The sequence below is a fragment of the Paenibacillus sp. JJ-100 genome, assembly GCF_948329825.1.
GTDB lineage: Bacteria > Bacillota > Bacilli > Paenibacillales > Paenibacillaceae > Paenibacillus.
Map to the genome: position 1 here is coordinate 1,092,821 of NZ_CAOJCM010000001.1, position 230,686 is coordinate 1,323,506.

188 protein-coding genes and 2 pseudogenes (2 of these 190 cut by a window edge) are annotated in these 230,686 nt (G+C 44.6%); 147 read left to right on the plus strand and 43 right to left on the minus strand.

Features of this window, described 5'->3' with window-relative positions; all coding sequences use genetic code 11:
• Together PQG66_RS05205 and PQG66_RS05210 are read left to right on the plus strand one after the other, a co-directional pair.
• On the plus strand, positions 1–1,333 hold the 3' portion of the coding sequence (locus PQG66_RS05205) for a DHA2 family efflux MFS transporter permease subunit (protein ID WP_272036503.1). The gene continues 80 nt to the left of window position 1, outside the view; 1,333 of the gene's 1,413 nt are visible here — the last part of the coding sequence; the start codon falls outside the window, past its left edge; its stop codon occupies positions 1,331–1,333.
• Positions 1,334–1,562: 229 nt separating this feature from the next.
• Entirely contained in the window at positions 1,563–2,537 is a 975-nt protein-coding gene (locus tag PQG66_RS05210) for an MBL fold metallo-hydrolase (protein WP_272035818.1), read from the plus strand.
• 52 nt (positions 2,538–2,589) lie between these two features.
• Here the strand turns inward: PQG66_RS05210 and PQG66_RS05215 are convergent, their stop codons facing one another.
• Complete coding sequence (locus PQG66_RS05215; protein WP_334220761.1) at positions 2,590–3,108, minus strand: LysE family transporter; 519 nt, start codon at positions 3,106–3,108, stop codon at positions 2,590–2,592.
• On the opposite strand from PQG66_RS05215, the gene PQG66_RS05220 reads away from it, so the two are divergent.
• Positions 3,072–3,272: a cupin domain-containing protein gene (locus PQG66_RS05220; protein WP_272035820.1), complete on the plus strand. Its 201-nt coding sequence runs from the start codon at positions 3,072–3,074 to the stop codon at positions 3,270–3,272. The two genes, PQG66_RS05215 and PQG66_RS05220, sit on opposite strands and share 37 nt — an antisense overlap.
• Positions 3,273–3,424: 152 nt before the next feature.
• Here PQG66_RS05220 and PQG66_RS05225 read toward each other — a convergent pair whose 3' ends face one another.
• Positions 3,425–5,836, minus strand: a complete 2,412-nt coding sequence (locus tag PQG66_RS05225) for a family 43 glycosylhydrolase (protein ID WP_272035822.1) — start codon at positions 5,834–5,836, stop codon at positions 3,425–3,427.
• Between the two features lie 382 nt (positions 5,837–6,218).
• On the opposite strand from PQG66_RS05225, the gene PQG66_RS05230 reads away from it, so the two are divergent.
• On the plus strand, positions 6,219–9,959 hold the full coding sequence (locus tag PQG66_RS05230) for an alpha-L-arabinofuranosidase C-terminal domain-containing protein (RefSeq protein ID WP_272035824.1): 3,741 nt from the start codon (positions 6,219–6,221) through the stop codon (positions 9,957–9,959).
• 130 nt (positions 9,960–10,089) lie between these two features.
• Here PQG66_RS05230 and PQG66_RS05235 read toward each other — a convergent pair whose 3' ends face one another.
• A complete protein-coding gene (locus tag PQG66_RS05235; RefSeq protein ID WP_272035826.1) occupies positions 10,090–11,310 on the minus strand; it encodes a TrkH family potassium uptake protein in 1,221 nt (406 codons plus the stop codon).
• 198 nt (positions 11,311–11,508) lie between these two features.
• Here PQG66_RS05235 and PQG66_RS05240 point away from each other — a divergent pair, with 198 nt between their 5' ends.
• From PQG66_RS05240 to PQG66_RS05260, 5 genes are all read left to right on the plus strand, one after another.
• Positions 11,509–12,414: an ABC transporter permease gene (locus PQG66_RS05240; RefSeq protein WP_272035828.1), complete on the plus strand. Its 906-nt coding sequence runs from the start codon at positions 11,509–11,511 to the stop codon at positions 12,412–12,414.
• Between the two features lie 15 nt (positions 12,415–12,429).
• A complete protein-coding gene (locus PQG66_RS05245) occupies positions 12,430–13,320 on the plus strand; it encodes a carbohydrate ABC transporter permease (RefSeq protein WP_272035830.1) in 891 nt (296 codons plus the stop codon).
• Between the two features lie 94 nt (positions 13,321–13,414).
• Positions 13,415–15,163, plus strand: coding sequence for a sensor histidine kinase (locus PQG66_RS05250; protein WP_272035832.1), 1,749 nt, complete (start codon positions 13,415–13,417; stop codon positions 15,161–15,163).
• Between the two features lie 4 nt (positions 15,164–15,167).
• Positions 15,168–16,841 (plus strand): response regulator transcription factor, encoded by a 1,674-nt coding sequence (locus tag PQG66_RS05255; protein ID WP_272035834.1) that lies wholly within the window; start codon positions 15,168–15,170, stop codon positions 16,839–16,841.
• Between the two features lie 118 nt (positions 16,842–16,959).
• Complete coding sequence (locus PQG66_RS05260) at positions 16,960–18,603, plus strand: extracellular solute-binding protein (RefSeq protein ID WP_272035837.1); 1,644 nt, start codon at positions 16,960–16,962, stop codon at positions 18,601–18,603.
• A gap of 93 nt (positions 18,604–18,696) precedes the next feature.
• Here PQG66_RS05260 and PQG66_RS05265 read toward each other — a convergent pair whose 3' ends face one another.
• Positions 18,697–18,825: a DUF4023 family protein gene (locus PQG66_RS05265; RefSeq protein WP_272035839.1), complete on the minus strand. Its 129-nt coding sequence runs from the start codon at positions 18,823–18,825 to the stop codon at positions 18,697–18,699.
• A 209-nt stretch (positions 18,826–19,034) separates the two neighbouring features.
• Here PQG66_RS05265 and PQG66_RS05270 point away from each other — a divergent pair, with 209 nt between their 5' ends.
• Both PQG66_RS05270 and PQG66_RS05275 read left to right on the plus strand, forming a co-directional pair.
• Positions 19,035–19,787 carry a TrmB family transcriptional regulator gene (locus PQG66_RS05270; protein WP_272035841.1) on the plus strand — a complete coding sequence of 251 codons (753 nt, stop codon included), beginning with the start codon at positions 19,035–19,037 and terminating at the stop codon, positions 19,785–19,787.
• A 133-nt stretch (positions 19,788–19,920) separates the two neighbouring features.
• A complete protein-coding gene (locus PQG66_RS05275) occupies positions 19,921–21,084 on the plus strand; it encodes an MFS transporter (RefSeq protein ID WP_272035843.1) in 1,164 nt (387 codons plus the stop codon).
• Between the two features lie 334 nt (positions 21,085–21,418).
• Here PQG66_RS05275 and PQG66_RS05280 read toward each other — a convergent pair whose 3' ends face one another.
• Positions 21,419–22,852 (minus strand): glycoside hydrolase family 1 protein, encoded by a 1,434-nt coding sequence (locus tag PQG66_RS05280; protein ID WP_272035845.1) that lies wholly within the window; start codon positions 22,850–22,852, stop codon positions 21,419–21,421.
• A 167-nt stretch (positions 22,853–23,019) separates the two neighbouring features.
• Between PQG66_RS05280 and PQG66_RS05285 the strand changes: the two genes are divergently transcribed.
• Together PQG66_RS05285 and PQG66_RS05290 are read left to right on the plus strand one after the other, a co-directional pair.
• A complete protein-coding gene (locus tag PQG66_RS05285) occupies positions 23,020–23,988 on the plus strand; it encodes a LacI family DNA-binding transcriptional regulator (RefSeq protein WP_272035847.1) in 969 nt (322 codons plus the stop codon).
• Between the two features lie 253 nt (positions 23,989–24,241).
• Positions 24,242–24,535: a DUF3817 domain-containing protein gene (locus tag PQG66_RS05290; RefSeq protein ID WP_272035849.1), complete on the plus strand. Its 294-nt coding sequence runs from the start codon at positions 24,242–24,244 to the stop codon at positions 24,533–24,535.
• Positions 24,536–24,762: 227 nt separating this feature from the next.
• Here PQG66_RS05290 and PQG66_RS05295 read toward each other — a convergent pair whose 3' ends face one another.
• Together PQG66_RS05295 and PQG66_RS05300 are read right to left on the minus strand one after the other, a co-directional pair.
• On the minus strand, positions 24,763–24,897 hold the full coding sequence (locus PQG66_RS05295; RefSeq protein WP_272035851.1) for a hypothetical protein: 135 nt from the start codon (positions 24,895–24,897) through the stop codon (positions 24,763–24,765).
• Between the two features lie 85 nt (positions 24,898–24,982).
• Complete coding sequence (locus PQG66_RS05300; RefSeq protein WP_272035853.1) at positions 24,983–25,828, minus strand: AraC family transcriptional regulator; 846 nt, start codon at positions 25,826–25,828, stop codon at positions 24,983–24,985.
• Positions 25,829–25,946: 118 nt separating this feature from the next.
• Between PQG66_RS05300 and PQG66_RS05305 the strand changes: the two genes are divergently transcribed.
• The 15 genes from PQG66_RS05305 to PQG66_RS05375 all read left to right on the plus strand — a co-directional run bounded on the left by PQG66_RS05305 (position 25,947) and on the right by PQG66_RS05375 (position 47,649).
• Positions 25,947–27,404: an alpha-L-fucosidase gene (locus tag PQG66_RS05305; protein ID WP_272035855.1), complete on the plus strand. Its 1,458-nt coding sequence runs from the start codon at positions 25,947–25,949 to the stop codon at positions 27,402–27,404.
• 785 nt (positions 27,405–28,189) lie between these two features.
• The gene (locus PQG66_RS05310; RefSeq protein ID WP_272035857.1) at positions 28,190–33,460 is read left to right on the plus strand and encodes a S8 family peptidase; all 5,271 of its coding nucleotides are present in this window, start codon (positions 28,190–28,192) and stop codon (positions 33,458–33,460) included.
• Positions 33,461–33,796: 336 nt separating this feature from the next.
• Positions 33,797–34,810 (plus strand): Gfo/Idh/MocA family protein, encoded by a 1,014-nt coding sequence (locus tag PQG66_RS05315; protein ID WP_272035859.1) that lies wholly within the window; start codon positions 33,797–33,799, stop codon positions 34,808–34,810.
• Between the two features lie 40 nt (positions 34,811–34,850).
• On the plus strand, positions 34,851–35,774 hold the full coding sequence (locus PQG66_RS05320; protein ID WP_272035861.1) for an AraC family transcriptional regulator: 924 nt from the start codon (positions 34,851–34,853) through the stop codon (positions 35,772–35,774).
• A gap of 11 nt (positions 35,775–35,785) precedes the next feature.
• Positions 35,786–36,871: a Gfo/Idh/MocA family protein gene (locus PQG66_RS05325; protein ID WP_272035863.1), complete on the plus strand. Its 1,086-nt coding sequence runs from the start codon at positions 35,786–35,788 to the stop codon at positions 36,869–36,871.
• Between the two features lie 161 nt (positions 36,872–37,032).
• On the plus strand, positions 37,033–37,746 hold the full coding sequence (locus PQG66_RS05330) for a glycosyltransferase (protein ID WP_272035865.1): 714 nt from the start codon (positions 37,033–37,035) through the stop codon (positions 37,744–37,746).
• Between the two features lie 220 nt (positions 37,747–37,966).
• Entirely contained in the window at positions 37,967–38,695 is a 729-nt protein-coding gene (locus tag PQG66_RS05335; protein WP_272035866.1) for a FadR/GntR family transcriptional regulator, read from the plus strand.
• A 20-nt stretch (positions 38,696–38,715) separates the two neighbouring features.
• Positions 38,716–39,921, plus strand: coding sequence for a M20 metallopeptidase family protein (locus PQG66_RS05340; protein ID WP_272035868.1), 1,206 nt, complete (start codon positions 38,716–38,718; stop codon positions 39,919–39,921).
• 2 nt (positions 39,922–39,923) lie between these two features.
• On the plus strand, positions 39,924–41,489 hold the full coding sequence (locus tag PQG66_RS05345) for an ABC transporter substrate-binding protein (protein WP_272035870.1): 1,566 nt from the start codon (positions 39,924–39,926) through the stop codon (positions 41,487–41,489).
• 105 nt (positions 41,490–41,594) lie between these two features.
• Entirely contained in the window at positions 41,595–42,512 is a 918-nt protein-coding gene (locus PQG66_RS05350; protein WP_272035872.1) for an ABC transporter permease, read from the plus strand.
• A 15-nt stretch (positions 42,513–42,527) separates the two neighbouring features.
• Positions 42,528–43,457 carry an ABC transporter permease gene (locus tag PQG66_RS05355; RefSeq protein ID WP_272035874.1) on the plus strand — a complete coding sequence of 310 codons (930 nt, stop codon included), beginning with the start codon at positions 42,528–42,530 and terminating at the stop codon, positions 43,455–43,457.
• Positions 43,458–43,480: 23 nt separating this feature from the next.
• Positions 43,481–45,511: a S9 family peptidase gene (locus PQG66_RS05360; RefSeq protein WP_272035876.1), complete on the plus strand. Its 2,031-nt coding sequence runs from the start codon at positions 43,481–43,483 to the stop codon at positions 45,509–45,511.
• Positions 45,512–45,748: 237 nt separating this feature from the next.
• Positions 45,749–46,357, plus strand: coding sequence for a GNAT family N-acetyltransferase (locus PQG66_RS05365; RefSeq protein ID WP_272035878.1), 609 nt, complete (start codon positions 45,749–45,751; stop codon positions 46,355–46,357).
• A gap of 88 nt (positions 46,358–46,445) precedes the next feature.
• Positions 46,446–47,051, plus strand: coding sequence for a pentapeptide repeat-containing protein (locus tag PQG66_RS05370; protein WP_272035880.1), 606 nt, complete (start codon positions 46,446–46,448; stop codon positions 47,049–47,051).
• 31 nt (positions 47,052–47,082) lie between these two features.
• A complete protein-coding gene (locus tag PQG66_RS05375) occupies positions 47,083–47,649 on the plus strand; it encodes a TetR/AcrR family transcriptional regulator (RefSeq protein WP_272035882.1) in 567 nt (188 codons plus the stop codon).
• Positions 47,650–47,759: 110 nt separating this feature from the next.
• On the opposite strand, the gene dapA is transcribed toward PQG66_RS05375, so the two are convergent.
• Positions 47,760–48,629 carry a 4-hydroxy-tetrahydrodipicolinate synthase gene (gene dapA / locus PQG66_RS05380; protein ID WP_272035884.1) on the minus strand — a complete coding sequence of 290 codons (870 nt, stop codon included), beginning with the start codon at positions 48,627–48,629 and terminating at the stop codon, positions 47,760–47,762.
• Positions 48,630–48,753: 124 nt separating this feature from the next.
• On the opposite strand from dapA, the gene PQG66_RS05385 reads away from it, so the two are divergent.
• The 16 genes from PQG66_RS05385 to PQG66_RS05460 all read left to right on the plus strand — a co-directional run bounded on the left by PQG66_RS05385 (position 48,754) and on the right by PQG66_RS05460 (position 65,038).
• Complete coding sequence (locus PQG66_RS05385) at positions 48,754–49,662, plus strand: LysR family transcriptional regulator (protein ID WP_272035890.1); 909 nt, start codon at positions 48,754–48,756, stop codon at positions 49,660–49,662.
• A 74-nt stretch (positions 49,663–49,736) separates the two neighbouring features.
• Entirely contained in the window at positions 49,737–50,870 is a 1,134-nt protein-coding gene (locus tag PQG66_RS05390) for an NAD(P)/FAD-dependent oxidoreductase (RefSeq protein ID WP_272035894.1), read from the plus strand.
• A gap of 35 nt (positions 50,871–50,905) precedes the next feature.
• On the plus strand, positions 50,906–51,196 hold the full coding sequence (locus PQG66_RS05395) for a hypothetical protein (RefSeq protein WP_272035896.1): 291 nt from the start codon (positions 50,906–50,908) through the stop codon (positions 51,194–51,196).
• A gap of 105 nt (positions 51,197–51,301) precedes the next feature.
• Positions 51,302–53,020 (plus strand): ABC transporter ATP-binding protein, encoded by a 1,719-nt coding sequence (locus PQG66_RS05400; RefSeq protein WP_272035898.1) that lies wholly within the window; start codon positions 51,302–51,304, stop codon positions 53,018–53,020.
• A 175-nt stretch (positions 53,021–53,195) separates the two neighbouring features.
• On the plus strand, positions 53,196–53,657 hold the full coding sequence (locus tag PQG66_RS05405; protein ID WP_272035901.1) for a MarR family winged helix-turn-helix transcriptional regulator: 462 nt from the start codon (positions 53,196–53,198) through the stop codon (positions 53,655–53,657).
• A complete protein-coding gene (locus PQG66_RS05410; protein ID WP_272035903.1) occupies positions 53,654–54,748 on the plus strand; it encodes a threonine aldolase family protein in 1,095 nt (364 codons plus the stop codon). Before PQG66_RS05405 ends, PQG66_RS05410 begins: the two co-directional genes overlap by 4 nt.
• Before the next feature lie 303 nt (positions 54,749–55,051).
• Complete coding sequence (locus PQG66_RS05415) at positions 55,052–55,810, plus strand: class I SAM-dependent methyltransferase (RefSeq protein ID WP_272035905.1); 759 nt, start codon at positions 55,052–55,054, stop codon at positions 55,808–55,810.
• 21 nt (positions 55,811–55,831) lie between these two features.
• Entirely contained in the window at positions 55,832–56,461 is a 630-nt protein-coding gene (locus tag PQG66_RS05420; protein ID WP_272035907.1) for a pentapeptide repeat-containing protein, read from the plus strand.
• Between the two features lie 106 nt (positions 56,462–56,567).
• Positions 56,568–58,058 carry a DEAD/DEAH box helicase gene (locus tag PQG66_RS05425; RefSeq protein ID WP_272035909.1) on the plus strand — a complete coding sequence of 497 codons (1,491 nt, stop codon included), beginning with the start codon at positions 56,568–56,570 and terminating at the stop codon, positions 58,056–58,058.
• A 139-nt stretch (positions 58,059–58,197) separates the two neighbouring features.
• Positions 58,198–58,548 carry an MmcQ/YjbR family DNA-binding protein gene (locus PQG66_RS05430; protein ID WP_272035911.1) on the plus strand — a complete coding sequence of 117 codons (351 nt, stop codon included), beginning with the start codon at positions 58,198–58,200 and terminating at the stop codon, positions 58,546–58,548.
• A gap of 77 nt (positions 58,549–58,625) precedes the next feature.
• On the plus strand, positions 58,626–59,525 hold the full coding sequence (locus PQG66_RS05435) for an alpha/beta hydrolase (RefSeq protein WP_272035912.1): 900 nt from the start codon (positions 58,626–58,628) through the stop codon (positions 59,523–59,525).
• Between the two features lie 299 nt (positions 59,526–59,824).
• Complete coding sequence (locus PQG66_RS05440; protein ID WP_272035914.1) at positions 59,825–60,979, plus strand: type III polyketide synthase; 1,155 nt, start codon at positions 59,825–59,827, stop codon at positions 60,977–60,979.
• Positions 60,966–61,694 carry an SAM-dependent methyltransferase gene (locus tag PQG66_RS05445; protein ID WP_272035916.1) on the plus strand — a complete coding sequence of 243 codons (729 nt, stop codon included), beginning with the start codon at positions 60,966–60,968 and terminating at the stop codon, positions 61,692–61,694. Before PQG66_RS05440 ends, PQG66_RS05445 begins: the two co-directional genes overlap by 14 nt.
• A complete protein-coding gene (locus tag PQG66_RS05450) occupies positions 61,691–62,830 on the plus strand; it encodes an NAD(P)/FAD-dependent oxidoreductase (RefSeq protein ID WP_272035918.1) in 1,140 nt (379 codons plus the stop codon). Before PQG66_RS05445 ends, PQG66_RS05450 begins: the two co-directional genes overlap by 4 nt.
• 143 nt (positions 62,831–62,973) lie before the next feature.
• Positions 62,974–63,693 carry a DUF421 domain-containing protein gene (locus tag PQG66_RS05455; RefSeq protein WP_334220755.1) on the plus strand — a complete coding sequence of 240 codons (720 nt, stop codon included), beginning with the start codon at positions 62,974–62,976 and terminating at the stop codon, positions 63,691–63,693.
• A 154-nt stretch (positions 63,694–63,847) separates the two neighbouring features.
• Positions 63,848–65,038: an aminotransferase-like domain-containing protein gene (locus PQG66_RS05460; RefSeq protein ID WP_272035922.1), complete on the plus strand. Its 1,191-nt coding sequence runs from the start codon at positions 63,848–63,850 to the stop codon at positions 65,036–65,038.
• Positions 65,039–65,126: 88 nt separating this feature from the next.
• Here the strand turns inward: PQG66_RS05460 and PQG66_RS05465 are convergent, their stop codons facing one another.
• Positions 65,127–65,552 carry a MaoC family dehydratase gene (locus tag PQG66_RS05465; RefSeq protein WP_272035924.1) on the minus strand — a complete coding sequence of 142 codons (426 nt, stop codon included), beginning with the start codon at positions 65,550–65,552 and terminating at the stop codon, positions 65,127–65,129.
• 203 nt (positions 65,553–65,755) lie between these two features.
• Here PQG66_RS05465 and PQG66_RS05470 point away from each other — a divergent pair, with 203 nt between their 5' ends.
• From PQG66_RS05470 to PQG66_RS05485, 4 genes are all read left to right on the plus strand, one after another.
• Positions 65,756–66,631: an AraC family transcriptional regulator gene (locus PQG66_RS05470; RefSeq protein ID WP_272035926.1), complete on the plus strand. Its 876-nt coding sequence runs from the start codon at positions 65,756–65,758 to the stop codon at positions 66,629–66,631.
• Between the two features lie 85 nt (positions 66,632–66,716).
• Complete coding sequence (locus PQG66_RS05475) at positions 66,717–67,994, plus strand: ABC transporter substrate-binding protein (RefSeq protein ID WP_272035928.1); 1,278 nt, start codon at positions 66,717–66,719, stop codon at positions 67,992–67,994.
• A 119-nt stretch (positions 67,995–68,113) separates the two neighbouring features.
• Entirely contained in the window at positions 68,114–69,004 is an 891-nt protein-coding gene (locus tag PQG66_RS05480) for a carbohydrate ABC transporter permease (RefSeq protein ID WP_272035931.1), read from the plus strand.
• A gap of 15 nt (positions 69,005–69,019) precedes the next feature.
• Positions 69,020–69,901: a carbohydrate ABC transporter permease gene (locus PQG66_RS05485; protein WP_272035934.1), complete on the plus strand. Its 882-nt coding sequence runs from the start codon at positions 69,020–69,022 to the stop codon at positions 69,899–69,901.
• A 124-nt stretch (positions 69,902–70,025) separates the two neighbouring features.
• On the opposite strand, the gene PQG66_RS05490 is transcribed toward PQG66_RS05485, so the two are convergent.
• The gene (locus tag PQG66_RS05490) at positions 70,026–71,306 is read right to left on the minus strand and encodes a stalk domain-containing protein (protein WP_272035936.1); all 1,281 of its coding nucleotides are present in this window, start codon (positions 71,304–71,306) and stop codon (positions 70,026–70,028) included.
• A 267-nt stretch (positions 71,307–71,573) separates the two neighbouring features.
• Here PQG66_RS05490 and PQG66_RS05495 point away from each other — a divergent pair, with 267 nt between their 5' ends.
• Both PQG66_RS05495 and PQG66_RS05500 read left to right on the plus strand, forming a co-directional pair.
• Complete coding sequence (locus PQG66_RS05495) at positions 71,574–71,942, plus strand: hypothetical protein (RefSeq protein WP_272035939.1); 369 nt, start codon at positions 71,574–71,576, stop codon at positions 71,940–71,942.
• Between the two features lie 19 nt (positions 71,943–71,961).
• Positions 71,962–73,194 carry an exo-alpha-sialidase gene (locus PQG66_RS05500; RefSeq protein WP_272035941.1) on the plus strand — a complete coding sequence of 411 codons (1,233 nt, stop codon included), beginning with the start codon at positions 71,962–71,964 and terminating at the stop codon, positions 73,192–73,194.
• Between the two features lie 86 nt (positions 73,195–73,280).
• On the opposite strand, the gene PQG66_RS05505 is transcribed toward PQG66_RS05500, so the two are convergent.
• Positions 73,281–73,706, minus strand: coding sequence for a hypothetical protein (locus PQG66_RS05505; RefSeq protein ID WP_272035943.1), 426 nt, complete (start codon positions 73,704–73,706; stop codon positions 73,281–73,283).
• 238 nt (positions 73,707–73,944) lie between these two features.
• On the opposite strand from PQG66_RS05505, the gene PQG66_RS05510 reads away from it, so the two are divergent.
• The 5 genes from PQG66_RS05510 (at position 73,945) to murB (ending at position 79,980) form a co-directional block, all read left to right on the plus strand.
• Positions 73,945–74,253 carry a hypothetical protein gene (locus tag PQG66_RS05510; RefSeq protein WP_272035944.1) on the plus strand — a complete coding sequence of 103 codons (309 nt, stop codon included), beginning with the start codon at positions 73,945–73,947 and terminating at the stop codon, positions 74,251–74,253.
• 242 nt (positions 74,254–74,495) lie between these two features.
• Positions 74,496–75,236, plus strand: a complete 741-nt coding sequence (locus tag PQG66_RS05515; RefSeq protein ID WP_272035946.1) for a LytR/AlgR family response regulator transcription factor — start codon at positions 74,496–74,498, stop codon at positions 75,234–75,236.
• Between the two features lie 34 nt (positions 75,237–75,270).
• Positions 75,271–76,527: an ATP-binding protein gene (locus PQG66_RS05520; protein WP_272035948.1), complete on the plus strand. Its 1,257-nt coding sequence runs from the start codon at positions 75,271–75,273 to the stop codon at positions 76,525–76,527.
• Between the two features lie 110 nt (positions 76,528–76,637).
• The gene (locus tag PQG66_RS05525; RefSeq protein ID WP_272035950.1) at positions 76,638–78,689 is read left to right on the plus strand and encodes a serine hydrolase domain-containing protein; all 2,052 of its coding nucleotides are present in this window, start codon (positions 76,638–76,640) and stop codon (positions 78,687–78,689) included.
• Between the two features lie 397 nt (positions 78,690–79,086).
• The gene (murB, locus tag PQG66_RS05530) at positions 79,087–79,980 is read left to right on the plus strand and encodes a UDP-N-acetylmuramate dehydrogenase (RefSeq protein WP_272035952.1); all 894 of its coding nucleotides are present in this window, start codon (positions 79,087–79,089) and stop codon (positions 79,978–79,980) included.
• Between the two features lie 228 nt (positions 79,981–80,208).
• On the opposite strand, the gene PQG66_RS05535 is transcribed toward murB, so the two are convergent.
• Complete coding sequence (locus tag PQG66_RS05535) at positions 80,209–80,979, minus strand: DUF817 domain-containing protein (RefSeq protein WP_272035954.1); 771 nt, start codon at positions 80,977–80,979, stop codon at positions 80,209–80,211.
• A 210-nt stretch (positions 80,980–81,189) separates the two neighbouring features.
• On the opposite strand from PQG66_RS05535, the gene PQG66_RS05540 reads away from it, so the two are divergent.
• The 7 genes from PQG66_RS05540 (at position 81,190) to PQG66_RS05570 (ending at position 86,605) form a co-directional block, all read left to right on the plus strand.
• Positions 81,190–81,534 (plus strand): YojF family protein, encoded by a 345-nt coding sequence (locus PQG66_RS05540; RefSeq protein WP_272035956.1) that lies wholly within the window; start codon positions 81,190–81,192, stop codon positions 81,532–81,534.
• Positions 81,535–81,556: 22 nt separating this feature from the next.
• Positions 81,557–82,234: a bacillithiol biosynthesis deacetylase BshB2 gene (bshB2, locus tag PQG66_RS05545; RefSeq protein WP_272035957.1), complete on the plus strand. Its 678-nt coding sequence runs from the start codon at positions 81,557–81,559 to the stop codon at positions 82,232–82,234.
• A gap of 306 nt (positions 82,235–82,540) precedes the next feature.
• Positions 82,541–83,872: a right-handed parallel beta-helix repeat-containing protein gene (locus PQG66_RS05550; protein ID WP_272035959.1), complete on the plus strand. Its 1,332-nt coding sequence runs from the start codon at positions 82,541–82,543 to the stop codon at positions 83,870–83,872.
• Positions 83,869–84,465: a nitrous oxide reductase accessory protein NosL gene (locus PQG66_RS05555; RefSeq protein WP_272035960.1), complete on the plus strand. Its 597-nt coding sequence runs from the start codon at positions 83,869–83,871 to the stop codon at positions 84,463–84,465. Before PQG66_RS05550 ends, PQG66_RS05555 begins: the two co-directional genes overlap by 4 nt.
• A gap of 24 nt (positions 84,466–84,489) precedes the next feature.
• Complete coding sequence (locus PQG66_RS05560) at positions 84,490–85,311, plus strand: ABC transporter permease (RefSeq protein WP_272035961.1); 822 nt, start codon at positions 84,490–84,492, stop codon at positions 85,309–85,311.
• Positions 85,304–86,017, plus strand: a complete 714-nt coding sequence (gene ccmA / locus PQG66_RS05565) for a heme ABC exporter ATP-binding protein CcmA (RefSeq protein ID WP_272035962.1) — start codon at positions 85,304–85,306, stop codon at positions 86,015–86,017. The genes PQG66_RS05560 and ccmA overlap by 8 nt, the downstream gene beginning before the upstream one ends.
• 36 nt (positions 86,018–86,053) lie before the next feature.
• Positions 86,054–86,605 (plus strand): redoxin domain-containing protein, encoded by a 552-nt coding sequence (locus PQG66_RS05570; protein ID WP_272035963.1) that lies wholly within the window; start codon positions 86,054–86,056, stop codon positions 86,603–86,605.
• Positions 86,606–86,698: 93 nt separating this feature from the next.
• Here the strand turns inward: PQG66_RS05570 and metE are convergent, their stop codons facing one another.
• On the minus strand, positions 86,699–88,996 hold the full coding sequence (metE, locus tag PQG66_RS05575) for a 5-methyltetrahydropteroyltriglutamate--homocysteine S-methyltransferase (RefSeq protein ID WP_272035965.1): 2,298 nt from the start codon (positions 88,994–88,996) through the stop codon (positions 86,699–86,701).
• 219 nt (positions 88,997–89,215) lie between these two features.
• Here metE and PQG66_RS05580 point away from each other — a divergent pair, with 219 nt between their 5' ends.
• Complete coding sequence (locus PQG66_RS05580) at positions 89,216–89,884, plus strand: hypothetical protein (RefSeq protein ID WP_272035967.1); 669 nt, start codon at positions 89,216–89,218, stop codon at positions 89,882–89,884.
• A 91-nt stretch (positions 89,885–89,975) separates the two neighbouring features.
• Here PQG66_RS05580 and PQG66_RS05585 read toward each other — a convergent pair whose 3' ends face one another.
• Positions 89,976–90,788 (minus strand): undecaprenyl-diphosphate phosphatase, encoded by an 813-nt coding sequence (locus PQG66_RS05585; RefSeq protein ID WP_272035969.1) that lies wholly within the window; start codon positions 90,786–90,788, stop codon positions 89,976–89,978.
• Positions 90,789–91,084: 296 nt separating this feature from the next.
• On the opposite strand from PQG66_RS05585, the gene PQG66_RS05590 reads away from it, so the two are divergent.
• Positions 91,085–92,071 carry an iron-hydroxamate ABC transporter substrate-binding protein gene (locus PQG66_RS05590; RefSeq protein WP_272035971.1) on the plus strand — a complete coding sequence of 329 codons (987 nt, stop codon included), beginning with the start codon at positions 91,085–91,087 and terminating at the stop codon, positions 92,069–92,071.
• A 166-nt stretch (positions 92,072–92,237) separates the two neighbouring features.
• On the opposite strand, the gene PQG66_RS05595 is transcribed toward PQG66_RS05590, so the two are convergent.
• Positions 92,238–93,140, minus strand: coding sequence for an AraC family transcriptional regulator (locus tag PQG66_RS05595; RefSeq protein WP_272035973.1), 903 nt, complete (start codon positions 93,138–93,140; stop codon positions 92,238–92,240).
• Between the two features lie 22 nt (positions 93,141–93,162).
• Positions 93,163–93,585, minus strand: coding sequence for a MerR family transcriptional regulator (locus PQG66_RS05600; protein ID WP_272035975.1), 423 nt, complete (start codon positions 93,583–93,585; stop codon positions 93,163–93,165).
• Between the two features lie 211 nt (positions 93,586–93,796).
• On the opposite strand from PQG66_RS05600, the gene PQG66_RS05605 reads away from it, so the two are divergent.
• A complete protein-coding gene (locus PQG66_RS05605) occupies positions 93,797–94,837 on the plus strand; it encodes an NAD(P)-dependent alcohol dehydrogenase (protein ID WP_272035977.1) in 1,041 nt (346 codons plus the stop codon).
• Between the two features lie 152 nt (positions 94,838–94,989).
• Here PQG66_RS05605 and PQG66_RS05610 read toward each other — a convergent pair whose 3' ends face one another.
• Positions 94,990–95,970 (minus strand): aldo/keto reductase, encoded by a 981-nt coding sequence (locus PQG66_RS05610; RefSeq protein WP_272035979.1) that lies wholly within the window; start codon positions 95,968–95,970, stop codon positions 94,990–94,992.
• A gap of 1,038 nt (positions 95,971–97,008) precedes the next feature.
• Here PQG66_RS05610 and PQG66_RS05615 point away from each other — a divergent pair.
• From PQG66_RS05615 to PQG66_RS05635, 5 genes are all read left to right on the plus strand, one after another.
• On the plus strand, positions 97,009–98,253 hold the full coding sequence (locus PQG66_RS05615) for a saccharopine dehydrogenase family protein (protein WP_272035981.1): 1,245 nt from the start codon (positions 97,009–97,011) through the stop codon (positions 98,251–98,253).
• A 1-nt stretch (position 98,254) separates the two neighbouring features.
• Entirely contained in the window at positions 98,255–99,382 is a 1,128-nt protein-coding gene (gene nspC, locus PQG66_RS05620; protein ID WP_272035983.1) for a carboxynorspermidine decarboxylase, read from the plus strand.
• A 324-nt stretch (positions 99,383–99,706) separates the two neighbouring features.
• The gene (locus PQG66_RS05625) at positions 99,707–100,579 is read left to right on the plus strand and encodes a YitT family protein (RefSeq protein WP_272035985.1); all 873 of its coding nucleotides are present in this window, start codon (positions 99,707–99,709) and stop codon (positions 100,577–100,579) included.
• Between the two features lie 143 nt (positions 100,580–100,722).
• A complete protein-coding gene (locus PQG66_RS05630) occupies positions 100,723–100,911 on the plus strand; it encodes a hypothetical protein (protein ID WP_272035988.1) in 189 nt (62 codons plus the stop codon).
• A gap of 188 nt (positions 100,912–101,099) precedes the next feature.
• On the plus strand, positions 101,100–102,233 hold the full coding sequence (locus PQG66_RS05635; RefSeq protein WP_272035990.1) for a serine hydrolase domain-containing protein: 1,134 nt from the start codon (positions 101,100–101,102) through the stop codon (positions 102,231–102,233).
• Positions 102,234–102,313: 80 nt separating this feature from the next.
• On the opposite strand, the gene PQG66_RS05640 is transcribed toward PQG66_RS05635, so the two are convergent.
• Positions 102,314–103,339, minus strand: coding sequence for a DMT family transporter (locus PQG66_RS05640; RefSeq protein ID WP_272035992.1), 1,026 nt, complete (start codon positions 103,337–103,339; stop codon positions 102,314–102,316).
• Positions 103,340–103,597: 258 nt separating this feature from the next.
• On the opposite strand from PQG66_RS05640, the gene PQG66_RS05645 reads away from it, so the two are divergent.
• From PQG66_RS05645 to glyA, 9 genes are all read left to right on the plus strand, one after another.
• The gene (locus PQG66_RS05645) at positions 103,598–104,587 is read left to right on the plus strand and encodes a LacI family DNA-binding transcriptional regulator (protein ID WP_272035993.1); all 990 of its coding nucleotides are present in this window, start codon (positions 103,598–103,600) and stop codon (positions 104,585–104,587) included.
• Positions 104,580–105,458, plus strand: coding sequence for a ribokinase (gene rbsK / locus PQG66_RS05650; RefSeq protein ID WP_272035995.1), 879 nt, complete (start codon positions 104,580–104,582; stop codon positions 105,456–105,458). Before PQG66_RS05645 ends, rbsK begins: the two co-directional genes overlap by 8 nt.
• 70 nt (positions 105,459–105,528) lie before the next feature.
• Positions 105,529–105,930, plus strand: coding sequence for a D-ribose pyranase (rbsD, locus tag PQG66_RS05655; RefSeq protein ID WP_272035997.1), 402 nt, complete (start codon positions 105,529–105,531; stop codon positions 105,928–105,930).
• A 15-nt stretch (positions 105,931–105,945) separates the two neighbouring features.
• On the plus strand, positions 105,946–107,427 hold the full coding sequence (locus PQG66_RS05660; protein WP_272035999.1) for a sugar ABC transporter ATP-binding protein: 1,482 nt from the start codon (positions 105,946–105,948) through the stop codon (positions 107,425–107,427).
• Between the two features lie 10 nt (positions 107,428–107,437).
• Positions 107,438–108,400 (plus strand): ABC transporter permease subunit, encoded by a 963-nt coding sequence (locus PQG66_RS05665; protein WP_442955037.1) that lies wholly within the window; start codon positions 107,438–107,440, stop codon positions 108,398–108,400.
• Positions 108,401–108,415: 15 nt separating this feature from the next.
• Positions 108,416–109,348, plus strand: a complete 933-nt coding sequence (rbsB, locus tag PQG66_RS05670; protein WP_272036003.1) for a ribose ABC transporter substrate-binding protein RbsB — start codon at positions 108,416–108,418, stop codon at positions 109,346–109,348.
• A gap of 231 nt (positions 109,349–109,579) precedes the next feature.
• Positions 109,580–110,323, plus strand: a complete 744-nt coding sequence (locus tag PQG66_RS05675) for a YggS family pyridoxal phosphate-dependent enzyme (RefSeq protein ID WP_272036004.1) — start codon at positions 109,580–109,582, stop codon at positions 110,321–110,323.
• A 20-nt stretch (positions 110,324–110,343) separates the two neighbouring features.
• On the plus strand, positions 110,344–111,549 hold the full coding sequence (locus PQG66_RS05680) for a benzoate/H(+) symporter BenE family transporter (RefSeq protein ID WP_272036006.1): 1,206 nt from the start codon (positions 110,344–110,346) through the stop codon (positions 111,547–111,549).
• A gap of 26 nt (positions 111,550–111,575) precedes the next feature.
• A complete protein-coding gene (gene glyA, locus PQG66_RS05685; protein WP_272036008.1) occupies positions 111,576–112,835 on the plus strand; it encodes a serine hydroxymethyltransferase in 1,260 nt (419 codons plus the stop codon).
• A gap of 64 nt (positions 112,836–112,899) precedes the next feature.
• On the opposite strand, the gene pdxR is transcribed toward glyA, so the two are convergent.
• Positions 112,900–114,330, minus strand: coding sequence for a MocR-like pyridoxine biosynthesis transcription factor PdxR (gene pdxR / locus PQG66_RS05690; protein ID WP_272036507.1), 1,431 nt, complete (start codon positions 114,328–114,330; stop codon positions 112,900–112,902).
• 245 nt (positions 114,331–114,575) lie between these two features.
• Here pdxR and PQG66_RS05695 point away from each other — a divergent pair, with 245 nt between their 5' ends.
• The 4 genes from PQG66_RS05695 (at position 114,576) to PQG66_RS05710 (ending at position 119,688) form a co-directional block, all read left to right on the plus strand.
• Positions 114,576–116,657: a serine hydrolase domain-containing protein gene (locus tag PQG66_RS05695; protein ID WP_272036010.1), complete on the plus strand. Its 2,082-nt coding sequence runs from the start codon at positions 114,576–114,578 to the stop codon at positions 116,655–116,657.
• Positions 116,658–117,000: 343 nt separating this feature from the next.
• On the plus strand, positions 117,001–118,449 hold the full coding sequence (locus tag PQG66_RS05700; protein WP_442955007.1) for an amino acid ABC transporter substrate-binding protein/permease: 1,449 nt from the start codon (positions 117,001–117,003) through the stop codon (positions 118,447–118,449).
• Positions 118,442–119,170, plus strand: coding sequence for an amino acid ABC transporter ATP-binding protein (locus PQG66_RS05705; protein ID WP_272036012.1), 729 nt, complete (start codon positions 118,442–118,444; stop codon positions 119,168–119,170). Before PQG66_RS05700 ends, PQG66_RS05705 begins: the two co-directional genes overlap by 8 nt.
• Before the next feature lie 155 nt (positions 119,171–119,325).
• Positions 119,326–119,688, plus strand: a complete 363-nt coding sequence (locus tag PQG66_RS05710) for a hypothetical protein (protein WP_272036014.1) — start codon at positions 119,326–119,328, stop codon at positions 119,686–119,688.
• Positions 119,689–119,818: 130 nt separating this feature from the next.
• Here the strand turns inward: PQG66_RS05710 and PQG66_RS05715 are convergent, their stop codons facing one another.
• Positions 119,819–121,108: a glycoside hydrolase family 27 protein gene (locus tag PQG66_RS05715; RefSeq protein WP_272036016.1), complete on the minus strand. Its 1,290-nt coding sequence runs from the start codon at positions 121,106–121,108 to the stop codon at positions 119,819–119,821.
• A gap of 357 nt (positions 121,109–121,465) precedes the next feature.
• Here PQG66_RS05715 and PQG66_RS05720 point away from each other — a divergent pair, with 357 nt between their 5' ends.
• The 6 genes from PQG66_RS05720 (at position 121,466) to PQG66_RS05745 (ending at position 131,177) form a co-directional block, all read left to right on the plus strand.
• Positions 121,466–123,808 carry a glycoside hydrolase family 95 protein gene (locus tag PQG66_RS05720; protein WP_272036018.1) on the plus strand — a complete coding sequence of 781 codons (2,343 nt, stop codon included), beginning with the start codon at positions 121,466–121,468 and terminating at the stop codon, positions 123,806–123,808.
• 241 nt (positions 123,809–124,049) lie between these two features.
• Entirely contained in the window at positions 124,050–125,618 is a 1,569-nt protein-coding gene (locus PQG66_RS05725) for a response regulator (protein ID WP_272036020.1), read from the plus strand.
• Positions 125,615–127,351, plus strand: a complete 1,737-nt coding sequence (locus PQG66_RS05730; protein ID WP_272036022.1) for a sensor histidine kinase — start codon at positions 125,615–125,617, stop codon at positions 127,349–127,351. The genes PQG66_RS05725 and PQG66_RS05730 overlap by 4 nt, the downstream gene beginning before the upstream one ends.
• 121 nt (positions 127,352–127,472) lie before the next feature.
• Positions 127,473–129,152, plus strand: coding sequence for an ABC transporter substrate-binding protein (locus PQG66_RS05735; protein WP_272036024.1), 1,680 nt, complete (start codon positions 127,473–127,475; stop codon positions 129,150–129,152).
• A gap of 117 nt (positions 129,153–129,269) precedes the next feature.
• Positions 129,270–130,241 carry an ABC transporter permease gene (locus PQG66_RS05740; protein WP_442955009.1) on the plus strand — a complete coding sequence of 324 codons (972 nt, stop codon included), beginning with the start codon at positions 129,270–129,272 and terminating at the stop codon, positions 130,239–130,241.
• A gap of 15 nt (positions 130,242–130,256) precedes the next feature.
• A complete protein-coding gene (locus PQG66_RS05745; protein WP_272036026.1) occupies positions 130,257–131,177 on the plus strand; it encodes a carbohydrate ABC transporter permease in 921 nt (306 codons plus the stop codon).
• 59 nt (positions 131,178–131,236) lie between these two features.
• Here PQG66_RS05745 and PQG66_RS05750 read toward each other — a convergent pair whose 3' ends face one another.
• From PQG66_RS05750 to PQG66_RS05760, 3 genes are read right to left on the minus strand one after another with little or no spacing between them, the layout of a single operon-like run.
• Positions 131,237–131,512, minus strand: coding sequence for a barstar family protein (locus PQG66_RS05750; RefSeq protein ID WP_272036028.1), 276 nt, complete (start codon positions 131,510–131,512; stop codon positions 131,237–131,239).
• Positions 131,513–131,523: 11 nt separating this feature from the next.
• The gene (locus tag PQG66_RS05755) at positions 131,524–131,967 is read right to left on the minus strand and encodes a ribonuclease domain-containing protein (protein WP_272036030.1); all 444 of its coding nucleotides are present in this window, start codon (positions 131,965–131,967) and stop codon (positions 131,524–131,526) included.
• Positions 131,968–132,027: 60 nt separating this feature from the next.
• Complete coding sequence (locus PQG66_RS05760) at positions 132,028–132,924, minus strand: AraC family transcriptional regulator (RefSeq protein ID WP_272036032.1); 897 nt, start codon at positions 132,922–132,924, stop codon at positions 132,028–132,030.
• A 217-nt stretch (positions 132,925–133,141) separates the two neighbouring features.
• Between PQG66_RS05760 and PQG66_RS05765 the strand changes: the two genes are divergently transcribed.
• The 5 genes from PQG66_RS05765 to PQG66_RS05785 all read left to right on the plus strand — a co-directional run bounded on the left by PQG66_RS05765 (position 133,142) and on the right by PQG66_RS05785 (position 141,527).
• Positions 133,142–134,644 (plus strand): glycoside hydrolase family 43 protein, encoded by a 1,503-nt coding sequence (locus PQG66_RS05765; protein WP_272036033.1) that lies wholly within the window; start codon positions 133,142–133,144, stop codon positions 134,642–134,644.
• Between the two features lie 96 nt (positions 134,645–134,740).
• Positions 134,741–136,273 (plus strand): glycoside hydrolase family 43 protein, encoded by a 1,533-nt coding sequence (locus PQG66_RS05770; RefSeq protein WP_272036036.1) that lies wholly within the window; start codon positions 134,741–134,743, stop codon positions 136,271–136,273.
• Between the two features lie 143 nt (positions 136,274–136,416).
• Positions 136,417–138,111, plus strand: coding sequence for an extracellular solute-binding protein (locus PQG66_RS05775; protein WP_272036038.1), 1,695 nt, complete (start codon positions 136,417–136,419; stop codon positions 138,109–138,111).
• Between the two features lie 36 nt (positions 138,112–138,147).
• Positions 138,148–139,911 (plus strand): sensor histidine kinase, encoded by a 1,764-nt coding sequence (locus tag PQG66_RS05780; protein ID WP_334220756.1) that lies wholly within the window; start codon positions 138,148–138,150, stop codon positions 139,909–139,911.
• Positions 139,896–141,527, plus strand: a complete 1,632-nt coding sequence (locus PQG66_RS05785; protein WP_272036041.1) for a response regulator transcription factor — start codon at positions 139,896–139,898, stop codon at positions 141,525–141,527. Before PQG66_RS05780 ends, PQG66_RS05785 begins: the two co-directional genes overlap by 16 nt.
• 79 nt (positions 141,528–141,606) lie before the next feature.
• Here PQG66_RS05785 and PQG66_RS05790 read toward each other — a convergent pair whose 3' ends face one another.
• Positions 141,607–142,377, minus strand: a complete 771-nt coding sequence (locus PQG66_RS05790) for a helix-turn-helix domain-containing protein (protein WP_272036043.1) — start codon at positions 142,375–142,377, stop codon at positions 141,607–141,609.
• A 274-nt stretch (positions 142,378–142,651) separates the two neighbouring features.
• On the opposite strand from PQG66_RS05790, the gene PQG66_RS05795 reads away from it, so the two are divergent.
• From PQG66_RS05795 to PQG66_RS05860, 14 genes are all read left to right on the plus strand, one after another.
• Positions 142,652–144,007: an extracellular solute-binding protein gene (locus PQG66_RS05795; protein WP_272036045.1), complete on the plus strand. Its 1,356-nt coding sequence runs from the start codon at positions 142,652–142,654 to the stop codon at positions 144,005–144,007.
• 106 nt (positions 144,008–144,113) lie between these two features.
• Positions 144,114–147,008 carry an extracellular solute-binding protein gene (locus tag PQG66_RS05800; protein WP_272036047.1) on the plus strand — a complete coding sequence of 965 codons (2,895 nt, stop codon included), beginning with the start codon at positions 144,114–144,116 and terminating at the stop codon, positions 147,006–147,008.
• A gap of 58 nt (positions 147,009–147,066) precedes the next feature.
• Positions 147,067–147,984, plus strand: a complete 918-nt coding sequence (locus PQG66_RS05805; protein ID WP_442955038.1) for a carbohydrate ABC transporter permease — start codon at positions 147,067–147,069, stop codon at positions 147,982–147,984.
• Positions 147,981–148,862 carry a carbohydrate ABC transporter permease gene (locus tag PQG66_RS05810; RefSeq protein ID WP_442955012.1) on the plus strand — a complete coding sequence of 294 codons (882 nt, stop codon included), beginning with the start codon at positions 147,981–147,983 and terminating at the stop codon, positions 148,860–148,862. The genes PQG66_RS05805 and PQG66_RS05810 overlap by 4 nt, the downstream gene beginning before the upstream one ends.
• Positions 148,863–148,928: 66 nt before the next feature.
• On the plus strand, positions 148,929–150,353 hold the full coding sequence (locus tag PQG66_RS05815; protein ID WP_272036512.1) for a hypothetical protein: 1,425 nt from the start codon (positions 148,929–148,931) through the stop codon (positions 150,351–150,353).
• Positions 150,337–150,972: a YIP1 family protein gene (locus PQG66_RS05820; protein WP_272036052.1), complete on the plus strand. Its 636-nt coding sequence runs from the start codon at positions 150,337–150,339 to the stop codon at positions 150,970–150,972. Before PQG66_RS05815 ends, PQG66_RS05820 begins: the two co-directional genes overlap by 17 nt.
• A gap of 16 nt (positions 150,973–150,988) precedes the next feature.
• Complete coding sequence (locus tag PQG66_RS05825) at positions 150,989–153,559, plus strand: DUF5696 domain-containing protein (RefSeq protein ID WP_272036054.1); 2,571 nt, start codon at positions 150,989–150,991, stop codon at positions 153,557–153,559.
• Positions 153,560–153,612: 53 nt separating this feature from the next.
• Complete coding sequence (locus tag PQG66_RS05830) at positions 153,613–154,458, plus strand: carbohydrate ABC transporter permease (protein ID WP_272036056.1); 846 nt, start codon at positions 153,613–153,615, stop codon at positions 154,456–154,458.
• Positions 154,459–154,476: 18 nt separating this feature from the next.
• Positions 154,477–155,424 carry a carbohydrate ABC transporter permease gene (locus PQG66_RS05835; RefSeq protein WP_272036058.1) on the plus strand — a complete coding sequence of 316 codons (948 nt, stop codon included), beginning with the start codon at positions 154,477–154,479 and terminating at the stop codon, positions 155,422–155,424.
• A 280-nt stretch (positions 155,425–155,704) separates the two neighbouring features.
• Positions 155,705–157,420, plus strand: a complete 1,716-nt coding sequence (locus tag PQG66_RS05840; protein ID WP_272036060.1) for an RICIN domain-containing protein — start codon at positions 155,705–155,707, stop codon at positions 157,418–157,420.
• Between the two features lie 247 nt (positions 157,421–157,667).
• On the plus strand, positions 157,668–159,992 hold the full coding sequence (locus PQG66_RS05845; RefSeq protein ID WP_272036062.1) for a helix-turn-helix domain-containing protein: 2,325 nt from the start codon (positions 157,668–157,670) through the stop codon (positions 159,990–159,992).
• Positions 159,993–160,267: 275 nt separating this feature from the next.
• Entirely contained in the window at positions 160,268–161,122 is an 855-nt protein-coding gene (locus PQG66_RS05850) for an ABC transporter permease (protein WP_442955039.1), read from the plus strand.
• A 27-nt stretch (positions 161,123–161,149) separates the two neighbouring features.
• Positions 161,150–162,076: a carbohydrate ABC transporter permease gene (locus PQG66_RS05855; RefSeq protein ID WP_272036066.1), complete on the plus strand. Its 927-nt coding sequence runs from the start codon at positions 161,150–161,152 to the stop codon at positions 162,074–162,076.
• A 15-nt stretch (positions 162,077–162,091) separates the two neighbouring features.
• On the plus strand, positions 162,092–163,750 hold the full coding sequence (locus tag PQG66_RS05860) for an ABC transporter substrate-binding protein (RefSeq protein WP_442955013.1): 1,659 nt from the start codon (positions 162,092–162,094) through the stop codon (positions 163,748–163,750).
• Positions 163,751–163,811: 61 nt separating this feature from the next.
• Here PQG66_RS05860 and PQG66_RS05865 read toward each other — a convergent pair whose 3' ends face one another.
• The gene (locus PQG66_RS05865) at positions 163,812–164,954 is read right to left on the minus strand and encodes a glycosyl hydrolase family 8 (protein WP_272036070.1); all 1,143 of its coding nucleotides are present in this window, start codon (positions 164,952–164,954) and stop codon (positions 163,812–163,814) included.
• A 290-nt stretch (positions 164,955–165,244) separates the two neighbouring features.
• Between PQG66_RS05865 and PQG66_RS05870 the strand changes: the two genes are divergently transcribed.
• The 7 genes from PQG66_RS05870 (at position 165,245) to PQG66_RS05900 (ending at position 172,520) form a co-directional block, all read left to right on the plus strand.
• Complete coding sequence (locus PQG66_RS05870) at positions 165,245–166,528, plus strand: SGNH/GDSL hydrolase family protein (RefSeq protein WP_272036076.1); 1,284 nt, start codon at positions 165,245–165,247, stop codon at positions 166,526–166,528.
• A 54-nt stretch (positions 166,529–166,582) separates the two neighbouring features.
• Positions 166,583–167,350, plus strand: a complete 768-nt coding sequence (locus PQG66_RS05875; protein ID WP_272036078.1) for an alpha/beta hydrolase — start codon at positions 166,583–166,585, stop codon at positions 167,348–167,350.
• Positions 167,351–167,388: 38 nt separating this feature from the next.
• On the plus strand, positions 167,389–168,021 hold the full coding sequence (locus PQG66_RS05880; protein WP_272036080.1) for a glycoside hydrolase family 11 protein: 633 nt from the start codon (positions 167,389–167,391) through the stop codon (positions 168,019–168,021).
• 93 nt (positions 168,022–168,114) lie between these two features.
• Positions 168,115–168,957, plus strand: coding sequence for a formylglycine-generating enzyme family protein (locus tag PQG66_RS05885; RefSeq protein WP_272036082.1), 843 nt, complete (start codon positions 168,115–168,117; stop codon positions 168,955–168,957).
• A gap of 246 nt (positions 168,958–169,203) precedes the next feature.
• A complete protein-coding gene (bglS, locus tag PQG66_RS05890) occupies positions 169,204–169,917 on the plus strand; it encodes a beta-glucanase (protein WP_272036084.1) in 714 nt (237 codons plus the stop codon).
• Between the two features lie 179 nt (positions 169,918–170,096).
• On the plus strand, positions 170,097–170,657 hold the full coding sequence (locus tag PQG66_RS05895) for a hypothetical protein (protein ID WP_272036087.1): 561 nt from the start codon (positions 170,097–170,099) through the stop codon (positions 170,655–170,657).
• A 225-nt stretch (positions 170,658–170,882) separates the two neighbouring features.
• Complete coding sequence (locus PQG66_RS05900; protein ID WP_272036513.1) at positions 170,883–172,520, plus strand: extracellular solute-binding protein; 1,638 nt, start codon at positions 170,883–170,885, stop codon at positions 172,518–172,520.
• A gap of 162 nt (positions 172,521–172,682) precedes the next feature.
• On the opposite strand, the gene PQG66_RS05905 is transcribed toward PQG66_RS05900, so the two are convergent.
• Positions 172,683–174,323, minus strand: a complete 1,641-nt coding sequence (locus PQG66_RS05905) for a response regulator (protein ID WP_272036089.1) — start codon at positions 174,321–174,323, stop codon at positions 172,683–172,685.
• Positions 174,324–174,332: 9 nt separating this feature from the next.
• Entirely contained in the window at positions 174,333–176,042 is a 1,710-nt protein-coding gene (locus PQG66_RS05910; RefSeq protein WP_272036092.1) for a sensor histidine kinase, read from the minus strand.
• Between the two features lie 211 nt (positions 176,043–176,253).
• On the opposite strand from PQG66_RS05910, the gene PQG66_RS05915 reads away from it, so the two are divergent.
• From PQG66_RS05915 to PQG66_RS05930, 4 genes are read left to right on the plus strand one after another with little or no spacing between them, the layout of a single operon-like run.
• Complete coding sequence (locus tag PQG66_RS05915; protein ID WP_442955040.1) at positions 176,254–177,138, plus strand: ABC transporter permease; 885 nt, start codon at positions 176,254–176,256, stop codon at positions 177,136–177,138.
• A 15-nt stretch (positions 177,139–177,153) separates the two neighbouring features.
• On the plus strand, positions 177,154–178,032 hold the full coding sequence (locus tag PQG66_RS05920; protein ID WP_272036101.1) for a carbohydrate ABC transporter permease: 879 nt from the start codon (positions 177,154–177,156) through the stop codon (positions 178,030–178,032).
• A gap of 42 nt (positions 178,033–178,074) precedes the next feature.
• A complete protein-coding gene (locus PQG66_RS05925; RefSeq protein ID WP_272036103.1) occupies positions 178,075–182,550 on the plus strand; it encodes a carbohydrate binding domain-containing protein in 4,476 nt (1,491 codons plus the stop codon).
• A gap of 55 nt (positions 182,551–182,605) precedes the next feature.
• A complete protein-coding gene (locus PQG66_RS05930) occupies positions 182,606–183,040 on the plus strand; it encodes a DUF3237 family protein (protein WP_272036105.1) in 435 nt (144 codons plus the stop codon).
• 131 nt (positions 183,041–183,171) lie between these two features.
• Here the strand turns inward: PQG66_RS05930 and PQG66_RS05935 are convergent, their stop codons facing one another.
• Positions 183,172–183,939, minus strand: coding sequence for a sulfite exporter TauE/SafE family protein (locus PQG66_RS05935; RefSeq protein ID WP_272036107.1), 768 nt, complete (start codon positions 183,937–183,939; stop codon positions 183,172–183,174).
• 208 nt (positions 183,940–184,147) lie between these two features.
• Here PQG66_RS05935 and nagZ point away from each other — a divergent pair, with 208 nt between their 5' ends.
• Entirely contained in the window at positions 184,148–186,421 is a 2,274-nt protein-coding gene (gene nagZ, locus PQG66_RS05940; protein WP_272036109.1) for a beta-N-acetylhexosaminidase, read from the plus strand.
• Between the two features lie 201 nt (positions 186,422–186,622).
• On the opposite strand, the gene PQG66_RS05945 is transcribed toward nagZ, so the two are convergent.
• The gene (locus PQG66_RS05945; protein WP_272036111.1) at positions 186,623–187,186 is read right to left on the minus strand and encodes a GerMN domain-containing protein; all 564 of its coding nucleotides are present in this window, start codon (positions 187,184–187,186) and stop codon (positions 186,623–186,625) included.
• A 52-nt stretch (positions 187,187–187,238) separates the two neighbouring features.
• Positions 187,239–188,648 (minus strand): N-acetylmuramoyl-L-alanine amidase family protein, encoded by a 1,410-nt coding sequence (locus tag PQG66_RS05950; protein ID WP_272036113.1) that lies wholly within the window; start codon positions 188,646–188,648, stop codon positions 187,239–187,241.
• 361 nt (positions 188,649–189,009) lie between these two features.
• On the opposite strand from PQG66_RS05950, the gene PQG66_RS05955 reads away from it, so the two are divergent.
• The gene (locus tag PQG66_RS05955; protein WP_272036115.1) at positions 189,010–190,074 is read left to right on the plus strand and encodes a polysaccharide deacetylase family protein; all 1,065 of its coding nucleotides are present in this window, start codon (positions 189,010–189,012) and stop codon (positions 190,072–190,074) included.
• A 176-nt stretch (positions 190,075–190,250) separates the two neighbouring features.
• Here the strand turns inward: PQG66_RS05955 and PQG66_RS05960 are convergent, their stop codons facing one another.
• Entirely contained in the window at positions 190,251–190,586 is a 336-nt protein-coding gene (locus PQG66_RS05960; RefSeq protein WP_272036117.1) for a winged helix-turn-helix transcriptional regulator, read from the minus strand.
• A gap of 134 nt (positions 190,587–190,720) precedes the next feature.
• Here PQG66_RS05960 and PQG66_RS05965 point away from each other — a divergent pair, with 134 nt between their 5' ends.
• From PQG66_RS05965 to PQG66_RS06045, 17 genes and pseudogenes are all read left to right on the plus strand, one after another.
• Positions 190,721–191,635: a DsbA family oxidoreductase gene (locus PQG66_RS05965; RefSeq protein WP_272036119.1), complete on the plus strand. Its 915-nt coding sequence runs from the start codon at positions 190,721–190,723 to the stop codon at positions 191,633–191,635.
• A gap of 448 nt (positions 191,636–192,083) precedes the next feature.
• The gene (locus PQG66_RS05970) at positions 192,084–193,100 is read left to right on the plus strand and encodes a S66 family peptidase (RefSeq protein ID WP_272036121.1); all 1,017 of its coding nucleotides are present in this window, start codon (positions 192,084–192,086) and stop codon (positions 193,098–193,100) included.
• Between the two features lie 479 nt (positions 193,101–193,579).
• On the plus strand, positions 193,580–194,953 hold the full coding sequence (locus PQG66_RS05975) for a cytochrome ubiquinol oxidase subunit I (RefSeq protein WP_272036123.1): 1,374 nt from the start codon (positions 193,580–193,582) through the stop codon (positions 194,951–194,953).
• Positions 194,950–195,963, plus strand: coding sequence for a cytochrome d ubiquinol oxidase subunit II (locus PQG66_RS05980; protein ID WP_272036125.1), 1,014 nt, complete (start codon positions 194,950–194,952; stop codon positions 195,961–195,963). Before PQG66_RS05975 ends, PQG66_RS05980 begins: the two co-directional genes overlap by 4 nt.
• Positions 195,964–196,060: 97 nt before the next feature.
• A complete protein-coding gene (cydD, locus tag PQG66_RS05985; RefSeq protein WP_272036515.1) occupies positions 196,061–197,827 on the plus strand; it encodes a thiol reductant ABC exporter subunit CydD in 1,767 nt (588 codons plus the stop codon).
• Positions 197,824–199,578 (plus strand): thiol reductant ABC exporter subunit CydC, encoded by a 1,755-nt coding sequence (gene cydC / locus PQG66_RS05990; RefSeq protein ID WP_272036132.1) that lies wholly within the window; start codon positions 197,824–197,826, stop codon positions 199,576–199,578. Before cydD ends, cydC begins: the two co-directional genes overlap by 4 nt.
• Before the next feature lie 413 nt (positions 199,579–199,991).
• Positions 199,992–200,783, plus strand: coding sequence for a MerR family transcriptional regulator (locus tag PQG66_RS05995; RefSeq protein ID WP_272036133.1), 792 nt, complete (start codon positions 199,992–199,994; stop codon positions 200,781–200,783).
• Positions 200,770–201,252, plus strand: a complete 483-nt coding sequence (locus PQG66_RS06000; protein WP_272036134.1) for a hypothetical protein — start codon at positions 200,770–200,772, stop codon at positions 201,250–201,252. The genes PQG66_RS05995 and PQG66_RS06000 overlap by 14 nt, the downstream gene beginning before the upstream one ends.
• 62 nt (positions 201,253–201,314) lie before the next feature.
• Positions 201,315–202,052: a GAP family protein gene (locus tag PQG66_RS06005; RefSeq protein WP_272036135.1), complete on the plus strand. Its 738-nt coding sequence runs from the start codon at positions 201,315–201,317 to the stop codon at positions 202,050–202,052.
• A gap of 150 nt (positions 202,053–202,202) precedes the next feature.
• The gene (locus tag PQG66_RS06010; protein ID WP_272036136.1) at positions 202,203–202,790 is read left to right on the plus strand and encodes a hypothetical protein; all 588 of its coding nucleotides are present in this window, start codon (positions 202,203–202,205) and stop codon (positions 202,788–202,790) included.
• A 339-nt stretch (positions 202,791–203,129) separates the two neighbouring features.
• Complete coding sequence (locus PQG66_RS06015) at positions 203,130–203,804, plus strand: response regulator transcription factor (protein WP_272036137.1); 675 nt, start codon at positions 203,130–203,132, stop codon at positions 203,802–203,804.
• Positions 203,801–205,171 (plus strand): sensor histidine kinase, encoded by a 1,371-nt coding sequence (locus tag PQG66_RS06020; protein ID WP_272036138.1) that lies wholly within the window; start codon positions 203,801–203,803, stop codon positions 205,169–205,171. The genes PQG66_RS06015 and PQG66_RS06020 overlap by 4 nt, the downstream gene beginning before the upstream one ends.
• A 224-nt stretch (positions 205,172–205,395) precedes the next feature.
• Positions 205,396–206,376, plus strand: coding sequence for an alpha/beta hydrolase (locus tag PQG66_RS06025; RefSeq protein ID WP_272036139.1), 981 nt, complete (start codon positions 205,396–205,398; stop codon positions 206,374–206,376).
• A 126-nt stretch (positions 206,377–206,502) separates the two neighbouring features.
• On the plus strand, positions 206,503–207,486 hold the full coding sequence (locus PQG66_RS06030; RefSeq protein ID WP_442955016.1) for an alpha/beta hydrolase: 984 nt from the start codon (positions 206,503–206,505) through the stop codon (positions 207,484–207,486).
• A 135-nt stretch (positions 207,487–207,621) separates the two neighbouring features.
• Positions 207,622–209,076: an alpha/beta hydrolase family protein gene (locus tag PQG66_RS06035; protein WP_272036140.1), complete on the plus strand. Its 1,455-nt coding sequence runs from the start codon at positions 207,622–207,624 to the stop codon at positions 209,074–209,076.
• A gap of 182 nt (positions 209,077–209,258) precedes the next feature.
• Complete coding sequence (locus PQG66_RS06040; RefSeq protein WP_272036141.1) at positions 209,259–209,531, plus strand: hypothetical protein; 273 nt, start codon at positions 209,259–209,261, stop codon at positions 209,529–209,531.
• A gap of 117 nt (positions 209,532–209,648) precedes the next feature.
• Positions 209,649–210,063, plus strand: a pseudogene (locus PQG66_RS06045) (ABC transporter transmembrane domain-containing protein); the annotation flags it as partial.
• A 75-nt stretch (positions 210,064–210,138) separates the two neighbouring features.
• On the opposite strand, the gene PQG66_RS06050 reads toward PQG66_RS06045, so the two are convergent.
• The 3 genes and pseudogenes from PQG66_RS06050 to arfA form a co-directional block, all read right to left on the minus strand.
• Entirely contained in the window at positions 210,139–210,381 is a 243-nt protein-coding gene (locus PQG66_RS06050; protein ID WP_272036142.1) for a hypothetical protein, read from the minus strand.
• Positions 210,382–210,387: 6 nt separating this feature from the next.
• Positions 210,388–210,762, minus strand: a pseudogene (locus PQG66_RS06055) (helix-turn-helix domain-containing protein); the annotation flags it as partial.
• Between the two features lie 715 nt (positions 210,763–211,477).
• Complete coding sequence (gene arfA / locus PQG66_RS06060; RefSeq protein ID WP_272036144.1) at positions 211,478–212,986, minus strand: arabinosylfuranosidase ArfA; 1,509 nt, start codon at positions 212,984–212,986, stop codon at positions 211,478–211,480.
• A 260-nt stretch (positions 212,987–213,246) separates the two neighbouring features.
• Between arfA and PQG66_RS06065 the strand changes: the two genes are divergently transcribed.
• Positions 213,247–214,188: an ArsR/SmtB family transcription factor gene (locus tag PQG66_RS06065; RefSeq protein WP_272036519.1), complete on the plus strand. Its 942-nt coding sequence runs from the start codon at positions 213,247–213,249 to the stop codon at positions 214,186–214,188.
• Between the two features lie 11 nt (positions 214,189–214,199).
• On the opposite strand, the gene PQG66_RS06070 is transcribed toward PQG66_RS06065, so the two are convergent.
• Positions 214,200–215,105: an AraC family transcriptional regulator gene (locus PQG66_RS06070; RefSeq protein WP_272036145.1), complete on the minus strand. Its 906-nt coding sequence runs from the start codon at positions 215,103–215,105 to the stop codon at positions 214,200–214,202.
• Positions 215,106–215,414: 309 nt separating this feature from the next.
• Here PQG66_RS06070 and PQG66_RS06075 point away from each other — a divergent pair, with 309 nt between their 5' ends.
• Together PQG66_RS06075 and PQG66_RS06080 are read left to right on the plus strand one after the other, a co-directional pair.
• Entirely contained in the window at positions 215,415–217,073 is a 1,659-nt protein-coding gene (locus tag PQG66_RS06075) for a family 43 glycosylhydrolase (protein WP_272036146.1), read from the plus strand.
• A gap of 21 nt (positions 217,074–217,094) precedes the next feature.
• A complete protein-coding gene (locus tag PQG66_RS06080) occupies positions 217,095–218,339 on the plus strand; it encodes an MFS transporter (RefSeq protein WP_272036147.1) in 1,245 nt (414 codons plus the stop codon).
• Positions 218,340–218,419: 80 nt separating this feature from the next.
• Here PQG66_RS06080 and arr read toward each other — a convergent pair whose 3' ends face one another.
• The 3 genes from arr to PQG66_RS06095 all read right to left on the minus strand — a co-directional run bounded on the left by arr (position 218,420) and on the right by PQG66_RS06095 (position 221,005).
• On the minus strand, positions 218,420–218,848 hold the full coding sequence (gene arr / locus PQG66_RS06085; protein WP_272036148.1) for an NAD(+)--rifampin ADP-ribosyltransferase: 429 nt from the start codon (positions 218,846–218,848) through the stop codon (positions 218,420–218,422).
• Between the two features lie 302 nt (positions 218,849–219,150).
• Positions 219,151–219,810 (minus strand): TetR/AcrR family transcriptional regulator, encoded by a 660-nt coding sequence (locus PQG66_RS06090; RefSeq protein ID WP_272036149.1) that lies wholly within the window; start codon positions 219,808–219,810, stop codon positions 219,151–219,153.
• Complete coding sequence (locus PQG66_RS06095) at positions 219,803–221,005, minus strand: MFS transporter (protein ID WP_272036151.1); 1,203 nt, start codon at positions 221,003–221,005, stop codon at positions 219,803–219,805. Before PQG66_RS06095 ends, PQG66_RS06090 begins: the two co-directional genes overlap by 8 nt.
• Before the next feature lie 139 nt (positions 221,006–221,144).
• Between PQG66_RS06095 and PQG66_RS06100 the strand changes: the two genes are divergently transcribed.
• A complete protein-coding gene (locus PQG66_RS06100) occupies positions 221,145–221,885 on the plus strand; it encodes a class I SAM-dependent methyltransferase (RefSeq protein WP_272036152.1) in 741 nt (246 codons plus the stop codon).
• Between the two features lie 237 nt (positions 221,886–222,122).
• Here the strand turns inward: PQG66_RS06100 and PQG66_RS06105 are convergent, their stop codons facing one another.
• Entirely contained in the window at positions 222,123–222,740 is a 618-nt protein-coding gene (locus PQG66_RS06105) for a TetR/AcrR family transcriptional regulator (RefSeq protein ID WP_272036153.1), read from the minus strand.
• A 285-nt stretch (positions 222,741–223,025) separates the two neighbouring features.
• Positions 223,026–223,283 carry a GlsB/YeaQ/YmgE family stress response membrane protein gene (locus PQG66_RS06110; protein WP_272036154.1) on the minus strand — a complete coding sequence of 86 codons (258 nt, stop codon included), beginning with the start codon at positions 223,281–223,283 and terminating at the stop codon, positions 223,026–223,028.
• Positions 223,284–223,456: 173 nt separating this feature from the next.
• Here PQG66_RS06110 and PQG66_RS06115 point away from each other — a divergent pair, with 173 nt between their 5' ends.
• The 4 genes from PQG66_RS06115 (at position 223,457) to PQG66_RS06130 (ending at position 227,614) form a co-directional block, all read left to right on the plus strand.
• The gene (locus PQG66_RS06115; protein WP_272036155.1) at positions 223,457–224,164 is read left to right on the plus strand and encodes a response regulator transcription factor; all 708 of its coding nucleotides are present in this window, start codon (positions 223,457–223,459) and stop codon (positions 224,162–224,164) included.
• A gap of 14 nt (positions 224,165–224,178) precedes the next feature.
• Positions 224,179–225,591, plus strand: coding sequence for a sensor histidine kinase (locus PQG66_RS06120; RefSeq protein ID WP_272036156.1), 1,413 nt, complete (start codon positions 224,179–224,181; stop codon positions 225,589–225,591).
• A 113-nt stretch (positions 225,592–225,704) separates the two neighbouring features.
• On the plus strand, positions 225,705–226,427 hold the full coding sequence (locus tag PQG66_RS06125) for a hypothetical protein (RefSeq protein WP_272036157.1): 723 nt from the start codon (positions 225,705–225,707) through the stop codon (positions 226,425–226,427).
• Between the two features lie 281 nt (positions 226,428–226,708).
• Positions 226,709–227,614 (plus strand): cation diffusion facilitator family transporter, encoded by a 906-nt coding sequence (locus PQG66_RS06130; RefSeq protein ID WP_272036158.1) that lies wholly within the window; start codon positions 226,709–226,711, stop codon positions 227,612–227,614.
• A gap of 126 nt (positions 227,615–227,740) precedes the next feature.
• Here PQG66_RS06130 and PQG66_RS06135 read toward each other — a convergent pair whose 3' ends face one another.
• The 3 genes from PQG66_RS06135 to PQG66_RS06145 form a co-directional block, all read right to left on the minus strand.
• Positions 227,741–228,211: a ferritin-like domain-containing protein gene (locus tag PQG66_RS06135; RefSeq protein ID WP_272036160.1), complete on the minus strand. Its 471-nt coding sequence runs from the start codon at positions 228,209–228,211 to the stop codon at positions 227,741–227,743.
• Positions 228,212–228,314: 103 nt separating this feature from the next.
• Entirely contained in the window at positions 228,315–228,785 is a 471-nt protein-coding gene (locus PQG66_RS06140) for a hypothetical protein (RefSeq protein WP_272036162.1), read from the minus strand.
• Between the two features lie 63 nt (positions 228,786–228,848).
• Positions 228,849–229,037 (minus strand): hypothetical protein, encoded by a 189-nt coding sequence (locus PQG66_RS06145; protein WP_272036164.1) that lies wholly within the window; start codon positions 229,035–229,037, stop codon positions 228,849–228,851.
• Positions 229,038–229,330: 293 nt separating this feature from the next.
• Here PQG66_RS06145 and PQG66_RS06150 point away from each other — a divergent pair, with 293 nt between their 5' ends.
• Positions 229,331–230,686 carry the 5' portion of a beta-glucoside-specific PTS transporter subunit IIABC gene (locus PQG66_RS06150; RefSeq protein ID WP_272036166.1) on the plus strand. 561 nt of this gene lie beyond the right edge of the window, so the window shows 1,356 of its 1,917 coding nt (coding positions 1–1,356); it begins with the start codon at positions 229,331–229,333; its stop codon lies beyond the right edge, outside the window.

The following is a 230,686-nucleotide window of genomic DNA, read 5'->3' on the forward strand; positions in this document are numbered from 1 at the left end:
GGTGGGACCAACGACCATTCAATGGTTAACGACAGGATATCTGCTCGTACTAGGTATTTTGGTACCTGTTTCAGGCTTGCTGCTGCAATGGTTTACAACTAGACAGTTGTTTACAACATCATTAGTATTCTCGATCGCAGGAACGCTGGTTGCAGCGCTTGCACCTAACTTTGAGATGTTGCTAGTAGCCCGGGTACTGCAGGCAATAGGTACCGCGTTGCTGTTACCGCTCATGTTTAATACGATTTTGGTCATTTTCCCGATCGAAAAACGTGGAGCTGCCATGGGATTGATTGGTCTGGTTATTATGTTCGCACCTGCAAGTGGTCCGAGTATTTCCGGTCTGATTTTGGCCAAATTGACTTGGCACTGGATTTTCTGGATCTCCTTGCCGTTTTTCCTGATTTCCCTGGTGTGCGGACTATTATTCCTGCCGAACATTTCCAAGTTGACCAAGCCCAAAATTGATGTACTTTCGATTGTGTTGTCCACACTTGGATTTGGAGGTATCGTATACGGCTTCAGTAGTGCTGGAGGACACGGTGAAACCGGTGGGGGCTGGACCAGTCCGATCGTTATTGCCACACTGGTTATTGGTCTCGTCTCACTGCTCTTGTTCAGTATCCGTCAATTAAGAATGAAGGAACCGATGATGGACCTGAGAGCATTCAGATACCCGATGTTCACGATTGGTCTATTGTTAGTTTTCATCTGCATGATGATGATTCTGTCATCTATGTTAATTCTGCCGATGTATCTACAGCAGGGGATGGCGGTTACCGCACTTACTGCCGGATTGGTATTATTGCCAGGTAGTTTGCTGAATGGATTTTTGTCTCCTGTCATGGGACGATTGTTTGACAAGTTCGGCCCGAAATGGCTTGTAATTATCGGTATGTCCACCGTTGCGGTTGTCCTGTACTTGTACACGGGTATCGAAGCAACAACACCACTCATTCAGATTATTATGCTGCACGTCTTCATGATGATTGGAATCTCCATGGTGATGATGCCTGCGCAGACTAACGGGTTGAATCAGTTGCCGCGTGAATATTATCCACATGGTACAGCCATTATGAACACACTTCAGCAAGTATCCGGTGCTATTGGTACAGCTGTCGCAGTTAGTATTTTGAGTGCTGGGCAGACTCGGTTCCTGAGCCGTGTAGAGGATCCGCAAAGCCCTGAAAATATGCTTGCTGGCTTCACATCAGGGATACAGAGTGCATTTGTCTTTGCCCTAATTTTGGCTCTTGTTGGTTTCGTCATTGCACTATTTGTAAAACGAGTGAAGGTTGGCTCGGCTGATAAACAACAGAGCCCGATGCATTAAAATCAAGGATTAAAAAGAGCGATGTCTCCTACGTTGTAAGGGGATATCGCTCTTTGTTTAGTTTATGGGGCAATGCAAGCCTTTCCAATTACTACGGTTGAATCACCGAAATGATAACAAAATTGAATATCCGTAAGCGATGAATTACTATGAGAATATAAACTATTATTTATCCGCAAGTTTGAACGGTGAACCTCGAAGAATAGATCGGAGAATAGAAGGGTGAACGATGACGAAATACGAAAATCAAATTCCAACAACCGCCGGAATGAGTATAAAGTCTCTGACAAGTATATTGAGGGATTCCATGCGCAGACAAGTGGAGCGAAGACCGTTAAGTAACATCCCGATGGAATATGTTCAACCAGCTTCCACAATGGATGTGTCTCATTCAAAGGTGACATGGTTCGGGCATTCGGCTTTTCTGCTTGAGATGGAGGGTCATAGACTACTTTTTGACCCGATGTTGGGTGATCGGCCGTCACCTGTATCTTGGGCGGGTACCAAGCGTTTCAGCAAAGAACTGCCGATTCAGCCCGATGATTTCCCTACGCTGGATGCCATCGTGATCTCTCATGATCATTATGATCATCTGGATGCCTCTTCGATTCGCAAATTAAAAAGCAAAACGAATCGTTTTATTGTTCCACTTGGGGTACGTAAACGGCTAGTAAAATGGGGTGTTCCTGCCGACCAGATCACGGAGCATCAATGGGGGGATGAATTTTCCTTCAAAGGTTTAACATTCGCTTGTACGCCTGCTCGTCACTTTTCAGGAAGAGGTTTGTTTGATCGAAATTCGACTTTATGGTGCTCATGGGTCATTGGTGGAGAACATACGAAAGTATTTTTTAGCGGCGACAGTGGTTACGGTCCCCATTTCAAAGAAATTGGAAGAAAGTACGGGCCATTTGATCTGACGTTGATGGAGTGCGGTCAATATGATGAACGCTGGTCGAACATTCATATGATGCCTGAGGAGACGGTTCAAGCCCATCTGGATGTGGGAGGTAATCTATTATTCCCGATTCATTGGGGTGCATTTACGCTCGCCTATCATGCATGGAATGATCCAGCAGAGCGAGTAACCCGTGCCGCACGAACTTTGAATGTATCTGTTGTTATTCCAGTTATAGGGGAGACCGTCATGCTGAATGATGAATCTTATGCGAACCAGACATGGTGGAGAAGGAATCAGGAATAATACATCTAACCAAGCAAGCGTTCTACTCAGACGATGGGAGGACGCTTTTGCTTTATTTAATAAAAGAAATGGCGGTACAGATCAACAACACGCCCATACTAATATAAAAAGGACGTTCGTATTTGATCAGGAATCGCTGAAATAAACGTCCGCCCAATGCCCAGGTCAGATTCGCACTTATGCCGATCAGGGTGAGTAGCAACGAATATAGGATGAGTTCTTGCTGCGACTGCGTATGGGGTAGAATGAACACCGACAGAGCTGTAAGTCCGTACAAAATAACTTTGGGATTGATGAATTGCAGGGTGAATCCGAATAGAAATGAATAGTGATTGACCTTGTTTTCTTGCGAATCTGCAGGTTTACTCCCCATGATTTTGATAGCAAGATAGAGCATGTACACACATCCGATCAGGTTCAAGACCGGGGTGATCCTGGGGATATATTGATGAAGAATCAAGTTGAAATAACTGGACAGAACCATAATAAGCAGACAGCCGGCTGCAACTCCCCCAATAAGATGAAGAGTCTTCTTTGAGTGCTGAACCGCACATCGAAGGGACCGAAGAATTTATTACTGTTTATGAAGGGCAAGTCACGATTCGGGTTGGGACGGAAGAATATACGGTGAGTTCAGGGGAGTCTATCCGTTTTCGAGCGGATAAGTCTCATGCCTATGTTAACGCTGGAGCTACGGCAAACAAGCTAAGTATGGTCATTCATTATATGAAGTGAAATGCATTAGAATATAACATCAATAAAGCAGCCTGATAAAGAACTGCACCTCGATTGTTCGTCGTATCCAACAATGGAGGTGCAGTTCAATAAATGGCTGCTTTATTAGGCTTGTTCGCTATGAACTCCAGCGACTATGATATGACTCTGGATTAAAGTTTATCTTTGGCCTGACGCTCAATTTCCTTTGCCGTTAGTGCTTTGTCATACACATTTACGTTATCCAAGCTACCTTTAAGGAAAGGATCAGTCGCATATCGGCTCTTGCCCACATAAGCTTCCGTTGCTTGCAGATCCTTCGGATTAAATGTGATCTCGTTGCTGCTTGCTACGGATTGCCCATTCACATACAAAGTGCCTGTATCTCCCTGGAGTGTAACAGCCACATGAACCCATTGATTGGAAGGTAGCGGTTCTGCTGCAATCAAGCTCTGATCTCGTCCCTCATTATGAATGGTGAACTGTAATGCTCCATTATGCTGGGAGGGTGTAAGGAACATGTGCCTGGTCAAGCCATTCCCAAAGTCGAAAATACGTTGCCAGGACCCACCGCCATCCCAATTAACCCAGGCGCTAAACGTAAAATCCGTTGTATCCGTAACGAGTCCAGGCAACTGAATGTAACTGTCTGTCCCATTAAAGGTGGCAGCTTGATTCTTACCACCTGCATCAGAACTGATCACGTTAAATGCCTGACCATGGTATCCGTTTTTACTGTAATCCTGAGCGACTTTTGCAAGTTTCTTGTGCTCAAAAGTGTACTCTCCAAGCAATGGACTTACCGCTTGCTGTGGAATAATAACATTAAACGTTTTGGAATTTACCGCATCTCCCTTACGAATCGTCGCAGTTAATTTTACTTTGGCATCGCCTTTACCAGCGCGTGGTCGCTGCACTTCGCCTGTAGCGGATAGAGCCGAAGTATTGGAACTTTTCCACGTAATGTCTGCATCACTTGCCTTTGTAGGCAGAGACAGATTGAAGAACACATGATCCGTATGACCAATGTTCAAATCCTTCTTAATGGCCTCAACAATGTCCTGATCACTCCGCACAACACCTTGACTTCCCCAGATGGCTATCCCAGAGGAGGAGAGCGCGCTAAAGGTCAGAACCGTACCTTGAGATTCCGAATTCCATTCAGGAGTAAAGACACCTTTGTACACAACTTGATCTGATGTGATCTGAACTGTGTTGTCTGCCCCAAGACTCCATGTTCCTGTCACGGCACCACGAATCTGCCCATCTGCTGTGAACTGAACTGTCCGGGAAGGCTTGATCTCCGCCGTGATGTCTTTACCATGATTCACCCATTGGTACTGACCAGCGATATCCTGAGTTGTCAGTTGGGCAGTATTCTCTCCTAAGGCAGCATAGCGATAAGGAGAAACGACAGGCCAATCATCCTCATTCATATGCATTTCATGTACGCGAACTTCGTGTTCCTCACCGCGCTCTGGAAAGCGGGAATGGAATATAAGGAATTGTTTTCCGGTTTCAGCATCAATATAAGCAGAGTTATGTCCGGGGGATACATAGCCGATTCCCACACCTGTGCCCGGATCACCGATCTGTCTCTGGAACAGGAAATTCCCCATTAATTTGACACCATAAGGCTCGATAGAACGATCGTCAAACAATGGTTTATCCTTATCCGCTTTAACATTAATCATGTCGTTTCCTTCGGCATCGAGGAAAGGACCGTCCGGCGTTTTGGAGCGAGCTACACGAATGTTATATCCCCCGTCCGCACCCAGTCCGCCGAAAGACAGATACAGATAATAATAGTCGGTTTCGGGGCTGTACAGCATATAAGGTGCTTCAATACGACTATGGTTGCCTCCCATAAGTTTCTTTCCATAACCTTGATTCGGCAGCGGTTTGCCAGTCGTCTCATCCATCTCCAGAATGAAAATCCCCCCGGAATAGGAACCATACACCATCCACAGCTTTCCGTCTTTGTCATAAAAGACATCAGGATCTACGACATTGGGGTGAATCGTTGCATCGTAAATGGTACCATCTTCACTGATCTGATCCCACATGCCGGATTTCAGCAGAATGCCCTGATCTTTATAGGGACCTTCGATATTGTCAGCGACAGCAATTCCGAGTGCTGATCGGGGAGAGTCTCCTTTGCATGCATTGTAGTACATATAAAATTTGCCGTCTGCCAGTTGTATGACATCTGCTGCCCATAGCGTATCCGTCTGTGCCCACTGCAGAGCTTCGGAGAATTCCTTGGTCACATTGGGAATAACGGGGTTGTCATCCCTAACACCCGAAGCGACTAAATCCCAGTTCAGAAAGTCTTTGGACTTAGCGACTTGGAGATGTGAACCAAAAATATAAAATGTATCATCCACCTTAATAACGGAAGGGTCATGAACGGAAACATTTTTAAATGCTGGTACAGGATCTGCAATGGATGTAGATATTGACGAGTTGCCAACCGCTGTTCCTGATCCATTGGCTAACACGGAGACAGGCGCCAAAGTAGTTGCAGTAAGTAATGCGGTACTTAGTAAAGAAATGTGAAGTGCACTAATCCAATAACGTTTCATAGGTTTCCCCTTTCCTAATACCTGGAATGAAAATCAACCGATACATAACACAAACAATATAAGGATCGGCAAACCTCCTTCTAGCTTCCAATTTTTATCAAGCGCTTTCATTTGTTATAATATAAAACAGTTTATATATTTGTAAACCATAAATATGATACCAATATGATTTGATGGAAGCTGAATAGAGGGAAAAAAGGGATGAGAAAGCTTCAGGTATTTCAATAAAACCGCAATTATTCTCAAATTTAGGATTGAAGTCAGGAACTGTGATGCGATATTATAACGATTAGGTCAGTTGTTTATATAGTTATCAATCATTTTACAATTATACGAACTAAATTGATGAACAAAGATTACAAAAGACATAGGAGGTCAGATCATGACTACATATCAAAACCAATTAATCGCACAGTACACGTTCGAAGATGCCCTAGAGATTGGGAAGGATAGCTCCGGGAACGGACACGATGGCCTAGCCAAAGGGGAGATACCTCCTGCGGTATCCGAGGTGAAAGGCAGATCGGCTGTGACTTTCAACGGGGGAGCGAATGGAACTTCTTACCTGCAATTGCCTCCGGATCTACTTCGGAATGTAAGCGATAACACAGGAATTACTATTGCGACTTGGGTGTTTCTGGGCAGAGGGGTCAATGTGTGGGAACGAATTTTTGACTTTGGCAAAGGAGAAAAGGGACCCTATTTGTTTCTGACACGTTACCTCCGGGGCACGTTATATGCCGGAGATGATCTTGTTGTAGACCCGGGCCGAGGATTTCCAAGCGGAGAATGGATGCACATCGCACTCTCTGTAACAGGCAGTCAAGGTGGCACGCTAAGTAGTGCTGGTCCGATCGTATATGTGAATGGGGAGAAGGTAGCGGACGGTTCCATTAGTCAGACCTCCAGTGGCAATTATGCCAAACTGCGCAGATGGTTTGATTCGTTCACGAATTTTGACAATTATAGCCGAAATTATATTGGACGCTCCCAGTATGCTGCTGATGTAGATTTTACAGGTTCTTTATCTGACTTTCGGATCTATCGGGCAGCGCTTACCATGGATGACGTCATTGAAGTCATGTGTGAATCATTGACAGATGAAGCGATTGTGAAGCTTGCTGCGGACAAATATCTTTCCTTCCCGCACCGCATTATCACCAAAGATGTATCACTGCCGGCAGACTTGTTGGGTGGTAAAGTGACGGTTAATTGGAGTTCCAGTGAGCCGGAAGTCTTATCCGAGAACGGAGAGGTTCGGGCAATCACTACGGCACAAGCGGTTACACTCCGTGCACTTTTGACAAAAGGTGAAAGTAAGCTGAACCAAAGCTTTGACGTGTCTGTTGTGCCAGCACATGTACCTCCTTATACCGTCACAATCCATGGGGATCAGAAGGTAGCTGACATCAGTGAAGTCATGTATGGCCTTTTCTACGAGGATATTAACAATGCAGCAGATGGTGGAATCTATGCGGAGCTTGTTCAGAATCGGTCATTCGAATCATTTGCATTCGATACGTACTCCCATGACTCGGGGGAATGTGGTTGCTCTACAGGCCGGAACCGTGATCCTCTATACGCCTGGTCAGGAGATACCGGGAACATGCTGGTGCAGCATACGGAAGGATTGAATGCTCACTTTAACGTGGAAGATCCTGAGGTCAATGCTTATTATGTAACGGTTCAAGATGGGGCGACGATTCGTAATCGAGGATTCTCGGATTCCAATCAGCATTGTGCCATGTCGATCAAACAAGGAGAACGGTATGACTTTACCCTATGGGCAAAAGCAGAATCGGCTGGTACGATCACTGTTCAATTACAGGATGGGAGTGAGGCTTCCATCAGTGAGTCGGTAACGCTGCATGTTGAAGGCGGTAACACATGGAAGAAGTACGGCTTGACCCTCAGCGGAACGGAGACTGTGCTAGGCCAACTGGCACTCACTTTTGCAGGTGACATCTCCATTGATATGGTGTCCTTAATTCCCCAGAATGTATGGGGAGCTGATCCGACAGAAGAGGGAATATCCCCTTCAGCACACGCCAATTACGCCGGTAATCCGAACTATCGATTGCGCAAGGATCTCATTCAGGCACTTGCCGATCTGCATCCGAAGTTCTTGCGTTTTCCAGGGGGATGTATATCGGAGGGCTCCTTTATCTGGGACAATGTGTATGACTGGAAGGATTCTGTGGGTGCGGTTGAGCTGCGCAAAGAGAATTATAATGTGTGGGGTTATATGATGACGATGGGGCTTGGTTATATGGAGTACTTCCAGTTGGCAGAAGATCTGAATGCAGCCCCGGTACCAGTTATGGCTTGCGGTGTATTATGTCAGGCACGCTCGGATTATGCTCATCCTGCGGGTGGCGCTTTAAGGGATTATTATATCCGGAACTTTACAGACCTGATTGATTTTGCGCTCAGTACAGACATTGAACACAACGAATGGGCGGCGGTACGAAGCCAGATGGGACATCCTGAACCGTTCGATCTTCGTTATCTGGGTGTAGGCAATGAGAACTGGGGTACTGAATTTTTTGCCAACTTTGAAGTATTCAAAAGCTCGATCGATGATTACATGAAACGGAACTATCCTGATCATGAGTTGCACATTATCTCGACGGTCGGTGCACAGGCGGATGATGATGCGTACCAGGAAGGATGGAAATTCCTCAGCGGGAACCTCACCGGATCAGCTCAGGTTGCTTTTGCAGATGGGACAGAGGTGATCGAGGAGACGGTAACCTGGTATGAGAACCAGGACAATTATATGGATACCATTGCGGACGAGCACTACTATCGATCTAATGAATATTTGCTGAATAACGTGGACCGATACAACTATTATGACCGTGCTTATCATGAAGACGGAAGTATTGATTGGAAAGAGACATCCAAAGTATTTGTGGGTGAATATGCTTCTACAGACAAAAACACGCTGGCAGGAGCGGTCTCAGAAGCAGCGGTTATGACCGGATTTGAAAATAATGCGGACGTTGTTCGCTTGGCTGCGTATGCACCATTATTCAACAAAGTATTGACGGATGGTACGTACCGCTGGACGCCGGACTGCATCTGGTTTGATGACGAAACCGTGTGGTATACACCGAACTACTATGTACAGCAGCTTTTTGCAAAATATGTAGGGGATCAAGTGCTCGAGACTTCGTTCTCTACGTACAGCAAAGGTAAACCGCTGAATCTTATTCCGCGTGGCGGCATCGAAATTGCAACAGGTCATGCAGAGATCGTGGTGAAACGAGTCACGGTCACGTCCAATGTCGATGGCAGCATACTATTAGATGAAGATTTCAGGGAACGTACAGAACCTAGTGAGGCATGGAGTCAGATTCCGGGATCGGTAGGGTACACGTTAACCAAAGGGAAAGGGCTCATCTTGAGCGCACAATCAAGCGGATTGAATGGATTGTACTTGCTGAATGACGAATGGACCAACTACAAGGTGCACGTTGAGGCTGAAAGAATTTCAGGTGAGGATGGTTTCTACATCGGCGTCGGATTGACGGATATCTCATCCGAGAATAAGGATGTCATAGAGTACGCAATCAGCTACGGGGGAAATGCCACGGGCGTGAAGGTGTACAAACAAGGGATCGAGGGTTACACATTGGGAGACTATTCTTCCAGTTCGGCAGCAGGTAACCTGAGAGCGTCCAACTATGAACCACTGGAGAATGGAACCGAGTATACGATCACGGTTAACTATGGTGGGGAGACAGGAAAGAACTTGATCTGTTCCTACACGGATGGTAGCCATACCAGCAAGGTTCTGGATTACAAGTTGGAAGCCTACAATCGGGAAGTATTCCACTCCGTTACGAGAGACGCACAGCATGTATATGTGAAACTCGTGAATGCAGATGGTGTGGATAAATCAACCCAAATTTGCCTTCAGGATCTGATGGTCATATCTTCAGCAAGATTGATCACGCTTACCGGAGACGAGACATTGGTGCACATGCCGAATGTGAATCAGAAGAATGATGAGAAAGTGGTGCCGCAGGAACGTGAGATTGAGCTGAATGGGCAATCGGTTGTCATTGAGCTCCCAGCGCATTCGGTGAACGTCCTTGTCATGCAGTGTCACTCATAACAAATGATTAAAATGCCCCCTTCTCGTAGACGTTATCCCGTCTGGAGAAGGGGGCATTATGAATTGAACATGTATCAAGAGTCAGCTCATTCGGTATCCACCCTGGAGTTACAGTTAACAGTACTCTTGCTTAACCAATGAGAACATGATCTTCGGCGTAACCGATTTTGGACGTGCGTTTCTTCTGAGCTAATGCAAAAGCCAGAGTTAGCGGTCCCAATCGACCTGCAAACATGGTGAAGATGATAATAATTTTGCCGGAAACACTGAGCTCACTTGTCAGACCCATTGACAGCCCCGTGGTGCTGAAAGCAGATGTGGCTTCGAACAGAACATCGAGAAAATGGTTCTCAAGGATACCTTCGGAGATGGACAACAGTATAGCAATTCCAAGTACAAACGCCAGAGAACTCAAGACAACAGCAAGTGCACGCATAACGGTTTCCTCTGTTATTTTCCGCTCAAAAGCGTGTATTTGCCCACCGCCCCGGAAAGTTTGAATGGTTGCCAGAACAAGTACGACAAAAGTATTGACCTTTATTCCTCCACCCGTCCCACCGGAAGAGGCTCCAATGAACATCAGGATGATCATGAAAAATTGGGATGTTGCAAGCATGCTTCCAATGTCAATTGTATTAAATCCCGAGCTTCGAGGGGTTGTACCCTGGAATAGTGCGGCCCATATGCGCTCACCGAAAGTTAAATCAGCAAATGTAGACGGATTCCAATTTTCGAGTAGAAAGATAGTGACGAATCCAGCCAAGTACAGAGAAGAACTACCGATTAATACAATTTTGGAATGCAGGGATAGCTTTTTCCATGATCTTTTGCGAAATAGATCGACAATCACAATGTAACCCAATCCGCCAATGATAAAGAGCGTAATGACTGTGAGATTGACCACCGGGTCGCCAACAAAAGGAGAAAGACTGTCAGACCATAAAGAGAAACCTGCATAGTTAAAAGCAGAGACGGAGTGGAATACCGCGTAATAGAGAGCTTGCCCCCATCCCAATTCATTATGCCATCGTAACGTAAGAACCAGTGTAGCCAACGCTTCAAAAGCAATAAGGACGATATACAACGAAAGCCTTACCAAACCTTGAGCAGAGGAGCTATTGGTGGCTTGTTGAATAAGAAGCGGTTGCTTCAATCCAATCCGTTTTCCGAGAATAATGGCCACCATTACACCAAGGGTCATGAATCCCAATCCGCCAACTTGAATTAGAATCATGATAATGTCTTGTCCGAATGTGGAGAACACACTTCCCGTATCCAGTACAATCAGTCCGTTTACACATATTGCGGAAGTGGCTGTAAACAGGGCATCAGCCGATGGGATCGTAGCCAATATCTATATTAATACATATCTCAAAAGAATACATTCTAACGGCTTATGTATAGTATTGCAACCAATTCAAGCCTTTATCGGGTTGTACTCAGCTATTCCCTCTATGGCTGGTCAACAAAAGATACCCAAAGTAAATAGCCCACACTATTGGAGTGATCGGACCCCTCCTATAATTAACGTTGAAGGAGGAGTCAGCTTATGCGATCCAACTACAAACAATTTATACGAAACGTTCCGCTTCATCTCATGATTCTGCCTGGACTGCTCATTATTATTGTATTCGGTTACATTCCGATGGCGGGACTATCCATTGCTTTTCAAAATTTTTCGCCCATTGCCGGATTCAAAAATATGAACTGGGTGGGATTGGACAATTTTAGGTATCTATTTGATTTACCTGGTTTCTCACAGGTTGTATGGAATACAGTATTTATCTCGTCGATGAAAATTGTGTCCGGCCTTGTGATTCCTGTATTTGTCGCCTTATTGCTTAATGAGGTGCGCAAGACAGGTTTTAAACGAACGATTCAGACTATAATCTATATGCCTCACTTCTTCTCCTGGGTTATTCTCGCGGGAATCATCGTGGATGTATTATCTCCAAGCAGTGGTATCGTTAATATGTTGCTTACATCCGTGGGAATTGATCCGATTCAATTCCTGGCCAGTAACGAGTGGTTTCCTTACATACTCGTCATCACAGATCAATGGAAAGAATTTGGGTTTGGTACGATTATCTATCTGGCCGCCCTAACTAATATTGATAAGTCACTCTACGAGGCCTCTGTTATGGATGGAGCGGGTAGATGGAAACAGACATGGCATATCACATTGCCAGGCATACGTCCGATCGTCATTTTGATGGTGACCCTTAGTTTGGGGAATGTACTTAATGGTGGCTTTGACCAAGTGTTCAATCTTTACAATCCACTGGTCTATGAATCCGGAGATATTTTGGATACGATGATCTATCGCATCGGATTGCAGGATGCACAGTACTCTGTATCGACAGCATTGGGTCTAATTAAATCCGTCGTTTCTTTCATATTTATCGGACTTGGTTATTTCTTGGCCTATCGGTTCGCGAATTATCGGATATTCTAGAAGGGAGGCAAGATCATGCACCACGCTTCAAGAGCCTATCGATGGTTTCTAGTTTTTAACTACGTCATCCTGACGATTCTTGCCTTGTTATGTCTGTTCCCAATTGTGAATATATTAGCGATTTCATTTAGTTCGAGTGATGCGGTAAAAGCGGGCAACGTCACATTCTGGCCTGTGGATTTCACGTGGTCCTCCTATCAATATATTCTGGAAAACCAGCAGTTCCTGAACTCATTCGGCACAAGCCTTCTTCGTGTAGTTCTGGGAGTTACAACCAATCTAGTCTTCACGATTCTGGTCGCTTATCCGCTCTCCAAAGAGGCGGTGAAATTTCGTTCAAGAACATTCTATGCGTGGATTTTTGTATTCACGATGCTGTTCAGTGGAGGGTTAATACCGGGTTATCTGGTGGTTAAGGAAGCAGGCCTGTTGGATTCCATCTGGGCTTTGATTCTACCGGGGGCCGTTCCCATTTTTAATGTGCTCCTGATGCTTAATTTCTTCCGAGGTCTGCCGAAGGAGCTTGAAGAGGCTTCATGGATGGACGGGGCAGGACATTTTCGCACATTATGGAGTATTTATCTTCCCATCTCACTTCCAAGTATCGCAACCATTACGCTGTTCGCCATGGTGGGACATTGGAACGCCTGGTTCGATGGCATGATCTACATGAAAAGCCCGGAAGGATATCCGCTTGCTACATATCTTCAATCCATGTTACAGCAGGTGACGATGATTCAGAGTGAAATGATGACGTTGGAGGATGCAACACTGTTAAGTCAGGTATCCGACAGAACGACCCAAGCTTCCCAGATCTTTTTATCTGTTATTCCTATTCTGCTTGTGTATCCGTTCCTGCAGAGGTATTTTGTCCATGGTCTTGTTGTTGGAAGTGTAAAGGGATAAGATCAAAAGGAAGAAAACCGATGGATGGAAGGAGCCGATTTCTGGCTCCTTTTTTGCTATTGAAGAAAGTTGAGGAGAGGGGGGAGATGGGACATTGAGATTCATCCGGGGGAGATGGAGAGAGACATCCATTGTCGTCAAATTGATGATTGCTTTTGTACTGGTCATTCTGCCCTTGTATGGGATAAGCATTATGATTACGCAAGTTAGCTCCAAGCAGATGCAGACTGAGGTGGAGAAGGCACATGAGTCGAAATTGTACTTCTACCATAATCATCTGCAATTCGAATTGGAGCGAATGAGTGCGCTGGTTACCGAATTTTCATTTGATGAGCCCATGTCCACACTAAGTACACGAGCAGCGATTATGAGCAGGTATGAAGTCACGTCCAGCCTGAACAACATTCACAACAAGCTGGGTCAGATCATGGTAACGAGTCCCTACATCAACGATGTGGTGTATTACGTTCCTGCTTTGGACAAACGGGTTAGCGCCGTGGATGGGATTCGGGACGCAGAGGATAGCGAGTGGCAGAATCTGCTCGCCACGATGGGGAATCTGAATGGCGAATTATCCCATTCCAACAATGACCTCTATTTTCTGAAAAGTAATCCGTATAACATGAACCCTGAGGAGCCCCCCAATTTTATATTAGGCATACGCTTGTCTGCTGAAGAACTGAAACACCGATTGCAGCAGTTATCGGAAACGGGTGAAAGTGAGATAACCCTGAGTTTCGGAGAACAGCATAATGTAGTAATTTCTTCTTCCGAGCAGTCAGTATCTGTGAAACCGATCCAAGCCGTTTCGCCTGAAGCGACCGAATCCATGCAAGTTACGAAGTTCCAGTCAGGTCCATATCTCTTCTATTCACTTCATGATAAGGCTCATTCATTCACGTTGACAGCCAGCATCCCGCAATATGTCCTGAGTGCACCACTGAAACAATACAACATATGGCTATGGATGGTGACCTTCATGTCCGTTGTCATTATTATCATCTTCTCGTTATCGATCTATAGATCGATTCACCAACCCTTATCGGTGCTCATGAGGGGATTCAGAATGGCAGAGCAGGGTGAGACAAGCATTGAGATTCCTACATCCAGAAGGGATGAATTCGGTTATTTGTACTCCAGATTCAATTACATGATAGAACGCTTACATATCTTGATCGATGAGAATTATGTTGCACGGATTCGATCAAGTGAGGCAGAGCTCAAACATCTGCAATCCCAGATTCAACCTCACTTTCTATACAACAGTCTGTTCAGCATCAAGCAGATGGCTGAAGTGGAGAATGTGGAATTAATTCAGGAATTCACGGACTATCTGGGGCAATATTTCAGGTACATGTCCAGGGACTCCCACTCCGAGGTATCGTTGGGGGCTGAGGTTGATCATGCGTTGGTCTATGCATCCATTCAGAAAATTCGATTTGGTCCGAGAATTCAATTGAAATTGGAGGATCTCGATGCGAGGTACAGAGTCATATCTGTTCCCAGAGTCATGATCCAGCCGATCGTGGAGAATGTGTTTGAGCATGCACTTGCCAAACGTAGCCAAGGTGGAATTCTACAGGTTTCATACGAACAGAATCAGGATAACCTGTCTATTCGCATTGAGGATGATGGGGATCAGTTATCCGATGATACCTTGAATTTTCTGCAATCCGCCTTTGAAGAGACGGAGCGAGGACATAGGAATGAAGAGATAACCGGGCTCATGAATGTGAATCAGCGATTGCGAATCAAGTTCGGGCCTGCCTTTGGTCTTACAGCACAGCGAAGTGAGCTAGGTGGTTTGTGCATTGTAGTGAATATTCCATGGAAAGGGGAGTAGCGTAATGCAGCGGATGCTTATTGTAGATGATGAACCTGTTATTCTGGACGGACTGTACGCTTTCTTTCAAAAAGCAAATCTTCAGGACATGGAGATTATTAAGGCATACTCTGCCTTTGAAGCCATCGATTGGCTGAACTCGGTGAAGATTGATATTGTACTTAGCGACATCTGTATGCCTGGCATGGATGGCATGCAATTGATTGAGCAGATTATGGATCGGTGGCCACGATGCAAGGTTCTGTTGCTGACCGGTCATAACGAATTCGATTATGCACACCAAGCCATTCGAAACCCTTGCGTTGTTGATTACCTGTTAAAGACAGAGGGCATGAATCACATTCGAGCTGCGGTAGAGCGGGCGTTGACACAGATCTCGGAAGAGAATGATTTTCGCTACCAAGCTGCCTGGTTCCGCAGTAAATTGCCACGAGCACTGCCTCAGTTACAGCGTCAATTGCTACTGGATGTGCTGAAGCGAACGGAGATACACGATATTGCTTCACTTCAGGAAGAATTGGATGCTGTACAACTGCCTTTTGAATCTGATCAACTTGTTATCCCTGTGATTATACGAGTAGAGGAGTGGAACAACGATCAGACTCAGGCGGATCGCAGTCTCATCCGTTATGCCGTTGCCAATGTTGCGGAGGAGCTGTTGCAGGACAAGGCCAAGGTGAAAGCGATTGATCTGGATGCCCAGGTCATCGCGTGCTTAATTCAACCGCAAGAAGAGTATCATTCCCACGTTATGCATGGAGATCGAGGGAGTCAGCTGGACACGTGGAAACGGACTCTTCGTTTTGTCTATGGAACGCTGGAGTCCGTCCAGCAATCCTGTGCGGACTGTCTGAACTTGTCTGTATCCATTATGGTTAGTGAGCAGGCGGTAGATTGGAACGGGATTAATCAGGCGATCGCACAGCTGCGTCTGTCGATCCATGAGAGCCCCGGGCTTGGGATGGAGAAGCTCTTGCGTGTAAATATTCAGAATGATATATCTTACACCCCCAGCATGATGAATCAACAGGGTGTTGTCGTACTCCACCTCGATCAGATCAAACAGCGAATAATCGCCGGCGACCGGGAGTGGATGGAGTCCTTCCAGAAATGGGCAGAGACTGCGAAAGAGGGACTTCAAGATCCGTTCTTTCGAATGAAAACCTATACCGGAGCAGCGAATGTACTCATTGAAGTTCTACACGAACTGGGATTGTATGAATCGGCAATGGAAGAGATATTATTGTCTCGAATGTTGCATTTTGATATCCATACGCCATGGTCCGATCTGCTTCTCTTTTATCAATCGGCATACGAATGGATGATCTCCAAACGAAGCAATGCTCGTCTGAACGACCAATCCCAGATTCTGATTACGATCCATCATTACATCAAGCATCATCTGGAGGACGACCTTTCACTCACACGGATCGCACAGGAAGTCTCGCTTAATCCTTCTTATCTGTCGCGCTGGTACAAACGGATTACAGGCAAAGGCATATCTGATTATATCCATGAACGCAGACTGGAGCGCAGCAAAGAGTTGCTTCTGGGTTCTGCTTGCAAGATGCATGAAATATCCGCCAAGGTTGGATTTAGCGACCAGCACTATTTTTATCGTTTCTTCAAAAAAGCGACCGGCTGTACTCCTCAGGAGTATCGGGATCAGAAAAGTTGAATGAGGTCACAATTGGTAAATCAAAGATACCAGATGTCAACGGGGTACACTCGAAGTGATAGCGCTTACTTAATAGAATGAAATTATACCTCACGGGAGGAGAAAAAGGGGGATTCGTATGAATATGTCATTCAAGAAGTTCTCAATGTTAACATTAACCATGGTGCTGACCACCACGCTTGCAGCCTGTTCTACTGGTGCGGAGAGCACCAAAAATGAAGCTGAGCCGAACAAACAGCAGGATGCTGGAGGACCACTTACGAAATATGACCCACCCATTAAATTGACTTCCACCATGAATGAAACGGGAAAGGAATCACTCGCCCAAGGAGATACGCATGCCAATAACATATGGACCAGAGGGTACAGGGATGAACTTGGTATTGACGTAACGTATGAATGGATTGTTCCCGATGCCAACTATAACGATAAGATGAATGTCACATTGGCAAGTGGTGATCTGCCGGATGTATTGAAAGTAAGCGCAGTTCAATTCGAACAACTGCATGAAGCGGGGATGCTGGAAGATCTAACAGAAGTATACGACAAGTATGCATCGGATCTGGTTAAAGGGTTCATGTCCGCTGAAGATGGAGCAGGCTTAAAGCCGGTAACCAAGGATGGCAAAGTATACGCTATGGTGAGCTTCCCAGGCTCGCTCGATTCTTCGGATATGATCTGGATACGCCAGGATTGGCTGAGCAAGGTCGGTCTTGAAGCACCCAAGTCCATGCAGGATGTCATCCAGATTGCAGAGGCCTTTACCTTTAATGATCCTGATGGAAATGGAAAAGATGATACGTACGGCATTGCTTTAAACAAGGATCTGCCAATAAATGCTTTCTTGCTCGGGTATCATGGTTATCTTGAGACCTGGATCAAGGATGCATCAGGCCAAGTCGTGAATGGAACGATTCAACCGGAAGTCAAAGAAGGTTTGCGTGAACTTCAAAATTTGTATCAGAAGGGTGTACTTGATTCCGAATTTGGGGTGAAGGATTTTGCTAAAATGATGGAGGATGTGAATGCAGGCAAGTCAGGCATGTTCTTCCTGCCACAGTGGGCACCTTTTCAGGTTAGCAGCATGATTAAGAAAGATAAGAACATCGATTGGATGCCTTACCCGGTTCAATCCATCGACGATCAGCCAGCCAAAACACAGAATCATCTTAGCCTGGGCGGTATTTTTGCCGTTCGCAAAGGCTATGAGCATCCGGAAGCGTTAATCAAGTTACTCAATTTTCAGGCTGAAAAAATGTTCGGTGAATCTGCCAAGAAAGAACGGGCTGCATATTTGAACGGACTGACGGGACTTGGTTTTCATAATGCGACAGTCTCGAACCTGCCTGCCAACAAAAATGTGAAGGCACAGGACGAAGTGGAGGAAGCGCTCAAAACAGGAGATACATCCGGCTTGGAACTTGAAGCGAAGCTGTTCTACGATGATATTATGGATTATCGGAATGGAAATCTGGACAAGTGGCATATGGAGCGCATCTTTGGCCCAGAGAGCTCACAGGGTGTGATTAAATATTATCGAGATCATGACCTGATTGTCATGAATGAATTCATCTACGCACCAACGAGAACGATGAATACCAAACAGGCTACATTGGATAAATTGAGAGCCGAGACGTTTCTGAAAATCATCTATGGCAACTTATCGATTGATGAGTTCGATAACTTCGTAACGAATTGGAAGAAACTCGGTGGAGATCAGATCACACAGGAAGTGAATGATACCATTGCTGCTAACCAATAGAATGGTCGGACCCGTGTGATAAATGGATGAAAATGGTGCGTTCCCGAAAGGGGAGGCACCATTTTTAATAAGTCTGATTATTTGCGCGTTTGATTATTTATTGGTAGAGTGCTGTTTCGATGACAACTTGTCTGCGGGAGTTCCCTTGCCGTTGTTTTTGTTATGACGTGCTTTTTCGGCATTATCATTAAATTTCTTCACAAAATCCTTCGTGCTTTCCATCTGTACTCACAGCTCCTTCCAAAAGCGAAATGTGTATTCCGGTTCTTAATATAACCAATGGAAGATGATTTTATTAAAGCAGATCTGGCTAGTAATCCTCGATAGGACATTCATCAGGGTCAGCGCGGACATACTGGACAGGGGAAGTGTAGCCGTCTAAACTGTATAGACTAACCAGACTCAATAAGAAGGGATGCGGCGACTCAGACATGTTGCAGAAATTCGGTTTTACACAATATGAAAGTCAGGTTTATGAAGCTATACTTGCTCAGGATGAGCCACTGGATGCTACTACGATCGTGAACGCGTCCAATGTGCCAAAGGCTAAAATTTATGAAGTGCTCAATCGCATGATTGATAAAGGTATCGTGTTAACAACGATGGATGGCAAGAAAAAACTGTATATGGCGGTAGATCTCCAAACGGTTATTCATAAGATCAAGCTTGATTTTGAGAAGGATATTGAATCGTTGAAAGAGTATAAAATCAAACGTACATTTACCGATGAGCACATCTGGACTTTAAAGGACGAGTCATCCATCGCCTCGAATATTGAGCAGTTGATTAAAGAGGCAGATTCGTCTATTCTTTTTCTGGCCTGGAACGAACGAATGGAGAGATACCGTGGTTTGTTGGAGCAGAAGGAGGAGCAAGGTGTGTATGTGGAAGTGCTTGCTGTCGGTGGTTTGGAAAGCTCTCTAAGCCGCATATATTCACTCATTCCACTGCTCGATGCACCAGAACCATCACAGCTCGTGATTGTGGATCATACGTATTTGCTGTTCGCTGGTCTGGAGAACGATTCCTGGAAAGCGATCAAGACGATGTCTAAACCGATCGTTAAAGCGATGACTGATTATTTCTATCATGATGTGGCCCTGACACAGATCACAAAAAAATATGGGGAGCAACTTTTGCAAGATGAAGAAATAGAGCGTTTGCTCACGAGGTTGATCTATTAAGAAACTATTCTTTCGAAGAATAGTTTTTTTATGCTCTTGAAAATAGTGTGAAATAACATTGAAATTTTTCATTGAACTTTTTTTCTGAATAAGTTACTATCGTAGTTGTAACTTGCAAGGAGGATATGTAACGATGAATAAAAAAGTATATGTTTTGACCATTGCTGCTTTCGTGGTCGGAACGGTTGAATTAATTTTAGGTGGTATATTGGACCTGATTGCCACAGATCTTCATCTTTCCTTGGCGAAAGCCGGGTACTTGATTTCAATTTTTTCACTGGTATATGCAGTTTCTGCGCCGATCCTGCTCAATCTGACAGCCCGATTTGAGCGTAAAAAGGTCTACATGGCTTCGTTACTTGTATTTTTGATTAGCAACTTGATCTCTGCATTTAGCGTTAACTTTTACATGCTGATGGCAGGACGCATGCTTGGAGCTGCTACAGGTTCCCTTATTTTTGTGCTGTCTTTGACGCTGGCCTCTCGTATCGTTAAACCTGAGTATAAAGGTCGCGCAGTAGGTACAATTACGATGGGAGGTAGTGCATCACTGATTCTCGGTGTACCTATTGGTATCTATGTGGGTAACGCCCTTGGATGGCGTGAAGTATTTATGTTGATTGCCATACTGACTGTATTGGTGATGGTGGCGATCGGTTTTGCCATGGACCGTGTACAGCCTGCACCCGCAGTGAGTCTGAAAAATCAGCTAAAAGCACTATGGAATCCAAAAATGCTGGCCATTCACACCACGACACTGCTTGTACTTGCAGGACATTTAACGTTATACGCCTACTTCACACCATTTCTACAGGAGACCATTGGTGCGAGTGCAACGGCGATCACCCTGATCTATATGATGTTTGGGCTTGCGGCTGTTGCAGGTGGAGGGATTGGTGGAGTATTGTCCGATCGGTTGCATCCTGCCAAAGCCATTGTCATCGTGCTGATTCCGTTTATTATCAGTATGGCTGTTATCCCTTTCAGTACCGGATTGCCTCTGATTGCTTTTCTGCTGTTGTTAAGTATCTGGGGGGCCCTCAGCTGGACCGTTACACCCGTGCAGAATAGCCTGATTATCAAGACTGCACCTGAAACATCTGAAATTCTGATTAGCACCAACTCCGGTATTGCTCACGCGGGTATTGCGCTGGGAACTTATATTGGTGGGCTTGTAATTGATCATTCATCGATTATGAACACTGGCTGGGTCGGCTCTATCCTTGTGTGTGCCGGACTCGGTACTGCAGTTCTCGCCATTAGTATGAAAGAAAAACATGCTCATGCCGTTGCCTAACGGTAACGTCTGCCTGATAAAGTTCGCCTTGTTTATATAAGACCTTTGCATTTCCACTGTTATCATGGAAGTGCAGAGGTTTTTTTATAACTCTAACGAGTGTTATCTGAAAAATAGAACAGGTACATACGGTGCTAAAGGAGTTGCTTTTCCGGCGTGAATTCATATAATTTAGTATATAATTAAAACAGTTTTAAAAAGTATAATAATATATGGTCGTACCTGAATGAATTTACGAAGTGCGCATAATAAAACAAGGATGCCACGACGTTGAACTGTTGCGGCATCCTTGATACATTTTACCTTGATAAGGTTATATGTTACACCTTGAAACTTAACGCTTCAGGCTTTTTCCATTGCTGGCAATAATCTCTTTGTACCAGTGGAAGGATTTTTTGCGATAACGTTCCAATGTACCTGAACCATCATCGTGACGGTCAACATAGATAAAGCCATAGCGTTTCTTCAACTGAGCGGTGGAGGCACTTACGAGATCAATACAACCCCAAGAGGTGTATCCCATAATGTCTACTCCATCTTCCAACGCTTCGCCAACCTGAACGAGGTGATCATTCAAATATTGGATACGATAGTCATCTTCCACCGTTTTCTCGCCATCCGGACCTGTGACTAACTCATCTACTGCGCCGAGACCATTTTCTACGATAAAGAGCGGTTTCTGGTAACGATCATAGAACATGTTCAGCACGTAGCGCAGTCCTTGCGGGTCAATCTGCCAGCCCCATTCACTTGCAGGCAAGTATGGGTTAGGGATACCACCAATTAGATTTCCTTCACCAGCCACTTGTTTGGCAGGATCGGCCGTCTGACATGTGCTCATGTAATAGCTGAACGAGATGAAATCGACGGTGTTAAGCAGCATCTCTTGATCGCCGTCTTCCATATGAATTTCGATTCCATTTTCACGGAAGTAACGTTTCATGTATCCAGGGTAGCGTCCACGCACGTGCATATCACCGAAGAAATAGTTACTATGTTCATACTCCATAACCTTGATCACGTCATCCGGGTTCGGGGTCAGTGGATAGGTTGGCATACTTAAAATCATGCATCCAATCTGAGCATCCGGGATGATCTCATGACACAACTTCACCGCAGATGCACTGGCCACAAGTTCGTGGTGGATGGCCTGATATAAGTCTTGTTTGCTCAGTTGCTCCTTAGGTGTGAAGATACCTCCACTCATGAATGGGAATTCTAGAATCGAGTTAATCTCGTTGAAGGTAAGCCAGTACTTCACTTTGTTCTTGTAGCGATTAAAGACAGTTGTTGCATAACGCTCATAGAAGCCAATCATCTTGCGGTTCACCCAGCCGTCGTATTCTTTGGCTAGGTGCAGAGGCGTCTCGTAGTGTGATAAAGTGACCAATGGCTCAATGCCGTATTTGAGGCACTCATCAAACAGATCATCATAAAATTGCAAGCCTTCTTCATTTGGCTCAAGCTCGTCCCCTTTAGGGAAAATGCGAGACCATGCGATAGATGTACGGAATACTTTGAAACCCATCTCGGCGAAGAGCTTCACATCTTCCTTGTATCGGTGGTACAGATCGATACCGACCAGTTTCATATTGTCTGGAGTTGGCTCATCCGTGATCGGACCCATGACACCTCGGGGTGCTACGTCTTGAGTGGACAACCCTTTGCCGCTCAGATTGTATGCACCTTCAGCCTGGTTAGCCGCAATGGCACCACCCCACAGAAAGTTTTCGGGAAATGAATACGGTTGATTCAGAGATTTGCTCATATATATCGCTCCATTCAATTCATTTATTGTGAACGTCTAGCGTTCATACATATTCTCTTTCAAAAAAAGCTTACACGTTGTAACGGGTTACACGTCAAGTTTTACTTTTCAATCAAGAGATTAGACATATTATAATTGGCATTTATCCGCAGGAAAGGAGTGAAGGGATGTCTAAATTTGATGAGATTATGAAACGTTCTGGCTATTCACGAGCCACAGTATCCCGGGTAATCAACCGGTCGCGACATGTTAGTGATGAAGCGAGACGAATTATCACCGATATTATGAATGAACTGGATTATATACCGAATCGAAACGCAGTCTCCTTGTCCACTGGACAGACAAAACAGATCGGTATTGTCACTGCGATGATCGATGAGCTAAGTTTGACTTTTATTAACCAATTCATGGATACCGCGATGGACTATGGATTTCAGACCATTGTGTACATGTCTCGCAGTGACAAACAAATTGAGCTGCAGGCTTTCGAAGATCTGCGGAGTAAACGTGTGGATGGTCTGCTAATTGTGACTTGCGTTAATGATCCAATTGAGTTAAAAGCATACATGCAATATGGACCGATCGTATCATGGCAGCGAATGGGGAACGACGAAATTCCCTCCATTGCGATGGATCAGGCTCAAGGATACCGATTGGCGTTGGACCATCTGGTGTCAAAGGGCTACACACGTATTGCCAATATCTTTGGCAGAAAAAGCAGTCTGAATACGAGAAGTCGCCGCGAAGCGTATGAGACGTTCATGTCTAGCAAGGGATTGCCTGTGTGGCGTGAAGCTTATCAATATTCTGTATTCACTTCTTCCGATGGGGAAGTAGCCATGCGCCGAATGCTTGAAGCAGGCGAGATGCCGCAAGCGGTGCTTTGTTCTAACGATTACGCGGCGATCGGTATATTGAGTGAGGCGCGCAGACAACATATAAGGGTTCCCGAGCAGCTCGCAATTGTTGGTTTTGATGATATCGAGTTGTCTCGTGTGCTCGAACTAACGACGATTCATAATCCAATTGCTGAACAAGCCAAGCAGGCATTTTATCATTTGTGGAAAGTGCTGGGGAAGGAAGAGCTTCCGACAGAATCACTGGAGTACCATTTCATTGAACGATCAACGACTTGAGGAAGTATAACATGAGATGTGGTGAATGTTAGGGAGTTGTCGAGCTGAATGGAGCTGGGTCGATAAGGTTCGTATTTGTTCCAGCTCATTTCAATAATTATTCAAATTTGAAGTAAGTGTAAATGGATCGAATGCCTTATACTGAATAAGAGCTTACACACGTTGTATCAGCAAGTAATACAACGTTGTACAGCATCATGAATTAAGTTACATATTTCACAAACAATCTTGCGGAAAGGTGAGAGCGAGCGGAATGAACACGGTCACAGGTCGATTCAGAATTGCGGGCATATGGGAGGGGATTTCTCTTCTGCTGCTTGTTTTTATTGCAATGCCATTAAAGTATTTTGCCGATATCTCGTCAGCTGTAGCTGTACTGGGAATGATTCATGGTATTTTATTTCCATTGTATCTCATTGCACTGGTACATCTGGGCATCGTCAGAAAATGGAAGGTATCGCTATGGCTGATGGGTTTTTTGGCGGGTCTGCTTCCTTTTGGAACATTTGTATTCGAGTCTTATCTCAAAAAAAGAGATTGGCAATAAACGCACGATAGCGCGTGATAGCACCAACTAACGTTTAATTAACGTTAAGTAACCTCGGCTAACGGTACCGAAGACGAACTAACGTTAACTATCGCAAACTAAAACTAAGTAACGTAAGCAACCTCCTGTATGAATACAGAAGGTTGTTTTTGTATAGGCGTTCGTTTCAGGATCTCGTACAACATTATGTATGTCTAGGTGTGCCAGCATGAAGCACTGAATCATTATTAGGGTTTAACTGTGCCGGTTTGTCGATCCGATAGAACACCATACTCATGGTCTGACGGTGCAGCCGATGCGAAAGCAGAGAAAGATGAGACAACAAACAGAGCAGCAAGTAGCAGGAGCGTCTTCTTAGTCATATTTTCACCTCCGTATTTCAAAAATGCGTTACACATCCATTTTAATCCATAATTGAAACTTGTGGGATGTTATTGAGAAATAATTTTATTGATTTTTTGTTGCAAAGTTAACAGTCATCTGCTTCCGATATTCCGTCGGATTCAAACCAGTATGTTTCTTGAACTGTCTTGAAAAATAATAGGAATCGTTGAATCCAAGATGATCAGCAATCTGGGTCATCGCAAGGGAGGTGTGACTTAGCATCTCCTTGGCCTTGTCAATTTTTCTGCTGGTCAGGTATTGAATAGGCGGCATACCCATCTGTTGTTTGAAAAAACGAATAAAATAATTAGGATGCATATGTAGCATCTGAGCTAAATACGGAACAGACATATTCTCTTCAATATGTGCATCGATATAGGTAAGCAGGGTGGACAATTTTTCAACGACAGGTACGTTTACGTAGGTAATCTGGTTCATATCCAGGTTTTTGATGTAGTGGGACAGCAGTTCCGTCAGTTTACTCCTAGCCATCAGATGCGCGTATACTTCATTGGAGTTGGCATAGGTCAGCATGCTATTAAAAATATCTTGGAATATCTCAGGCTGGCTCACGTGGACCATGTGAGGGAATTGGAGAATCTCAAATAGATTGATGCCTCCGACTTTGGCCGAGAAGTGACACCAGTATTTAAGAAAAGGTTGATCACTAATGGAGGAGTATGATTGCTGTACCCCTTCTGGCATCAAAAAGAGTTGTCCTGGCTTGGGGTAATATTCTTGATCCCCGATTTTAAGCCAGCCTTCACCCTCGCAAATCCAGTATAGTTTGCTATAGTCCGGCGTGTAATCCAGATCTCTCCAATCTGGGCCGCAACGGTTGTAATTGACCATGAACAAATCCACTTGCAGGTTGGACAAATAGGTAGTTAGCAATGTTTGATGATCCATAGACACACTCCCTGTAGGTTATTATCGTCCATCTAATAGTTAATGTTCTGCATGGGCAACCGACTCTCGTCACACTACAATACGAATGTAGGTTACCAGGGAAGGAAGGGAACAGCGTATGAACAAAATCGAATATTTGCAGCAGATTGATGCGAAGATTGCTAGCGGGAAATTCAAGGATAACTGGACTTCACTTCGTGAATTTGTCGTTCCCGCATGGTATCAACAAGCCAAATTCGGTATTTTCATTCATTGGGGCGTGTATTCGGTTCCGGCATATGATAGTGAGTGGTACCCACGTAATATGTACATTCAAGGCTCCAAAGCCTATGAACATCATCTGAAGGTGTACGGAGATCATAAAGAATTCGGATATAAGGATTTCATCCCGATGTTTAAGGCAGAGAAGTTTGATGCAGACGAATGGGCTACTCTGTTCAAGCAAGCAGGCGCAAGATATGTAATGCCTGTTGCAGAGCATCATGATGGCTTTCAGATGTATAAGAGTTCTATCTCTCACTATAACACATATGAAATGGGGCCCAAACGTGATCTGCTCGGAGAGATGAAAGCTGCCTACGAGAAGCAGGGGTTAACCTTCTGTGTATCATCCCACCGTGCAGAGCATTGGTTTTTCATGTCACATGGTAGACAATTTGATTCCGATATCCAAGATCCGATGCAGTACGGGGATTTTTATTGGCCCGCTATGCCAGAACCAGATCATCAAGACCTGAACGGATCGCCGCCTTCAGTAGAATATCTGGAAGATTGGCTTATTCGATGCTGTGAACTCGTGGATGAGTATCAGCCTAGCGTGTTCTATTTTGATTGGTGGATTCATACTGCTGCATTCAAGCCCTATCTGAAAAAGTTCGCTGCATATTATTACAACAAAGGGGAGGAATGGGGCATCCCGGTTGCGATCAATTACAAGCATGATGCGTTCATGTTTGGGGCAGCAGTTCCTGATGTGGAGCGTGGACAATTTGCGGAGCTTAAGCCTTATTTTTGGCAAACGGATACGGCTGTTGCGAGAAATTCATGGTGTTACACAGAAAATAACCATTACAAAAGTGCAGAAGAGATCATTCGCGATCTTGTAGATATTGTAAGTAAAAATGGGAGTCTGCTGCTAAATATCGGGCCCCGTGCAGATGGAACCATTCCGGATGAAGATCGGAATATCCTGCTGCAGATTGGAAAGTGGCTCGAAGTGAACGGAGAGGCGATCTACGATACATCGTTCTGGCGGACGTATGGTGAAGGGCCTACAGTGGTGAAGGAAGGGCAGTTCACAGACGGCGACACAAAGGCTTTTACCCAGGAGGATATACGATTTACGGTAAAAGGCAGCAGTCTGTACGCCGCTGTAATGGTTTACCCGGATCATGGCGTTGTGCGTATTCGATCGCTGAGAGAAGGTTCACCGCATTTTCATGGCATAATTAAAAAAATTCAGGTTCTGGGATTTGAAGAGCAGCCCGATTGGGAGAGAAATGAAAATGCTTTGTCCATTACCACAACACGTGTAAAAAGTGACGCACCTGTCGTATTCAAAATTGATCTGGATTAAAGTTGAAACGACACAAACGTAGGTATAATGAGAAGAAGAACTGGCGAAGGAGCTGGTTCTTTTTTGTGTGCTTTATTAAAAATAAATACGAGTTAAGAGGGGAAGGGGGTTGAAAGTCCTTAATGTTAGATTCTCAATCATTTGAAAATTGCGCGAATACGAAAGGTTGGGCGTTAAAGTTAGAGGCGATAGACACATAAAAGCATGATATAGACTTATTTTCTATTTTTTTCAAATAAAGGACTTGTGCATACTGGATTTTGAATCTATACTATACCAATAAAATCCAATTAAGACTTAAATTGAACTTTACTATGTGATTTAATACGCATTTTTTCTTCCGACCCGTACGAATTACCCGAATTCATTGACCACTTCAAGGCAAACTTTCTGCTAACGCTTCTGAATATCCTCCACATGAATGCTTACGAACATTCCAGTCCTATTCGAACTAACAGTCACAACCACACTTACACTCGACCTATTTAAGGAAGACTTCATACGCAGGGTTTCGTCTCATCGAATGCACATTTCTTCACACGCATTTATTTTTTTGACCTATGGCCGATTCTTATTGAACCAGTGCTCTATGTTCATCTAACCAGACCTGTAAAGGAGGTGAGGCTGTATCTGAAATGAACAAAAAGTAAGGTAGAGCGGCGTCTACGCATTCGAACTTCATTGCACTACTCGCACCGCCACAGGACTAATGATTGGATTCATTCACAGAGAAGGGTACTTGAACTAAGACAAACCAAAAAACCGGGTAAAAGGAGTGGAAAAGTTTGATTAAATTAAAGCCTTTACGAAAACCCGTCTCCATGGGGCTCTCGCTCCTCCTTGCATTTTCACTGGCAATTCCGGTTTCTGCACAACATTCTAATTCATCCACAATTGATATGAAGTCCGGCCTGGCCGAGGTAACAACATCCAAAGTGAATGCCAAATTGACGAAAGAATTCGAAGGCAGCGAATATGTAACCTATCTTGTCAAAATGAAGGAACAGGTAGACACCGCAGCCGTCTCCAAGCAAGCTATGGAAAAGGCAACGATTGCCAAAGAAACACCTTCAGCAACCAAGTTGTCTGTTCGCAACTCTGTGGTGAGTTCACTTCGCGAAACAGCCTCGCGAACCCAATATGCCATTGAGCATTATCTTGAAAAGGAAATTGACCTGGGCAAGGTCAAAGAATATAAAAGCTATTTTATCGTGAATTCACTCGCGGTAACCAGTACAAAAGAAGTGATGGAGCAGATTGCGTCGCTGCCTGAGGTAGAGAAAATTTTACCGAACGAGACGAGGTACCTGCAAAAGGCGGAAACGAGCAAGCAGTCTGCTACACTGGCACCAGCAAAGGATGCTACCCAATCTCCAGCGAAACAGCAGGCTGTGAATGGGCCTTCAACGAAAGAAGCAGATTCAAAGGTGAAGAAGCAGACCGAGAATGTGGAATGGAACATTGATTACATTAATGCACCTGCAGTATGGGAACGAGGTATTGATGGCACAGGCATCGTAGTAGCCAATCTGGACAGTGGAGTAGACTACACCCACCCAGCACTTCGCAGTAAATGGCGGGGGCTGGACGCTTCAGGCAACGTTGCTGATCCGGAACTTAGCTGGTACGATCCGCATAGTGGTGCGGCCCTTCCCGCTGATGAAGATGGACACGGTACCCACACAATGGGAACGATGGTGGGTTCCGAAGCGGATGGTAGCAATCAAATTGGCGTGGCGCCGGGTGCTAAGTGGATTGGCGTGCGTATCTTCAATCCGGAGACAACCGATGCCATTATTCTGGATGGTGGACAATGGCTCATTGCTCCAGTGGATGCCGAGGGTAATCTCCATCCTGAACTTGCTCCAGATGTGGTTAACAATTCATGGGGTGGTGGCGCAGGTCTGGATGAATGGTTTAGACCGATGGTTCAGGCTTGGCGGGATGCTCAGATTTTCCCTGAATTCTCAGCAGGGAATGTCCGTTTGACGAATCCGGGCGGTCCTGGTTCAGTTGCAAACCCGGCCAATTACCCGGAGAGCTTTGCTACTGGAGCAACAGACATCAATGGTAATCTGGCTTCCTTCTCGTTGCTTGGTCCATCCCCATACGATGAGATCAAACCCGAAGTATCTGCCCCTGGTGTGAACATTCGTTCAGCCGTGCCGGGAGGTACATATGAAGGTGGATGGAACGGCACTTCTATGGCAGGTCCGCATACAACGGCTCTTGCTGCACTGCTGCTTCAAGCCAACCACTCGCTGAACGTGGATCAACTGGAGCAGATCATTATGGATACAGCTACCCCGAGAACTGACAGCCAGTATCCTGTCTCGCCAAACAATGGGTACGGCCATGGAATCATTAACGCGCTGGATGCTGTTGGATCGGTTCTTGAAGGAGTCGGTACCGTCTCCGGAAGAGTAGTTACGGCCGGAGATGATCTGGAAGAACCGGTGTTAGAGCATGCGCCAGTCAATACAGCTTTTACCGGATTGGATATTCCTTTAACGGCACATGTGACGGATAATGTTGCAGTAGTTTCCGTTGAAGCTTTTGCTAGAACGAAGGGCACGAAGGAGTACGTCTACCTGCCGATGAGTCGAATCGAAGGAGACAGCAAAGCGGGTACGTACACGGCAACAATTCCAGCATTCTTGATTGAACCAGCTGGTGTGGAGTATTACATTCGTGTCAACGATTACGGCAACAATGGGTTCGAGAGCAAAGTATATAGCATTGCTGTATCCAATGGAGTGAAGCCTGGTTATCTTCAGGACTTTGAAGCGGATCAACTCGGATTCACAACCGGTGGCACGGGAAGTATCTGGAGCTGGGGAGCACCTGTGAGTGGACCGAAGGCAGCATATTCCGGGGAGAAAGTTATTGCTACTAACCTTCAAGGCACCTATCTGCCGAACAGCAATGCCTATCTTCTTGCTCCACCTATCGATCTGACAGAAAGTCCTGAGGGCGCATTGTTGACCTTCAAGCACTGGTATGATCTTGAGAATAATCTTGATTTTGGCAAGGTGTACATTGCTTCAGAGGATAGTGACTATGTGTTTGAAGAACTGCTCAGTTACACGGGAACAAGCGGTGAATGGAAAACACAGTACGTGGACCTGCGTGAATATGCCGGACAACAGGTGTTCATCCAGTTTAATCTGAACAGTGATGGAACAGTGCAGAAATCAGGCTGGTACATTGATGACTTTGCTGTACAGGAACTGGATGATATCGCTCCAGAAACACCTTCAGCATTGTCTGCAACCGCCGATGTTCTAGGGAATGTGACTCTGAACTGGACGGGATCAGCCGATGAGGATCTTGACTCTTATGTTGTGTATCGTTCCGAGACTGCAGGTTCCGGTTATGAGTCTCTGGGCACGGTGAAGGCTACGTCCTATACGGATACGACGACGGAGTCCAATACGACGTATTATTACACGGTAGCAGCAGTGGATTACAGTGGCAATGAGAGTGAGAAATCCAATGAAGTTTCCATCACAGTAGAAGTTCCAGAAGATATCTACATCGATCCGTTTGATGGAAACAATGATAATGGCTGGACGCATGCTGGAACTAAGGATGAATGGGAGAGAGGCATCCCGTTGACCGGTCCTTTGAGTGCGGTGTCACCGCCAAATGTATGGGCGACGGATCTCGACAATACGTATGAAAATGGCTCCAACTATTCCCTGATCTCTCCCGTGATTGATTTGAAGGATGTATCCGAGGCTACGTTAACCTTTAATCACTGGTATGAGATCGAGGGTGGATATGATTTTGGATATGTTGAAGTAACCCGAGATGGAGGAACCACCTGGACGGAACTTGGCAAATTCTCGCATAGCACCAACGGGAAACAGTGGACACCTGTCTTCTATGATTTGGATGAACTGACTGGCCAAGAAGTTCAATTCCGTTTCCGGTTAACCTCAGATAACAGTGTTGCGAGAGCAGGCTGGTTTTTGGATGATTTCCGTGTGCTGGGTGTTGCTACAGACGCGGTAACGGAAAATGATGCCGTGGTTATGGCTAGTGACAAACCAAAACCGAACTATGATAATCCGTGGTACAAAGTTACGCGTACAGACAAAGCCGAATTCAACAAAACCAAATCACAGGAACCAGCTGTTGAAAAACCCGGTACAGATGCGGTAGAGCCACTGAGCCTACCTGCTAGTGCAACCGTTACGGTGCTGGAAACCGGAAGATCTGTAAAAACAGATTCGTCTACAGGCAAGTACAGCTTCACTCATGTTGCAGGAGATTACACTTTAAAGGCTGAGGCGTATGGTTATTATCCGCAAACCAAAACGGTGACCATCTCTGATGGAGGCGGAGCCAAAGCTAATTTCAATCTCGAAACAATCCCTACAGGTCAGATTAAAGGGGTAGTTAAGGATGAACGCACAGGCCAGCCGATTGCAGATGCCTCGGTGCTGGTGGTGGAAGATGCCAAGGTAGCAGAAGTGCATACAGGAGCAGATGGAAGCTTCACACTTCAGGTGCTGGAAGGAAGTTATACCCTGTCGGTTCGGGCAGCCGACTATTACAGCAACAAAGTGACGGTGACTGTGCCAGGCAACGGCACGGTAGAGAGCACAGTCACGTTGAAACCATTCATCGGTTTCCCTGGTGAAATTGCTTATGATGATGGTTCAGCCGAGAATGCAAGAGCATTTAATGCAGCTGATAACGCATGGGCTGTCCGAATGACTCCAGAGCTTGAAACAGCACAGGTTACCGGGGCTTCGTTCCGATTCTGGAATACCGAATGGCCTGTACCTGGAGGGACAGCATTTAAATATGCGGTTTATGATGCGACAGGAACTGGTGGTGCACCAGGAAAATTGTTGGCGGGACCATTCGATGGTACTGCTCTGCGGAATGATCAATGGACATCCGTAGAGTTTCCGGAACCGATCATTGTGACAGGTGATTTCTACATTGTATATATTCAGAGCTTAGCAGGTACAAGTGCCCCTGGTTTGGCTACGGATGAGAACGGAACTAATGCTGAACGGAGTTGGCAGCGCGTAAGTGGGGCGTGGGGTCTATCCCCTGCTGAAGAGGGAAATTATATGATTCGTGCAGTCGTTAAACACCCTGTTAATGCACCGGTGCTTACGCCGCCAGCGAACACGTATACCAATCAATCTACCTTTACGATATCCGGAACATCTCCTGCTTCTGGAGCACAGATTAAGTTCTACAATGGTAAGGATGTTGCAGGAACAACAACCGTTAATAACGGAAAATTCTCACATGGAGTGAAACTGCGGACGGGTGTTAACGTGATCACCGCTGAGGCCATCATTGATGGTAAAACGACGGATCGTTCGCTTCCGGTAATTATCATTCTAGACCAGACCAAACCCCAACTGAACATTGTCAGCCCGGTAGAAGGAAGTCGGATCAATACCGAGGTGGTTCATGTGACGGGGAATGTGGTGGAACAATTCCTCGACAAACTTGTCGTGAATGGTCAGAAGGTGCAAGTCGACAAGGAAAGTAAGTTCAGTCATCGTGTGCTGGTAAACGAGGGTGAAAATAATATTACCATTGAGGCAACCGATCTTGCAGGAAATAAAACAACAGTAACGCGTGCGGTTTACGTTGAAACGGGATTGCCGCAAATTACGGATATCACGCCAGCGGAAGACGTAGTGATTACGTCAGGTGAGAGTGTTCCTGTTTCTTTCAAAAGTAAACCGGGATTGCAAGCCTCTTTCCGCATCCAGCTGCCGCTCAATCTCAATGCTGGTGGTGCTGGAGAGGTACCTCTGGTGGAGACGGAGCCTGGTCTATACACAGGGACATACACAACACCTACTTCTCTTGTTCTTGAAGGTGGAGTTATTGTGATCCGGGCACAGGATGTTGCAGGTAATAAGGCAGAGGCTCAAGCCGCTGGACGATTGTTTGTTCGTGCTGCCCAACAAGGAGAAGAAAAAGAAGAACAGCCTGCTGCTGAAAAAGAGGTGCAAGCAGGAAAGGATACGGAATCGGAACCTGCTAATTCAGGTGGCACGCCAACAGAGTCTTGAACCTGACTTGATTAGCAGAGACATGTAACCGACCGATAATTTAAAACGAGAGATTGGATCTGAATCAGTATCTGTATCTGGATCTGTATCTGATCCGCGCATTGAAAAAACGGCAAGCCTGAAACTCGAGGCTTGTCGTTTTTTTAGACGTTCTTCATCAGTTTATCAAGAGGATATATATGTCGTGATTTTATATATGAATTGTCGTGACTTCCGATTAAAAATAGATGAATCCTGTGATACCTTATAGATATCTTATAGATACATTAAAGGCACATTGTAGATATCTTACAGATAATTTGTCAGAATATTATATACTACGGAGGGAAGGTATTCGTGACCATTCGAATTGGCAAAATCAGTTTGTGGCATGTTCATGCATGGGACTACATTAAGCAAGCGCAGGAACATGAGGATACGGTGATGGCAGCCGTATGGGACGAAGAGCCAGAGCGCGGACAGGAAGCGGCAGATCGCTTGAACGTGCCTTTCTATGCCTCACTTGAAGATATGCTGGCTCAAGAGGACATCGATGCAGTAATTGTGGATGCACCTACACGTCTCCATCAAGAGGTGATCACGTCTGCTGCCAGAGCAGGAAAGCATATTTTTACCGAAAAAGTCATTGCCGCTACACAAGCAGAATCGGATGTTATTCTGAAAGAGGTTCAGGCAAACCAAGTCAAAATGACCGTCTCCCTTCCACGTCTCTATACCGGGTATACGGCGACCATTCAAGAGGTGCTTCAACAACAATTACTCGGTCAAATTACATACGTCAGGGCAAGATTATCCCATGATGGAGCCATCACAAACTGGCTGCCGCAGCATTTTTATAATCTGCAAGACTGCCAGGGCGGGGCACTGATTGATCTGGGTTGTCACCCGATGTACTTAACGCGATTGTTTTTAAATCAGGAAGTGACCGATGTGAACGCCAATTTTGGTTATGTCACAGGCAAAGACGTTGAGGATAACGCAGTGGCAACACTCTTCACAGCATCAGGAGCCGTTGGGGTGGTGGAAGCTGGATTTGTGAACAGTCACTCGCCTTTTACAATCGAAGTTCATGGCACAGAGGGTACATTGTTGTATGGTACGCCAGAGCCGAAATTGTTGATTCGCACAAAAGCAGCACAAGGGCAGTATACCGATTGGACGGAGCTCTCTGTTGCTGAAAATGTAGAAAGCGCATTCAATCAATGGGTGTCCCACATCCAGCATGATACGGAAGACAGCGCGAATATGGCTATGGCCATTGAATTAACTCGATTGATGGAGGCGGCTAATCGCTCAGCCAAAGAAGGTCGCCGAATCCGTCTCAGAGAACTGACTAGATCAGGTGAATAAGATTAGATTCGCTCAGTAAGGCACTAAGGAGGAAGTCATCTTGAGTCTGTATCCGTACGGGAAAATGCTTGATCGGCAAGATCTCCTCGAGCGGCTTGATATTACCGTAAACTGGGGGCAATACGAGATTCGTGTGCTGCGATTTCATCTGACAACGTTTCCGGCGGGTCGGATCGTGGATTTTCATAACCATGCGGAATATGAATTTCATTTCATACCTAAAGGCAAGGGAAAAGTAATTATGGATGATCAATCCCATACGCTATCGGAAGGCATGCTCTACCTTACCGGGCCAGGTGTGATTCATTATCAGGAGGCTGATGCCGAAGAGGACATGGATGAGTTATGTCTTCACGTAGATATTGTGCATAAACCGAGAGAACAAGTCGACCCTTGGGAAGCGGCGGAATCGGAGGAAACGATTGAAAAATTGAAGACACTTCCGCTTGTTCCGGTACAGGATTACCATCGGGCGATGTCCTGTTTTCTCGAAGCGTATGAAGCATGTGACCACAAGATGGTGGGCTACTATACCTCCATTAAACAGCTTGTGATCAGCATTTTACTCAAAGTGGTTCGGGCTTACGATACTGGAGGGATTCGAGTGGAAGTTCCTGCACGGGATATGACGGTGTACCGATATGATTATGCCGTTCAATATATGCAGGCCAATCATGCTTCGGCAGTGACGCTGGAGCATGTTGCTGAGAAGTTGCATATCAGTAGCCGCCAGTTGCAGCGTATCTTCTATCAAGTCCAGCCTGATATGCCGTTCAGCCGTGTACTCGAAGACATTCGCCTGCGTGCGGTATGTCGTCATCTACAAGAGAGCAAGGTGTCCATTGAGCAGATCGCACAGGCCTCCGGGTTTAACAACGCCAATTATTTACATGCTGTGTTTCGCAAACGCCTCGGGATGACCCCGTCGGCTTTTCGCAAATTAAAACAACCAATACTAAAGTGAGGGTGACGTATATGACTAAAATGTATCGTATTGGAATTATTGGCTGCGGCGGGATCGCAAATGGCAAACATCTGCCAAGTCTGAGTAAGCTTGCGAACGTTGAACTGGCGGCGTTCTGCGATATTGTCGAGGAGCGCGCCACAGAAGCGAAGAAGCAATACGGTTCTGCTGATGCGGAGATCTATACGAATTATGAAGAACTGCTAAAGGATGAGTCACTTGATATTGTACATGTGCTTACACCGAACATCTCTCACGCGGAGATTTCGATTGCGGCATTGGAGGCAGGCAAACACGTCATGTGTGAAAAGCCGATGGCGAAGACGGCGGCTGAAGCCCAGCTTATGTTGGAAGCTGGGGAACGTACAGGCAAAAAATTAACGATCGGATATAACAACCGTTTCCGTCAGGACAGTATGGTTCTGAAGCAACTGTGTGAAGCGGGTGTGCTAGGTTCGATTTATTTTGCTAAAGCCCATGCCATTCGAAGAAGAGCCGTGCCCACTTGGGGTGTGTTTCTGGATGAAGAGAAACAGGGTGGCGGCCCACTGATTGATATCGGAACACATGCACTCGATCTGACGTTATGGATGATGGACAATTATCAGCCGAGAGTCGTATTAGGAACGACACATCATGAACTCTCTCAGAGGGAAAATGCAGCCAATGCTTGGGGACCATGGGACCCGCAGAAGTTCTCGGTAGAGGATTCGGCCTTCGGTATGATCGTGATGGAAAACGGAGCGACCATCATACTCGAATCCAGTTGGGCGCTGAACTCATTGGATGTAGACGAGGCGAAGTGCAGCTTGAGTGGTACCGAAGCTGGTGCCGATATGAAAAATGGACTACGTATCAATGGTGAGAAGTTCAGCCGTTTATATACTCAAGAGATTGAACTTAGCTCCGGTGGCGTGGACTTCTATGAAGGTCAATCCGAAGATGCCCCTGATGTCGAGATGCGAAAATGGATTGAAGCCATCGATCAGGACCTGGAACCTGTAGTCACACCTAAGCAAGCGCTGGTCGTATCGCAGATTTTGGAAGCCATCTATGAATCGGCACGTACGGGCAAAGCCGTCTATTTCAACAATTAAGATTAGACCAAACAAAAATGTTATTCAGCAAAAACCTTTGTCCCTATTTATCAGGGCGGAGGTTTTTTGTGTTATTTTCCAGAACCAGAGGGAGCTGTCTATACCTGTTATGAATCCAGCACATAGGATGATAGATCATGATCTGAAAAGAGGGGAATGTTTTGACTAAAAATCGTACGCCTCTGGGTGTATCCATCGTTGTCTGCACCAACCGCCCACAATTTCTGGACAATATACTGCAAAATTATAGTCGTCAGCGATACAAGTGGAAAGAACTCATTATAATTCTGAATCTGGACAGCATGAACATGCGTTTAGTTCGGAAAAAGATAAAGAAATACCCGAATGTCCACGTATACCGGGTACCTGAGCGTATATCCCTAGGACAATGCTTGAACGCCGGCATCACAAGAGCCCGCTTCTCACTCATTGCCAAGATGGATGACGATGACTATTACTCTCCTTATTATCTAGAAGAACAAGTGCGCGCACTTCGGAAGACCGGAAGTGATATTGTGGGTAAACACTCTTGTCTAGTTTATTTGGAAGGCTCCCGAACCTTATTGATGAGGTCTCCTGCAGAGAAGAATAAACCTTCGGAATTTGTGCAAGGAGGTACGCTGTTATTTAGAAAAAAGGTATTAAAAAGAGTGCGATTCACCGATCGTTCCGTTGGAGAGGATGTTACATTTCTGAGACAATGCAGGAAAAGAGGCTACAAAACGTACGCGACCTCACCTTACAATTATGTGTATCTTCGCCGTCAGAACAAAAATAGTCATACCTGGAGAGCGGAGGATCAGTTCTATCTCGAAGGAAGTGAACGTCTTGCCGTGACTGAGAATTTCAGACCTTTTGCCAATAAAGAACGCTAGTGTATGACATCAAAATTCCCCTTAATGAAAGAGGTTCTCGCTATCAGCGGAGCGTCTTTTTTTCTTTGTTTCTCAATGCTCTTCGATATGTGAGAGGGATGTCTCAATCCAACATTAAAATTAAATCTGGCATTTTATTAAAAAAAGTATTGCATATAAGTTTAGTCGGAATTATATTAATGGTATAAGGTCTAGACCATTTACAGATCGGAGTGTTCTGATGTCTAATCCATTCTCCTTTCGATTCGAGAAAGTATCCACTAAGAAGGTTAGTGAATTTATTCGAGAACAGCTGGAGGAAGCCATTATTTTAAAAGAGTTAATGAGTGAGGAGCAGCTTCCCACAGAGCGGGATTTAGCCGAGATGTTTGACGTGAGCCGCATAACGGTTCGTGAAGCACTCTCCGCTCTGGAAAATAAAGGGCTAATTGAAAAAAGAGTAGGTGCTAAAGGTGGAACTTTTGTTCTACCGCTGACAGCCAATTCTCATAAACGCACCAAAGAAGAGATTAAGCAGGATTGGGCTAAGATGCTCAGGGTATTTGAATACCGAACGATTATCGAGCCGGAGTCAGCTTTCCTCGCTGCTGAGCGAATCACCGCTGACGAACTGGAACTGCTCTACAACTATATGGAGCAAAGCATTGAGCCGGACTGCACGAGGGAATGGTTCCGGGCACTGGATGTGAAATTTCATCTGACCATAGCCAAAGCGTCTGGCAATCCTTACTGCGAAAGAGCTGTCAGACAAATTCGTACCAAGATTAATCCGGCACTGGATCTGATGCCATATAACGAGCGAATTCGTTCTGTGAACTACGAAGTACATATGGAGATTCTTGAAGCTCTGAAGGCGAGAGACAGCGTAAGATCACGGGATACGATGAAAAGGCATATTGCATTTTCGGCCGATGCGATCTATGCCCGGCTGGTGTCCGAATCCGAGTAACATGAAGGGAATGACATTCAATGAAACAATCTGAGTTAATACAGAAGGCTCAGCCATTACAAGCCAAGTTAAGTGCTTGGCGCAGGGACTTGCATCGCCATCCGGAGATTGGTTATGAGGAACATCGAACCTCGACCATTGTAGCCGAGCATCTGGAGAGCCTTGGACTTGAGGTTACACGCCATGTTGGACAGACCGGTGTAACGGGCCTTCTTCGTGGAGAGACAGATGGACCTACCTTTGCCCTTCGAGCTGATATGGACGCTCTACCTATTGAAGATCTGAAATCGGTGGAATATCGTTCAACCGTGAAGGGCAAGGCACATCTATGTGGTCATGATGCGCACACATCCATTCTGATGGGAGCGGCCGAACTGCTTACAGGGCTTGGCAGACCCAAATCAGGCAACATCAAATTTATTTTTCAGCCCGCCGAAGAAGGACTAGCCGGCGCAAGATCCATGATCCAGGATGGAGTACTTGAAAACCCAAAAGTAGATGCCATTGCCGGTTTACATATGACGCCTGGCCAGGATACGGGGACTGTCGGTGTCAGCCAAGGGGTTGCCTTTGCATCGGCTGATCCGCTTGTTATTAAGATTCATGGTAAGGGTGGGCACGCGGCTCGTCCGCATGAAGGTGTTGATGCCATTGCCGTATCAGCTCAGGTCATTACCGCACTCCAGAACATCGTCAGTCGCATGGTTGATCCACTTGAGCCAGTAGTCGTCACGATTGGTAAAATTACCGGGGGTTACATGGGCACCGCCATTGCACCTGAAGTGGAGATGATTGGAACGGTTCGCACCTTATCTCCTGCTGTGAGGGAACGGATGCCAGCTCTGATCCAACAAGTGGTGAGCGGTATCTGCGGTTCATTCGGGGCTGAATGTGAAGTCGTCTATGGTGACGGTTATCCGGTGGTCGTGAACGACCTGGGTATGGTTGATCTCCTGACGGATGTTTGTGAAGAGGTGAACGCGCAGAAGGGGTGGAGTTATATTAAACCTTCAACAGGCGGCGAAGATTTCGCTTTTTATTGCGAGCATGTGCCTGGTGTGTTTTTTCGGTTGGGATCGGGCAACGAAGAGGAGCGTACACGATATCCGCTTCATCACCCGAAATTTGATCTTGACGAAACGGTTATGCCTTACGGCGTAGGCTTGTTGTCAGCAATTGCACTTGAATATCTGGCAAGAAATACAACTTCCAAGGGGGAAGAATGACAATGAAAAAGAAACAATGGACAGGCTTGTGGATTACATTACTGGCAATCGTGATGGTGTTAAGTGCATGCAGCGGAGGTAGCCAAGGTACGGCAACAACATCCGAGGGAAGCGGAAGCGAAGGTGCAACTGCAAGCAGCACGTTAACCATAGCGGCAGCAACAGACATTGAGAGTTTTGATCCTCATAACAATAACAACACAGCTAGTGAAGCTGTAATCGTTAACGTGTTTGATTATTTGATCAAAAATGACAGTGAGCAGAAAAAAGTACCTGGACTCGCTACATCATGGGAGCAAGTGAATGATACCACATGGAGATTCAAGCTGCGTGAAGGGGTGACGTTCCATAATGGAGATCCGTTCACATCGGCAGATGTGAAGTACACCCTCGAGCGTGTAGCCAAAGACAATACACTTAAACAAAACAGTTATTTTAAAAACATTGTTGAAGTGAAAGAGGTAGATGAGCTAACGGTAGACATTATTACCGATGGACCGGACCCGCTGCTTCTTAACCGTTTATCCAAAATGGGAGCTGGCATTCTGCCTGCCAAATATATTGCAGACAAGGGTATGGACACGTTCCTGAAAGAGCCAGTAGGTACAGGACCATACAAGTTCAGTAAATGGACCAAAGACGACCGTGTAGAGCTTGTGAAAAATGAAAGCTATTTCGGTGATGAACCGAAGTGGAATACCGTGGTGTTCCGCGTCATCCCTGAAGCTTCCACGCGTGTATCCGAGTTGTTAGCTGGCGGAGTTGACGTTGCAGCATCGATCCCGTCGACGGACATTGCTAGAATTGAAGGCGAAGCGGATAAAAAGATTGTGAAAGCGCCGATTCAACGTGTTCTTCAACTGATCTTCAGACAAACCGAAGGCAGCATTACAGCTGATCCAAAAGTTCGTGAGGCAATTGATTTAGCCATTGACAAACAAGGGATTGTAGATAGCATAGCGGGCGGAGCAGGTATCGTTACAAGAACATCCGTAACACCTGGCAACTTTGGGGCAGATCCATCCTTGTACAAGGCATCTCTGTACGACCTGGAGAAAGCAAAGCAACTTCTGAAAGAAGCAGGTTACGCTGAAGGGGAAGCAGAGATGACCATCTCCGTTTCTTCCCAGTACAAGGAACAGGCTGAAGTGGTTGCTGCGATGCTAGACCAAGCCGGATTCAAAATTAATCTGGACGTACTTGAGCCGAGTGCATTCAGCGAGCGTTATAGCTCCAAATCGTTCAAGGAAATTTTCATGATTGGTATCGGAAACTCCCTATTTGATGCTTCAAATAACTATAACCGATACATGAAGGAAGAAGCTAAAGGAGAATCCGACTACAACAATCCGGAAGTAGAGAAACTGCTGCAATCTGCACTTGTGAACATGGATCCTGAATCCCGTGAAAAAGAATATCAACAAGTACAGCAGATTTTTGCAGAAGAGCGCCCAGCCGTATATTTGTATCAGATGGAAGGCGTTTATGGAACCAATGACAAAGTGAACTTTGCACCGCGCAGTGACGAAATGTTCTATGCGGACGAGATTACACCTGCTGCAAAGTAACATCAGGCTAAACCACCTGTCATTGCAAGGATGAGCTGTGAACGGCAGGGACCGAATGAAACAGGTTCCTGCCGTTCTTTTTTTAAAAGGGGAGGTGAATCGGAAGTGGTAAAATATGTTTTCAGATCTCTGTTACAGATTATTCCAGTGCTTTTTATCGTTTCTTTAATCGTATTTGTTCTGGTCCGCGTAACAGGAGATCCTGTTGCTCTGATGCTACCTGAAACTGCAACAGCAGAAGATCGGGCAGTGTTAACACAGGCACTGGGCCTGGACCAGCCGCTGTACACACAATATATCAAGTTTTTGGGCAATGCCATTCAAGGGGATTTCGGCCAATCCTTCCGCTACGGTCAGCCCGCACTTGAACTGGTACTTGAACGATTGCCTGCCAGCTTCGAGCTTGCTGCTGCAGCGATGATATTTGCAATAATGATGGCTGTGCCGCTGGGCGTTATTTCTGCGGTGAAACGAAACTCGTTTACCGACCTCCTCATTTCAGGTATTTCCGTTGTTGGCAAGGCGATGCCTAACTTCTGGATGGGAATTATGCTGATTCTTTTGTTTTCGGTCATCCTTGGGGTGTTGCCCGTATCGGGACGCGGTGGCTTGTCACACCTGATTCTACCGGCATTTACCCTTGGAGTCGGGTTGGCTGCACAGATGACACGTCTCATTCGATCAAGCATGTTGGAAATATTGAATCAGGATTACATTCGCACAGCACGCAGCAAAGGACTTGGCCGATTAACCGTAATTGTAAAACATGCATTTCGCAATGGTTTGATTCCGGTTGTCACGATTATGAGCCTTCAGTTTACAAGTTTGATCGGGGGCACCCTGATTACCGAAACGGTATTTTCCTGGCCTGGTTTGGGTCAGTTGCTGGTTGTAGCCGTGAATACGCATGACATGGCCATTGTGCAAGCCGCGGTGTTTGTAATTGCCATTATTGTTGTTGTTGTTAATATTCTAACGGACGTGTCTTATAGACTGCTGGACCCGCGTATCAAATATGACTAGAAGGAGGTGCGATCTATGAGAGACAGCAATGACATATCGGTCCTGGATCAGAAACAGGGAAACAACGAGAAACACACGCTTGCCGGAATTCGTTCTATATGGCAGCAACTAATCCACAGCAAAACCGGGCTGCTTGGTGCTGTGATTGTATGTATTGTTTCGCTGATTGCTATAGCCGCACCTCTGCTAACAAGTCATGACCCAGCTGCGGTGAATCCGCTGAACCGTCTTAAACCGCCTGTATGGCTTGAAGGTGGAACAGCTGAATACTGGCTAGGTACCGACAATCTGGGTAGAGATATGTGGAGCCGTATCGTATATGGCGCTCGTGTATCGTTGATTGTCGGTATGGGGGCCGTGATAGTCTCGGGAATTCTGGGAGCGATTCTGGGCTTGATCTCGGGATTTTACGGAAAATGGCTGGATGCTGTTATTATGCGTGTAGGTGATGCATTCTTGGCTATTCCGACCATTCTGTTTATGTTAGTGGTGATGGCTATTGTTGGCCCAGGTCTGACAACTCTGATCTTTGTTATCGGTGTAACGAATTGGGTTCCATTCACACGTGTAGTCCGAAGTGAGGTGCTCAGCCTTAAAGAACGAGATTTCGTATTTGCCGCCAAGTCTATCGGTGCTAAGAACAATCGGTTAATTCTGAAACATATTCTACCGAACATCCTTTCCTCTTTTATTGTCATATGCGGTATGAATGTAGGTACAACGATCATTATGGAAGCTTCACTGAGTTTCCTGGGACTAGGAATCAAACCTCCAGATGTATCTTGGGGTGGTATGTTGAGTGACGGACGACAGTATGTAGCAACAAGCTGGTGGGTCGCTACATTCCCCGGACTTGCAATTACATTTACCGTACTGGGGGTTATTTTCCTAGGGGATTGGCTCAGGGATGTCCTTGATCCTCGTACAGAAACGACTCATAAATAAGAGCGGAAGGGAGATAGAGTTTAATGAAAAAAAGTCGGATTATTCCAGAGGATTTGGTTCACTATCGCTGGATCAGTCAACCTGTGATCAGTGCAAAAGGTCAGGTTGCATATGTGGAACAGACAATAGATCAGGTGAAGAACGAATATAACACTCAGATTCGTGGAATCTCGCTCGATGGTACAGAGGATGTAGCGCTGACCCATGGAACAAAAGATTCCTCCCCTGCATGGTCGCCGGACGGAAACGAGCTGACGTTTATACGCTCCACGCAGGCTGGAAGAGGACTTTGGTCTCTTCAGACGGAGGGCGCGGAACCGACCATGCTCATATCTCCTGAATACAAGATCATAAGTTATATCTGGTCACCCGATGGGAAATATATTGCCTTTACCAGTAAAGTTCAGCTCAACACAGATGAATGCTTGAACGATGAGAAGCCAAGTACAGAAAGTACTGAACTAGCAGCTCTGTCAACAGCTGTATTACGTGGAAAGGTGTATGAACGGACTACGCCCAAGGAAGAAGGTTCAGGGTGGTGGGATGGTCAATACAGCCATCTTTTCCTTTACGAGTTTCATAGTGGACAGATCACACAGATGACGCCTGAATTATGGAATATTACGACACCGGTTTGGTCACCGGATAGCCTGAAGCTTGCATTTATCTCCAAACAAGCAAAAGAAGAGGGTATGGACCCGGATCTTCAATATCACACAGATGTATATATGGTGCATATTGAGGAGAAGGGGGAAGCAGAACCTGTCAAAATTACGGATTCCAGCCTTCAGATTGGCCAGTTCTCGTTCACTCCTGACGGCAAACAGCTGATCCTCATTGCAAGTGATCGCAAATTTGGCAGTGGAAGTCATCATCGACTGTATACCATTCCCGCTCAGCGGGGGATGCCCAGGCTATTCGCACCGGAACTAGACATGCAGATCGGCAATGCTGCACTGGGAGACATGAAGTCGGCCAGTGCTTCGCCTTCACCTGTAATTAGCCGTTCATTCCCGCAGCAGGGGGTGTACGTTCTGGGCACGCATCATGGAAGTGTCGATGTATACCAGATTCAGTCGGACGGGAGCTGTGAGGCTATCACACCAGCGGGAGAAAAAGATGTGTATCAGTATACGTTATCCGCAGACGAGAAAACGCTGGTCGTTGCTGCTCTGACCGACACGCATCCAGGGGAGTTATACATTGTTGAGATGGGAAGCCGTACTATGTCCAGACTTACGCGCCGGAATGATGAGTTTATGAATAAGCGGATTGTGAACGTACCTAAAAGAATTCAGTTCTCCTCTTCGGACGGACGTCTGATTCACGGGTGGTTGGCTATGCCGGATATTTCCTCGGAAGAGAGATTGCCGCTGATTTTACAGATTCATGGTGGTCCTCACGCCATGTACTCCGGGTCTTATAGTCATGAGATACAGACACTTATCGCAGAGGGTTATGCGGTATTGTGGGTTAATCCTCGGGGAAGTATGGGATATGGGCAGGAGTTTGCTCAAGCTTGTCGAGGTGATTTTGGTGGTGGGGATTATCGAGATTTAATGGAAGCTGTAGATTATGTCCTGGCCTCCTATTCGATACTGGATGAATCCCGCTTGGGTGTTGCGGGCGGAAGTTATGGCGGGGTAATGACGAACTGGATTGTTGCTCATTCCAATCGCTTCCGGGCAGCTGTGACACAGCGTTGTATTTCCAACTGGTTGTCTATGTATGGCACGAGTGATATTGGTATATCGTACGTAGAAGGTGTAGTTGGGGGCAATCCAGCGGAGCACGCAGAATTTCTGTGGTCTCGTTCACCGCTTGCCCATGCGCATAAGATCGATACCCCGCTGCTGATCATGCACGGAGAGCAGGATTTTCGGACGCCGATTGCGCAAGCGGAAGAGTTGTATACTACGCTGAAGCGTTATGGTAAAACAACCAAGCTGATTCGCTATCCTGGCTCGAACCATTCTTTGCTCAAAAGTGGCAAACCGTCACTGCGTGTTGATAGCTTCGAACAGGTGAACACATGGTTCAAGCAGTATTTATAGTCTGTCACCATACCCAACATCCAGAAAACCGCTATTGCAGCGGTTTTTTTGCATTTTTGGTTTATGTAAAGGAAGTTGAAGAATTTGAATTTCTTAATAGGATGATATATAGTTTATTCATGTGATAGTATTATCTATCAAAAATACAATTTGGACTATCAAAAGAGTTGTATTGAGCACCATTTTTATACCCCAGATAGTAGATCAGATTCAAATCACATTGTAAGGAGTGAGGTTATGAGCGCAGTATCTATTGTAAAAGCAAGCCCCCACACTACTGTTGGAGGAAGACTAACCGAAATGGCACTTGATTACATGAAATTCTCTCTGGCTGGATCCAAAGAACCCGCAGTAATTAATAGAACGTTTCAAAAACTCTGGCGAGCTCGTAACAATCGATTTAGTCACGAATATGCCTACGAAGCCGTGCAGGATGGTATTACATTGGGAATGATAATGTGTTATCCAACAAGACTGATGAATAAGCTGGCGCTGCCTACGTTCTCGCAACTATTTAAGCTTCACCAATGGAAGCTGATCGGATACAACCTGCGTAACTGGAAAGAGTTCTATACCATGGTGACTTTAAAAGAAGGAGAACTGGATGAATATCATATTGGAACGATTGCTACGCTACCGGAAAGCAGAGGGCTTGGGTTGGGTACGAAGTTGATCCTGCATGCCGAGAAGCAGGCTATCCTGCAAGGGTTCGCGAAGTCATCATTAACAGTCAAGCAAGAGAATGCAGGTGCAATTAAACTGTATGAACGTCTGGGATATAGAAAGGTCGGAGAAATCAGAAAACCTGCTGTATCGATGTACAGAATGTGCAAAAACCTATTGTAAAACTTCTATAGAAGTCGTTATGGTATAGTAGAATCAGCGTTGTTTTTTAAATCGGTAAATGTACCACTTAACCCAAACGAGGTGTACTATGTATCAATACAGGGATCAAGAATATGAAGCCGTTCATTTTGAAGGACGCGATCTGCGCTATGGTGAATTGACGAGCTGTGTATTCAGGCAATGTACATTCATGAATGCTTCTATGGAAGAAATCGAGACGAGCCATTGTCGTTTTATAGAATGTGATTTCAAGGGCGCATTGATGAACGGATCGATGCACACGGAGTCAGCGTTTGAAAATTGCATGTTTGGCGGAGCGAACTTATTCGCCTCTAAATTCACAGCTTGTAAAATGACAGGATCTGATTTCGCGGGTGCCCAGATGGACGGAGTTTCACTTGTAAAAGGAGACTGGTCTTATACCAATCTGAGACATACTCGGCTGGGAAAACAGGATTTGCGAGGGATTCGTTTCTTCGAAGCCGATCTCAGTGAATGTGATCTGACCAAAGCAGACTTGCGTGATTGTGACCTCACCAGAGTATCCATGAGCCGGGTGAAGCTCGAGGGTGCCGACTTGCGAGGGGCCATTTTGGAAGGAATTGATCTAAAATCATTGGATTTCAAAAAGGTACGCATTGATCGTGAACAGGCAGTTCTTATAGCCCGCTCACTTGGAGCGAAGGTCGATTAATTTGGAGCAAGAGTGAGGTGTAGTTCTTACTATGAAAACAGAAAAATTAACCTTCAAGCAGAACCGAATGAACACGATATTAGATGAAGCAACGAAGCTGCTTATAGACAAGCCAAATGCGTCTATGAATGACATAGCTGAGGCTGCTAACATTGGCATCGCAACGTTACATAGATATGTGGAAAGCCGTGAACAGCTCATGATTCATCTAGCTATGCGAGCCATCGAGGTTGTTGATGAGACGTTGGAGCATATTAAGCTGGATGAGAGTCGTGTTGAGCAATATATCCCCGATCTGATTGAAGCACTCATACCTTTGGGGGACAAAATTTATTTTCTGGCTCATGATACTACCGTCCATTATAACGCCGAGATTGAAGGAGCAGACCAGAAGCTGAGGGAACCCGTGCTGAACGCCATTGGCGTGCTCCAAAAGAAAGGATTCTTTCGATCCGATGTGGAGACAACGTGGATTGTGGAAGTGCTGTATTCGGTCCTCTTTCTGACATGGCAGCAAGTGATCCGTGGCAATATCGCCCAGAAAGCTGCTCCCGCCCTTGTCGTAGAAACATTCTATCATGGTTTTGTTGCGAAATAATCTAAATAAGAGATGTGTGTGGAAAAAGAAGTGCATAACAAAAGCCGCAGAAGAAACTGCGGCTTTTTGATATTCCGATGAATGATGTTACGATAATTTGTGCGTTTTATTTATAGTGCAAACTTTGCTATTAGCTGTTCCGATGCTGGCATCAAAGGCAACCGCAACTGGTCCGAAGAGATAATACCTTCTTTAGCAAGCAGATGTTTTAACATTGCCGGAGCAGGCTCCTCAAATAGATGTCGAATAAACGGCAGTAACTCCGTATAGATCTGGTAAGCCTCTTCTTTTTCGCCGGCAACAAAACGGGTATACACCTCGAGGAAACGCTTCGGACTCACTCCAGCAGATGCCATCATACCGCCGGTCGCGCCTTTCGTTAACATATCATAGAAGAATGTATCATCTCCGCACAAAATCGGCTTGGAGCCGGTGCGTACCAATTCAGTCATCAGTTCAAGGTCGTTTGTGCTGTCCTTAAGACCAATAACACCGTCCAGGTTCATGATTTTTTTCATCATCTCTATGGAAACCTTCACGCCAGTACGTGCTGGGATTTCATATACCATTACAGGTACGCCTACTTCAGCGGCCATACGGAAGTGTTCATAAATGCCGGCTTCGGTAGGTCTATTATAGTATGGAGTTACGACAAGAACCGCATCAGCGCCGAGGTCTGCGGCCATCTTGGTTCTTTTCACGGTTGAAGCAGTATCATTGGTTCCAGTGCCAACCACAATAGGTACGGAGGAATTGATGCTGCTCAGTGTTTCCTTCGCGGCCTTCACAAGCTGTTCCACTTCGTCCCATGTCACGGTAGGTGATTCTCCTGTCGTGCCATTAATCACCAAGCCATGAATACCGCTCTCTGCCATAACTTTGATGTAATTGCGGAACGAAGGAAGATCGAGTTCGCGCTCCTTGGTAAAAGGTGTGATTACAGGTATATAGATACCATGAACCTGTTGTTCGGTTAACATTGTATGACCCCCATATGTATGTTGGAATTCCATTACATTCACTTTACCATAGGAAAAGGTATCATAGTTAGCTATAATAGATGATGGGTCTTATCAATAATTTCGATGACGTGAGGGAATAGATATGGATTTGAATTATTTTCAAACCTTTCGTGAGGTTGCTTTGAGGCAAAGCTTTACCAAGGCGGCCGAAGAGCTTGGCTACGCACAGTCCAGTGTGACAACCCAGATTCAAAAACTGGAAAAAATCTATCAAGTCAAATTATTCGAACGATATAATAACAACAAAATTAGGCTGACTTCAGCGGGGGAAGAGTTATACAAGCTTTCCGGACAGATACTGGAGATATTTGAACATTCACAGGAGAAGCTGACCAAGCAGGGTGGGGGTTCACTAACCATCGCTACGATGGATTCACTTGCCTCATATTATCTGCCAGCACCTATTCAAACCACACGCACACAATATCCTGAGCTTAGTATACGACTGCAGACTGATCGTGAAGATCTGATTTTACAAAAAGTTAGAGAGGGAGAGGCGGATGTCGGCCTGATTCTAGCCAATGCTTCGTCTGATTCGGGATTACAGTGGATCACCATTCGGGAGGAACCACTGGTACTCATTGTGAATTCAGACCATCCCCTTGCGGCTCAATCCGAGGTCACATTGAATCATCTTGCGAATGAAGAATGGATCATGCCAGAGGATTCGTGTAATTACAGACAACTACTGGAAAAGATACTCAGAAAGAATGGAATTCCTTATAAAGTAGCATTGGAGCTAGGGAGTCCTGAGGCAATTAAGCGAAGTATTATGGCTGGCCCAGGTATCTCGCTATTGCCACAGATGATTGCGATGGACGAGATTCAGAGACAGGAGCTTACCGTACTGCCTTTGGTTCATACTGATTTCACAATGGAGATTCAGCTTGTAATTCATGCTCGGAAATGGATCTCTCATGCGTTAAGACAATTCATTATTAATCTGGGGGCCAAAGAATCAGATTGGCTACCTGTAGAGGCAGAAAGCTAAGCAGCTTATGTGAGTTATTTTTTCAATATAAAGTAATAGATATTAAGAGTTTTATGAATGAAAGGAATATTGGCATGAAAAAAGTTATCGTCATCGGAGCAGGCATATTAGGGGCATCTACCGCCTATCATTTAGCCAAATCAGGTGCTGAAGTATTGCTTGTTGACCGGAAAGATACGGGGCAGGCAACTGATGCGGCGGCTGGTATTATCTGCCCATGGTTGTCCCAGCGCCGGAATCAGGACTGGTATCAGCTGGCTAAGGCGGGAGCGCGTTATTATCCTGGCCTTATTGCTGAATTGGAACGTGATGGGGAGACGGAGACTGGGTATGCGCAGACGGGCGCACTCAGTATTCATACCGATCATGACAAATTGAATAAGTTGGTCGAACGAGCCAAGTTGCGTAGAGAAGATGCACCAGAGATGGGCAACATTACATGGCTGGATGAAAAAGAAACACGGGAACGTTTTCCGATCCTTCGGGAAGGTTACTCATCTGTACATGTTAGTGGCGCTGCCCGTGTGGATGGAAGAGCACTCCGTGATGCGTTGATTCGTTCTGCACAGCGGCAGGGTGCTAGGCTTTTGGAGGGCGAAGCTCGGCTGCTCTGTGAGGACGAACAGGTGACGGGCGTTGAAGTAAATTCAGAGCGTTACGGGGCCGATATGGTTGTGGTGTGTGCAGGTGCTTGGGCAAATGAATTGATGGAGCCACTTGGCATTCATTTTAAAGTTCATTATCAGAAGGCTCAGATTATTCATTTACGAATTTCTCATCAACAAAATACAGGTCATTGGCCCGTCATTATGCCGCCTACAGACCAGTATCTACTCGCCTTTGCAGAACAGAAGATGGTCATTGGGGCAACCCATGAAAATGATGTTGAGGGTTATGATACACGAATTACTGCCGGAGGTATGCAGGAGGTGTTGAACAAAGGATTGGAGCTGGCTCCTGAGCTTGCTAACAGTACTCTTGATGAGGTAAGGGTTGGTTTTCGTCCGTTCACACCTGGATTTCTGCCGGTTATGGGAACGGTGCCTGGATGGTCCGGTCTGATTACAGCCAATGGTTTGGGAGCTTCCGGTCTAACGATGGGACCGTACATCGGCAGTCAGCTTGCCAAACTGGCGATGGATATAGAGCCGGATATCAATATGGATGCATACGACGTAAGTAAAGCAATTGAGTTGAAGGAAGAATAAAAATAAGCATAGAAGTTGTATAAAGAGGTGAGCAAATGACGTATTCTCAGCGTATGTCAGGCGGAGCAAGCCTGTCCGATCTGTTGTACCTGGAACAGCAGATTGAGCAAATAAAAGAAGAGCGGAGTGCGGCTGTAGATCAACTGAAGCAATATGAACAAGAATGGAGACGTATTCAGTCTGGCGTGGGAGAAGGAAAAGAAGGCGCAGAGACTGGAGACGAACAGTCCATTTCAAAAAAGCTAAAGGATACGCAAACTCAAGTGAGTTCACTTACAAGACAACTGGATGAGTTAGAGGCCGCCCTTGATGAACTTGTAGATTAGGAATATTTAGATAAACGAAAATGACTTTACATGTTCTGGAAGACTATATAGAATGGTATGCACTGTACAATTGAATATGAAAGTGGAGAGTGAGCGTGAATCGAAATGCTTCGTCGTTTTTTTTCGTACTACCGACCGTATAAAAAATTGTTTCTCATCGATTTCGGCTGTGCTGTGTTTGCCGGTTTATTGGAACTGGCATTCCCGCTTGCCGTTAGCAAGTTCATTAATGAACTGCTGCCTGGTCAGGACTGGCCGCTTATTCTACTCGCGTGTATTGTGCTGTTGTCCATCTATGCACTTAATACCGTGTTAAACTACGTCGTTACATACTGGGGACATATGCTGGGAATTAACATTGAAACCAATATGCGTGAAAAAATGTTCGCCCACCTGCAGAAGCTTTCATTCCGGTTTTTTGATAATCGCAAAACAGGCCATCTGATCGGTCATCTCACGAATGATCTCAATGATATTGGTGAAGTAGCTCACCATGGGCCGGAGGATGTGTTCATCGCAGTGATGACGCTAATTGGATCATTCTGGCTGATGGCTAACATTAATCTGGAGCTGGCTTTGCTGACGTTTATTATCATTCCGATTATGGCGTGGGTTATTATTGTATTCGGTGGTCGCATGACCAAGACATATCGGCGATTGTTCGGCGATGTGGGTAACTTCAATGCGCGTATTGAAGATAACGTAGGTGGTATGCGTGTTGTGCAGTCATTTGCCAACGAGGAGCATGAGAAAAAGCTGTTTGCCGTAGATAACGCAAATTTCCGTCTAACCAAACTGCTTGCGTATAAAACGATGGCCAAAAGCATCTCAGTCAGTTATATGATGATGCGTCTGGTCACCGTATTTGTGATGATCAGCGGAGCATGGTTCTACATCGACGGCAGAATTAACATGGGGGATTTCATGGCTTTCCTGCTCTTGTCTAATATTTTCTTCCGACCAATCGAGAAGATTAATGCGGTGATTGAGAGCTATCCGAAGGGAATTGCTGGGTTCAAACGGTATCTTGAGATCATTGACACGGAACCTGAGATTGCAGATCGCAAAGATGCGGTTGAGTTACGTGAGGTGAAGGGGGACATCCGCTTCGAGAATGTCTCATTCGGCTATGAGTCAAGCCGTCGCATCCTAAATAACATTAGCTTGTCGATTCGTCCTGGCGAAACGGTTGCATTTGTTGGTCCTTCCGGAGCAGGTAAAACGACGATATGCAGCTTGCTGCCGCGGTTTTATGAAGTTGAGGAAGGGCGTATCACAGTTGATGGTGTCGATATTCGTGACATTAAGCTGCAATCACTGCGTAAACAGATCGGAATCGTGCAGCAGGATGTGTTCCTATTCTCGGGTACAATCAAGGAGAATATCGCCTACGGTGATCTAACAGCTACAGAGGATCAGATCTGGGAGGCAGCTCGTCGTGCCTCATTGGAGGAGCTGATTAAGAGCTTGCCGGAGGGAATGGATACCATCATTGGAGAACGTGGGGTTAAGCTATCTGGCGGGCAAAAACAACGGTTGTCCATTGCACGCATGTTCCTCAAAAATCCTCCGATTTTGATTCTGGATGAGGCCACTTCTGCGTTAGATACAGAAACGGAAGCGCTCATTCAGCAATCTCTTGCCGAATTGTCAGTCGGCAGAACAACGCTCGTCATTGCACACCGGCTGACCACAATTAAAAATGCAGATCGCATTATAGTTGTGAATACCGATGGTATAGCTGAACAAGGCAACCATGAAGAACTGGTTGCTGCTGGAGGCATCTACAGTCGCCTGCATCAAGTTCAACATAATCACTCCTAGGATTAGCAGGAACATCAAAATGCTCAATTAGTAAAGCCGCGCAATGCGCGGCTTTTTGCTATTCAATGAACGTATCGTTATAAACATCATATGGAAGAATAATGTTGACAGTGTCCACAATCCTCATTAATATAATGTTGACAATGTCCACTAAAAGGGAGGTTAACTTTAACTGATGAACTCTCAGCATATTCAACCGGAAGTTTTAGCAGACATGCGGCGCTTTAACCGTTTTTATACGAATATTCTCGGGGTGCTTGATAAACATATTCTCGGGACAGGGTATTCATTTGCCGAAGTACGAGTTGTGATCGAAATTGGAATGCGTGGTGAAAGTATTGCGAACAATCTGGTCGATACCCTTACCATTGATCGCAGTTATATGAGCCGGATCGTGAACAAGCTAACGAAGGAAGGACTGCTCAATAAGGTAGATTCCACGGAAGACAGCCGGGTTAGCCTGATTCGTCTGACGGATAAAGGACAGGAACTGTTTGCGGAACTGAATGATCGATCTGATCAACAGATTTTGAAATTAATGCAAAACTTGAGTGAAGAAGAAATTCAAGAGGTCTATGCCTCCATGATGAACATCCAAGAAAAGCTGACCAAGAAGGCAGGAGAGAGGGCACGATGATACGATTTGAATGTGATTATAACGAAGGTGCACACGAGCGGATATTGCAACGGTTGTTAGAGACCAATATGGAGCAAACCAGTGGTTATGGTACAGACACTCACTGTGAGCGTGCTCGTATGCTGATCCGGCAGGCCTGTGGGAACGAAGAGGCGGATGTACATTTTCTAGTGGGTGGTACGCAGACCAACACAACGGTGATTGCGTCCATTCTTCGACCACATCAAGGCGTCATCGCGGCGGTATCCGGTCATATTGCCGTTCATGAGACAGGGGCGATCGAGTCGACTGGGCATAAGGTGCTGACCGTACCGAGCCTGGATGGCAAAATTACCGCTGAGCAAGTGAAAGCTGTCTGTGATGCGCATGCCAAGGAATCGTCACCGGAGCATAGCGTTCAACCTGGCATGGTATACATATCTCAACCAACCGAGAATGGTACGATGTACAGCAAAGCTGAACTTGAGGCATTGTATGCGATAAGCCAAGCTTACGGTTTGCCATTTTTTATCGATGGAGCACGTCTTGGCTACGCTCTTGCATCCAAAGATTGTGATATGACGATGCGTGATCTTGCACGCATGTGTGATGTCTTTTACATTGGTGGAACCAAAATTGGCGCGCTGATGGGTGAGGCAGTTGTCATTTTGAATGATGCGCTGAAACGGGATTTCCGTTATATAATCAAGCAAAAAGGCGGCCTGTTAGCTAAGGGCAGATTGCTGGGTATCCAGTTTGAAACGTTGTTTGAAGATGGTTTGTATCTGGAGATTTCCCGTCATGCCGTGGATATGGCACTAAAAATCCATGACTCCCTTGAGCAGCATGGTGTGGAATTCCTCTATGATTCTCCGACTAATCAGCAGTTCCCGATTCTGCCGAATTCCTTGCTGGAACAGCTGCGTGAACACTATACGTTTACATTTTGGGAAAAGGTGGATGAGTCTCGTAGTGCCGTTCGCTTCTGTACCAGTTGGGCGACACGCAGTGAAAATGTGGACGCTCTGACTCGCGATATTGTAAGGATGATACAAGAGAACGTGGTTCAGGTAGAACCGTTTGCCGAATTACAAACAGCGGCGATGGTATAGAGGTTAAGACTATTTTATGATTATTTAAGTATGTGGCTGAGGTTGTAATTGTTTGATAGGGGTAATTATGCCGCGGATCAGTGAATAGAGGTGCGCTACAGATGAATGTCAATTTATTCTGTACAGCGCTTCTTTTTGTTTTCGGTTTAGGTTGCTCCCAGATGAGGTGCTGAAGATATGAAACATTCGATCAATGGAGAGAACATTGACATTTTTCTTACACTGATATAGGTTATTAGAGATACCTTATATCCTTAATGTGAAGGAGAGATGTTATACAACATGGAACAAGATTCCTTTTCAATGAATAAATCAGCCTTTTCACAACCCCATTCTTATAGCCAGAACGTGCATTCTTTACTTGGTACACCGCCCATACCGCTATTGTCCTTCCTTCAACCATCTCCAGGAGAGCGAATCCTGGATGTAGGATGCGGTAATGGTGTATTAACGGCACAGATTGCAGCAACCGGAGCTCTTACCACAGGCATTGATCTTTCAGAAGAGAGCATAGCTCAAGCCAAAGCCAAATATCCGGAACTGGATGTACAGATTGCAGATGCTGCTTGTTATCGGACACAGGAACGATATGACGCTATATTTTCTCATGCTGCATTACACTGGATGGCTGATGCTCCTGCTGTTGTGAAGACTATGCAATTAGCATTAAAGCAAGGAGGGCGTCTCGTCACGGAATTTGCGGGCAAAGGTAATACCAAAATCTTACTTGATGCGGTTCGGGAGGAGCTCGTTGTGCGAGGATACACATGGGAGGGACGTAATCCGTGGTATCATCCCAGTGTTGGAGAGTTTGCAGGTTTGTTGGAACAGCATGAATTCCAAGTGTTATTTATACAGCAGACGGATAGCCTTAGACCGTTGAAACAAGGGGTACGTAAGTGGCTCTGCAGCTTTGCACATCATCTGTTTCGGGATATTGAGGCTGATGAGCAGGAGAATATTATGGAAGTTGTCGAAAAGAAAGTAGAACCCCAGCTCTGCCTTGAAGGACAGTGGCACTTGGATATTTCCAGACTGCGAGTTGTTGCAATCAAAGTTTAATTAGCCTATAAGGAGGCTGACATGAAGATAGAGAAACCCAAACGGTTCGAACACTTGCTCGAATCGGAACCGATATATGCACTAGAATCAAAAGCAGAATACAAAGACAGGCTGTTTGAAAATGTTACGCTGGATCTGCAAGAAGTAAGAAAGGCATCGTTTGAACGAGTCGTATTCCGCCACGTTACTCTTCTGGAATCATCCCTTGAACATTGTGAATTCACAGATGTCAAGTTCGAGCACTGTGACTTTTCCAATGTGAATCTGCAAGATACGTTTATGCATCGAACGGAATGGAAGAACTGTAAATTGGTCGGTGCGGACTTTTCCGGGAGCCGATGGCAGAATGTAAGTGTTGTGCAGAGTATAGGTGACTATAGCAATTTCCGTTTTGCCCATCTCAAACAGGTCCAATACGCTGAATGTAGCTTGATTGGTGCAGACTTCGCCTATCTGAAATTACAGAAGATTGGATTCAACGCATGCAATCTGGATCAGGTCACGTTCACCGGAACAGCAATGAGGGGGTTGGATCTTAGTGATTGTGAATTCGATACTCTTAATCTTACACTAGAGGATCTGACCGGATGTGTGATTGCGCCGCATCAAGCTGCAACATTTGCCGGGTTAATGGGACTTATCATTAAATAACGTTCAAAAATGATATACAGAACTCATTTTTAATGTTATCCTTAACTGTTACGTGTGACATAAAGATTCGTTTTATGTAGAGAAGTGCGTAAATGAAGGAGATAACATGACATTTCAGGAATTAAACATCATCCCTCCGATTCTGGAAGGATTAAAAAAAGCTAATTACACGAAGCCGACTCCGATTCAGGAGCAGTCTATACCAGCAGTGCTTGCAGGCCGAGATTTACTCGGTTGTGCTCAGACCGGAACAGGGAAGACCGCTGCGTTTTCGGTACCCATTATTCAGTTGTTGAGTGAAGGGGGCCGAAGTAAACAAGGGACTTCAACACATCCAAAGGGCAAGTCCGTCCGTGCGATTCGCTCACTTATTTTGTCCCCTACTCGGGAGCTCGCCATTCAAATATCCGACAATATTAAAATGTATAGCAGATACACCGACATTCGCTCCGTTGCGATTGTGGGCGGCGTATCTCAACGAGTGCAGGAGCGTGCGTTGCAACAAGGAGCAGATATTATCATCGCTACGCCTGGGCGCTTAATGGATCTGGTGAATCAGAAGCAAATCGATCTGAGCCTCGTGGAGATTCTTGTTCTTGATGAAGCGGACCGTATGCTGGATATGGGATTTATCCACGATGTGAAACGGATCATTGCCAAGATGCCAAACAAAAAACAGACATTGTTCTTCTCAGCAACGATGCCACCAGAGATTGTGAAGATGGTGCAAACGTTGTTAGTGAACCCGGTTAAAGTGGAGATTACGCCGGTATCTTCAACGGTAGACCGCATTAAACAATCTGTATATTTGTTAGAACAAGGCAAGAAACAGAGTATGTTGAATGACATTTTGCAGGATAAGTCCATTGCTACTGCATTGGTGTTTACCCGTACGAAACGCGGAGCAGACCGGGTTACGCGAGACTTGGCCAAAATCAATGTGACGGCCCAGGCCATTCATGGCAACAAATCGCAGAACGAACGTCAGCGGGCGTTGAACAATTTTAAAAGCGGTGCTACTCGTGTTCTGGTTGCTACCGACATTGCGGCTAGAGGTATTGATGTGGAAGAATTGACGCATGTCATTAATTTCAATCTGCCAAATATTCCAGAGACATACGTTCACCGTATTGGACGGACAGGCCGAGCGGGGAAAAGTGGAATGGCAATCTCATTCTGTGAGAAAGATGAGCTTCCGTTCCTGAAAGACATTGAGAAAGTCATTAAGAAATCCATTCCAGAGGTCAAGGATCATCCGTATCCAATGACCCATGCTCCTGTATACACTCCAATGAATCAAACGAGCCAAAAGAAACGGACCAAACCGACGTCCAGAACTTCCGACAGTTCATCTGGATATAATCGCACGAATGCGAATAAACCAGCTAAATCCAAATCTAATCCAGCACGCAAGCCCAAGTCCGAATGGTTTGCTAAACGGGATAAAACGGCATCCCGAAGTGATTCGGAAGAACGTTCGACGAGTGGTTCACGTTTCTCACGAAGTGATCGACCTCAAGCTAAAGGTAAGCAGTCATCGGGGACTGCACGTAAAGCGGATCACAGCAACACAAATTATAAATTAAACAATCGATAAACCAAAATACTGCAAGCCTTCTCCGATGGATATACGGGGGAGGCTTTTTTTATAGATAAATAAGTCGCATTTACAGGCAAACATACATTCGATTAAAATGGAAGATATATGATTCAATTTTAAAGGGGGAGGTAGTGGGATGGAGACGGTGATCAATTATTGTCTTGCTAAAAAAGGAGCGGTTAAGGAATATCCATTCGGACCGGAGACGACCGTGATTAAGGTGGCGGACAAAATGTTTGCCCTTTTGTTTGAAGGAAATGGAGAGAACAGGCGTTTGAATCTGAAGTGTGACCCAATCATTGCGGAGAATCTGAAAGAGCAGCATGAGGCTGTCAAGCCAGGTTACCATATGAACAAGAAGCATTGGAATACCGTGATGCTGGATGACTCCTTATCCCATGAAGACCTTTATGCCATGATTGATCACTCCTATGACATGGTGGTGCAGAAGCTACCGAAAAGGATTCAGGAGACGCTAGTCGAATAGGGTAAAAGAAGCCTTTTGAGTAACCTCAGGTTGCCTCAGGTTGCGAGGTGTAGAACAAAGACGAAGGAGTGAATGGAATGGATCTACAGCAGCAGATTGCCATGGTTCAACAGATGCGTCAGCATAGCTCGGGAAATGATCAGAGCCTTCAACCAAGTCATACATATGATGTAAAAGTTAAAGAATTCATGATTCCTACTTCCGCTGGAGAAACACGGGTGCTGATCTACACGCCAGGTCAGGAAAACGCAGAACGTTCAACATTTCCTATTTTCTTCAACATGCATGGCGGAGGATTTGTATTAGGACAAGCCGATGGAGACGACGCCTGGTGTCGTTTAATTGCAGGTCGTGCTGGATGTATTGTTGTTAATATCGATTACAAGCTAGCCCCGGAACATAAATTCCCAACGGCCGTCTTGGAGTGTTACGACGTGGTGAAATGGGTGCATGCTAATGCAGCTCAGATCTCAGCAAATGCATCTTTACTTGCTATTGGTGGTCATAGTGCAGGAGGTAATTTGGCTGCAGCCGTATGTTTGCTCAATCGTGAGCGTGGAGATGAGTTCCCAATCTTACTTCAGATCATTGATTATGCTGTACTGGATCTGGCTACAGATCCGGGAGAGAAGCCTGATTTTCCGGAAGCCATTCCAGCAGATGTTGCAAGGACGTTTAATGCTATGTATCTAACGAAAACGGAGGATGCTGTTAACCCACTAGCTTCTCCTGTACTCGCGAATTCGTTTTCCCATCTGCCGGAAGCTCTGATTATAACTGCAGAGAGAGATTCTCTTGCCCAAGAAGCACGTAACTACGCATCGAAGCTGGAAGCAGGCGGTGTAAAGGTAACTCATAAAGAGTACGAGGGCGCTGTTCACGGTTTTACACATCATGGCGATATTCAGATGGCTGAAGATGCATGGTATCTGATGAGTGATACGTTGAGGGATGTATTTAGTCGAGCAGACGTTTGATATGGATTGATCATTTCATGGGATGAAATGGAATGCGTATGTTGAAGCCACCTTTAGGTGGCTTTTTTAGTATGGATAACAAGCAATATGCAGCGAGAGCGATTTTTTTTTCAATCTAAATTCATAAAGTACCGCAGAGGGGACTTCTGAGTCCACAGTCAACTTAATAAAATATACAACCGAGGAGCGAACATGGAGTAGCTATTATATGGACCAATATCAAAAAGGGATTACAACTTGTTCATTAGGGGTAAAAGGTGTTAATTACAGGTGATTAAAACCAAATTCAGGAGGTTACTATGAATCCAAACAACCCGAGTGATATTGCGATCCTTGGCATGGGAACTGCTCTCCCTGCACATCGAGTAGCTCAGCCCGAAATTGCAGGCCTGATTGCTGCTTCACTGCATGATCGACCGGATCTTGCCCGTTTTGCCAAACGTATTTTCAGATCCTGTGGTGTAGAGACAAGATATACCGTAGAACCGAGTTATCTTGGCCCATTGGAAGAATGTCGTTATATCCCTTCGGGTGAACAGTCTGATATCCCGACGACTAAGGAGAGAATGGATACATACCAGCGGGAAGCGCTGCCCCTGGCGATTCAAGCAGCCGAGGAAGCGATGCGCGACGCGCAGATCTCACCTGAGGCAATTACACACTTAATAACGGTCAGTTGTACCGGGCAGTATTTGCCAGGACTTGATGTACAGTTAATACAACATATGGGGCTATCTGCTCGTGTTAATCGCTTACCGCTCATTTTTCAAGGCTGCGCAGCTGGATTAAAAGCAATCCAGATGGCACGTGATGTCGTGCAAGGTGCTCCAAGCTCCCAAGTGTTGATCGTATGCGTGGAACTATGCACACTTCACTTCCAGCCTGTACAGGATCGGGAGGCGCTGTTTGCGGCATCGTTCTTTGGAGATGCAGCTTCTGCATCCATCGTGGGCATGCCTGAGATCGGGCATAGAGACTACTTGAGTCTGGGAACTGGATATTCAGTCCTGCTGCCGGATTCGACAGCGGATATGACGTGGAAAGTATCCGATTACGGCTATGATCTATATCTATCTCCCCGAATTCCGAAGCTGCTGGGGGTACATCTCGAAGAAGAGCTCGGTTTATTGTTGCATAATGAAGCGCCTCCTGAACTATGGGCGATACACCCTGGCGGTCGAGGCATTGTTGATTCTGTCCAGGAAGTCATGCACTTGAGACCAGAGCAAACGAAATACAGCAGGGATATTTTAAAAGATTATGGCAATCTGTCATCCAATACGATTTTGTTTGTGCTTCAGGCGATGCGTGAGGACATGAAAATACGAGAAGAGTTGTCTACGGAAGGTATAGCAATGGCTTTTGGTCCCGGACTTACGGCTGAATTAATGAAATTCACTTATGTCCCGGCTGTCACATCGTTGATGGAGGAGCAGGATCATGTCCTTCTTTAGAAGATTAGGCATTCGTGCCAAGGAAGATGAATTAATGGATGACTTCTCGATGGGTGGAGAAGAATTACGTGAAGCACTTCGGCACTTGCGAAGGTTAAATAAAATATTTGCTGCGCCTGGCCCGACTGTGTCTGGTGTAGAGAAGTTATGGAACTCCATGGGCAGCCCCGGTAGGCTGACCATTCTGGATGTTGGCGCCGGTTCGGGAGATGTGAATCAAAAGCTGTTGCAATGGGCGAAGAAACAAGGAATTGATATGCAAATTACGCTGGTCGATCTGACGGAAGAAGCTTGTGAAGAGGCCCGACAGCTATTCCAAGACGAACCGCGTGTTCGAGTACAATGTTCCGATCTAACCGCACTGCCCGATGCTGCGGCAGATATTGTGACAGGCTCACAGTTTATCCATCACTTCGAAGGAGATCAGCTTGTCGACATGGTTAACCATATGCTGCGGGCTTCCCGATATGGGGTAGTCATTAACGATATTCACCGTCACACCGTGTCTTACAAGGCGGTATGGATTACGACTAGACTCATTTCGCGTAACCGTTACATTCGTCATGATGGGCCGTTGTCTGTAGCGAAGGGATTCACAGATCAAGATTGGCTAGATCTCAAACAGCGATTGAACCACGACACGATGACCTATGAGTGGAGACCATTATTCCGCTATTCTGTGGTGATTCCTCAAAAGAGAGGTGTAATATCGTGACGAAACAAGTAGATGTAATCATCATCGGGGCAGGCATAGCGGGCTGTAGTAGTGCAATCGAACTGGCTCGGCAGGGACATCGCACGCTGTTACTGGATCGACAGCAGTTTCCGCGTCATAAAACATGCGGAGAGTTCATGTCACCTGAGACGAAGGAGATGCTAGAACATCTGAGCATTCATCTGCTAGAGATGGAGAAGATGCCTAGTAGTATGGATCATGCGAGAATTACGATGCCAGATGGGGGAAAGATTGAAGCACCTTTGCCTGGGTTCGCATACGGGATCAGTCGGTACGAGCTGGATCAACAGCTGCATCAGCAAGCGCGTGCAGTTGGAGCCGAAATTATGACGAAAGCGACCATTATATCTATCCAGCAGCTTGAGAGTCAGGATTATGAAGTTGAGGTCAAGCAGGGCAACGAGCGTACACGTTACCAAGCCAAAGCGGTCATCGGGGCGAACGGTAGTAAAAAGCTGCGAGGAACCAGCAGTGAGGAAGGTCTTCGAGATGAGACTATATATGTCGGTGTGAAATCTCATTACAAAGGTATCGACATACCGGCCAGGGTGGAGTTATATTTTTGCGATGGCGGATATGTTGGAATCTCCCCAATTGAGAATGAAACGGTTAATGTTGCGGCGCTACTAACTCTGGATTCCGTGCAGGGAAGCGGCAAATCGGTGACAGAAATTTTGCAGGCAGCAGCCATGAGCAACCCGAATCTTGCGGCCCGTATAGCAGAAGGAGAGGCTGTTGAGGGAACCCAAGTATCAGTTGCGCCGCTACAACTTTCAAATCTTCCAGAGCCTTGGTCTGACTATCCGCATATTGGAGACGCGATGATGGTGATTCCGCCCCTATGTGGAGACGGGATGAGCATTGCACTACGCTCTTCGATCCTCTGCGCGCGATGGACAGACGTTTACCTTAAGGGGGAGATAGACTATGCTACTTGGCAAAGTGAGTACACGCTCGAGGCTCATCGTGAATTTGCTCAGTTACTGCGAAGAGCGAGGACCATTCAAAATCTTGCTTTTGCCAAGACCAACCGTTTCTATCCGGCTCTGGCTCGAATGTTCCCCGGGTTAGCCAACTATGTTGTTAAGGCTACGAGACTGTCTGAAATGAGATAAAGCTGCCTGTGGCAGCTTTTTTGTTTTGTTTATGGCGGCATGGATATCAAGCTGGCTCCACTGAATATCTTGTTCCTGCATCATATTTTTAATCTAACATGTACATACTTTTAGAGAATTAAAATCTATTTTGAAATGAAAGGGTGCTCGGCTTGATTGATCATTTCATTATTTTAGTCCGAAGTATTTCTGCATTTTTATTGCTACTCATCATCACGAGAATACTTGGAAAACAAACCTTATCTAATATGAACTTTCATGAATTCGTAACGGCTGTAATTATGGGGGCAATCGCTGCGAATTTGGCATTTAATGAAAAAATGGAAGTGATACATCTCTTAATCTCACTTGTTGTTTTTACTGGAACTTCTTATTTGTTATCGAAATGGAATCTAAAAAGCAGAAAGGTGCGTCTGCTAGCGGAGGGTTCACCTACGGTATTAATAGAGGGTGGCAAAGTTCTAGAGGGGAATTTGAAGAAGAATAAAATGACCTTAGATTCACTTAACCAAGCACTTAGACAAAAGGATGTTTTTGATATTAATGAAGTAGAATACGCTTTGCTTGAGGTGAATGGTCAAATTTCAGTTATGAAGAAAAAGCCATTCCGAACGGTAACGATGCAAGATATCAGTAAAGAGGATCAACCAAAAGAGCGTTTGCCTATCGAAATGATTATGGATGGTCAGCTGTTGAAAGAAAATATACGTTTAAATCACGGTTCTGAGGATCAGTTATTGAAACAGCTCTCGTCTCATCGAAAGCAAGTTAGTGATGTGTTCTATGCCGTTCTAGGGAGCAATGGTAAGCTGTACATCGATTATTATACGGATCAACTGCAACATCCGATTGACGTAGAATAAAATCGTGCAAGAATATGAATACAATTTTCAATAGAAATATGTAAACATTGCAGTCGTCTCTTTGGCAAATCGAGAATTACTCGTATAATAGAATCTAATGTATCATTGGAGATAGAGTTCAGATAGATTAGATGCCGAGAGGATGTTATTGAAGATGAATTATACCTTTTCCAACCGGATTGCATCACTGCAGCCGTCGATCATTCGTGAAATACTGAAAGCTTCATCAGGTCAAAATGTAATCCCATTCTCCGCGGGCAATCCCGCGCCAGAAACATTCCCGATTGAAGCGATTCGTACCTTCACCCAATCCATTCTGGAGCAAGACCCGGTTACCGCACTGCAATATGGCATCACGGAAGGGTACCTACCCCTTCGCGAAGCGCTTCAGCAGCACCTTAAACAAAATTTTAATACAGGTAAGCCGTCCGACCAGCTCTTTATTGTGTCCGGAGCGCAACAAGGGATTGAGCTGGCTTGTAAAGTACTCTGTAATGAGGGAGATACAATTATCTGCGAAAGTCCAAGCTTTATCGGTTCCTTGAATTCCTTCCGGGCTTCGGGTGCGAAGCTTGCAGGAGTACCGATGGAGATGGACGGTATGAATATAGAGAAGCTTGAGCACGCGCTGCAAACCGAGCCGAACGTCAAAATGATCTATGTCATTCCGAGCTTCCAGAACCCAACCGGTGCTACGACCAGTTTGGAGAAACGCCAAGCGATCTATGCGTTGGCAAAAAAGTATGGAGTAATGATTCTGGAGGACAATCCTTATGGCGAACTTCGATTCAGTGGACAGGATGTGCCTACCATTAAATCCCTGGATGAAGATGGACTGGTTATCTATGTCGGTTCGTTTTCTAAAATTTTGTCTGCTGGTTTGCGTGTGGGATATGTACAGGCTCCCCATGAAGTCGTGGAGAAGATGGTTGTCGCTAAACAGGGGGAAGACGTACATACTGCGATGCTTCCGCAGATTCTGGCTCATCGCTTTATGACTGAATATGATTATGCGGGACATATCAATCACATTCGTGAGGTTTATCGAAGAAAGGCTACATTGATGATGGACAAGATGCAGGAACATCTGGGCGACACTGTGACCTATACTCGTCCTGATGGCGGATTATTCTTGTGGTGTGATCTGCCTGTTCACGTTCCGATGGTGGAGTATGCCAAGACGGCTGCTGCTCAAGGTGTAGCTGTGGTACCGGGGAATGCGTTCCTCGTGAATGAACAAGACCCTTGTAATGCGATTCGATTGAACTTCTCGACACCATCCGATGAGCAGATCACCAAAGGTGTGGAAATACTTGGACAAGTGTTAAGAAGCTCGTTCTCGTAACAATAGATAATAAATCAAATGTAAAGCCGCCCTATGGGCGGCTTTTTCTTATAATCCTATAACGTCTAAATCTATATCGTCTCCAGGTCTAATTATCAACCAGTGCACTCAGCTCTGCCCGAAGTACGTTCTGGCCCTTTTGATTATAGGTGCTGAGCAGCACGGTCACCGTACCGTTTCCCGTTCGACGCGGACGAAGCTCGGTGACTTCAGCGACGACGCGAAGCTCGTCCCCCGGGTAGACAGGTTTCATAAATTGAATATGATTGATACCTGTTCCAGCGATCATATGGTCACCATAGACGCCCACATCGATCCACAGTTTGAATGAAATATTCAATGTCTGCATTCCGGATGCGATTAGCCCTCCGAAACGTCCTTGTTTCGCTTTCTCCTCGTCGAGATGCATATACTGCGGATCGTATACTTCGGCAAACCGAATGATGTCGTCCCTTGTTAACACGGCTGACTTAGTTTCGTAACGTTGTCCTATTTTAAAATCGCTAAATCTCATATCCAACCACTCCGATTTCATTGAATTTCCTTAGCTTATATTAACATGTTTGATCCAATGTCTCTAACGGACGAGAAATACGGATTTGGATGTTTGCTTCCAGATTAGATAGAATATGAGAAAAGGAAGAATGCATACTGGCATAAGATATAGATACAAGAGGCAGGGCTGGGCTGTGTGGTAAATATGAGGAGGCGAATCATATGGGCGTACCTACTTTTCTGGAAACAGGTCATATGGCCGACGGTTTTCCGATCCGGTTAATCTATACAGGTGCACAGTTCGATTATGCTGCACATTGGCATGATGAGGTTGAACTTGTTGTTGTGAATGGACAGCATGCGCGGATCGGTGTCAATGAGCAGATGTTTGATCTACAGCAAGGGGATATGATTCTGATCAAGCCGGGGGATGTGCACTATTTCATGCCGGGGACCGAACGGTTGACGATTCTGCTGTTTCGGCTTGAATTGCTTACAGGGAGCTTCGCAAGTGAAGCTGAAATGCAGGAAATGGGGAGACTGTTCAATCAATCCATGATCATTCCATTCAGTAGTGTGAATAATCCAACACCTTACGTTGAGGCCATTGCTGCTGAGAAAAAAAACCAGAAACCCGGTTACCGCTGGCTCATGGTATCTCGGTTATATGATCTGATCGTTCTGCTACTGCGTACAGCACCTCCGGTTTCAGAGAAGGATGCCAAGCCAAGTTGGCCATGTGTATCTTCCAAAAAGTTCGAGTTTCTTGAATCGGTCTGTGAGTTTTTGGAAGACCATTATGCTGAATCGATCAAGCTGGAACAGGTAGCAGAGCACATGAAATTCAGCAAATTCCATATTTGCAAACTGTTTAAAGAGATCAAGGGGATCACATTGATGGAATATTTGAATCATTTTCGCATTATCAAGTCGGAGTGGGCGTTGCTCTTTCGTCAGGACTCAATTTTGGAGATTGCGATCAGCCATGGGTTCAACAATGTGAACTCGTATAATCGTCTTTTTAAGAAATATAATCAATGCACGCCGACTGAATTTCGCAAACGTCACCGCTCCGATATCACAAAATATCAAGGATGATTGACAATATATGAGGAGAAAGCTTCCGTTCAAATTCTTATACTCAAATAAATTGTAAGCGTTTCCTTTTTGGGGAGGGTACTTTATGAAGAGAGGATTTAGACGGATCGTTGTACCAATGATGGTGTTAGCAGGCTCCATATTATTGATGACGGGCTGCCAGACAGGTGCATCCAACCAAGGGAAGCAGCAAGAAATCACGGTCTGGAGTTTCACGGATGAGGCAGGTTATGCCATTGAGAAATTCGAAGAGAAGTATCCAGATATCAAAGTGAACTTCGTTAATATCCCGGGCAACTTTTACCTCACCAAGCTCAAATCAGCACTCCAGACCAGTTCGAAAGCACCCGATGTGTTCATGATTGAAAATGCGAACATAAGGGAACTCATTGATGTGCCATATTTGGAAAATCTATCACCTCCGCCGTATAACGCCGCCGAGCTAATCCAGGAGCAGTACCCTTTTGTGCAGGCGAATGAGAAGGATAGTGAGGGGAATGTCAGGGCCATCGGTTATCAAGGTACGCCTGGAGGCATCTATTATCGCCGTGATCTGGCGAAGGAATATCTGGGTACGGATGATCCGGAGAAAGTCAGTGCTCAGATCGATACATGGGAGAAAATTTTTGCAATCGGGGAAAAAGTACAAGAACAAAGTGGTAACAAGGTACATGCACTCGCTAACTGGAATGGCATATCCAACTCGTACGACGGAATTCCTTGGGTGAAGGATGGAAAACTTGTCATTGATCCCACCTACATGAAGGTGCTTGATCTGGTACGTGAGGCTCGAGAACGGCATGTGCTTGCCGAGTATGAAGATGGAAGTGCAGGTTATGCGGCCTCAATGCAAAAGGGGGAAGTGATGTTTTACCCCGCAGCGACTTGGGGGTTGCAGTTTACGTTCAAAGCGAACGCACCAGATACCGAAGGGTTATGGGGCCTCGCACATGGGCCATCCTCCTTCAGTTCAGGAGGAACCTATATTGCGATGTATAACAAGAGTGACCAGAAGGATGCCGCTTGGAAATTCATTGAATTTTACAACTTCGATCACGAGTTTCTGACCGGACTTGCCAAAGAGCAGGATTATTTCACGAGCAACATGGTTGTGAATGACCAGCTTGCCGACTCGCTGACGTCGGACTATCTGGGAGGGCAAAAACACTTTGAGTTCTTCTCGGAGGCTGCCAAGCAGGTACCGGTGTATGAACGAACCAAATATGATGGCATTATCAACAACGATATTTACAAAAACTTGCTACAGCTCTATCTGAATGGTGATATCCAGACCAAGGAAGATGTGGTAAAACGCATTAAACGTGACGTGCGTCTAAGGTTCCCGGAATTAGAAGTAGAGTAAGTTTACAACTCCAGAACCTATGAAGTTAACTAAGCGTTTACCAAATAACGGAGAGGACAGAAGAGCTTGTGTAACCTCGTTGTTTGCTTTAGGTCATATTGATGATTGGAGGACAGCACATGTTTGCCAAAACGATTCGCAAGGACCATTACGGGTACTACTTTATCGCACCATTTTTTATCGTGTTTGCCATCTTTGGACTGTATCCGATTCTGTACTCGCTGTACATCAGCTTCACCAATTTTGACGGAATCACAACACCTGAGTTTGTCGGGATCGGTAACTATGTTGCCGTGCTTCAGGACCCGCTTTTCTACAAAACGTTGTTCAATACACTCTTCATCTGGGGGGTGTCGGTTGTACCGCAACTGACGATATCCCTTGTCCTGGCTTTTATTTTGAACGACAAGCTGTTAAAAGGGCGGGATATTTTCCGTGCGGTCTACTTTTTCCCGAATATCGTCACAGCGGCTTCGCTCGGTTTGCTTGTCAGTCTGATCTTTGATTGGCAATCAGGTGGACTTAATCATTTTCTCGTGCAGACAGGGTTGATTCAAGATCCGATCAATTGGAAAAATGATCCCTGGTTTATGCGGCTAATTGTGTCGTCAATCCTCTTCTTTCAGTACTTTGGCTACTCCATGGTCATCTACCTGGCAGGTCTGCAAGGCATTGATCCGGCACTGCAAGAGGCAGCCCAGATCGACGGTGCCAAGAAAAAACACATCTTCATGCATATCATCGTGCCGATGCTTAAACCGATTATTCTATTCCAGGTCATTACGTCCATCATCGGTGGCATTCAGATTTTCGACCAGCCGTTTACACTGACTAACGGCAACGGTGGACCAGACCGTGCGGCCATGACCAGCATTATGTACCTGTATAATGTGGCGTTCCAGAGTACACGTTTTGGTTACGGAGCTGCGATTGCATTTTGTCTGTTCGTCATTATCATTCTGTTATCGGTTGCATCCTTCATCATGACCAAACGGAAGAGCCGTTCATAGGGAGGGAGAGATTGTATGCAAACTGCTAAGGTTGCCGCGCAGCGAGAGGCCGTAGTTCAACATCATGCGCTTCGTCAGCGGCTGACATTGGGGAAAATCCTCATTTATCTATTTCTGATCGCCCTCGCTGTATTGTGTGTGATTCCGTTTTATCTGATGCTGATCTATTCCACCCATAACAACGCATCGATTGCTTCGAGTTTTACGTTCCTTCCGGGTACATTTCTGGTGGACAATTATGTGAACATGGCTTCCAAAATCAACATCTGGCGCGGCTTCGCCAACAGCTTTTTTATCGCTGGCAGTTCCACGGTGTTGTCGTTGTATATCGGTGCGTTAACGGCCTATGGCTTTGCCAAGTTTAATTTTAAAGGGCGCACCGGACTGTTCCTGTTTCTGCTCGCAACAATGATGGTTCCAGGCCAATTGGCGCTGATTGGGGTCTACCGTTTGTTCAGTACACTTGGCCTGCTGGACAGTTATGCGGCCATTATTTTACCTGCGGCGGCGAACGCCTTTAACGTATTTTTTATTAAACAGTTTATGGAGAGCAGTATTCCGGATGAGATCATTGAGTCGTCTCGAGTAGACGGCGCGAATGAATTCAGGACGTTCAATCAGATCGTACTGCCCATTCTTGGGCCAGCCATCTCGGCACTAGGTATCTTCACATTCATTGGATCATGGAATAACTTTTTGACACCGCTCGTGTTGTTCTTCTCCCTGGATAAATATCCACTCCCCGTGCTGGTTGCCCTGGTTCAAGGCTATTATGGCATGGACTACGGATTATTGTATCTGGGCGTAGCGATCTCCATCCTCCCGATCATTGTAGTGTTTGCCGTATTCTCCAAACAAATTATCGGAAGTGTTGCTCTAGGTGCTGTAAAAGGATAGTCGACTATATTCATAGATATCGAAAATGAAAACATAAAAAAACACGTTCCTTAGCATAAAGGAACGTGTTTTTTGCGGTAATTCTCCGCTTTCACACAATATAACTTATGAGTCAGGCTGGGCGCTATTCCTTGATCACTGATGCTTCCACAGCAGATTCCATCTCCGTGTTGTACGTACGGAACAGACCCAGACGCCAGAAGGCTGCGCCTTTAAGGTCATATCGTTTAGCAAGCCCTAGCTTGTCCCCGACGGATGCAGGTGTTTCACTATTGATGCTTATGCCAAGCAACAACTTCTCCTTAGGTACACCTGCCTGAAGTGCAAGCTCGATCGCCTCATTGACCAGACTGTTCGGTTCTGGGACCTGGGCTTCGGTTCCTACCGGGTTATACTGGTAAGCCATAATGATCAGGTCATCCGCTAACGTAGCGAGCGTTTTGTAATCATATCCTTTATACGCACTATTCAGCGGCGGAAGTGCCAGAGAGATCGCTATGTTTTGAGGCAGGGATTGCTTGAGTTCCTTCACGTACTCATTCAGTAATTGTTGCTGTTGTTTCGCGTCCAGCTTGAAGCCAAGTCCCTCAAAATCTAGGACTACACCGCCAAAGCCGTAATCCTGTACGGCTGCTTTAATGCCTTCAATGGACTTTTGGCGTAAGCTGCTGTCACTCAGTACTTTGGTTAATTCGCCATTTCCATCCAATGCATAAACCATCAGACTCGGCAGGATTTGTTGACTAGCCGCGTCAGCCACGATCGATTGAGCGGTTACTTCACCAGCAGGAGCTGGAATCTGGTACTCTTTTCCTTCGAGTGTAAACTGACCATCACGTTCAATCCGGCTCCAGCCAAAAGCAACCGAATTCATCGAAGGCAACAGATCGATCTCGTGGTAGGCCCTTATAGCATAGAACCCTCGGAGATGCATCTCACGTTGAGGTGAAATCATAGAAACGGTTCGTGTCTTTTGATCCCAGCTAGTCTTTACGCCGAATTGGCTACTGAAGGAACTAAGAGGAATGAGTACACGTCCTTCGCGCTGTACGGGTGCTGCGGCAAGTTTCACTTTGGCACCATTCACAGTGGCTGTCTTGCTACCTACCTGAAGGACGACTTTGGTCGTTTTTCCTTTGGAGGTATTCTCTGCGGTTACAGTCTGTGTCTTGCTGTTCCACTTAATATCAATGCCGAGTGCTTCTCCGACCGTTCGGAATGGAACATAGGTCACCCCCTGATCGATCCGAGGCGATGCATCAAACTTCAAAAGCACATGATCCAGTTGAACGGAGATCGCAGGAGCGGCATGAAGGCTGTGGCTTAAATTAGCAGGGATACTGCTCATAATTGATAGGGCCATAACGGCTGCGACAGCTATTTTTCCAGTACGTTGCATGAGCATGGTCAGGTTACCTCCAGGTGTTAGTTTTACTTTTGAGGTAAAGTCTACTGGATTAGAATCTATTATTTTCTAATCCATCCAACAAAAGATTTGGTAAGACTCGAACATATCATAACTCTATGAGAAAGGACTCGTAGATTATGATATGAATGGGCCAATCTATCATAACAAAATCTTCATATTGTTCCAATATGAAGATTTAAAAGGGTCATAACCCAAGCTTTATTAGCAATATAGTGGGTTAGAGGTAATGGAAGGGGGGATATCATGCCAAACTCTACAGGCCTTGTTTATAATCCGACAGCAGGAGCGACGCAGTCCACTCAATTAATTGTAACGTGTATTAATGATTCGTTGAATGCTCCAGTCAATGTTGAATTGGAGGTTTTCAGATGGGATACGACCCAATTGACTCGGACTCCCCTAGCTCATGATTTAGTTGAGATTTTGCCGCAAGCAACCAGAACCTTTATATATCCGCTGATCAACGCAGCGTTTTTTGAAGTGCAAAGTGATTTCTTCAGTGCGACTAGCACCATTATTCATGTGTATGGCGTGGATTCCACTGGCCAGATTATTCAGCGTGTCCTTCAATCAGAAATGACTTTAATTGACCGTTTCACCAATATTCCTTAATAGAAAAGAGATGATGAAAGTGGTTGTTGTAAATATTACGGGTGCTCTGGCAGGCAATCAGTTTGAGCCTTCCATTGCGGTCAACACACTAAATCCCGATATTTTGTGTGTTGTTGCTGTAGATACCAGTACCGGGCCAACACTTACCGGATTTTATCGCTCCATCGATGGAGGGAATACCTGGTCTACTACCGTTCTTCCTCAACCCGCAGGTTATGCAGGGGCAGAAGCACCGACGATTGACTATACATTTCCAAGTACCTTTATCGTCACAGTGCACTTATTTAACGGAATTAACGACGGAACAATTGTAAGCTATACCTCTTTCGATGATGGTGCCACATGGCAGCCGCCTGTCATTGTACAGTTAGGGTTTGGAACAATCGTCCATAACGATGAGCCTTTCATTGCTGTAGATCGTTCACCTGGCAGCCCATATCGAGGTCATGCATATGTAGGGTATACTCCTCTGGCTACAACTTCTTCTGCTATTTTTACTCAGAGATCTATAACACAAGGAGTGTCTTGGGAACCACCTGATCGGCAATCGAGTCCTCGTGGTATTCATGACCGCGCAGCGTTGGCGGTTGGTTTCTCCGGAGAAGTCTATGCAGGTTATATCATTACAGGACCAGCCAGCCCTTCCGCATTACTGCGTATATCATACGATGGGGGAATCAATTATCAACCACCTATTGAACGACAATCCACATTTATATCTTCGGTAGTGCCGTCTCCATCTCCACTACCCGTACCGAACTATTCGTTCCGAGTGCAGACCAATCTGAGTTTAGCTGCAGACATATCCAATGGTCCGAACAGTGGAACCCTGTATGCCGTTTGGAATGATGCCCGCGCCGGGTACACGGACGTTCTACTTTGCTCTTCTCCCGATGGGCTCCTTTGGTCTGACCCAATAAGCATTACCGCAGCACCCCCAGGTACGCAGAACTTTTTTCCTTCCATCACGGTTTCTCCATTTGCGGGAACGATACGGGTAATTTATTATACGAACCGAATCGACGGATTTTTGCTGGATGTATTTGTTGCCGAATCTTTCGATGGTGGATTGACCTTCAGCAATCGCCGTCTAACGACAACGTCCTTTAATCCCAATGGCATTTCTCCTACGCCGACCGTTCTAATCGGAGACTATATTACAGCGGCTACATATGCCCCGGATAATCTGGCTGCTGTGTGGATGGCCACCACGCCACCAACAGGTAAACTCGATGTTTATTTCGGGAATTAGTTGTACAATCCATATCATAATTTTACCCATACCTGTTTTCCAGAGCTCAGGTTGCAGGTATGGGTTTTTCTTGCTATACACCGTGTTTAATCGGAAACGATAAATCCGTCCAGACTTTCGGGTCCTACCCGTATGGTATTTAACAGATTGGTACTGATAAATGCAGTATACGTTATCTGGGGAGTTACAGGCGGATTATAGTCATTCGCAGAAAAAGTGATAACTTCCGGTACAAGTAGTCCGCCTAAGCCGTACGTGTGATTGGCGGAATATACGAGTGGATCAGTAGGAGCCGTGCCTCGTACAATAGTAATCCGTACTTGAAATAGGGCGAGTGGAAGCTGAACTGTAATCGTACCTTTCAGAAATACTCTCGGATTAGGACCTGCGCCGGCAGTTATTAATCCGATTTGTGCAAATAATTGAGGTGTATTAATAATTGGAATAGGAATGGCGATGGAATTGAAAAGTGTTGCATTCACTGATACTCTTGCATCAAGAAGTTTGGTCAATATAAATCCCTCCTAATTTATCGGATAGGATACTATATTCAATATTGTCACGTTCGCATGGACGAGCGCTCAGAATGAGCTAAATTAGGAGGGTGAGCTTACATCGAATAGGAATGAAGGGAGCGATGACCTTGTTCTTTGACACAGATAGAACAACATGAGAAAATACGTAGTTATGTGTATGAAATTGATTTATGGTTTGAAACGATGAATAAGATGAACTTGGAGGCATTCGAAGATGAATCAACGCTTTAAAATAACCAGATCGATGCAGCAGAATAACGCGGAACAACCTATTTTATTGGAGGAGTGCAAAGCCTATTTTTCTTCCAAACCGGATTTCACCTATTCCACGGTGCTTGATATCATTGGGGCTGAGAGTACGATGACCATTGAAGGAGACTTCTTTATGTGGCGCCATGAAGAGCGGCAATATCCATTTCGCTTGTACATGGGGGAGCTTTACGTAGCTATCTCGAATGAGGCTATTGTTCCAGTCATGATGGAGGCAGCATCCCATCTGCAGGCCGATATCGTTGAAGGGTAACCAGTGGGGGAGAACTGATCAGCGAAAGCTGTCATAATAACAAAAGGACAAGACAGAGTAGTAACTGTTTTGTCCTTTTTGGGTTGAATTGAGATATCATCTTAATGAGTTCTACGGATCTTCATTTGCATTTCAGGGTGGTGTGAATGCATTTCAACCCATTTCAATGCTCCAATACATGATAAAGTAGTATATAGAGAATAAAGGAGCATAGCTTGCTTAAACGGAAGGCGGGAGCGTGAATGTATCATATAGCTATATGTGACGACGACGGACAACAGAGAGAGCTTGTAAGACATCTGCTGGCTGCGTTTTCGCTCAAAACGAATATGGAATTCCATATCACCATGTTCAGCTCGGGTGAAGAATTGTTGGAACATTATGTGAATCAGAAAGATTCATTTCATCTGCTTATTTTGGATGTAGAAATGGGAGGAATGAATGGCATTCAGACTGCCAACGAGATTAGAAGAATGAAGAACATGGATGTGCAGATCATGTTTCTGACGAGCTATCCAGAGTATATGGTTCAAAGTTTCGATGTCATGACTTTTCAATATTTGATTAAGCCGATCCAAGCTCATGTACTGGAAGAGAAAATGATCAAACTTCACCATTATTTTCAGGCGATGGATAAAAAGTACGTGGTTATAAAATCGGATTACGATGATTTGATGTTGAAATATGAAGATATCCTGTGGATTGAGGTCGTTAAGAGCCTAACAATCAAAAACAAGCTAAAAATAATGACACGTGACCATACGTATGAAACGAAAGGCATTCTGTCAGCATATGCGTCTACAATGAAAGATCACGGTTTTATGCAGATTCATCGTTCGGTTCTCATCAATTTGATGTATGTACATAAGTTTACAGGCGCACAGGTCACCATGCTGGACGGAACATCATTGCCCATAGGTCGCACCAAAATCAAAGAAGTCAAAGATACGTATACTAAATATATGATTATGACGGTTCAATAAGATGATTATCTTTCAGTTGATGTCCGTCGTTTTTATGACTCTGCTAATGACCTTTCAGACTAATTTTTATTTCAATTCTGTGCTCGGCAAGTCCAGACGCAAACCTCGCAGAGCTATATATTTTATCGTGTTTATCCTGTTGAACTTTTTGTATTTGGCAATCCGGTTACCTGGAGCTCTTTCTACGATCATCGCATTGGTCTTTATCTTTAGTTTGGCGCAATCTTATCAGGTTGAGTTAAAAATAAAGATTATGTATACCGTCATGTACGCAGCGTTGCTGACAACAGTCAATTTAATTTCAATTTATATTGTTAGTGCAATTGAAGGAACCGACTACTTTGTAGAAGCTATTTATGGTCCCGAGTATTTTTGGTTATTTACTAAAATTCTCTTATTAGGGTGCAGTATTATGTTTGCTGTGATCCCCATTGTGAACCTTATTGTTAAGCGCAAAAGTGTTAAGATCCACTATCGATCTTATTTTTTATTTTTGATCGTGACGGTTATTACGGTCTATCAGATTAATGTTATTTCGATATACAGTGAGAAAAATATCTATTATATTTTTTCAGTCATCGGTTCTCTTTTTCTCAATGTATTTATCGTGTACGTATTTGATAATGTGGTAGAGAAGACGCAGCTTGCTCATGAAAACGCACAGCTACAGCAACAGATGGATTACCAGGATGCGAACTATGAAAAGACGGTGCACAGCTTCAAAAATATAAAAAGCATTATTCATGATATTAATCAGCAGTTTCTATATATCGAAGAGTGTATGAAACGGAATGAATTAAGTGCAGCACGGGATCATATCCGATTCACCATGAACACGATAGAGCATGAGTATCAGCGCGTGAATACAGGGAACCTCGTCATTGATGCGCTAGTTACAAATACACTGGCCGTCGGACAAGCAAATGGAATTCGGGTGGATACACGCATACAGTTGCATTCCCAAGATGTACACATTGAGCGTTATGACTTATGTGTCGTGCTCGGGAACATGCTGGATAATGCTGTTGAAGCCTCTAAGAAAGTACGAGTTGCTGAAGACCGTTATATGTTAATCGCTATTCATTCTACAGCTTCAACGCTAGTAGTCCAGATTATGAACCACACCACCCAGCAAGCGGCAGACTTGAAAACGAATAAATCGGATTTGGAATTCCATGGTTTCGGTCTGACGAACATATCTAGAATATGTACGAAATACGGAGGACATATGACGATTGAACAGAAGCAAGGGTCATTTAATAATATGGTTGTTCTTCCTTACAACTCCTGAACTGTCGTTCAGGGGTTCTTTTTTTCCATTCAGGGTTCTTTTTCGTTCAGCTCTCTTGTGGCGAATATGATGAATTTATGCATATATATCCAACGAAGGAGGAAGTTCGAATGAAAAGGATAATTACGATTTTGTGTATGATCATGCTTGTCATTATGCCCGTATCGGGAGTCCACGCTAAGGCAGATCAGGAGCAGACGATCGAAGGGAAAGCAAAGAAGATTGCGGAGTTCATGATTCAAAATTATGGTGTTACGAGTTTGCAATATACGATTATGGATAAAGGTGAAATTATTTTATCGGATGCGGCGGGATTCCATGATAAAGCGAGTCAGAAAATGGTCGGTCAGGACACCATGTACGGCATAGGCTCAGTGAGCAAAATGTACGTCACATCTGCAGTCATGATGCTGGTGGATTCCGGGAAGGTAGACCTGGATAAGCCCCTAACTACTTACATTACCGATTTTAAGATGGCTGATCCCCGTTACACAGAGATCACACCGCGTATGTTAATGAATCACTCATCCGGCTTATACGGTACTCACTATGGTAACAGTATGCTTTTTGATGATAATGATACACGTAATAAAGATGAGCTGTTGCTTAAGCTTCAAACAGAACGGCTCAAGTCGAAGCCGGGGGAATACTCAGTCTACGCGAATGATGGATTTCAATTGCTGGAGATTCTGGTGGAACGGATGAGTGGACAGAGTTACAGTCAATATGTAGATCAGTTCATCAGCAAGCCGTTGCAGCTACATTCAACCAAAACGCCATTGGACACATTCAATAGAGACAACTTAGCTGGAGCGTATTGGCCCACACTTCAGCACAAAATGCCTATAGAAAATGCGAATATTCTTGGTACGGGTGGTTTGTATTCAACTTCGGAGGAACTAACTCAATTTGCCGAAGTGCTGATGGGGAATCGCTCAGATATTCTGTCTGAAGCTTCAGCCAAGTCGATGCAAAGTTCGGAGTATCGAAAAGGGATTTGGGTGTCGGATGAAGTGAATTCGTTCAACTATGGTCTCGGCTGGGATGCGGTTGAACTTGCCCCCTTCAGTGAGTATGGAATCAAGGCACTTGCCAAGGGCGGAGACACAATGATGTATCATGGTATATTAATCACGATCCCCGAGCATGACATATCTATGGCTGTCTTGTCTTCAGGTGGTTCTTCCATATTCAATCAGATGTTCGCCAGTAAAGTGTTGCTGGAGTTGTTGAATGAACAAGGTGTTATAGATCACATCAAACCGGATAAAACGTTCTCCACTCCTGTTAAGAAAGCTATGCCTGCTGAGCTTGAGAACTACTCGGGATTGTATGGAATGGTAGGTACAACACTGGAGATTAATATTCAGGACGGAGCATTTACATTACCCGGATTACTGGGCGGAATTATCCCCGAACAACAGTATGTGTTCACAGGTGATGATTATTTTACCAGTGAAGATGGAAGTGTTAAAGTCAGTTTTGTGAAGGAGAGTAACGCAAAGATATATGTGAAGGTTCAAGGCTATCTAAGCTTGCCGGGGCTGGGACAGGTGGCTATGAGCTCGTACGATTATCAAAAGCTGGAACATAATAAGCTGGATAAGGGCACAATGGAGAATTGGGCTGCCCGAAATGGTTCGAAATATTTTGCACTGGACGAAAAAATCACATCCATTTTTTATCTCGTTCCATCGATTCTCATTAAAAATCTCCAAGTCGATCTGGAGCATGGCTATGTGAACGGGACACGGATTACAGATGAAAATAATACAGAGAATGTGGCAGAAATCCCTGTTATGAACGGTCGGGATGCATTTGATCTAAATATGATGAACAAACAGGGTGCGGAAATTCTTATACAGAATGGACAGGAATACATTTCCGAACAAGCTATTCAGCCGATCTTTGGTGGGAGCTCAGGAATGACAACCATTCCGGCTAATGGTCAAGCGCGGTGGTATGCCATTAGTGGCAAAACTGCAGAAAAAACGATAACAGTGGAATCGCCAGATCAAGGCGGTTATGCCGTCTATAATGAGCAAGGAGAAGTGCTGCATTTCTCCATAGCGACTGGGGAGAAAACAACTAAACTGCCTCAAAAAGGATTTATCGTTTTTGGTGGTAACGCCGGTGATATTTTCCGTATCCATGTGAAATGAATGTGATGGTAAACGTGTGAATTCATGTGCTATTGATTCAGAGATGTCTGAACAAAAGGAAAATTCAATTATCATTCTTAAAACGCTGCGAGCATAGACTCCAGCGTTTTTCATTTTTTGTCATGTTTTAATCATCGATTAAAGAGCACTCATTTAGATTATTCAATCCACTGACGATAATAAAACATCTTGTTCTTTTTTAGTTTTTATCTCGTATCGCACGAATTTTCGTCAAACAACTGTAATTACTGTACAAGTCCAGCGAATACTATCTAGATATAGAGGTGAATGTACTCGGTTTATGCAGGGAATTATGAGGATAGATTGTCATCGGAGTGTGTTTCGATTTACAATGTAGGAATCATGTTCTTTTTGAAGAACGCAGGGAGAGAAAATCATGAATATTTTTGAGAACCACATACCTGAAGAAAAAGTGAAATTTAATGAACCCCTAAAAAATCATACGTTTATTCAAATTGGAGGAAAAGCTGATATTCTCGTTCATCCGACGACGGTGGAAGAGATCACCAAAGTAGTGGAAATCGCGAACAGCCATCAGCTGCCATTGACCGTCATCGGCAAAGGCTCTAACGTCATTATTAAGGATGGAGGCATCCGCGGCGTCACGATTTCACTTAGCCGCTTCGATCAGATTGAAGTGAATGGCACACGGATCAAGGCGCAAAGCGGTTCTGATATTATTGATGTGTCCAGAACCGCACTTCAACATACGCTAACTGGACTGGAATTCGCCTGCGGCATTCCTGGTAGTACAGGAGGCGCTCTATATATGAACGCTGGTGCCTATGGAGGACAAATTGCCGATGTGATTGAAAAGGCGACGGTCATCACTCGTGAAGGCAAAGTTGTCGTTATCCCACGTGAAGAGATGAAGCTGAGCTACCGCAACAGTCTCTTTAAGATGGATCATTATATTATTCTAGATGCCGAATTTCAGCTTAACGAAGGTGACCCGGAGGAGATTTCCAGCAAGATGAAGGAGTTAACGTTCCTGAGGGAATCGAAGCAACCTTTAGAATACCCTTCCTGCGGAAGTGTGTTCAAACGTCCAGAAGGATATTTTGCTGGCAAACTGATTCAGGATTGTCAACTGCAGGGTATGCGCATCGGGGGTGCTGAAATCTCCACCAAGCATGCAGGATTTATCGTCAATGTGGATCATGCTACGGCCAAGGATTACGAAGATCTGATTCAATTTATTCAGAAAAAGGTGTGGGATACGTTCCAGGTTGAATTGGAAACGGAAGTAATTTTCTTGGGAGAGTACTAGATAGAATTTTGAAAGACGGAGTAGGGGTACATGTGTATTGCCTGCCCCGAGGCTAAACGTGATCAATAGGATGAGAAGCCGCCAATTGGCGGCTTCTTTATGGTCTATCTGTGCAACGAGGAGAACAATACGTGAATTGTGCTCATGTTTGAAGTGTGGGTGAGTTAGAAAAGGATATTGTCGTTATGCGCGCATGTAAGATGTAAGTTGTAAGTTTGGGTTCTGCTGTTATTTGGCTGTACGATTGGCTTTGACATATTTGAGCTGAGCCACAATGATCACACTGATAATAACTAATAGAAACCAGGAGCTGATCTTGCTAAAGCTCACCAATTGCCAGCTCTCATGCTGATCAGGGTATTTCCAGGCGTTAAAGAAGGTAGCTATATTTTCAGCCAGCCAGATGAAAAATCCTACAATAATAAAGGCAAGAGACAGGGGCATACGGTATGTTGTGAGTCGGACTCGGTAGATGATCCACGTTTTCCAGAACACCACAAATACGAGTGCTGTCAACCACCAGCGAAAGTCAGGAATGAAGTGATGGGTGAAAAAATTAAGATAGATTGCTCCGCCTAGCATCATCGAAGGAATCATACCAGGCCAGCTGGTCATATCCATACGTAGTCTTCGCCAGATCTGACACATGAAGCTGGCTACACTGGCGTACATAAACCCGCTGTAGAGGGGGACGCCAAATACCTTCGTATATGCCGGTTCAGGATAAGACCATGATCCCATATGGACTTTGTAGATCTCGAGCATCAGCCCGATCAAGTGAAACACACAAATTACCTTGATTTCATCCAGCGTTTCGAGCCCGCTGCGCACCATGAGATACTGGACGGCAAGCAAGATAAGCAGGATGGCATCATAGCGGTAGATATAAGGAAAAGGGATAATACTTGAAAGTGCCAGCGTACCAAAAATGGCTACGGGAAAGATACAGCTCATGGCTTGATGATAGCCAAAATGTAATAGCTGAATGATCGATTTCATCGGGAGTAACTCCTTTTAAATTTCTGATCTGGATTCAAAATTGCCATGGTTCTATATAATAATCTAATCGATCTTGTAGCATTTGAAAAATAAAACAAGAAAAGCCTTCATTTTATGCATCAGATTATGCATTAGAGCAGTTTAAATGTATATTCTTTGTTGCATATGGTAAAATGGAGTTCATACTTTACATGAAACAGGGAGGCCGTCATGCAACTGATACAACCACAAGATATCCAGCTTCGGCTCGATCGCCTTGTTAATCAGGATGTATACATGCATCTTGAAATGACAACAGGCGCTTACGCTCAACATTATGATAGTTCACGGCATCCAGCCTCGGCCTTTATTTCTAACGCAGCCATTCGATATACTCAGGGCTCCATTTCAGGTGAGGGACCTTACCGTGTAGGTCTGAAAACAACAGAAGGCTGGGTTTACGCTGAAGGGCTTACTCACATAGATGAGCAGGAACAAGATAGACTGATTATGGCCGGCCATGACAGCCAAGGCAAACTGGTTGTCGCTCTGCAGCTGAGCCTTGAGAAGTTCTAAATGGAAGTGGAGGAACAACATTATGACAAAGAATGCACATGATGAGCATCAACGCATCCTGGTGGTTTATCCCCATCCAGACGACGAAGCATTCTCCGTATCGGGTACGTTAGCTAAATACATTGATCGTGGAGCACACGTTACATATGCTTGTTTAACTTTGGGTGAGATGGGACGTAACATGGGTATTCCGCCGTTCGCGAATCGCTTGACTCTGCCATCCATTCGCAAAGAGGAGCTTATTGAAGCAGCTAGTGCGATTGGAATTCAAGATTTAAGGATGCTTGGCTTTCACGATAAAATGGTAGAGTTTGAAGATCCTCAATTGCTGGATGGCAGTATTATGGCTCTCCTTGAGGAAATCAAACCTTCCCTGGTATTTACATTTTATCCCGGATACAGTGTTCACCCGGATCATGATGCGACAGGAGCCGCAGTCATTAGAGCCATCGGCCGTCTGCCACAGGAGCAGCGCCCAGTCGTTCACTGTGTTGCTTTCTCTAATAATCATGAGCAGCATATTGGTAAGCCTGATGTAACCGTAGATGTCTCTGAATTTTTGGCGCAAAAGCTGGCCTCGATTCGTGCTCACCGTTCACAATTTCAGGCTGCGGAGTTGCTTGGTAACCGCAAGCTGAACGATGAAGAACTTCAAGCCCGCTTTGGGCGTGAACGTTTTTGGACCTATCCATTCGCATAAGCTGAATGAAAGAAAGTCGCCAATACGGCGGCTTTCTTTCATTCAATCACAAATTGGACACAAAAGAGCACAACGTATAGCCTGATGGGGCTATATGTGGAATTTATCATTTTCGATAAACTGTATTGTGGGAAGGACGGGCTTAAGTCTTAGCTGTAACACCTTGGAAAAGGAATGGAGGGAAGTGGTAATGCAATGGATGAACAATGCAGTAGAATCGGAGGCTTACCTATCCTGAAAGTGAGGGGCCAACGGAATTTCAAGAACCGTAAAGTTAAACGATTACGCTCGGGCAGGATGGTTCTTATGGGTATCATCGTAGTCCTTAGTATGTTTGCCTCATTTACAGTTGTGGCTGCAACGGGATTAACTGGAGACACGGAATCGATTCCGCTTCAGTCGATTATAGATCAAGCGGAGGCCGGAGACGTAATCGAGCTTGAACCGGGTCTATACACGGGTCCCGTTGTGATCTCGAAACCCCTCACACTGATTGGGGATGCAGGGGTCACGATGAACAATGAACAGGATCAAGCTGCAATATCGATCCAAGCCAAAGATGTGAAATTGAAAGGGTTCACGATCGAGCATCATGGTCGTCAGCCTGCCGCAGCCGTAGAGATTACAGGCAGCAATCATGAGATTACGGAGCTTATGATTCGCACCAAAGGGGCTGGCTTGCTTCTGCGTGATGCAGCTTCTGCCGTGGTCCGAAATAATACGATTGAATGGGCCGGGCCAAGCACGGCTTCGAGCAGTCAAAAAGGCAATGGAATCGATCTCTACAATTCTGATCACAGCCGAATTGAAGGTAACAAGATTCAAGGAGTGCTTGACGGAATTTATCTGGAGAATAGTCGGAACGCAGCCGTACATGACAACCGTTTTATCCAAACGAGGTACGGCATTCATTGCATGTATATTAATGGATCATCGGTTACGAATAATATAGGAGAAGGAAATATGACAGGTGCCATGATCATGGGTGTGAAAAATACGGTGGTATCGGGCAATGCTTTTCGCAAGCAAAGCACGAATGTTCATTCCCAAGGTATTTTACTCTATGACGTGCATCAGTCTAAGATCCACAGCAATACCGTAGAGGGCAATCGAGTGGGTATGAATATCGCTGAGTCCTCCAACAATGAGATCTATGATAACGGTTTGATCCGTAATTTTGTAGGCATTCAGATGGTGTTGGCGGAAGACAATGCATTTACGCAAAACCGATTTATTTCGAACGTCATTGATGCATCTGCCATGGACAGTCAAAATAACGTTATGAAGCAAAACTATTGGGATTCCTTTCAGGGACTGGATCTGAATCAAGACGGCATCAGCGAGCTATCGTATGCAATCAATCCGTTCTATGAACAATTAATAAGTCGGAATGCTGCGTATCAGCTCTTTTTTCAATCACCAGGAATGGTTTTTCTGAGTGAGCTTCATTCGGAAGGAAAGAGCCAATGGACAACGGACGAATCACCGCAGATGAGTATCCAGAAAACGAGTGTAGTAGGTTCTGGAACACCCGGCAATGAAGGAGAAACCTCTTCAAGATGGGTTTGGATAATCGGGTTACTGTTGCTCGGTTTGTCTACAAGTACGATGATCTATATGGGGGTATGGAGAAAATGAACAAACGATGGATTTTGGCGATGGTGCTGCTTCTAGGTACCGTGATATTAACGGCATGCGGACAGAAATATGCAGCCGTGCCGATCAATGAGGACGTAGATATCTGTGCGATCTGTAATATGCAAGTGAAGGATGATGCATTTGCGACGCAGCTTACAACAAAAGATGGGAAGAATCTGAAGTTCGATGACCTTGGTTGTATGAATGAGTGGAAAAAGGAAAACGGCACAGATAACATCGGGATGGATTATGTGCGGGATTATAACGACAAAGAATGGATCGAATTTAACAAAGCGACCTATGTATACGATCCTTCGCTCAGAACACCCATGGCCTATGGCATTATTAACTTCAAGGATAAAGCTTCTGCCGAGGCATTTGTAGCAGAGCAGGGCGTAGGCAAGATTATGAGTGCGGATGAACTCGCTTCTCATGATTGGACTCAAAACACGGATAACATGAATATGGACGGACATGGACATAGTCACGACGAGGACGGAACGGATCAGGAGCACGAGCATCATTCGGATGAAGATAAGAGTACAAATGTACACCAAGAGACAGAATCGAACGAAGGGACAGGCAGTCACTGATGCTGATAAGCAAGGGTGAATCCGATGTCTGATATGATCCAGATCGCCAAGCGAGAGTTGAAAACGGGGTTTCGCAACCCCTGGTCATATTCGTTCTTGATCCTTTTTTGCACATTTAGCTTAAGTTTATTACTTCTTAATGCACAGAATCCGGTACAAGGATACTCCGGTGCAACAGGTTCCATGTTAAACCTTATTCTGTATCTTTTGCCACTGATGACGCTGTTTCTGGGCTCTTTTTCGTTGACGTCAGAGAAAGAGGACGGTAGTTGGCAGTTATTGTCCACCTATCCCATCGGCACCCTGTCTTTTATTACCGGAAAATATGTTGGGTTAGCCGCCGTATTATTAATCATTGTAAGTTTTGGGTACGGTTTGATGGGACTAGTCAGCGGTTTGCTTGGCAATCCGATCGATCTGTTGACGTATCTATTGTTTCTGGCATTTTCCTGTGGACTTATTTTGTTGTTTCTAAGCATTGCTCTATTGATCGGCTCATTGTCTCGCAATCGCTGGCAGGCTTTAACGATTTCCGTCTCGATCTGGTTCTTCGCCGTTATTGGCTGGCCAGCATTATTGCTTGCAGTGTTAGGGCTAATGCCGTACCTCTGGATTAAACCATTACTAGTGTTGCTCACTTTTCTGAATCCGGCTGAACTAGTCCGTTTATACATTGTAATTAAGCTCGGTGGCGGTTCTATACTGGGGCCCGAGTATTATCAATGGGTGACATGGGTGCAACAGCCAAGCGGGAGTCTAATCTTTATCGGAATATGTCTGTTATGGGTGAGCTGCTCCATCCTGGTTGTGTACACCATATGGGAAAGGGGGCGCTCTCGTGCTTGAAGCAGAAGTTATCGTAAAAGGACTTGTCAAACGCATCAAAACTCAAACCATCGTCGACGATGTCTCCTTTCATCTCGGTTCAGGTCAAGTGCTTGCCGTATGCGGCGGTAATGGAGCAGGCAAAAGTACCTTGCTGCGAATGCTTGCAGGGATACTGCGCCCAACATCAGGTGAGATTGCGGTGAATAACGTCCGCTGGGTACAGGATCGCAAACGGTATGCCCACCAGATCGGTTATATGCCAGATGACTATCAGTTCAGCCAAGGGCTAACCGCGGAGGAAGCTTTATTATTCTGGGCAAGTCTCCGTAAACTTCCCCGTACGAGAGTGGAAGAAGTGTTAGGGATGGTTGGGCTCAGGGACCAAAAAAACAAACGGGTTACCACCTTTTCCAAAGGGATGAGGCAGCGTGTATTGTTCGCTCAAGCGATGCTGGCGAAGCCTGCGCTGCTGATCATGGATGAGCCAACCAATGGACTTGACCCCTTCTGGATGCAAGAGTTCGTGCACTTGGTGCAAGAGATCAAACAGGAAGGGCATATGGTTGTATTCTCTACGCATCAGCTTGAAGTGGCGGATGACATTGCTGATCAGGTAATGTTTATGAATCAAGGTCGTGTTGTTGGAGAAGGCACAGCAGAAGATATTCGAGATCAGTATGGCTCGCTTCACGCCGCTTTTCATCAGAGTCTGGGATTAAAGTGAAGGTGATGTATGCAGAATCAATCACAGAGGGATAACATGAAGAGCAAGCAGGGAAAAGGTATAAATGCAAGGCGGATCATTACCATGTTGATTGTCTTTGCAGCGTTAGCCGCTGGAATATGGGCCGTTGTGTCGAATGGGCGGAATACCGAGATGAAACGTAATCACCCCATTCGGGTGGGAGCGGAGGCTCCTGATTTTACAGCAGTGAATTCCAAAGGGGAGCAAGTCCAGCTTTTGCAATACCGAGGTAAAGCTGTGATGATAAACTTCTGGGCATCTTGGTGCGAGCCTTGTGTGCGTGAAATGCCGTTCATTCAAGAGCTGGCACAGCAAAACAAGAACAACGTGGAGATGTTATTCGTTAATGTAGGGGAGAGCAAGGGAACCATTAACGAGTTTATGAAAAGTCATCAGTTTGATTTTCCGGTGATGGTTGATGTGACAGGAAAAATATCCAACTTGTATCGCATTTCAGGTCTACCTGCAACCATGATGATTGATCAATCGGGGAAGTTCAGTCATATTATACTCGGCGAACTGACGGAGGATATGCCTTTGCAGCAGTGGCTGGAGGAGAGTATGTAAACATTTGATCTTGAAATATAGAACTTAATGAATAAAGCCGAAGTCTTGGAACATGCAAGACTTCGGCTTTTTGGGTATTGTCGTTTATCGTATTTAGTTCAGGACGGAAGCGGAAGCATGTTTGGCTCGTGCAATACGAGTAGCATCCACCATGTTTTTCAAGGAAGCCACCGTTTCTTCCTGTCCGCGCGTTTTCAAACCACAGTCTGGATTGATCCAGAACAGCTTCGGATCGAGTACACGCAAAGCGCGATCAATCATGTTGCTCATTTCTTCGACACTTGGCACACGCGGGCTATGAATATCGTACACGCCAAGTCCAATCCCTAATTCGTACGTATTTTCTTCAAAACTGTGAATCAGCTCTCCATGGCTGCGTGATGTCTCGATCGAGATTACATCGGCATCCATCTCTTTAATGGAATCAATCATATCGTGGAATTCGCAATAGCACATATGGGTATGGATTTGAGTTGTTTCTTGTACAGTGCATGTTGTGATACGGAACGCCTTGACAGCCCAATCTAGATAGTCCGCCTGTTTATGTTCCTTGAGTGGTAAGCCTTCACGGACGGCAGGTTCGTCTACTTGGATCATACCAATGCCCGCCTTTTCGAGAGCCTCAACCTCTTGTCTTAACGCATATGCTAATTGATAAGCGATAGTTTCTCGTTCAATATCTTCACGCACAAAAGACCAGTTCATGATGGTAATAGGGCCTGTCAGCATGCCTTTCACAGGACGATCCGTCTTCGATTGCGCATACTTCGTTTCCTCCACAGTCATCTCACCTATGAATGCAACATCGCCATATATAACAGGTGGTTTTACGCAACGCGAACCGTAGGATTGTACCCACCCGTATTGTGTAAAAGCAAAGCCCGCAAGCTTCTCCCCAAAAAATTCAACCATGTCGGTGCGTTCGAACTCACCATGTACAAGTACGTCAATGCCGATCTCCTCTTGAATATGAATCCAGTTATCAATCTGATCTCGGATAAAGGAAGCATACTGATCGTTGCTCAGCTCATTTTTGCGCCATTGTTGACGGGCTTTTCGAACCTCCGAGGATTGCGGGAAACTACCGATCGTAGTCGTCGGGAACAATGGCAGCTGCCACTTCTTCTGCTGGGCAACATGCCGTTCAGCAAACGGATGTGAACGATTCGGTTCTTGTACTCGGATGGAAGCAACAGCTTCCTGTACCGCTGAGCGGTTACGATCACTAGAACGCTGCAAAGTTTGCAGTTTCAGCTCAGCGTCGTTAATTTTAGCAGTGATGTCTGCATCCGTATGCTGGAGTGCTTTGGTCAAAATCACGATCTCGTCCAGCTTTTCATCTGCAAATGCGAGTGCGTCCTTAAGTTCAGTAGCAAGTTTCGTTTCTCGCTCGGTTGTCACAGGCACATGCAGTAAGCTGCAGGACGTTTGCACGATTAGCCTTTCAGGTGTAACGAGTGAAGTAAGGGTATGGAGTAGTGTCAGCTTGTCCTGAAGGGAAGCTCTCCAGATGCCCCGACCATCTATAATACCGGCCCCGAGTACTTTGTCCGCTGGAAAACCGTTCGTTTGAACGGATTGTAGGTTGCCCTCCAGTCCATGTACGAAGTCAAGACCGATGCCTTGAACGGGCAATGAGATGATTTCGTTATAATTTTCAATGGATTCAAAGTACGTCTGAAGCAAAATATTTAGATTCGGAACTGCTGAGGTAAAAGCGGTATAAATGTTGTTCAAACGCTGCACATCCGCGTCATTCAATTTGGTCACGAGCACCGGTTCATCGATCTGTACCCACTGTACGCCAGCGTCTGCAAGTTCTTGCAGTACCTGAATATAGAGAGGCAGCAACCGATCTAACCAAGCGTCCGACTCAGATGCATCATAACCTTTGGATAACTTCAGGAAAGTCAGTGGACCCACGATGACTGGCTTGCCTTCGATGCCCAGTTTTTCTTTGGCTTCGAGGTATGCGATCAGTGGTTTATTCTCTGTTAATACCGGAGAAGCATCGTTCAGCTCAGGTACAATATAGTGATAGTTGGTATTGAACCATTTGGTCATTTCACTAGCTGCGGCATCTTTCGTACCCCGTGCGATGCCGTAATAGGTGGAGAGGGGCACAGCTCCTCCAGTATAAGCGAAGCGTTTTGGCACAATACCAAACATCACGGCTGTATCCAGAATATGATCATAATAGCTGAAGTCGTTCACTGGAATCAGATCAATGCCCTTCGCTTGTTGCTTGCGCAAATGTTCCAAACGAATCTCTTGTAATCTGGTGTGAAACTCATTTTCTTCTAATTTTCCGGACCAGAATGCCTCCAGTGCCTTTTTCCATTCCCGATCTACTCCGATCCGCGGATATCCTAATACGCTACTTTGTGTCATTCGTCATTACCCCTCTGCAATGTGTTAACAACAAGGTATCATACCAGCACGGTTATTAAGTAATTCCATTAACTTATATCTAGCTATAGCTTGTGGCTATAACTATAGGCTGAGTTAAACAGGAGAGAACCGATCAGAGAGAATCACGTCGAAGATAGACATGGCGACCCGATCAATGGTTTACTATGTTTAAGTATGGATGAAGGGAAGGCGGCATCTGTGAAGCTGTTCTATATTCAATCAACTGTTGATGGGGTTAGTAAAGTTAAGAGCTTTCTAGAGGATAATTATGTGGGGATTCCTTGGTCAGCACTCGGTGATCTGGAGCAGGTGTCACTTGAGGAAGTTGCTGAACTATTGAAGCATCGCTACGGACTTGTAGATGATAAATTAAGCGAAATTTTGGAGGCGGCTTCGTTATTTGCAGACGGAATAAATGATGGAGATTATGTGGTCATAAAGGATGAAGACTGGATGTATGTGGGCGACATCGGAGATTATTATTATGATGATTCCGTTGGCACAAGTGACGACTTGATCTGCCACCGTAGAGGTGTAACGTGGCTCGGGCAAGTACCGCTTGAGGAGATCAATGAGCATATGCAGAGTTTGCTGAATGCACCTAAAGTTGTTGCTCCATTCCAGTTACCAGTAACGAAGGCTCGGCTGGATCAGGTTCTTCGCTGGAAAAACGATGTAGCTGGCCCAGGACAAGCCGAACCGTCAGAACATGCAGCACTCACAGCACTATTCGATATTCAATCAGGGCAAGTCGATCAGGCAACAATAGAGGAAGCACTGGCAGTACTTAAAGAAGCATTGCGGAGTAAAGATGAACAGGTGAGAGTAACGGCAGCAACATCCATTTTGCAATATGCGAAATTATAAAGCAGTATAGTCTGATAAGTGCGGTTAAGACGAATGCATGAATAAAGGGACAACCCTGTGTGGTTGTCCCTTTTTGTAGATAGAGAGTATGCTATAAAAAGATGAGTAATAAAGTTCCTACAACGAAGCAATAATATGAAAAGTACTTCAGATTGCCTCGGGCCATAATGCCCATAAACCATCTCATAGAGAAATAGGTAACGACCAGCGTGGTGATAAACGCGATCAGGTAAGGGATGGCCAACTGAGCACGGTTTGGATCATGTGCAATATCCGAAGCTCCCAGGATTAATCCACCGACACTGATCGGAATATAGAGCATAAAAGAGAACTTTAACGCGGTTTCTTGTTTCATGCCGACCGCAATGGACGCAATGACGGTAGCACCAGAACGGCTGATGCCTGGAATCAGAGCAACTGCCTGAGCGAGTCCGACCAGCACAGCATCCTTCGTCTTCAGATCCCCATCCTGTTTGCGACCGCGCAGGTTCCGGATTAGCCAGAGCGCTACACCCGTAACTAACAATGCAACAGCAACAGTGTACACGGATGAGAAGATCTCTTCAATCGGATCTTTAAACAGTACAGCAGCTAGAGCAGCTGGAATCGTACCAATCACAATATATAAGCAAAACATAAAGTCAGCGCGATATTCCGGTTTGCGGGTTCGAAGGTAACCCCAACCACCGGTAATCAGCTTCATGATGTCTTCCCGAAAAATAAAAACAATTGCGATTAACGAGGCGGTATTTGTCAGAATTTCAAACGAAAGTCCGTTTTGTTTTAATCCCATTAGTCGCTGGGCAATGATCAAATGGCCGCTAGAGGATACCGGAATTGGCTCCGTTGCGCCTTGAACAATGCCTAACAAAAAGTACTTCAACCACAGTATAATCTGATCCATCTTGTCCTCCTCAAACCATTTCTTTGCGTTTTCTACGTACATTATCTGATTGGAAATGTAGTTAGCATTCTCTCTACACTCTAATGATGATAGTCTTTTAACCTCCTAGCTGGCAAGTCTGGAATGAAAATGTCAGGAAAAATGTAGTCTACAGCGCTATTAATGGAAGTAAAGAGGACGTGAAGAACTAATATATTAAACTTGTATTGTCAAAAGGCGAGAGTCATGGTATCGTTGATAACGATTATCAATATCATCTATTGAATCAAACTCAATACATCAAAGGTGGGGTTATTTTGCGTACAAAAAGAAATTCAATGTGGATCATGATGATGATGCTTGTGCTGGTGCTTATCTTAAGTGCATGTGGTTCATCAACGTCGAATACAGGTCAAGCTGCTGATGACAAGACCAACGTATCATCAGGTGCAGAGGATGAGACGGTAACATACCAGTCTGATGCAGGAGAAGTACAAGTGCCGAAAAATCCAAAACGGGTTGTGGATCTGACGGCATTCTCCACAGGGTACTTTGTCGCATTGGATGTTCCAGTGGTTGGGGCAACTTCAGGTGCAATGAACAACAAGTATATCAAGGATCAGCTTACTGCACAGGGCACAACGGATCTGGGTGAACAGCCACCTACTCCAGAGCAACTTCTTGCCTTGAAGCCTGATCTGATCTTGGTGTATACAGGTACAGAAGGTACCGATAAGCTTGCACAGATTGCTCCTGTAGTTCAGATTGAGTACGGTAAACGCAATTACAAAGATTTAATGCTAGAGATGGGAAAACTTACGAACAGAGAAGATGCGGCAAAAGCATGGGTAACGAAGTGGGAATCCCAAATTAATGAAATAAAACCAAAGATCGAAGCTGCTGTCGGTGAACGTACGGTATCGATTTTGAATCCGTATGATAAAGGGTTATATGTTTTTGGACATAACTATGGCCGCGGGGGAGAGATCATCTACGGCGAGTTGGGACTGAAGGCACCTGCCAAAGCACAAGCTGAAGCGATTGACAGTGGTACAGGCTGGGCTTCCATATCCATTGAAGTGTTGCCTGATTACGCTGGGGATATTATTTTTACCAGCCCTTGGTCTGGAGACAAGAGTGATGCCAAAAAAGTTTATGAAAATAGCCTGTGGAAGAATCTGCCGGCTGTAAAAGCTAATCATGTATTTGAACTTGATCCATCCTCGGATACGTATAACGATCCGGTATCTCTGGAAGGACAGCTCCAATTCATTACAGATAGCTTACTGTCAGCTTCCAAGTGATTCTAAGACAGAATCATATGAAAAGAATATGGCGAATAAAAAGAGACTTCCACCCTTTTTTGGGTGGAAGTCTCTTTGCATGCAAGCAAATGATTTCTAGAATGAAATCAACGACTGATGTTACCTTGGCTCAGAACGCTTATGGTAAGCGCTGTTGGTTAGTCCTTTACTCGAGTCCCTTTAATCGTTTAATATCTTCCATCGGCGGGCTTCCAAACAAGCGGGAATACTCGCGGCTGAATTGCGATGCACTTTCATAACCAACCTGATAGGCAGCTTCTGATGCATCCATGGACTGAGACATTAACAGACGCCTTGCTTCTTGTAACCGTAGCTGTTTTATGAACTGAAGCGGGCTCATCGCAGTAACAGCTTTGAAATGGCGGTGGAATGAAGCCTGGCTCATATGTGCCCGTTCAGCCAGTTCTTCCATCCGAATGTGTTGATGAACATGGGTAAGGATGTATTCAATGACAGTACGTATGCGATATGTGTGTGATCCTTCCCGTGCAATTTGTTCCAATGCACTTCCTTGAGGCCCTTTGAGCACTCTATACAGAATTTCTTTTTTGATCAACGGGTACAGCATGAGTAGATCTTCTTCATTACTTTCAAGCAGCCGGACTAATCTGATTACGGCATCCATCAGTTCTGGAGAGATATCGCTGACATACATCGCTCGTTTCGTATCTTTATGCAATGGAGAAGAGACACGGATATGCTGAACGACCTCCAGGATCTCGCTAAAAGTGAATTCGAGCTTTACAGCGAGATAAGGAATGGCAGACGAAGCCTGAGTGACTTGACCACTTACAGGCAGGTCTACCGTAGCTACAATATAATTGCCTGGTCCATATCGGAAACGTTCCGGTCCCAGCAGCATTTCTTTTTCACCCTGTACAATGACACAAAAAGAGGCTTCATTCAGCCTGAAGATTGGCTCTGTAATCTTGGATTCACGAATGAGAGATAAAGAGGGGAGTCTGGTTGTACTTACACCCTCATTCACTGTGAGCAGCTGAATAAGTCTAGCAAGCTCATTTAGCTGCTGCCTAATCGGATTAGTCATAGACGAGCTCCTTTCTCTTGCTCTACGAGCTTGTTGCGTGCTCTCGGTCAGGAGCCAGTGTAATTTTATGAATGTTCTCCGTGCCGGCTTCGAGAGCCTTCTCGTAGTAACTGCGTTTATGTTCGATAACTTCCATTGTTCTTCGGAGTTCTTCCATCTGAGCCTCGACACGGGCTTTGCGTTCGGTAAACATGTTATATCTCTGCTTCAGGGTTGAGTCACCTTCAGAGCACCAAGCAATAAATTCTCTGATATCTTTGATGGGCATCCCTGTCGCTTTCAAGCATTGAATGATTTTGAGGAAATCAATATCGGAGTCTTTGAATTGTCTGGTTCCAGTTGAATCTCTTTTGACGAAAGGCATGAGACCCTCTTTGTCATAGTAGCGTAATGTATACACCGTCAGATCTAATTTCTTGGCCACTTCACTAATAGAATAAGTCATATAGGGTTTGTTCCTTTCAGTTCTGGTCAGATTGAAATAAAAAAACCGGTATGGCACAGATCGTTCATTGATGCGAGTGAATTCTATCACGGGGTGTGGAATGATGTCAAAATGACTATTTTATAAAAAAATAACCTCAAAACATTTGACCTAGAGTTAACTATAGGGCTTAAGATAAAGTGGATTCCAAATTCATGAGGAGGTTATCACATTGATTACAGCTAGAGCCAGAGCCGTGGACGGACCGGATCAAGCTTTTCGTTCCACAGAGATTAAACGCCGTGATTTGGATACCACGGATGTATTAATTGAGATCAAATTCGCTGGCATATGTCACTCGGATATTCATACAGCTCATGGTGAGTGGGGACCTGTCAATTATCCTCTTGTACCAGGTCACGAAATTGCCGGGATCGTTACTGACGTAGGCAGTGGTGTATCCAAGTACAAAGTAGGTGACCGTGTGGGTGTTGGATGTATGGTGGATTCCTGCGGTGAATGTGAGAATTGCCGTAAAGGTGAAGAGCAGTACTGTCTGAAAGGTAACATTCCCACTTATGCTGGGGTAGACAAGTATGGTGAGCCCACCCAAGGTGGATACTCTACACATATCGTTGTAACCGAAGATTTTGTTGTCCGTATTCCAGACAATATAGAACTTGATGCAGCTGCACCGTTGCTCTGTGCCGGAATTACCACGTACTCACCACTGCGCCACTGGGGTGCCGGTCCAGGTAAAAAAGTTGCTGTTGTTGGTATGGGTGGTCTGGGTCATATGGCGGTCAAAATCGCACATGCCATGGGAGCCGAAGTTACGGTTCTATCCCAATCACTAAGTAAAAAACAAGATGGTTTGCAGTTTGGTGCAGATCATTATTACGCCACAAGTGAACCCGAAACGTTTGATAGATTAGCTGGAACCTTTGATCTAATTATTAATACGGTTAGTGCCAGCATTGACATCAATGCGTATTTCTCGCTGCTCACCTTGGATGGTACACTTGTTAATGTAGGGGCTCCACCTGAACCGCTTGCTGTGAATGTGTTCTCATTAATCGGCCATCGCCGTTCTTTTGCCGGTTCTATGATTGGCGGTATTCGTGAAACACAGGAAATGTTAGATTTCTGTGCAAAACATGATATTGCACCTCGTATTGAAGTGATATCTGCAGATCAGATTGATGAAGCATACAAGCGCGTTCTCGCTTCAGATGTGAAGTATCGATTTGTTATTGATACAAGCACGATTTAAGAAGTCATAACGTAAGGATTATCCGAACATTAGTTCAATTGTTGTCATGTCATTCTCAAAAAAAGCACGTGAATATAAAGCCCTTTTTTCCGTAGAAGGAAAGAAGGGCTCTCTTGGTTTATTGAGCTATGAATTTCAGAAAACTATAACGGTTACTGAGCGCCCACAACCGCGTGAGGAATATAAGGTTCCTCCAAGTAAGTGATATCTTCTGAGGTCAGCTTCAGAGACAGTGCAGCGGTAGCGGTATCCAGATGTGTCTGCTTCGTTGCACCGATAATTGGAGCAGTCACGGTCTCTTTTTGCAGTAACCACGCAAGCGCAACATGCGTACGAGGTACCTGGTACTTTTCCGCTACTTCGGCTACCCGTTCCACGATAATACGATCAGCATCACTTGTAGCATCGTATTTGGACTTTTGTATTTCATCCGTTTCTGACCGATGAGTCGTTATCGACCAGTCTCTTGTTAATCTGCCTGAAGCGAGCGGGCTGTAAGGAGTGACACCGATTTTTTCTTCTTTGCAGAGAGGGAGCATCTCACGTTCCTCTTCACGGTAAATCAGATTCAAGTGATTCTGCATGGAGACAAACTTGGTCCAACCGTTCTTCTCGGCTACATGTAGCGCCTTCTGAAACTGCCAAGCAAACATGGCGGAGGCGCCAATATATCTTGCTTTACCGGATTTCACAACATCGTGTAGTGCTTCCATCGTTTCTTCTATAGGCGTGTTGTAATCCCATCTGTGAATGATATAGAGGTCAACATAATCGGTTTCAAGCCGTTTAAGACTCTTATCAATTTCACTCATAATTGCTTTTCGAGATAAGCCTGAACCATTCGGACCTTCATGCATCTTGCCATGAACTTTGGTTGCGATTACAACTTCATCCCGGTTAGCGTAGTCTTTTAATGCCCGTCCCAGATATTCTTCACTCGTACCGAGAGAGTAGACATTAGCTGTGTCAAAGAAGTTAATGCCAAGCTCCAGTGCACTTTTAATAATGGAACGAGAGTCTTCTTCGTTGAGAACCCACTGGTGAATCCATTTGCTGGCGTCTCCAAAGCCCATACATCCTAAACATAATCGAGATACATCGAGTCCTGTGTTTCCAAGTTTTACATATTCCATCGTGATCACATTTCCTTTCTTTTGAAAAGTACGTAGAGGTAAGATCAAATGGTTGTCCTGTGTTCTATTATGTCATGGGTTTGAAGTGAAGCTGTAGTTTAATTCAATCAAAAGATTGCCTGATCCGATCAAAACTAAAAATTGAAGGTTACTTTTTAGAAGAATCCATAGTCCTTTCGTAAGTGAAATTGTGTAATATTCTGCAAACGTATGAGGCGAATGATTATTCAAATAAATGATATCAATATTCATTATATTACACTGTATTACATTGAGAATTGCATTCAATGAGGGCCTTTGATGTTTAAAAAGTGATGATTCTTCACAATTAAACGATGTACATTCTAAGATCTGCTAATGTGGAGTTAATATTCAACTTTAGTTGAAGAACATATGACCAAGCCTTAAGTAAAATAGTATATGGTCTGTTCAATTTAGTTCGAATAAGTTCTAAATAAAATTAAAAATTAATTTTAGAATATCCCTTGATTTTTCAAGAAAGAGCTGATAGTGTAATACCTGTGATTTTGGAAAGTTGATTTATCAATATGAATTAGAGCTTTCCAGCAGATAATTTTGACCACTTCAACCATGGAGTTAAGGCCATACGGACAGCCGGGTCAAATGCCGATTGGCAACTCATGTTGCCTTATTGATTGAGTTCAAAGCTCAAATTTTATAAGTTGGTTACTTTACAACCAGTGCATCTGCACATCAACTTGTGAAACGGTCAATAAGAGTGGTAAAGGCGAATTATTTGCTATATAGACTCTGATCCAGTATTGATATACATGAAGAAGCTTTCCGCCGAAGGAGTTATTGTGGACTTTTTTGGTCATGGAGTCTTCACGTCTTTTTTATGATGTATATCGACAAGCAAGTGTGATGGTGTGCGCAAATGCGACATTTTTCACCTTGCTTTTTTTATTTTTTCGGAGTGGGTGGGCGTTGCATAATGAAACATTTCAAAGCGCTTTTGATATCGGAATTTTAGAACAAAACAAAAAATCCTAATTATGGGGATAGGAGAATGAGTACATGGGAAAAGCACTAATCATCGGCGCCGGCGGCGTCGCTTCTGTAGCAGTACACAAATGCGTTCAAAACAGCGAGGTTTTTGAAGAAATTTGTATCGCAAGCCGTACAAAATCCAAATGTGACGATCTGAAAGCAAAATTGGATGGCGGCAAAACGAAGATTTCCACAGCACAAGTGGACGCGGATAATGTTGAAGAGCTGATCGCATTGATTAATGAGTTCAAGCCAGATATCGTTATGAACCTGGCGCTGCCATATCAGGATCTTACGATCATGGATGCATGCTTGGCTACAAAAACTCACTATATGGATACAGCAAACTATGAGCCGGAAGATACGGCGAAATTTGAATATAGCTGGCAATGGGACTACAAAGAGCGTTTTGAAAAAGCAGGTATTACTGCACTGCTGGGTAGCGGATTTGACCCGGGTGTAACTGGCGTATTTTCTGCATACGCGTTGAAGCACTATTTTGACGAAATTGAATATATCGATATTCTGGACTGCAATGGTGGCGACCACGGTTACCCGTTTGCAACAAACTTCAACCCTGAGATCAACATTCGTGAAGTCTCCGCGAACGGAAGATACTGGGAGAACGGTGAATGGATCGAAACCAAGCCGATGGAAATCAAACGTGTCTACAACTTCAAAGAAGTCGGCGAAAAAGATATGTACCTGTTGTACCATGAAGAGCTGGAGTCCCTGGCGAAAAATATCCCTGGCTTGAAACGTATCCGTTTCTTTATGACTTTTGGTCAAAGCTATCTGACTCACCTGAAAGCTCTGGAAAACGTAGGCATGACTTCGATTGAGCCAATTGAGTTCGAAGGTAAACAAATCATTCCTTTGCAATTCCTGAAAGCAGTTCTGCCTGATCCAGCATCTCTTGGACCTCGTACGGTAGGTAAAACGAACATCGGTTGTATCTTCAAAGGTAAAAAAGATGGTCAAGACAAAACGTACTATGTATACAACATCTGTGATCACCAAGAGTGCTACAGAGAAGTAGGTTCCCAAGCGATCTCCTACACGACAGGTGTTCCTGCCATGATCGGTGCAGCAATGGTGATGACAGGCAAATGGAACAAACCAGGCGTATACAACGTGGAAGAGTTCGATCCGGATCCATTCATGGAAGAACTGAACAAATGGGGCCTTCCTTGGGTAGAAGACTTCAACCCAGTTCTGGTGGATGAGCTGCCAGAAGAGTCCAAGTCCAAAGAATCGGAGCTTGTTCGCTAAGATGCGATTTGAGCAATTACCGACACCCTGTTTCGTTGTTGACGAAGGTCTGATTGAAAAAAATCTGAAAATCCTGAACGGTGTAATGCAACGTACAGGTGCGAAAATCATACTCGCGCAAAAGGCATTCTCCATGACCGCGATGTATCCGCTCATTGGTGAATATCTCAGCGGTGCAACCGCGAGTGGATTGTACGAAGCTCGCCTGGGACACGAAGAGATGGGCAAAGAGAATCATGTCTTTGCTCCAGCGTATCGTGAGGAAGAGATGGATGAGATTATTTCGATCTGTGATCATATCATCTTCAACTCTTTCTCCCAACTGGCAAAATTCAAGGATAAAGCACTGCAAGCTGGTCGCAAAGTTGGCTTGCGTGTCAATCCGGAGTGCTCGACACAGGAAGGACACGAGATCTATGATCCGTGTTCTCCAGGCTCACGCTTTGGCGCCAAGCAGGAAGACTTCCGTGCAGAACTGCTCGAAGGTGTATCTGGACTGCATTTTCATACCCTGTGTCAGCAAAACTCGGACGATCTGGAAACAACACTGAATGCAGTGGTTGAGAAGTTCGGACAGTGGTTGCCACAGATGGAATGGATCAACTTCGGCGGAGGACATCATATTACCCGTGAAGATTATGATATCCCAAGACTGGAAGCATGTATTAAACGGATGCAAAATGAGTATGGTCTGGAAGTATATCTGGAGCCGGGTGAAGCAGTTGCCCTGAATGCAGGTTACTTGGTAACTTCCGTACTGGATTTCCATAAGAATGGCATAGATATCGCTATTCTGGACACTTCCGCAACTTGCCATATGCCAGATGTTCTGGAGATGCCATATCGTCCGCCGTTGATCGGATCTGGAGAAGCGGGCGAGAAAGCATATCTCTATCGACTGGGCGGCCAAACATGTCTGTCTGGTGACGTGATTGGCGATTACTCCTTCGATGAGCCTCTGAAAGAAGGTGACCGTCTTGTGTTTGAAGACATGGCGATTTACTCCATGGTCAAAACAAACACGTTCAACGGTATGCCACTGCCAGCCATTGCGGTAAAACGCAAAGATGGCGATTGTGAAATTGTGCGGGAATTCGGATATCAGGATTTCAAAATGCGTTTGGCTTAATACTGTAGTCTTAACAAAAGATATTACAGTTATTATAATAGATATGAATTCGATATAAGCATACAGTCAGATACAAGATCAGAGCTGTTCCAGGTCACAACGATGTGACTAGGAACAGCTTTTTTTGAATTTTGAGGCTCTTCTAGGTGAAGTGAAGTAAGATCTCACTGCTTTTGAGGAATAATGCTATAGAGTAGGTGGTTTGCACAGCTAATAACAGCTATTGAGAAAGAAACTCTATTGCCAAATATGTGATATTTGTTATAGACTATTTTATGTTTGTTCATTTTAATGTTGTTCAACGCTTATCTAGGGGGAAATGGAATGCATCAAAAAAAAGTGAAAAAGTCAAACCAACTTAAAGTCCTCTCCAAAGTTTTGCTGATCATTATCGGAGGATTCATTACAGCATATGGCCTGGATGCCATATTGATTCCAAATCAGGTGTCTGATGGTGGGGTTACAGGTCTGAGTATCGTAGGCTCAACTCTGTTCGGTCTTCCGCTGGGCTTGCTGATCGGATTATTGAACATCCCGTTTGTATGGCTTGGTTACAAGCAGATTGGTAAAAGCTTTGCGTTTTACTCCATCATTGGTATTACCTCACTCGCCATTAGCGCAAGTCTGATGCACCATGTGCCGACCATTATTAAAGGAGATACGCTGCTGGTTACCGTTGTAGGCGGGATCATCATCGGTTTTGGTATGGGTCTTGCTTTGCGTAACGGTGGAGCATTGGACGGGATCGATATGCTGGCCGTGTTGTTATCTCGTAAGCTACCCTTCGGAACGAGTGATTTGATTCTCTTTTTGAATATGTTTGTATTTATCATCGTTTCGACCATATTTGGTCTGCAAGGAGCGATATTGTCAGGGTTAGCCTATTTTATTGCTTCCAAAGTGATACATATTGTTGAAGAAGGATTGAGTGGATCTAAGACATTTAAAATCATTACGACACAACCCGAGATTATGGTGGAGACCATTCGTGATCGTCTTGGACGTGGTGCAACGTATACCGAAGCGTATGGAGGATACTCCAACGAGCAGTTTAAGGAAATCACATGTATAATTAACCGTTTGGAAGAAAGTAAAATTAAAGATATTATTAGCGAGATTGATCCGACAGCTTTTGTAGTTGTTTACGATGTGGCGGAAGTAAGAGGCGGCAACTTCAAGAAAAGGGATATCCACTAATAAAAGCGTTGATAAGATAATCTCTTGTCAGCGCTTTTTCCTTTCTCTGGTTGAAGAATGAGACCGTGCATAAGTGCTGCTTGCTTATGGAAAACTTATGTAGTATCAAGAAATACATGATCTATAATGAGGAGGTTAGTGTAATGACGAAGCAGGATCCGCAGGAACTACTGAAGCAAAAGCATGAACAAGACGAACACAAAAGACAGTTCACCAATTTCTCCCGTGCTGTATCCGGTCATAGTGAGATGGAGGCGGGCCAGGAATTTAGTCAGGATCATGTGACGGATGACCAAAACCGAATGAAATCGGTTGAGAATAAAAGAGCATGAATTCAGTTTAACCCTCACTGCAAGCTGATCCGGCAACGGATTAGCTTTTTTTATTTTTTATCAACTTCATCAAGCTAGTCAACAGGTTCAAAAGGCCGTATAGTATTATATGTAAAACGGAAAAAAGTATATTTCACTCGTGCCATAGCGCACACGGATAAAAATCGATATAAAAAGGATGGGGAAACATGGACTTTAAACCGGTTGCTTCTCTCATTGACCGATTAACCTCATGGAGAATTCCATGGGCAGAAGTACTTGTTATGCATCAAAATGAAATCGTTTTCCAGTATCGAAGTGGATATGAAAATGTAGAAGAGCAGACACCGATTCGAGAAGGCGCCATCTTTAATCTGTACTCTATGACTAAGATTATGACTTGTGTAGCAGCGCTACAACTAGTTGAAAAGGGGGACATATTATTACTTGATCCATTGTCTCAGTATTTGCCTGAATATGAAGATATGCAGGTGAAAAAAACACTTCCTAATGGTGAAGTTTATTATGAGAAAGCGGCAAAACCGATAACGATACGAGATCTGTTTACGATGACGGCAGGCTTTTCTTATGATATAAATGCACCGAGTATTAAGGAAGCCGTCAAGAGCACGAATGGAACGTTGCCAACAAGAGAATTGGCTCGTGCCATTGCAAAAGAACCGCTCCTATTTGAGCCAGGCACACACTGGAATTACAGTATGTGCCATGATGTACTTGGTGCGCTGGTTGAAGTCGTAAGCGGGAAGCGATTCGGTACTTATTTGCAAGATGAGATAATTAATCCACTCGGAATGCATGATACAACCTTTGATCTGAACGATGAACAGCAGTCTCGCTTGATCCCTCAATATCTCTTTGATGAAGAACAAGGGAAAGCCGTACGAATGGATGGTAACGGTTTTCGAGTGGGTACAGAACTGGAAAGTGGCGGGGCGGGTTTGTTGTCTACTGTAGATGATTACGCTAAATTTCTAAATGCGCTGACTGGTTATGGTACAAGTCCCGAAGGCGTGCGCATCTTATCTCGTGCTTCCGTCGAGTTGATGAGAACGGATCATCTGAACGATATGACACGTCCTGATTTCTCGTGGGATCATATGTATGGATACGGATATGGTCTTGGGGTTCGTACACACATTTCCAAGGCGCGCAGTGGATCACTAAGTCCAATTGGAGAATTTGGATGGAGCGGAGCAGCAGGATGTATGGCTATTATAGACCCGGATTCCAGACTCACCGTGATGTATGCACAGCATCTACTTAATAGTCAGGAGCACTATGTGCAGCGGCGTTTGCGGAATACCCTGTATTCTTGTTTGTAACCTAAACAAAATCAATTGAGGATGGATGCTTCTGTATTCATGTGTTCACATGTGATCTGATGAATTCATAGAAAAAGCCGCTAATTCGCGGCTTTTTTTCTTTGTAGTGAACTTACTCGGTTCACCAAGTATATACCTATGGATACGAATACTAATGCTACAAGGTTCTTTAATTCCCATATCGTTTCTCCAAGAAACAATGCAGATAAGAAAGCACCAAAGATCGGTATTAAAAAGTTATAGACCGATACTTTACCTACTTTGTTGTATTTCAGTAAAAGATTCCATAAGCAGAAAGCGACCGATGACAATAAAGCTAGATATACGAGATTCAATGTGGATTCCCATGTAAAATGGGTAACCTCTCCTCCAAGTGATAAGCCCAGTATGGTCAGTACAATTCCGCCAACGAGAAGACTGACACCTGTGATCATCATGACATCGATCGTAGCTGTTAATCGTTTTGCATATATAGCTGTGATCGAGAAGACCAGTGCAGCAATAATGATAAAACCTTCACCTGTCAAAGCGAAAGAGAACGTAAGCAAGTCGGTATGAAAGTTTACAATAATCACACCGATGAAACCGAGCACACAACCAACGATTTTGTTAGGGCTTAATTTATCATTTTTATAGATGAAATGCGCCAATACAACGCTGAAAAATGTCGTAGTTGCATTCATGATAGAGCCTTTCACACCGGTTGTATTGGCTACTCCTACGTAGAAAAACATATATTGCAATCCCGTTTGAAGTATTCCAAGTGCACTCAAGCTGGCCCATTCACGTCCGCTCAGTTTGAATTTACGTTTGAAAGCAAACCTGTATAAAGCCAAAAGCAACAATCCGGCCAAGCTGAATCGATATCCGGCAAAAACGTATTTTGAAGCAATATCTTCGGGTAGAATATTAAAAGCTATATATCCAAGTTTGATGGAAGGGTAAGCACTACCCCATAACAGGCAACACAGCGCTGCAATCAACATTACGATCAATGGATCATTCCATCGTGACGGTTGTTCAGTCTTTCCCTTTTGGTTCATAGCTCCTGTTTGCAATACTGGCTTAGGAATGTGACTATGAACCCGTTTATTTCTTTCGATCACGCTAAATCTTCTCCTCGCTTGTTCTGCACATCGATATGTACTGATCTAATATAACGTCTGTATAGACCATATCATAAAATTCATGAATTGTGTGTTTAGAAAAATTGCATTGGCTTCTTCTTATTACAGACAGAGCCAGTAGTTTGAGAAAAAGGTTTAAGTGACTTCCCACATTTTCCAATTAAATATGACTTGTCAAACGGAATAGAATATGATAATTTATGTGTGTAACCGGTTACACATAAGGAGATCATATCAATGACAACGATTAAAGATGTAGCGAATTTGGCCGGTGTTTCCGTGGCTACCGTGTCCAGAGTGATAAATGACAGGGGTTATGTGCATGCTGACACTCGCAAAAAAGTTGAAGATGCAGTGAAGGCACTCCACTTTTCTCCGAATGAAGTAGCTCGATCACTCTATACACGCAAGTCAAAACTGATTGGACTATTGTTGCCCGACATTGCGAATCCCTATTTTCCTCAGCTCGCTCGAGGTGTAGAGGATCAGATGCAGGAGCAGGACTATAGATTAATATTTGGAAATAGCGATGAGGATGAACGGAAGGAGCAGGATTACATTCAGACGTTTATCCAGAATAACGTGGTGGGTGTGATCTCCTCCACGAACTATCCTCACTCTTCAATATATGAAAAGCTGAAAATTCCTGTCGTATTTCTAGACAGAACTTCACTGGATCGACCTTCGGTATATGCAGATGGCAGAGAAGGCGGCAGATTGGCTGCCAAGGAAATGATTGAACGTGGCAGTAAACGTATTACCGTTATGCAAGGGCCGTCTCACATTCGGCCGGCACAAGACCGGTTTGAAGGTGCAATCGAAGTTATCCGTGAAGCTGGGCTGGCTTATGAGATCATTCAAACAACCTCATTTTCCTTTAATGAGGCGGGTGTATGGGCGGAAGAGCTGTTCAGAAAATATCCAGATACAGATGGCGTGATAGCCAGCAATGACATCGCGGCAATGGCAGTACTGCATGAAGCTTATCGGATTGGAAAAAGTGTTCCTCATGACGTACAAGTCATTGGCTTTGACGATATTCCGATGAGTGGATTATTATCACCCGCACTGTCTACCATTCATCAGCCAGCATATGAAATGGGGAGAGAAGCAGCAGGATTACTTATTCAATTAGTTGAGCAGAGTAACATAAATCAAAGGAATATTCAGTTACCCGTATCCTTTGTCGAACGGGGAACAACAAGAAAGGTGAGAATAAATGGCTAACATATGTGTAATTGGCAGCAGTTCAATGGATTTGGTCGTGACCTCTTCCAGAAGACCAGGCGCCGGAGAAACCGTCCTTGGCGAAAGCTTCAAAACAGTACCTGGTGGAAAAGGTGCTAATCAGGCCGTGGCAGCGGCTCGGTTAGGAGCCGAAGTCGTAATGATCGGCCGAGTGGGGGACGATACATTTGGCACAGATATTTTAGAAAACTTTAGGTCCAATCGTGTAAATACAAGCAATGTGAAACCGGTTACACATTCCGAAAGTGGTACGGCTCATATCATATTGGCTGAGGGTGATAATAGTATTGTGGTAGTCGAAGCGGCCAATCGTGAAGTGACGCCTGCTTATGTGGATGAAGCAGCTGATGCGATTCGTGATGCAGATATCGTATTAATTCAGCAGGAGATTCCTGAAGAAACAGTTGTACATGTCAGCCGGCTGTGTGCCAAATACAAAACGCCACTGTTACTCAATCCTGCTCCAGCAAGAGCGGTCCCGCAAGAAGTAATTGACAATGCATCTTACATGACTCCGAATGAGCATGAAGCTGAAATTCTGTTCAATGGCATGAAGCCTGCGGAAGCTTTACGTCAACATCCGAACAAGCTGTTTATTACAGAAGGTAGTAAAGGGGTCCGGTATTTCGACGGGAAGGAAGAGGTGCTTGTTCCAACCTATAAAGTCGAAGCTGTAGATACAACGGGAGCTGGTGACACGTTTAATGCAGCATTTGCAGTAGCTCTTGCTGAAGGCAAATCCATTCAGGACAGTGTGCGTTTTGCCAATCGGGCGGCGTCGTTGTCCGTAACCAAGTTTGGTGCACAAGGCGGCATGCCAACACGGGATGAAGTCGAAAAGAATCTCTAAAAAAGAGTAGTAGGAAGTCTGCTCGATGTAATAAAGGGATAAAGGTTAAAAAGGTAAAGGGGAATTTCAAATGAAGAGAAACGGCATCTTGAACAGTCACATTTCTAAATTATTATCCGATCTCGGTCACACAGATCAAATTGCTATTGCGGATGCGGGCTTGCCCGTTCCCGATGGAGTGGTCAAGATTGATCTGGCACTCAAGTTCGGCACACCAAGCTTCAGTGAAGTGCTGGACGTTATTGCGGAAGATATGGTCATCGAAAAAGTGATCATAGCGAGTGAGATTCATGAAGGCAATCCGCAGACATTTGCTTACTTGAAAGAGAAGTTTGCTGCCGAGATCATCGACGACAGTCAGAATCATGAACATTTCAAAGCTTTAACCCGACAGGTGAAGGCCGTTATTCGTACAGGCGAGTCTACGCCGTATGCCAATTGTATTTTACAATCGGGAGTTCATTTCGGTTAATAAGGAGGCTGCACCATGCACATTCAGATGCATAACATCCATAAAGCGTTTGGTACGAACCAAGTGTTAAGCGGTGTGGAGTTTGAACTTAAAGAAGGCGAGGTTCATGCCCTGATGGGTGAGAATGGCGCTGGAAAATCAACGCTGATGAACATTCTGATTGGTCTCCATCAACGAGATCAGGGAACGATTAAGATAGACGGCAAGGAGACGTATTTTGATAGCCCGAAAGAAGCGGAGCAGCTTGGACTTACGTTTATTCACCAAGAACTGAATGTCTGGCCGGAGATGACGGTGCTGGATAACCTGTTCATTGGCAAGGAGATATCCTCTTCAATCGGTTTGCTGAATACGAAACAAATGAAAGCGCTTGCCAGTGAGCAGTTCGCAAAACTGTCAGTGGATATTCCGCTGGAACGTCCCGCAGGAGAATGTTCTGTCGGACAGCAGCAGATGATTGAAATCGCCAAAGCGCTCATGACCGATGCCAAAGTCATTATCATGGACGAGCCAACTGCTGCTTTGACCGAACGTGAGATTCAGAAATTATTCGGTGTCATTCGCTCTTTGCAGAAGAACGGTGTCTCCATTGTGTACATTTCGCACCGCATGGAAGAGATATTCACGATCTGTGATCGCATTACGATTATGCGAGATGGGCGAACGGTGGATACCAAAGCAATCCCTGAAACTAACTTTGATGAAGTAGTTCGCAAGATGGTTGGACGCGAGCTCACCGAGCGTTATCCATCTCGCAATCCTAAGTATGGTGAAATCGTACTTGAAGTACGGGAAGCGAATCGTAAGGGATGGTTTGAAAATGTCAGCTTTGATGTAAAAGCCGGTGAAGTACTCGGATTTTCGGGCCTGATGGGATCAGGACGCACAGAGATCATGAGAGCGATCTTTGGCTTGGATCGATTGGACAGCGGAGAGGTCAAGATCCGTGGTAAAAAAGTAAATATTAATAAACCAGCGGATGCGGTGAAACACGGCATTGGTTTTATCACGGAAGACCGGAAGGATGAAGGGCTGGTGCTCGATTTTTCCATCCGTGAAAATATGGCTCTGACGAATCTGTTCAGCTTCTCAAGTAAAGGTTTTATCTCGAATGCGAAAGAACAGGAATTTGTGGATACGCTCATCAAACGATTGCAGATCAAAACCCAATCCTCCGAGACAGCAGCTCGCAACTTGTCCGGGGGGAACCAGCAGAAGGTTGTCATCGCCAAATGGGTAGGTATTGGTCCAAGCGTTCTCATTCTGGACGAACCCACACGAGGTGTGGACGTAGGTGCGAAGCGAGAAATATATCAGCTCATGAATGAACTGACTGACCGCGGTGTGGCGATTATTATGGTTTCGTCCGAACTACCTGAAGTACTTGGAATGAGTGACCGTATTGCGGTTGTACATGAAGGCCACATTACCGGCATAGTGCCGAAAGAAGAAGCGACCCAGGAACACATTATGACTTTAGCTACAGGGGGACAGTAACATGACAACGATGCAGGAAAATAAAACAGCCAGAAGCGGATTCCGTTTGTCAGGCATAACTCAGAAACTTGGACCATTACTCGGATTAATCATCCTGATTGCTATTGTTTCAGTTCTCAATCCCAGCTTCTTGGAACCGCTTAATATTCTGAACCTGCTGCGCCAGGTTTCCATTAATGCCTTGATTGCGTTTGGGATGACGTTTGTTATTCTCACTGGTGGTATTGACCTATCGGTTGGTTCTATTCTCGCGCTATCTAGTGCTTTTGTAGCCAATATGATGTTATCTGGTCTAGATCCGATTCTGTCGATCATTATTGGGGTTGCACTCGGAGGAGTTATGGGTATGGTGAATGGTCTCATGATTACCAAGGGGAACATGGCGCCATTTATCGCCACCTTGGCAACAATGACCATTTTCAGAGGTTTAACGCTAGTGTATACCAATGGTAATCCAATCACTGGTCTGGGTGACAGTCTGCTGTTCCAACTATTTGGACGTGGATACCTGTTCGGCATTCCGGTTCCAGCAATTACGATGCTGATTACGTTTGTAATTCTGTGGATCATTTTGCATAAAACGGCCTTCGGCCGCAAAACGTACGCCATCGGCGGTAATGAAAAAGCTTCAATTATTTCGGGAATCAAAGTATCCCGTGTCAAAATTATGATCTACTCCCTTGCAGGTATGCTGGCTGCGCTGGCTGGTGCCATTCTGACATCCCGTCTGAATTCCGCTCAACCGACAGCAGGTACTTCGTATGAGCTGGATGCCATCGCAGCCGTAGTATTAGGTGGAACAAGCCTTTCGGGCGGTCGGGGACGCATTGTAGGTACATTGATTGGTGTGCTAATCATTGGTGTACTGAATAACGGTCTGAACTTGCTAGGTGTGAACTCCTTCTACCAGATGGTTGTTAAGGGTGTCGTCATTGCTATCGCTGTCCTGCTGGACCGCAAGAAAACAGCTTAAGGGAGAGAAGACAACATGAAAAAATGGACATTAACGTTTGTAAGTATAATGCTCATCACCGTTCTCGCTGGATGTTCACTGGAACCACCAGGGTGGGCCAAACCGAGTGCTTCCGGCAACAAAGAGCAGAAAAAAATTGGTTTGTCGATCTCTACACTGAATAATCCGTTTTTCGTATCATTGAAAGATGGCGTTGTAGCAGAGGCACAAAAACAGGGCATACAGGTTGTGGTGGTTGATGCGCAGAACGATTCTGCGAAACAGACCAATGATGTGGACGACTTGATCCAGCAAGGTGTTGATGCTTTGCTAATCAATCCGGCTGATTCTGCGGCAATCTCTACAGCCGTTCAATCCGCTAATAGTGTAGGCATTCCGGTGATTACGCTGGATCGTTCTGCTGATAAAGGTGAAGTTGCTGCTCTCGTAGCTTCCGATAATGCGAAGGGTGGACAGATGGCTGCGGCGTATATCGTGGAGCAGCTTGGCGAAGGTGCTAAGGTCATTGAGCTTGAAGGTGTACCGGGTGCTTCCGCAACAAGGGAACGCGGTAAAGGATTTCACGAGATTGCTGATCAGAAGCTCGATGTCATTGCCAAACAATCCGCTGATTTTGACCGTTCCAAAGGTCTGAATGTCATGGAGAACTTGTTGCAAGGAAACCCGGAAGTACAAGCGGTGTTTGCCCATAATGACGAGATGGCACTGGGTGCCATTGAAGCAATCCAAAGCTCAGGTAAAGATATCCCTGTTATTGGATTCGACGGCAATGATGATGCCATTAAATCGATCCAGGATGGTAAACTGACAGCAACTGTAGCTCAACAACCTCAGTTGATTGGACAGCTTGCACTGCAAGCAGCACTTGATGTGTTGAGCGGCGAACAAGTAGAGAAATCCATTCCGGCTGAATTGAAACTGGTAACGAAAGATAATGTGAATCAATAATTCAATATTTAAAAGGTAAGACACGAATCCCGCTCTGGCTGAAAAAGCCGGAACGGGATTTTTTATCGTGGTCTTCATAGTTGATTGAACTCGAAATCAGACTCGTACCTTACTTCAATTGTGTATTACATCGTTTTGGACTGCACAAAAATCATATCTTTGGATATACATATTCAGTCCATAGATTGTTATACTGTCATTCAAATGGTGACTAGAAAGGGGGATCCTTGCTTGGATCATCCAGTTGAAGAAAATTTGAAGATGGTTAGAAAACAAATGGCATTGGCTTGCAAGACTTCTGGACGAAATGTTAACGATGTAAAGCTGCTTTTAGCCACGAAAACGGTACCGCTTGAGAAGTTACAGGTCGCTGTGCAGGCAGGTGAACAGCTGTTTGGAGAAAACAAGGTGCAGGAACTGCGAGATAAATATCCTCTTTTGGAGCAGTCCAAAACGGTGGAATGGCATTTTATCGGACACCTGCAGACGAATAAAGTAAAGGAGGTTGTTAAGTATGTGACACTGATTCATTCGGTGGATCGTCTGAAGCTAGGGCAGGTCTTACATGATCAGCTTGTAAAAGAACAGCGGACCATGGACATTCTCGTACAAATTAATACGTCCTATGAGGAAAGTAAATTCGGAGCTTCTCCAGAGGATGCAGTGGAGCTTGTTGAACAATTATCTCTCTTTGAAACACTCCATGTAAAAGGACTAATGACGATTGGGAAACTGCATGCATCAACGGATGAGACCCGTCAATGTTTTCGGTTGTTGAAACAGCTCAGCATACAGATCAGGGAGAGAAACATCCCACGCGTCGAAATGGAAATGTTATCGATGGGCATGTCTGGTGATTTCAGTATGGCGATTGAAGAGGGAGCGACCATCGTTCGTGTGGGAACTAATGTATTTGGCCCACGTTATGTACCCGATGAATACTACTGGAACGAACATACAAAGATAGAAGATTAGTTGAGGGGCAGGGGTTTACATTGGAAAAAACATCTCATAGAATTAGCGGGCGCGATTTGATATCGCCAGTGACCGCTGCTTTAATTTCTGTAATTGTCAATTATGGAGGGACCTTCATTCTTGTGTTTCAAGCGGCCAAAGCAGCAGGGTTAAGCCCGGAAATGACTGCTTCCTGGATATGGTCCATTTCGATTGGGGTCGGGATCACAGGAATTTGGCTTAGTTATCGCTTCAAAGAACCTATCATTACAGCATGGTCTACTCCAGCTGCAGCCTTCCTTGTCTCTATGCTCGCTGTAACTCCTTATTCTGAAGCCGTAGGTGCTTATATGATATCTGCCGTTGGTTTTGTCATTCTGGGCATGTCTGGCTTGTTCGAACGGTTCGTCCGATTAATCCCGCCTGGGATCGCTTCTGGTTTACTTGCAGGCATTTTACTTCAGTTTGGTATCTCGGCATTTGAAGGGGCCAAGGTCGAACCTGTACTTGTGATTCTGTTGTTCACCGCCTATATCGTGTTAAAACGGTTTACATCTCGCTATGCAATCGTTGGTATATTGATTCTCGGCCTGATCTACCTGGTGATCATGGGGAAAACCGATTTCAGCTCCATTCAGCTCACGGTCGCTTTGCCTGTATTCACAGCGCCCGAATTTTCAATTCAGGCGCTGCTCGGTGTGGCCCTGCCGTTATTTATTATTACGCTGACGGGGCAGTACATGCCAGGTATGCTGGTTCTTCGCAACGATGGTTTTCGAACGAGTGCCAACCCTATATTAACGGTAACCGGACTGGGTTCACTTATCGCTGCACTATTCGGCTCACATGCATTTAACGTGGCAGCCATTACCGCAGCCATATGCACAGGGAAAGATTCGCATGAAGATGCATCCAAGCGTTATATTGCGGGCATTGCCTGCGGAGTCTTCTACATAACTGTCGGAATTTTTGGCGTAACCTTAGCGGCATTATTTTTAATTCTTCCAGCAGCTTTTATCGCCACCTTAGCAGGGCTGGCTTTACTTGGAACGATCGGCGGCAGCCTGGCTAACGCTCTGGCAGACCCGAATGGACGGGAGACGGCATTAATTACATTTTTAGCAACAGCGGCTAATGTAACTTTGTTTGGTATCGGCGGTGCATTTTGGGGACTTGTGGCTGGAGTCATGGCGCATCTTCTAATTCATCATAAATTTGCCAAAAAACAACTTGGAACGAATGGTTAAGAAACCAGGAAGGGATGATGATCAGGATGTTAAAGCATATAGAGAATCAAGATAAAACTGTGGCAGCAGCAGCCCGTAACGAGCTTGCAAGACAGCGGGATACAATAGAACTGATTGCTTCAGAGAATTTTGTGAGTCAAGCCGTAATGGAGGCAACGGCCAGCGTATTAACCAACAAATATGCAGAGGGTTATTCGGGCAGAAGATATTATGGTGGTTGCGAGCATGTTGATACGGTAGAGGATATTGCTAATCATCGCCTGAAACAAATATTTGGTGCTGAACATGTGAATGTGCAGCCGCATTCCGGTTCACAGGCGAATATGGCTGTATATCTTGCCTCAGCCCAGATGGGGGATACGATTCTTGGGATGAATCTTGCTCATGGAGGTCATCTGACACATGGAAGTCTTGTTAATTTTTCAGGAAGATTTTATCACTTTGTTCCCTATGGTGTCGATCCAGAAACAGGTCTTATTGACTTTGACGAAGTTCGAAAACTGGCTCACAAACATCGTCCACGAATGATCGTTGCAGGCGGAAGTGCATACCCGAGGCGCATTGAATTTGAGCTTTTTGCTCAAATTGCTTCTGAAGTAGGGGCTTTGCTGTTTGTTGATATGGCACACATCGCGGGAATTGTTGCAGCAGGATTACACCCTAACCCTGTACCGCATGCACATATTGTATCAACCACGACACACAAGACGCTGCGAGGTCCACGTGGAGGTGCTATTTTGTGTAAAGAATCCTGGGCACAGACTATTGATAAAGCTGTTTTTCCGGGAACGCAGGGTGGGCCATTTATGCACATTATTGCGGGGAAAGCAGTCGCTTTTGGGGAAGCAATGCAATCTGATTTCACTGTTTATATGAGAAACGTTCTTAATAATGCCAAAGTAATGGCGGACACGCTAATAAATGAAGGGCTTTCTCTAGTTTCTGGAGGGACCGATAATCATCTCATTCTTGTTGATCTGCGCAACGTTGGCCTTACGGGTAAAGACGCTCAGATTATGCTGGATGAAGCAGGCATCACAGCAAATAAAAATTCGATTCCTCATGATACAGCAAGTCCATTAGTTACAAGCGGTATTCGGTTTGGAACTCCTGCTATGACAACCAGAGGACTTGGTGCCGGGGAGATGAAAGAAATTGCCGAGCTGATCGCACTTGCTTTTAAAAATCCAGCGAACACTACAGTAAGGCAGCACATATCAGGTTGTGTGCGCGAGATTACATCACGATTTCCTCTGTACGAAGCAGGGACATCGTTCACCTCATAAATAGATACAGCCCGTCTGCAATCTTCTTCGCGATTTTGCATTGCCGGCGGGCTCTATTCCATTATTATAATACGGTTCGGGCAAATCGGGAGATGCCTTCTTCGATTCGTTCCTCATCTACTTTTGCAAAACCTAATACCCACCCCTTACGATCACTTTCCAGACAGTATCTACTCAGCGGATAAACACAGACACCCTGTCTGCGTGCGGCAGAGGTTATGGCTGCTTCATCACATGACGCATCTGCTTCAAGAAGCATATGTAATCCCGTTTCTACTCCGCTTAATCTAAAACGCGAACTAAGACCGGAAGAATGGATGGCTCTGGTCATGACCTCATGTCTACGGCGATAAATGTTACGAACCCTTCTCATATGGCGCATAAATTGCCCCCGCTCAATAAAATGATTCAGCGTTAGCTGCTCCATTATGGGAAGATGGCGATAGGTCAATTCATGAACCTGTGTAAGCCGATCCATGGCTGCTTTTGGGCCTATAATCGCGGACAACCGAATACCTGGTGCGATCATTTTGGAAAAGCTCATCATATAAAGCGTATTCTGGGGCAGGTGACTGAACAGGGTTGGAAGCGGATCTCCACGGTATCTGAATTCACTGTCGTAATCGTCCTCAATGATCCACATTCCTCGTTGTCCTGCCAACGTCATTAATTGCTGCCTGCGCGGCTCTGACATAATAACACCAGCGGCGCATTGATGCGAAGGGGTGACAAATACAAGCTTTGCTTGAGAGTGAATCTGTTCTACACACAGTCCGTGCTCATCTACGGGTACGGCATCCACCTGCATTCGTCTGTATTGCATCGTTGTCCAAGCGGCAGGAAAACCGGGGTCCTCCACAGATACTCTGTCTCCTTCAGTCAGAAGTGCCTGAGCAATCAAATCAATGCTGTGCTGTGCACCTGAAGTTAACAAAATCTGATCAACGTCAATATGAATGCCTCGTTCCAGTGATAAATAACGCTGAATCTGCTCGCGTAACGGCAGAAAGCCTCTGGCATCGCCATAAGACCAAATATCAAGATTGGGCTCAGCGGACACTTGCAAAAATGATTTTCTCCAGGATTGCGTGAACGTTTCATCGATGTAAGGCTCGTGCGGGTTGAAATCAATGTCCACCTGCATTGTATCATGATCTCCAAACCAACTCTGCAGTTTGGCAATGGATTCGTGTACTAAAGGCAGTACGGGAGGCACAGGCCCGGACTGCGGCTCCTCTTCTAAAGAACGGAGCACTTGGATCGAGCTACTGACTCTGGTTCCACCGCGACGTGAAGTTACTGTATAACCCCGGCTGAATAATTCTTCGTAAACGATCTGAATTGTGGATCGTGAAACACCGATTCGCCCGGCTAACTCACGTGACGGAAGCAGCAGTTCACCTGGAGGCCAGTTCCCAGTTGTAATGTTGTGAATAGCCTGGTCAAGCAGCTGCTGCCAGATCGGACGGTCATCATTTCGGTTCACTTTTAACATCATAACAACTCCGTTGTTGTTGAAATTATGGATTGCATATTACTTGAACATGATAAAAATTCGGGCCTTCCATTGTAGGGAATATTATCATGACAATGGTTCAAGCTGCAATGATGAATCACGATGAATATATTTTTTCCTGTTCATCCCCAGTTCATATTCAGGACGTGGTCAGTTCATTTTCTTCTTTTATACTGCGTTAGGTAACTGCACTATTACTACAACCACAGAGCAGATAGGAGAAGATGAATTTGAGACGAAAAAAAAGAACGACCATTGTTGCCATGACCTTGGCATTTGCGATGTTAACTCCAACAGCTGTATATGCAGCCGAGCTTCCAGGTAAACTAGACTACGGATTGACTCAAAAAGCAGTCACGGCAAAAACGAAAACACTGACCGAAACCTACGGTGTCACGAGTGTACAGTACGCACTTATCGATGGAGGAGAGATCGTTCTCTCTGGACAGACAGGAATTAATGACCCAGAGAATCGTGTGCCACTCACGTCAAATACCATGTATGGCATAGGATCGACAAGTAAAATGTTTCTCACAACCGCTGTCATGAAGTTAGTTGATGAGGGCAAAGTGAAATTGGACGATCCTTTAGTTAACTATATTCCTGAATTTAAAATGAAGGACAAACGTTATACTCAGATTACAGTACGTATGCTGTTAAATCATTCATCGGGATTGCTTGGCACATCCAGTAACAGTGCTATTTTATTTGAAGATCCAGATACGCATGCACATGATACATTATTGGAACAGCTAGCCTCACAGCATCTGAAGGCTGATCCTGGCGCCTATTCGGTGTATAGCAATGACGGGTTTTCATTAGCAGAGATTCTCGTAGAGCGAGTCAGCGCGTTGAGTTTTACGGAATTCTTGCACCGTCATATTACAACACCTCTTGGCATGAATCATACCAAGACGCCACAAGATCCGCTCGATTTGGAACAAATGGCAACGACGTACTCCGCCAAGAAGGAAAGGCAGCCTTTGGAAACTACCAATATGATTGCTTCAGGTGGTATCTATTCCACAGCCGAAGATTTGGTGAAGCTGTCACAAGTATTCACGAATGAGAAGAATGGTATTCTATCGAAAGAATCAGCGAAAGCTACCGGACAGGAAGAGTACAAACGAGGAATGTGGCCGGAGGACGGCGATTCGTCTATTGCTTACGGATTGGGATGGGATAGTGTGAACTTGTTTCCATTCAATCAATACGGCATCAAGGCATGGACTAAAGGTGGTAATACGATAGCCTATCATGCCTCTCTGATTGTACTTCCTGAGTATAATATGGCTGCAGCTGTTACATCTTCGGGAGGTTCAAGTTCAACGAATCAATTGATTGCAACAGAGTTGTTGCTAAGTAGCCTGGAAGAAAAGAAGCTGATTCCGGAGCGTAAAGCGGAGAAGTCACATGGAGTACCTGTAAAAGCAGAGATGCCGAAGGAAGAAATGAATCATTCGGGAATCTATGGTGGTGGAGCCAACATGTTGATGAAACTGGATGTGCAGGAGAATGGGCAACTCATCATGTCGATGTTAGCGGCTACCAATAGCCCCAAACAGACATACACCTACATTGCTGACGGTTCTTTTGTGAATGAAACAGGTACGGAGAAAGTGAAGTTTGTTAAGGAAAATAACGGAAATACGTATCTTTGGACACGTTCGTACCAATCGGCATCTGGACTTGGGCAGATTGCTTCTTCGGAGTATAAGGCTGAAAAGCTTCAAGCCAATCCATTGTCGGACGAAGCTAAAGCTGCATGGCAAGCACGTGTAGGTAAAGCGTATGTGCTCGTAAATGAGAAACACACCTCGACTCTATATAATACAGCAATGCCGCTGATCCCTATTCAGTTGATGAGCGAGTTGCCAGGTTTTATTTATACCAATGCTATCACAGGTGCGGATCAAGCTTTGAATCAATTGCAGATTCCGGGTGTAGCAGGTCGTGACACAATGGAATTCACCTTTTTCAAGCAAAGTGGTGTCGAGTATGTTTCACAAGGAGGCAATGTATATGCCAGCCAGGATATCGTGAAACCAATCTATGCAGGTCAGCAATCAAAAACGACGATCCAGTCGAATGGTTACGCCAAATGGTTCTCGATTCCGGCTGCGGCTGGAGGGAAAGAAATGAAAGTGAACTTACCCTCCGATGGTTCATATGTTGTGTATGATGCATCTGGTGCCAGTCTGAATCATAGCGTAGTCAGTGGTCAAACGACAATGGTATTACCAGAGCGAGGCAGCATTGTCTTTGCTGGTGAAGCAGGATCGGTCTTTGAGATTACGTTGAAATAAAGCTTGAACCCACGATTTAAATGAATAGATATCGTTTTCAAAACATAGCTGATTGATCTTAAGAATTAATGTTTATCAATTGAGAATTAATGTTTATCCATCAGATAGCTAAAAAGTCGCATTTTGCGGCTTTTTTTGCGTTTTTAGTTTCAAATTTAAATTTTAGGTTTCGCGAGCCGCTACTCCAGGGTAAGTATAAGAGGAATTTTATAAGCTTGTTGATGTCATGGAAACAAATAATGAAGGTGGGTAGGAAGAGCATTGATTAAGGAAGAGCTGAGAATAATACATGTAGCAAGTTTGGAAACATAAGTATGGCATGACGTCATGACGAGGAGGACATATGAAGAACAACAGGATTACATTACTTATACTTACGATGGTGCTGCTTCTCGTGTCTGGCTTTGCGGGTTGGGCAGGAGATGTGCAAGCAAAATCTGAAACACAAAAAACATATATCATTGGTACAGATGTTACCTTTGCACCATTTGAGTTCCAGGATATCAACGGTGATTTTGTCGGTATTGATATGGATATCTTGGCAGCCATCGCCAAGGATCAGAATTTCAAATATGAGATCAAAGCGTTAGGTTTTAACGCAGCCGTTCAGGCACTCGAAGCCAATCAGGTCGATGGTGTCATCGCAGGGATGAGCATTACTAATGAACGGAAGGCGAAATTCGACTTTTCCGATACTTATTTTGAATCAGGCGTAGTTATGGGCGTCAGTGTTAACAATGATTCAGTCAAAAGTTACGAGGATCTTCGTGGTAAAAAGGTAGCCGTGAAAACGGGTACCGAAGGATATCGTTTTGCTGAGGCGAATGCTTCCAAGTACGGCTTTACCATTGTACCTTTCGATGATTCCGTACAGATGTATGATGAAGTAAAAACAGGTAACTCGGTTGCTTGTTTTGATGATTATCCGGTATTGAAGTATGGCGAGAATCAAAACAACGGACTGAAGGTTGTTACAGACCCCGAAAAAGGTGCACCGTACGGCTTTGCTGTAAGTAAAGGCAAAAATTCGGAGCTACTTCAAATGTTTAATGCAGGTCTAGCAAACATCAAGGCAAGCGGTGAATATCAGAATATCCGCGATAAATATCTGGGGGAAAGTGCGGAGTCCGCAGAAAGTTTGGGACGGATGGAACTGATTATCAAGTCTCTCCCAGCATTGCTTAACGGATTAGGTAAAACACTGCTGTATACAGTGGTGTCTCTATTTTTTGCATTTATTATTGGTATGATCTTTGCCTTCATGAAGGTAGGACGCAATAAAATTCTACGTGGTATAGCTACGGTCTTCGTAGATTTTTTCCGGGGCATACCGCTGTTGGTTCTCGCATATTTCATATACTTTGGTATTCCTCAGGCGTTCGGATTCACGATGCCACTGTTTCTTGCGGCGATTCTGACGCTCAGCTTGAATGCCGGAGCGTATGTAACGGAGATCATTCGTGGCGGTATTCAGTCGATTGATCCTGGTCAGATGGAGGCAGCTCGCTCTCTGGGTCTGCCATACCGTAAAGCGATGATGAAAATCGTTGTTCCACAGGCCATTCGTGTGATGATTCCATCGTTTATTAACCAGATGGTTATTACGCTGAAGGATACGTCGATCTTATCCGTAATCGGGCTAGTTGAGCTTACACAGTCGGGTAAAATCATTATCGCTAGAACGTTTGCTTCTTTCGACATTTGGTTAACCGTTGCGGTAATGTACTTAATCGTTATTATTACACTGACCAAAATTGCCGATTATATGGAGGTGAAAATCCGTCGTGGGTAAAATAAAAGTAGAAGGATTGAAAAAAAGTTTTGGTTCAAATCAAGTGTTAAAAGGCATTGATGTTGCAGTAAATGAAGGAGAAGTTGTATGTGTAATTGGTCCCTCCGGTTCGGGGAAAAGTACATTTCTGCGTTGCATCAATCGCTTGGAGGACATCACAGCAGGTCATGTTATCGTTGATGATCAGGACTTGAACAGCAGTGAAACCAATATCAATAAGGCTCGTGAGAACATCGGAATGGTGTTCCAGCACTTTAATCTGTTTCCGCATTTCAGTGTGCTCAAAAATATTATGTTTGCACCAATGGAACTCGGCAAATTGAACGAAGCACAAGCTAGAGAGACAGCGATTCGCTTGCTTGATCGTGTTGGCCTTGCGGACAAAGCAGACAGTTTCCCGAGTCAACTATCCGGCGGACAGAAGCAGCGCGTTGCCATTGCACGGGCGCTCGCGATGAATCCGGATGTAATGTTGTTCGATGAACCTACGTCTGCTCTTGACCCCGAGATGGTTGGAGAAGTGCTGGGCGTTATGAAAGATCTTGCGCGGGAAGGAATGACGATGATCATTGTGACGCATGAGATGGGTTTTGCCCGTGAAGTTGCGGATCGGGTTATTTTTATGGATGGCGGATACATTGTTGAGGAAGGCAATCCTGAGCAGATCTTTGGTAAACCGCAGAATGAACGGACGATTAGTTTCCTGGAGAAAGTACTATAAATTTATTATTATAATTATGAATCAACGAAAAGTCGCGATAAGCGGCTTTTTTGTTTTGAACATCGAAGGGGTCAAAGTATATAATAGGATTCCAATAGACGCTGAACATCATGTATAAACGTGTCATATCACGATATAAAAAAGGAGGATGGCCCGTGCCCGAACCTGTACCCGAGATTGTGCAGTTGCAATCCATTGAGGCCTTTCAATCTGCAATTCGCAAATCACAGAGTGCTCTGGTCAATATGATCAGGAAAGGTGCTAATACGTCTGTTATAGAGAAACGACTTCATGCGCTGGCTGTGTCTCTGCATATGCTGGAATATACCTGGCAGAAGAGAGGGGACCAACCATACAGCAATCTGGAAATGATAGAAACACGTCAAGTGATCCAGAACCTTCTTGTTTCGCTTGAAGGAATGAAAGAGAAGATAGCGGCAGGCACACCCCAATATACTTTAATCGAGCGAAGAATTCGAGCTTTTCAACTTGCTATACAAGCGATGAATATTGCGTGAACTCGGATATGACATAGATCAGATGATTCTATACGATCCACATATTCAAAGACAATTCATATAGTCTTCAAGCCTCCTAAAGGACGAGAAGAGGTCTGTCATCGAGACAGGCCTCTTCTTTATAAAGCTTTTAAGCGAAATGATACAGGCGTACACCATGTGAAGACACATCTGTACGTAAAATGTTCCCCTCCATGCGAGCCGCTTGACCGCTCCATAGCTCAGTGCCTCCGCTGAGAACGTTAGGTGAGAAACCGATAGTCTCAAGCTTGAGTTCAACCGGAAGCTCTTGCTCTTCGCCAACATTAAACACAGCTACATAAGCTGATCCATCCGCATGTGAAGCCGTCCAGACAATTAAATCACCTTGTCTAAGAGCTTCTCTGGCACCATAGCTCTCACGGTGCATACGTAGAACTTCCCGATTGGTTAGCAAGGAGAGCGTCCAGTCATCGTTATCTCGCAGTTCCCCGCCTAAGATCAGAGGTGAGCGGAAGATACTCCACAATGACATCATCGTTAATTGCTCATTCTTGGTGAACCTTGTCCACCGATCAGCTCCACCACCGTCGACGGAGCGAATACCAATATGCCCCAAGGGCAGCATGTCGCAATCCGGCCAGCATCCCTCCTTAGGCATACCTTGCCATGTGCGGCACCGGTCAAACATATCAAGTAGAAGAGGCCAGCGATCCCAGAAATCGTCAGTGATACGCCACATGTTGGCCTGTTCCGCGAAGAATTCAGCATATTCTACGGGGGCAGGACCAGGAGAAAGGCTTAGTACCATAGGACGTCCAGCACGTTGGATAGCCTTTGAGATCATTTGAATCTCAGGTTGGTGCGTGTCATATAAACGAGAGGCAGCGATATCATCCACCTTTACCAGATCAACGCCCCATGAAGCATACAATTCAAACAAGGAATCATAATAGGCCTGGGCGCCTTCTTTATTATGATCCACACCATACATATCCGTATTCCATGGGCAGATCGAGTTGGTATGCGCGATATCACGAGCAGTGGCGTCGGTACCTAACAAGGCAGTACCCGCATGTGCTGCTTGTCGTGGAATGCCGCGCATAATATGGATACCGAATTTCAGTCCCAGACTGTGCACATAATCAGCAAGCGGTTTAAATCCCTGGCCGTCTGCAGCTGACGGAAAACGATTCTCAGCGGGCATTAGACGTGAATATTCATCCATGATCAGAGGAACGAATGGTCGGTATTGTGAGGAGATTGCGAAAGGTTCGTACCACTGAATATCAACGGTGATGTAACTCCAGCCGTATTCTTTCAGATGTGCGGCCATGTACTCGGCATTCCCTCGAATTTCGCTTTCAGTGACGGCAGCGCCGTAGCAGTCCCAGCTGTTCCAGCCCAGAGGAGGTGTTGGTGCTACAAGGATATGATTCATCTAAAGGCTCCTTTACATGAACTTAATCTAAATTTATTGGTCTTGACTTATTCATCATACTTAAACAAAAGGCTAGATTCTCCTCTCTTTCCAGGATGATGTTACAACGCATTGTTAGTAAAATGCGGGCGTAAAATGGTATCATACTAGCATTTAATCCCAAACATTGCAAGCGTTTTCGAAGTGTCACGAGAGAGAGGTTAGCTTTGTGAAGTTTTAGGTTAGTATTATTCATTCTGGATAGTGTCTAGACAAGCTAAACTGATAGGATGAATAGCTCTGCAGTCATATGTGCCCCCTTACTTCAGACCGATGCTGCAGGACGCAAGCATGCTGAATACTCGATGGAGGTGTAGTATGGATAGGAACAAAATCTGGTTTGATCATGCTTCCGAGCGATGGGAAGAAGCTTTTCCGATAGGGAATGGAACCCTCGGAGGAATGGTTTTTGGAAGACCTGATCTGGAGAGAGTGCAACTAAATGAAGACAGTTTATGGTACGGCGGACCGATGGAGCGGAATAACCCTCAGGCACTCCAATCCTTGGATCGAATACGACAACTTCTATTTCATGGACAGATTAAAGAAGCAGAGGAACTAGCACTTACATCTTTGGTTGGTGTGCCCGACGGACAACGGCATTACGAGCCACTAGGTGATCTCTACCTGTCAATGCATCATGTGGAAGATGACACAGCAGCGTATCGGAGATATCTCGATCTGAAACAAGGTGTAGTCGGCGTGCAGTATACATCTGGCGATACAACGTACAAACGTGAATACTTTTCAAGTTATCCCGATCAGGTACTGGCTGTTCATCTGTCAAGCAGCGAGCAGGGGGAATTGTCATTTACAGCATTATTCGGCAGAGGTTCGGTGCTCGGCTGGTCGCCATTATCTGGTGCCCTAAGACATCCTGTGGGTTTTCAGTCTTTAATAGATCGAATCGAACAACGTAGTACCAATGATATCATCATACGTGGAAGAAGCGGTGGGGAAGAGGGGGTTCGTTTCTGCTGTGTGATGCGGATTATGCACGAAGCCGGAGAGCTGAAGTATTCGAGTGGACAACTATCTCTTCTCAACGGTGACTCGGCTACCGTGCTTATAGCCGCTTGTACAGATTTTCGCTACCCCAATGAAGAACTCGAGACGGAATGCTTGCGAAGGTTAAACGCCGCATCTTTGAAGTCATATGAGCAGTTGCAGCAGGATCATATACACGACTATCAAGCGCTGTTCACACGTATGGATCTGCATCTGGAAGGAGAAGACACGGACACGAGCAATTTGGATCTACCGATGAATCAGCGACTCGCTCGAATGAGATCAGGGTATGATGACCCTGATCTCGTCCGTCTGTATTTCCAATTTGGTCGTTATCTGCTGATCTCCAGCAGTCGTCCAGGTTCTCTGCCTGCCAATCTTCAGGGCATATGGAACAAAGACATGCTTCCGGTGTGGGACAGCAAATACACCATTAACATCAATACGCAAATGAACTACTGGTTTGCGGAGAGCTGTAATCTGTCAGAGTGCCATACTCCGTTGTTTGATTTTATTGAGCGATTACAGGTGCGTGGCCGGGAGACGGCAAGTCTGATGTATGGATGTAGAGGATTCGTAGCACATCATAACTCAGATGTATGGGCCGATGCTGCTCCTCAGGATGTATGTCTCACATCTACCTTTTGGACGATGGGAGGAGCATGGCTGTGCTTACATTTGTGGGATCATTATGATTATGGCAGGGATAAGATGTTTTTGGAAAAAGCGTACTTTACGATGAAAGAGGCTGCGTTGTTTATTCTGGATTTTCTCGTGGAAGACCCTGAGGGGAATCTGACTATTTGTCCTTCATCTTCACCGGAGAATATCTACATACTGGATAGTGGCGAATCGGGTTCCCTCTGTTACGGAGCATCCATGGACAATCAAATTATCCGAGAACTGTTCACGCGTTGTATGGAGAGTGCTCACATTCTACAACAAGATCAGGCGTTTGCGACTAAGCTGCGTGAAGCATTGGCTCGAATTCCAGACATGGCAGTGGGGAAACATGGACAGATTCAAGAGTGGAACAAAGATTATGATGAGCTTGAACCTGGTCACAGACATATATCACACTTGTTTGCACTGCATCCCGGATCACAGATTAATCCGAAAACAACACCAGCCTTAGCAAAAGCAGCTCGTGTTACGTTAGATCGCAGACTTCAACATGGTGGTGGCCACACAGGGTGGAGCCGAGCATGGATTTTGAACATGCGGGCCAGACTGGAGCAGGCTGAACAAGCGTACGACAACGTTATGGAGCTCATACGATCTTCAACCTTGCCCAATTTGTTCTGTGATCATCCACCGTTTCAGATCGATGGCAACTTTGGCGGTACAGCCGGCATCGCCGAAATGTTGCTCCAAAGTCACGGTCGTGAGATTCGATTGCTTCCTGCACTCCCCAAAGCATGGTCAAAAGGTTCCGTGCGAGGACTGCGAGCGCGTGGTGGATGGGAAGTGGATATCGAGTGGAGCGATGGAGAGCTACTCTACACGAACATCCGTGCCAATCAATTCTGCAGCGAATCTGGATGCGAATCAAGCAAAGTTATCGTTTCATATCTTGAGCAACAGTTGGAACTGGATTTCGCGGATGCAAAAGATAGATCTATTCGTTTGAAGCAAAAAGACTGGATGGTGTGAAAAGGCAAAAAATGAATTGAACTAAATGAATATGGAGTATAGAGCGAAACGACCGGATTCAGCTTCGGTGCGGTTTCGCTTTTTTTAATCTTCGACTATTTTCGCGCAATAAATCTGGCATTTCGTGCAATGAATTTGCAAACCGCAGTATATAAAATGAAAACAATCACTTGTAATTAGATCTATAAATGTAAGCGTTTACTATTTAAAATTAGTATTTATATAGAAAGGGGTAGTGTACATGTTAAAAGTATTGTTGGTCGATGATGAGATGTATATCCGCAGAGGGATGTATGAGCTGATTGATTGGCACAGTATGGGCATGGAAATTACGGGAGAAGCAGAGAACGGACTGGAGGCACTGGACAAGGCGGAATGTCTGAAACCCGATATCATCATTACTGATATTCGAATGCCTATTCTGGATGGATTAGATCTCATTCGTGCTGTAGAGCATTCGGGTACGCTTGAGCCCGTATTTATCATTATTAGTGGATATCATGACTTCAAATATGCCCAGCAAGCGATACGATACGGTGTCCAGGATTACATTCTCAAGCCGATTGATGACGAGGAAATGACTGCAACGCTACAAAAGGCTGCTGACCTGATCCGCAGCAAACGAAAGCATTCTTTTTTGGCAGAAGAGGAGGCCAGCCGTATTATGCTGAAAGATTTGCTCAAAGGTCAGATTCAAAAAGAAGATGAGATTCGATATGCCGAAATGATCGGTATTGGCCATCAGACGAGAATGATGATTGCACTTGTTGAATTGCAGACAGGTTTGAAACGAAGAAATATAACTGTCCATCAGGTTAATGATATTCTTCACAAAATTAAAGATGATCGCTGCGAACTTTATGTATTAGAGGAACAACGGAATAGAATGGTATTAATTCTCTTATGGAAACATCCGTATCCATATGGATCTGTAGAAGAGAAGATTCAGACGATTCAGAAAATGCTGAGCGACCATTTAGAGATCGATATAGCACTTTATGCAGGAACAGTGGTAGACCATATGACAGAAGTAGCTCGATCATATGCAGAAGCAGAGGAGGCATACAGACATAAATTTGCCGAGTCTGAACGCATTGTATATTTTGCAGCCGTAAAAGATAAAACGTTATACGTATTCAATGTGAATCAGGAACTGATTGACCAATTGATCCTATGTCTGGAGGAACGAAATCGTACCGCTTGTCATACCATTGTGGACGATATGTTCCACCTGTTTCAGTCCCGTCGCTTTTCTCCTCAAGCGGTTACAGGTTCTCTATTACGTTGTATAACGGGAATTCTGGCTGTCGTTCATGAGATGGGAGGTACGGATACGGGTTTACAGCAGCTAAGGTTATTGGCAGAACAAGGTCAAGAGGGATGGAATTTGCGGTTGTTAAAAGAAGCGTTCTTGAAGGCAATTGAGGAAGCTGAAGAATATATGGCGCAACTGCGAACACAGCAATCGAAGGGAGAGATCCACAAAATTAAACGATATATTGATTCCCATTATACGGAGAATATCAGTCTCAAAAGTATTGCCGCCCAATTTTATATGAATCCGGTCTATCTTGGTCGGCTTTTTCGTAAAAGTTACAATCAATATTTTAATGAATATCTGCTTCATCTCCGCATTCAACAGGCACAGAAGCTTCTTCGTCAAACCGATCTCCGCATGTATGAGGTAGCCGCTCGAATCGGATTTCAGAATGCGGATTATTTTGTGACGCAGTTTGAGAAAATTGTGCACATGACTCCCACCGCTTACCGTAATCTTCTGAAAGAGGATGGACAACGAGGTGCCCAATGATCCGAATGAATCTGAATTACATCAAGCTTCGGGACAAACTGCTGTTCATGTATATTTTGTCCGTGTTCATTCCCATTGTTGTGACTAACGTAGTGTTTTATCAAGTGACTACCGCTAATATCCGTAGCCAGAAAACACGTGATGCAGGGGTAGCTTTGAACAATCTGAAGAACGAATTGCGTGTGACGATTGATCAGGGGGTGGGCTTATCTTACTCACTCTATGCGGATCCCGTATTTAATGACACGTTGTCTCGATCATTCGCTAATCATTCGGAGTACATCCGGGCTTACAATTCATATCTCATAGGGGAGTTTTCGGGTCAGCTCAGTCAGGGGATTCGCTGGTACCAGGTGTATACCGATAATCCAACCATATTGTCTTCTGGATACATTGAACATTTAACCGAAGACGTGCGCAAATCAAGCTGGTACAAGCAATTACAGCATAAGATGGTGCCTTATCCAACGTTGATTGCAACAGATCAGACCCTGAGTCTCGTTCAACGCTTAAACAATCAAGACACTGGAGGCATTGAACAGCTGCTCAAAATTGACTTTAATATGGATCTGCTCAAAGAACAATTTCGTAACAGCGGCTTTGACGGCAAAGTGTACTTGGTGGACCCAGGTGGACATATTCGATTCTCGAATTACCCCAAGTCGGAAGAGCCTCCGAACGGAAAGCTATACGGTGACATCGAGTTTCCAAACCAAACGATTCGATTTGATCGTGTATATGAAGGCATTAATTATTTGGAAGGCTGGTCGTTACAAGGGGTCATGGATGAAGAGATTGTTTTGCAGGAGGTTCGCAAATCCCGTTCATTTGTCATTTGGTTGGCTTGTATCAATGTTGTGTTGCCCACAATGATTATCGCAGCGATATCTCGATCCATTCATGTCAGACTGGTGCGTATTCTGAAGCACATGAAAAAAGTGAAAACTCAAAATTTTCAGACCATTCCTCCGGAAGATGCAAGAGATGAGATTGGTCAGCTCACAACTGAATTTAACCGGATGACCGAGACGATTCGGAACTTGATTGATGAAGTATACCTTGCGGACATTCAGAAAAAAGATCTGGAGCTTAAACAGCAGCAAGCTCAGCTTCACGCGTTACATAGTCAGATTAATCCGCATTTTCTATTTAACACCCTTGAATCTGTGCGGATGCGAAGTCTGATCAAGGGGGAGAGAGAAACTGCCAAAATCGTGCATCATATGGCGAAAATGTTCCGTAAGTCCATTAGCTGGAATCAGCAAGATGTAACCGTCAAGGAGGAACTGGAACTGATCGACAGCTTCTTACAAATTCAGAAATATCGCTTTGGTGAAAAGCTACAGTACTTCATTGAAGCAGACCCGTCTGTGTTAGTGTACCGGATTCCCAAAATGGTCATCTTGCCATTTGTAGAGAATGCCAGCATTCACGGTATTGAATCCACAGCGGGAGTTGGAATCATTCGACTGAGCGTTCGAACGGACGGCTCGGAACTTCATATTCGGCTGGAGGATAACGGTATTGGCATGTCTACGGCCCGATTGGATGAGTTGATGCAATATCTGGAACAGAATATGGATATCGGAGAGCATGTGGGTATGAAAAATGCGTATAGCAGGTTGAAACTTTGCTATGGGGATCGATTCTCTTTTTCCATCCAGACAGAGGTAGAGAAAGGAACGCATGTACAAATCCGGCTTCCGTTGGATGATAAGCACCACGAAGGTTAACGATAGCCAATATACTTTTTGAAGCACAAGGTACAGTTTAGTGGGTAATTATGAAAGCGTTATCTTGATAATATGGAGAAGGCTTACAGATACCGTTTAACGAAAAGGGGGAACAAAACACATGTTAAAACCGCTTTTGAAAACGACAGGATTAGCCTTCATACTGGCATCCCTTCTGGCTGGATGCACTTCAGGCAGCTCCTCTCCAGGAGCTTCATCTTCGACAGAGAAAGAGGATAACAGCCCTGTTACCTTCTCGTATTACATGTTTTCTTCAGGTAAGAAAGATACGCTGGCTAGTGAAACCACTATTGGTAAAGAGCTGCAAAAGCAGACAGGCGTGGATTGGAAAATGGAATACCTGGTTGGTGATAGTGCGACCAAAGCGGGCGTTATGATTGCGTCCGGAGATTACCCCGATGTCATTGCCTCCAGTGGAGAGATGTCCAAGCTGCTGGATGCGGGGGCTTATATTCCGCTTGACGACCTGATCGAGAAATATGGTCCTAATATCAAGAAAGCCTACGGTCCGTACTTCGACAAAATGAGAAATCCGGAAGACGGTAAAATTTACGCTTTACCATACACGGCTAACCAAGGTGAATATTCGGGTAGCCCTAACATTGGCGGGGGAGCATTCTGGATCCAACGTTCCGTATTGAAGGAATTTAACTATCCTAAAATTACGACCTTGGATCAATATTTCGATCTCATCGAGGATTACAAGAAGAAACATCCCACAGTGGATGGAGCCGAAACGATCGGCTTTGTATCCCTCGCTGGCGTAGCCAATAACTTTTTCACGTTGCAGAACCCGGCTATGCACCTTGCAGGGTATCCAAACGATGGCGGCGTTATGGTGGATATGAAAACTCATGTGGCAAGGACGGTCGCAGGTACAGAAGAACAGAAGCGATGGATTAAAAAGCTGAATGAAATTAACTCGAAAGGTTTGCTTGATCCGGAATCGTTCACGATGAATAAGGACCAATATTTGGCGAAATTAACCTCTGGTCGTGTTCTAGGCTACTTTAACTACGCATGGCAAGTCGGGGATGCAACCAAGAACCTGCTCGCAGCAGGCATTGATGAGAAGCGTTATGCACCTCTTCCCATCGTATTTGATGAAAGCATCAAGGATCAATACATTGATCCTCCAGGCTTCGTAAACAACTATGCAACAGGGATCACGGTCAATGCCAAAGATCCCGTAAGGATCATCAAGTATTTTGATAATTTGCTCAAAGAAGAGAATCAAATTTTGGTGCAGTGGGGGATCAAGGATCAGACATACAGTGTGGATGAAAAAGGACGCTTCTACTATGCCAATGATGAGCAACGGAAAATACATGACGATGTTGAGTTGGGCCGTAAATTCGGATTCACCTACTTCAGCAATGACTGGCCGCGTTATGGTGGAGAATCAACGCTGTCTGATGGCAACGCTTATAATCCAGGCAATCAGCCGGAAGTGGTCGCTGCAACCTACACGGAAGGGGATAAAAAATTCCTGGATGCCTATGGCGTCAAGACCTTTAGTGATTTGTTCAACAAACCAGAAGAGCGTCCGTGGTTCCCGGCGTGGTCCATTGCACTTGAACAAGGTTCGCCTGAACAGATTTTCACGACTAAATCCGATGATATACAGCGCAAATACTTGCCTGAGATGATATTGAGCGCACCATCCAATTTCGACAATCTGTGGAATACGTACATGACGGAGTTCAGCAAACTGGATCGAGCGGGATACGAGAAAAAGATAACCGAGGTTATTCAAAATCGAGTTGCAGGGAAATGGTAAATGGATTCATACCAACTTAACTAGATGGTTTATGTGCGCTGGAGAACATATGAAGGCTACATACTATATGTTTCTCCACGCACACGAATAACAGAATGGGAAAGGAGCATCTGCATCGTGAAGGAACCTCATGTATCCCTTCAATCGATCCCGCCCGCTTCCCGTCATAAGGGGAAACGGGAAACTCATTTTTTCAAACGATTGTTGCAACAGCGAACATTAGCTTTGATGTGTATTCCCTTTGTGGTTTGGGCGTTTGTGTTTAAATATTTACCGTTATGGGGCTGGACCATGGCGTTCCAGAACTTCAAACCGGCAAGAGCTTTTGCTGATCAGCAGTGGGTGGGAATGAAGCATTTTCAGACACTGTTTGAAGATAATACCTTCTATCGGGTGCTGCGCAATACGCTGGTTATGAGTTCGATCAAGCTGGTACTTGGGTTTGTTACCGCGATCACACTCGCACTCCTGTTAAACGAGCTGAAGAATATTATTTTTAAACGTTTTGTGCAAACCGTCAGTTATTTGCCTCACTTCATCTCCTGGGTTGTGGCTTCAAGTATTGTGCTTACGGTGCTCTCACCTGACGGGATTATTAACCTGATTCTAATGAAACTTCATCTCATTGATAGTCCGGTGCTATGGATGGGGAAAGGGGAGTATTTCTGGGGTATACTGGGAGCGACCGAGGTATGGAAGGATGTCGGTTGGAACACGATCATCTATCTGGTAGCGATTACAGCCATCGATCCAGCTCAATATGAAGCGGCGGAGATTGATGGAGCCAGTCGTTTCAAACGTATGTTGTATATCACTTTACCGGGCTTGAAGCCTGTTATCGTTATTTTGCTCATCATGAATATGGGAAATATCTTGGAATCCGGATTTGAACCTCAATATTTGTTAGGCAACGGAATGAATATGGATTATTCAGAGAATCTGGATATCTTTGTACTGAAATATGGATTGGGGATGGGGAACTTCTCTTTGGGAACAGCGGCAGGTATATTCAAGACGGTGGTCAGCTTCATCTTCCTCTTCACAGCCAACTACATCGCCAAAAAAATGGGAGAAAGCAGACTATTCTAAGAGGAGGCCTGAGCCATGCCAAAAGCAAAATCATCTCGCTCGAGGAGTAGCAGCACCGGGGATCGGGCGTTTGATGCCATAAACATTACTTTTATGATCTGTTTGATGATCGTTACGATCTATCCGTTTATCAATATGATTGCTGTATCACTAAATGATGCGAATGATGCTATTCGCGGGGGCATATATCTGTGGCCTCGGGAATGGACACTGGATAATTATAAATATATTTTTGGAGAATCCGATATTTATCATGCCACGCTGATCTCGGCGCTTCGCACGATTGTTGGAACGATTGTGTCCGTTTTCTGTACGGCGATGCTTGCTTATACCCTCAGTCGGCAGGAATTTGTTCTTCGGAAGTTTGTAACGATGTTTTTTGTCTTCACCATGTATTTCAGCGGAGGACTAATTCCAGGCTATCTATTAATTCGTGATCTGGGGCTAATTGGATCTTTCTGGGTCTATATCATTCCTGGGATAATCGGTGTATTCAATATGATTGTCATTCGTTCGTTTATCGAAGGGTTACCTGAAGGGATTCTGGAATCCGCTCGAATGGACGGAGCAGGTGAATTTACAACGTTTATTCGAGTCGTGCTGCCGTTAACGATTCCAGCGATGGCAACCGTTTCTCTTTTCGTAGCAGTAGGGCAGTGGAACTCCTGGTTTGATGTCTTTCTATATAACTCATCTAACAAGGAGTTAAGTACACTTCAATATGAACTGATGAAAATATTACAAACCTCAACAACGGCGGCAACATCATCGGCAAGTGACGTGTACCAATCTGCAGAGAACAGTGGTATTGCGGTGACGCCTACCTCAATACGGGCAACGATGACGATTATAGCAAGTGTGCCCATCCTGATGGTGTATCCGTTCTTACAGAAATATTTCGTACAAGGTATGACTATTGGAGGAGTGAAAGGGTAAAGGAGAGAACAACAAATTTGTTATTTGCATAAACAGGCAGCCGGGTGGCTGCCTGTTCGTCATGATAATAATTCCAGTGTGAATCCGTCAACCTCTTGCTGAGCTTCCTGCATGACTTCGACCACTTGATCTGCATAATCACCAAGCACGTTTTTGCATGATTCAAAATGTAACCAGCGAATCGTTAGTGGCAGGTGGACTTCACCAGTCAGCGCATCCCATAGCGCATCCAGATTGTGTCCGTAATGTTCATCCAATTGAAGTTTGTCCTGTAACACCAGATGAAGTGTTTCACGGTCATGAAGGGAACGACCATCGATCTGAACGATATTCATGTGTACCCCCTTTATTTGATCTGTTGAAAGGTTTTATAGTGATCGGTGGTTTGATAGATTAAACCGTCATTAGAATATACAATCCGGTCACTTCCCCGTGTTCCTCCTTTATAATGTATATCTGCTTCGTACCAGACCCGGCCCTTTTTGCTAGGGAGGAGGCCTTCGCGATTCCGAAATACATCACCACCGATGCTTTTGCCGGGGGCGACTTGGTGAAGATTGCCCTTGCTTGGCTCCCATCCCAGCGCACGTGCTTCATTCTTCGTAATATAGTTGGGCGGAAGTTCGTGATGCTCTTGAATATAATCGGCGACTTCTTGAAAACCCATCTCTTGTGAGATATCGGTCGTCTGAGAGCCCGAATCCGTCATCGTTAGCGAAGCGCAGCCAGCCAACATCAATGCCGAGAGCAAGATGAACAGGGGATATAACCATTTTCGTAGTAAAAGCATGTTCTGATCTCCTTTTAATTATAACAATGCTTTTTATGTTAATCCGTTTTAGATAACAAATCAATTCTTTGGAGCAGTCTGGATTACGAGCTGTTGGCTGAGCGTGGGAACGGTAGCTTCTCGTCGTTGTTTCTTGTATTTCCCTGGTGAAATCCCTACAATTTTAGTAAAGCTGCGAATGAAATTGGCATAGTCACTAAATCCGGACTGGAAACAGGCATCTGTAATGCTCATACCATCGGTGAGAAGTAATTTGGCAAGTTCAATGCGCCGACTAAGAATATAGGAACGAAGCGTAAGTCCGGTATGCTTTTTAAACTGTCGGCTCACAGAAGTACTATTCATATAGAACTCCTCGGCCAGTTTGCCAAGTGTAATATGCTGTGTGATGTGTTTGTCGATATACGCCATCGTTTTGCACACCAGTTCAGGCATGATGTCTTGAGGGACATAGGAGTTGTGCTGAAACCACTGGTTGATCAGAACAAGCAATTGTGCCATGGCAGCATTCGTTTGTACGTCAGCTCCGTAAGCACGGCTATCAGCAAATTTCTCAATCTGATCGGTCCAATACAACAGTTGTTTTAATTGATCGTCATGCAGATGAATGATATTACCTTTTCCTTCTGGGCGATAGTCAAAACAGGATAACAAATCCGTCAAAACCGTGGACAATTGGCTCACATATTCTTTTTTGAGGTTAATCGTGATCCGCTCATATTCTGACTCATCCAGAATAAGTGCCCGGTGCATCTCTTCAGGAGAGATGACAAGCAGATCACCACGCTGCATCGGGTAGCATCGATGATCGACATAGAAATGCACATGCCCCCGGAGGAAGAGGTAAATCTCATACCCATTGTGTCGGTGATAACGGGATTCGTACTTGTAAGTGGTTAGAGGATGGCGGTACAAAAGCTCTGGCTTGATCGGATCATAAAAGTAGTCAGAAGACATATATGGGAGTACCTCCTGTCATTTGGCGCAATAAATCAAGCAAAAAACGCAAAGAAATTGGACTTGTGTTCATTTAAAATGTAATCATCCTATCATGAAAACGTTTGTATTGCAAACGCTTTCTATTTGGTGTGCCCAAATGTTTTGGGTAACGAACCTGAACGTGTGTGTGCTAGACATATCGGTAAGCTAAACTCTATTTCTGGGAGGAAACGAGATGAATAACGAAACGATGTCACAGTCTGATGAGCTTAGGGGTGGAAGTAATTGCACTGTCCATTCACAGGAGATTTGCAAGATTCGTCCCAACGCCAATCCTTTAATGGCTCACAAATTCGGAGCAGATCCTTATGCGCTTGTCTTTAATAACCGGGTTTATCTGTATATGACCAGCGATAAATTGGAGTATGATGCAGATGGGACTCCTCAGAAAAACAGTTATCAATCGATCCGTAAAATTACCGTGATCTCTTCCGATGACCTGATCAATTGGACCGATCATGGCGAGATCAAGGTCGCAGGTCCAGAAGGGGCAGCCACATGGGCTTCTCAGTCGTGGGCTCCAGCTGCCGCTCATCGCAATGTAGAGGGAGAGGATCGTTTCTATTTATATTTTGCCAATAACGCTAGTGGGATTGGTGTATTGAGTGCGCCAACACCCATTGGTCCCTGGACTGACCCGATTGGAAAAGCGCTGGTGACAAGAGAGACGCCGGGGGTAGAAGGGGTAACGTGGTTATTTGATCCGGCTGTACTTGTGGATGATGACCAGCAAGCTTATCTCTATTTTGGAGGAGGCGTGCCCGAAGGGAAACCGGAGAGACCCGATACAGCGCGAGTGATGAGACTTGGAGATGATATGATTACTGTCACCGGCACAGCCAAAACCATTCCTGCTCCATTTATGTTTGAAAATTCAGGAATACATAAGTACGATAACATCTACTACTATACCTATTGCTCGAACTTCTTCCAGGTGGAACGTGATGCAGACAGTCCGCCGCCAGGAGAAATTGCTTACATGACAAGCACACAACCTATGGGTCCATGGACGTATCAGGGAACGATTCTCAAAAATCCGGGGCACTTCTTTGGAATTGGCGGTAACAATCATCATGCGATCTTTCCTCTTGCGAATCAGTGGTATATTGCCTACCATGCACAAACGCTCTGCCAAGCTATGGATATCCCTGAAGGATACCGTTCTACACATCTGAATCGGGTCGAGTATGAGAAGTCCTCTGGTAGAATCCGAGCCATTCAAGCGGACTATGCAGGGGTGGACCAATTAAAGTCGTTTAATCCCTATCAAACCGTCAGCGGTTCAACCATCGGTTGGAGTGCAGGCGTGACTACGCGTCAAATAACCGAATCGGAGCAAGAGGGATCTTCGAAGCGAGAAGAGGTTGTTAGTCTGATGCATGGCGGAAGCTGGCTTGCTCTTTCACGAGTGAACTTTGGAGAAAAAGGGGCAGCATCTTTTACTGCATCCTTATGCAGCCAAGGCGGCGCTTGTACTCTTGAACTTCGATTAGGTCGTGAAGACGGAGTTTTAGTAGGCCAGCTTTATATCCCCGCATCAGCGGAAGATCAAGAATGGATGGAAGGTACGACGTCCATATCGGGCGCACAGTATGAACAAGATCTATACATGGTGTTACAGCCAGCAGATCAGAGTTCCAGTATTCTACTAAGACACTGGATGTTTGAAGAAGCATAGCTTCAAGCTGAGACTTATTCATGACATGGAAACTGAGATTTAGATGTATAGGTTGACGAATTCCATGCAGAACCCAAAAATGAGGTGTTTTATAAAATGTACTCCAATCCAATGATATGGGCTGATTATCCAGATGTGGACGTCATCCGAGTTGAAGATACGTATTATATGGTGAGCACGACCATGCATATGATGCCTGGTTGTGTTATCCTACGCTCGTATGATTTGATGCAGTGGGAGACTGCAACTTACGTGTATGACCGTTTAGATCATACGCCAGCGCAACGTCTAGAGAACGGCGAACAGATCTATGGCAAGGGAATGTGGGCTGCTACACTGCGATATCATCAAGGGAAATTCTACGTTATCTTTGTAGCCAATGACACGCGTAAAACGTATCTATACACGTCTACGACGATAACGGGACCATGGAATAAACAGATTATAGAGGGGTTCTATCACGATTGTTCGCTGTTTTTTGATGATGACGAACGGGTCTATCTGGTGCATGGGAATCGAGAGATTCACTTAACCGAACTAGAACCGGATCTTTCCGGACCGAAGCAGGATGGACGGCATCGTGTCATTGTGACAGATCATCAGCCTCATTATCTGGGGTATGAAGGTGCACATTTTTATAAAATTGAAGGTATCTATTATGTCTTCCTGATTCACATCACGAAGGCAGCTGGACGAAGAACACAAGCTTGTTACAGAGCCGATACGCTGGATGGAACATTTGTTGGCGGAGATGTATTCAATGATGATATGGGATATTTCAATTCAGGAGTCGCTCAAGGAGGGATCGTTGATACGCCGGACGGCGACTGGTACGCTATACTTTTCCAGGATCATGGGGCAGTTGGGCGAATTCCAGTACTGGTACCGATGCGTTTTGAGGATGGTGTACCCGTATTTGCAAAAAAGGCTCCAAAATATATTGATATTGCTAGCACAAGGCCTGGATACCGTTATAAACCGCTGGTTGCCAGTGATCGTTTTGAATACACAGTTGACGATCAAGGGAACGTACGTCTGCAAGACGTATGGCAGTGGAATCATACACCGCATGACGAGCTGTGGTCTGTGACGGAGAAGCCGGGAGTATATCGAATTCGAACAGGCCAGCTTAGCCCGAATCTGACGTTTGCAGTTAATACACTCACTCAGCGTGCCATGGGGCCGGCTTGTTCAGCTACAGTAACGTTGGATGGTAGCAAGCTGAACGATGGAGATTATGCCGGCTTATGTTTTCTGATAGGCACCTATGGTCTAATCGCTATGACGAAGGATGACGGTCAATACCACCTTGTGATGCAGGCCAGGAAGGCTCCCGACACCAGTATTTTTGGCAGTTTGGTTGATCAAGAGCCAGCTACAGAATACGCTCGAATCCCCGTAACAGGGCCTGTGGTTACGCTACGAGCTTTCGCCCATTTCGTTGATAATCAAGATGAATGTCGCTTTGCTTATCTGGATGGAACAGACTGGAAGGAGCTTGGTATACCCCACAAAATGGTTTATAAATTGGATCATTTCATGGGCTGCCGAGTTGGATTGTTTCTGTTCTCTACACAGGAGATCGGGGGCGAGGCTGATTTCTCGGATTTTGAATACCAGATTATGTAGCGCAATCTGACCCAGCTTATTGAAATAAAAGTCGCCCATCGGCGGCTTTTTCATATTCATGACTGCACAGATGTTGTACAATAATAACAATTCTGGAAATGAAAAAGAATATGTTCATTCAATCAAACTGGGGGCATGTCACCATGCATAAGAGATGGATGTACAAAACAAGATGGACGATGATTATTTTTCTAGCACTATGTATGCCTGCTGGACATACTCAAGGGGACTACGGGCATTTCAACACATCATCATCTTTAGATCATCAAGAGCTGTCTTCACAGGCATATTCTCCGCCGATTAAAGTTTCGTTTGTGAGGGAAACAGGGGAAGATCTTCAGCGGATGATTGAGCAGCTACCAGGTGAGACGCTGGTGGATAATCGCTGGACTCGCCTCTATGAAAAAGAACTCGGCATACAAATTCGGTATGACTGGATTGCGCCGGGCGACGTATATAATCAAAAGCTCGGTGTTTCCCTAGCTGCGGGGCTCTTTCCGGATGTAGTCAGGGTTAATCCTTACCAGCTTAGGCAGCTAAGCAATGCAAATTTAATTGCCGATTTGACGGAAGTATATCGTGATTATGCCTCACCGCTCACCAAGAAAATTCTGGAGGCTGAGGGTAAAGGGGCATTTGATGCAGCCACTATTGATGGCAAGTTAATGGCTATTCCCGAATCATCGTCTTCTATTGAAACAGCACAGTACTTGTGGATCAGAACGGATTGGCTACATAAATTGGGTCTACAAGCACCTGAAACGATAGAAGATGTACTGAATATATCGAAAGCGTTTACATTCAATGATCCTGATGGAAATCATGAACAGGATACGTATGGTCTTGCACTGACCAGTTATCTATGGGACCCCGTTATGGGGGTAGCCGGCTTCATGGCGGGTTACGGTGCTTATCCGAACATCTGGATTCAGAATCAAGAGGGCGAACTTACCTATGGGGGCATACAGCCCGAAGTACGTAAGGCTTTGAAAGTGTTACAGCAGATGTATCTTGAGGGTCAGTTGGACCCGGACTTTGGATACAAAAATGGAAGCAAGGAGTACCGTCTGATCCAACAGGGTAAAATTGGCATGCTCTACGGTGAGCAGTGGACGCCGTTTGTTATCCAATCTACTCGGGAACATGATCCTGAAGCAGAATGGCAGGCTTATCCTATTGTGGCGGAGAAGGGACGCAACAAGATGGTTCCACTACGTTCCAATACAGGGCATTACTTTGCCGTAAGAAAAGGATTTGCCCATCCGGAAGTTGTCGTCAAACTGATGAATCTGCACTTGGACAAAAACTGGGGACAGAACGCGGAGTATGAAACGTATTATAATGACGATTCTCGTGCTGTATGGATGCTCTCACCGGTGACACCTTTCCCTGGAACCAAAAATATAGATGCGTACCGGGACATTCGTGATGCCCGCAAGACAGGTAATTTCTCCGTCTTGGAGAACGAAGCGCTGGCGATACACAAACGAATCGCGGCTTACGAGTCCGAAGGCTTAAGTAGCGGATGGGGATGGAAACAGACCTATGGTCCAACAGGGGCATTTAGCATTGCAGATGAGTATGAGGTGAACGGACAGTTGCTGTATGATCAGTTTACAGGTGGAATCACGGAAACGATGGTGGACAGACAGATCATTCTTCGGGATTTGCAGCTCGAAGCCTATATGAATATCATACATGGATCACCAATTGAAGAATTCGATCAATTTGTAGAGGAGTGGCTTGAACTGGGCGGAAAAGAGATCACAGCGGAAGTCAATGAGTGGTATCACATCAATGCAATTCAGAGACAGCAGGCGATTGCTATAACCAAATAGCTAGACAGGTATCCTTGATCCGAAATCAGGAGGGGAGTGCGTTTGTTCAAGATACCGGCACAGTCGTGGTCCAACAGTATTTTTGCGCGGCTGATTATGACTTACCTTGTTTTTGTTATACCTCTAATTCTTCTGGGTGTATACCTGTATCACTGGAGTTATGATACGGCGAGTCAGGAGATCTCCTTATCGACAGAGAGGCGGTTAAGTCAATATGCAACAGAACTGAACCGGGAGATCGAATGGATGGAGCTGCAACAATTTGATATAGCAGAGGATCGCAAGCTGAATCGACTGGCGATCCTCTGGAACAATATGGAACAGATTGAAAGACGGGAAATATTGAATTATTTATCCGAGCGACTTGCCTCATTCAAAAACAGCAGTGCGTACATCAAAAATGTTCATGTACATATCCCTACGGTCAACAAGAGTATATCCGCAGTGCAGGGCATCGATGAATTCAATGTAGCCTCTTACGATTATTTCACTTCGTCGACACAGGACGAAAGCATTCGATTTAGAGTAAAAGATAATGCACTCAACCTGAGTGCTGTACGCTTAACGGGTAAACTGGGCGAAGCACCGTTATTTGTCGTCCAGGTGGAGTTAGATAATATGACTTTTCAAAATGAATTAACCCAGCTTAATCTATATCCGGAGAGTGCCTCTCTTCTCATGGACGAGAGAACAGGTTTTGCTATCCTGGATCAGGAAGAACACCATATCATACTTGAAAATTATCTCGAATATAGCCAAAAGAATGTGCAGGACAGCTTCGAAGTCAACGTGGGAGACACGAAGTATGAAGTAAACCAGCATCGTATGGAACCGCTTGGTTTGTCGATTGCTACGTATCTGCCGGAGAAGATGGTCACCAAGCCATTAAGTAAATTTGTGAAGTGGGCATGGATTTTTGCGATTACTTCATTTATTGCAATTACAGCCTATCTCTACTCAACGTATAAGCTGATCCACATTCCGTTGCTTTTATTGATCAAGAGGTTCAAGAAGATGGAAGGAGGCGTGCTGGATATTCCAATCGTTCACCACCGAAAAGACGAGTTCGGGTTCCTGTACGCCCGTTTTAACCATATGATTGAAAATTTGCAGTTGCTGATTGACCGTGATTTCAAAAAAACAATGATGATGCAACGAGCAGAATTAAAACAGCTCCAATCGCAGATTAATCCACATTTTCTATATAACAGTTTCTTTATTCTGAACTCGCTTGCGAGGACAGGTGAGACAGATCGTATTGAGCAATTTACGAATATGCTAGGAGAATATTTCCGTTTTATTACACGTAATGGAACCGATCATGTGCCTCTGAAGGAAGAGGTGCACCATTCTCGAATTTATACTGAAATTCAACAATTGCGATTTTCCAGACGAATCCAGGTTGAATTCGGAGAAGTTCCACAGGAGATGCAGCATATTCAGGTCCCGAGGCTTGTGATTCAGCCTATTATCGAGAATGCTTATGAGCACAGTCTGGAAAAGAACACCAACACCGGTCTGTTACGTGTTGAATTTCGTATGGAATCATCCTATGCGGAGATCATTGTGGAAGATAACGGGCAAGAGCTTCTGACGGAAGATATAGAGAAACTTCAGCTTCTCTTGCAGAGTGAGTCGACGACGGATGACATCACGGGACTGATGAATATTCACCGGCGACTAGTTCTGACGTTTGGAGGAGGAAGCGGTTTGTTTCTATCACGTAGTGAACTGCAAGGATTAAAGGTTGTCATTCGAATCCAGAGGAAAGAGGGGGAACACGAATGTATCGACTTCTAATTGTGGATGATGAGGAGATCATCACAGACAGTTTATATGAAACATTTTCTAGACACATGCCGGATCAGCTCGATGTGTGCAAAGCATACTCCGCCGAAGAAGCACTCTCCTGGATGCGTCGTTCCAGAATTGATATGGTTCTGACCGACATTCGTATGCCGGGTATGAGTGGTCTGGAACTGACAGAAGAGATTCAGCGCCGCTGGCCGCAATGCCGCGTTATTTTCCTGACAGGACATAGTGATTTCGATTACGCTTATAGAGCGTTTCAGATGAACAATGTTCGTTATCTGCTCAAAACAGAAGGTTACGACAAAGTGTTGTCCATGGTAGAGCAGCTCATGGATGAGATCAGACAGAGCCATGATTTGCACAACTTGCTGGAACAACAACGTGAGATTTCATCTCGGCTCACCGCATTCAGACAGGATGAATACATTCGAAAGCTTCTGCAAGAGAGCACATCTCCTGTTTCATCCGATGAGATTCAAAGAGAGTTGTTGGACAAGGATATACATTTGAAAGCTGATTCTCCCGTGTATCTGGTGCTAGGGCGCCTGAATAAAACACATGAAGTTGTAGATGATGAACAAGGCTGCACTTACGCGTCAGTACGAATTATTGGAACATCGTTAATGAAAGAATACACTGAATGCACCAGTGTTATGGATCACTATGGCGATGTAGTTTGGCTTGTGCAACCGAAGGATGAGCAAGGCGAGACGGATCAGCACTTTGCCAGATATATTGAAGGTACATTGGAGCTTGTACAAAAATCATGTCTTGCATCGCTTGATGAGTCGATTGCGTTCACGTTTAGTGGACGAGGGTGCGAATGGTTTCATATTCCACAGCAGTACGAGCGCCTACGGTTGCTGCAGTGGATGAAATTTGGTGACGGCGTGTCTATGGTATTAAGGGACCATTATGAGAAGCCTCCAGTGGGCTCGCCGAAGGAATCCGTTAGGATCTCGAGTCGGGTAGAAGCGATGTCGGGATTTCTTGAGACAGGTCGCTTCCAATCTTTCTATGATATTTTTGAAGAGCTTGTGGGAGAACTCCTTCAACAGGATATGACGATGGAGCGTGCGATCGAGACGTATTATCATCTAGCGCTGGCCCTGAACGCTGCCTTTAATCGCTGGGGACTACAGCAGAAAACGCCGGATCAACGAAGCTTGCTTCACTTGAACCATTTTCCAAACATGAAAGATGCCGTTCAATACTTGTATCTGGCCGCAGACGAACTGGTTAATTTTAAACGTTCCAATGAAGAGGAGCGGGCGAATCTGGTTGTACAGAGCATCTGCAACTATATTAAGCACAATCTGGACAAAGACCTTACATTAGTCCGTCTAGCGGAGCTGCATCATTTTAATCCTTCATATTTGTCCAGATTTTTCAAACAAGAGATGGGTATTAATTTATCGGAGTTCATTGATGACTGTAGAATTCGGAGGGCGAAAGAATTGCTGCTGAATCAGGAGTTGATGGTGCGAGAAGTTGCACTTCAAGTTGGTTATGAATCTCCACATTCATTTACCCGCCTGTTCAAAAAACTCACGGGCAAGACCCCGCAAGAGTTTCGCGAATCAGTACTAACTCGACCCTCATAATGGTAAAAAGAAAAACGCAGGAGACTCAGCTCCTGCGTTTTTGTGTTCTTGCGCTATGGTTAACCAATGACCCTGTCATTTAAGCAGAATTGGCTTTTTGTCTACGGTAGGCATTAGGGCTTGAGCCTGCGTATGCTTTAAACTTTTTGTAAAACCAATCAATATCACGGTAACCTACCTCCAGCGCGATTTCGTATATTCGCATGTCGGTGGACAGGAGGAGCTGTTTTGCTTTTTTCATTCGCTCCTGGAGCAGATAGTTATTAAATGACACGTTCTCTTCCATTTTGAATTTTTGTCCAAGATAGGCACAGTTAAAATGCAGCATGTCAGCCATCTTTTTTAATGTTATTTCTTCGCGAAGATGATCTCGTACATACCCTTTTATAATCCGAATCACATGTCCCGAATCTATTGCTTTGCCGTTAAGCTGTAACGTGGGCTGTATGGGAGAGCTTTTTTTTACAGGTACAGGCATAGAGTCAAGTCGGTTCAGCAGTTCATGCAGGCTATGCAAAAGCGCCGAAGGCCTGACAGGTGAGGGCAAATAATCATTTACCTGATAGGTTAATGCTTTGCGGACCAGCCGGAACTGATCCCTACCGCCAAGTAGGAGGATGGGGATATTGCTCGTTTTTCGAATGTGGTGGCACAACCATAATCCAGCAGAATCACACTGCTCGGTGTGTACGATGATCACGTTGAAGTCACCTTCAGATAATGTAACAAGGGCAGAGCTTGGAGAAGTGACACAATTTTTGATTGTTAATGGAAATTTGTACGCTTGTAAAATCTGTTCCAGTTCTTTACAAAAACGGTGGCTATAATCAATAAGTAAAATATTGTACATTGCGCATGACCTCACCTTCTCCTGTTATTCCGATCAACTGTTCGACTGAAATAAGGCTTATATCTATTATGGGAAGAAAAGAAAGCGCATACAATGTGCATTATTTTGCAGATAGTGCATTTCTTTACCAATTTCTATGGAAACTTCATGCTTCGCTCCCTCAAAGAGCCGGATCTATAATTACTCCGGGTAAAGACCTGCATTTAAGCGGGTTGTTTACGCTTACATCTGAACGATACACTTTGGTGGCACACGATAACCAGGGGGGAAGACGATGAAAAAAAACAAGTTTATGTTGCTCAGTCTTTTGTTTGCGATCATGTTGATGATCAACGCATGTAGTTCTGCACCTGCTGCGGAGCCAGCACCGGAAAAACCTGCACCACAAGAAGAGCAAAAACCTACCGAAACAGAACCTAAAAATGAAAATTCTACACCAGAGATGGATTTTGACATGGGTGGCAGAACAATCAAGGTTGTCGCATGGTGGGACATGACAATTACAGATAACAATCCAGATAACATCAAAAGACTGGAAAACCTCGAAGCGTTGAAGAAGAAACATAACTTCAATATCGAGTATGTGTCCATTGATTTTGGTGAATATCAGGAAAAAGTCGTAGCTTCCCTGATGGCAGGTGAACCCCTTGGGGACTTTGTCAGACTCGGTAAAAACTATGCGATTCCAGCGCTGACCAGTCAAGATCTGTTATGGCCAGTGGATGACTATATCAAGAACGATCAAGTGTTCAATCAAAAAACAACCAAGGAATACATGCAATATGAAGGTAAAGGTTACGGATTTACGGAAGATCAGTCTTCCTTCATCAATGGCATATTCTACAACCGCACACTGATGCAGGAACTTGGCATGAAGCCGTTACAGGAATATGTCGATGCAGATGAATGGAATTGGGATAATTTTCTGAAAGTCGCGAAGCAAGCGAACAAGGACAGGAACAACGACGGCAAACTGGATACGTGGGGACTTGCCCAAACCGGCTTGCTTGAACCAATCCTGTATTCAAACGAAGCTTCATTGACCAAAGATGATAAACAAAACCTTGAGGATCCTAAAACAAAAGAAGCGTTGAATTTCTTATCTAAATTGGCAACAGAAAAAGTCGGCAGACCGACAGAAGGTGGAGACTGGACGGAGCCATCGACCTTCTTCCGCCAGGGAAATACTTTAATGTACTCTGGTGCAATGTACGAGATTGAAGGCATCAAGACAGATATGCCAGACTATGATATTGGCTTCCTGCCGTATCCTAAAGGGCCGAGTGCATCTGCGTATCATTCTGGTGAATCTCGTTATCAGGCGATCACCATTCCTAAAGCGGTAGAGAATCCTGAGCAACTAATGTATATCTGGGAAAAAATTAATGAAATTGATTCTATCTACGATTACCCGGAGCAATCCACATTGGAGAGACATCTGACGGATGAAGCAGATATCAACAACGCCAGAGAAGTGGCAGCAGGCATGCTTGTTCTTGACCACAACACCTTCCCCTCCTTGCCGTTTTGGGATTTTGATGGAGAGCTGAAGGAAGGCGTATCTGTATCTACGTTAATCGAAAAATATAAGGCTCCTTTCCAGGCCGCCATCGATGAGGTATACAAATAAGCACTACTAAATACGGGCAGAACGCGGGAGTGAAAGTTGCGGTCTGCCCGGGTTAGTCAATCATTCAATTGTCGATACGCTTACAGGAAAGGGGATACTTTCAAACATGCGGTCACGTAAGAAAAAGGTACTGATTCTGGCACTTGTACTGGCTTTGGTGTTCTCAATCATCGTGATCTATCCATCCAAGAATCAGAGCCCCGGGACAGTACATGCACTTGAGGATTTTGAAGCTGTAGCGGGTACCAGAGATTCACGAAGCTATGAACATTATCAGGAAACGTATGCGAGTACGGCCAAACCGGACACGACCTTAAGGGTTGAAGGCGAAGATTACGTTAAGGTGGATAACGGGGAGTTCGAAGTCGTGCAAGGATATGAAGGACTGGATGGCAGTGCTGTGATTACACCCGAATCCGGAACCATTCGCTGGGATGTTCCCGTTCAAGTGAGTGGTTTATATCACGTTCGCATTCATTATTATCCCGTCGAAGGCAAAAGCTCCGGGATCGAGCGCAAGCTGGAATTAAACGGGGAGGTTCCTTTCCGAGAAGCAGATGTACTTCTCTTCGACAGGGTATGGGGCAATCGCGAAGATCACGTCCGTCAGGATGATCGCGGTAACGATCTCAGGCCAAGACAGGTGGAGAAGCCGGAATGGCAACTCGCTTCGTTTAGAGACAGTGCCGGGTATTTCGAGGAACCGTTCCAGTTTTATTTTGAAAAAGGAAGCCAGAAATTATCGCTGACCTCGTTAAGAGAGAGCATGGCGATTGATTACATCGAACTGTATCAGGAAGAGGCTGTGCCTACGTACGCTGAGTTAAAGAAAACATATGATTCTTCAGGTGTAAAGGCAGCCAGCCCCGTCATGTTGAAGGTTCAGGGCGAAGAAGCCATAACCAAATCATCTCCTACACTTGCGCCCATCTCGGATCGATCCAGTCCCTCACTGGAGCCCTACGACGTATCCAAAATTCGGATGAATGCGATCGGAGGCGTGAACTGGAAATTGCCTGGGGAATGGGTGGAATGGGAGATCGATGTACCTGAAGATGGATTGTACCAGATTGCGTTAAAAGTGAAGCAGGATCAGCTTCGGGGCATCTATGCCACGCGAAGTCTTACGATTAATGGCAAAGTTCCGTTTGAAGAAATGAAGCGAATTCGCTTTAACTATAGTCCATCCTGGCAGACGCAAGTGCTTGGTCATGGTGAAGAGCCTTATCAGTTTCATCTCGAGAAGGGAAAGCACCGCTTGCGAATGACAGTCACACTCGGCGATATTGCACCCTTACTGCGAACCGTTGAATCCAGTGTACTCGAATTGAATGAGATGTATCGCAAAATATTGATGATTACCTCGAACAAACCGGATCCACTTCGTGACTATCAGCTAGAGAAGCGGATTCCCGAGATGACAGAAGTTTTCGAGAAGCAGGCTGTCATCCTGACTTCTGTCGCTGACTATCTCGAAAAGGCAACCGGAGAACAGAGCGATAAGGTAGCCATACTGAATGCGATGGTTGTACAGCTCAAGGATATGGCAGCAAGACCAGAGACCGTACCGAAACGGCTGGATTCGTTCAAAATTAATGTTGGCGGTCTGGGTACGTGGATTCTGACGGTACGGGAGCAACCGATTACGATGGATTACCTGATTGTATCCCCTCCAGGTCAGGAGTTACCCAAAGCTGAAGCGTCTGCACTCCAGCAGATGAAGCACGAAATGGGTGCTTATGTTGCATCATATACCGAAGACTATGACAGCATCGGCAATGTGGAGAAGAAGAAGGACTCCATCACCGTCTGGATTACCACTGGACGAGATCAGGCTCAAGTTCTTAAAGGCATGATCGACGATACCTTTACACCAGATACCGATGTGTCCGTACAGCTACGACTCGTACCCCCGAATATTTTGCTGCCTGCAACGCTCGCTGGGGAAGGACCGGATGTCGCGATGCAAATGGGCGAAGATATCCCCGTGAACTATGCGATGAGAAATGCAGCAGCCGATCTGAGCAAGTTCCCGGATTTCAATGAGGTGGCAGAACGATTCCGTGCCAGCGGTTTAACACCATATGAGTATAACGGTGGAGTGTACGCGCTCCCGGAGCAACAGCATTTCCCAATGCTTTTTTATCGGAAGGATATTCTGAATGAACTTGGTTTGGAGCCGCCAAAAACTTGGCAGGACGTGTATAATGCGATCGCTGTATTGCAGAAGCACAATATGGAGTTCTATCTGCCGATTGAGGATACGTTGAATAACGCCAACATGGTTCCTAATGCAACGTTTGCGATGCTCTTATACCAAAACGATGGAACGTTTTATACCGAAGATGGGAAAAAGAGTGCGCTGGATTCGGAAATCTCCATGGAGGCATTCAAACGATGGACGCAATTTTATACCAATTACAAGTTCCCGCTGAAAGCCGATTTTCCGAACCGTTTCCGTACAGGAGAGATGCCCATTGGAATCGCTGATTACACGACCTATAACATGCTGACTGTACTTGCGCCAGAGATTCGCAACTTGTGGGACTTCACGATTGTACCCGGTACACAGCTTCCGGATGGTTCCGTCAGACACGAAGTGGCCAGCGCGAGCAGTGCAGTCATGATGCTCGAAAATGCGGGCAACAAAGAAGCGGCGTGGAAGTTCATGAAGTGGTGGACGGATGAGTCTACTCAGATTGAGTATGGACGGGAGATGGAAGGTCTGATGGGGGCGGCTGCTCGTTATCCTACAGCGAACATCGAGGCGTTGGAGCAATTACCTTGGCCCGTGAAGGATTATCAGAACCTGGAGAAGCAGTGGGAATGGGTGAAGGGCATTCCGCAGATGCCGGGAGGATATTTTACAGGACGACATCTGGATAACGCCTTCCGTAAAGTGGTTAACGCAAATGAAAATCCACGTGAGGCCTTGTCAGACTATGTACTTTACATAGATGACGAGATCGAACTGAAACGCAAGGAATTCAATCTGAAATAAAGGAAAGGGAGGGTAACGGTTGCAAGCAAAAACATCCAAGACAGCCGCCGCTCCTGTCATGCACACACGCCAGGTCGGCTGGTGGTCCTTACTGAAAAGAAACCTGTATCTTAGCAGGCATTATTACGTTTTGATGGCACCATTTATGTTGATCTTTTTCATGTTTACGGTCATTCCGGTCGGCATCTCGCTTGGTCTAAGCTTTTTTCACTTTAACATGCTGGAACTGCCTCGTTTTGTCGGCTGGCAGAACTATTCCAGATTGTTCCTGAACGACGACGTATTTTTAATTGCACTTAAAAACACTTTGCTATTTGCTGTCATTACCGGCCCGGTCAGTTACATCGCCTGTTTTTTGTTTGCGTGGATCATCAATGAGCTGTCACCTAAGGTCAGAGCCGTTATGACATTGGTGTTCTATGCACCTTCGATCTCAGGCAATGTCTTTTTCATTTGGCTGATTATTTTCTCTGGTGACAGCTACGGTTATATGAACGGTTTTCTCATGCGTCTTGGCGTTATTCTCGAGCCGATCCAGTGGCTTGCTAATGAGAAATATGTGCTCGGTATCGTCATCTTGGTACAGCTATGGCTAAGCCTTGGAACGAGCTTTCTAGCCTTTATCGCAGGTTTGCAGACCGTTGACCGCTCGCTCGTAGAAGCCGGAACAGTGGACGGAATCAAAAATCGCTGGCAGGAGCTTTGGTATATTACGTTGCCATCCATGAGACCTCAATTGATGTTTGGTGCGGTGATGCAGATTACAGCCTCGTTTGCTGTAGCCGAAATCTCGATTGCACTGGCTGGCTTCCCAAGTGTGAACTATGCCGCGCATACGGTAGTCACCCATTTGATGGACTTTGGAACGATTCGATTTGAGATGGGCTATGCTTCGGCGATTGCAACGGTTCTATTTGCTTTGATGCTTGGAACGAACGTGTTTACGCAAAAAATGCTGAGAAAGATAGGTGAATGACGATGACCAGCAAAGTACGTGCCATCTTCGGTATGCCGAAGAGACTCAACCGGTCATTTACCGTCAGTTTCATGTTATTTGCGCTGCTGGCCGTGTTCGGATCATTTATGGTACTTCCGTTGATTTATGCGGTCAATAATGCCTTCAAGCCGCTGGATGAGCTGTTTATTTTCCCGCCGCGCTTCTGGGTGAACAATCCGACAACGGAGAATTTTGCAGACCTCATTAACCTGATGGGAAATTCCTGGGTACCGCTGTCCCGCTATATTGCTAATACACTGCTCATTACGCTGCTGGGCACGGCTGGACATATTCTTCTAGCGTCTGCAGCAGCTTACCCGCTTGCCAAGTACCGATTTCCGGGATCGAAGATTCTGTTCACCATCGTCATTCTGTCCTTGATGTTCTCGCCGCATGTGACGGCGATTCCGAACTACATGGTGATGTCCTGGCTTGGCTGGATCAATACACATGTATCTATTATTGTACCATCGCTCGCCTTCTCATTAGGCCTGTTCTTGATGAAACAGTTCATGGAACAAATACCTGATGCGTTGCTGGAGGCAGCCAAGATCGATGGGGCTAACGAGTATCGAATTTTCTGGAGTATTGTGATGCCAAATGTAAAACCAGCATGGCTTACGCTCATGATTCTGCAATTCCCTGCGCTGTGGGGAACAGACGGTGGAAATTTTATCTACAGTGAAAATCTCAAAACGCTGCATTATGCACTAAGTCAGATCGTACAGGGGGGGATCGCCAGAGCAGGGGTAGGTGCGGCGGTAGCTCTGCTGCTTATGATCGTACCCATCACACTGTTTGTCATCTCCCAGAGTAGTGTCATGCAGACGATGGCAACTTCAGGCATGAAAGAATAGAAAGGAGGCAGCAAAGTGCAGCATAGCACGCGAAAAAGCACATGGAATCAACGTAAATGGGTCATCATGGGCATCGTCTGCCTCCTGTGGTTCACCTCCGTGACAGGACCTGCGAGTGCAGATGGTGAAGCAGATGCGTATCAATATTCTTACTACGGTGATACCGTACCTTCTCCGGCTGCTTATGAAGCTACGACGATTATTACAGGTAAAACGCTGGGGATACCCGCTTTGAAAGAACCAAGTGACATGCATGTTACCGCAGATGAACGTGTTTACGTGCTTGATTCGGGCAATGGGCGAATTGTAGAGATGGATCGTGACTTCCAGCTTGTGAGGACGATTGAATTGTTCCAGAACGAAGGCAAAGAAGATCATTTTAAAAATCCCCAAGGGCTTTTTGTAACGGAAAAAGGGGATATCCTTGTCGCCGATTCGGATAATCATCGGGTTGTGCATCTGGATGACAAAGGACAGCTCGTCAAGATTGTATCAGAACCGAAGTCTGATTTGTTAAAAGAGGACTTTCAATTCAAACCTATTCGGATCGTGATGGATCAAGGGGAACGAATCTATGTGATGGCTGAAGGCGTATTTGACGGATTCATGGAATTCAGCGCCGATGGCGAGTTCTCTTCCTTCATTGGTGCGAACCGCGTTCAGGTTGATCCCGTTGAATATCTTTGGAAGCAACTCGCTACAAGGGAGCAGCGCAGTCAGATGGTGATGTTCACACCCACCGAATTCACCAATCTGGATATGGACGAAGAAGGCTTTATCTATGCCACCAGTGGGGATCGCGGCAAAGAGCCTATCAAAAAGCTAAATGCTCAGGGAACAGACATTTTGCGAAGGGAAGGATACTCTGCACCTCAAGGCGATCTGCGGTATACGAAGGAGGCAGGACCATCGCGGCTGATTGATGTGGACGTGGGGGACAGCGATATGTATTCTGTACTCGATTCCAATAGAGGCCGCATCTTTACCTATAATGGCGACGGTTATTTGCTCCATATTTTTGGAGGCATAGGTAACCGGATCGGGACGTTCAATACCCCTGTAGCACTAGAGCGAGCGGGTGAACGGATGCTTGTTCTGGACAAAGCGCTTGGGGAGATTACCGTGTTCCAAACGACAGAGTACGGTCGAACACTACATGATGCTGTACGCAGTTATTATAACGGAGAAGAAGATCAGTCCTCGGAACTGTTTGCCAAGGCAGCGGAGATGAATGCCAATCTGGAATATGCCTATGCGGGTATCGGCAAAGCGTTGCTTCGCCAGAAAGATTATGCCGAGTCGGCACAATACTTCAAACAGAGCATGGAACGTGCAGGGTACTCTAAGGCTTTTCTACTCTATCGAAAAGAACTATTGCGTGAGCATTTTTCATGGGTGATGTCCGGTATATTCCTGGCTGTGGCTGCGTTCGTCACCGTCGTCATCGTTCGCAGACAGAAAAGGAGGACAACGAATGCAGGCATCAAGTAAACAGTTGTACCAGGTTCCGCTGCATCTGATTTTTCATCCCTTTAACGGATATTGGGATTTGAAATATGAAAGGAATCAAAAAACGACACTAATGATCTCATTGATGATTATGGTGCTGCTCGTATTCACTAAAATTTTGCAAGCCCAGTACAGTGGTTTCCTCATTAACTTCAACAATCCCAAGTATCTGAACAGCTTGCTTGAGATGATATACGTGGTCATACCTGTCTTGTTCTGGTGTATAGCCAACTGGTCATTAACTACGTTGATGGACGGGGAGGGCAAGTTCTCAGAGATTTTTATGTCTACGTGTTTTGCACTGGTACCGATGTTTCTGGTGCATTTCCCGTGGATCTGGCTGAGTCTGGTTATTTCCGCGCAGGAAACGGCATTCTATTACTTTTCTAACGCCATTGCGGTGTGCTGGACCGTGTACCTCTTGTTTGTAGGTAACATGACCGTGCATCAATACACGCCTGCCAAAACGATTCTTACGATGCTGCTCACGCTTGTAGCGATGGCCTTTATGGCATTTTTATGCTTGTTGTTCTTTAGCTTGGTACAGCAAATCGTATCGTTTGTCTACACAATCTATCAGGAATTAGTGCTTCGGGGCTAGGAAGGAGGTAATCACAATGAAATACACCGCAGTTAAAAAAATAACCGGAATCCTGCTGGTCAGCAGCTTACTTCTAAGCGGTTGTCAGTTCTCGCCATCGACGGCGACTCGCGAGACGGCAGCAGATGTTAGTCAAGTGGAGACTCCTTCCCTGCCTCCTGGAGAAAAGCTGAAATCTGCATTTAGCGATGCTCACGTTCCTGACATGATCGGCATTGCACGTAACGATGCCCTGCAGTTGTTTATCAATGAAGAAACTGCCGAGATTGCCGTGATTCATAGCGAGAGCGGACAAATCTGGCGCAGCAATCCGGCAGATCGGGAGAAGGATGGCATTGCAGCAGGGATTAACAAGGATCTTCTGTCCTCCCAATCCAGACTCAGTTTTTTCAACAGTTCAGGCCAGAGCAGTATGGTCAATTCGTACACGGACAGTGTACGACATAAGCAAGTTAGCTATGAAGCATTGCCAAACGGAGTACGGGTTCACTACCAATTTGGTAGTACGGAACGATCCATCGAAGACCTCCCGGTGAAGATCAGCAAGGAACGTTTTGAACAATATGTGTTATCCAAGCTTGATAAATCTGGGGAACGGGCGTTGAAAGTCGGATATGCGGAAGATAAAAATGAAGGTGTCTACAATCGGATTGACAAGGCGATGCAAGGTCTGCAGTTGACTCGTGCACTCAAAGCTTTTGAAGATGCCGGGTACACCGAGGAAGACTTGGCGCAGGACCACGCTGAACATGGAATTGATCAAGAACGAAGCGGACCACGTTTGTTTATGCTCACGATGGAGTATGAACTGGACGGAGAGCAGCTACGGGTTCGAGTGCCGGCATCCGGTATTCACTTTCCAGAAGAATATCCAATCAACACATTATCGGTACTGGAGTATTTCGGAGCTGGGGGTGCGAAAGAAGATGGATCGATTCTCGTTCCGGACGGTTCAGGAGCGCTGATTCATTTTAACAACGGTAAATTGCAGTATCCATCCTACCAGCAGGATATTTACGGTCCAGACTTGACGATGAAGCTACGGGAAGCTAGTTCGAGTGAAAGCAAGGCAAGATTGCCTGTCTTTGGCGTAATTCGACCGGAAGGCGCTTTCCTGGGCATCATTGAGGAAGGGGATGCAGTAGCTACGGTGAATGCGGATATCAGCGGTAAGCTGAATAGCTACAATAACGTATACCCAAGCTTTTATGTCGTGAATAAAAGCGATATTACGCTTCAGTCTAGTGACATGGTTCGTACACTGCCGAAATTCCAGAACAAACCAACGTCATCTGACTTCGTAGTTCGTTACGCTTTTGTGGGAGCAGAGCAGGCTTCATATGCCGGTCTAGCCTCAATGTATCGGGAATATCTGCTGCAAACGCAAGGACTGCCTGAGCTGAAAGCATCCCAAGAGCAATCAACTGTCCCGTTTTACCTCAAGTTGTTTGGTGGAATGACAACGAGGCAGCATATGCTCGGCATACCGTATAATTCCACGGAAGCGCTCACTACTTTTGATGAAGGGAAAACGATCCTATCCAAGCTGATGGAGAAAGACATATCGAACATTGAAGTTCGCTATGCCGGATGGTTCAACGACGGTTTGCACCACCGATTGCCGGATTCCATTAAGGTAGATGGAGTCATCGGTGGGAAAAAGGGAATGAAGGAGTTCAGCGCTTTTACAAGTGAAGCGGGAATCGGATTTTATCCCGATATATCGATATTGAACGTTCAATCAAAAAAAGGATTCAGTCTATCAAGTGAGGCATCACGGTCTTTGACACAGGAACCCGCGATCCTGTATCCAATGGATCTGGCGCTTGGAAGGCGGGCAAAAGACCTATCTGCCACCTATGTTCTCTCACCTAATGAGATTGACGATGTGACAACAGATATGCTGAAAGATATGGAATCGCTTCCGACGGGGGGCATCTCCCTGAAAGATATGGCGGACCAATTGAACAGCGATATGAATCCTAAGAAATTGCTAGACCGTACGCAGGCACTGGATACGGTTCGAAAAGCTTTTGATCAGATTAAGCAACAAGCAGGTTCCATCGTTGCTGAAGGTGGTAATGCTTACGCGCTTCCTTACGTTACAGGGCTTACAGATGCTCCGATGCGTAGCAGTCGATTCAAACTCGAGGATGAAGAAGTACCGTTCTTCCAACTTGTCGTTCATGGCAGTATTTCGTATACCGGTTCTCCTTACAATCTGTCAACGTATACCGATGCAAGACAGTATGTATTGAAGTTGATTGAATATGGAGCCAGTCCGTATTTTGCCTGGTTCAATGCTCCCAACGATGTGGTCAAAGACACGGATTACAATAATCTCTATGCCGCGAATTACGAACAGTGGATCGATCTTGCAGCCGAGATCTATAACGAAGTTAGCCAAGTCAACGCCTCGTTCGCTGGACGTCCGATGATTGCACATGAATCTCTGAGTGAAGGTGTATTTCGAACAACGTATGAGGGCGGAGGATATGTCATTGTGAATTACAATGACCATCCTGTCGAAGTGGAGACTCATACCGTAGATGCACGAAGTTATGTGACGGGTGGTGAGCAGCTCTGAAGACACTCCTGAAATTCAAGTGGGGAAGCCGTACTTATGCTCAGCAAAAAGCAATGTGGGGAGTGCTATACGTACTTCCATGGCTCGTAGGATTTATCCTATTTTTCTTCGTTCCGCTGCTGGCGTCTCTGCGATATAGCATGAGCACAATCCAGGCTAATGCAGAGGGGATCGCCATACAGTTTACTGGACTGACCAACTATATTCAAGCACTCACCGTAAATACAAGCTTTAACCGGGCTCTGATTGAGTCGATCACAGACGTCCTTGTTAATGTACCTCTTATTGTCATATTCAGTTTGTTCCTTGCGGTCCTTCTGAATCAGAAGTTCAGAGGCCGTGCTATAGCGAGATCCATCTTTTTCTTACCAGTCATTCTGGCATCTGGCGTGATTATGTCACTCGAGAGCACAAGCCTAATTGAAGCTGTGAATCAAAACAGTTCAGGCGGAAGTTCTTTTGGCACATTAGAACTGGAAGGCCTGATGCTGAATGCGGGCGTGAGTGATTGGATTGTAACGTATTTAAGCGGAGCGGTAGATCGAATCTATCAGATTGTCAGTCAATCGGGTGTACAGATCTTGATTTTCCTAGCAGGTATTCAGACGATCTCCCCGCAGTTATATGAGGCCTCCAAGATGGAAGGGGCAACAGGGTACGAGGCTTTCTGGAAAATCACTTTTCCGATGGTCAGCCCACTCATTTTTGTGAACGCGATCTACACCATTATTGATTCATTTGCGAATAACGCGATGACGGAACTAATTCGTGATACGGGATTTGTCAAATTTGATTTTGGCCTTAGCTCCGCGATGGCATGGGTATATTTTGTAGCCATTGCTGTCATTCTTGTGATCGTATCGATCATTTTCTCTAAACGAGTCTTCTATCAAGATTAAGAAAGGAGGGCATTCCGCGTGACGACATCACGATTATTATCGCTCGAGCAGTGGAAGAGCTGGCTATGGGCTGTTATAAGGTTCGTTCTGATCACCGGACTTTCCTTTGTTATTTTATTTCCGATATTTCAAAAAATTTCAACCTCGATTAAGGCCAAGGGAGACCTCTACTCGGCAGTGGTCGTATGGATTCCTCAGAACTTCTCGATCGATAATTTTAAACAGGCCATTCGTGTCATGGATTACTGGGTAACGCTCTTGAATACATTTGCGTTGTCTGCCACTACAACACTGCTCACGACGGCTTCCTGTGCCCTTGCAGGTTACGGATTCGCCAGACTGAAGTTCAAGGGAAGCAATTGGTTGTTTGCAGGAGTTATTCTGACGATTCTGGTGCCACCGACAACCATTCTCATTCCGGTCTACTTGAATCTGAAAAGCTTCGATCTCATGGGCCTCATGACATTGTTCTCGGGGAAGCCGGTTAACTTGCTGAATACGTATTGGCCATTTATTTTGACAGCGATCACTGCGAATTCCCTCAAGGCCGGATTATATATTTTTATTTTCCGTCAGTTCTTCAGAGGTATTCCGAAAGAAGTGGAGGAGGCTGCGTACGTGGACGGCGCAGGGATAAGTCGTACATTCACCCGCATCATGCTGCCTAATGCTATACCATCCATGGTCACCGTTATGCTGTTTTCTTTCGTGTGGCAATGGAATGACAGCTTCTACACTACGACGTATCTGACTTCGAGCAAAGTCATGTCTACTCAGCTCTCGTCACTTCCATACAATCTGGCTCAACAGGTTACAGACGGTGCTGCCTCTCAGGCCGATCCGTTCTATCTTAGTATGATTCAGGATACAGGCATATTGCTTGCGATCCTGCCGTTGATCATCATTTATCTGTTCGTCCAGCGATATTTCGTAGAGAGCGTAGAACGCACGGGGATCGTAGGTTAGGATGCGAAAACAAGAATGTTTGCTTATGGAAAGGAGGCGAGTCTCCTGAGTAGTTCATCATATCCGAGAAATAGTTCTGGCAACGGCGTATATCGTTCGGTATGGCAGAAGCATAATTCTATGCGAAATAACAGCAACCTTTGCTGGATATGGAATGGTTTGCGAGAGCGTGCTCCAACGAAAATGGTCGATTGACCATATATCGGTTGTTCTACACGGCTTGTTGTTAGCTTTTTATCGCAGTAATTGATGCAAATTCATTAGATCAGGAGGAGTAGCAATGAAAAAGATAATTACGTCTTGCAAGCTTTTACTCGTATTAGCACTACTGATCACATTTATTCCCTGGGGAGGCAGCCGGGCTGAAGCTTGGGTTGGTATGCCTATGGGGAAACTACACGTTAGCGGCAAACATCTGGTAAATAGCAACAATCAGCCCGTACTGCTGAATGGATGGCATCAACCATCCGGTGCGTACTGGACCTATCAGGACAGCAATTATTATCTCAATCTTCATGGTAATAATCGTCATGCGGCTACATTAGCTTATCTGAAAGACATTACAGACACGTTTGCGGATACCAGCCCGAAATACGGCAGCAATCATGGTTGGAAAATGAATCAGGTGCGTCTATTCATCGATCGTCAAGATATGGGCGATGTGGCAGCTGGTACATATAACTTTGCCGGTGTGCAGACCGTAACCCAGAACGTCATCATTCCGTATATCCAGTACGCTAAAACCAAAGGTGTATATGTGGTTCTTGGTCTAGACTTCACATTGAAGGATGATCAGGCTACGACATCTGCCAACCTGCAAAAATTCAATCAAATCTGGGGTTATCTTGCCTCCCGTCCTGAGATTAAAAGTGCAGACAACGTTCACTTCGAGCTGATTAACGAGCCGGTGAAGTCTTATGCTAATGGACACTGGGGCGGATATAATGGGGAAAATGACTTTGTGGATCACTGGAATGATCTGCGTAACTTCCAGAATTCCATCATCTCCACTATTCGTAATCAGGGAGCAGACAATGTCATCTGGGCTGCGGGTCTGGGGTACAATCAGTTCTACAGTCTCTCCGCCAGTCATCCGCTCACGGACCCTCTGAACAACTATGGTTATGCGGTTCACTGGTATCCAGGTTACGGAGCATATGACAACTTCAACATTTTACAAGACCAGTGGAATACAAACGTGAAGGCGGCAGCAGATAAATATCCAATTAACATCACAGAAGTAACCTGGTTTAAAAACAAACCTGGAGATTCGGCTTACTGGAATCTGTTTAATGGTAGCAACGAAGGTTTCGGTACAAACACGAAAACCATCTTCAACGCCGCTGGTAATGTCAGCATTGCTGCACATATGAATGGTTTCATTTTGGAACCCGGAGCACGCAGTTCTTTTGCTGACCCTACAGCAGGATTGAAGTGGGACGGTGATGCATCACGCAGTGCCATGGGACGGTTCCTGTTCAACTGGTACAATGAACGTTCTCAAAACTATGGTAGCGGTGGTAATCCAACCAATCCTACGAATCCGACGACAGGTCTTGTTTCGGGAGCAACGTACAAGATCGTAGCACGTCATTCCAATAAGGTGATTGATGTTCCAGGCGGGCAAAATCAGGATAACCTCCAACTTCAGCAGTGGAGTGATCTGGGTGGCAACCCACAGAAGTGGGTGCTGACATCCATTGGAAGTGGCAACTATACGTTGACGAGTGTCAATTCGCCAGATAAAGTGATTGACATTCGCAATGGAACTCAAACGAATGGCGAAGTCGTGCAACTCATGACGAATCTGAACACGACTGCGCAGCATTTCAAGGTTAATGATCTGGGCAATGGATATTGGAGCATTATTAACGTCAACAGTAACAAAGCGATTGAAGTTCAGGGCGCATCTACGTCGGATGGAGCCAAGTTACAACAGAACACCTATACAGGTGCAACGAACCAACAATGGAAATTTGTACTCGTAAGTAATTAACAAGGAGTACGTCGTTGATTTTGGTTCACAGATAAAAATAACCTTTTCGAGTCCATCGATGACTTGGGAAGGTTATTTTGTTGTCTGTCAGTACATTTTAGAAAACAGGTATTATAGGTAGGAGGGTGTAAATGTACCTTAGGGAAGAAGTTGTACCTTCACCCGTCGGAAAAGCCCGTTGTATCATGAAATGACCATTATATACTATTTAATGTAAGCGCTTGATTTGAGAGGAGGGGGAGTACAATTGAAGCAACTATGGTCCAAATCTTCACCGATGTTCCGCCGTTATCTGATATCGTATCTCATCATACTGATGATTCCGCAAATTGCGGGATATGCCTCTTACAGGGCCTCCATTGAAGCTGCTCGGGCCAGTTCGATTGAGAATAGCCTGAAATCCCTGAATCTGGGTAAAGAAATCATTGAACGGAATCTGCTTCAGGTAGAAGCCTTCACAAGACAACTTGCCATTAATCAGGATTTGTCTCGTTTAATTGCAGATCCGAAACCACTTGATGTCTACAATGTTTATGGTATCGGCAAAATGCAAAGTAGTTTATCCATGTACAGCAGTACAAATGAATACCTATCTCATTTTTTTATTCACATACCGAACTACAATGTCATTATTACCCCCACCACGGTCTACTACAGACCAGAACATTATTATGAGGCCAATGCGATGGACGGGATTACTTTTGAACAGTGGAACGAGAATATTCTGAAAAAACCACACTTTAATGAAATTATTCCGCTCCAGAACTACAAGCGTGAAAAAAGCAGCAATGTGCTTGTGACTGCACCGGCCATTACCTTTTTGCAATCTTTGCCGCTGAATAGCTTCAACAAACCGCAGGCGACGATTGGTGTTTTGATTGATGAGGATAAAATGGCCAATCTGACTCAGCACATTGTAGACCAGTACGGCGGTTGGACATTGGTCAGTGATGCCCAAGGCGAGGTTATCTTCTCACGAGGGATAGAGCAGACGGAAGCACAACGTTTGGCACAAAGGCAAGGGGACGATTGGAATGAGGTGCAGCCCACAGCAGATGGACGTCTGCTTATATCCATTCAATCGGATCAGAACGGCTGGAGTTATATGGCAGGCATTCCCGAGGAAGCGTTGATGACCAATGCTGCTCGGATCAAAGAAGTGACGTTAGCGTTTACGCTGGCGGCTCTAACCATTGGATTAGCTGTTGGACTGGTGTTAGCCTACCGAAATAGTGCACCGATCTACAAACTGTTATCTGCCTTTCGGGAACATATCAGTGAACCTTCCGATAAAAGACGTAATGAGTATGACTTCTTGGCAAGCCATATCCATCATTTGATCGCCAACAACCATTCGCTGGAAAATGCACTGAATGAACAGATCCCGCTGTTACGAGATGGATTCATCAAACGACTGCTTACCGGTGAGTTTTATACAACACGAGAACTGGAGGCGATCTCTTCCCAGACCCTTATTTCCATTCATAGCAGTCAAGGAATTACAGGTCTGCTCAAAGTCAACGGTTATGCCAGTCTGGATAGTGAAGAGATGATTCAGGAGCTTGGTGTGGCGAAGTTGATGATTCGACAGACGATCACCGAATGGAACGCTGACATACTGATTACGGACTGGGGTACAGACCAGATTGCTTTTATATGTCCAGTAACCGATACGCCTCTTGATGCAGCAATACATCATTGTGAGTCTGAGCTGGGCAGGTTGAGAGAAGTTATATACCAGGATTACCGAATATCAACAACGATAGGTATAGGAGCTGCCTACGAAGTCTGGAATGATGTGGGGCGTTCGTTTGATGAGGCAAAACAAGCCATGGATTATGCGATCCATATGGGAGGGGACCAGCTTGTTAAATTCAAAGATACGTTGAAGGAAAATGAAATGTATTATTACCCTATTGAGTCAGAGCAGCGGCTGCTGAACACGATCAAGGCTGGGGAAGTGGAGGAAGCTCTTCGTATTCTAGAGCAACTGTTTGCACGAAACTTTGCAGAACGTGACCTCTCTTATGAGATGGTGCAGCAATTCATTATGGAATTGAAAGGAACGTATCTGAAACTGGATGAATCCAAACTTAAACATGATCATTCGTTCACGGGAGAATACAAACACGGCGTCGCAGATATTCAGGTTACTGATTCTATAGCTGCACTGCGGAGCAAATTCAGACGGTTAACTGAAGAGATGTGCCATCAAGTGCTACAAAAAAGATCATCCACACATGCAGATACCGTACAAGATATGATGCGTTACATTGAGAAACATTATAGTGATGCGAACTTGACGATCTGCCGAATCTCCGAACATATGGGAAAATCCGAAAAATTCATCTCCCAGCTATTCAAAGAACACACAGGAGATCATCTTTCCGATTATGTAGAGCGGGTGAGAATTAATGCAGCGTCGGTTCTCTTGCTAGAAAGTGGCCAGACCATTGATGAGATTGCCTTTTCTACCGGATATAACAGTGCGCATTCTTTCCGCAGAGCATTCAAGCGTGTACGTGGTATATCCCCCAGTGCATTTCGGAAAATGGATAAACAGAGCGGGTAATGTACGCTTCGCCTGTTGAACTCATGCGTATATTGTACGTTAATTATCGAGATGTACCTTTACGATTCCTGGAGCTCAAACTTATGATATGAACACAAAGAAAGCGCTACCAATGTAGCTGCTATCTTCAATCATAGAGAAGACGCACTGGGGGGATGATTCTGAGAACAGCTACGACAACAGAACGCAAGTCGGATGTGACACTACGCAGACAATCCACATTACAGCACGCGCTGGCCAGAAGTTTCAGGAGGCACTGGCAGCTTTATCTACTCATTTTGCCTCCGGTGGTATACTTTATTGTTTTCAAATATGTACCGATGGTGAATACAGTTCTCGCGTTTAAGGATTACAACGTCATCAAAGGAATCTGGGGTAGCCCGTGGGCAGGTACCAAGTATTTTGAATTGCTTTTTCAGAACCCGGCATTTCCTATGCTAATCCAAAATACGCTGCTGATCTCGTTCTATAGTTTGATTGTCGGATTTCCAATTCCGATTTTGCTGGCGCTAGCTTTGAACGAAATCAAGAACATGAGGTTCAAGAAAACCGTGCAAATGGTGACTTACGCACCTTATTTCATATCTACAGTCGTCATGGTCTCCATTATCATGCTTTTTCTCTCGCCAAGACTGGGTATTGTGAATACAATTGCGAGCGCACTCGGTTTCGAATCGGTGAATTTTCTAGGGAATCCAGACATGTTTCGCTCGATCTATGTTTTTTCTGACGTGTGGCAGAGCATGGGATATTCAGCAGTCATTTACTTGGCTGCGCTTGCAGGCATCGATCCTTCATTATATGAGGCGGCGAAGGTGGATGGAGCGAATCGACTACAGAAGATCATTAATGTAGATTTGCCCGGCTTGCTGCCAGCGGCTGTTATTATTTTGATTCTGAGCGTTGGTAATATTATGGCTGTGGGCTTCGAAAAAATATATCTGCTGCAAAATCCGCTTAACTTGTCGGCTTCAGAGATCATCTCCACGTACGTATACAAAATGGGACTACTTAATGCGAACTATAGCTTCGCTACAGCCGTTGGATTGTTCAATTCAGTCATCAATTTAATCCTGTTATTGGTTGTCAATGCAGCTGCCAAACGGCTGTCCAACACAAGCTTATGGTAACCAAGCCGAGGGGAGGAGACTCGAAGGATGTCTAATTTACACTCGCAGGCGAGTCGTTCAGGAGCGCACAGAAGCGCCGTTATCCGAGAATCATTAGGCGATCGCCTGTTTATCACGGCCGTTTACATCATTCTGTCACTTGTGCTGGTAGTCGTATTGTATCCCTTAATCTACATTGTAAGTTCGTCCCTCAGCAGTCCAACAGCCGTTTCATCAGGCAAAGTCTGGTTGTGGCCCGTTGATCTATCATTTGAAGGTTACAAAGCGGTATTGCGAAACGATCAAGTGTTGATGGGCTATGCGAACTCGTTGTTTTATACGGCTTGCGGCACGTTTATAAGTGTGGCTATGACCATTATGATTGCTTATCCTCTGTCCAAAAAGACCTTTGTCGGACGCAGCACGTTAATGATTTTTATTACATTCACAATGTTATTTGCCGGCGGGTTGATCCCAACGTATCTGGTTGTCAAATCCCTGGGACTCATTGACACACGCTGGGCGCTATTAATTCCGAATGCGATCTGGGTGTGGCAAGTCATTATCGCACGAACCTTTTTCCAGAATTCCATACCGGATGAGCTATCCGAAGCGGCGGATATTGATGGATGTAGTGATATTCGATTCATTTTCAGTGTGATTCTGCCGCTAGCCAAGCCCATTATAGCCGTATTGGCACTCATGTATGCGGTGGGTCAATGGAACGCTTATTTCGACGCACTGATCTATCTGAAATCACAGTCGCTATACCCGCTACAGCTGATATTACGAAGTATTCTTATTTTAGGCAGCTCAGGGAATATGGATGCTTCCGAAATGATCAAGCAACAGCAGATGGCTGAGCTGATGAAATATTCTTTGATCGTTATGGCCAGCTTACCGGTTTTGATTATTTATCCATTTGTACAACGCTATTTCGTTCAAGGGATGCTGATCGGTTCAGTCAAGGGATAAGTTCAATTACAACACATGAGGGAGAGGATTTTATTGAGGAAAACAAGTGCATTGGTGCTCGCTTGCGTGCTGCTTTTTACATTAGTACTTGCTGGCTGTTCGTCTTCTGAAAAAGGAAGCGGTGAGGTGGATGCGAACGGTAAAGTCTCAATGAATGTGTTCGTGCACCAGGGTTCGGATATGAATCTTGCGACCAACAAGTTCACCAAGAAAATGGAGGAGAAGTTCAACATCCAGTTTAATTGGACGACAGTTCCATTTGATGGGGCTGCTGAAAAAAGACAGATATCCCTTGCTTCCGGGGACTATCCAGATCTCTATCTTCTAATCCCATGGGTGGATCGTTTCTCACAGACAGACTTATTGAAATTTGGACAACAAGGTGTTATCTTACCGCTTAATGATCTCATTGAACAGCACGCACCGAATATTAAGAAAGTACTTGATAGCAACGAATACTATAAAGCGATGAATACAGCTCCAGACGGCAAAATCTATGGATTGACTGGCCTCAATGAATGTTTTCACTGTTCGTACCCCAACAAAATGTGGGTGAACACCAAGTGGATGGAGCAGCTCAACATTAAAGAGCCAACAACGACAGAAGAGTTCCGGGAAATGCTGAGAGCATTCAAAACAAAAGATCCGAACGGAAATGGAAAGGCAGATGAAGTGCCACTAAGTGGTTCTACCGAGAACTTCGGTGTACACATTATTCCGTATCTGATGAATGGTTTCATCTATGACGATGACCGGAATTATCTCATCCTGAATCAAGGCAAAGTCGAAACCGTGGCTAATAAACCCGAATGGAAAGAAGGTCTTACGTATATCAAGTCTCTATATGATGAAGGGCTGATTGACCCGGGAGCTTTTACCCAAAATGTAGGAGCCTTCAAGAAAATAGGAGATAACGCTGATGTACAACTACTAGGTGCAGGTGCGGCCATGCATCCCTCTTTATTCGTAACTACAGCTGAGGGCTCACCGTACGGCAATGACTACAATCCAATTCCACCTCTTAAAGGACCGCATACTGAATATGCATCGTACAATTACCCCATAGATCCAGGTGCAACTTTTGTATTGACGAACAAAGCTAGTGAGCCAACGCAGATCGCAGCAATCAAGATGCTGGACTACTTTTATACGCAAGAAGGGGCCATGGCTTCTTATCTCGGAGAAGAGAATGTAAGTTGGCGCAAACCGAAAGAGGGTGAAGTAGCTCTTAATGATCAGGTTCAGCCGCTCTATAAAGCCATTCCACTTCCTTCGGGAGAAGAACCCCGTAATGACAGCTGGTCTGCACTGAGCCAGTACAATCATCACCGGGCATATCGTGATGCAGAAGTGCAAGGGACGGACATCTATGCGAACGATGGATATGAACGTCGTTTATACGAAGCAACATTGATCATGGAAGGCAAGGAACCGAAAGAGGTATTCCCGCACTGGGCATTATGGGTTGATCCAACACTTGCGGATGAAACCAGCATGATGCAAACCAATATCAAGGATTATATTGACCAGAACGCCTTACAATTCATCACAGGGGCGAAGAGCTTGGATAAAGACTGGGATGAGTACGTGAAAGGACTGGAAGGCTTGAATATGAATCGTTATCTGGAAATTATGCAATCCGCTTATGATGCATCATCTGTGTCATCCAAGTAAAGCACACAAAAAGACGTGTCGGTCGCATCTCCGCGGCCCACACGTCTTTAATGTTGTTCACTTAATACATCCGATACTTCCCGCTTAAGGCGAGCATCGTAAAAAAGTAAAGACAGTTATCATAATAGCGTCGTTTTCCCTGACGGAGTGGTGTCTCCCAGAACAGATGAACGAAGAAATCGGAATGAGGACCATCCGCTGCAAGTGAAGCCATCGCATTGGTTGCCAGCAAACCTATAGGGTGCAGAGCTGGCTCATCAAAAGGCACACCTTCAATCGTATATCTACGGTAATCTGATACGTCGATGTCACTGAAAAAAGCTTGAATTCGATTGGATTGTTGCACTTGCCAAGGATCTTTGCGGAACCAAGACCAGTCTAGTGCAATATTAGCTGCTACACGATAAGCATCACTGTAAAAATGCCTGAAATCACCATGCGGCTGAATGGGGGCTGGAGTCCCATCATAATTGGCATATTCGGGCGAAAGCCCGGTTACGGGATGACAGGCTGTACGCAGATAAGCGCGACTTGACTCGGCAGCTTCTTTCCAAAATGTCTGATCTGCTTCGTTGGCGTATTCCGCAAACAGTTCATAGAAATGGGGGAGATGATAGGATGGATCACTAAAAGGTGACTCTGGAATGAACTTGATTAACCGATTGCTCGGTTCCCACATGGGGTCTCCCTCACCTTGTTCTCCTTGATGCAGACAGGCATGAAGAATCTTCCGGGCTTGAGTTTTGTAGTCATAAGGTGGGGGGCCGTCTCCCCAGCGATTGGAGGCAAAAAACAAAGCCATAGCAAAAAATTCTTCACCGTCAGGAGCAGGTCCTGGAGACAACCGAGTTCCGTCGGGCTTGCAATGCCATGCAAAATAATCTTTGTATCGTCCTTCGGAATGCTGCATGTAGGTAAGTGCATAATTCCATAGACGGTCAAATTCCTCCTTTTTATCCATCTGCACAGCCATCATCATGCCGTAGGACATACCTTCGGAACGAACATCGTCGTTACCTGTGTCTAGCATATACCCTTTATCTTCGCCTACAGGATAGTAGATTCGAGTATCTTCATCCCCATAGAATAGTTCATTCCACGTCTGGTTTAGTCTTGCGTTGATTTCTTCCTCACTATATCCCACTTGTAAAAACCGATTGACATAAGCACCTGTATCATAAGCACTTTTTTGGATTGAATTCATGGGCTCCTCCTTGTGATAATGCCTTATATTTTGCAAGTATACCATTCATGATACTACTCAAAATAAAGCGTTTACATGGAAAATTATAGGTGTATTATACCATCTATTTCCATTTAGTGTTACGCATGATATATTTAGTCAAGTCCTATAGTTTATCAGGTTGCTGTTAAATTATGTAAGGGCTACACTCGAAGAGAAGAACCGCCTGATTTCGACATCATTCAAGCTTAGGTTCTTCACAAGCAACACTTTGAGTGTCATTTTTGACTGAAAGGTGGTGAGGATGTAGTATGATTGACGATTCAGGAGATGTAGATCAGATTCAAGGAATCCATGCACCGCGTGACCCTGATCGTGTTGCGACTTCACCCAGTGAGGATGACCTCGATTACGCTTCACCTGCTTATCTTGACATGATCGACAGATCACTCCTGAGTTCAGGGAACAATGTCAGATTGAAGCAAGCGATCGAGAAGGCCAAACGAGGTGAACATGTAACTATTGCATTTATCGGGGGATCTATTACTCATGGCGCTGGTGCAACACCGATTCATCTCCAAAATTATGCCTATCATACCTATGAACATTTCAAAAAAATGTTCACTCCTTTGAACAGCAATGCAATTCAGCTGATTAAGGCAGGTGTAGGCGGGACGCCCTCAGAATTAGGCGTCATACGTTATGAGCGGGATGTGCTTCGTGATGGTAGCGTGAAGCCGGACATTGTCATTGTTGAGTTTGCGGTAAACGATGCTGATGATGAGACACGTGGAAATTGTTACGAGAGCTTAGTATTGAAAGCGCTTGCTTCGGATAACGATCCAGCGGTCATCCTGCTTTTCAGTGTATTTAAAAACGATTGGAATCTTCAGGATCGTCTTACACCAGTAGGGTTTCATTATGATCTGCCCATGGTGAGTATGAAGGATGCCCTTGTTGAGCAATTTCAGAAGACGAAAGACGAGGGTCGCGTTATAACCAAAGAACAGTACTTTCATGACATCTATCATCCCACCAATACAGGCCATCGAATTATGGCTGATGCACTGGCTAATCTGTTCCGTGTTACAGACTGTTCAGATCTGGACCAAGAAGTGAATGAACTCAAAAAGTTGCCGATCATCGGGAACGATTATATGAATGTTAAACTGTTGGATCGGAAGAACGCAGAACAGATTGCCCATATTCACACAGGCAACTTCTGTCACACGGATACTGATCTGCAGATGGCAGAGATGGACGATCATGCAAATGCTACGGCGCTTTTTCCAAATAATTGGATGTACATCGGTGACGAAACAGCAGGTGACAATGGGTTTAAACTACATTTACGCTGTAGTCGTCTCATTTTAATCTTCAAAGACTCAGGCGACGAAATATTCGGCACAGCCCATATTAAGGTGGATGGCAAAATGGCCAAAGAGGCTGATCCACATCAGGTGAACTGGACACATTGCCATGTCATGATCCTTCTTAGTCATGAAGAAGTCGATGAACATGTTATCGAGATTGACATGGCTCTAGGCCATGAGGACAAGCGGTTCACTATCTTGGGTTTTGGATACGTTGATTAACAGAACTGGTATGAAGTCTAGAGGACCATGCTAACCGTGAAGGGAGTAGGATCAATGATAGCTTCAGCATCGGCTGGTTTTGACCAGTATCGTGATAACATAACACATGGTGTGGTAGAGACGATAGAGTACAATTCCACAACGGTTGGCAACGTGCGTAAAGCGATGGTATATCTGCCACCATGTTTTTCTTCGGAAATGACTTATCCTGTACTCTATCTGCTGCACGGAATTGGAGGGGATGAGAAGGAGTGGCATACCCATGGCTCTCCAGCAATCATCCTGGACAACCTCTACGCTGATGACCTCATTCAGCCCATGATTGTCGTTTGCCCGAATGGGCGTGCAATGTCTAATGATCGGGCAGAGGGCGATTTATTTGAATCAGAGAAAATTCGTGCTTTTGAACGGTTTGAATCGGATCTCATGCAGGATCTTATCCCACATATAGAGTCCTGCTACCCAGTAGCTCAAACGAGGGATAGGAGAGCCATTGCAGGCTTGTCTATGGGAGGAGGTCAGTCCTTAAATATTGGCCTTCGTAACCTGGACCATTTTACATGGATCGGTGCTTTTTCCGCAGCACCCAATACTAAATCGCCAGAGTTTCTTGTACCCGATCCTGCTGAAACATCGTCACTTCTATCCTTGTTGTGGCTGTCTTGTGGAGATCAAGATAATCTTATTCAGATTAGTGCTGATGTTCATGAGTATCTGAAACAACAAGGTATACCTCATATTTGGTATGAAGAGAGCGGAGGGCATGATTGGCCTGTGTGGAAGAATGATCTATATCTCTTCTCACAGCGTCTCTTCAAATGAGAAGACAAATAAAATATATTATTGGGAGGTTTCTCACTATGTTCAAATTCGGCAAAAAATTGTTGACTGTTGTTCTTGCAGCTTCTATGAGTTTAGGTGTGTTCGCAGCTACTACAGGTGCTACTGATTACTGGCAGAACTGGACAGATGGTGGGGGTTACGTCAATGCCGTGAACGGTTCTGGTGGTAATTACAGCGTAAACTGGCAAAACACAGGGAATTTTGTCGTTGGTAAAGGCTGGACTTACGGCACACCTAATCGTGTGGTTAACTACAACGCGGGTGTATTTTCACCTTCCGGCAATGGCTATCTGACGTTTTATGGCTGGACCCGGAATGCACTTATTGAATACTACGTAGTAGATAACTGGGGCACATACCGCCCGACTGGAACTTATAAAGGGACGGTAAACAGTGACGGTGGTACGTATGACATCTATACTACGATGAGATACAATCAGCCATCCATTGATGGGTATTCAACATTCCCGCAATACTGGAGTGTTAGACAATCCAAACGTCCAATCGGTGTAAACTCCCAAATTACGTTCCAGAACCACGTAAATGCGTGGGCGAGCAAAGGAATGTACTTGGGTAACAGCTGGTCCTATCAAGTTATGGCAACCGAAGGATACCAAAGTAGCGGTAGCTCAAACGTGACTGTTTGGTAAGCGCTACCAATTTAATTGGCTAAGGCAAACTCAAGCAAGGCAGGTCGTTGGATCTGTCTTGCTCTCAATTTCCGTTTTAAAGGAGACTTCCAGATGAGAAAGTGGATGGTATTTCTACTCATCGCAGCTGTTGTTGGATTAAGTGCATGTTCGGCAGCCAGCAGTTCCACCGTGAGCGATGATCTTGTGTTGGTAGAGGGTGGGGCATTCAAAAGCAGTAAAACCAGTTATAGCGGCAAAGGTATTACATTGTCTGACTTTTACATTGGAAAATATGAAGTGACCCAGAAGCAATGGGCTGACGTTATGGGGGACAATCCCTCCGCTTTCAAGGGTGAAGAACGACCCGTTGAACGGGTGAGCTGGTACGATGCAATCGAGTACTGTAATGCACGTAGCATTAAGGAAAACCTGAAACCTTATTACACGATTGATAAAGAAACCATGGATACGAATAATAAGAATGAAAATGATAATGTCAAATGGACTGTAACCATCAATGAAGATGCGAATGGATATCGTCTGCCTACGGCAGAAGAATGGGAATATGCCGCAAGTGGCGGACAAAAGAGTGAGAATTTTACTTATAGCGGAAGCAACAATCCAGATGAAGTGGCATGGTACTGGATGAATGCCGGAGAAAAACCATTAACAGGAGACTGGAACTGGCCTGCAATCGAAAATAATCGGAATCAAACGAAGCCAGTCGGTCAGCAAAAGGCAAACGAGTTAGGGATTTTTGATATGTCCGGCAATGTGAGAGAGTGGTGCTGGGACTGGCACAAACATCCGGAAACCCCGGACAACACCTGGAGAGTCAGCAAGGGAGGCGGCTGGGTCAGTAGTGTAAATACAGAAGAGATTTCATATCCAGGAAAATTTGATGCGAATGGGATTGGTCCCGATCAGGGATTGCGAATCGTACGTACTAAATAACGGGGCCTTTCATAACGAAAGGTCTTTTTTGAACAACATATTCTTTAGAAGGGAGTTATCTTTAAATGTGAATATGAAATCTTTAAACTTTTCTATAGTTGGCTCATTATCAACTAGATAAAATGGAAATACCAACCATGTAAGCGTTTTATAAATAGTGACAAACTCATCACTGATCGTTCAATTTAAGGAGTGATGGTGTTGTTCGTTCGTTTACACGGTTGGAATCATTGATGGAGGTGTAGGATGAAAAGGAAAACATGTTTTACATTAATGGTATCAGGTGTGGTTTCGTTATTTATTTCGGTAAGCGCTTTCGCCGGGTGGGTGTTTTGGGAACCACTGACGTATCACAATGCAAGTACTTGGCAGAAGGCGGACGGTTATTCTAACGGTTCCATGTTTAACTGTACATGGCGAGCAAACAATGCTAATTTCACGAATGATGGCAAGCTGCGGTTGAGCCTGACCAGTCCTTCGAACAACAAATTTGATTGCGGAGAGTACCGGTCTACGAATAAATATAGTTATGGGCTGTATGAAGTAAGCATGAAACCAGCCAAGAACACAGGAATTGTATCCTCATTCTTCACATACACAGGTCCTAGTGATGGTACACAATGGGATGAGATTGATATTGAATTCCTCGGCAAAGATACGACAAAAGTGCAATTTAACTATTACACGAATGGCGTGGGAGGGCATGAAAAAATTATAAATCTAGGCTTTGATGCTTCCCAGGGATTCCATACGTATGCATTTGATTGGCAACCTGGACATATCAAGTGGTATGTAGATGGTGTGCTGAAACATACAGCTACAACGAATATTCCTAAGACACCAGGAAAAATTATGATGAACATCTGGAATGGAATCGGTGTCGATAGTTGGCTTGGATCATATAACGGAGCTAATCCACTACACGCAGAGTATGATTGGGTGAGGTATACAAGTAATTAAAAAAACTTCATGATCCGATCTGCGAAAATGGAATACATGTATGAACAGGGGGAGCTTGATCTAAGCTCCTCTGTTTTTTATTTTTTTCATACTTTACAGAACGGACATGACGTAAGATGATGAGTTGAAAGAGGAGTTAAAATGATATGCAGAGAGGATATGGATAGGTGAAGAGAAACATGGATCATAAACAAAATCAATCATCCGAACAGTTAATTGAACTTTTAGGTCAATTATATGATGCCAAACAGGTACAAGCCTTAATGGAGCCTTTTGGAGTGAAGAGAATGACGAAACCAGAGGGACCTTTTCATGATGATATCATCTGGTCTGTCAAAGCATCGGTTCGAATTGACGTTTATCGCTCTCCCAAAATCAATACGTTAACGGGGCGTGATGATTTCCCTACCGATGAGTGGATCGTTGGAGCCATTCATTTCCTTGCACCGGGATCGGACGATCGGATCAAGAAAACGTTCCCCGGACAACTGCCCAAAGGGTTAACGATGAATGCAACACCTGACGATTGGATCGATGTATATGGTCAACCGGATATCTATGAACAAGGTGACTGGCTTGGAGGAAGTGGGCCTTATCTGGCATGGCGCAAGTCCAGTATGAATATATCCGTTGAATATGAAACCGATGAGAACAGCAGTGTGATGATTTGTGTTAAGTTCTGTCTGATTGGCTGCATGAGTGCTTGGAAAAGTGATTACCCGGAAGTTTTTGCCCCCTGATCCATACAAGTGATAAATGTGAACAGCGAGATTGTACTAATCCAACATCCGTATTCACTTTTTAATATCCTAAATTATTGCAATAAATGTTGTAATATTAGTATGGGCATGCTTGTGAGCATTCATTATGATGGACTCTGTAGACAACAACACTACATAGACAGGGGGACACACAAGTTGAGAACAAGTAAGAAAAGAAAGGTTGGCGGCTTCGCCTTAGCAGGAATGTTGGCGCTTACAGCAGTGTTAAGCGGTTGTAACAGTGGGTCAAGTCAAGAAGCTGCGCCAAGCACTCCAAGTACAGCACTCGAAATGAAAGATGGGAAGTATGATCCACCGGTGAGTGTCACCTATTTACGCCCATGGGGACCAGAAATAAAGTTTAAATCGGGAGAAGATCAGGATAACAACGTCCATACCAAATGGGCTAAAGACAAACTCGGTATCGAATTAAAAAATCAGTGGGTATCACCGTCCACTAACAATGCGTTTGAAACGAAACTGCGCTTGTCGCTTGCTTCCAATGCAGATATGCCGGATATTATCTCGTATCGCGGCGACTTCAATCTGGCACGTGAGTTAATTGAAACTGGCAAGTTCATTGATGCTGGCGAATTATTCGATAAATATGCAAGTGATACGTGGAAAGCCGCTGTGAATGAAGATCCTGCTGTATGGTATCCGTACATGCAGGATGGTAAACGGATCGGTATTCCGATTCTGGATTACTCCTACAATAGTGATCCAGTGATGTGGATTCGCGAGGATTGGATGAAGAAGTTTAATTTGAAAGCGCCTGAAACGATGGCTGATCTTGAAGTGATTATGGAAACGTTTACGAATAAAGACCCGGACGGCAATGGTAAAAAAGACACATACGGTCTGACCATCGGATTCAAAAACTGGTTGAGCACATGGATGTCTGACGCTGGCTGGATCTTCGGAGCCTACGGCACGATGCCAAATCAGTGGAATCTGAACGCAGAAGGAAAACTGGAGTACGGCTCTGTAAACCCTGGAGCAAAACAAGCTTTGGCAACACTTGCTGACTGGATGAGCAAAGGTTATATCCCGGAGGAAGCCGGTGTATATGATGAAACCAAAGCGGCAGAAGAGTTCACAGCAGGTAAAGCGGGGATTGTTGTCGGCCCTCACTGGATGCCGTCATGGCCGCTCGAAGATGTGAAGAAAAACAATCCGGAAGCGGAGTACAAAGCTTACCCGATTCCATCTGGACCTGATGGCAAGGCAGGCAGACGTGGTACCGCGAATGACAACGGTGTAATTCTGATCAGCAAAGATATGAAGAACCCAGAAGTCTTTTTCACATATCAAAACTATCTATTTGATCACTTTGCCAATCCAAAAGCAGGTGATGAATTCGAATATGGCTTCGCTGAAGGATATGACTGGGCAATGAAAGACGGCACACCAACAACCGATGCTAGTGTGACAGGCGGTTATGCACCTGAGAAATACACATTAACGTTTGATGGTGCACGTATCCCGAGTCTGAACATGGCTACGCTTGCGAAGTTTGCTAACGGTGAAGAAGCAACAACACCTTTCGAGAAAAAACTCAAGTCTGGCGTACCGACACCAATGGTGGAAGCGGCCAAGATTGTTCTGGATCAAAAAGATATCGCATTAAAACAGATGTTCACAGGTGCTCCAACCATGTCTATGCAGATGAATAACGACATCTTGACCAAAATGGAAAAAGATACATTCTCTCAGATCATCTATGGTAAAGCTTCAATCGACGCATTCGATACGTTCGTAGAGAAATGGAAGTCTTCTGGTGGAGATCAAAATACGCAAGAAGTTAATGAGTGGTATCAATCCGTAACTAGTGGCAAGTAGTGTAAGCAGGAATACAGGCATATAATAACATGAATAGCAAAAGCCTCGCTGGAGTAAAGTCCAGTGAGGCTTTTGTTACGTTAACCATTTGATATAACTCAATTGAATTCAATAGATATAAAAGCTAGTGATTTGCTATCAGACATTGATAACGTTGTTCATTTAAACAGGTAAATTCTCTCTGTATTCTTGTGGTGTCAGGTCGTAGAACTTCTTGAATACTCGAATAAAATAGGCTGTGTTGTTGTAGCCGACAAGCTCGGCTATTTCAAACACTTTGGCGCTGGTTGAGCGCAAATAGTAAGCTGCTTTTTCCATCCGCAATCGATAGACATAGGCTGTCAGCGCCTCTCCAGTCTCTGCCTTGTACACTTTCGACAAGTATACGGGGTGCAAGTGTACATGCTCTGCGATTGCTGGCAAGGAGACATCTGATGCGAGATGCAGGTCCACAAAACTTTTTACACTTCGAACGATTGTACTGTGATTGTCTTTAAGCTCCTGTTCTGCGTCTTCACTGATTGAATGCAGTGTGCGGAGCGACCAGTCTTTCAACTGCTGTGCGGTAGCGTAGTTTGGAGCCTGAAAGTATTTATACGTTTCGGCAGGCAGGACCGAAGAAATCTGTTTACCGTTCTTATGAATGATATAAGCAAAGGCTCCAGCCAGAGCATGATAGACCTCAATAATTGTTTCAGCAATATCATGATGTTGTCCTGATTCGAGCAGTTCATTGAAGATGACCTCAATTTTCTGTTCCACATCATCAAAGCGTCCGGCTTCGAGCAAACTGATCAGTGTTGGCGGCTTATAAAGAGACCGAATAGCTGGTAACGGGTGAACATCCTTATCATCTGAAGCGGTGATAAACAGACCCTGTGCCTGTCCCATATGCTTACGCATCGACCGGACAGCACTCTCATACATCACACCAATCTCATTCGGGAACTTGCCCCAGTGAGAGACGGAGATGGAGATGGCCCCTTTCAAATATAACTGAACGTTCGTCTGAATCTGCGCTGCATACTGCTCCAGCAGGGCTTGAGGCTTCTCCTCTTTGTTCGTGCTGTACGTGTTACCCGTTTTGACACTGACCAGTACAACCAGATAATCATGGACGTCCCGCGTGTGCCAGATATGAAAATGATGCTGCATGACTTCACTAATAATATTGCAGATTGCGTACTGAATCAGCGACAGATCATAATCGGCCATCTCGGTCAGATGTTCTTCCATACGGATCACGAGCATCCCCATTTCTTCACCAACCAAGTAGGGAAGTTCCAGTAACTCCAGCTTATCAGCAAGAGCAGAAGGGGAGTAGGTTTTGCCTGTAAGCAATTCATGGAGCATGGTAGACTGCAGTAGAGGCAAGTTGTCTTGAAACGCATGTAAAGCTCGTTGATATGAAGCGGCTGTTTCCCATTTTTGCTTGATCCGGTCCACAAGTCGTTGTACCGTTTCAATCAGATCTTCATCACTCACAGGTTTAAGCAAATAGTCAAAGCTCTCCTGAGCCATCGCTTGTTTGGCATATTCGAAGTCGGCAAATCCGGACAGGAGTATCGTTTGCACATGCGGCCATTTCTCGTGAATTGTCGTAATCAGATCAATGCCGGACATCTCCGGCATACGAATGTCGGTAATCACAATATCAATATCGTGATTCTCCATAATCTCAAGCGCCACGGCGCCGGATAATGCCTCATGTACCGTACCGATTCCACAGCTTTCCCACGGAATGGTCTCCGCTAGCGTTTCCACAACAGAACGTTCATCATCGACTAACAAAATTTGTAACATGTACTTCACCTACTTGTTGATATTGTTGTACCAGGTAATGCTCACTTTAACTCCACCGCTAGGCGAATGCTCGTAACTCAGACCCGCATCTTCACCATACAAAAAATACAAACGCTGATGAACATTCCAAGTTCCACATCCCATGTTGCCATCGAGCGGTTTGTGAAGATTATGGATTAATTCTTGCATCTGATCCTCACTCATACCTCGTCCGCTGTCTTCAACCGATATCGTGCATATTTCTCCTTCATGATGGCCTGTTATGGTAATATGTCCATCTTCGGTCCGAGGCTCAATGCCGTGAATGATAGCGTTCTCAACGATGGGTTGTAAGGTTAGACGCGGTAACGTTTTATGCAGCATATCATCGGGTACCTCAATCGTAAAATGCATTCGTTCCAGCCGAAGGGCCTGAATTTCCAAGTAATTTTGGACCATCGTCAGCTCTTCTTTTAACGTAGCTTCATCATTCTCCGATCTGGTTATGTATCGATAATATTCACCCAAATTAAGCGCCATCGCCACAACGGCTTTTTCGTTTTTCATTCTTGCCATATTTTTGATGTAGAAGAGGCAATTGTACAGGAAGTGCGGATTAATCTGGGACTGCAGTTGCTTCAGTGTGGCTTCACGTCTTCTCAGTTGCTCCTCATATACGTTCTCGATCAACTCTTGAATCCGCTGTGCCATGATGTTGAATCGTGCAAATAATAAACTAAACTCATTACGTGAGGTATAGTTCAAACGAACAGAAAAATCACCAGTAGACAGACGATTAGTTCCTTTCACAAGTTGAAGCAATGGAAGCTGAACGCTGCGATACAGAACATATAATACAACGACGCTCATAGCGATCAGAACTGCGATGGAGGCGTAGAAAAGATTCCGACTGCTCGTGATTGGCCCTAAAATTTGCTGCATAGGTACATAGTCCACATAGTACCATCCAAGACTGGGAGACTGAATGTACGAGACATAATATTCAGTATGGTCTAGCGTTGTCGTGAAACCGCCTTTTTCCTGTAAGTTCAACTCTCTCAGTTTGGAGAGAATGGATGTAAGAGTTTCATTCCCGCTAGTGTTACTGATTAAACCCATCTCGGGGTGGAACATAAACGGGTCACCTTTATTATTTAATTTGTTCTGATCCAGCATGGTCGTCAGATGATGTACAGGGAAGCTAATCTTGGTGATCAGTCTGGACTTGTCGGGTGCATCCATGGCTGTCGTTGGTTCTGTAGTGTACCACTCAAATTGATTCTGCGTATATGTCCAAGATTTCGAGAGTGGTTTGGAGAAATCATCCTCCCTATACGGGATATAAGCATAATAATCTGTGGAAATAGCTTTTTGCAACCTTGGAAAATAAAGTGTGATTGTTGAATGCCATTTGCTGGCCGCATTATACAGATTCATTTTCTCTAGAATGGCGCTTCCCACTTTGACACGTTCGTAGGGTACATCTTTGTAATCAGGCCGCTGATATTCCTGAATGCTAGAATCTTGACCAATGGACATCCCATAGAGAGACAATTGGTAAATGTTGGATTCGACGGAGTCGGCAAAGGTTGACAGATGATTCATGGTGTTGTTCTGAATTTCGTGTTCAATGACACGCACGCTTTCTCTGTTCGAATAGGTGTAGAGGAACAAAACCAGGACAAGCAGCGCTACAAACAGCAGCGTAATTTTGGTAAAGACATTCAGACGAGCGAACAAGACTCAACCTCCTCAACTCATTAAAATATTGTTATCGTTGTTGCAATATTAGGATATAGATCGCTATTAACCGTTGCTATAATTTTAATATACAAGTTCAGATCCACTTGTAAAATACAAATTTTAGAACATGGGGGATGTAGGGGTGAAGGAACATACGTTAGAGACGCCTCGCAAGCGGCGAGCCACCAAGGTGAAACAACGCTGGAATATGCAACGGAATTGGTCCTTGCATATGATGCTCGTACCCGCAGTTTTGCTGGCTATTGTATTTCAGTACATACCAATGGGCGGAATTGTGATTGCTTTTCAGGACTTTAAACCGTATCTCGGATTTAGCGAATCCAAATGGGTAGGTTGGGATAACTTCAAGTATTTATTTTTATATCCTGACGTAGGCCAGGTCATCTGGAACACGTTGGTCATTGCATTTTTCAAAATTATCGCGGGATTAATAGCGCCATTTCTGTTCGCTATTTTGTTGAACGAGGTTCGTTTAACCGCTTTTAAAAGGGTCAGTCAAACCCTTGTATATCTTCCGCACTTTCTATCATGGGTAATTTTGGGCGGGATATTGCTTGATATTCTTTCGCCGCAGGGCGGTATGGTTAATAAACTGATTGTTGCACTTGGCGGTGACCCGATCTTTTTCTTAGGAGATGGAACATGGTTTCGGATAACACTGATAGTTAGTGATGTGTGGAAAGAATTCGGCTTCGGAACCATTGTATTCTTGGCTTCTCTGTCCGGCATTAACCCGGCGCTGTACGAAGCAGCTGAAGTGGATGGAGCGAATCGATTCAAACAAACGCTGCATATTACAATTCCTGCACTGATGCCGATTACGATTGTACTCATGACACTTTCCATCGGAAATATTTTGAATGCAGGGTTTGATCAGGTATTCAACCTGTACAATCCGCTTGTATACGATAAAGGCGACATTATCGACACTTTCGTATATCGACTTGGTATCCTGAACGGTAAGATGAGCTTTGCAACGGCTGTAGGATTGTTTAAATCCGTTGTAGCAACGATTCTGATCGTGATCTCATATCGCATGGCTTACAAATTAGCGAACTATCGCGTGTTCTAGAGAGGAGAAAAGGGCTTGTATTACAAAACAAAAGGTTATCGGATATTCAGCGTTGCTAACTATATTTTCCTTGGCGTGTTATCATTGCTTTGCATTTTGCCTATTATTCATATCCTGGCCGTTTCCTTCAGCAGCATGGCACCAGCCTCATCGAATCTCGTAGGTTTCTGGCCTATTGGTTTTACGACAGATGCGTATGTCAAAACGTTTGGTAATTCAAACTTTATCAATTCTTTGCTCGTTTCGTTCAAACGAACGGTGATCGCAACCGTCATTGGTATGGTCATTATGCTGATTACGGCATTTCCATTATCGAAGGAAGACATTAACTTCAAAGGCCGTTCAATCTACACCTGGTTCTTTGTATTCACGATTCTGTTTAGTGGCGGTCTGATCCCGAGTTATATCCTGATCCAAAAGCTTGGTCTGATGGATACGATCTGGGCACTGGTGCTGCCGGGAGCATTGTCTGTATGGAATGTCATCTTGATGATGAACTTCTTTCGTGGACTGCCTAAGGAACTTGAAGAAGCGGCTTATCTGGATGGTGCAGGTCATATCAAAACGTTGGCGCTGGTTTACATACCGCTGTCCATGCCAGCGATTGCTACATTATCCTTGTTTACGATGGTAGGTCAGTGGAACTCTTGGTTCGACGGCATGATCTACATGTCCGATGTCAAAAATTATCCGCTTGCATCCTTATTGCAAACCATTATCGTTCAGCAAGATCTTAGTAAAATCAATGTGGACCCATCCATGTTGGAGAATGTATCCCAACGTACGGTTCGCGCAGCTCAGATTTTCATCGGGGCATTGCCGATCTTGGTAATATATCCATTCTTACAACGCTTTTTCGTTAAAGGTATCGTCATTGGGGCAGTAAAAGAGTAGTACTGCCCTGCAAGTGACCACACATTCTAGGGAGGAATATGAGTGAAAAAAGGGTTGGCTTGTCTCGTAGCAGGAAGCATGATCATTTCACTGGCAGCTCCGGCCGTAGTCGGGGCAGAACAGATGAAGCAGCAAACAGTAACGGAGCAGGAGCAGGCGTCAAGCCTGCTTCGGGCACCGTACAAAGATTTGCAGGGACATTGGGCTGAACATGCAGTGATGCGTATGCAGGATATGGCGCTCATTAAAGGTTATGCAGACGGCACATTCAGACCGAGTGAACGTATCAGCCGTGCCGAATTTGTTGTAATGCTTGATCGGGTATTCGGATTTGCAGGAGGCCCTGGATCGGCGTCATACACAGATATTAGTGAAAAAAACTGGTACTATGATGCAATCTCAAGAGCAAGCGGATCAGGCATTATTCAAGGAACGGATGAAACAGACCTGTCACCAATGATTCCGATTACGAGGCAGGATGCTCTAGTCATGGCAGATCGTGCATTTCAGCTGTCAAGAGCCAGTGAGAATGAAACGTCGGATCTCACGTTCAAAGACGAGAAAGACGTAGATGACTATGCTCGGCAAGCAATCAAATACTTCATAGACAACAAAATTGTAAACGGATACAATGGTAAACTTACACCGAGGTCCAACATCACGCGAGCAGAAGCGGCTACGATTCTATCGTCTCTAGTAGCGGGTATTCAGAACAAACCGGGCACATATCAATCCAACGTAGAAGGGAATCTGATTGTACGGTCAGCAGATGTGACGCTGAAAAATACAACGGTCCATGGCAACTTGTTGCTCGCTGAAGGTATTGGGGAAGGGACAGTGACACTCGACGGCGTAACTGTGACCGGAAGTGTCATCGTCAAGGGTGGAGGAAGTCATTCGATTCAGATCCATAACTCCAAGTTGAATCGGATGGTAGTAGACAAAAGATCCAGTCCAGTGCATGTACAGATGACGGGACCAACACAGGTTGAAGAATTGATCGTTGAACGTCAGGCTACTATGGACTTGTCCTCAGATAGTACAATTCAAATCTTACAAGTGAACAGCAAAGCCGCTCAAACGTCTATTACGTCCAAAGGTAAAATCAGACTGCTAGACGTGAATGCGGCAAACGTGTCGCTTAATGGGAAAGCGGTTACACCTGGTCGTCATAGTGATGACACGGCTTCGGAGACCGGGCAACCCGAGCAGCCACAATCTACTCTTCCGAGTAATAACAGTGGGAGCCATGGTTCCAATACAGATGGTGGCGGATCTTCGAATCCAGGTGGTCAGACGCCATCCGTACCGGGAACACCGTCAGGCGAGAAACCAATCCCGGCAACTACGATTCCAGATGAGCAGTGGGAAATGGTTTGGAATGATGAATTCGATGGACCTTCTGTAGATACAGCTAAATGGACGGTTCAAGATACGGAACTTGTCTATAATAACGAATTGCAATATTACAGCCCGAATAACACACGAATCGTGAAAGACGACGATCGAAATGTATTGCAGATTGAAGCGAAGAGGGAGCAGAGAGGTAATCAAAATTATACTTCTGGCAAACTGATTTCCAAGGAGAAAGGTGACTGGACCTACGGAAAAGTGGTCGTAAGAGCTAAGCTTCCCGTGCAACAGGGGATGTGGCCAGCGATTTGGATGATGCCTACCGATGAAGCCCATTACGGAGGCTGGCCCGCGTCTGGTGAGATAGACATTATGGAGCTGATCGGCGGTGAAAATAGAGATCACGAGGTCTACAGCACGATTCACTATGATTCCAAGAAAGCGGATGGCTCTCACGGTCATGATCAAGGTAAGTTTTCATTGCCTCAAGGTGAATCTTTTGCCGATGAATATCACGATTTTCAGGTGGAATGGTTACCTGGCATGATTCGCTTTTATGTGGATGGCAAGCTGCACCATCAGGTGAACAACTGGCAAACAACGGCCGTAGGACAGCCTGAGAGTTATACGTTCCCTGCACCGTTCGATCGTCCATTCTATCTCATCCTCAACCTTGCGGTGGGTGGAGACTGGCCGGGATCGCCCGAGAACGAATTTGTTTCTGATAAGATGAATGTTGATTTTGTACGCGTGTATTCATATAAAAATATGGACCAATGGCCAGATGTGACTACTCATCCAATAGAGCCGGAAAGACAGCGTGCCCCTCAATCAGATGGTAACCAGATCTATAATGAACAATTCACCCAAGGGGTGGATGCAAGTGGTGTTCCTACTGATTGGGACTTCATTACAAATGCTGGTGGAGAGGGTAAGGTTGAAGTTGTAGAAGATGCTGCAAAAGGAAAAGTTGCTAAAGTAACCATTACTAAGGCAGGAACGGAAACCTATGCAGTGCAGTTAACTCAGATGCCAATGTATATCCAGAAGAACAAGAAATATAAAGTTCAGTTTGATGCCAAAGCTTCTGCTAATCGGGATATCCGCTCTAAAGTCACTCAATTTGAGAAAAGCTGGACCAATTACTCTGAAGAGAAAGCTTTTGCGGTGACAACAGATTGGCAGCCGTACGAATACGAATTCAACATGCGGAGTGGTACAGACAACAATGCAAGGTTTGAATTTAATCTGGGATTGAATGAAGGCGAAGTTTTGTTGGCCAATGTGAGGTTGACGGAGATCGGTGAAGCTGATCCGCTTCCTGTTGAGCGCAAAGCACTGCCAGATGGCAATTATGTATTTAACGGTACATTTGATCAAGGAAAACAACGACTGGGTTTCTGGAACACAGAGATTCAACCTGGAGCAGAAGCACAGGTATCAGTCAACAACTTCTTGAAGTTCCCGATTATGGAGAGACAGCTCGTTGTAGACGTGAAGAAAACGAATGCACAGCCGGAACAAGTTGCTGTTGTTCAGTCTGGCATGAAGCTGGAAGGGAATACGACTTACGGGTTCTCTTTTGATGCCAAGGCAGATCACACAGGGATCATGGATATCGGGTTATCTACTGATGAGGGGCACAACGTACAGGTTCATCAAGGGCAGCAGATTCAATTAGGAAAAGAAATGAGAACGTACACCGGTGAGATTATGATCGGTGAAGGTGAAGCGGTAGCAACATCCGAATTAAAGCTTTTATTCGGGGCCACTTCAGGTAAGGTTTTTGTTGACAATGTGCGTCTGACGAAACGTGGGAAACCGGTATCCATCCAAAATTATGCTCATATCCCTGCTCCTGATGCGTATGTAATGCAGGGACTACAGCTCGAAAACTCGGATGAAGGCGGTAAACATGTCAGCTACATGGATGAAGGCGACCTGCTTCAATTCAAAATCAACGTAGCACAGGATGGGCTGTATGCTTTCTCTACACGAATGGCAAGTGCACAAGAGCAATCCAAAGTACGATTTACGATCCGGGATGAGGGAAATGAAGTCGTTGCAAGCTCTAATCTTTTGCTCGGAGATACGGGCGGCTGGCAAACATACAAAACAGTATATCTTCCAGCGGTTTCCTTACAAGCTGGTAAGATCTATTATGTGAATTTTGAGGGGAACGAGTATAATACACGCTGGCTCGACATCTCCAAGAGTAAAGTGAATAATGGTGGACTCAGCACCGATGCTACGAACTGGACACTGATCCCGGATGTAATCGCGGCAACGTACAGCAATGACCATGGAATCAGCGTAACTCTACCGGAAATCACCGGGAACGGGCGGGAAGCCATTTTACAGCAAGGACCGCTTGACCTTGAACCTGGCAAGACGTATCGTATGAGCTTTGACGCATCATCATCGATACCCAAATCTATACAAGTAGAAGTCACGAAGGCAGGTAATGATACAGAGATATACATGGACGATACAGCAGAACTGACAACAACGAAGCAGCAATATGCTTATACGTTTACCATGGGAGAGACAGCTAATAATGCAGCTATGCTAAAATTCGTTCTGGGCAATTCAGCTGAGCCAGCAGCTGAGCATCTAGTATCTATTCAGAATGTGATGCTGTTTGAAGTGAATCCGGGGGCAAACGAGGGTGGTCAGCCCGTACATGTCAACTTGATTAAAAATGGTGACTTTGCGCAAGGAACAGAAGGTTGGTTCTCTCATTCAGCGAGTAATAAACCAGAAGATCTGATGATTCGTGCCGAGAACCAGCAGTTGCATGTAAAGATTGGTCAAGTCGGAGATCAAGCATGGGACCGGCAGGTGATTCAGGAAGGGTTTTCCATGCAAAAGGACTACACCTATAAGCTAACGTTTAAAGCGAAAGCGACTAAGGCACGCAAGCTCGGTGTTGGCATTGGCTGGGTGGACATTCCGGCAAACTATAAGTGGACGGGATTTTATGGTAATCAAATGGATCTGACGACAGAAGAACAACAATATACATTTACATTTCAAGCAACTGAGCCGAGTTATGCGAACAGCCGAATCGTATTCGATATGGGTAACATTACAGGTAATGAACAAGTAGATACAATAATTACGTTGTCAGATGTGAATTTGGTGAATCTGGGTAAAGTGCAATGAGGCTTTTGGATAATCTTATTCCCCTATGAATAGACGGCAGAGAGGATGAAGATACATGACGGCTGAGTTAGACATGGAGGAACTGTTCACCGTGCATGTGAAGATTGAAAATTCAATCGAACTGCAGAATACGGATGGTGAGTCGGTTGTGATGATTACATTTGGAGGGCGAGTCTCCGGTACCTATTTTGAGGGGAACTTGCTTGAGGGTGGAGTGGATACACAAATTATTGCAAAAAGTGGAGGCCGTCACAGTCTCTCAGCGAGATATATGATGCAGGGAGTGGATCACATGGGACAGTCCTGTGAGATCTATATTGAGAATAATGGTTACATCGGGGAGAGTGATGGTGGTAGACTGTTTCGCACCTCTCCTCGGATGATCACAAACAGCAAGGCGTTGTCTTTTCTGAACACGGATGCCTTCATTGGTGAGGGATATTCCACTGCGGACGGGGTAGATATTAGAATCTTCAAGGTAAAAGCATGACTTACTGAAGGGAAGGCACACTCCCACAAATACTCCAATGATCCCTACAATCCTACAATATAATAAGAAAGAGCGTTGTTAACGAACAACGCTCTTTCTTATTCTTATACATATTTATGTATATTATAAGGTTAGAGCCACAGGATGGTAGCTCCAATCATAGGTGTTATAACCATGCTTACTTTTAGCCAGAATGCAGGCACACGTTTGGTGAACTTCGCTCCGACATATGAACCGGACATCGTACCTATGACAACCAGCAGTAGCAATTGAACATCGAGATAACCGATCTTCATATATCCCGCTCCCCCAGCTAAAGCGATAGGGATGATCACCAGCATGGTGGTTCCGGCAGCATAGAGCATTGGCATATTCAACAGCAGCATTAGGCCCAACTGAATAAACGGAGTGGAGCCGATACCGAACAGACCGGATAACATACCTGTGCAGACCCCAATGAGTAACGCGTATACCCAATAACGAAAGCTGTTCTCAAGCATAACTTTCTCAATGCGCGAGTCCGTATGGTGACGTGATACAAGGATTAAACGCAGCCACAAAGCAAGTCCTGACGCAAAAAGCATCAGTGAAGTCAGCATGCCCAGCCGCTCTTCCGGAATATAGGAGGACCAGCCTGAGCTTACCCAAGCACCAGCTGCTCCAGAAAGTCCAACGATAACCCCAGTTTTAAGGACAGCATTGCCTTCACGGTAATGGCTGATCGAACCCGAGAGCGAGGAGAAAAACATGGCAGCAAGCGCTGTTCCCAGAGCTACGTGAATCGGATATCCAAACGCAACCGTGAGGATTGAGATAATGAAACCTGAACCGCCCGCACCAACAAAACCGAGCAGGAGACCCAACAAAAACATGACTAGCACGATATTAATCATTAACATTAGACTTCTCCAAATTCTTATTTATCCGAAAATGATGTCAGATATTTTTTAGGTACACCAAAAAATGAATGTGAATTCGATTATATCATGTATGATCTAAGCCCTCTATACATTACATAGGTAACGCTTCCAAATAATGAACGAGCAACTAAGTGGAAAAGTTTGCGTCTAATCCTACATGGATGAACTTGAACAGGAGTGAACAGAATTGCATATCAAGTATAAAAAGGTGCTCACGGCAGCTATGGGCTTCATGTTGATCTGGGTGGGGAGCGCCAAGGCCGAAAGTACATTTAATGACCTTCAGTATTCGAAATGGGCCGTAGATGGCATCGAATATATGGCACAAAGGGGAACTGTAGCAGGTTACGGGAATAAGAAGTTCCAACCACAAACCTCAGTAACCCGAGGACAGGCCATTACCTTCTTGGTACGTGAGCTCTATCCTGACCAGCTTCAGAAGCCGGTAAAAAATATGAAATATGTCGATGTGCCAGCAACGCATCCTTTTTATCGTGAGATAGCGATCGCGGAGCAAAACGGATTAGCGGGTGGTTTTCCGGATGGAACATTTCGACCGAATACTCCGATTAGCCGGGCCGAAACCGCAGCTTTTCTAACACGAGCGTATCCGCTGGAACAGGGTTCTCAGCATGCGAACTGGAAAGACACAGACAAACATTGGGCATCCGCTCCAATTCAGATCATGAGTTCGAACGGGTTAGTCGGAGGTTATGTCGATGGCACATATCGACCAGATCGCAAGGTGACTCGAGCAGAGTATGCTGTATTTATGGCACGTGTTATTCGTTTCGAACGTGAAATCGCGATTCAGGCCAAGGATTGGGACAAGCTTATCTCCTACATGACGGTTAGTGAGCAAGTGGGACAGATGCTGATGCCCGATATCAGACAATGGAACGGCAATGCGACCACCACCTTGAATGAAGGTTTGAAAAATAGAATCCAGAACCATAATTTGGGTGGACTTATTCTTTTCGAAAAAAATATTGTGGATGCGCAACAGCTCGCCACTCTCACGCATCATATCCAGAACCAGAGTGGTGACATCCCACTCTTTCTAGGGATTGACCAGGAAGGTGGAGTAGTCCGTCGCATACCTGGCGGTACGAATCTTCCGGGACAGATGGCACTTGGCGCAACCAAAGATCCCGCTCTGGCAGAACAAGCGGGACAACTTACGGGGGAAGAGTTAAAAGCACTTGGCATACAAGTTAATTTTGCGCCTGTGCTGGACATCAATAGTAATCCCGACAACCCAATTATAGGGATTCGTTCATTTGGCTCAAGTGCAGACTTGGTAACACGACTGGGTATACCCTTAATGAAGGGATTACAGCAATCGGGCGTCATTGCGGGAGTGAAACATTTTCCAGGCCATGGAGATACTGCTGTAGATTCACATCTTGGTCTACCTGTGCTCAACCATACTCGTGAACAGCTGGACGCGGTTGAATTGGCTCCTTTCAGAGCTGCTATTGAACATGGTGTGGATATGATCATGACGGCACATATTGCGTTCCCGACGATCGACAAAGAGCAGGTGATCTCTCGCAAGGACGGTACTCAGGTACCAATTCCGGCCACGTTATCTCGTAAGGTGCTGACCGGATTGCTTCGAGAAGAATTGAATTATCAAGGTCTGATCATTTCCGATGCTTTCACGATGAAAGGTATTGCCGATCATTTTGGTGAAGCCGAGGCAGTACAACGTGCTGCGGCGGCGGGTGTAGACATTATTCTCATGCCGCAAGATGTGACTACTGCCCATCAGGCATTAATCGATGCTGTGAACAGTGGTCAGCTTTCCAAGGAGAGAGTGCACGATTCGGTAAAACGTATTCTGACAATAAAATCGAAGTACAATTTGTTCGAACCGAGCCCATCGCTTCCTCAGAAGTTACGTGAGCTGAAAGACATCATCGGCTCCAAAGGCCATCTTGAGATTGAACGTACGATCGCGGAGCGTGCCGTTACTGTTCTGGCCGGGAAGGATGGGAAAAGCGTGGATACCATTCGTACTGGTGATCGGGTGATGATTGTGGCATCGGATGCCGGGCAGGCGGAGCAACTTGAGAGACAGTTGAAGCAATCGAGAGGTAACGTATCCATACAAACGGAGACGTTCATCTTGAATTCAAACAATATGAAGAGCATTATTCAAGCGCTAAACAAAACAGATTATGTACTCCTTGCTTCATATCAATTCCGCAATGTGGGGAGCGAGGTGCGTTGGAACGAATTCCAGCAGTTAATCAACGGAATGAATGAGAGGAAGCTTCGTTATACACTGTTATCCCTTGGCAATCCGTATGAGATGCTTCATGTGGAAAATGTACGATCAGCCCTAGCAGTGTATGGTAAACAAGAGCCCAACACACTTGCTGCCATCCAGGTACTGTTAGGTCAACTTGAGGCGAAAGGCAAGATTCCAATCGAATTAGAATCATCTGAACAATAAAGACAAAACATGTATGTGATGTGATGTGATGTGATGTGATGTGATGTGATGATGCCAAAAAGTATTATGTAGATCGGTACTTCAAAAAACCTTGCTAGCGATAACGCAGCAAGGTTTTTCATTGGCTTTTCGTATAGAATTGTCTCTACCAGCTTGAACTATAGCGTTCATAGAAGCAACTTAACTTAGATATATTCCATGTTACTCTTTTTCGCGTACTATTGGATTTTCCAGCTCGACATGGCCCATCAGACTCTCGGTTTCTTTGCCGTCCACAAGCAACTGAATGCTCTGAACTTCTTCAAACTGGAACAGAGTTTGTTGTAGCACATCCAAGAAGAGAAGTTCCCCGCCTGAACCTAATCTCGCTTCATCCGGGATATGAATGTTTAACGTAAGCTTCCCGTCTTGATACTCCAGCGATTCAAGCCCAATGTCACTCCATAACGAAATATAATTCGGGTCATCCGAGTGCTGTAACACATCAAACGCTTGTGTATATTTTTCGTCATTATCCGAAAAGGTAATCTCGGATTTTTTGGTCTTAACCTGTGTTAATTCAGGGTCCACATAAGCCACTTCAATCTCATACGTCTCTTTTTTCTCCGTGTTTGGCACGGAGGGGGAGGAGGCGTTGGAAGAAGGCGGATCAGATACAGGTTTCGTGTTACCAGAATCGGTCACCTGTTTATTGCCGCATCCAGCAAGTATAATCACCGCGGTTAATATGCAGGTCATCATCATGTGATTCGACTTTTTCTTCATATATAAGCACATCCTCATCTTTCACATTCAATTTGTGGTCTGCTGATATTGTTCATTGCGGTTGATTCAGAAATTCTTTGATTCCGTTGACGATGGCCTGAGCTGCTTTGTCCTGAACACTCTCGGAGAGCATAGCCTGTTCTTCAGCAAGGTTACTCAGAAATCCGATCTCAAGAAGCACCGCAGGCATTGTAGTATCTCGAATGACTTCCAGATTACCGTTCTTAACACCACGATCTTTGAAGCCTAACGCTTCGATCAGATGTCTGTGTATGATATCTGCCAGTTCTTTACTATTACTTCGTTTGTAATAAAACGTTTCCGTCCCGGATGATTGAGGGGAAGCTTTGACGCTATTCCCATGAATCGATACAAATACATCTGCGTTTAACGTATTGGCGAGTTGCACGCGCTCTGGACGAGTAGGGTAAACATCCGTTTCACGCGTCATCACGACTTCAATATCCGGCTCCTGAAGCAAGAGGGCTTGAACCTTAAGCCCAAGCGGCAGAGTGAAGTTTTTTTCCTGTGTATTCGATATGCCGATGGTACCGGGATCTTTACCTCCATGGCCGGGATCAATAACAACGATGCTTTTTCCACTGTTCGAAGGCTGAGTCGGTACTCCTACGATTCCCGTGAGAGCCAAGTCCACAATCAGCTTGCCGCTGACATATTGTGTATTGACCTGTACATCGTCGCTCAGATTGTCGAGTTCGATCACGACCCGGACTTGGGCCGGATCTTTTTTGAATAGAGCGTACCGCACCTCTTTCACATGATCAATACCGCTAACATCTACTTTACCCATCGTTCCCTGTTGAAGAGCTGACCCGATATTATCCCCGAAGGTTGTACTCGGCAGATCGACCACAATACGATTCGGATTGGTCAATCTTGTAATCTGAGGTGTAACTTCTGTATCCATGGATACAACAAGCTGTTCATTAGTAAAGCTGATATCATCGACTTTGCTCCATCGTGTTTCCAGACCTGGAACATCGGAGGAAGGTTCAACTGGAGGAGTAACTGAGCTTGTCAGGCCTACAATCTTCTCTTTGTTATTCCAGCTTACCGACAGTCCCATTTCTTCGCTTACAAAACGAAGGGGAACGACAACTGTGTTTTTAATCAATTGAGGCGCAGTGTTGAGTTTTACTTTTTCATTCTGAACACTGGCTTCCGTTTTGCCAACATTTAACGAAAGTACCTTCGAATTCTGTTCAATACTTACATTCTGAGTTTTCTGATTCCATGACACCTTAAATTTAAGGTTCTCGGCAACGACGCGGATCGGGATCATCACATTTTTGTTGATGTTAACAACCTCGACGTCTGAAGGCATGACAAGCTCTTGACCATCCAGAATAATTTTAGTTTGTGGAGCAGCGGCATGTCCCATATGGGGCAGAACGAGCAAAAGAAACAAACTGAACAACAATGCACAACCGATTTTTCTCATTTTACACCTCTGTTAAATTCTATGATTCGGAGTGGGGAATAACCATCAATCTATGAAACTAGTACGTAATGACAATATTCTACATGTGCGCGATGTGTTCCTGCCTGTATCAAACTTCTTCTACAATTAAATTGAATATATTTCAATATATAGCATTTACTTCTATGTATTCGTCGTTTATACTAGATTCAACTTGAGACAAACACTACATGAAAAGAGAAAATTGACTTGTTTCTTTACATTTTGTAAGCGCTTTATCTTAAGAGTTGTGATTGATCGAGAGGGGAGGGATTGGAGAAAGTGTAATTGAACATTTTAACAAAATAAATATTATGTAAACTATTCTAGTGGAGGTGTATTCATGTTTAAATCCAAGCTCATGAAAGCCGCAATGTCTTTTGCTCTTTTAGGTACATTAATTGCCATTCCCCCTATATCCCCGGTTAGTGCAGCTGATGCCAGTTGCCCTAATGGTTATGTAGCCCTGACCTTTGATGATGGTCCTACCAACAATACAAATAATATTCTAAATGCATTAAAACAGGCAGGCTTGCGTGCGACTATGTTCAATATCGGACAAAACTCTCAAAATAATCAGTCTTTAGTTCGTGCCCAGGTATCAGCAGGCATGTGGATTGGTAATCATTCCTATACCCATCCGGATATGACCAAACTGAATAGTTCACAGATGGCATCAGAGATTTCACGTACCCAGGATACCATTCGTTCGATCACAGGTTCCTCACCTAAACTTTTTAGGCCGCCATATGGTGCCACCAACGCAACGTTGAAATCAGTTATAAGTCAGAATGGGTTGAGAGAAGTATTGTGGAACGTAGACTCACAGGATTGGAACGGTGCGAGTGCTTCACAGATTGTAGCAGCCGTTAATCGTATGGCAAGCGGTGACGTTATTTTGATGCATGATCAGTACCAGACCACATTACAGGCCATTCCTCAGATTGCACAAAATTTGAAGAACCGTGGCCTCTGTGCAGGAATGATCTCCCCATCGACAGGACGAGCTGTAGCACCGGATGGCGGAACAACGAATCCGCCGGCAGCATCCGTTAAAGTCGAGGCGGAGAATATGACTAAAAGCGGTCAGTATGCCTCCAACATCAGCTCTCCGTTCAACGGCGTTGCTCTCTATGCTAACAATGACGCTGTTCGGACGACAACTAACTTTACTAGCGGAACACACTCATTTGCCCTGCGAGCTGCTTCGAGCAACGCCAATATGGCTAGAGTGGAGCTAAGGATCGGAGGGCAAACGAAAGGAACGTTTTATTATGGAGGCAGCAGCCCTGCTGTGTACACACTGAACAATATTAGTCACGGTACGGGCAATCAGGTGATTGAGCTGATTGTCACAGCAGACGACGGTACTTGGGACGCTTATCTGGATTATTTAGAAATAAGTTAGTGAATTCATTAACGGATATAAATATCCCTCTTTAAATAGATGTAAGGCTATTTCAATAACGGGCACCATACAAGGTGGATCGTCTACGAGATAGCCTTTTTGTGCTTTCGGGCGCGGATGAAATCCATGTAGAATCGATGGTTTAAACCATCACATTTAGACGACTTATCAAGAGATTAGCTCAATCCCCGTTGCATATTTTTCTGACCCCATAACACCATGGATTCAATTAAAGGAACCAGCTCTTTGCCTGATGCTGTCAGCGAGTATTCGACTCTTGGCGGAATTTCATTATACTGCTCCCGATGAACAATACCATATTGAATCAAGTCTTTCAGACAGTTCGACAACATCGTTGGTGTAATTCCAGGAAGCCTTCTTTTCAACTCATTATAACGAATCATGTCAGCTTCACTCAAAATCGCCAGAATGGGCAAGTTCCACTTACCACCAATCACCTGAAAAGCATACGTCGCTGGACAAAGTTGATCGAAATTAAGGTCGTATTTCATGCGGATCCTCCCAATAGTATACTTTTTGATACTTAGTCAGAAAAAGAATCGTACTTGTTCTAAATATTGTAACTCTTATACTTATACTAACACATATTCAATCAATCAGACGAAATTAAAAAGGCGGGATAACGATGAGTAATGACTCCATGGTATGTGATCTGGAAACAGGCGTGTGCGGTATAAGTGATGATGAAGAAATGCAAATAATTGATCTGAAGAAGGAAGAGAAAAAAAGTACATTGTACTATGTAACAGACCCCATTTGTTCACACTGCTGGGCACTGGAGCCTGTACTTAATCGCTTCATCGAAGAGTATGGTCATTATTTTAATGTAGAGATTAAAATGGGAGGTCTATTAGCAAGCTGGCAGGGATTCTCCGATGGAGCAAATGGTATTCAGAAGCCATCAGATGTAGCTGAACATTGGAGAGAAGTCGGTGTGTATTCACGGATGCCGATTGATGGTTCTTTGTGGGTTGATCATCCGATCCAGTCTTCCTATCCACCGTCTCGCGTATTTAAGGTGATTCAACGTGAGTATCCTGGGAAAGAACAAGCGTTTTTGAGACGAGCACGTGAAGCTGTCTTCGTATTCAATCAAAATATTGCAGAAGATGAGGTGCTTGTTGCGATTGTAGATCAACTGGGTCTGAATGGAAAAGAAATAGTGGACGCAGCTGCACAACAATCTGCACAAGATTTATTGGAAGAGGATTTTGAGATGACTGCTCGGCTTGGCGTTCGAGGTTTTCCTTCTATTATTATCGTCAACAAGGAGGAGCAGGGAATTAAAGTAACAGGGGCCCGCCCTCTGGAAACGTATGTTCAAGCGTTGCAACAGATATTGGGTGAAACGCCGAAACCGAAGAAAATCACTACGCTGACGGACAAAATGAAAGAAGGAAACCTTTTGTTCTCCAAAGAAATAGAGGTGCTGTACGACATAGAAAAAGCCAATGTGAAAAAGTATGTACAATCGCAACTACAAGAAGACACTTATCATGTAAGGCATATCTTAGATGAGATGGCAATTCAGCGTGTATGACTCAACGAGGAGTAATCAAATATGTAATTAGCACATTTATCCATGTGTTATTACAAATTCCTCGAGGCCTGTATTCGAATAAAGTCACATGAATACATGTAAATCAGCCAGGTAATATGAACAACAATGTACGACGTGACGAGAGCTCTTACGTTCAAGTTTTTATCTTCATTTTATAATCTGAAAATGTGGAATAGAAGTAGACCGTATGCAGACGCCAGAAAGAGTAACGGGTTCCCCTTTGAGGTGCAAAGCACTTGATTGACTATAAAAGAGACATTCAAACTGCCCATAGTTTGGATGTCTCTTTTTCCTTATGTAATAAAGCTTTTCGTCGGTTTCCTTCGCATTTTTGGGCTATATATTTCATTCTAATATGATATTGTTGAAAGATATTGCATCTCACAAAATTTTTACAGTGAAAATGAAATTCAGGGAGGCTGATTAAGTGATTAGATATCCGTCTTTAAACGAAGGAACAACAATTGGTGTAACAGCACCCTCGTCAGGAGTAAAAGTCGAATTTCACGATTTGCTCAGACTTTCTTTCAATCGTATGGAGATGCAAGAATTCAAAGTTGTTTGTGGAGAAACGATTTGGACTCAAAATAAAGCTAAGTCTTCTCCAGCCAAAGTACGTGCTATTGAATTGAATAAAATGATGAAAGATGATCAGATCGGTATAATCATCCCACCTTGGGGTGGTGAACTTTTAATCGAAATCCTTGAATACCTTGATTACGATAATTTTAAGAGTAAATGGATTTTAGGTTATTCAGATACAAGTGTATTATTGTTAGCAATAACCTTAAAAACAGGCATAGCAACTGCTCATGGTACAAATCTTATTGATTTACGTGGAGATTATTCTGATAACACAACTGCAATGTGGCAAACTGTCTTATCAACTAAAACTGGCGAATCGATCATCCAATATTCATCGAAGAAATATCAAAAGGAATGGAAACACTCTGATCCTTCGCCATGTGTCTTTCATTTAACAGAGCAAACATATTGGAAGACTATTCAAGATACTAATGTTAAAATACACGGTCGCTTACTCGGTGGATGTGTCGATGTGATAAGACATTTAATTGGCACACCGTTTGGTGATGTAACACATTTTCAAAAGAATTATGTAAATAATGAACCCATCTTATGGTATTTAGAGAATTGCGAACTATCGACAACTGATTTACGCAGATCGTTGGTTCAGATGAAATTAGCAGGTTGGTTTGATAATTGTTCGGGTATTCTGTTTGGAAGAAGTGATGCAAATCAACCTATTGACAATTATACAGCAGAGGATATTTACAACGAGCTGTATGAGGAATTGCAGATTCCAATCATCTACGATATTGATTGTGGTCATGTTCCACCACAAATAACGTTTATAAACGGGGCATATGCTGTGATAGAAGTAGGAGATGGTAAAGGTTCCGTAAAGCAATCCTTTAATCAATAATTACTCGATTCTCAAAAAACGATAAATAGACAGCCGTTAGACTGTCCATTTATCGTTTTTTTCATTAACATCTAGGCTCGGACCATTATAACAGTATTGATTCAAGCTCACTTATCATGGATAAATTACACAAAGCAATAGCCCCTATGGGGGATTGTTCTATTTTTCACTAAGTTGTCAGAAAGACTTGATTCTTTCTTGAACGTTTTGAGGCGAAGCCGTGTCATCCGTTGAATTGCTTTAAATTGAGGATATAATAATTTTAAATATAGGACCTCGCCTTTGAACTAGAGCGTATCGATTCAAGATATAGCGAATTGTTACTTGCTTATGAAATCATCTTGAATATAGTGATAGGTGATATAGAGGTGCTACTAAATAATTGGCGATCTATCCGTACACTCTATTTTGTGATTTTTTTCTCATAGTGTAGAGGTTATCCAATCAATGAATGGAGTTTGAGAGGGGGCAGTTTTACAATGGCCGTTGATACGGTGTTATGGAGCAGACTCATAACGGGTCTAACACTTGCTTTTCACGTTATTTTCGCAACGCTCGGTGTAGGTATACCGTTGATGATCTCGATCGCTGAGTTTATGGGGATCCGGAAGAAGGACCACCATTACATACTCATGGCGAAGAGATGGTCAAGAGGATTTGTCATTTCGGTAGCGGTGGGTGTGGTGACGGGTACAGCGATATCACTGCAGCTTGCTCTAGTGTGGCCAAACTTTATGAAGCTGGCTGGTAATGTCATCGCATTGCCGCTTTTTATGGAAGTATTCGCGTTCTTTTTTGAAGCTATCTTCCTGGGAATCTATCTTTACACTTGGGATCGGTTCAAAAACCCGTATATTCACTGGTTGTTAACGATTCCCGTTGTCGCCGGTGCAGGTATGTCCGCAGTTTTCATCACTACCGTGAACGGATTCATGAACCAGCCTGAAGGGTTTGTGATGCAGGCAGGGCAATTCACGGCGGTGAATCCTGTACAAGCCATGTTGAATACAGCTACATTCTCCAAGGTGTTCCATGTATTGAGCTCGGCTTATTTAACAGGAGCGGCTTTGCTAGCCGGGATTGCGGCTCTGGCACTGTTGAGAAGAGGGATGTCCGCTTATCACAAAAAAGGCCTGAATCTAATGATGGCAGTTGTTTTGGTATTCAGCTTATTAAATACACTCGCTGGTGATGTATCTGCCAAATTTTTGGCTGAACATCAGCCGGAGAAACTAGCTGCCGCAGAATGGCACTTTGAGACAGAAAGCGGCGCTGACTTGATTTTGCTCGGATGGTTGAACGCGGAGCATGAAATAATAGGGGCGTTGCATCTTCCTAAGTTACTTAGCTTCCTGGCGTTTGGAGACTTTAATGCCGAAGTCACTGGGCTGAACGAATTTCCACTAGATGAACGACCGCCCTTACTCGTGCATTATCTATTCGACCTGATGGCTGGGATCGGATTCGCCTTGCTCGCCATCTCCAGTCTTTACTTTCTGTTTGTGTTATGGAAGAAACGTAATCAATTCAACAAATGGATGCTTCGCCTTGTAGCACTTAGCGCACCACTTGCTTTCCTGGCTGTCGAGATGGGTTGGTTCTATGCTGAAATTGGGCGACAGCCGTGGATTATACGAGGATACATGCGAGTTGAAGAGGCCGCAACTACGTCACCAAGTGTTCGTATTTTATTCTTTGTTTTCTTGTTCTTGTATATCGTACTTGGTGTGATCTGTGCGCTCGTCTTAAAACGATTATTCAATAACAACCCTGCGGAGACAGAGATGGAACAGTGGTTAAAAACGCAGGAGCAAGCGGCATTAGGCACAGAGAAAGGAGAGCAAATTAAATGAGTTATGAATTGATAGGCATCTCCGTGCTCTGGCTCTTCTTATATGGATATCTGATCATTGCTTCAATTGATTTTGGAGCCGGATTCTTTGCCTTTTATGCACGTCTGACGAAACAGGATCACCTGATTAATCGTTTAATCTCTCGATATCTATCACCCGTGTGGGAGATTACGAATGTATTTTTCGTCTTTTTCTATATTGGTATTATCGGATTTTTCCCGGATACGGCATCCTATTATGGCGCTGCACTTATTGTACCAGGAAGCATAGCCCTCATTCTGCTTGCCATTCGAGGTTCGTTCTATGCCTTTGAGAACTATGGTTCCAAGAACAATATCGTATACCTGTTTTTATACGGAGCTACAGGTTTGCTGATTCCAGCATCTCTATCTGTGGCGCTGACCTTATCGGAGGGCGGGTTTATTCTGAAACAGGGAGAGGCGGTTTCGCTTGATTACTGGGCCTTATTAACCAATCCGTTATCCTGGAGTATCGTCGGACTGGCTGTTGTCTCAGTGCTTTTTATCAGTGGATCGTTTCTAACCTTCTACGCTTCCAGAGCTGAAGACGAGGGTGCTTTGAAGCTAATGCGGAATTACTCCCTGTTTTGGAGCACACCAACAATTATATTAGCATTGACAGCATTTATATATCTGGGACAGCACAACGAACGCCACTTTCAAAATATGATGGATCTGTGGTGGATGCTCGCTCTATCCGTAGCGTTTTTTATGGCTGCGATGTGGCTGCTGTTTAACGGGCGCCGTTACGGTCTTGCATTTATTTTTGTCATGCTACAGTTTTTCAGTGCTTTTTTCGCATACGGTATCGGTCAGTATCCATACATTCTGGATCCGTACATTACGATTCAAAACAGTGCCACACCGCCAGCGATGGGAATCGCACTCGTTGTTGTATTTATCGGGGGGCTATGCCTACTAATTCCATCACTGATTCTGGTATTCAAACTGTTCCTGTTTGATGCGGATTACGTCAAAGGTAAGAAATAAAAAGGAGGGTTACGTTGTGAAAAGGCAGAGGAGAGAGCAATCCAAACAGCAACGAAAACAGTCCGGTGGGAGAAAATCGGTGCTGATCAAGCAGCAGATGTCTTTACTTCGGAAAAGCAGGCTGATCCTTATGGCCTTTTCACTGGCCCTTGGTGCTGCGATTATAGGCCAGGCTGTCTTTATGGCTGAAGCCGTGCAGCGAATATTTGTAGAAAAGGCATCCTTTTCATCTATCATGCTCATTCTCGGCATTTTGCTGGCGGTTATGGCTCTACGTACATGGTTAACTTACGGCAATGGAAAAGTCGGCTTGCATATGGCTGCACGAGCTAAAACAGCGATGCGAGGTAAAGTGTTGCAAAATCTTACCCAAGCATCTATGTTCTCTTCATTGCAAGGACAAACTGGCGGAAAGGTCAGTGTTGCACTGGACGCCGTGGATGAGGCCGACAGCTATTTCAGTCAGTACATGCCGCGCATGATGGAAGCATCGATTATTCCTATTCTGATTCTGGTCGTTGCATTCACACTACATGCCAACACAGGATGGATTCTGCTGTGTACAGCGCCATTTATACCGTTATTCATGATTCTCGTCGGCTTGCAAACAAAGAACAAATCCGAAGAAAAATATGAACAACTCGCTGCGTTTTCCGGTACTTTCCTGGATTCGCTTCAAGGCCTGGTCACGTTGAAAATATTCGGACGGGCTAGCCGTCAGCAACAGGAGATCGAACGCAGCAGCCTCGGCTATCGGGATAGCACGATGAGCATTCTGAAGATTGCGTTTACGAACACATTTATGCTCGAGGCAATTGTTATGTTAAGTATCGGGATTGTTGCCCTTGAACTTGCCATTCAGCTTCTGGTGTATAAATCAATGACATTCCATACAGCCTTTCTGCTGTTGCTGCTGGTGCCCGAGTTCTATAGCCTGTTAAAAAATACAGGGACTGCATTTCACAGCGGTCGAACCAGCATGGGAGCTATTCGCAAGGTTGAACAGATGCTCGAGGAAACGGAACGAACGAAGGAAAAAGGCTCAGATCAGGGCCTTCAACCGGCAGGCATTTCATCACTACAAGAGAATGATGAGGCGTTGCATCCATCGTTTTCGACTGTACCACCATTCATTGAACTGAAAAATATCCAGTTTCATTATGCACCCGGTTCATTTGAACTTGAATCGGGACATGTGTCTATTCAACCCGGAGAGAAAATCGCAATAGTTGGCAAAAGCGGTTCAGGTAAAACGACGTTGCTCAATCTCATCTCCGGGCTGTTACAGCCTACATCGGGAGAAGTACACATGAACGGAAGGCCGCTTATGCAAATGCCGGAGGCGGATTGGTTTAAACAGGTAAGTTATATTACACAGCATCCCTATATTTTTGCAGGCACATTGGCTGAAAATATAGCGATTGGTGCAGGCAATGATGTATCCATTGCTGATATCGAAAAGGCGGCTGAACGCGCAGGACTTGCTTCACTGATTGCTCAGCTCGATGAAGGTTTGGATACCCCTGTTGGGGAAGGGGGGCGGGGACTTTCCGGAGGAGAAAAACAAAGATTGGCTCTGGCTCGCGCTTTTCTAAAACAGCCGTCCATTATTTTGTTTGATGAACCAACGGTTGGACTCGACCTCCGCACCGAACAAATCTTGCAACGCTCTATCGCATCATTGTCACAAGACGCAACGATGATCACGGTGGCTCATCGATTATATACGATTCAACAGGCCGACCAGATTTGGTTCATGTCAGATGGTGTACTGGCAGATTCGGGAACACATCAGGAGCTGCTGGAACGAGTGCCTGCGTATGCCGAGATGGTACAAATTCAAAGAACAGGAGGGATTGCATGAAAGAGTTAGCCGTTCTATCCAAAGCTATGATGCAGGAACGAAAAGACATTTTGCTTTCCATTCTATGCGGATTTATCGCTGGATCAGCGGGTGTAGCCCTTTTCTCCGCTAGTGGATATATGATCTCACAAACGGTATTTGCACCACCCCTGTACACCTTGATTGTACTAACATCGATGGTCAAACTGCTTGGATTTGTGCGTGCAGCGAGCCGCTACGGAGAGCGGCTGGCTTCGCACCGGGCAACGTTCTCCATCCTCAGCCGTCTACGAACTTCGTTTTTTGCCAAGCTGATTCCGGTTACCCCTGGGATTCTAAATAAAAACCGGAGCGGTGATCTTCTTGCACGGATCGTTGGTGATGTAGAGAGTTTGCAGCATTATTTTCTACGTGTTGCTTATCCACCCGTTATGGTTGTCATGGTATTTCTGAGCACCGTCCTGTTTACGGCGTTTTTTTCCTTCTGGATTGCGTGCTTACTTATCGTTGGTATGTTGGTTACCGCATTTGTAGTCCCAAGCTTGGTACTGATCGGTCAACGTAAAATCAATGGACATGTGCGTCAGCAACGAGCGAAGTTATCTACTGAGGTAACCGAGGTATTATATGGTTTTCGTGATTTGAAAGTATATGGACAATTAGCTCAACGTGAGCAGCAGCTTCAAGAGGAGTCGGCTGCACTCGCAACCACGCAACAAAAAGCTGCTGGCCAATTGTTGCGTGGGCAATCCATGCATATTTTTGTTACCTATCTAGTCACATGGGGGGTGCTGGTGCTAAGTGCGTTTCTCATTGCAGATGGCGTCTTTGCTGGCGTATTTCTCGCCATGTTAATTCTGGCATCCCAAACGGTGTTCGAAGAATCGGCCGCTATGGCAGTATTGCCTTCATATAAGCTGGACAGTGAGCATGCTGCGAAACGATTGGCAGAGACGGTGCCTGAACCGACAAACAAAGAACACGATGATCCAGCTCAAGCTACTGCTCAAGGTCTGTTGTCACTGGGTGTGGATGAAGGAGCGGTATCCATCGAGATGTCCCATGTTACTTTTCAATATCAAGGAGAATGGAGAACTGCACTCGATGACGTCTCTCTGGTTCTCGCACCTGGCTCCAAAACGGCGATTGTCGGGCCGAGCGGGTCTGGAAAGTCAACGATCTTGGAGTTACTTCTCAAGTTACGGCACCCTACTTCCGGAGACCTGAAATTCAACAACATCTCAGTGGATAAACTGGATGAAACAAGCATATGGCAGAACACCCATGTGGTTTTACAGCAGAGTCATTTTTTCCGGGGAACGATTCGGGACAACCTGTTACTCAGCGGAGAACAGCACTCTGATCAAGAATTACAAGATGTTCTCCATCAGGTTCAACTGTTTAATGTAAATTTAGACGACATGGTATATGAAAAAGGAGAAAATCTGTCCGATGGGGAGAAGCAGCGGCTGGCTCTGGCTCGAGCGATGTTGCGCACAGGAACGTTATGGTTGCTCGATGAACCAACCTCTTCACTGGATTACGTGACAGAATCACGCGTATTACAGCACTTGTTGGCACAGGCGGCTGAAGATACATTACTCTTGGTCTGCCACCGTCTAACAGGACTCGAACAGATGGATCAGATTGTGGTCATGGAACAAGGCCAGATTGTAGAAACCGGCTCATTTGATGAGCTGATGGAACAGAAGGGTTATTTTTATGAGATGAAAAAGATTGAGTTACAGATGGTGGGAGAGTTTGGAGCGTAAGTTTACAATTGGAATTTATGAATTAAGCAGCTTGCGTATGAACAGGTTAACCAGTTATTGCTGGTTAGCCTTTTTTGTATTTATTTTGGTTCAGTCATTTTACTCCGTCTGCCGTAGTAACAAAAGCTGAATCATTACAAGGAAGCCGAAGAGTTTGCTGCGCAAGCCGTATAAGCTAGTAAAGGACTAATCGATACGCAATGACTAAAGAATATGAAAGATATGACATCAAGGAACAGTCAGTACATGGATAGACCAGCTTTCAAGGAGAAATGATTCGTATCACAGCGAGGACGATGTCAGCATCGTCTTTTTTTCGTTTTATTGAGCAATAGTTAACCATTGAGATTTTAGGGACTTTACAATAACGTATACGTTATTGTTTATAATGTGTTCAGGAAGGAGAGGTAAGCATGATCCTGATCGGTGAATTAGCCAAAAAAACAAATATCAGCAAAAGAACACTTCATTATTACGAACAGATTGAACTGTTAGAACCGACACTAATTACGGAAAATGGGTATCGATACTATGATGAAAATGCTATCTTTCGCTTGCAAAAAATTCTTCTATTGAAGTCCATCGGCTATACATTAGAACAGATTAAAGAACTGTTTCAGAACCAAGAAAATCAGGGGGAACATGAAAACTGGATCACGTCTTTGAACGAACAAATAGAGCTTATTGAACAGAAAAAAGAAGAGTTAAGCCGGATGCAATATTATCTCAGATCAACGATTCATACGTTGCAAATGAACGGAATGAACAATCTGGAACAATTATTGCAGATTATTCCCAAAATGAAAGATCGACCGCTCACGGAAGGAATCATTCGCCCCGAATTCGGTGATGAATTACAGTTATCATCAAGGGAAATGGATATATTGAATCATCTACCTATTCTCGGGAGTAACGATCCGCGAATGGATGAACTTTTAACTATTTTCCAACGTGTACGATGTTTAATGCCTTCGTCTCCTTATTCTGAAGCGGCCCAAGTCATTGCCAGGCAATTGTATGAAACGGCATTAGAGCTATTTAATGGCGATGAAAAGCTACTCAACAAATATTGGGAACTTATTCATCCAAACGATGCGTCTGAGCCTGTAGTGATGGGCATGGATGACGAATTCATGTCCTATGTGGATGAGATGATCAGCTTTTTTCTAAAACAAAGAGAGCACGATGCTGATGAAGGAGATTAAACTAAACAGGATTCAAAGTAAAAATACGTGGCTTCTGTTATTGCTCTCCGGTCTACTTTTAATCTTATCCGCTTGTGGAATGCCAGCAGAAGATACCGTGAATGATGAACTGCATCGTGAAGAGTCAAAACAAAACACAGCGAATGACTCGGATGTCATCACCGTGGAGGTGCTTGTTGAAAGTGATCTTGAATCGGTAGCTGATCTGGAGATCGAGATCAATGCACGAAAGAATCCGGAGAGTGTATATTGGGATACGACGGAAGTTCCATACAAAGAGAGATTTGTAATTCCAAAAGATACGTTTATTCCTCTAATATCCACTCATGTTAAGGCAAGAGCCAATGACAGCGCCAGTTGGGTAAGCTGTTCCATTTGGTATGATGGGGAGTTGGTTTCATCTCATAAGTCCCGAGGGAGCGGTGCAAAGGCTGTCTGTGAGAAGAAGTTCCAGCTGGGACCAGGATAAATTGGACTTACAGAGCATTTTTCTGACAGGTGGTTAAAACGACAAAGAGAGCGAGGAACACAATGACGTTGACAGCACTGCTATCTACTCTTGTACTACTGGCATTAATTGATTCAACAAGTGTGGGTACTCTTTTAATTCCTGTCTGGTTACTAATGACACCCGAGCGTGTTCGAGTAGATCGGTATTTCATCTATTTATTCACGGTGTCTGGTTGCTACTTTGTTATAGGCCTCATCATCATGTTTGGAACGGATGCATTTCTGAACCAATATGCACCCCTAATGGAATCCAAACCCTTCCTGTTAGGACAACTGGTGATAGGCATATTGTTAATGATTATAAGCCAACTCATGGATACAAAAAAATCTCGTGCTCGTGCTGCGGAACGTGCAAGAAGTGGGGAAGGCTATATTTTAAAATGGAGGGCTCGTGTTACGGGGGAAACGGTTTCCAACAGAATCTCTATTACTATACTTATTGGGCTTGCCCTGGCCGCGGTTGGACTTGAACTTGGAACAATGTTGCCTTATCTAGCAGCCATTGGAGTGTTAGTTCGTGAAGGACCTGCTTGGCCTATGTCGGGGATTCTATTACTGGGATATTGCTTCGTTATGATATTACCTGCGCTTATTTTGCTAGCAGGGAGATTGCTAGCTTACCCTATTTTAAAACAACCTTTAGCTAAAATGGATAGCTGGCTGGTGAACAATGCACAGAATGCTGCAGCCTGGATTATAGGTATCGTTGGTTTTTTGCTGACGGTTAATGCAGTTTATGATTTAGGTTGGGTATCGTGAGACATGTGAGGGGGAATGTCAGTAATCTTTAGTAGTCTATAGTAGTCTTCGTATCTTCCTGCTTTCGGCATACGAATGAGCTATTCGCACAGGCAAGTCGTCCACCCAGAGCGTAGACTGAAGTAGATCAAGTCAAGTGAGGTGAATTCCATGGTTAAGACCAATGAAATACACGTCAAAGCAAAACGATTGAAGGATCGTCCCGTCTGTGTAACTCTTTATAATGGCGAAACGTACATCGGGTATATCTCTGGTGTGAACAACGAAGGTGTAGAGCTTACCGGAGGCGGAAAAGCAACAAGTATCTCAACGCCCCAAAAAACAGTCGTAAAAGGAAAGCGGCCACGTCGGATGAGATCTAACTCATTGATATCAAGTAGAACCGCTTCTTCCCGTAGCCGAAAAAAAGGGAAAGTCATTCCAAAGTCTTCTGTAAGATCGCGGACGACCTCTCGTGTATCTACGCGTCAAGCTAACGTGTCGTCCTTTATGCCAATGATGGGCTCATTATTGGGGGGCTTGGGCGGAGCAGGGTCATTCGGAGGTATGCTCGGAGGCGGCATGCGATTGTTCGGGATGATACAGCGTTTCGTACCTGTAGTCAAGATGGGATACGGTATGATCAAACAGATCCAGCCTTTTATGGGAGCTGTGCAAGGGTTGATGACACCAGCAAGTCAAGCTCAAGCAAGCCAGGCGGAAGCTGAAACGGAAGGTCCAAGAGGGATCATATCTTAGGGAGTTGGGTTACAGAAATGTGGAGTGCTTAAGATGATGTCGGAGCGCTAACTTGTTTCCTTTAAAGTCGCTATTCATAGCGGCTTTTTTAGTGCGCTCATTATGGTCGCTATCTAACCTGACTCAATCCTTTTCATCCTTTCAATCCACGCGTGACTAAATTTACAATATGTTGTATAGTTCACATTGTATTTTTTGAATTATATGGATGATACGTCATTACTTCTGGATTTATAGTGTTCGTAACCAGCGGAAATTGAGAAAATCATAGCAAGTAATCGCGAGGAGTCACTATACGCAAGATGTTTATTAGATCGTAAACAGGAAAAGGAGAAATCTATGGCTACTATACTCGTTGCTGACGACGATCCGAACATTCGCGAACTCGTCTGTCTCTTTCTAAAAAACGATGGATTCACGACAGTGGAAGCTGCGGACGGTAAGGAAGCTCTCACCGTGTATGGCGAAACGCAAGTGGATCTGGTCGTGCTTGATATTATGATGCCTGTTATGGACGGTTGGGCATTGTGCAAGGAACTCCGAAGAGCCAATCCTGACCTACCGTTACTCATGTTGACCGCGAGAGGAGAGACTTGGGAGAAGGTGAAAGGATTCGAATTGGGTACGGATGACTATTTGACCAAACCGTTTGATCCATTGGAACTGACTGCGCGTGTTCGAGCATTGCTGAAACGATATAAAATTGGCTCCATACACACAATCCAGTTTGGCAACATCATTCTGGATCGTCAGACGTATAAGGTGATGAGAGGTACGGAGTCCCTTACATTACCACTGAAGGAGTTCGAGTTACTGTATAAGCTTGCTGGAACACCAGGCCAAGTCTATACACGTGAGCAGTTGATCGATCAGATATGGGGTATTGATTACGCCGGAGATGATCGAACGATAGACGTACATATTAAGCGCCTGCGCGAACGATTCGGGACGACACCTGATTTTCGGATTGAAACGGTACGTGGGCTAGGATACCGGCTTGAGGTTTACGAATGATTAGATCAATATATATCCGAGTGGTCCTAACTTTTCTGGTGTCTGTCATCGCAGGTACAATCATTTCATTTTTCGCGTCAACCTGGATATTTAAGGACAAATTGAACGAGAATGCTCAAATTAACTTACGGAACTTTGGCCAAGACGTTGTGCAGATCTATAAGATCCTCCCATTGCGTGAAGCAGACTTGTTTGTGAGTGGAATGAAGCAGCTCAATTCTTATCACATTCGAATATACGAACCCACGGGTCAGTTCGAAACTTACGGGAATCTTAACGGACATAAGTCTGCTCCTGTGACAAGCGAGCAACTTAAGAAAGTATTGGATGGGGGCGTCGTTCAGGACACGACGAATGGGATTGCTACGGTGCTTCTAGGGTTACCACTGAAAACGGAAATGGGAACGAAAGCGATGTTCTTGGAGACACTCTCACCGCCTTCAGCCACTTTTGTGGTCAAGTGGGGGGTGATCTTTGCAACTTGCTCGTTAATTGCAGGAAGCTTGATCATTTTGGTTGCCTCTGTGTATCTAGTAAGACCGATCAAGAAATTGACCAAAGCGACCAAACGGATTGCAGCTGGAGATTTCAATGTCAAGCTGAACATTAAACAAACGACAGAGATTGGTACATTGGCTCGCAGTTTTGAAGAAATGATGCACGATCTGCAGCAATTGGAACAGATGCGCAGGGAATTCGTTACGAATGTGTCGCATGAAGTTCAGTCACCGCTCACCTCGATATCCGGCTACGCTTCGGCGCTCAAACAAGTTAATCTCACAGATGACGAACGAAGCCGTTATCTCGATATCATTATCGCTGAAGCGAGACGAATGTCCAAAATGAGCGATAGCCTGCTCAAGCTGAGTTTGCTTGAATCGCAATCTCAGCAACTGAGGCTCACCACATTAAGGCTTGATGAGCAGATCAGGCGGGTCATCGTGGCGCTTCAGCCGCAATGGTCTGCTCGAAACATTCATTTTGAGCTTGATTTAGATAATGTTAAGATAATGGCTGATCACGACCAGTTAAATCAGGTATGGACGAACATCCTCGGTAATAGTATTAAGTTTTCTAAGGATGGCGATATAATTACCGTCAGTATGGAACAGGATATCAGAAGTGTGATCGTCCGAATATCCGACACGGGCATTGGTATTGCCCTTGAAGACCAGAAGCGTATATTCGAGCGTTTTTTCAAAGCAGATCGTTCCCACAGTCGTAAATATGACGGGAGTGGTATGGGACTTGCTATCGTTAAACAGATCGTATCGCTTCATCAGGGTGACATCCGAGTGGAAAGTGAACCTGGTCAAGGTACGACCTTCATCATCACGTTGCCAATTCATCCACCAATGGATAGTTAGTCTTTCCGGATAATCTGAGGTATAGAATATTCATTCAAGTGTCTAAACAGTGTTTTCATGCCATGTATAACATGCAAGTTTCCTTGTATGCTATACATGGCTTTTTTTGCTTGTTCATATTCAGTTCATATTGACGTCACGGAGAGTACATTTTCATTGGGTAAGATTTCATTAGCAGCCAATAAGAATACCCAACTAACAGTTCAGGACAGGAGAAGATCAGCGTGACACAACCAGAAGGAAAAAAAGCCAAGAATAGAACCAGGGTCAAGAAGGTACGAAATATTATACTTAAAATACTAGGAGCAATCTTAATTGCTATTGTTCTATTTCTAGGTATTGTTTATATCACAAATGTGATTAGTAATAATTTAGAGGCGAAAAGGATAGTGCCCTACGGTCAGCATGTATCTGTAGACGGGAAAAATATGAATGTGTTCATTCAAGGCGAAGGCGAGGAAACGATTGTGCTTCTGCCGGGTTTTGGAACAGCGTCACCTGCACTTGATTTTAAGCCGCTTATCTCGGAGCTAGCCCCATATTATAAAGTCGTCGTGGTTGAACCTTTTGGTTATGGATTAAGTGATCAGACCGAAAGGGAACGCAGTACGGCAAATATCGTCAGTGAAATCCACGAGGCGCTACAGAGTCTACATATTGATCGTTATATCTTGATGGGTCATTCCATCTCGGGCATCTATAGTCTGAATTATGTGAACAAATATGCAGATGAAGTAAGTGCATATGTTGGGCTGGACACCAGTGTTCCAGCGATTAGTGAACAGAAGGTTGAAGCATCAGAAATCGTACCGATTAAATGGTACCGTAACTTGGGTTTCCCACGTTTGCAATTGAAAATGAGTGATGATCCATATGCTGGGCTTCCGTATGATGAACAAACCAAAGAACAATTGAACATTTTGATACAAAAGCACATGTTTAATTCAACTCAGTTAAACGAGATTGTAAGCATGTATTCCAATTTTAAAGCAGCTGAACAGTTAACGTTCCCAGTTGATCTCCCGGTTCTTTTTTTTGTTCAAAAGAATCATCCTGCAGTGGACAATTGGGTTCCCGAACACGAGAAGTTAATGGAGCACTCTGCGCGTGGTGAAATGGTGCTGCTGGAAGCAAATCATTATTTATACCGTTCCCATGCCAAAGAAATCGCTGAAAAATTCATGAGTTTTATGACGCAACGGTAAATATGAATTAGCTTGTTCATATTCAGTTCATATTGACGTCACGTAGAGTACATTTTCATTGGATAAGATTTCATTAGCAGCCAATAAGAATACCCAACTAACAGTTCAGGACAGGAGAAGATCAGCGTGAAACAACCAGAAGGAAAGAAAGCCAAGAATAGAACCAGGATCAAGAAGGTACGAAATATTATACTTAAAATACTAGGAGCAATCTTAATTGCCATTGTTCTATTTCTGGGTGTTGTTTATATCACACATGTGATTAGTAGTAATTCTGAGGCGAAAAAGATAGAGCCCTACGGTCAGCATGTATCCGTGGATGGGAAAAATATGAATGTGCTCATTCAAGGTGAAGGCAAGGAAACGATTGTGCTTCTGCCCGGTTATGGAACAGCAACACCAGTGCTTGATTTCAAGTTACTTATTGACGAATTATCTCCATATTACAAAGTGGTTGCTGTTGAGCCATTCGGTTATGGATTAAGTGATGAAACTGAAAAAGAAAGAACCACAGAGAATATAGTAAATGAAGTTCATGAAGCTTTGCAGCAACTGGATATTCATCAGTACATGCTCATGGGTCACTCTATTGCAGGTATTTATGGCATTCATTATGTGAACAAATATCCGGATGAGGTGACTGCTTTTGTCGGTATTGACAGTAGTGTTTCCACCCAACCAAGTATTACAGATGCGAAGTTCCCATTAAAAACGTTTGCTCTTCTTAGAAATACAGGTCTCTTAAGATTAATGATGAAAATGAGTGCAGACCCCTATGAGGGACTGGCATTTGATGATCAGACGGTCGAGCAAATGAGAATGATCTCGAATAAAAACATGTATAATCCAACGACATTAAACGAGATGGAACATATTTATTCCAATTTTAAAGTTGCTCAAGGTTTAACCTTCCCTAAAGACCTTTCACTTCTACTCTTTGTACAAGCGAATAATGAAGGTGTAGAGGGATGGATACCGCTGCATGAAGGACAGATCAAAGATTCGGTACATGGGAAAGTAATCACAATGGATGGTTCACATTATTTACATCATACTCAATTCAAAACAATTGCTGAAAACGTTAGAGCTTTTATGAACGAAGCGAAGTAAATATGGTGTAGACGTACACTCTTTAACTTAACAGGTTTACGTGAGCGAATATGAGAAACCGTCCTGCGGGGCAGCTTTTCCATAATATATCTAAATCTTATCATGTCCGTGATGAAAGAGAGAGAGGCATTCAAAATGAGATTATTTGAGATACTTTTAGCTCTATCCTGCTTCGCTTTACTCGTAGACCTACTATTAATTAAAAGAAGTGCAAAGAAAACAGGCTTGGGTGTAGGTATAGGAAGCAGCGTCATACTCGTAGCTCATTTATTGGTTGAGGGATACAGATGGCAGTTGCTCTTGGTATATATCATGACGGCTCTATTCATAATCATCGTTTTACTCAGGCATTCCGAAAAAATGGTGAATCTAAAAATAGGAAAGGTGTTGAAGTATAGTTTATCTTCCCTGATCGTCATTCTGCTTCTTGCTTCTACCCTCTTGTCGGTATACTTACCTGTCTTTGATTTGCCGAAGCCGGAGGGTCCAGAGAAAGTGGGTACTCAAACCTTCCATTTTACAGATCAGAACAGAGATGAAATCTTGACTGAAGATCAAAGTGATAAGAGGGAATTAATGGTTCAAGTATGGTACCCAACTGAAAATATTAATAACAAGAAGCGTGACACGCTGTTTCCAAATAATAAAGAAATGTTCAAAACGTATATTCAGAGCTTCTCTTCTTCTTTAAAACTGCCCGAATTTGTGCTCGACTACTGGAAGTATAGTCATAGCAACTCTTATGAAAATGTAGAAATATTATCTTCAACTACTCCTTATCCAGTGGTGCTCCTATCTCATGGTATGGGAACCAGTAGAGTTCTACAAGCATCACAAGCCGAGAATCTGGCCAGTCATGGGTTTATCGTAGTGACAATAGATCATACGTACAGCACGTTTGCTACCCTTTTTCCAGATGGCCGTGTAACTGGCTATACAACAAAGATGACAACCATAGATGACCGCAGAGAAATTGGGAATATATGGACAAAAGACGTGGAGTTTGTAATTGATCAAATTGAAAATCTTAATTCAGGTGCAATCGATAGTCAGTTTAAAGGAAAAATCGATGTAGATAACATCGGTGCGATGGGCCATTCTTTTGGGGGTGCAACGGCGTTTAATGCAACGTATCTGGATCATAGAATCAAGGCCGGAATTAATATGGATGGGTCACTATATGAAGTGGAAAATAGAGATGATATAAACAAGCCGTTTATGTTCATCAGATCGGGAAGTTTTGAAGATTGGTTAGCCCATTTTGAAAATGATAGAAATTCGGATGACGAAATAAATAAATTTCTTTCAGATGAGCTGCACATTATTAAAAATGTTATACAGAATAGGGGAAGTGCGATTTATGTAAAAGGAACGGAGCACTTTAATTTCACGGACCTTCAATTTTATTCGGAGTTGATTAAACTGACGGGGATAACAGGAGACATCAATGGTAAAAGAGGAACAAGCATCGTAAACCAATATGTACTCGATTTCTTTAACAAGCAACTGAAAGGAAAAGGTGGAAATCTGATTGAAGGGCCGAACACCTTGTATCCAGAGGTGAAAATTATAGATCCGGAAGAACTTTAACTGTTGATGTCCAAGCAGTACGAAAGCTAACGAGTCCGTGCCGTGTCATTTATCGACCAAAAAGTCGCCAAAATGCGACTTTTTTTGGTATGAAGGAATTAACATATGTTCATTGGAAAATTAAGATTTACATCATTTGGAAGTGTGTATACAATCGTATACGCGTAATGGAGGTGTTGAGTATGAGAGAGCGTCATATGGATGAAACGGATAGAAGTACACGTCAAGGTGAGCGTCCAAGACGAGATATGAGGGACAATGAGCAACGCGGTGAACGTTCCAGACGTGGAAGAGGGAATGAAGAACATGAGGGAAAACGGGGCCGTGGTGCGCAAACATTCCGCCGCGACCGAATTCTTGTATTTTTGGAACAGATGCAGAATCGAAGAACGACGCTTGCGAGACAACTTAGACAGGAAGAGTACGAGCATATTCGCCCTGTGATCAGTGGGTAGTTGAAAGCTATTGATCAGGTTATTGACGAGTATATTCACCTGTTCGAGTTACAAAATGAAGGTGTAAGCCCCAATAAGGATATGGAGAGTGAGATTGAATAAGTATGATTCGTCGTTTTTTTTTCGTATTACCGTCCTTATAAAAAAACTGTTTTTAATTGATTTTGGATGCGCCGTACTTGCAGGACTACTGGAGTTAGCATTCCCCCTAGCCGTAAGCAAATTCATTAATGAATTGTTGCCAGGTCAGGATTGGCCGCTCATTCTGCTTGCCTGTGTGGTGCTGTTATCCATCTATGCCCTTAATACTGTGTTGAACTATGTGGTTACATATTGGGGACATATGCTGGGCATTAACATTGAGACCAACATGCGTGAGAAGATGTTCGCTCACTTGCAGAAGCTATCCTTCCGGTTCTTCGATAATCGTAAGACGGGACATCTAAACGGTCATCTTACGAATGACCTGAATGATATCGGTGAAGTTCCTCACTATGGGTCTGAAGATGTATTCATAGCAGTGATGACATTGAACTGGTTGTCTCTGGAGGAGTATATAGCCGTCTTCATCAGGTACAATACAGTCACTCTTAATCAAGGATCTTGATTAAGTCCAACCTTGCCGCGCATACGCGCGGCTTTTGATATTACTTTTAAAAATGCGGTTATGAAGCGACAAGGAAAATATACGATTGACATCGTACACAAACCTTATGAAAGTTAACTCTGTGGCTGGCAGGCGAATTAGTCTGATTCGTTTGACTGCCAAGGTTGAAACTGTATCCCGAATTGGATGATCGATCGGTCCGATCAACAGAACCTGAAGTAGAAGCATTGGTGTAATCTTCATACTTGATTACTCACTCATGGCGTAGTCATATTTCTCTTTCAACTGCCTTACATCAGCTTTTGGAGGTGCACCGAACATGCGTGTATATTCCCGGCTAAACTGGGAAGCACTCTCGTATCCAACTCGGAAAGCTACATCTGCCGCATCAGCAGATTCGGCCATCAGGAGTCGCCGGGCCTCCTGTAATCTTAACTGTTTCTGGAATCGCAAAGGGCTCATGGCTGTGATCTCTTTGAAGTGACGATGGAATGAAGATACGCTCATATTCGCGGTCTCGGCCAGATCTTCAACTCGAAAGGGTTGTTCCCAATGGTGAACGATGTACTCAATCGCTTCTCTGATCCGATACGTGTGGCTACCTTCCACCGCAATCTGTGCCAATTTTGCTATGGTAGCAAAACAATGATGGAATCGCCGTTTCTATCGCACCGTTAAGAAGGGAATGGCGCTTTATCAACTCACTCAGTTCCTGCTTTTGTTGAGAAAGTTCTTCGGTCATACGAATTCTCCTTACGGGTTGGTTTTGCTATATTATATGGCTTCACGCTTAGGAGCAAAAGGGGGTGTGAGAGGATCGAGCAATCAATTAAGAGTAATGATATATCACTTGATGTCTGTATCTCGGCATAATAAGAGTACACTCACGGATTAAGTATTAGAATATATTCGAAGAGTTGGGTGAACATATTGAGGGAGAAAGTATCAAGATGTGTGAGACGAATGTTGATAGAGAGGCTGGAATCTCAGATCAAATTAGAAGAGAATCCCGTATTTAAAGAGATATACATCAAAAGCTGGTTTGATTTAAAACTGGAAGAGATGAAGAGAAACTCCTCATAACTGGTTGCAACATGAAGCTGAAGAAAGAATCAGAGTTGATCCGATGTATTCATCAATTGAATATGTATGGGAAGAGGTTGCGGAGCGGCCTCTTTTTGATATACAACGATCCTGAGGAGAGCTAGTTCACTTTAGAAGAAAGTTTCGTATGAAAAATGCTAAAGTTTATACCTAGCGTCTCCTAAGATCGTTAGAGTCATTGAGTAATTTAGTAAGCTAGCCAGTAGGCCAGCAGGTTAGTTCTAAGAAGTTTAGATTACGCTTGTTTGATTTTCAAACGAATCACGTTCCACGATGCTTTGTTCAGCACAGCTTGCACTTTGCCTTGATCCACTGTCGTATGTCCGCCGTTGTGAGGCAATACGTTACGTGGGTTTTCTTTGGTGTTGCTTGCTTTCAGATCGTCATTTTCCAGTACGATATGCTCTACAAATGTCGTTTCTCCGAAGGAGCGCAGGTCAACATTCAGTTCCATTGCCTCATCCAGATGTCTATTCACCGCAAAGATGGTGATTGTGCCGTTCTCTTCATCATGTACACTAATCGATTCGAGATAAGGTACGTCTGTGAAGTCTTTGGAATCATATTTCGGTGAAGATGTGATTGACCGAAGCACAGTTCCTCGTCCGAAATTGGATGCATGCAGGAACGGGTAATACGTCGTCTGGAACCAGATCGCTCCGTTATTTTCGGTCATAATAGGTGCAATCGTATTAATTAGCTGCGCAAGACAAGCCATTTTAACACGGTCGGCATGTTTGAGAATTGTAATCAGGTAACAACCTACTGCGAGTGCATCTTCATGTGTGTATACATCCTCGAATTCAGGAGGTGCAATCTGCCAGCGTTCTTCCATACGGCTTGTACCAATGGATTTCCACACATTCCATTCATCCAGAGATAACATCAGTTTCTTTTTGCTGCGTTTCTTGGCTTGTACAAAATCACAGATCGAAGCAACACTATCGATAAATTGATCCAGATCCAGCGAAGTCGCCAGGAAGTCATACGTATTGTCTTTGTTGTTGTTGTAATACTGATGCAGAGACAAGTAGTCCACATTTTCATAGGTCAGATCCAGCACGGTTGCTTCCCAATCTGCAAAGGTACTCATATCACGACTGGAGCTACCACAAGCAACGAGTTCGATCTCAGGATCAACCCATTTCATAGCTTTAGCCGTCTCGTTAGCAATACGTCCGTATTCATATGCAGTCATAGCACCAATCTGCCAAGGACCGTCCATTTCATTGCCGAGGCACCATGTCTTGAATTTGTGTGGGTCTTTGTATCCGTGAGAGATACGAAGATCACTCCAGTATGTACCGGATGGATGGTTGCAGTATTCAACCAGGTTTCTGGCTGCATCAATGCCGCGCGTTCCGAGGTTAACAGCCATCATTACTTCAGTGCCCACCTGTTTGGCCCAGTCTGCAAATTCGTTTGTTCCTACTGCATTCGTTTCAATTGTCCACCATGCCAACTCAAGTCTACGTTTACGTTCAGCTACGGGTCCAACACCGTCTTCCCAGTTGTAACCGGATACGAAATTACCACCGGGATATCGAACAATCGGCACGTTCAATTCTTTAACCGCTTCGATAACATCTTGACGAAAACCTTGTGCATCAGCGGTTGGATGGCCTGGATCATATACGCCGCCATAGACGGCACGTCCCAGATGTTCTACAAACGAACCGTATACACGCGGATCTACCTCCGCAATTTGAAAGTCTTTATCGATCAGCATTTTAGATTTAAGCATGTTGAATACCTCCATAAGATTCATAAGATTGAAATATCAATTAAATAGAATTGTTGGGTAGTAACATATTATCTGTTAGCCTTGAGATGAATTCGCCTTAAAGCAAAATCAAAACATTGATTTGTTATCTAATATGTATCATAATGCGATTATATAGAGCAAGATCAATATGCACAGTTCGCAAAATAGCGAATCCTGTGTAGCGAATATAACTTTTTTGATACTAATATAAAATGATAAAAATCAAGGATGTGGGTCGTATGATGCTTGGAACAGATGCATCTTCGTTGCTTGTCTATGAGGCGCTGGCAAGTGAAGCTCGTTTAAATATCGTGCAGCTTCTGCTGCACAACAGAGAGATGCATATCAATGCGCTCGCTCAAGAGCTGTATCTGAGCAAAGCCATTGTGAGTACACATGTCAGCAAGCTACAGAAGGCAGGAATTGTGGGCAGTCGAATGAAAAGGGAGAATGGTGGCACCTATAAATATTGTTTTATCGTTCAGGAGTTCATGACCATACATCTATCGCCGCGCGAGCCCGTCAACACGTCTTACCATGAAGTATCTATTCCGGTTGGGCAGTATACGGATTATGAAGCATGGCCAACTTGTGGAATTGCTACGACAACTCGGATGATTGGACAATATGACATGCCAGCTTGCTTCATGGACCCGGAGCGGGTAAATGCCGGAATTCTTTGGATGGCAAGAGGTTTTCTTGAATATAAAATTCCCAACTATCTGAATACCGATCAGCCTCTTCGGGAGATTGAAATCTCACTTGAACTCAGCTCCGAAGCGCCTAAGGTCAACGAAAACTGGCCCTCCGATATTCGTTTTACACTGAATGGTCATGACCTCGGGACGTGGACAAGCCCGGGAGATTTTGGAGATCGAAAGGGTAAGCATACTCCGCTTTGGTGGAAGTTAGACGTCAACCAGTATGGTGTGCTGAAGGTGCTTCGCATTAACCAGCAAGGTACGTTCATTGATGGACAGCAAATCTCGCCTGTTTCAATCGCGGACCTGAGTCTGCAAGCAGCCACCTATTGGACGTTTGGATTGAAGCCTGAGGAAGGAGCAGCAGGAAGAGGAGGGCTAACTCTGTTTGGCAAAGGTTTTGGCAACTATGATCAGGATATTCTAATCCGATATTACTATGATGATCTTGGAAATAGAGAAAAAAGAGACCGCTCGTAAGAGCGGTTTCTTCATTTTAATTTACGGAATTCAGTTGGACTCATCTGGGTCCATTTTTTGAATTGCCTGCTAAAATGCGAAAGGTTTTTATACCCTAGACGGAGTGCAATTTCAGTTAACGATATCTCGGGTTGGTGCAGCAGCACCTTTGCCTCTTGTAGCTTCAGATCAGACAAGTATTTTCTTGGAGACATATGATAAATTTTCTGAAAGATCTCCAGTCCATAATTGGGACTGATCCCTAAAGATGCAATGATCGGCTGAATATGAACAGTATCATCTACATCAGAGTCAGTGTTACCATGCCTTTCCCGAACCTGCTGTCTGAAATGGCTTTTGATGGCTTCGGCTATTTCTTTGGCATGCTTGGCTGTGGTCATAGACTGATTAGCATGTGATTCTGTGTTCATAGGCTGCAGGTCAATTAAGATTTCCAATAATTCAAATAGAACGATTTGTGCTCTAAGTTTTGCTTTGGATACGGTCATATCCGGATCATTGAAGATATCAAGCCATTGCTGGATACAAGCCCTTAATCGGCTATGTGATGGATTGGAAGGGGTGTATACCCAGTCGCAATTTTTCATGATTTTCATACGAAGCGCAGGTTCATCTACATCGAAATGTGCACAGAAATACGTCATGGAGTCATTTGCAATGTTCTTATTTTTGTGTTCGAATCCAGGAGGGATCAGAAGAATATCATTCTGATGCACTTCAAAAGATTCGTTCTCCAGTCTTGTTTCCTGTACACCCTCCAGTACAATCAAAATTTCAAATGCATGGTGATATTCCTTCGTCATGGACCAGCCAGGATGCACAGTTTGTTTATGAGCGCCAAAAAAACGGATATTCCAGTCAATCCGGGGAAGTAGGTCCATTCTGTAGCCAATATAATTTTGAATATTAATTTCCATTTAATTGAACCCACCTTTGATAAGGGTAAATTAATCTGTAATGACACAATCGAATTGTTCGATTTATTGAGATTATAATATGAATCAAGTGATGGGAAACCGCTTTCCTGACAAGGGATTGCCCGTGAACTAGCTAATGCCACTGTTATTATAGCCAAAGCTGGTTGCTTGATCAATGTAATATAAACCGGAGTCTCCCAGATTGAAAAGGGTAAAATCACATGTCAATAAAAAGAAAGCGCTTATTTGGAATCGCTTTAGTCTGATCGTATGTACTGCTATTTTTAAAAAATTGAAGGGGGTATAGATATGAATCACATCATCAATCCAGTTATACCAGGTATGGCTCCTGATCCGTCTATTATTCGTGTTGGAGAAATGTATTACATCGCTACATCTACGTTTCATTGGAATCCTGGAATTCAACTGTTTCAGTCCCGGGATCTGGCTCACTGGGAGCAGATCGGGTCGGCTTTGAATAAAGGTGAGATCAATCTGCGTGGAACGAATACGCCAGCCGGTATCTGGGCACCACATTTATCTTATGATGCTGATACACAAAAATATTGGTTAACCTTTTCCCATATGGTCAATATGGCTGGACGTGAATTTAATGCGGATTCGTATATCATGTGGGCAGAGGATATCACAGGACCATGGTCAGAACCCGTCTATCTCACTTCCATCGGTTTCGATCCAGCTCTATATCACGACGATGATGGTAAACATTATGTATCGATTCTCGAATGGGAGATTCGCACAGGGTACCAAGCTCCAGGACATATCGTCATTGCAGAGGTAGATCTGGATCGCGGAAAAATTATCGGATCTTGGCATCGGGTAACCCAAGGTTTCACAACTAGGGGATGTGCTGAGGCACCACAACTATACAAGCATAACGATTATTATTATTTAATTCTGGCAGCGGGCGGTACCGGGTATGCACACGGTGTGGAGATTGGTCGGTCGAAACATGTCTTTGGACCGTACGAACCGCATCCGTCGGGAGAACCGATCATCACATCTTCGCCGCGGCATTTGTTCTCACTTGGTGATCCGGACGCAGGGCATTTTGAGATGTATAATCCTCATTCCATTATGCAGAAGGCGGGTCATGGCTCTTTAGTGGAAACGCATACCGGCGAGTGGTATATTGCACACTTGATGTCGCGTCCATTAGAGGACAAGCTTCTGAATCCGCTGGGCCGAGAGACTTCTATTCAGAAGATGGAGTGGACCGAAGATGGATGGCTGCAAATGAAAGACGGTTCCAATCTGGCTAAGATGGAAACGGAGGGGATGTCAGGTATAACCATCTCCGGCGCGTTCTCCCATGACTTGTTTGATAACTTTGATGAGAAGAAACACAAGTTACACTTCATGACTCCTTATCGGGAGCAGACGGAGGAATGGGTCAATACAACAGAACGCCCAGGATACTTACGCATATACGGACAAAACTCTCTGTTTTCACAAGTAAATCCAGCTATTATGGCGACACGGGCTACCTCTTTCCAATATGAACTGCATACTCATGTGCAATTTCATGCTGATCATTATTCGGAAACGGCAGGTATGGGATTGTATTACGATTCGAATAACTGGCTATATGCTCATCTGACATATTCTGAATCCGCTAAAGGTATGATTCTTACGGTCCTTCAGGCGAAACTTGGAGAACGCATTGAATACGTTCATCATCAGGTGAATGTGCCTGATCATCGAGCCGAGCTGAAGCTGACTTACCATAGTGGTACTGCCAATATTTCATATCGTTTTGAGAAAAATCTGGACTGGCAGGTGCTGGTGGAAGGTGTCGACGTCTCGTATCTGTCAGATGAAGGCGTTAACGGTGAACCAGGCGAGATTGGCGGCTTTACAGGACTATTCAACTTCATCGGCTCAGTCGATGCCCATCAGCATGATTCCTATGCAGATTTTGATTTTTATTCCGTAAAAAATGATTAGAAACTAGAGAGGACGTAAGACATGAGTACCCGTACAATTCCATTGAAACGTTTAATTCCAGGTTTAATTATCGGACCTGCTACTTGGCTTGGGCCATACATTGCCACTTCGAGCTTATTTTTGCCAGCTCTGATTCAGCATCTCGATGCGGCTAACAAAATTAATATTCTAGCGCTATTCTCAGCGCTCGGTATGATTGTAGCCGCGTTATCCAATATGGCGGCCGGTTATTTATCAGATCGTACAAGATCACGTTTTGGTAAAAGAACACCTTGGCTTGTAGCTGGATCATTCGTATTTATGTTAGCCATGATCTTTGCCTCCATGAGCCCGAATATACCGATGTTGCTCCTTAGCTGGATGATTGGTCAAGTTGCATTGAACTTTATCGTCGCACCAATGGTTGCGTGGATTGATCTGGCACCAGAAGGGGGAAGAGGGTCTGCCTCATCTGCTTACGGCGGTCTAGGTATGGCATTAGGTAATAACGGCTTTACCATTCTGGCAGCCCTATTTTTGGGTCAATTTCGATTGGGTTTTATCATTTTTGGTATCATTACGTTTGTAGGTACGATTATTGCAGCTGTTATCGCTCGCGAACCGTCCAATTTGCATGAAAACACAGACATACAGGAATCTCAGACTCGCCAAAAACTGTCTATAAAAGAGGCAATGACCGTTTTTCCAAAATGGTCTGTAGGCCGTGACTATTACTTGGCGCTAATCGGCAAGCTGTCACAAGGGATCGGAAACTTTGCAGTCACGGGATATCTCCTGTTCATTATGACGGACTTTCTGCATAAAGATAATACCTCCACACAACAGTCCATTCAATTAATCAATATCATTATGCTGATTTTTGGTATATTGATGGGATTTATAGCAGGACCGTTGTCGGACAAATTCAACGTATTGAAGTATCCTGTTGGATTGTCTACCATATCTCTCGGTATTGGTGCACTCAGTTTGTACTTTTTGCAAAATGATACAGGAATTATTATTTATGCATTTCTGGCTGGTCTAGGCATGGGGATATGGAACTCCTTGGACAACTTGTTGAATCTGAATGTTATTCCTGACAAAAATCGTGTTGGTTTATTTCTGGGTATATATAACCTGGGTAATACGTTGACACAGGCGATTGCGCCAGTCATCGCTGCATTTATGATCTCCCAGATTGGGTTCTCATCTATATTTATGCTGTCATTTATACTGTCGATCTTTGGTGGGATTTGTATCCTAATGATCAAGTCGGTATCTAGATAATGCCCTAGGGGAACCACAGAAACCGACCGGATAATCATTTTAGCGTAGAAGGTCTATTAAGATCTGGTTAGAATTGAGAATTAATCATAGATCACGTTTTTTCCTTCATCACTTAATTTTTTCAGAGATGAAGTCATATGATGAATCTCTTCATCGGTGTGCCTTTCCCACGAAGCCAGTTCAGCTACAATTTTTAACGGTGATTTAGATCGATATGAACGGGTCGGATTCCCAGGGAATCTTTTATCTGTAACGTTTGGGTCATTTTCAAAATCTCCTAAAGGTTCTACGATATAAATTCTTTCCTTTGAATCCGATCCGTCTCTGTCTTTGGCTAATTCAGCACCCCATTTGGCAGCATTTAATGTAGCAGTGAAGTAGATGTGATTCGATTTTTTGTCTTGGTAATTGGATAAAAATTGTGGTTCTAATAAATCGCCAATGTTCAGTTTAGCTTTTGTCCCGTGAAAAAAAGGACCCGGATCTAAAATTTGTTTATTGTCATCCATAGGGATACACCTCTTCTTATTTCAATTTGTATTTAGCAGTATAGTGTAAGCATTGGCGAAAAAACAGTCTGTTATAAAATTTAAAAAGCGTTATAATTAAAGTAGAGAGAAGGATATCGGACAGAAACGAATATAAAATGTTTGCTTATAAAGTCGCTAACTAGCGGCTTTATTTTATCTCAATACGAATATAGCCATCAGCATAAGCTGATCACTTCTTTGAATAAGAAAGAAGCCAATCCTCTTCATGAATTTACTTTTGTTCCTAAGCAATCATGAGGTGGAAGGCTTCTTTTCATTTTTTATGATGAAGATTTCTGATGTCCTGTATTTTCACTACTTGCATATTGCAGCAACATATCAACAAGCTGCTCCGACATCTGATGATCCAAAGGATGCAGGTCATGGGAGCTATGGGTAACCATCTTCTGAAGCATGCCCATCATGACCGTAAAAATGAACTGTGCCAGTTTAAGCGGTGGGGTGGCGTTCTGGATACTGCCATCGGCAATTCCAGTAGTTAATGCGTTCAGCAGAAAATGTTTTTCCTTACCGACTCGGATAAAGTGCTCATACGTATCTCTGAGATCCGGCTGAAAATGATAAGCTTCAAAATTAATATCAAACAGTTGTATAAAACGGATGTGATCAGGATGCAATTTGGAAAAATGGACCCAGGCATGCAGCATCGATTCAAGCTGCTCATAGCCACTAACAACAGGATTGGCAGCCTGACTGACGGATAGCGTCAATGTCTCGACCAACTGCATCTGAATCGTGAGCAGCAACTCATCGAGAGAGTGGAAGTGTTTATAAAAGGTCACTCGGCTAAGATTAGCCTCTTCACAGACATCTTTAATCTTCACTTGATGTAGTCCGTGCCTGAGAAAAAGCATCTGGCCTGATTCTAACAGTTGATCACGGTGCTGACTTTTTAACTGCTGATGCCAATTTTCATTCACTTGCATATCGGTTTCCTTTCTTGAGACGTTGTGCTTGTATCGTAAGTGATAATGCTGCAAGTAGCATGATAGCGCCAAAAATATAAGGGAAGTTCACGTTCTTGTCAAACAGCAGACCAGCAACCAGCGGACCGAAGACGGTTCCCAAGCTGGAATATGTCGTGTTCAGGCCGGATGCGTAGCCTTGACGGTCCCCAGCACTTTTAGATATCAGTGAGCTAACGGTAGGTCGCAAAAATGCATTAAAAGCAAAGTACAATGCAGATGCAAACAAAAGGAATACCAGATTAACCTTGATTAACATGAGCATAAGAGCAATCGGGGTCATGACTAAGGACAAGCGAATAAGCTTGATCTCACCCCATCGTTTCACGAAAATGTCCAATAGCCAGATCTGGATCACAATACCGATCAAAGCTCCCATTGTAATAATAATCGAGATGGTTGAAGCATCAAAGCCGTATTTATATTCAGCAAAAAGGGAGAATACCGTCTCATAACTCATCAGACCAAAGGTCATGACAAGAATAATCAACAAATAACCAAAATAGGGGACCTTGAATGAACTCCAGATTTGTCCGCCTATGCTAAAGCCTTTTTTCTTCGTAGTAGAGATTGCTCTTTTCTCAGGTGGAAGAGTTTCCGGCAACAGAAGAGTAAGCAGGGCCGCAACCAGCCCCAAACCGGAAGCAACGAAATATGGCATACGCACACCCATCTCGGCAATGAACCCCCCAAGCCCAGGTCCAAGCACCATTCCCAGATTCATTGAAGCTCCGAAATAACCCATACCCTTGGCACGAGTCTCCGGGGTAGTAATATCGGCAACATAAGCTAGATTAGCTGGAACCATCAGACCTAGACTAATCCCCCCGATGAAACGAGCGACATAGAGGAGCGGCAACGATTCCGAGACTGCAAAAATCAGATCAGAGACGACAACAAGAAACATTCCTGCCAAGATCAGCTTTTTACGTCCGAAGCGGTCAGCCCATTGTCCTCCCAGCGGCGAAAATAAAAATTGCGCTGCACCAAAGGCGGCGACCAAAAAGCCCGCAACTGTGCCTCCAGCATGAAACAACTTTAGATACTCCGGCAAAATGGGTATGAGCATTCCTTGTCCTAATAAAGCTATGAACAGATTCAACATAAGAATAAACATCGGTAGGCGGGACGATTTAGGCAGTGAACTCATAGGACTATATTTATCTCTCCTTCTTCAACATTACACAAAATAACAGTTTACAGTGTGTTAACCTTTACGCGATGTAAACTATTATAGTGTGTTATACTCTTTGTTGTAAATACACTTTTTGGGAATAAGGTGAGATATAATGATTGATCACAATAATCAAGAAGAGTATCGGGACCCGATGAACTATGATTTGGAATTTGGCGGGGAAACGGACAAATATGAATTCTTTCTTGAAATGGCGAAAAAGCATTCAGGACAAGTATTGGAACTGGCTTGTGGTACAGGATTAGTTGCATTGTATCTGGCGGAACGTGGAATTCCTGTTACAGGTGTAGATATTATGGAACCTATGCTAGCGTATGCTCGCGTCAAAGCGAAGGACTTGCCCGTGACATTTATTCAAGCGGATGCCCGCACATTTGAATCGGAACAGCGTTTTTCCATGATTTTTCTGACAGGTAATGCATTTCAGGCTTTTCTAAGTGATGAGGATCAGAGGGCTTTGTTACAAACGGTGTATAGTCATCTGGAGCCAGGTGGAGTGTTTGTATTTGAAATGCGGAATCCCGACGGCAATGATCTAACGGATGAGGAAGAAGAGAGCTGGGGAACGTTTGTTGATATAGATGGTGTTACTGTCAAAGTTTCTGGAACCCAGACTTATGATGCTTCCAAGCAGATCATGCACTGGGTTACCATTAGAGATTGGGGACATCGCCAAACAACATCGCGAATCGCTTGTCGATTTACGGATGTGAAGACACTTCAGCAGTTGCTGAAGAAACAAGGTTTTATTCTAGAGAACCAATATGCGAACTGGGATCAGACTGCGTTTCAATCGTCCAGTCCGTTAGTCATTAGTGTGTGTAAGAAAGGTTAATTAGGAATACATAGTTTTGTTGTAAAAAAATATCTCTCTGTTCTTAGCATGTCGATACGATCTGTTTTAACTTTGGTGAAGTGCTTTCCATCAAAAGTGAAGAATCCGAATCATCAGTTTAATTCGTAATAGGCTGATCGCTTAGGATAAGCCAAAACTAAGCCAAAAACCCTCTATTAACGTGCAGGGGGTTTTTGGTGAGGAAAATGAATGACTAGGATAATTAATGACCGTACGTTATCCAATGCGTACACCTTCGATAAAAACGCGTACAATCTTCTCCGCCAAGACGCGATGAGATTCATATTTCTGGCAATCATATTCACGATTCCCCATTAACATTAAGGTTGAGAACGCTTCTGCCAGAAACAACGGATCTTCTTCACGAAATAACTGCTGATCCATAGCTTGTTTGAAATGGGAGGCCAATACTTCATGGATCTGATGCTCCGCTTCACGAATGGCTTGGATTTGCTCTTCTTCCAACAAAGGCTCTGCTTCGCGCATCATGGTTTCAATTTCTCCGTGCGGATTCGCCAATCGAGTCTCGGCTAATCGAATTAATCCTTCTTGCAGATGTTCAGCCTCATCTAGCATGTGTGCAGTAATCTTTCTAACATTCTGTAGCATCGTCGTCATCGCTGCTCTGAATAGATCCGATTTTCCCGCGAAATGATAATATATGGTCGGTTTGGACACACCGCATTTTTTGCCAATCTGTTGCAGTGTCACCATCTCATAACCGAATTCTTTAAAAAGAGTAGATGCGGTATAAACAATCGTCTGTTGTATGGAAATGTCATTGTTCGTCTGCTTCGGTCTACCACGCGAACGTTTGGGTGCTTGCTCTGACATAGAATCGGACACTCTCCTTCACCCATATTCTATGTCAAACGATAAATATAAGCAAAGTATCTTGTAATATTACTAACGGCTTGCGGAAGGGACATAACGCGCCTACGACTACTGAAAAGAGCAGCTCCAGCAGGTTATTCAGGCATTGGAACAGTGGTTTAAAAAATGGAATAAATAAAACAACATATAGATGTTGCTTCGTTTCAAATAAAAAGACTAAAAGCGATAAACCGATCAAAATGGTTTATCGCTTTTAGTCTTTTCTAACCATTTAACGTCTTCGAATTAACGTTTTCGGAATGCACCGCCACGCGCCAGAGCGAAAAAGATCAGAAGCGCAATAATGGCTCCCACAATCGCAGGAATGATATGAAACCCACCGACGACAGGCCCCCTTGCACCAAGCAGCTCCGTCCCTAGCCAAGAACCGATAAAACCTGCGACAATATTTCCAATTACGCCTCCCGGCACGTCACGCCCAATCAGACTCCCACTTAACCAACCGATAAGACCACCAACGATAAGTACCCAGATAAGATCCATGTATTTGTCTCCTTTCTGTTGAATTCTTTATGTTATGTTCAGACCGAGCAACTTGAACCTAGAAGACATGTTTTTTTTTGCCAAAGCATTGTTTATAGTAGATACATTGAGTCATTCCGCGACAATTGATTTAAAAAGGAATGTGCGGATATGCCGAACGGGAGGGATTCCCTTTGAAGAAAATACTCGTTATTGATGATGAAGTCGCCATTCGAGATTTGATTGAGCTGGTACTCAGACGAGAAAGCTACAATGTGCAGACGGCGGGAGATGGCAGAACCGGCCTGAAACAGTTGGAAACGTTTGAGCCTGATCTGGTGGTACTTGACTTGATGCTGCCTGACTGCTCTGGATATGACTTATGCAAGGAAATTACCGGGAAACGTACTATTCCTGTGATCATGCTCTCTGCTAAAAATGAAGTGATCGACAAGGTGCTGGGCCTAGAGCTAGGCGCCGAGGATTATATGACCAAACCTTTTGATAATCGGGAATTACTCGCACGAATCAAGGTGATTTTGAGAAGAAACGAGAGCAGGAAGGAAACAAGTGAAGCGACAGTAGCGCAACCTACACGTATCATGCATGAAGAACTGACATTTGACCTGGAAAACAGAAGAGTGCTAAAGAACGACATGCCTGTCTCGTTGACGGCCAAAGAATTTAAAATTCTGGAAACGCTGCTCAAACGGCCTGACAAAATTTTCACTCGAGATGAACTGCTGCAGATTGGTTGGGGATATGATTTTATGGGAGACAGTCGCAGTGTGGATATGACTATTATGCGATTACGGAAGAAGCTGGAGGACAATGCGGACGAACCGAAGTATGTTAGAACCATCTATGGATTTGGCTATCAGCTTGGAGGTGGCGAGACCTGAAATACGCAACGCGCTTGCTACTGAATTATTTGTTTTTCTCTGTACTGTCCTTTGGCATCATCATATTTCTAGTTAATAAAGCGATTGATTACTACAGTTTCATAACCATCGAAAAACAGATGATGGAGAAAGCGGATCTGTCTGAGCTATCCTTTCGTGAAGTGTTATCACAGCATAGGTCTTCGTCAGGAGAGCCTGAGACCAAGGTGATTGTCAGACTTGCGCTGGAGAAGCTGAAAGCTTCAGGCAAGGAAGTACGTATCTATGATAGCTCCAAGCAGTTACTGGGCTTAGCTGTGGATGGCATCATCATTCATGATGGCAAACCTCTTGTTTTTGATAAAAATATTGAAAAAGCTCTTAGTGGTAGCTATGCCTACACCGTAACGGAAGATCATTTTTTATATTTTGCCACGCCGATTCAGGATCAGTACTATCAAAATGCATATGTGTATGAGTTCGTGGAGGATATATCGTACTTTTATGTCATGATGGATCAGATTCGTTATATTCTGTTTGTAGGTGCCGGCGGATTCATTGTGCTCATTACGTTATCCAGTCTGTGGATTGCAAGAAATACTACAAAGCCGATCAAGATGTTACTCGGGGCTGCACAAAGCTTCTCCAAACGAGAGTTTAGGCGGGTTCATCTGAAGCGTAACGATGAGTTAGGCATGCTCGCGGATGGATTGGATCAAATGGGTCGGCAGCTTCATGATTATATCCAGTACCAGAAACAATTTGTCTCCAATGTATCTCACGAGTTAAAAACACCACTGGCAGCTATTCGTGGCTTCTCTCAATATTTATATGAAGGGGAGAACGAGAATCAGGAACTGCAAAAAATATATGCTCATCTGATGCAAGAATCGGATCGGCTCACCCGCTTGATTAATGAACTCTTATTATTATCCCGATTCGATAAGGCTGATTCCAAGGAATTGGAAGTCGAGAAGACAGAAATTTACGAACTGATTCAGCAAGTCGCCACGAATATGAGAGCCAAGGCTGAGGATAAAGGGATCGAGATTATCACCAGAAGAACGGAGTCGGAAGCGGAAGATGGGCGTACTATGTCAAGAGTCTACGCTAACGTGAATGTAATGCTGATGTCTCATGCGTTCGCCAATCTTGTGGATAATGCGATCAAATACTCAGGAGATCTGTCGCAGATTGAAGTGGAGATGGAACATACTTCGAGCGAGGTGGTTATTCGGGTATGTGATCAGGGCATCGGTATTGCGAGTGATGAGCTGGAGCGAGTGCAGGAACGTTTTTATCGGGCGAAAAATGCTAGCACAGCGAACGGTTCAGGTCTTGGACTTTCCATTTGCAAAGAGATAGTGGAGCGGTTTAATGGATATATTGACATCGAAAGCGAGCTGGGAAAAGGGACGACCGTTACGATTGTTCTGCCCCGTTCATAAGCATGTGCGGATATCGTTAACGTTACAAGATTGATACAATTCTGTTATAAGACTAACAAATGCTTTTTTTATAATCACTTCATAAGAACAAATCACACTTTTATGGAGGGATCATGATGAAATTAATAAATAAAACGGCGGTTTTTATTCTACTCAGTCTCATACTTACGACGGCACTAACGGGCTGCCAGTCCAGTAATGCCACATCTCCGGAGCCTGCGCAGAAGTCGGCTGAACAAAACACATCAGATAAACAGAACATGGGTGAAGAAGCAACAAACTCGGGTAAGCCAACTACTCAAATCTCTGAGGGAGAAGAGGGTGCTGAAGTCATTAAGGAAGGTTCGATGGAGAAAGAAGGCAATGTGGTGCTGAAGGAGCTTGCATTTGTATATAATGGACATACGATTGCCATCTCGGATATTGCGAATGAGGAGCAAATGGAACAGATGCTGGGCAAACCCGATAACCTGAAAACTCATACGTACACTGCTGATGACGGAACCAATATGGACACGTTAATCGGTTTTACGGAAAAAGTGTATACGTATCCCGGTCTGGAGATTAAAACGATTAGCATACCGGAGGGAAAACAGGACTCCATTTTTCATATCGAAATAACAGATCCCAAGTATGTGACAGCTCGGAACATTAAAACAGGCGACAGCCTGGAGACGCTCAAAAGTACGTACCCTGAGGGGAAACTACTCGGTGACGGTGCACCTGACGAGGAGGATGACTTCCGTTACGAACCATCTAATTACGTAGATGTCATGTCGTTTCATATCAAAGATGCGAAGGTAGAGAGCATTCAAATTTACAGCCTTCTGGATTAACGTAATGCAAGATAGCTGACTTATACGTTGTACCTTTCAAACCTGCCATTTCGGCAGGTTTGATCTCGTTTATGGAAGGCTATTTCATAGTTAGATGTACCTTTTGTACATATGAAAAGTACGAGTTTGCCATACACAACTTTGTTGGACTATTATTAAACTCTTGCCGCTCTCAGACTATGTTTGCTTATACTCAAAACGTTTCTCTAGACCCACACAAATGTCCAATGATACCATCATACAAGTGTTTAGAGAGTCAGAGATTGCAGGAGGAACGGAACGTGGATCAACAAAGATATGATAATCTAAAGCTAGGGGAACGCGGGGCGATCATCAGTATCATTGCTTATATCTGTTTGACTGCACTGAAACTGGTCATTGGTACAATGGCTGGCTCTGAAGCACTCAAAGCGGACGGTTTAAATAATGCGACGGACATTGTTGCATCTATTGCGGTATTCATTGGATTAAGGTTTGCGCAACGTCCAGCAGACAAAGATCATACATATGGACACTGGAGAGCGGAAACCGTGGCGTCGCTCGTAGCTTCATTTATTATGATGGCGGTGGGACTGCAAGTCTTGTTCGAAGCTTTCGGTTCTGTATTTCAAGACAAGCATGAATCCCCTGATCTGATTGCTGCGTATACAGGAGTGTTCTGTGCAGGTATCATGGTTCTGGTTTATCGATACAACAAAAGACTGGCCACTCGCATTAAAAGTCAGGCTGTAATGGCTGCCGCACGTGACAATATCTCGGACGCATGGGTGAGTATTGGTGCTGTCATCGGAATTATTGGTTCTCAGTTCGGTTTACCGTGGCTGGACCCTGTAACGGCGATTATCGTTGGTTTGCTCATTTGCAAAACGGCATGGGACATTTTCAGAGAAGCCACGCACCATCTTACCGATGGTTTCGACGTGGATCTAATTCAAGAATATCGGGACACGATTGCTGGGATCGCTGGTGTAGAGACAGTGAAAGAGGTAAGAGCTCGCAATTACGGAAGTAATGCTGTCGTTGATGTGGTTATCACGGTCAAAGCAGATCTGGATTTGCAGCAAGCACATGATATCTGTACCGATGTGGAGAATGAACTTCTGGAGGAACATCAAGTGTATACCGTACATGTTCACGTTGAGCCGGAGCCCGAGCAAGAGAGCAGAATGATAAAAGAATGTATGTAATACTACTTTCTTCAGAAGGATAAAGATAACGTCAAAAAACCAGTAAACAGTATCCTGTTTACTGGTTTTTTGACGTTGTTTATGAAGTTGACGTTGGTTTAACAAACGATTAGACGCAACCTTCAATCATTTGGGCATATTATATATGATCAGATTATTGTACTTATCTGCATGTTTTTGTTCATCCAAAATAATACCCCACACCGTGTCTTTGTAGATTCCGTAGGGTAGACCAAACCAAATTCTTCTGTACTTCTCAACCGCAGCAAGTTCGCCTTGGAATGCCTTTTGTAGGCCAGCAAGATAAGAAGTGACATTTTCGGGAGCTTCACTGCTCACACCTATAATCTCTTGCCCCGAGAGATCCTTGTACATTTCTCTGAACATTTGATTATGTCCGCGTTCATCATTACGAATACCTGTAATGATAGCAGCTTGATAAGGATCAGGAGCCATGCGAATAAGCGCATCATAAAACATTTCATCGTTTCGTTCGCCTTGAACAGCCGATTTCATTAATTCCAACGCTTCAGCAGTGGATGTTGCCCATACAGGTGTAAAAGGTTTTCTGTAGAAATAAGGATACTCTGCGTACATGTTAATTCCCTCCATAACCATGATGAGTTAGAGTATGCACATACGCCTAGGCATGTTAACCTACTAATTATTTTTCATTGAGCCAGACCGAATCTTCATTCCCTTAATAATTAGAACCAGGAGCCGAATGGTCCGGGGACGTTATCCTCAACAGTTTACTGTAACCGTAGGCAAGTACAAACGGCAGAAAATAGGACCAGTACGTCCAGAAGATATTCCAACCGTTGAAATAAACAACATGTCCCATCATTTTGCCGATCCACTCGATTACTGTTAATAAGAGTGCGGCAACAACAATAGACAGCCACGGCCTGGCTTGTTTGACCAGAATCATGTACATCATCACACAGCCTGCAATCGGATATATCCCAAGATCCATCGGAAGGGCAGCATAAGACTGATTGCGTGTGTTCGGGAGGATGTTCCAGAAAAAATTAAAACCGACACTGTTAATACAAGCAGATAGAGCTACACCAAGAGGATAATAGATAACGATGAGTCTATAATGCCCTCGTAAGATCCATAAACCTAACAGTAGGGGGATAATCATTCCTATAATCACGTTAACCAGCATATTGTTTTCCTCCAAATTCTAGCTGCCGTTCTGACTCTGAGCTCTACGTGTGTAGAAATTACCCTAATCCGTCGTTTTTTTCTGTTCAAGCAGACGGTTCACCTTATCTGTTAGAGCATCCAATTTTCGATCATAGTGTCTGTAGGTGTACCATCCGATAACCGCTTTGACTGCAAAAAAGAGCACTGCTGCGATGATCACCAAAATATAGTTATGGGCAATATGTTTTAACCAATCATTAATGTGCTGCATTGTTTACAACCCCCGTCGCATACGTGTGTCATTTGGTTAAGATGCCCATTAAATCTTAAGATAATTCATAAAAGCTAATAAGATCCTTTTGCGTAGAAAGTGTTGCTTTTTGTCGAAATCCATGCTACAGTAGCCATGTAAACGTTTATATTTGCTTTAAACAACATCATATATGATTCAATTTGGCGTGTTACTGTTCGGCAGGCAAGGCTTAAATTGGGTGGTTTGTATATTTATTATACCCGCCCAATTTAGGCCTTTTTTTATGCACAATTTCAGGGTGAGGTGTTTAGATGAATTACAAAGAGACCGCTAAGACGATACTTGAAAAGATAGGCGGACAAGAAAATATCAATGATTTTCTCCACTGTTCCACCCGGTTAAGAATTCATTTGAAAGATCCAAAACAAGCAAAGACCGAAGAAATTAAAGCCATGGACGCAGTTATGGGCGCGGTATACAGCGGAGGACAATATCAGATTATTATCGGCAATGATGTAAGCTATGTATATAATGAGCTCAAGCAAATGATCAACATAACTACGAATGAAAATCCGGAGCCAAATAAGAAAAGAGATATGAGTTTCAAAGGCTTGTTTGAGAGCTTTGCCGGATTGATTACGGGAATTTTCCAGCCGATCATTCCAGCAATCGCAGCGGCGGGGATGTTTAAAGCTTTGCTTTTACTGTGCACATCGCTTGGTATACTCTCTAAAGAAAGTCAGATATACGCATTATTGCTTAATATCGCTGATTCAGCGTTTTATTTTCTGCCTGTATTGCTGGCATACTCAAGTGCACAGAAATTCAAAACTAACCCTTATATTGCTGCTACACTAGCCGGGGTTCTACTACATCCTAAAATGATTGCATTACTTGGAGGAGAAGTACCCGTACAAATCGCTGGTATTCCTGTACCGAATATCAGCTATGCGTCCAGCGTTTTACCCATCATTCTGACCGTATGGCTCATGTCTTATGTCGAGAAATTCGCTGATCGGATCTCTCCAGGACCAGTGAAGATCTTCCTTAAACCTCTTATTGTTATTCTTGTCATGGCACCACTGGCACTCACGGTTCTGGGGCCAATTGGTAACTATTTAGGTATAGGGTTGTCTGACGGGTTATTCTGGATCCAAGGTAAAATCGGTTGGTTAACCGTTGTAATATTGGCTGTATTCCTTCCATTTATCGTGATGTTCGGCATGCACAAAGTGTTTTATCCCGTTATTTTCGCAGCCATGGTTTCACCAGGATATGAAACATTGATTCATAGTGCGATGCTTTCTTCTAATATGGCGCAAGGAGCTGGAGCACTTGCTGTCTGGTACTTGGCTAAAGATAAAAAATTAAAACAAGTTGCTTTACCGGCCGGTATATCTGGATTGTTCGGTATTACCGAACCAGCCCTGTACGGAGTACATTTACGTCTCAAACGCACTCTGGTAGCTTGTATGATTGGTGCAGGGTCAGCGGGACTTTTTGCTGGTATTGTCAACTTGAAAGCTTATGCAGCAGTAGGGCCGGGGCTTGCTTCCTTACCGATGTTTATCGGGGCTGAAAATAACTTTACCTATGCGCTCATTACCGCAGCTATTTCGATCGTTGTTACTCCAATTGCCGTTTATTTCATTGGCTTTAATGATCCT

Bases quoted from the DNA above. Each gene is read 5' to 3' on its own strand.
- PQG66_RS05210 (WP_272035818.1), top strand. From the start codon at position 1,563: ATGACGAAATACGAAAATCAAATTCCAACAACCGCCGGAATGAGTATA.
- PQG66_RS05225 (WP_272035822.1), bottom strand. From the start codon at position 5,836: ATGAAACGTTATTGGATTAGTGCACTTCACATTTCTTTACTAAGTACC.
- PQG66_RS05230 (WP_272035824.1), top strand. From the start codon at position 6,219: ATGACTACATATCAAAACCAATTAATCGCACAGTACACGTTCGAAGAT.
- PQG66_RS05240 (WP_272035828.1), top strand. From the start codon at position 11,509: ATGCGATCCAACTACAAACAATTTATACGAAACGTTCCGCTTCATCTC.
- PQG66_RS05245 (WP_272035830.1), top strand. From the start codon at position 12,430: ATGCACCACGCTTCAAGAGCCTATCGATGGTTTCTAGTTTTTAACTAC.
- PQG66_RS05255 (WP_272035834.1), top strand. From the start codon at position 15,168: ATGCAGCGGATGCTTATTGTAGATGATGAACCTGTTATTCTGGACGGA.
- PQG66_RS05260 (WP_272035837.1), top strand. From the start codon at position 16,960: ATGAATATGTCATTCAAGAAGTTCTCAATGTTAACATTAACCATGGTG.
- PQG66_RS05265 (WP_272035839.1), bottom strand. From the start codon at position 18,825: ATGGAAAGCACGAAGGATTTTGTGAAGAAATTTAATGATAATGCCGAA.
- PQG66_RS05270 (WP_272035841.1), top strand. From the start codon at position 19,035: ATGTTGCAGAAATTCGGTTTTACACAATATGAAAGTCAGGTTTATGAA.
- PQG66_RS05275 (WP_272035843.1), top strand. From the start codon at position 19,921: ATGAATAAAAAAGTATATGTTTTGACCATTGCTGCTTTCGTGGTCGGA.
- PQG66_RS05280 (WP_272035845.1), bottom strand. From the start codon at position 22,852: ATGAGCAAATCTCTGAATCAACCGTATTCATTTCCCGAAAACTTTCTG.
- PQG66_RS05285 (WP_272035847.1), top strand. From the start codon at position 23,020: ATGTCTAAATTTGATGAGATTATGAAACGTTCTGGCTATTCACGAGCC.
- PQG66_RS05290 (WP_272035849.1), top strand. From the start codon at position 24,242: ATGAACACGGTCACAGGTCGATTCAGAATTGCGGGCATATGGGAGGGG.
- PQG66_RS05295 (WP_272035851.1), bottom strand. From the start codon at position 24,897: ATGACTAAGAAGACGCTCCTGCTACTTGCTGCTCTGTTTGTTGTCTCA.
- PQG66_RS05300 (WP_272035853.1), bottom strand. From the start codon at position 25,828: ATGGATCATCAAACATTGCTAACTACCTATTTGTCCAACCTGCAAGTG.
- PQG66_RS05305 (WP_272035855.1), top strand. From the start codon at position 25,947: ATGAACAAAATCGAATATTTGCAGCAGATTGATGCGAAGATTGCTAGC.
- PQG66_RS05325 (WP_272035863.1), top strand. From the start codon at position 35,786: ATGACTAAAATGTATCGTATTGGAATTATTGGCTGCGGCGGGATCGCA.
- PQG66_RS05335 (WP_272035866.1), top strand. From the start codon at position 37,967: ATGTCTAATCCATTCTCCTTTCGATTCGAGAAAGTATCCACTAAGAAG.
- PQG66_RS05340 (WP_272035868.1), top strand. From the start codon at position 38,716: ATGAAACAATCTGAGTTAATACAGAAGGCTCAGCCATTACAAGCCAAG.
- PQG66_RS05345 (WP_272035870.1), top strand. From the start codon at position 39,924: ATGAAAAAGAAACAATGGACAGGCTTGTGGATTACATTACTGGCAATC.
- PQG66_RS05355 (WP_272035874.1), top strand. From the start codon at position 42,528: ATGAGAGACAGCAATGACATATCGGTCCTGGATCAGAAACAGGGAAAC.
- PQG66_RS05360 (WP_272035876.1), top strand. From the start codon at position 43,481: ATGAAAAAAAGTCGGATTATTCCAGAGGATTTGGTTCACTATCGCTGG.
- PQG66_RS05365 (WP_272035878.1), top strand. From the start codon at position 45,749: ATGAGCGCAGTATCTATTGTAAAAGCAAGCCCCCACACTACTGTTGGA.
- PQG66_RS05370 (WP_272035880.1), top strand. From the start codon at position 46,446: ATGTATCAATACAGGGATCAAGAATATGAAGCCGTTCATTTTGAAGGA.
- PQG66_RS05375 (WP_272035882.1), top strand. From the start codon at position 47,083: ATGAAAACAGAAAAATTAACCTTCAAGCAGAACCGAATGAACACGATA.
- dapA (WP_272035884.1), bottom strand. From the start codon at position 48,629: ATGTTAACCGAACAACAGGTTCATGGTATCTATATACCTGTAATCACA.
- PQG66_RS05385 (WP_272035890.1), top strand. From the start codon at position 48,754: ATGGATTTGAATTATTTTCAAACCTTTCGTGAGGTTGCTTTGAGGCAA.
- PQG66_RS05390 (WP_272035894.1), top strand. From the start codon at position 49,737: ATGAAAAAAGTTATCGTCATCGGAGCAGGCATATTAGGGGCATCTACC.
- PQG66_RS05395 (WP_272035896.1), top strand. From the start codon at position 50,906: ATGACGTATTCTCAGCGTATGTCAGGCGGAGCAAGCCTGTCCGATCTG.
- PQG66_RS05400 (WP_272035898.1), top strand. From the start codon at position 51,302: ATGCTTCGTCGTTTTTTTTCGTACTACCGACCGTATAAAAAATTGTTT.
- PQG66_RS05405 (WP_272035901.1), top strand. From the start codon at position 53,196: ATGAACTCTCAGCATATTCAACCGGAAGTTTTAGCAGACATGCGGCGC.
- PQG66_RS05410 (WP_272035903.1), top strand. From the start codon at position 53,654: ATGATACGATTTGAATGTGATTATAACGAAGGTGCACACGAGCGGATA.
- PQG66_RS05415 (WP_272035905.1), top strand. From the start codon at position 55,052: ATGAATAAATCAGCCTTTTCACAACCCCATTCTTATAGCCAGAACGTG.
- PQG66_RS05420 (WP_272035907.1), top strand. From the start codon at position 55,832: ATGAAGATAGAGAAACCCAAACGGTTCGAACACTTGCTCGAATCGGAA.
- PQG66_RS05425 (WP_272035909.1), top strand. From the start codon at position 56,568: ATGACATTTCAGGAATTAAACATCATCCCTCCGATTCTGGAAGGATTA.
- PQG66_RS05430 (WP_272035911.1), top strand. From the start codon at position 58,198: ATGGAGACGGTGATCAATTATTGTCTTGCTAAAAAAGGAGCGGTTAAG.
- PQG66_RS05435 (WP_272035912.1), top strand. From the start codon at position 58,626: ATGGATCTACAGCAGCAGATTGCCATGGTTCAACAGATGCGTCAGCAT.
- PQG66_RS05440 (WP_272035914.1), top strand. From the start codon at position 59,825: ATGAATCCAAACAACCCGAGTGATATTGCGATCCTTGGCATGGGAACT.
- PQG66_RS05445 (WP_272035916.1), top strand. From the start codon at position 60,966: ATGTCCTTCTTTAGAAGATTAGGCATTCGTGCCAAGGAAGATGAATTA.
- PQG66_RS05460 (WP_272035922.1), top strand. From the start codon at position 63,848: ATGAATTATACCTTTTCCAACCGGATTGCATCACTGCAGCCGTCGATC.
- PQG66_RS05465 (WP_272035924.1), bottom strand. From the start codon at position 65,552: ATGAGATTTAGCGATTTTAAAATAGGACAACGTTACGAAACTAAGTCA.
- PQG66_RS05470 (WP_272035926.1), top strand. From the start codon at position 65,756: ATGGGCGTACCTACTTTTCTGGAAACAGGTCATATGGCCGACGGTTTT.
- PQG66_RS05475 (WP_272035928.1), top strand. From the start codon at position 66,717: ATGAAGAGAGGATTTAGACGGATCGTTGTACCAATGATGGTGTTAGCA.
- PQG66_RS05480 (WP_272035931.1), top strand. From the start codon at position 68,114: ATGTTTGCCAAAACGATTCGCAAGGACCATTACGGGTACTACTTTATC.
- PQG66_RS05485 (WP_272035934.1), top strand. From the start codon at position 69,020: ATGCAAACTGCTAAGGTTGCCGCGCAGCGAGAGGCCGTAGTTCAACAT.
- PQG66_RS05490 (WP_272035936.1), bottom strand. From the start codon at position 71,306: ATGCTCATGCAACGTACTGGAAAAATAGCTGTCGCAGCCGTTATGGCC.
- PQG66_RS05495 (WP_272035939.1), top strand. From the start codon at position 71,574: ATGCCAAACTCTACAGGCCTTGTTTATAATCCGACAGCAGGAGCGACG.
- PQG66_RS05510 (WP_272035944.1), top strand. From the start codon at position 73,945: ATGAATCAACGCTTTAAAATAACCAGATCGATGCAGCAGAATAACGCG.
- PQG66_RS05515 (WP_272035946.1), top strand. From the start codon at position 74,496: ATGTATCATATAGCTATATGTGACGACGACGGACAACAGAGAGAGCTT.
- PQG66_RS05520 (WP_272035948.1), top strand. From the start codon at position 75,271: ATGACTCTGCTAATGACCTTTCAGACTAATTTTTATTTCAATTCTGTG.
- PQG66_RS05525 (WP_272035950.1), top strand. From the start codon at position 76,638: ATGAAAAGGATAATTACGATTTTGTGTATGATCATGCTTGTCATTATG.
- murB (WP_272035952.1), top strand. From the start codon at position 79,087: ATGAATATTTTTGAGAACCACATACCTGAAGAAAAAGTGAAATTTAAT.
- PQG66_RS05535 (WP_272035954.1), bottom strand. From the start codon at position 80,979: ATGAAATCGATCATTCAGCTATTACATTTTGGCTATCATCAAGCCATG.
- PQG66_RS05540 (WP_272035956.1), top strand. From the start codon at position 81,190: ATGCAACTGATACAACCACAAGATATCCAGCTTCGGCTCGATCGCCTT.
- bshB2 (WP_272035957.1), top strand. From the start codon at position 81,557: ATGACAAAGAATGCACATGATGAGCATCAACGCATCCTGGTGGTTTAT.
- PQG66_RS05550 (WP_272035959.1), top strand. From the start codon at position 82,541: ATGGGTATCATCGTAGTCCTTAGTATGTTTGCCTCATTTACAGTTGTG.
- PQG66_RS05555 (WP_272035960.1), top strand. From the start codon at position 83,869: ATGAACAAACGATGGATTTTGGCGATGGTGCTGCTTCTAGGTACCGTG.
- PQG66_RS05560 (WP_272035961.1), top strand. From the start codon at position 84,490: ATGTCTGATATGATCCAGATCGCCAAGCGAGAGTTGAAAACGGGGTTT.
- PQG66_RS05570 (WP_272035963.1), top strand. From the start codon at position 86,054: ATGAAGAGCAAGCAGGGAAAAGGTATAAATGCAAGGCGGATCATTACC.
- metE (WP_272035965.1), bottom strand. From the start codon at position 88,996: ATGACACAAAGTAGCGTATTAGGATATCCGCGGATCGGAGTAGATCGG.
- PQG66_RS05585 (WP_272035969.1), bottom strand. From the start codon at position 90,788: ATGGATCAGATTATACTGTGGTTGAAGTACTTTTTGTTAGGCATTGTT.
- PQG66_RS05595 (WP_272035973.1), bottom strand. From the start codon at position 93,140: ATGACTAATCCGATTAGGCAGCAGCTAAATGAGCTTGCTAGACTTATT.
- PQG66_RS05600 (WP_272035975.1), bottom strand. From the start codon at position 93,585: ATGACTTATTCTATTAGTGAAGTGGCCAAGAAATTAGATCTGACGGTG.
- PQG66_RS05610 (WP_272035979.1), bottom strand. From the start codon at position 95,970: ATGGAATATGTAAAACTTGGAAACACAGGACTCGATGTATCTCGATTA.
- PQG66_RS05615 (WP_272035981.1), top strand. From the start codon at position 97,009: ATGGGAAAAGCACTAATCATCGGCGCCGGCGGCGTCGCTTCTGTAGCA.
- nspC (WP_272035983.1), top strand. From the start codon at position 98,255: ATGCGATTTGAGCAATTACCGACACCCTGTTTCGTTGTTGACGAAGGT.
- PQG66_RS05625 (WP_272035985.1), top strand. From the start codon at position 99,707: ATGCATCAAAAAAAAGTGAAAAAGTCAAACCAACTTAAAGTCCTCTCC.
- PQG66_RS05630 (WP_272035988.1), top strand. From the start codon at position 100,723: ATGACGAAGCAGGATCCGCAGGAACTACTGAAGCAAAAGCATGAACAA.
- PQG66_RS05635 (WP_272035990.1), top strand. From the start codon at position 101,100: ATGGACTTTAAACCGGTTGCTTCTCTCATTGACCGATTAACCTCATGG.
- PQG66_RS05645 (WP_272035993.1), top strand. From the start codon at position 103,598: ATGACAACGATTAAAGATGTAGCGAATTTGGCCGGTGTTTCCGTGGCT.
- rbsK (WP_272035995.1), top strand. From the start codon at position 104,580: ATGGCTAACATATGTGTAATTGGCAGCAGTTCAATGGATTTGGTCGTG.
- rbsD (WP_272035997.1), top strand. From the start codon at position 105,529: ATGAAGAGAAACGGCATCTTGAACAGTCACATTTCTAAATTATTATCC.
- PQG66_RS05660 (WP_272035999.1), top strand. From the start codon at position 105,946: ATGCACATTCAGATGCATAACATCCATAAAGCGTTTGGTACGAACCAA.
- PQG66_RS05665 (WP_442955037.1), top strand. From the start codon at position 107,438: ATGCAGGAAAATAAAACAGCCAGAAGCGGATTCCGTTTGTCAGGCATA.
- rbsB (WP_272036003.1), top strand. From the start codon at position 108,416: ATGAAAAAATGGACATTAACGTTTGTAAGTATAATGCTCATCACCGTT.
- glyA (WP_272036008.1), top strand. From the start codon at position 111,576: ATGTTAAAGCATATAGAGAATCAAGATAAAACTGTGGCAGCAGCAGCC.
- pdxR (WP_272036507.1), bottom strand. From the start codon at position 114,330: ATGTTAAAAGTGAACCGAAATGATGACCGTCCGATCTGGCAGCAGCTG.
- PQG66_RS05695 (WP_272036010.1), top strand. From the start codon at position 114,576: ATGAATTTGAGACGAAAAAAAAGAACGACCATTGTTGCCATGACCTTG.
- PQG66_RS05700 (WP_442955007.1), top strand. From the start codon at position 117,001: ATGAAGAACAACAGGATTACATTACTTATACTTACGATGGTGCTGCTT.
- PQG66_RS05715 (WP_272036016.1), bottom strand. From the start codon at position 121,108: ATGAATCATATCCTTGTAGCACCAACACCTCCTCTGGGCTGGAACAGC.
- PQG66_RS05720 (WP_272036018.1), top strand. From the start codon at position 121,466: ATGGATAGGAACAAAATCTGGTTTGATCATGCTTCCGAGCGATGGGAA.
- PQG66_RS05725 (WP_272036020.1), top strand. From the start codon at position 124,050: ATGTTAAAAGTATTGTTGGTCGATGATGAGATGTATATCCGCAGAGGG.
- PQG66_RS05730 (WP_272036022.1), top strand. From the start codon at position 125,615: ATGATCCGAATGAATCTGAATTACATCAAGCTTCGGGACAAACTGCTG.
- PQG66_RS05735 (WP_272036024.1), top strand. From the start codon at position 127,473: ATGTTAAAACCGCTTTTGAAAACGACAGGATTAGCCTTCATACTGGCA.
- PQG66_RS05745 (WP_272036026.1), top strand. From the start codon at position 130,257: ATGCCAAAAGCAAAATCATCTCGCTCGAGGAGTAGCAGCACCGGGGAT.
- PQG66_RS05750 (WP_272036028.1), bottom strand. From the start codon at position 131,512: ATGAATATCGTTCAGATCGATGGTCGTTCCCTTCATGACCGTGAAACA.
- PQG66_RS05755 (WP_272036030.1), bottom strand. From the start codon at position 131,967: ATGCTTTTACTACGAAAATGGTTATATCCCCTGTTCATCTTGCTCTCG.
- PQG66_RS05760 (WP_272036032.1), bottom strand. From the start codon at position 132,924: ATGTCTTCTGACTACTTTTATGATCCGATCAAGCCAGAGCTTTTGTAC.
- PQG66_RS05765 (WP_272036033.1), top strand. From the start codon at position 133,142: ATGAATAACGAAACGATGTCACAGTCTGATGAGCTTAGGGGTGGAAGT.
- PQG66_RS05770 (WP_272036036.1), top strand. From the start codon at position 134,741: ATGTACTCCAATCCAATGATATGGGCTGATTATCCAGATGTGGACGTC.
- PQG66_RS05775 (WP_272036038.1), top strand. From the start codon at position 136,417: ATGCATAAGAGATGGATGTACAAAACAAGATGGACGATGATTATTTTT.
- PQG66_RS05785 (WP_272036041.1), top strand. From the start codon at position 139,896: ATGTATCGACTTCTAATTGTGGATGATGAGGAGATCATCACAGACAGT.
- PQG66_RS05790 (WP_272036043.1), bottom strand. From the start codon at position 142,377: ATGTACAATATTTTACTTATTGATTATAGCCACCGTTTTTGTAAAGAA.
- PQG66_RS05795 (WP_272036045.1), top strand. From the start codon at position 142,652: ATGAAAAAAAACAAGTTTATGTTGCTCAGTCTTTTGTTTGCGATCATG.
- PQG66_RS05800 (WP_272036047.1), top strand. From the start codon at position 144,114: ATGCGGTCACGTAAGAAAAAGGTACTGATTCTGGCACTTGTACTGGCT.
- PQG66_RS05805 (WP_442955038.1), top strand. From the start codon at position 147,067: ATGCACACACGCCAGGTCGGCTGGTGGTCCTTACTGAAAAGAAACCTG.
- PQG66_RS05810 (WP_442955012.1), top strand. From the start codon at position 147,981: ATGACGATGACCAGCAAAGTACGTGCCATCTTCGGTATGCCGAAGAGA.
- PQG66_RS05815 (WP_272036512.1), top strand. From the start codon at position 148,929: ATGGGCATCGTCTGCCTCCTGTGGTTCACCTCCGTGACAGGACCTGCG.
- PQG66_RS05820 (WP_272036052.1), top strand. From the start codon at position 150,337: ATGCAGGCATCAAGTAAACAGTTGTACCAGGTTCCGCTGCATCTGATT.
- PQG66_RS05825 (WP_272036054.1), top strand. From the start codon at position 150,989: ATGAAATACACCGCAGTTAAAAAAATAACCGGAATCCTGCTGGTCAGC.
- PQG66_RS05830 (WP_272036056.1), top strand. From the start codon at position 153,613: ATGTGGGGAGTGCTATACGTACTTCCATGGCTCGTAGGATTTATCCTA.
- PQG66_RS05840 (WP_272036060.1), top strand. From the start codon at position 155,705: ATGAAAAAGATAATTACGTCTTGCAAGCTTTTACTCGTATTAGCACTA.
- PQG66_RS05855 (WP_272036066.1), top strand. From the start codon at position 161,150: ATGTCTAATTTACACTCGCAGGCGAGTCGTTCAGGAGCGCACAGAAGC.
- PQG66_RS05860 (WP_442955013.1), top strand. From the start codon at position 162,092: ATGAGGGAGAGGATTTTATTGAGGAAAACAAGTGCATTGGTGCTCGCT.
- PQG66_RS05865 (WP_272036070.1), bottom strand. From the start codon at position 164,954: ATGAATTCAATCCAAAAAAGTGCTTATGATACAGGTGCTTATGTCAAT.
- PQG66_RS05870 (WP_272036076.1), top strand. From the start codon at position 165,245: ATGATTGACGATTCAGGAGATGTAGATCAGATTCAAGGAATCCATGCA.
- PQG66_RS05875 (WP_272036078.1), top strand. From the start codon at position 166,583: ATGATAGCTTCAGCATCGGCTGGTTTTGACCAGTATCGTGATAACATA.
- PQG66_RS05880 (WP_272036080.1), top strand. From the start codon at position 167,389: ATGTTCAAATTCGGCAAAAAATTGTTGACTGTTGTTCTTGCAGCTTCT.
- PQG66_RS05885 (WP_272036082.1), top strand. From the start codon at position 168,115: ATGAGAAAGTGGATGGTATTTCTACTCATCGCAGCTGTTGTTGGATTA.
- bglS (WP_272036084.1), top strand. From the start codon at position 169,204: ATGAAAAGGAAAACATGTTTTACATTAATGGTATCAGGTGTGGTTTCG.
- PQG66_RS05895 (WP_272036087.1), top strand. From the start codon at position 170,097: ATGGATCATAAACAAAATCAATCATCCGAACAGTTAATTGAACTTTTA.
- PQG66_RS05900 (WP_272036513.1), top strand. From the start codon at position 170,883: ATGTTGGCGCTTACAGCAGTGTTAAGCGGTTGTAACAGTGGGTCAAGT.
- PQG66_RS05905 (WP_272036089.1), bottom strand. From the start codon at position 174,323: ATGTTACAAATTTTGTTAGTCGATGATGAACGTTCTGTTGTGGAAACG.
- PQG66_RS05915 (WP_442955040.1), top strand. From the start codon at position 176,254: ATGCAACGGAATTGGTCCTTGCATATGATGCTCGTACCCGCAGTTTTG.
- PQG66_RS05930 (WP_272036105.1), top strand. From the start codon at position 182,606: ATGACGGCTGAGTTAGACATGGAGGAACTGTTCACCGTGCATGTGAAG.
- PQG66_RS05935 (WP_272036107.1), bottom strand. From the start codon at position 183,939: ATGTTAATGATTAATATCGTGCTAGTCATGTTTTTGTTGGGTCTCCTG.
- PQG66_RS05945 (WP_272036111.1), bottom strand. From the start codon at position 187,186: ATGAAGAAAAAGTCGAATCACATGATGATGACCTGCATATTAACCGCG.
- PQG66_RS05950 (WP_272036113.1), bottom strand. From the start codon at position 188,648: ATGAGAAAAATCGGTTGTGCATTGTTGTTCAGTTTGTTTCTTTTGCTC.
- PQG66_RS05955 (WP_272036115.1), top strand. From the start codon at position 189,010: ATGTTTAAATCCAAGCTCATGAAAGCCGCAATGTCTTTTGCTCTTTTA.
- PQG66_RS05960 (WP_272036117.1), bottom strand. From the start codon at position 190,586: ATGAAATACGACCTTAATTTCGATCAACTTTGTCCAGCGACGTATGCT.
- PQG66_RS05965 (WP_272036119.1), top strand. From the start codon at position 190,721: ATGAGTAATGACTCCATGGTATGTGATCTGGAAACAGGCGTGTGCGGT.
- PQG66_RS05975 (WP_272036123.1), top strand. From the start codon at position 193,580: ATGGCCGTTGATACGGTGTTATGGAGCAGACTCATAACGGGTCTAACA.
- PQG66_RS05980 (WP_272036125.1), top strand. From the start codon at position 194,950: ATGAGTTATGAATTGATAGGCATCTCCGTGCTCTGGCTCTTCTTATAT.
- cydD (WP_272036515.1), top strand. From the start codon at position 196,061: ATGTCTTTACTTCGGAAAAGCAGGCTGATCCTTATGGCCTTTTCACTG.
- cydC (WP_272036132.1), top strand. From the start codon at position 197,824: ATGAAAGAGTTAGCCGTTCTATCCAAAGCTATGATGCAGGAACGAAAA.
- PQG66_RS05995 (WP_272036133.1), top strand. From the start codon at position 199,992: ATGATCCTGATCGGTGAATTAGCCAAAAAAACAAATATCAGCAAAAGA.
- PQG66_RS06000 (WP_272036134.1), top strand. From the start codon at position 200,770: ATGAAGGAGATTAAACTAAACAGGATTCAAAGTAAAAATACGTGGCTT.
- PQG66_RS06005 (WP_272036135.1), top strand. From the start codon at position 201,315: ATGACGTTGACAGCACTGCTATCTACTCTTGTACTACTGGCATTAATT.
- PQG66_RS06010 (WP_272036136.1), top strand. From the start codon at position 202,203: ATGGTTAAGACCAATGAAATACACGTCAAAGCAAAACGATTGAAGGAT.
- PQG66_RS06015 (WP_272036137.1), top strand. From the start codon at position 203,130: ATGGCTACTATACTCGTTGCTGACGACGATCCGAACATTCGCGAACTC.
- PQG66_RS06020 (WP_272036138.1), top strand. From the start codon at position 203,801: ATGATTAGATCAATATATATCCGAGTGGTCCTAACTTTTCTGGTGTCT.
- PQG66_RS06035 (WP_272036140.1), top strand. From the start codon at position 207,622: ATGAGATTATTTGAGATACTTTTAGCTCTATCCTGCTTCGCTTTACTC.
- PQG66_RS06040 (WP_272036141.1), top strand. From the start codon at position 209,259: ATGAGAGAGCGTCATATGGATGAAACGGATAGAAGTACACGTCAAGGT.
- PQG66_RS06050 (WP_272036142.1), bottom strand. From the start codon at position 210,381: ATGAAGATTACACCAATGCTTCTACTTCAGGTTCTGTTGATCGGACCG.
- arfA (WP_272036144.1), bottom strand. From the start codon at position 212,986: ATGCTTAAATCTAAAATGCTGATCGATAAAGACTTTCAAATTGCGGAG.
- PQG66_RS06065 (WP_272036519.1), top strand. From the start codon at position 213,247: ATGATGCTTGGAACAGATGCATCTTCGTTGCTTGTCTATGAGGCGCTG.
- PQG66_RS06070 (WP_272036145.1), bottom strand. From the start codon at position 215,105: ATGGAAATTAATATTCAAAATTATATTGGCTACAGAATGGACCTACTT.
- PQG66_RS06075 (WP_272036146.1), top strand. From the start codon at position 215,415: ATGAATCACATCATCAATCCAGTTATACCAGGTATGGCTCCTGATCCG.
- PQG66_RS06080 (WP_272036147.1), top strand. From the start codon at position 217,095: ATGAGTACCCGTACAATTCCATTGAAACGTTTAATTCCAGGTTTAATT.
- arr (WP_272036148.1), bottom strand. From the start codon at position 218,848: ATGGATGACAATAAACAAATTTTAGATCCGGGTCCTTTTTTTCACGGG.
- PQG66_RS06095 (WP_272036151.1), bottom strand. From the start codon at position 221,005: ATGAGTTCACTGCCTAAATCGTCCCGCCTACCGATGTTTATTCTTATG.
- PQG66_RS06100 (WP_272036152.1), top strand. From the start codon at position 221,145: ATGATTGATCACAATAATCAAGAAGAGTATCGGGACCCGATGAACTAT.
- PQG66_RS06105 (WP_272036153.1), bottom strand. From the start codon at position 222,740: ATGTCAGAGCAAGCACCCAAACGTTCGCGTGGTAGACCGAAGCAGACG.
- PQG66_RS06110 (WP_272036154.1), bottom strand. From the start codon at position 223,283: ATGGATCTTATCTGGGTACTTATCGTTGGTGGTCTTATCGGTTGGTTA.
- PQG66_RS06125 (WP_272036157.1), top strand. From the start codon at position 225,705: ATGATGAAATTAATAAATAAAACGGCGGTTTTTATTCTACTCAGTCTC.
- PQG66_RS06135 (WP_272036160.1), bottom strand. From the start codon at position 228,211: ATGTACGCAGAGTATCCTTATTTCTACAGAAAACCTTTTACACCTGTA.
- PQG66_RS06140 (WP_272036162.1), bottom strand. From the start codon at position 228,785: ATGCTGGTTAACGTGATTATAGGAATGATTATCCCCCTACTGTTAGGT.
- PQG66_RS06145 (WP_272036164.1), bottom strand. From the start codon at position 229,037: ATGCAGCACATTAATGATTGGTTAAAACATATTGCCCATAACTATATT.